This window comes from Altererythrobacter litoralis (assembly GCF_036324225.1).
Lineage (GTDB): Bacteria > Pseudomonadota > Alphaproteobacteria > Sphingomonadales > Sphingomonadaceae > Erythrobacter > Erythrobacter litoralis_A.
In genome coordinates, this window is sequence record NZ_JAZDQV010000005.1 from 1 (window position 1) to 202,706 (window position 202,706).

The window sequence follows — 202,706 nt, forward strand, 5'->3', positions numbered from 1 at the left end:
GCCCACACGTTCATGTCCGCCATCTGCGTCGCCGCAACCGTCATCTTCTGGCTGCCGCAATGAGTCCTGAGCCTAGGCAGGCCCGCTTATCGCAGGGTTAGTTGCGACCGCTTGAGCAAATCTGACAGGTAGGCGCGCGTGTGGTTGGCCTTGGCGATCGACTGGACGGCATCGGCATCGGTAATGTTGCCGCGCATCGAAGCCTCAAGTCCGTCGAGATATTTGTCATAATCGCGAGCCGCGGCGCGCCGGACAATCTCACCTGCATCATTGTCCGCGTGCTCTGAAGGTTCGCGCGAAACGCTATTCCTTGAGTGCTTCCCCTATCGCCGCCAGCGCCTCTTCGCTGTCCCAGTGATAGCCGCCCGCCACGCGAAACACTTCTTCGCCGGAAGCATTGTAGAGCACCGTCAGCGGCATGACCCCGCCGCCTTCATAGCTCGCACCTAGATCGTTCTTCGGGTCAAGCCATGGTTCGAGATGGGCGAACTGACGCGCTTCGAAGAAAGGCACCACCACATCGGCCCCGCGCATGTCCTGGCTCACGGTGATCACGCGCAGTTCACCCTGCTTGGTGCCGGCAAGCTGGTCCAGCATCGGCATCTCGACCACGCAGGGCGCGCACCAGGTCGCCCACAGGTTGAGCAGCACTGGCTGGCCTTGCAGCGCACCCAGATTGAGCTGCTTGCCCGACGGGTCAGTGACCGTCACCGCGGGCATCAATTCGCCTTCAAAGCTGCGATCGATCTCCCCCGCCAATTCCTGCTTGGCATCGGCCAATTGCTCCTGCTGTTGCGCCGCGTCGCCTGCGCCACTATCGCAGGCGGCAAGAAAAAGTGCCGAGGCGAGAATAGTGAACGATAGCCGTAAGGACATGTCGAGCTCCAATCAGATGTGGGGCGGCAGATTTGCCGAAGGCCCTAGCGCGATCATGCGCGAAATCAACGCCTCGATCCCGTTCGACAAGGCGCTGTGGCGACAGGACATCGCCGCATCCAAGGCGCATGTCGCCATGCTCGGCGCGCAGGGTATCGTCAGTGCAGAGGACGCTGCGACGATTGCGGAGGGCCTCGACAAGGTCGCGGCCGAATATGAGCGCGACGGCGTGCCCGAGAACTGGGACCTCGAAGACATCCACATGACCACCGAAGCGAGGCTGGCCGAGATGGTGGGTCCTGTGGCCGGCCGACTCCATACAGCGCGCAGCCGAAATGACCAGGTCGCGACCGATTTCCGCCTCTGGGTGCGCGATGCGATGGACCAGGCCGACGAAGGGCTTGCCGCCCTTCAGCGCTCCTTGGTGACCCGCGCCGGGGAGCATTCCGCCAGCATCATGCCCGGCTTCACGCATCTCCAGACCGCGCAGCCGGTGACGCTCGGCCACCATTTGATGGCCTATTACGAGATGCTGCGGCGCGATCGCAGCCGCTTCGCCGATGCACGCAGTCGCCTCAATGAGTGCCCGCTCGGCAGCGCCGCACTGGCCGGGACCGGTTTTCCGATAGATCGGGCGACAACGGCGCAGGCGCTCGGTTTCGAGCGGCCCACGGCCAACAGCCTTGACGCCGTGTCCGATCGCGACTTCGCGCTCGATTACCTGATGGCGGCGAGCCAATGCGCGCTCCACCTCTCGCGCCTCGCGGAAGAATTCATCGTCTGGGCAAGCCAGCCGTTCGGCTTCGTGCGCCTGCCTGACAGCCTTTCGACCGGCAGTTCGATCATGCCGCAGAAGAAGAACCCCGATGCAGCCGAGCTGGTGCGCGGCCACACCGGGCGAGTGATCGGCTGCGCCACTGCGCTGATGGTGACGATGAAGGGGCTGCCGCTGGCCTATTCGAAGGACATGCAGGACGACAAGCCGCCGGTCTTCGAAGCGGCGGGCCTGCTTGCGCTCAGCATAGCGGCAATGACCGGCATGGTGGCCGAAAGCGAATTCCGCACCGACCGCATGCGACAGGCGGCCGAGCTGGGCTATGCCACCGCGACCGACCTTGCCGACTGGCTGGTGCGCGAAGCGGACATTCCGTTCCGCGAAGCGCATCACATCACCGGCGCGGCCGTCAAACGCGCAGAGGCAGACGGCGTGGCGCTCGACCAGCTGCCGCTCGACGTGCTGCAGGCGATCGACAGCCGCATCGACGATCGCGTCTACAAGGCGCTGTCGGTCGATGCCTCGGTCGCTTCGCGCGCCTCCTATGGCGGGACCGCGCCGAAGGAGGTAGAACGGCGCGTGACCGAAGCGCGACAGGCATTGGGGATGACTGGCAGATGAAGACAAGACTGATCCTTGCCGCCAGCCTGCTGCTTGCCGCCTGCGGGCAAAAAACCGATCTTGAGCCGCTCGCCAACCAGGAATTGCCTCCTGCGCCATACGGTGCAACCGAGCAGCCCAAGGCCGAAGAACTGCTCGAAATCGAGACTCTAGCTGCACCTCAGCGCAGCGTGGAGCTGAGGCGCCGCTCGGAAGAGCGCGCCGACGATCCTTTCGATCTCCCGCCGGAATAGGCCACAACGGGACACACATGGACCATTTCGCTCTGAAGAATGGCGTGCTGCACGCTGAAGACGTGCCCTTGACGCGGATCGCCGAAGAAGTCGGCACGCCGGTCTATGTCTATTCGCGCGCCACGTTGGAACGGCATGCCCGGGTATTCCGCGAAGGCCTTGAAGGTGTGCCTCACAAGCTGATCGCCTTTGCGGTAAAAGCCAACCCCAACCTCGCGGTGTTGAAAGTATTGCAGCAGCAGGGTTTCGGCGCAGACGTCGTATCGGGCGGCGAACTCATCCGCGCCTTGGCTGCGGGCATGGCGCCGGAGATGATCGTGTTCTCGGGCGTCGGCAAGACCCGGGCCGAACTCGAACTCGGGCTCGACAAGGGCATCGGGCAATTCAACATCGAATCGCGCGAAGAGGGGCGAGAGTTGGCCGAGCTGGCCGCCGCGCGCGGCGAGAGGGCACCCGCCTGCCTGCGAATCAACCCAGATGTCGACGCCAAAACGCATGAAAAGATTTCGACCGGCAAGGCAGAAAACAAGTTCGGCATTCCGATGGTTCATGCGCGCGAAGCCTATGACGAACTGGCTGCGCTCGAAGGACTGAACCTGCGCGGTGTGGCGGTCCATATCGGCAGCCAATTGCTCGATCTTGAACCGCTCGAAACTGCTTTCGCGAAGGTCGGCACGCTGGTCGAGGACCTGCGCGCCGCTGGCCACACGATTACCCATGTCGATCTGGGCGGCGGGCTTGGCGTGCCCTACAGGGCTGGCGAGAACCCGCCCTCCCCCGCCGGATATGGCGCGATGGTCGCGCGGGTGACCAAGGATTGGGGTGTTCACCTCACCTTTGAACCGGGTCGCGTGATTGCGGGCAATGCCGGGGTCCTTCTTACGCAGGTCGTGCGCGTGAAGCGCGGCGGCAACGGCCCACCGTTCGTGATCGTCGATGCGGCGATGAACGATCTCGCGCGCCCGGCGCTCTATGGCGCTTGGCACGATTTCATCGCAGTGGAACCCAGCGGCGAGCGGATGACGGCGAATATCGTCGGCCCGATCTGCGAGACCGGCGACACCTTCGCGCGTGACCGCGAATGCGACGCGCTGGTCGCTGGCGATCTGGCGGTGTTCCGTACCGGCGGAGCTTATGGCGCGACTATGGCCAGCTCATACAATTCGCGCGGTTTCGTGCCCGAAGCGCTGGTGGACGGCGATCGCTTTGCCGTGGTGGCTGACCGCATTCCCGCTGCAGCGATCATGGACGCCGAGCGCGTTCCCGACTGGCTCTGATCGGGGTCGGCCGGCATGATCCATTCGCTGCCGCTGTTCCACCGGATCAATGGCCAGAAGGTTCTGGTTCTGGGCGATGGCGCCGCCGCTGAACCGAAGCGGCGGCTGGTCGAGCGTGCGGGCGGGATCGTCGAAGCCGATATGCAGCGCGCGATAGACGAAGGCGTGCGATTGGCCTTTGTCGCCTATGAGGATTCGCGGGCCTGCGAGAATGCCGCGATCAATTTGCGCTGCGCCGGAATGCTAGTGAATGTGGTCGACATGCCCGATCTGTGCGACTTCACCACTCCCAGCATCCTCGATCGCGACCCTGTCCTTGTCGCGGTCGGCACTGGCAGTGCGTCGGCGGGGCTGGCCAAGCACTTGCGGTTACGGCTCGAAGCGATCCTGCCGCAAACATTGGGCCTGTTGGCAACCGCTCTTCATAACCTTCGCGAACGATTGCGCATGCGCTTCCCGGACAGCGCCGAGCGACGGCGCGCACTCGACGCGGCTCTGGCCGAGGACGGCGTGCTCGATCCGTTCGATCCGGCTGCGTACGAACGGGTCGAAAGCTGGCTGGATAGTGCTGATCGCCCGAACGCCTCTCAGGCCGAGACGATCGATCTCTCGAGCGATGATCCTGAAGATTTGACCCTTCGGCAGGCGCGCCTGCTAGGCGAAGCAGACACACTGCTGCTCGACGGCGCCATCCCCGATGCGATCCTCAACCGCTCCCGTGCGGATGCCAGCCGGCTGCCTTTCAACGAAGAGGAGCGCGATAAGGAACGCGAAGGGCTCACGGTGGTCCTGCATTATGCGCCCGGCTAGGATCAGGCTGCGCAAGCCAGCGCCGGCTCGCCGATCTCCGCAAAATAGCACGCCATGGCATCGCGCGCCGTGTCGCTGAGAGAAATGAACGCACGGCGCTTGTCCGCCACATCCTCCACCCGCTCAAACAGCCCGGCCTCGGTCATTTGGCGCACCCAGCGCAGCGCCGTCGTCGGCGGCACGCCTGAAGCGATGCAAAGCGAGGTGACCGACACCCGAAGCTTTTCGGCATAAGCAGCGGTGAGATCGAGCAGCATGTCCCATGCCGGATCGCCAAACAGTGCCGCATCGAAGAACTTCGCGCGCGCGTGGCGATGGCGGATGATCTCGCGAACAAGCCGGGCATCGGGCAGGCCCGGCTTGGCCAGCTTCTCAACCCGCGAGCTATCGGCAAAGCCGCGAAACGCGCTGCGCGGATCGCCCAACCGCTTCGGATCGCTCTCATCGTCGCCGAGCCGCGATCTAAGGCCTTCAAGCTGGCGCGCGATCGCATCGACCTGTTGCGTTAGCTGAAGAAGGGCAGCACGATCTTCGCGAGAGAGCTCTCGTACCCGCCCGCCGGCCAAATGGCCGAGAATGCGCCCCACCGCCACCACCCGCTCCGCACGGCCCGGGTCGACCAATATCTGCGGCCGCGACTGGTCGAAGCAGGCGAACACATCATCCAGCGCCTCAAGTGAAGTGGAAACGATCAGCTGAGCGCCGGATCGCGCCACGCGCATGTCGAGCCGCGCCAGTGCCGCCATCGTGCCCGCATCTACGGCAGGGCAATCGAGCAGCACCACATCACCAAGCGCGGCGAGCTCTCCATCGAGCAGTGCGGCCACTTCGCCTGCCTTGATCAAACGGAATCCGGCATCGGCCAGATCCTCTGCCATCTGGTCGCGCAACGCAGGACGATCCGCAAAGACCGAGACGCTCGCAGCCAATCCCGCTCCATCGCTTGCCGGCCAATGCCGGAATTCGTCCGATCCGTTCATACAAATACGTTCCTGAATTACGATAGATCGCGAACAGGGTAAGAACAAAGATAGATCAGGTCAAGAATTCAGGGAAGTTCTCATAGCCAGCGATCAATCCATGAAGGGATCCCGCACCAGGATCGTGTCATCCCGCTCGGGGCTGGTCGAAACCAGCGCCACGGGCGTTTCGATCAGTTCCTGCACGCGCTGGATATATTTGATCGCATTGGCCGGGAGGTCAGCCCAGCTGCGCGCGCCGGCGGTGGTTTCGTGCCAGCCGTCCATTTCCTCATAGATCGGCTCGACCCCGGCCTGGTCGCCAGCATGGCTGGGAAAATAGTCCATGATCTTGCCGTTGAGGCGATAGCCAGTGCAGATCTTCACCTTGTCGAAGCCGTCGAGCACGTCGAGCTTGGTGAGCGCGATTCCCGTCACACCCGAGATGGCGCAGCTCTGGCGCACCAGCACCGCATCGAACCAGCCGCAGCGGCGCTTGCGCCCAGTGACGGTGCCGAATTCGTGCCCGCGCTCGCCCAGTCGTTGGCCAACCTCATCGTCGAGCTCGGTCGGGAACGGGCCGCTGCCGACGCGCGTGGTGTAAGCCTTTACGATACCCAGCACGAAGCCGGTCGAATTGGGGCCAAGGCCCGAACCCGACGCCGCGGTGCCGCTGACCGTGTTCGAACTGGTGACGAAGGGATAGGTGCCATGGTCGATATCGAGCAGAACGCCTTGCGCACCTTCGAACAGGATGCGCGCACCGGCCTTGCGCACCTTCTTCAGCCGCTTCCACACCGGCTGGGCGAAACGCAAAACGAAGGGCGCAATCTCAGCGAGGTCGGCGAGCAAGCGCTCGCGATCGACCGGCGGCTGGTCGCACCCGGCGCGCAGCGCGTCATGGTGCGCGCAAAGCCGGTCGAGCTGCGGTTCGAGGCTGTCGAGATGCGCCAAATCGCACACGCGGATCGCGCGGCGACCGACCTTGTCTTCATAGGCCGGGCCGATGCCGCGCCCGGTAGTGCCGATCTTGCCACTGCCCGCTGCGGTTTCGCGCAAGGCGTCGAGATCGCGATGGATCGGCAGGATCAGCGGGCAATTGTCGGCAATCGCGAAATTGTCGTCCGTGATGGTGACGCCCTGTCCTTCGAGCTTTTCGATCTCGGCCTTCAGCGCCCACGGGTCGAGCACCACGCCATTGCCGATGATCGATAGCGTACCGGTAACGATGCCCGAGGGGAGCAGGCTCAACTTGTAGGTGGTGTTACCCACCACCAGCGTGTGACCGGCATTGTGGCCGCCCTGGAAGCGAACGACGGCATCGGCGCGGCTGGCGAGCCAGTCGACGATCTTGCCCTTGCCCTCATCGCCCCATTGGGCCCCGATCACGGTTACGTTGGCCATGCTTACACCTTACCCCCTGCCAGGGGGATCCTCATGGTCCTTCGACAGGACTCGACCAAGGGACGGAAATGGAGGGAGCCTTGCGGCTCCGGATGCGCCGCGCGGGTTAGAGCGTGGGGCATAGGCAAGTCAAGCGGCGCGGCGTGTATGGTGCGGGCGGTTGCGACAGCTTGCGACAAATCGCGACTGGCATTCGCGGACGCGCAGCCTAGCCTTGGCGCGATTACAGGGAGATAGAAGATGCGCACAACTCGCATGATCATCGCCGGGCTTGCCGTATGTGGCGCAGTCACCGCCATGGCCCAAGAGCGCACACGCCTCCCTGCGGAATGTCGACAGGAGATCGTGCGACTTTGCGGTACCGACCGCAGCGAGATGCGCAGTTGCATGATCGAAAAACGCGAAAACCTCAGTGCACCGTGCCGTCAGAGCCTGCGGGACCGCGTACAGGCGAGTCGCGGTGATGCTCAGGGGGAAGCGCGCCAGTCGCTCCGCCGAGGCGCCCAAGAGATCGCCTATGGTAGCGACCCGCTGCAGAAGCTCGATTTCCATCCGGTATCGACGGATCGCCCTTCCCCGCTGGTGCTTTTCGTCCATGGTGGCGGCTGGAAGCGCGGCGACAAGCGCAATGCCACGGGTGGGTTCAAGGCCCCGCACTACAACGGGCAAGGCTATCACTTCGCATCGATCAATTATCGGCTGGTGCCCGAAGCCACGGTTGAACAGCAGGCAGCCGACGTTGCCGCCGCGCTCGCCAAGCTGCTGGCTGAGGCGGACCGGCTGAAGATCGACCGCCGCCGAGTGGTGCTCATGGGCCATAGCGCTGGGGCGCATCTGGTCGCACTGGTCGGCACCGATCCGCAATATCTGCGCGGCGCTGGCCTTTCCTATCGCGATGTCAAAGGTGTGATCCCGCTCGACGGCGCGGCCTATGACGTACCCGCACAGATGGACGAGAACGCGCGGCTGATGGGCGATACCTACAAGCAGGCGTTCGGCACCGATCCGGCGCGGCAGAAGGCGCTTTCGCCAACCCATCACGCCGCCGCGCCCAATGCCCCCGCCTTCCTTATCCTGCACGTCCAGCGCAGGGACGGGACCGCACAAAGCAAGGGACTGGGCGAAGCGTTACGCAAGGGCGACACCGACGCGACAGTGCAAGGCTTCGAAGGCCGCGGATTGCAAGGCCATGCGGAGATCAACCGCAGGCTGGGCGATCCCGACTATCCGGCGACGCCCGTGGTCGATGCCTGGCTCAAGAAGGCATTTGACGAATAGCCGCGCAGGATGAAGCAAACGCACCGATTGCAGACGTCGGCTAGTCCACCTTCGCCGGAATGCCCTCTGCCTGCGGCTGCTCATGGATGATTTCGGCGACTGCCTCACCGCGCCTTGGGAAGAGTACCGTAAGCATCAGGAATACGACGCACATCCAGGCGATCGCGCCAGACCAATAGAGCCATTGCGGATACCCGTTTCCGGCCGTCTCTGTGGCAAGCCATGCCCCGATCGGACGACCAAAGTTGCCGACGGCCATGTAGATCGTGAACTGGGTCGCTGCGACCACGGGCGAACACATCCGCATGCAAATCGGGATGATCGCAATAATGTAGAGCAATGCAAAGATGTCGACGATGACCGTGAAGGAAATCAGCAGCCAGCTTTGCGACCACAATGGTTGAGCAAACCCCATTGCCAGCAACATGGTCGCGCCTCCGCCGGCACCTATGATCAAGCCTTTTCGCGAGCCGATCTTGTCGATGAACCAGCCGCCTAGGATCAACCCCAATGCACCACTGATCAAATTCGAGCTCGATATCATGTTGGTGTAATCACTTATCTGCCAGCCTGCGGTTGAGTGAAGAGCTCGGGATGGAACGCTTCGAAGGCACCGTAGGGAACCGAACGAAGCAGCAAAACCGGCACGGCGGCGAGCGTCAGAGGGACATAGAGGGCCTTGAAAGAACCACGTAATAGCGGCCACCATGCATCGACCTTGATTTTCGCATTCAGCGGATGACTCGCACCGGCCGTCCAGGGCAGCAAACGTTCGCCTGATCTTTCGCGAATACAGATTCCGTAAATCATGACCAGCAAGGGGAACATCGACAGGCCAAGCAGGCCAACGGTAATGCCCCATTTCTGGAACATGTATCCGCCTAAGGCTGTGGCCGCCGACATGCCCAGCAATTGCGCTCCGAACATGATGCCGGCTGCCTTTGCCCGTTCGTTGTCGGGCATGATATCGACCGCCAGGCTGTCTATCCCTACATCCTGAAAGGTAACTGCCGTGTTGGCGCAAAAGCTCAGTGCTGAGAGCAGGAAAATGTAAGCGGAAGCAGGGGACACTATTGCCCCGGTCAGGAAAACCGCAACGATCACTGCTTGCGCCCCAATGATCCATGATCGCCGTCGTCCCATCGGCAAGAACGTGTAACGATCGATCAGGAAGCCATTTATGAGTTTGAAAGACCAGGGGAGCGCGGAGGCGGCAACGACAGAGGCGATTTCAGCTGTGCTTGAACCGTTCGCGCTCATCCAGGCAGGCAAGGCGTAGTAGAATAAGCCCAGCGGGAAGCCTTGCGTGAAATAGAAAAGAAGCAGCGTGAACAAACGCAGAGGCTTGCTTCGGCTCAAGATCAAGCCACTTGAGCCAGTCGAGGCGACGGTCGCCATTATTACCCCCAGTCCCAATCAAGGGGCGACCCGGGACCAGAAGAACAAACCAGCCTGAAAAGAGATTGTAAAAAAACGACATTCTGGCTCGTTTTACGAAGCCGATGTGGATCAAACCTCTTGCCGTAAGTGAAGCTGGCTGATGATAGCGGGCCGACCGCTCCATTCCGAAGCGGCCGCCAGCCCGGCCTAAATCGCGAGCGGCTTTGCGCCGTCAAGCACGTGGGTGCAACCCAACGCGCGGGGGTCTTCGCCGTCGCCGATCTGCGCGATCGTCCGCCATCCATCGGCGCGCAGCTGTGCCGCAGCCGCTGCATCGTGGCCCGAAGGCAGGTAGAGCGTGTTGCATAACGCAGCATCTCCTAGTGCCTGGGCAAGCTGGTCGACATAGAGCGAGAAGCCGGTCGCGGCTTCTTCGCTCCCCTTTATCAGATAGGTGCCGCCCCGGCCCAGCGTCCCGCGCAGCCCCTCGGCAAAGAGGGTGAAGCCGAACCAGCTCTGGTATTCGAAGCCGTGCCGCTCGGTCGGGTCAAGCGTGATGCGTGCACGGGCGCCAATTCTTGCCGCAATCGCCTTGAGCCCGGTAATCCTGCTCGCAAGCGCCCCGCCCGCATCGATCGCCTGCAGCTTGGCCACCGCTTCGTCGAATGCACCGGTGGCATAGAGCAGCGGCAAATAGGCTTCTCCGCCCGCTTCCTTGAGCCCACCCGCATCCTTCATGTCCAATTCGCGGCGCACGGCATCGACTTGATCCGGCGCCAGCGGCATTGCCTCGACCGCGAGCGTGTCGACTAGGTCCGGCAAAGTGAAATCGACCGAAATGCCCGTCAGCCCTGCAACCGCCAGCGCCTCGACCGCGATCGCCACGACTTCGCCAGCCGCGGCGACAGTATCCGCCCCGATCAGCTCGGCACCAAGCTGCAACCGCTCACGCGCAGGCTCGAGTTGGTCTGCCTTGATCAGCGTGGTCTCGCCGCAATAGGCGAGGCGCAGCGGACGCGGCGCGGCAGCCAGGCTGGTCGCTGCAATCCGCCCGATTTGCGGCGTGATGTCGCTGCGCAAGGCGAGCGTGCGCAGACTGGACGGATCGACGAAGCGGAACATGCGGCGCGGCTGCACCCCGTCCATCCGCCCTGCGAGCGACTTCTCGAATTCGACCAGCGGCGGGCGGACCCGCGCATAGCCATGGCTCGCCAGCACATCCAGGCAGGCGCGCATGGCACGGGTAATCCGCTCCGCTTCTTGCGGCAGCCGGTCTTCGAGCCCCTCGGGCAGCAGGTCGTCAGCTTCGGTCATGACAAACGCGCGCTTGCCCGATCGGCGATCAAAACTCCAGCGCCTTCACCATTTTGACGCCTTCGATCTTGGCCGCCTGTTGGACCAATTCCTCGTTGATCGGCTGGTCGACACTCAACAGCAGCACCGCTTCGCCGCCAGCCTGGCGTCGACCAAGGTGGAAAGTCCCGATGTTGATGCCGGCCTGGCCGAGCAGGGTCCCGATGCGCCCGATAAAGCCCGGCGCGTCTTCATTGACGATGTAGAGCATGTGGCCGGCAAGGTCCGCTTCGATACCGATGCCAAAGATCTCGACCAGCCGCGGCGCAGCATCGCCGAACAGCGTGCCCGCGACCGAACGCGGCCCTTGGCTGGTCTCGACCGTCACGCGCACCAGCGTGTGGTACACGCCCTCGCGGTCGTGCCGGACCTCGCGCACGTCGAGCCCGCGCTCCCTTGCGAGATAGGGCGCATTGACCATGTTCACGCTGTCCGAATAGCGGCGCATGAACCCGGCCAGTACTGCACCGGTAATCGGCTTGCCGTTGAGGCTGGCAGCGGCGCCTTCGCGCTCGATGCTGATCTTCTCGAGATTGCCATGCGACAGCTGGCCCACCAGGCTGCCGAGCTTTTCGGCGAGCGCCATATAGGGCTTGAGCTTGGGCGCTTCCTCCGCGCTAAGCGAAGGCATGTTGAGGGCATTGGTCACGCCGCCGTTGACGAGGAAATCGCTGATCTGCTCGGCAACCTGCAACGCGACATTGACCTGCGCTTCAGTGGTCGAAGCACCGAGGTGCGGAGTGCAGATGAAGCCGGGCGTGCCAAACAGCGGGTGATCGGGCGCGGGCGGCTCCTTTTCGAACACGTCGAGCGCAGCGCCGGCAACCTGCCCGCTTAGCAACAGGTCCTTCAGCGCGACTTCGTCGATCAACCCGCCGCGCGCGCAATTGACGATGCGAATGCCCGGCTTGGCATTCTCGAGCCGCTCGCGGCTCAGTATGTTGCGCGTCTGGTCGGTCAACGGGGTGTGCAGGCTGACGAAATCGGCGCGGCTCAACAGCGTATCGAGATCGACCTTCTCGATACCCATTTCGATCGCGCGGTCTTCGGTCAGGAAGGGATCGTATGCGATCACCTTCATCTTGAGCCCCTGCGCGCGGCTGGCCACGATCGAACCGATATTGCCCGCACCGATCAGGCCCAGCGTCTTGCCGGTCACTTCGATGCCCATGAAGTCGTTCTTGGGCCATTCGCCTGCCTGCGTGCGGCGGTCAGCCTCGGGAATCTGGCGGGCCAGCGCCATGATCATCGCAATCGCATGTTCAGCGGTCGTGATCGAATTGCCGAACGGCGTGTTCATCACCACGACGCCCTTCGAACTGGCGTAGGGGATGTCGACATTGTCGACGCCGATGCCAGCGCGACCGATCACCTTGAGGTTGGGCGCGGCGTCGAGGATTTCCTTCGTCACCTTGGTAGCCGAACGGATCGCCAGGCCGTCATACTGGCCGATGATCGCCTTGAGCTCTTCCGGCGTCTTGCCGGTGATGACGTCAACGTCGCAGCCGCGCTCGGCAAAGATCTTGGCTGCGTTGGGGTCCATCTTGTCAGAGATGAGGACTTTGGGTTTGGTCATAATCTGTCTCTTTTCGTCATGCTGAACTTGCTTCAGCATCCATCGAGCCTTCTCGTACGCAGCCCGATGTGGAGAAATGGACCCTGAAACAAGTTCAGGGTGACGGAATTCATTGGCTTTGGAGAGTCGCCCAGGCCCAGTCGAACCAGGGGCCCAGCGCTTCGATATCGGCGGTATCGACCGTCGCCCCGCACCAGATGCGCAGGCCCGGCGGGGCGTCGCGATATCCGGCGATGTCATAGGCCGCGTGATGCTCCTCGAGCAGGCCTGCGAACTTCTTGATGAAGTCCGCATCGGCGCCATCGACGGTAAGGCAAACGCTGGTGTTCGAGCGACTGGCAGGGTCTGATGCGAGGTGGCCGAGCCAGTTGCGCTCCCGCACGATCGCATCGAGCGCAGCGGCGTTGGCGTTGGCGCGGGCCTTCATACCTTCGAGCCCGCCAACCGATTTCGCCCATTCGAGCGCGAAGATCGCGTCCTCGACCGCGAGCATGGACGGAGTGTTGATCGTCTCGCCCTTGAAAACGCCTTCGGCGAGCGCACCCTTGCTCATCAGGCGGAACACCTTCGGCAGCGGCCATGCGGGCGTGTAAGTCTCGAGCCGCTCGACGGCGCGGGGACCAAGGATAAGCACACCGTGTGCGCCCTCGCCGCCCAACACCTTCTGCCAGCTGAAGGTCAGCACATCGACCTTGTCCCAGGCAATGTCCTGCGCGAACACGGCGCTGGTTGCGTCGGCAATGCACAGCCCTTCGCGCTCTGCAGCGATCCAGTCACCGTTGGGTACACGCACACCCGATGTGGTGCCGTTCCAGGTGAAGATCACATCATTCGACCAGTCGACCTGCGAAAGGTCGGGCAATTCGCCATAATCGGCGCGGATAACGGTGGGATCGAGCTTGAGCTGCTTCGCGGCATCGGTCACCCAGCCTTCTCCGAAGCTCTCCCACGCCAGAGTGGTGAGCGGGAGCGCACCGAGCATGGTCCACATCGCCATTTCGACCGCGCCGGTGTCAGAACCGGGAACGATCCCGATGCGGTGCGTTGCCGGCACCTCGAGCACTTCGCGGATCAGGTCGATGCAATAGCCAAGCCGCGCCTTGCCGATCTTCGCGCGATGCGAACGGCCGAGCGATTCGGTGGCCAGCTTGTCAGGGGACCAGCCCGGCGGCTTCGCGCAGGGACCGGAAGAAAAAAACGGACGCACAGGCTTGCGCGTCGGAAGCGTATTCTCAGTCATGTAGACTCTCCTTGCAGAGAGCACGCGCGGCGTTGGGACCGCGTGGCCCGGCGGCCGCATTAGTGGCGCGATGCAACTAGTCAAGCCGGATTCCACGCAAGCGTTTCGACCATTTGCGATCGGTTTCAGATCGATTCGTCGCGCCTCAGCCTCGGCCTATCGGTTGACGTTACGTAAACCGAGCCTGTGGAAAAGACTGTGGGTATGCTTATTTACTATTTATTATCAATTGTTTGCTGCGCAGCATGGAAATTTGATAGTGCAGCATTGCAAAGGCTAAGATCGCAGCCCTCCATGATAAGAAACTTGGGGGGAGAGAAAATGCAGAAAATTGGTGGAATCGCATCAACGCTGGCAATCCTGCTCGCGATTGTTGCCGGAGTGGTCAACATTCCGGGCCTGGATGTCGCATTGGTAATCCTGGTACTCGCGATCATTGCGGGTATCTGGGCAGATCAGGACAACGCAGTCAGAATGTTCCTTGCGGTACTGGTGCTGCCTGTAGTCGCAGCGGCGCTGGCAAGTATCCCTGCCGTCGGCGGCTATTTGAGTGCGATATTCGGCAATGTTGCCATCGCCGCAGCAGGCGTCTCGGCCAGCCTCATCGCTCGTCGGATCTACGAGATGGTGATGGGCACGATTACCGGACTTACGTCCGGCAATAGTTAAGCAGGCCTCTGGCCTAGTTTGGGGGGCGGCGCGCCAATGGCGCGCCGCTTTTCTTTTGCGCGAAGCAAATTGCGTTACAGAACGGCAGCATAGCCAGAATTGCGTTCTCGCTCTCGCCAATCGCCGCGGGCTTCTTTATGGCGCTTGGCACCATGCAGACGAGCGATCTTCGCATTGCCCTGTTCAGCGGCAACTACAATTACACGCGCGACGGCGCGAACCAGGCCTTGAACCGGTTGGTGGAGTACCTCCTCCGGCAAGGCGCGGCCGTGCGCGTCTACGCTCCGAAGGTGCCCAATCCCGATTTCGAGCCGACCGGCGACCTGGTAGGGCTACCCAACGTCCGGATGCCCGTGAAGGGGCGCGGCGAGTATCGCCTCCCCACTGGCCTCGGCAAGGCGGTTAAGCGCGAACTCGAGCGGTTCCAGCCCAATATCGTTCATCTCTCTTCGCCCGATCCGGCAGGGCACGCTGCGCTGCGCTGGGCGCAGGACTATGACATTCCTGTGCTCGCTTCGGTCCACACCCGCTTCGAAACCTACCCGCGTTACTATGGAATGGCTTTTCTTGAGCCGGTTATCGAATGGATCCTGCGGCGGTTGTACAATCGCTGCGACGCGCTCGTCGCGCCTTCGCAAAGCCTGGTCGACACCCTTATCGAACAGGACATGCATGACGATATCGCTATCTGGTCACGCGGGGTCGATCGCACGATCTTCGATCCGAGCAAGCGCGACCTGGAATGGCGCCGCGCGCACGGACTTGCGGATGACGATGTCGCGGTCGTGTTCCTGGGCCGACTGGTCATGGAAAAGGGGCTCGACGTCTTCACCGACACGATCGTGCAACTGCGCAAGCGGCAGATCACGCACAAGGTGCTGGTGATCGGCGACGGCCCCGCGCGCGGCTGGTTCGAGGCGAACTTGCCCGGCGGGAGCTTCGCCGGTTTCAAGACTGGCGCGGCGCTGGGCGCGGCACTGGCGAGTGGTGACATATTCTTCAACCCATCCGTCACCGAAGCCTTTGGCAACGTCACGCTTGAGGCAATGGCGAGCGGCCTCCCCGTCGTTGCCGCCGGAGCGACTGGCAGCGCAAGCATCGTGGTGGACGGTGTTACAGGCAAGCTGGTGCCGTTGGCCGGCCAGTCGGCCGATGTAAATCGATGCGCAGACGCGCTAGCTGAATATTGCACCGATCCGGTCCTGCGTGCGGCACACGGCGCGGCGGGCGAACGCAAGGCGCGCGAATACAGCTGGGATGCAATCAACCAGGTCGTCGCCGACACCTACATTAGACTGGTCGAGCGGCGCCGGGCCGAGCAGGATGCCGACGCCGCCAAGCTCAAGGCCGCGCTTGACCTAGCGTAGGACGCCTGCCGCCTTCATCCGGTGCGCATAGTAAAGCAATGCGGCCGCGATCCCGATGATCACAAGCGAGAACACCTTTGCTGCGGAGGACTGCATGATCGCAGGCGGTTCGACGACAAACGGGTAAAGGTTAGACAATACTGCACCCGCCAGCGAAAGTGCGTAAGCGGTCACGGCAAAGTGGTTCCGCAGAAGTAGCAGGATCGATCCAGCCAGAGCACCCCAAACGCCAAATGCCCAGGCGATATCCGCCCAGATCGGGAAGTTATCGATGTAAGCCAAGGCTTCCTCGGTGAAGCCCATCCCTTCAAGGTACTCCATGTTGCGCATGCGGGTTTGCGTGTAATCATAGGCGCCAACCGAGTTCCACAGCAGGCTGACCAAACCTATCGCCCACAGGTGCCAGGGCGTCTTTGCGGCATCGTTCATAGCGATCCTCCCCCTCATTCCCCGCATAGCGCGGAGTCGATGAGGGAGAGACTATGCTGCAAGCTGCGCAAGCGCAAACCGGTTAAGAGTCAGAGCCGCTCGATCCGCTTGGCGACCTCGTCGATGATGTCGACGATCTCGTCCATCGCCGCCTTGTTGAGCTTGCCGGCCCGTGCCCGGTTCTTGATCACGCTGGCGAGGTTGCCCATCGCACGGAACAGGTCGGGCGAACGGACCTTCGAGCGCCTTTCACCCATGCGGGCCAGGCGCCGCATCAGCTCCTCGACTTCGTCGGCACGCGCGTTGAGTTCGGCGATGCCATCAACCGTAGCTTCGAACGGCTTCTTTGCGCCCTTCGCTTCCACTTCGGCGATCATGCCTTCGTCCTCAAGCATCTGCAGCGTGGGATAGACCGCACCGGGGCTCGGCGCATATTCGCCGCCGGTCAGTTCCGCGATCGCCTTGATCAGCTCGTAGCCATGGCGCGGTTCGTCGCGCACAAGCGCCAACAGGGCGAGCCGCAGTACGCCATGGCCGAACATGCGCCGACGGCGGCGGTGCCGCCCGCCAGCCCATTCCTCGCCTTCGTCTTCTTCCCACCTGCTGCCGCCCCAGCTCGCGCTCCAATTGCCGCCATTGCCCGCCATCATGGCGAGAAACGGCAAGGCGTCGGAACGGCTGAAGCGGCGGTGTTTGTTCCAGGTCATGGGGGTTCTCCTGATATGTTTTGACAGCTCTATGATATATCTTAGATGTAACTTTACGAGGAGGCTATGCAACTATCCTGCGAACGGCCTATTGGTTCCGACCAATGGCAGACTTGTTCGCAGATGATCCCCCGCCGCCCGTTTCCGGGCAGGATGAGCCGCGCGCCGATGCGCCGCTGGCCGATCGCCTGCGCCCGCGCGATTTGACCGAGGTCATCGGGCAGGAGCATCTGACCGGGCCCGAAGGCGCGATCGGGCGGATGGTCGCAGCAGGCCGACTGTCCAGCATGATCCTTTGGGGGCCGCCCGGCACGGGCAAGACCAGCATCGCGCGCCTCCTTGCCGATGCCGTGGGCATGCGCTTTGTAGCGGTGAGCGCGGTGTTCTCGGGCGTTGCCGATCTCAAGAAGGCCTTTTCCGAGGCCGATCGCGCCGCGCAGGCGGGGCAGAAGACGCTGTTGTTAGTGGACGAGATCCATCGCTTCAACCGTGCGCAGCAGGACGGTTTTCTGCCCTTCGTCGAACGCGGCACGGTGACTCTCGTCGGCGCGACCACCGAGAATCCCAGCTTCGAGCTCAACGCGGCACTGCTCAGCCGCGCACAGGTACTGGTGCTCAACCGGCTTGGCGAAGATGCACTCGACAAGCTGCTCGACCGAGCCGAACAACTCGAAGGCCCCTTACCGCTCACGCCCGAGGCACGTGCCGCGCTGGTCGCGACTGCAGATGGAGACGGGCGCTTCCTGCTCAACCAGGCCGAAACTCTCTACAATGCCCGGATCGCCGAACCGCTCGATCCCGCCGCGCTCGGCGCCTTCCTACAGCGCAGGGTCGCAGTCTACGACAAGGATCGCGAAGGGCATTACAACCTCATCAGCGCATTGCATAAATCGCTGCGCGGTTCCGATCCGCAAGCCGCGCTTTATTACCTCGCACGGATGCTGGTGGCGGGCGAAGAGCCGCTCTTCGTGTTGCGGCGGCTGGTTCGGTTTGCCAGCGAAGATATCGGCCTCGCCGATCCGCAAGCGCTCGTCCAGTGCCTCGCAGCCAAGGACGCCTATGACTTCCTCGGCAGCCCCGAAGGCGAGCTCGCGGTGGTGCAGGCCTGCCTTTACTGCGCGACCGCGCCCAAATCGAACGCCGCCTATAAGGCGCAGAAGGCGGCTTGGGCCAGCGCCCGTGAAACCGGCAGCATCATGCCTCCGCAGAACATCCTCAATGCGCCCACCAAGCTGATGAAGGACATCGGCTATGGCGCGGGTTACCAATACGACCACGAGGCCGAGAGCGGTTTTTCGGGCGCGAACTATTGGCCCGAAGGAATGGAGCCGCAAACATACTACACCCCGGTCGAGCGCGGTTTCGAACGCAAGGTGCGCGAACGCATCGCCTATTGGGAGCACCTTCGCGCGCAACGCCACAATGCGTGAATTCTCGCATTTCCTCGCGATCGACTGGTCCGGCGCTCGTGGCGAACGGCAAATGGGAATCGCCCTCTCGCTGGCACATGGCGACGGCGGGTCGCCGGTGCTGGTCGATCCGGGCCGCGGGTGGAGCCGCGAAGATGTGCTGGCCCTGTTGCGCGAAGATTTGCCCGAGGGAACGCTGGTGGGCATGGACCTGGGCATTTCGTTGCCCTTTGCCGATGCCGGTGCGTTCTTCCCGGGTTGGAGCGAAAGCCCCGCCGACGCGCAATCTCTATGGGCGCTGATCGACGAGATCTGCGCAGCCGACCCGCATCTCGAGGCCGGGAGCTTCGTGAGCCACGCCGAGGCCTCGCGCTATTTCCGGCATTCGAAAGAGCATGTCGGCGATCGCTTCCACCTGCCCGATGCACCAACCCGCGAAGGCCGTTTCCGCCGCGCGGAGCAGGCTCAGCGCGAGCAGGGTGTGCGCCCGGTTAGCAATTTCAACCTCGTCGGCGCGGCGCAAGTCGGTAAATCGAGCCTCACCGGCATGCGCATGCTCAACCGGCTGCGTGGTCGCGTCTCGGTCTGGCCGATCGATCCCTTGCCCGAAAGCGGCCCGGTGGTTGTCGAAATGTACACCTCCATCGCAGCGCGCAGGGGTGGAGCCGGCATGGGCAAGACCAAGCTGCGGACCTTTGAAGACCTCAACGCCGCACTAGCGAAGTTGAGTAGCCCGCCGGTTCGCGGAAGCGGGGCGATCGACGACCATTCATCCGATGCGCTGGTTACCGCCGCTTGGCTTCGCAAAATCGCGCACGACCCGGCCTATTGGAGCCCGGCGGGTCTTTCGCCCGAGGTCGCACGCACAGAAGGCTGGACTTTCGGCGCGGTTTGAGTGTTTTTCAGGCCTATCGCTTCGATACTTGAGGCTTTCTTGTCGGCCTATCGCTTCGCTACTTGAGGCCAGGGGCGCTTTGCCCTAGTGGACCGCGTCCTCAAGAAGGCACGCCGGCTTAGCTCAGTTGGTAGAGCAGTTGATTTGTAATCATCAGGTCGCGGGTTCGATTCCTGCAGCCGGCACCATTCTAGATTGGCCTCAAGCGCCGGCGTTCGCGTTCGCTCACTTGGCTTTCCTCGCTCCCTTTCGGTCGCTGTGGACGGGCGGTCGCCCTTGCGGCGCTCTGCGCCGTTTCAGCGCCAGCCCGCCCACATCCCGTCAGCCGCGGCCGCGATAGCTGGCGACGCCCTGGTCGGGCACCCACAGCCCTTCGGGTGGAGGGCCGCTTTGCCAGAATACATCGATCGGAATGCCCCCGCGCGGATACCAATAGCCGCCGATGCGGAGCCATTGCGGCTTCATTTCCGCGGTCAGCCGCTGGCCAATCCCAACGGTCACATCCTCATGGAATCCGGCGTGGTTGCGGAAGCTGCCGAGGAACAGCTTGAGGCTTTTCGATTCGACGATGGATTTTCCCGGCGCATAGTCGATCGCGAGATGCGCAAAATCCGGCTGCCCAGTCACCGGGCACAGCGAAGTGAACTCCGGCGCGGCGAAGCGCACAAGGTAAAGCGTGTCGGGCCGCGGATTGGGCACATAATCGAGTTGCGCCTGCTCGGGCGAGGCAGGCAAGGCGGTCTGCTTGCCGAGGAACTGCGGGTTGGGTGTGTCGCTCATGCCGCGCTGTTGCCGCGAAGTGACGCTGAGTGCAAGAGACTGGCTGGATCGCGCCGGGTTAAGTGCCTATTCAGCCCCGCTCCCGCTTGACCCTGAAGCGCAGCCATGATGACCCGTTTTGCCCTGTCCTGTTCCCTTATCGCGCTGGCGATTGCGAGCGCGCCGCTCGCCGCGCAGCAGCGCCCGCAGGACTACACCCTGCCGTCGAACCCATCGCCAACTCCCACGCCCATAGTGGAGGGCCCAGCGGACGATAGCGGCCCGGTGCCCGTCGGTCCGCGCGCGATCCCCACGGCAACCCCAACGCCCTCGCCCACACAGGCTCCGCCGCCGCTCGCAACGCCGAGCCTACAGTCAGGAGGGGTGCCCGCCGCCAACCCCTTGCGACCGGCGGCCAGCCCCTCGCAAAGCCCGAATTCGACGCCCACGCCTCGCCCGTCAGGCACTCCAAGGCCCGCCGTCGATCCACTGACGCCACCACTTTTCGAACTGGGCTCGCCCGGCGCCACGATCGACCAGCCGACCGGCTTCATTCCGGAGCCGATCGTCCCGCCTGCTGCCACTTCCGAAGCGACGCTGGAATCTGCACCGGCATCGCCCTTGCCCGATTGGTGGGGCTGGGCGGCCGGGCTGCTGGGCGCGCTTTTTGCGGGCGGACTGGGCGGCTGGCTGATCGCGCGCCGTCGCACTCCGCGCCAGCCGCCGCAAATCGAGCCGCCTATCGTTCCTGATCGCCCCACTCCGCAGCCGGAAGAGATCGGCGCGCCGGACATTCACATCGCACTCGAAGTCGAACAGCTGATGCGCAGCCTGATGATGCTGACGGTCAACTATCGCATCACGATTTCCAACCGCTCGAACCGTGCCCTGCGCGATATTGCGATTTCGGCCGATTTGATCACTTCGAGCCGCGCCTTGCCGATGGAGCAGCAGCTGGCTTCGGCAACAACCCAGCTCCCGCCAGGTGGCGCGCTCGACCGGATCGGCCCGCACCAGAACGCGAGCGTTGCCGGCAGGCTGCAGCTTCCGGTCTCCGAGATCGAAGTGTTTGCGCAGGGCCAGCTGCCGATCTGCATGCCGCTGATCCGCCTGCGCGTCGAAGGCAGCGACTTCGGGCCAGAGCTGCGCACATTCCTGGTCGGGCCGGGATCGCCCAATGCCGGTGGCAGGGTCCATCCGCTCCCGCTTTCGGGCCCGCCGGGCGGCTATGACAATATCCGTGCCCGCGCGCTGGAAACCATGGGCTGACAAGCGCCCACTCGACGCGAGCGCGCTGCCCCGCTAGTCCCTTGAATATGGACAGCCTTGTTTCGACCGAGTGGCTCGCTAGCAATCTGGGCGCAACCGATTTGGTGGTGCTCGACGCTTCGCGCCACCTGCCCGCCGCCGAACGCGATGCACGAGCCGAATTCTCCACCGCGCACATTCCCGGAGCGCGCTTTTTCGACCTTGCCGCGCTGGTCGACGACACTTCCGATGTGCCGCAGGCGCTGCCGCGGCCCGAACAGCTGGCGATCGAGCTGGCGCGCTGCGGCGCGGGGCCGGCCAGCCGGATCGTATTCTATGACGATTCGGCGGTGAAGACCGCGGCGCGCGCCTGGTTCCTGTGCCGGGCGCACGGCCTGAACAATGTCGCCATCCTTGATGGTGGCCTCGCCAAATGGAAGGCGGAGGGTCGCGCGCTCGAAAGCGGCGAACCGCAGGTGCAACGCGCCCAGCCCTTCTCGCTGCCAGCACCGGATCGGATCCGCTTCAAGCGCGACATGATGGAGAACCTCAACAGCTGTGCAGAACAGGTGCTCGACGCCCGCGACGCGGGTCGCTTCACCGGTACCACCGTCGACACGATCCACGGGCAGCCAACGGGCCACATCCCCGGATCGTGCAACCTCCCGTTCGGGCAGCTGTTTCGCGAAGACGGAACCTACAAATCGCCCGACGAGCTTCGCAACGCGCTCGCCGATGCCGGGATCGATGCCGACCGGCCGATCGTCACCACTTGCGGCAGCGGCGTGACCGCCTGTGTGCTGCTGTTCGCGCTGCACCTGACCGGCCGCGAGGATACCGCGCTCTATGACGGGAGCTGGCTCGACTGGGGCAGCGATCCCGCAACCCCGAAGGCCACGGTTTCGCTGTGAGCGGCGAGCGCCCGCCCCGCAGGCCCGCGACGCGGCTGGTCGAGGCCGGGCGCAGGCCCGAATGGACCGGCCCGGTGGTCAATCCGCCCGTGTGGCGCGCCAGCACGCATCTTTACGCCAGCGAAGGCGAGCGCAAGGCCGCGCTGGGCGGGAATGAAGACGGCACTTTCTATTACGGGCGGCGCGGCGCACCGACGCAATGGGCGCTGGCCGAAGCGCTGACCGAGCTCGAGCCCGGCGCGCATGGCACGGTGCTCTATCCCAGCGGCGTGGCGGCGATCGCGGGCGCGCTGATGGCAGTGCTCCATCCCGGCGACGTACTGCTGGTGAACGACAATTCCTACGAGCCGAGCCGCAATATCGCGCGCGGCCTGCTCAAGCGCTGGGGGGTCGAGCATCGCTTTTTCGACCCGCTCGACCTGGACGCCTATCGCGACGCTTTCTGCGAGCGGACCCGCGCCGTGTGGCTCGAAAGCCCGGGCAGCCTGACGATGGAAGTCTGCGACATACCCGCGCTGGCTGCGATCGCGCGCGAAAAGGGCGCGACGAGCCTGCTCGACAATACCTGGGCCACGTCGCTCGGTTTTGCCGCGCTCGATCATGGCTGCGACATCAGCGTGATGAGCCTGACCAAACATGTCGGCGGGCATTCGGACCTGATTATGGGTTCCGCCAGCGCGGGCGAACGCTGGTACCGCGCTTTGCGGCTGACCGCACAGCAGCTGGGGCAAGTGGTTTCGCCCGACGATGCCTCGCTGGCGCTGCGGGGCCTCAGGACCATGGGCATACGGCTCGAGAAATCGACTGCCAGCGCGCTCGCGATCGCCGATTGGCTCGCCACCCGGCCTGAAGTCGCGCATGTCCTGTGCCCGATGCTGCCCGGCAATCCGGGCCATACGCTGTGGCAGCGCGATTTCACCGGCGGCTGCGGGCTATTCAGCTTCGTGCTCAAGGGCGGCGACGATGCGGCGCGGGCGCGGCTGGTCGATTCGCTCGGACTGTTCGGGATCGGCTATAGCTGGGGCGGCTTCGAAAGCCTGGCCCTGCCATTCGACCCTGCGTCGATCCGCGACGCCAGCCCATGGCCGCGCACGGGATGGAATGAGAACGACCGGTTGGGCATAAGGCTGTCGATCGGCTTGGAAGACCCGGCCGATTTGATTGCCGACCTGGAACGCGGCTTTGCCGCAATGAAAGACCTATGACCGCAACCGCCACGCCCTCACCCGCCGCAACGGAAACGCCGGCCCCGAGCCAGGCCTGGAGCCTGGCCGAACAGGCGCCACCCGAAGCGCAGGAAGCGGTGGTCGCCGCGCAAGGCGCCAAGGAAGCCATCGCTTCCAAGAGCGAGATCGCGGGCAGCGTCGTGGAAACGCTCGATTCCTGGGCGCTAAACCTCGGAGAGACGAGAATCTCCGTCTGGGACAGCATCGTGGTGATTGGCGTGATCATGTTGGTGCTGGCCGCCGCATGGGCGTTGACGCGAATAAACGCGCGTCTGCTCAAGCGCGCAACCCGGCTGGACGAGACCCAGCGGCTGCTGACGCAGAAGATTTCGACGATCCTGATCTGGGCTGTCGCCTTCATGTTCGGGATCGACATGCTGGGGATCGACCTGACGGCGCTGGCCGTCTTCTCGGGCGCTTTCGGCCTCGCCATCGGTTTCGGCCTGCAGAAAACCTTCGGCAACCTCATCGCGGGAATCATCCTGCTGATGGACAAGTCGATCAAGCCGGGGGACGTGATCGCGGTTACCGATGCCGCGGGCCGCGAATCCTTTGGCCAGATCCGCAAGATCGGCATCCGCGCGGTGTCGATCACGACTCGCGACCAGAAGGAATATCTGATCCCGAACGAAAACCTGATGATCAATCAGGTCGAAAACTGGTCCTATTCCAGCCGAAGGGTCCGGATGCAGGTGCCTGTCGGCGTGAGTTACGATGCCGACATGAACAAGGCCGAGGAATTGATGCTGGAGGCGGCCCGGTCTTGCTCGCGCGTACTGAAGAATCCGCCCCCCACCATCTGGATGGCGGAATATGGCGAGAGTTCGGTCAATTTCGTGATTCACTGCTGGATCACGGACCCGGAAGAAGGTGTCGGGAATATCCGATCCGAGGTTCTCAAGAACCTGTGGCGACTGTTCAAAGAGAACAATGTCGAGATCCCTTTCCCGCAGCGAGACATCAACCTGCGCGGCAATGCGCAGTTCGAGCGGCTCATCGAAGCACTCGCGGCGCGCGAGGAAAATCGCTCTAAATCATAGGGTTGGCTGTAGTCGCGGGAGCCTGGCATAGCTTTGCTACGCGATTGGAAATCCATTCTCGCTGGCGGGTGCGCAGCCGATTGGCCATTTCGCCCGCATGGCAAAGACCGGCACCATCTATCTCGTTGGCGCAGGCCCGGGCGATCCGGACCTGCTGACCCTGCGCGCTGCGCGGCTGATCAACCGCGCGCAAATCATTGTCCATGACGGGTTGGTAGAACCTGCGATCCTGGCGCTTGCCGGGCGCGATACGCGCTTCATTTCGGTCGCCAAGCGCCGCTCGCAGCACACCATGCCGCAGGACGACATCAATGCATTGCTGGTGCGCGAAGCGCGCGCCGGGCGCGATGTGGTGCGGCTCAAGGGCGGCGACCCGCTGGTCTTCGGGCGCGGCGGCGAAGAAGCCGAAGCCGCGCGCGCTGCCGGCGTGCCGGTTGAGATCGTTCCCGGCATCAGCGCCGCCAATGGCGCGGCGGCAGCGGCACAGATCGCGCTGACCCACCGCGACGCCTCTTCCATGGTCACTTTCGTAGCCGGCCAGTGCAAGGGCCTGACCGAACAGGATTGGTCGGGCCTTGCCGGAAAGGGCCGAACACTGGTGATCTACATGGGCGTGAAGACCGCGCCGCAGATCGCCGAAAAGCTGATGGCCGAAGGGCTCGCGCCCGACATGCCGGTGGCCGTGATCGAGAATGCCGCCCGCCCCCAGATGCGCGTGCTACGCGGGCTGCTGGCGGGCCTGCCCGAACTGGTCACACGGCAAAGGGTCAAAAGCCCGGCGCTGATCGTGATCGGCGAAGTCACCGCGCGCGAAGATCAATCGGTCGCGCAACTCGCGGCGGAGGCAGTGCTGTGAAGATCCTCACCGGCAACGATTTGAAATCGGGCGCGGTCGTGTGGTGGGACGGCACCAGCTGGTCGGTCTATGTCAACGACGCCGTGGATGTGGGCGAACGCGCCGACGAAATCCTCGCGCGCGAGCAATCCGCCCGGCGCGTCAATGCCGCCTATGCGATCGAAGCGAGCCGCGATGCCAATGGCGTTCGCCCGGCGCATATCAAGGACCGCGTGCGCGCGCTCGGCCCCACTGTACGCCCCGACCTCACGCTCAAGCCGGCCGATCCTGAAATCGGCAACTGGGTGATCTGATGTATCTCTATGACCAATATGACCAGGCGATGGTCGATGCCCGTGTCGAGGAATTCCGCGACCAGACCCGCCGCCGGCTCGAAGGCAAGCTGAGCGAAGACCAGTTCAAGCCAGTGCGGCTGATGAACGGGCTCTACCTGCAATTGCACGCCTATATGCTGCGCGTCGCGATCCCCTATGGCACGCTCAATTCGCGGCAGATGCACATGCTGGCCGACATCGCGGACAAGTATGACCGCGGATACGGCCATTTCACCACGCGCCAGAATATCCAGTACAACTGGATCAAGCTGGAGGAAGCGCCCGACCTGCTGGCCGACCTCGCCAGCGTGGAGATGCATGCGATCCAGACCAGCGGCAATTGCATCCGCAACATCAGTTCCGATCATTTCGCGGGCGCTGCGGCGGATGAGCTGGTCGATCCCCGCCCCTATGCCGAATTGCTGCGGCAGTGGTCGAGCTTCCATCCGGAATTCAATTTCCTGCCGCGCAAGTTCAAGATCGCGGTGATCGCCAGCGACACCGATCGCGCGGCGATGAAGCTGCACGACATCGGCATCCAGATCGTCGAGCGGGACGGCGCACTCGGCGCGGCCTTCTATGTCGGCGGCGGCATGGGCCGCACCCCGATGGTCGCGCCCCGCATCCGCGAATTCGTGCCGCTAGACCAGCTGGTGACCTACGCCGAGGCGTGCCTGCGCGTCTACAATCGCTACGGACGGCGCGACAACAAGTACAAGGCGCGGATCAAGATCCTCGTCCATGAGCTGGGCAAGGAAGAATACGCCCGCCAGGTCGAAGAGGAATTCGCACACCTTCTTTCGCAAGGGATCGAGCCTCCGCTTGCCGAACTTGAGCGGATCAAGGCCTATTTCGCGGACCCGGCGTTCGAAGCGGGCCTGCCGACCGGGATCGACCGTTCGGACCCCGATTTCGCGCTGTGGGTGGATCGCAACACGGTGCCGCACAAGGCGCCGGGCTATGTTTCGGCTGTGATCAGCCTCAAACCAGTCGGCGGCATTCCCGGCGATGCTTCGGCGGCGCAGATGCACGAGATGGCCGAGCTGACGAAGCAATACAGCTTCGACGAATGCCGCGTTACCCACACGCAAAACATCGTGCTGCCGCATGTGAGGATAGCGGACCTCCACGCGCTCTGGACCCGGCTCGACGCAGCCGCACTCGCCAATCCCAATCTCGACACGATTGAGGACATCATCGCTTGCCCGGGGCTCGATTACTGCAGCCTCGCCAATGCGCGTTCGATCCCGGTCGCGCAGAAGATTTCGCAGCGCTTCGCCGCGAATGGCCGCACGGCCGAACTGGGCGAGCTCAAGCTCAAGATTTCGGGCTGCATCAATGCCTGCGGGCACCACCATGCCGGCCATATCGGCATCCTCGGCGTCGACAAGAAGGGCGTCGAGAACTACCAGCTGCTGCTCGGCGGCAGCGAAGCGCAGGACACGTCGCTCGCCCGCATCACCGGCCCGGGCTTCGACGAGGCAGGCATCGTCGATGCCGTCGAAACCGTCACCGATGTCTACCTGCGCGAACGCGACGCGGGCGAACGCTTCCTCGATACCTATCGCCGGATCGGCATGGAGCCGTTCAAGGAGGCGCTTTATGGCTGAGCAACTGGGCGTGAGCCCCGACGAGGTGCAGTTCCGTTTCCGCGACGACGAGCCTGTCGATCACGGCACGGTCACGGTCGACAGTTTCCTCGACCAGTCGAATGCCAGTGCGGTTCGGATCGAACCCGGCGACGATGCGCGCGCGCTGCTGCCGCATCTGGGCCGGCTGCGGCTGGTCGAAGTGAACTTCCCCGTCTTCGGCGACGGGCGCGGCTATTCGGCGGCGCGAGTGCTGCGCGAAGCAGGCTATGCGGGCGAATTGCGAGCGGTGGGCGATGTGCTGATCGACCAGCTCGCTTTCCTGCGGCGCTGCGGCTTCGACGCCTTTGCGCCTGACCAGCGGCTGGACGAAGCGGATGCCGCAGCGGCTTTCGCGCGCTGGGAGAATGTCTACCAGCACGCGGCCGATCGCCGCAGGCCGATCCCAGAGCTGCGCCATGGATAGGCCAGCCACAAGCATGCGCGCAGTCGACCGGATCGACACCGGTCCGCGCTTTTGCGACCACGACGCAGTGCGGCTCAACCGCATGTTCCGCGGCTCCTCGACCGAGGAAATGCTCGAAGCGGTGATCCGCGACGGCCTGGCGGGCGATCTCGCCGTGGTCTCGAGTTTCGGTGCGGAAAGCGCGGTTTTGCTCCACCTGATCGCCAGCATAGATCCCGGCGTGCCCGTGCTGTTCCTCGAAACCGGCAAGCATTTCCCCGAAACGCCGGAATATCGCGACACGCTGATCGAGCGGCTCGGCCTGACCAACCTGGTCAATGTCACGCCCGACGCAGCCGAGCTCGCCGCGCGCGACGAGACGGGGCTGCGCTGGTCCTATGACCCCGATGGCTGCTGCGAAATCCGCAAGGTCAAGCCGCTGGCCAAGGCTTTGGCGCAGTTCGACGCCAGCTTCACCGGGCGCAAGTCCTTCCAGTCTTCGACCCGCGCCAATCTGCCGCGCTTCGAGATCGACAAGTCGGATGCGCAAGGCCGTTTGAAGATCAATCCGCTGATCGATTGGGATGCGAGCCAGATCGAGGGCCATTTCATCGCGCACGATTTGCCGCGCCATCCGCTGGTGGCACGCGGTTTCCCCTCGATCGGCTGCAGCCCCTGCACGCACAAGGTCGAACCCGGCGAAGACCCGCGCTCGGGCCGCTGGAAAGGCTGGGACAAGACCGAATGCGGCATCCATACGACGCTGACCGACGACGGCGAACTGCCCCCGGGCTACGAACCCTTCCTGTAACCGGAAAAGCAAAGGGCACCGGAACGCGCTGCGCCACCGGTGCCCCTCAAATCAGGCTGGAAAATCAGCTTTGGACGCGCTCGACCGTCGAAACATCGCCCGTGTTGGGATTTTTCGAAACGTAGACGCCGTTCTCGTCGATCTTTTCCTCGTAACAGACCTGCGTCGATCCTTCCGCATCAGACGTTTCGCAATACTGTTCGGGGGACTTTTGCTCCCATTTGCCTGAGTCGACCATGTTGCCGTCGGCATCGGTTGCAGCGAAGGTGCCATCTTCCTTCACATCGACCGTTAAGACTGTGCCATCCGGCTGGGTGACCTTATAGACGCCCACCGTCGGGAGTCCGTCCGCCGCAATGTTTGCGGGCGCAGCCGCTTCTTCAGTGGTCGCCTCTTCGGCTGGCGCTTCAGGCTGCGAACAGGCGGCGAGTGCCGCAAATGCGGCTACAACTATGATCTTTTTCATGATTTTCCCCTCATCGTAAATGAATCGAACGGCAATTTGCCGCCACTTCGATGCGAGCCCTGCCCGATCCTATTCCGAAATCCCGATGCTGCCAATTCGAAAGCATGGCCAGCTGTTCCGCCGAACCGAATCGAAAGGGCACCGGAACGCGCTGCGCCGCCGGTGCCCTCAAAATCATGTGCTGGAGTATCAGCCTTCGACGCGTTCGACGGTAACCGTCTGGCCTTCGGGATCGACCGAGACCCACACGCCGTTCTCGTCGATCGACTCGGTGTGGCACCGCTCGACCGCGCCTTCCGCGTCCAGGGTCGTGCAATATTGGTTGCCCTTTTGCACCCAGGTGCCGGTTTCGACGTCGCCCGATGCCGAGGTGGAAGTGAAGGTGCCGTCTTCGCGCACTTCCTCGGTCTGGACCGTACCATCGGCCAGCGTGACCTTGAAATTGCCATATGGCACGCCGCCATCGGCTGCTGCGTCGAAGGTGGGCGCGGCTGCTTCTTCAGTCGTCGCCTCTTCGGCAGGCGCTTCGGGCTGCGAACAGGCGGCAACCGCCGCAAATGCGGCTACAAGTATGATCTTTCTCATGATTTCCCCTTATCGTGACTCGTTGAGGCGGCTGTTACCGCCATTGCGACTCGCGATCCCGGTCGCAGGATAGGCTGGCAACCGACAGCCCGGCAAAGGGAAAATCAGAGCCAGCCCTGCTGGCGATACCAGTCCGCCGTGGCCTTGAACCCGGCCTCGCCCGCGATCTGCGGCTGCCACACCTCCTCGGGGACCTTGCGGTCGGACCGTACGACCCAATTGGGATGGCACATGTAGCCAACCCGGTCCTGCGTCAGCTTTGCTCCGGCTCCGCGCAGCAAGCGGTCGACGCCGGCCGCGCCTTGCAGCACGGCGCGCGGCAGATGCGGCGCGAACACCCGCCTGCCCACCGCCTGCCCAATCGCTGCGGCCAGTTCCTTGTGGCTCCACCCGCCTTCGCGCGCATCGTCGGGCTCGAAGGTGCGGTTGCGCACCAGCGCGGGCTGCGCATCGACCAGGTCGACCAGCAGCCGCGCAAGGTCATGCGCGTGGATGATCGAGGTCGCGCCGCCCGGCGGCAACGGCACAAAGCCGAAGCTGGCGCTGCGGAACAATTCGAACATGTCACGGTCGCGCGGGCCATAGACGGCGGGCGGCCGAACGATGGTCCAGTCGAGCCCGCTGTCCTCGACCAGCTTCTCCGCCTTTGCCTTCGACGCGCCATAGGCCGAGAGTTCGGGCTCGCGCGCGGAGAGCGAGGAGACGAAGACGAAGCGCTTCGCGCCTGCCTGTTTCGCCGCCGCGATCAGTTGGGCAGTCCCTTCGACATTCGCGGCCTCGAATTCCGCGGGATCGGGCGCGTTGGTAAGCCCGGCGACGTGGATCACGCCTCGCGCCCCGGCGACCAGATGGTCGAGTGCGCGCTTGTTGTGGAGGTCGCCAGTCACCCATTCGACCCGGCTGTGATCGTGCTCGGTCACTCGCCGCACCAGCGCCCCGGCTGGTTCGTTGCGATCGCCCAGCACGTCGAGCACCGCCTGCCCGACGAAGCCGGAGCCTCCGGTAAGCGCGAACGGCACTTCGCCGCTCACAACAGCACCATATGGTCGCGGTGGACCACCGCCGCACGCGGCGCATAGCCCAGCCGGTTTGCCTGGTCCTCTGCGCGCTTGCCCGCAATCGCCTGGATTTCATGTGCTTCGTATTCGGCGAGCCCCTGCGCCAATTCCTCGCCGCGCATCGTCACGATCTTGACCAGATCGCCACGCCGGAAAGCGCCCGAAATGCCGACGATCCCGGCTGCGAGCAGGCTCGCCCCGCCCCTGAGGGCGTTGGCGCAGCCTTCATCCACGCGCAGCGTGCCCATCGGCGCCAGTCGCCCGCCAAGCCATGCCTTGCGCGCGCCATCGCTACGCTGGGGCAGGAACAAAGTGCCGCGATTGGCGGACAGCGCGGTGGCGATCGGCGCTTCGTGCGTGCCGTTGATGATCGCCAGCGCGATCCCTGCACGTTCGGCGATCTGCGCCGCCTGCAGCTTGGACGTCATCCCGCCCGAGCCCATGCCGGAGGATGACGCCCCGCTCGCCATCGCCAGCACTTCGGGCGTGATCCCTTCGATCCGTTCGACCAGCTGTGCACCATCTTCGCGCGGGTCGCGATCATACAGCCCGTCGACATCGCTCAGCAGCAGCACCATGTCGGCCCCGGCAGCCTGCGCCACGCGCGCGGCGAGCCGGTCGTTATCGCCGAAGCGGATTTCCTCGGTCGCGACGCTGTCGTTCTCATTCACGACCGGCACCGCGCCCGCCTCGAGCAGGCGCGCAAGCGTGGCCGAGGCATTGAGGTAGCGGCGGCGATCCTCGAGATCCTCGAGCGTCAGCAGCATCTGCGCCGCGGTGAGGCCATGCTGGCCGAGCTTCTCCGCCCAAAGGCCAGCCAGCGCGATCTGACCCACCGAAGCCGCCGCCTGAGCATCGGCTAGGCTGGCCCGCCCGCCCTTGGCAAGCCCGAGCTTGGCGGCACCCAGCGCAATCGCGCCCGAGCTGACCACGATCAATTCGGGGCCCTGCGCCCTCAGCGCTGCAAGTTCCTGCGCAAGCGAGGCAAGCCACGCGCTGCGCGGTGCGCCAGCCTCGACCAGCAGCGAAGAACCGACCTTGACGACGACGCGGCGGCAAGCGCCCAGATCGGCTAGCTCGGCGGGGCGGCTCATCGGGTTACAGCGGCGACCATTCGCCGCCCTCCTCCCCGTCCATGTCCTCTACCTCGACGCCCTTGGTCTCGGTCGCCGTGCGATCGGGCAGGTAACCCAGCACCGCGTCGAGCAGTTCGGACACACCTTCACCGGTTGCGCCCGAAATCGGGAACACGTCATCTGCCCCGGCGGCCTTGAGTTCGGCGGCGAATTCCTCCGCCAGTTCACGATCGGCGAGGTCCACCTTGTTGAGCGCCACCAGCCGCGGCTTGTCTTCGAGCCCTTCGCCATAGGCGGCGAGTTCATCTTCGACGATCCGCATCGCTTCGACCGGGTCCTGGTCGCCAGTGCCCGAAATGTCGATCAGGTGGATCAGCACGCGGCAGCGTTCGATATGGCCCAGGAAGCGGTCGCCGATCCCGGCGCCGTCTGCCGCGCCTTCGATCAGGCCCGGAATGTCCGCCAGCACGAATTCGCGCCCTTTGTGCCGCACCACGCCCAGCTTGGGCACGAGCGTGGTGAAGGCATAATCGCCGACCTTGGCCTTGGCGTTGGAAACCTGGTTGATGAAGGTCGATTTGCCGGCATTGGGCAAGCCCACCAGCCCGACATCGGCGAGCAGTTTCAGCCGCAGCCACACCCACATTTCCTCGCCCGGCAGCCCCGGCTGGTGCTGGCGCGGAGCGCGATTGGTGGCGGTCTTGTAGCTGGCGTTGCCGCGCCCGCCGAGCCCGCCCTCGAGCAGCGTAATCCGCTGCCCGACTTCGGTGAAATCGGCCAGAACGGTCTCGCGGTCCTCATCGGAGATGATCTGTGTGCCCACCGGCACCTTGATTACCAACGGCTTTGCGCTCGCGCCGGTGCGATCCTTGCCCATGCCGTGGCCGCCGCGCGGAGCCTTGAAATGCTGCGTGTAGCGGAAGTCGATCAGCGTATTGAGGCCCTGTACGGCCTCGAACACGATATCCCCGCCGCGCCCGCCGTCACCGCCGTCGGGGCCGCCATACTCGATATACTTCTCGCGCCGGAAACTGACGGCGCCGGGGCCACCGGCACCCGATTTCACATAGATCTTGGCTTGGTCGAGGAAATGCATGGGCTCCCCCTATGCATTTCCCGTCCAGATTGCGAGCGATTTGGCGAGTGTTTCGGCGAGGCTAGAGCGTGACGCGCAGCCCCGCGATGACCGAGCGGCCCGGCGAGACGAAGCTGAACACCTGCTCGTATGTCTCATCCAGCAGGTTCTCGACCCGCCCGAACGCGCGAATGCGGCTCGTCACCCGCGCCTCGGCGGCGAGATTGACCAGCGTATAGGCGTGGAGCCGCACCGTAATGGGCACGTAGCTGGGATCGGTGAAGGCCAGATCGTCAGTCGCACCGTTATGACGCACGATCAGCGTGGCCGAACCCGCATCGCCTGGCGCGCGCCAGGTGAGCACGGCGGAGGCGATATTGCCGGGGCGCCGAACCTCCTCGATCCCGTCCTCCTCGGCATCGAGCCAGCTATAGGCCGCATCCAGCGTCACTTGCGGCCCAATCCGCGCGTGAGCGCTCAGCTCGACGCCTTTCTGCTTGGACATGGCTTCACGATTGGCCGGGCTCGCCAGATAGTCGGGCGCCGGATAGTCGGTGAAAATCTCGTGTTCGAGTTCGCTGTCGAACCAGGTCGCGGACAGGCGCAAGGCTCCACCCAGCGACTGGTCGATCCCCGCTTCCCAGCCGGTCGATTTCTCCGGCTTCAGATCCGCATTGCCGATGAAGCGCCCGTCGACATAGCCGTAAAGCTCGTAAAAGCCGGGGTTCTTGATTCCCGTGCCATAGGCGGCCCGGATGCGCGTGGCGGGCGCGGCCTGGATCGCTCCGGCGACGCGAAATGTCGTCGCATCGGCAAAGCGGTTGTTGAGATCGTGCCGGATCGCCGCCGAGAAATCGAACAGCTCGCTCGCGGCGCGATATTCGCCCACCAGCCCGACATTGCGCGCGCTGCGCCAGCCGGTGAAGGCAAAGCCGAACGGATCGGTGTTGCGGAAGCTCTCGCGCTCGACATCGGCGGCGAATGTCAGGCTGCGCGCGAAGGCGGGCCCGCCAAGCTCGTATGAAGAGACGTAGGAGGCCTTGAGCCGTTGCCCCTCATGTCCGAAGCTGCGCCCGAACGGGCCGAAGCTGTCGCGCCTGATATCGGCCAGCTGGCCCGAGAAATCATGCGTCCAGCGCCCGTCCAGCGCTGCGACATTAAGCCCGGCCAGCGCATAGATCGCGTCCTGTTCGAACCGCGTATCCGGCGAGTCGATCACATAACCGAAGGTCGGGCTGGACGAGTCGAAATCCTGGTCGTTGAACTGGCCTTCGCTGCGGACATAGCGCCCTGCAAAGCGCAGCCGCACCCCGGCGGCAGGATCGACCGAACCCCTGGCGGAGAGCGTCAGTCCGTCGCGCCCGATATCGCGCGTGCCGCCGCGTGCGTTGGGTACGCCATCGGTCGAGACCAGCGTGGCACCCAGCGCGAACTCATGCGCACCGCCTGCGAATCCCGCGCGAGCCGCAGCGTTGACCGTGCCGAAGCTCCCTGCCTCCAATCGCGCCGAAACCCCCGGCGCTTCGCGGCCCGAAGCGCTGCAATAAGCAATCACGCCGCCGATCGCGTCGGAGCCATAAAGCGCGCTTTGCGGGCCGCGCAGCACTTCAATGCTCGACCCGATCTCAGCCTGAAGCGAACCGATCTCGAATTCGCCCGCAAAAGGATCCGACACTTCGATCCCGTCGACCAGCACCAGCACATGATTGGCTTCGCTCCCGCGCAGCCGCAGCTGCGTTTGCCCCGCTACGCCGCTCACGGCCACGCCCGGCACGTCGCGCAGCACATCGGCCACATCGCGCACCTGCCGGAGAGCGATGTCCTCGCTGGAGATGACGGAAACCGAACCGGGATAATCTTCGGTGGCCAGCGGTTCGCTCGAACGGCTGGCATTGACCAGTATTGCGCGCGCCGCATCGTCGGCTTCGGCCGAATGCGCCATCAAGGGCAATGGCACGCCAAGCGCGATTGCGCTCGCGCCAAGAACATAACTTCGCATGGAATTTCATATCCCTTTCGCGCCAGAGCGATTGCCGGGCCGAGATCTCCGCCTTGCGGCGGTCGGATTTGCATCAAGGGGCCAGCGCGTGCCCCCTTTGCCCCTCCGATGCGGCCCCGGCCGCTGCTCGTCGCTCAGACGAAAGGCTTCGCGCCGGGCCAATCCCTGGACCAGGCAAGAGCGACTGCGCAGCCGGTCGGTCTCCTGGCTTGCGGGTCATCGCCCCCGCTTCCCCTTCCCAGGCCCGATATGACCCAGTGGGTGCACCCGAAATTCGGGCGCATGAAACGGATGCTCGCCGCTTACAGTTGCAGGGACAGCCGCGGAATTGGGCGTATCGCCGCCCGCACCGCGTTCCCGTTACCGGCACGCATGTCATGGAAAGCCATGGCGGTCGCCACGTCCCTCCACGGGCGTAGCATTAAGCGCGGCGCAGGGCGCAATCAAGCCAAAGAGGTTGAGGAAATCAGGGGACACCTGGTGGAGCCGAGCGGGATCGAACCGCTGACCTCGTCATTGCGAACGACGCGCTCTCCCAACTGAGCTACGGCCCCGTTCAGGTGTGGCTGGCAGCCTTCCGGCCGCCGGGCGTGCGCATTAGCGAAACGCCGTGGCGCCTGCAAAGAAAAATTGCACCGGAATTGGCTCGCCTTACCGGCGACCCGCAGGCCGCCGGCTTAAAGGCATGGCCTTCCGAAAGCGTCTATTCTGAAGTGAGGTTCGAGCTGGTCGCAACCTGGTTGTAGGTCGCTTCCAGGGTCCGGCCTCCACCGGCGCCATAGCGCGCGTCCCACGCAGCGAGATCGACGCGATACTTCTCATAAGCGCTGAAGAACTGCTCGTAGACCGCTTCGAGGCGCGGCAGCGCCTGTTCGGCAAAGACGTCCAGCTGGCCCGGCTTCACCTGCACCGCTTCATGGCTGACTTGCAGCGCGACATTGCAGAAATCGGGCAGCACGGGCGGCAGCGCGAAGTAATTATAGACGCGCGTCATATACGCGTCCTGGTGATCGCGGAACGACTTGCCGTGCTTGTCGCGATATTGCTTGGTGAGCGCGTTATTGGTGGCTGCCAACTGGCGCGAATGCTGCTTCAGCAGCGTACGGTAATTCTCGACCAGCCCGGCGTGCTCGGCGCGGAGGCAGTTGAGCGCGGCGACATTGAGGCCCGAGCGCAGGTTCCACAGCTTCTGCTCGGACGAGATGCCGGTGTTGACCGTCTGGCGGACACCGTTGGCAGACATTTGCGGGATCGCCATGGTGGCGAACGCGCCTGCGGGCGGCGTGGGCCGCGGCGGAATTACGACCCGGGGCGGCGGCGGGGGCGGCGCATAAGCGACCGGTGCGGGAGGTGGCGGAGGAGCCGCACAAGCGGCCAGTGCCGCGATGCCAGCGGCAGTTATTGCAAGCTTAGTCTTCGCCAGAATTCCTCGACCCATTTCGGTGCCCTCTCGTTGCGACCGGTGGAAGCTATTCGCCCCATCCCTAACTTCGGCTGAACTCCGAAGGTTAATGCGCATTGGGTATACCCGATCCCGAACAAAGAAAATGCCCGAGATGCACTGGGCACCTCGGGCATCGGTGAAACGAGTCGTGCGTGCGACCGAGCGCGTTGCGATTACTCGCGCTGGCCCATGAACTGCAGCAGGAACTGGAACATGTTGATGAAGTCCAGATACAGGCTCAGCGCGCCGAGGATGATCGCCTTTCCAGCGAACTCCGTGCCGCGGTAATAGCTGTATTCGCGCTTCAGCCGCTGCGTGTCGTAAGCCGTGAGGCCTGCGAAGATCAGCACGCCGATGAAGCTCACCGCCCACATCAGCGCGGGCGACTGCAGCCAGATGTTCAGCAGCATGGCGACCAGCAGGCCAACAACGCCCATGATCAGGAAGCTGCCCCAGCCGCTGAGATCCTTCTTGGTGGTGTAGCCGAACAGGCTCAACCCGGCGAAGGCCGCCGCGGTGGCGAAGAAAGTCGCCGCGATCGAACCGCCGGTGAAGACCAGGAAGATCGTCGACATCGACAGGCCCATCAGCGTGGCGAAGGACCAGAACAGCACTTGCAGCGTGCCCTTGCTGAACCGGTTGGCGCCGAAGCTCATCGCGAACACGATCGCCAGCGGCGACAGTGCGACCAGCCACATCAGCGGACCAGAAGCGAACACAAGCGTCAGGCCCGAGCGCGCAGCAAGCAGCGCCACGATACCCGTCAGCAATACGCCCGAGGTCATGTAGTTGTAGATCGAGAGCATGTGCTTGCGCAGGCCCTCATCAAAGGTGACGCCACTGGCGAGTTCACCACCAGTGCGCGGAACCGAGCCGAAGCCCTGCTGCGTGCGCTGGGTTTCGTTCCAATCAGCCATTGTAAACTCCTCTCCGGCGCCGAGCGACGACAAGCCGGTTCGCGCAATATCGCAATCCCGGTACTGATTTTCAAGGAAAAACGGCTTGCATTCGGCGCAACAGCTTAACTCTGTTTGCGCGCCTGCCTGGCCAGTTCGCCGCCCTTCTCTGCAGTCGCGCGCAGCGTCGCAATCAGCAGCGATTTGAGCGCATTACCATCGTCGAGCACATTCAGCCCTTCGCGCGTCATTCCGCCGGGGCTCGCCACCCGGTCGGCCAGTTCGGCGGGCGAAGCATCCGCCGCCGCCGCAAGGCTCGCTGCGCCTTCGACCATCGCCAGCGAAAGCTGGTCTGCCAGCGCACGGTCGAGGCCCAGTTCGGCCCCGGCCGCCGCCAGCGCGTCGATGAAGCGATAGACGAAGCCCGGCCCGGAACCCGCGAGCGCAGTCACGAGGTCGAATTGCGCTTCATCCTCCAGCCACAGGGCGGTACCCAGCTGGCCGAACAGCGCCTGTGCGGCATCGCGCTGCGGTTCAGTGATGCCAGTCTCGGCGAGGATCACCGGCGATTTGCCTATCCGCGCGGCAAGATTGGGCATCACCCGCACATGCGCTGCCGCCGAAGGGAACACGCCCGCCAGCATCGAAAGGTCGATCCCCGCAAGCAAGGAGAATACCGTCACCCCTTCGCTCGCGAGCCCTTGCAGCCCCGGTGCCAGCGCGGGCAGTTGCTGCGGCTTGAAGCCGAGCAACACCGCATCGTGGTCTGGGTTCGCAGGAGCCGCGCGATGGAGCGCAACCCCTGCGGGTGCCGATTCGAGCGCCGGGTCGAGCACTTCGAAGCGTGCCGGATCCTCGCCCGCCGCCAGCCAACCGGCCAGCATCGCGCCGCCCATATTGCCGCAACCGACGATCAGCAGCTTTTCGAATTCGGCCATTCCCGCACCTCAGCCCTGGCTATTTCGACGCAGGACTAGGCTTCCCCCGCCGCATCGACAAGCGCGCTTTCGAGTGCGCTGCGCGGGCTCTTGTCGCCCCAAAGCACGAATTGGAACGCGGGGTAGAAGCGATCGCATTCATCGATCGCGGTCTCGACCAGCGCCTGCGCCTGGTCGATGCTGAGCAGCCCCTCGTCGCCCAGCAAGGCGCCATGGCGATAAAGCAGCACGCTGCCATTAGACCAGATATCGAAATGGCCGAGCCACATCTGCTCATTGACGAGCGCCAGCAGCTCGTAGGCCTGCTGCCGCTTGTCCTGCGTCACGCGGATATCGGGCAGGCACAAGAGCTGGAGGACATTGTCCTCGCTGCGCCAGATCGCCTTGAGCTGGTACTTCGCCCAGCTGCCAAGCACTTCGCCTGCCAGCTCGTCCTCGGCGGTGATCTCGAACGCCCAGCCACGCGCCTCGAACAGCGCGGCCAGCATTTCCACCGGCGCGGCATCGTCCGATTCGCGATATTCGACTTCGCGCGGTCTCATACGAGGGGGTTCTTCGATTGCATCGTTGCGCTGATTGCCTTGGCCGGGTGGGCAAAGGCAATGGCTGGCAAGCGAGCGGCTGGGGAGAACAAAATTCGCCTGTTCAAAGCCTGTGCAAAGAAACCGGCGAATTCAGGATTCGTCATTTCAGTTCAATGATTTTCTCACCGGCCGGGCTGGTATAGGTAAAGCTGTCGAACCCTTGCTGACGCAAGGCCCGAACCATCTCCCTCGCCGCATCCTGCGTCGGGAACGGCCCGGCCAGCAACCGGTTGGCCTGGCCCCAGCGCACGACGTAGGGCGAACGCTCGCCGAGCAGGTCGGGCGCCTTGCGCGCCATGCGGCGCCAGTCGAAGCTCAAGGCATCGCGGTCGCGCCCGGTGGCCAGCTGCACCCAATGGCGGCTGGGATGCGCCCGTGGAGCGGGCTTGGGCGGCTCGCGCGATTCGCGAGGAATTTCGATGGCGGTGATGTCGACCGCGCCTTCACCCGGCCTGCGCGAAGCAGAAACCGGCCCCGCGAGCTCGGTGAAGGCTTCGGACACGCTTGCCGGCTGCGCCGAGGCCTGCTCGCGGCTGACCTGCGCCAGGCGGCTGCTCGCTTCGGGTTGCTGGGTCGCGGGACTGGTGCGGGCTGGCGTCCGTTCGCCCAAAGGCGTGCCCCGCGGAGCGAGGCGATCGTCCGCCTTAGCTGCGGACCGGTCGGCAGAGCTGGCGACCCGCGCTATGTTCGGGTCGTCGCGCCCGATCTCGGCCGCGCGCGGAAAGATGCCGAGATTGGCCGCCGCCGCCTGCTGCGCACGCGTGAGGCGCGGCATATAGTCGAGATAGGGCGTCATGCGGCTGGCAAGATCGGGCGGCATCAACTGGCCGGTCAAAGCAGCCGCTTCCTTGGTGTCGCCCAGTATCGCCAGCCCGAACGCGCGGGCGCGATGGGCCGCGAGATCCTGTCGCTGCAGCAACGGCAACAACGCCGCTTCGAACCCGGCCCGGTCACCTGAAATGGCGAGGCTGATCGCCAGCCGGCGGCGGGTTTCATCGTCGCCAGGCTTGGTCGCCAGCATGGTGCGGTAGCTTTGCTGAGCCTGCGCATTGTTGCCGACGAGGTCCTGCACCAGGCCGAGATCGTCGAGGAAGTCGGCGGTCGACGCGCCTGCGCGCTCTGCCTCCGCGAACATTTGCAGCGCATCGAGCGGCCTGCGCGAGCGGAGATAGACCGATGCGAGTCCGAGTTTGGCCCGCGCGTTCTCGGACGAAAGCTCCAGCGCGCGTCCGAAGAAACCGAGCGAAGCCTCAAGGTCGCCGACCGCCAGGGAAGCATCTCCCGCATCGATCAGCGCGTCGACGCTTTCAGCCTCGGTCGCCAGCCGCTGCAGCGCCGCCCTCAGCCGCTCGACTTCGGGCGTTGGCAAGGACTGCACGACTTCGCGCGAGGTGGCGCCGCCCGCGGTTTGCTGCGCGGAAAGCGGGCCAGCAAGGCTGGCGCTCATTGTCATCGCGGCAATCGCCAGCGGCAGGGCAAAATTGCGTGCAGGCATTATCCAGCTGCCATAGCCATAGGGAACGCGTGTCCGCTAGCCTCAGCCAGCTGAACCGGCGACGAACAGCAAGATTTACTGGTTGTTCTGACGGCCCAGGAAGCGCGGGATGCTCAGCGACGAGCCACCGCCATCCCTATCCTCGTCATCGCCTTCCTCTTCATCCTCGTCATCCGAGCGACCGACACCGCGCGACAAATTGGCCATCCGCTCAAACAGCGTGCTGCCGCCGGCAGCCGCAGGTGCACCACCGCCTTCGCCGGCTCCGCCGCCCGCACCGCCACCTCCACCGAGGATCGAAGCACGGCGGCCTCCACCCTGCTGGGGTTCGCTGGCGCCGAAATCATCCTGCGCGGGCGCTTCGGCAGTGAGGTCGAGCATGTCATCTCCGGCCTCGCCATAGTCGCCACCTTGGCCGCCGCCCATGCGCAGATCCTCGGCATAGGGGTCGTTTTCTTCGTTGCGAAGGCCCGCGAGCGGATCGACGATCTCGTCGACATCGTCGCCATCCTCATCTTCGCCCATTTCGTCGCCGACCTGCATACCGCTCAGGTCGAAGGGCTCGGCCGCCTCCTCTTCTTCGTAATCATATTCAGCCTCGGCGACCGGCTCGGGAGCAGCCTCCATCGCCAGTTCGAACGGCTCTTCCTCAATCGGTTCGGGTTCGGGTGCCGCAACTTCCGGCTCGCTTGGCCAATCGAGCGCCGGACGCTTGGGTGCGCGTGCCGCGCCGAGCGTCACAGGATTGCTTTCCGGCAGGCGCTGGACGGCATGCTGGTCGATCCCGGTGGCGACGACCGAAACGCGGATCTTGCCTGCGAGATCGGGATTGAACGCGGAACCCCAGATAATGTTGGCGTCTTCGTCCACCAGCTCGCGAATATGGTTGGCCGCTTCGTCGACTTCGAGCAGCCGCATGTCTTCGCCGCCGATGATCGAAATGATCACGCCCTTGGCGCCTTGCATGCTGACGCCGTCGAGCAGCGGGTTGGCGATGGCGCGTTCGGCGGCTTCGAGCGCGCGGTTCTCGCCTTCGCCCTCGCCGGTGCCCATCATGGCCTTGCCCATTTCGCTCATGACCGAGCGAACGTCAGCAAAGTCGAGGTTGATCAGGCCCGGCATCACCATCAGGTCGGTGATCGAACGCACGCCCTGCTGCAGCACCTCGTCTGCCAGCATGAAGGCTTCCTTGAAGGTGGTTTCAGCCTTGGCGATCAGGAACAGGTTCTGGTTCGGGATGACGATCAGCGTATCGACGTGCTTCTGCAGCTCCTCGATCCCGGAGTCCGCCGCGCGCATCCGGCGCGTGCCTTCGAACAGGAACGGCTTGGTCACCACACCCACAGTGAGCACGCCCTTGCGCCGTGCCGCTTCTGCAATCACCGGAGCAGCCCCGGTGCCGGTGCCCCCGCCCATGCCGGCCGCGATGAAGCACATGTTGACGCCATCGAGCGCGTCTTCGATCTCAGCCACGGTTTCCTCGGCAGCTGCCTTGCCCACTTCGGGCCGCGCGCCCGCGCCCAGGCCGCCGGTAATATCGGGACCGAGCTGGATCTTGGTGGCCGCCTTAGACATGGCCAGCGCCTGCGCATCGGTGTTGGCTGCGATGAAGTCGACACCCTCGATCTCGGCCTCGATCATGTTGGCGATGGCATTGCCGCCCGCGCCACCGATCCCGATCACGGTGATCCTGGGGCGCAGATCGTCGCTCGACGCAGGTCCGATATTGATACTCATGACGTTAGTCCTCCGGGCGCACCACGGCCCAATTAACCTTTACCCCGTGTTTGACACAAAGGAGCTACACCGTTGATAGCCCAACAACCCTTATCCACAGTGGTTAAGGGCCGGGGTTTTGCCCTCAATCACATCAAAATCCTTCTTTGAGCGCACGCCACAGCCGGCTCAGGCCCAAGGCCCCGCCCAACCGCGTGATCGGCGCGCTCGGTTCGCCGATCGAACGAATGTCGACCGGGTCGTCCGCCGCATAGAGGCACAGCCCCGCCAAAGTGGCGAAACCGGGCGTGGCGTGGGCTTCGGGCAGGCCGGTAAGCGCGGGCGGGCGCCCGATCCGAACCGGCATTCCCAGCGCGCCCTGCGCGAATTCTGCGAGCCCGGCCAGCTCGGCACCGCCGCCGGTCATCACCACCTGCCCGCCGCGCACCCCGCTGAAACCCATCGACTTGAGCGCACGGCCGATCTCATCGGTCAGCCGCGACAAGTGCTGCGTGACGATCGAGACCAGTTCGGCCCGCGCCACGCGGTTCTTGTCATCGGCTCCGCGTGCGACCGGCCCAGCCTGGTCGTCGCCCGGGCCGTTCACCGGGATCATCTCGCGATGGTCGGTCGGGCTGGCGATGGCCGATCCCGAAACGCATTTGAGCCGCTCCGCCTGGAAGCGGCGAATCCCGAAAGCCGAAGCAATCGCATCGGTGATATCGCCAGAACCATAGGGCAGCGCGCGCAGCCCCAGCAGCATGCCCGCCGCATAGACCGCGACATTGGTCACTTCCCCGCCGATCTCGACCAAAGCAACGCCCAGTTCGCGCTCTTCTTCGCTGAGGCAGGCGTAACCTGCGGCGAGCGGGGCCGCCACAACCGCTTCGACATCGAGATGCGCGTTCTGCACCGCTTCGGTGAGATTGCGGACAGGCGCGCCATCGGCCAGCATCACGTGGATATCGACCCCCAGCCGCTCGGCATGGAGGCCCTTGGGATTGGCCACGCCATGCGCGCCATCGAGCGTGTAGTGCGCCGGCTGCGCATGCAGCACCATCCGCCCGTCGGGCTGGATCGTATCGCGCGCGGCGATCAGCAGGTGCTCGATATCCTCTTCCTCGATCCGGCGCCCGCCAATATCGATCTCGACCTTCGCGACCTGGCTGGCGAGCCCGGCTCCGGCGCAACCGACCCACACGCTCTGCACGCTGGTGCCGGCATTCTTTTCGGCACGCTCGACCGCGTCACGAATGGCATAGGTCGCCGCCGCCATGTCGGTGACATAGCCGCGCTTGATCCCGTTCGAGGCGCGGTGGCCCGACCCGAGCACCTGCAACTCGCCGCTTTCGGTCTGGCCCATGATCATGGCCGAGATCCGGAAAGAGCCGGTATTGACCGCCCCGAAATAACGCGTGAATCGCGTTGCAGCCATCAGGGAGTCCCTTCCTTCTTGGCGTTCAGTACCTGGTCCGCACGACCGGGAATGCGCATGTAGATGCGCGGCGGCGCGCGCATGTCGAATGTCGAAACTTCGCCGCCCAGCAGGCGGTTCTGCCCGTCGAGCCGGGCGAAAGACACCAGCGCCGCGGCGGCTTCGTCATCGCCCTGCGGCAGCGCGAGCACCTGCCCGGTCTTGAACGTCAGGTTCCAGCGCCGGTTGCCGACCCATTCGGCCCCGCCAACCTGCGGCCTCAGCGCGGGCGCGGTTTCGAGCAGTCGGTCGAGCGAACCGACCTGGCGTGCCGCTCCGGGACCGGAAATCAGCAGGCGCTCGCCGATCGCATTGCGGCTGACCGGCTCCAGCTCATTGCCTTCTACGTCGACCAGGACCAGGCGGTCGGCCTTCTGCAACACCGCATGCGGCTGCCGTTCGACTATGTCGATTGCCAGCGTATCCGGCAATTGCTGCGAAACGCGCGCGTCCTTGACCCATGGCAATTCGAGCAAGTCCGAACGGATCGTTTCGATGTCGACTTGCGGCATGGGCCGGTCGCGCTCGCTCAACACGCGTTCGTAAACGCGGTCCTGGTTCATGCGTTCGACCCCGCTCACGCGCACATGGCGCACTTCGAAACCGGCATTGGACGCCAGATGCGCTAGCTGCGCCTGCGCCATCGACGGTACGCCCGCCAGCGTGGCGATGAACCAGGCAAGCGCCACGGCCGCGGCGATGATAAGCACCAGGAAAATGCGATGGAGCTGCTCTTCGGTGAAGGGCAGCAGGCCCATCAGCCAGTCGATGATGCCGCTGGTAGTGCTGCGGGCCTTGCGCGCCTTGTTCGCGCGATCGTTTGCGCGCGCGACGCGCCTCACGCCCTTGGCAGATCGCCTAATCGTGGTCACCGGCGCCTCCCGCCAGTTTCCCGGGCGCCATCCGTTGCAGCGCTTCCTCGACGATAGCCTCGACCAGATCGGCGTAGCTCATACCCACATGGCGCGCCTGCTCGGGCACGAGGCTGAGCGGCGTCATCCCCGGCTGGGTATTCGTTTCGAGCACGAAAAGCCCGCTCTCGCCCTGTTCGTCGTCCCAGCGGAAATCGGTGCGGCTGGTGCCATGGCAGCCGAGCAGCTTGTGCGCGCGCACCGCATATTCGCAGCACAGCGCAGCAATCTCCGCCGGGATGTCGGCGGGGCAGACATGCTCGGTCAGCCCGTCGGTATATTTTGCGTCGAAGTCGTAGAAGCCGGACTTGGGCCTCAGTTCGGTAACGCCGAGGGCGCGTGCCCCGCCCGGCTCGTCCAGGACTGCGGTGGTGAGCTCTCGCCCGCGAATATAGGGTTCGGCCAGAAGCTCGTCGAACTTCTGCCATGGCCCCGGCACAGTGCGATCGATCGGGCTGCCGTAATTGCCGTCTGCGGTGACGATCGCCACCCCGACCGAAGAGCCTTCGTTGACCGGCTTGAGCACATAGGGGCGCGCGATCGGATCTCTCTTAAAAAGATCGGCGCTCTTCACGATCCGCCCGCCCGGCATGGGGATGCCATGCGGCACGAGCGCCTGCTTGGTCAGCTGCTTGTCGATCGCGATCACCGAAGTGGCGAGCCCCGAATGGGTATAGGGGATGCCCATCAGGTCGAGCATGCCCTGCACGGTGCCGTCTTCGCCCGGCACACCGTGGAGCGCGTTGAAGACGACATCGGGCGCGGCCTCGGCCAGCCGTGCGGCAATTTGCCGATCCATGTCGATCCTTGTGACGCGGTGCCCGCGCGATTCCAGCGCAGCGGCGACGCCATTGCCGCTCATCAGCGAGACCTCGCGTTCGTTGGCCCAGCCACCCATCAATACAACGACATGGAGTTTGGGGAGCGTCACTTGCGGCCTACTCGTTGGATTTCCCATTCGAGCTCGACGCCCGAGTTTTGCTTGACCCGGCGGCGCACCTCTTCGCCCAGCGCCTCAATGTCGCTGCTGGTGGCGTCGCCCGTGTTGATCAGGAAGTTGGTGTGCTTTTCGGAAACCTGCGCCCCGCCCACCGTCAGGCCGCGGCAACCCGCTTCGTCGACCAATTGCCAGGCCTTCAGCCCCTCGGGGTTCTTGAAGGTCGAGCCGCCGGTCTTGGTGCGCAGCGGCTGCGAAGCTTCGCGCGCAGCGGCAATGCGATCCATTTCGGCCTGGATCGCCTCCGGGCTGTCGATATGGCCGCGGAAGGTCGCGGAGATCACCACCGCACCTTCGGGCAGTTCCGAATGGCGATAGGTATAGGCAAGATCTTCTGGCGACAGGAATTTGCGCTGGCCGCTGCGCAGCACAACTTCGCAAACCCTGAGGACATCCTTGACCTCGCGGCCATAAGCCCCGCCATTCATCCGCACGAAGCCGCCAACCGTGCCCGGGATCGAACGCAGGAATTCGAGCCCGCCGATCCCCGCATCGCGCGCGGTCGAGGAAACCAGTATGCCGCTGGCCCCGCCGCCGCAGCGCAAGGTGGTGGAATCGATCCGTTCGACTCCCGCGAATGCCTTGCCGAGCCGGATCACCACGCCCGGCACGCCGCTATCGCGGACGATCATGTTGGAGCCGAAACCCAGCGCCATCACGGGAATTGCCGGATCGAGCGCACGCAGGAAATCAGAAAGGTCATCTGCATCGGCCGGCTCGAACAGCCAGTCCGCGCAGCCGCCGGTCTTGAACCAGACCAGCTTGGCCAGCGGCGCATCGGGAGTGAGCTTGCCGCGCACTTCGGGCATCGCTTGCGGCAAGGCCTCGGCCGCCATCACGCGCCCCTCCGTGCTGCGATCGCATCGGCCAGCCCCGCCGCCCATTTGGTGATGTCGCCCGCGCCAAGGCACACGACGATGTCGCCTGCCTTGAGATCGCCGGCCAGCACCTGTGCCAGTTCGGACTGGTCGGCGACTGTGGCTGCCGAACGGTGCCCGCGCGACTTGAGCCCCGCCACCAGCGCTTCGGCATTGACGCCTTCGATTGGCTCCTCACCGGCGGTATAGACCGGCGTAACATACACGCGGTCAGCCTCGTTGAAGCAGGTCTGGAACTCGTCCATCAAATCGCGTAGCCGAGTGAAGCGGTGCGGCTGCGCCACCCCGATCACGCGCCCGCCGTTCGCGCCGCCAACCGCTTCGCGCGCGGCGGCGAGCACGGCCTGGATTTCGACCGGGTGATGCGCATAGTCGTCGATCACCGTAGCGGTCCCGCCCTCGAGCGCGACTTCGCCCACCTTGGTAAAGCGCCGCCGCACCCCGCCGAACGCGCCGAAACCTTCGCGGATCACATCGTCGCCGCAGCCCATCTCAATGGCCACTGCGATCGCGGCGAGCGCATTCTGGACGTTGTGCCGCCCTGGCATCGGCAGTCGTACGCCTTCGATGCGGCGGTCTTCCTCGCCGCGCTGGCGCACGATCACGTCGAACAAATTGCCGCCCGCATCGGGCCGGACATTGATCCCGCAAATATCGGCCTGGAGCGAGAAACCGTAGGTCACCACCTTGCGGTCACGCACCTGGCCGATCACCGCCTGGACTTCAGGATGGTCGATGCACAGCACGGCAGCGCCATAGAAGGGCACGTTGTGGATGAACTCCACGAAAGCGCGCTTCACGCCTTCGAAATCGCCGTAATGGTCGAGGTGCTCGGGATCGATATTGGTGACGACCGCGATCGTCCCGTCGAGCCGCAGGAAGCTGCCGTCACTCTCGTCGGCTTCGACCACCATCCAGTCGGAAGCGCCAAGCCGCGCGTTCGAGCCATATTGCTCGATGATCCCGCCGTTGATCACGGTGGGATCGATCCCGCCGCGATCGAGCAGCGCCGCGATCATGCTGGTGGTTGTGGTCTTGCCATGCGTGCCGGCGACCGCGACGGTCGATTTGAGCCGCATCAGTTCCGCCAGCATTTCCGCGCGGCGAACCACCGGGATGCGCGCTTCCAATGCCGCCGCAACTTCAGGGTTGGCACGGCGCACGGCCGTGGAAGTTACCACCACAGCCACGCCTTCGACATTCTCGCGCGCATGGCCGATCTTGACCTCGATCCCGCGCGCGCGCAGCCGCTCGACGCTCGCGCTTTCGGCGATGTCCGATCCCTGCACCTGGTAACCAAGGTTGTGCATCACCTCGGCGATGCCCGACATGCCGATCCCGCCGATGCCGACGAAATGGATCACCCCGATGTCGGTGCCGACGCCCTTCATGCCGCACGATCCCGATTGGCCATGCCGGTGGCGGGTGCGCCCTCGCCATTGCGCTCAAGACTTTCGCTGCCGACGCGGATCACATCCATCAGGTCAACCCCGCCAAAACCTTCGACAAGGTCGGCAAGGTCGCGCGCGGCATGCGGCCGCCCGCAGTTCCACGCTGCATGCGCGGCATTGGCCAGCGTCTGCGGAGCCATCGCCATCGCCTGGATCTGGAGCGAAATATCCTTCGACAGCTTCTGGAATGCGTCGGACTGCGCCACCCGCTCGCGATTGTCCTTGTCGTCCCAGCCGGTGACTTCCTTCACCGTGACCGCGGGCTGGCGGATCATCCGCGCTCCGCCTGCCTTCACCATTTCGCGCGTATTGGCAGCCTGATGGTCGTCTGTCGCGATCGGTAGTGGGATCAGGATCGCCGGGCGGCCCACCGCAGTAAGCTCGGCAATGGTCGAGGCGCCGGCGCGGCCGATGAACAAATGGCATTCGGCCAGCCGCGCGTCCATGTCCTCGAAATAGGTGCCAAGCTCCGCCGGGATGTCATGCGTACGATAGCGTTCGCGCACCCGGTCGAGATCTTCGGCGCGGCATTGCTGGGTCACCTGCAACCGCTGGCGCAGCGCGGGCGGCAGCATTGCCAGCCCGTCGGGCACCACTTCGGACAGCACGCGCGCGCCCTGGCTGCCGCCGGTGACGAGCACCTTGAGCAAGCCGTCTTCAGTGAAAGCCGGGTAATCCTCGTCGCGCAGGGCAAGAACTTCGGGGCGCACCGGGTTGCCCACCACATGCACCCTGTCGATAAATTTGTGCTTGAGCCGCTCGACCTCGTCATAGGAGGTAGCGATCGCATCCACCCGGCCTGCCAGCAGGCGGTTGACGCGACCCAGCACTGCATTCTGCTCGTGGATCACCGTGGGAATGCCCGCGCCCGTCGCCGCCAGCATCGCGGGAAAGGCCGGATAGCCGCCGAAGCCCACCACCGCGCTCGGCGCGAAAGTGTCGAACAGGCGATGCGCCATTGCGCGCCCTTCGAGCACGGCCTTGATCCCGCCCAGCCAACGCAGCGGGTTCTTGCCGAAGCGGCCCGCCGGGATCACATGCGCGGTAAGGAAATCGGGCTTGCCGGGGATCGCCGCGCCGCGCTCATCGGTGATCAGCGCGACATGGTGCCCTCGCCGGTCCAGCTCTTTCGCAAGCGCAAAGGCCGGGATCAGGTGCCCGCCGGTGCCACCAGCGGCGAGGACATAGTGGCGGCTGGCGCCGGTACGAATATCGCCGCTCATGCCGCATCCTCCCGCCGTTCGAGCATCGCCTTGAGCCCCGGCGTTTCGCGCCGCAGGAACGGATTGCGACGGGTGATCGCCAGCAACAGCCCCACCGTGAGGCACATCGCGATGGTCGAGGAACCGCCATAGCTGACCAGCGGCAACGTCATCCCTTTCGACGGGAACAGCTGCAGGTTCACAAGAATGTTGATGAAGGCCTGTCCACCGATCGCCGCGACCAGGCCGGAACCGGCCAACACCGCGAAAAGGTTGTCCTCGTCCACCAGCCGCAACAGCACGCGCCACAGCAAGGCGAGATACAGGATCACCACCAGAGCGCAGGCAAGCAGGCCGAATTCCTCGCCGATCACCGAGAAAATATAGTCCGTATGTGCTTCAGGCAGGTTCATCTTGCGGATGCCCAACCATAGCCCGGTGCCGGTCCAGCCGCCAGCCAGAAGCGTGCGTTCGGCCAGGTCGACCTGATCGAAGGCGGTGCCGCCGCCAAGGAAGGAGTCGATCCGGTGGCGGGCATTGTCATAGAGGAAATAGGCGGCAGTCAGTCCGACGATGCCCACGCCGACCAGTGCGCTCAGGCGCTGCACGCTGACGCCCGAAAGCAGCACCAGCACGAACCAGATCCCTGCGAACAGCATGGTGTCGCCAAGGTTGGGCTGCATCATCAGCAGCATGGCGACAAGCACCAGTATGGCCGATGCGAAGGCGAGCACCGGCAAGTCCGGATCGCGCAGCCGCAGGCTCAAGATCCAGGCGAGCAGGATGGCGAATGCGGGTTTGAGGAATTCCGACGGCTGGAGCGAAAAGCCGAGGTTGATCCAGCGCTGGGCGCCATTCACTTCGAACCCGATCAGCGGGACCAGCGCCAGCAGCACCAGCATGGCCGATGCCAGCAGCACGCCCGCCTGCCGCGCCCGCTCGCGCGAGAGCATGGATGCGCCAAGCATCACCCCAATGCCCAGCGTTTGCCAAACGATATGCTGCTTGAAGAAATAGAAGTCATCGAGCCGCACTTCGGAGGTCGAAAGGCGGCTCGCGCTGGCAGGCGAAGCTGCCGCGACAGCACCCGTTCCGACCAGCATCAGCAGCAATACAAGGGCCAGCGCCACCTGGTCGACTTCGCGCCACCAGATACGCAGCTCGCCGCGCCAGTCGATCTGCAGCGGCGCGTTCGGGCCGGTCCTGCGCGCGCGCTGATGCGGGATATAGGGCTTGACCGAACTCATGCGGTTTCTCCCGTCGCGAGCGCTTCGAGGGCTTCTTCGTCCGAGCCGGTAAGCGCTGCCACAACCTGGCGGAAATGCGCGCCGCGGGCTTCATAGTCGCGGAACTGGTCGAAACTGGCGCAGGCGGGCGACAGCAAAACTACTTCGCCGGGGCGTGCGCGTGCGATCGCGCGCGTCACCGCTTCGCACATCATTTCCGCCCGTTCTACATGCACATGCGGGGCAAGCAGTTCGGCAAAGCGCGGCCCGGCTTCGCCGATGGTATAGGCGGCCTTGACATTGGCGAGATGTGCCTCGGTTGCGCCGAGCCCGTCTTCCTTGGGCAATCCGCCGACGATCCAGTGGATACGCGGCGCGCCATTATTGATCGCCGGATCGGGCGGAAACGCAGCCAGTGCCGGGGCGGCACTGTCGGTGTTCGTCGCCTTGCTGTCGTTGACGAACAGCACGCCGTTGTGAGTGGTGACGCGCTCCATGCGGTGGGGGAGACCGGTGAAGGTGCGGAGGCCTTCTCCGATGACAACGTCGGTCAGCCCAAGCGCACGACAAGCAACCACAGCTGCCTGAGTATTTTGCAGATTGTGCGGGCCTTGTAACGATGGCCAGTCGTTTTGTCCGCTCGGCAGATCAACCTTGTCGATGAATTGGATCGAAAGCTGTTCGGACGCTCCATCCAGAACGTCAAGATCAGCTTCAGCCGCATATTCGACGACCGCTAACCTTTGGGCGGACTGCATCTCGAACAACCGTGCCTTGCTCGCGGCATATTTCTCGAAGCTGCCATCATAGCGATCCAGATGATCGGGCGTGATATTGAGCAGCACCGCGACATCGCAATCGAGGCTGAAGGTCAGGTCGATCTGGTAGCTCGACAGTTCGAGCACATAAACTCCGCCTTCTGGAAGCGGGTCCTGCGCCAGGATCGGCAGGCCGATATTCCCGCCCATCGTCGTCGGTACGCCCGCAGTCTTCAGGATATGGTGCACCAGCGCGGTGGTGGTCGATTTGCCATTGGTGCCGGAAATCCCCACCACCTTGTGCGGCGGCAGTTCGGCTCGCGCCTGCGCGAACAGTTCGATATCGCCGATCACCGGCACGCCGAACCGTTCGGCATGCGGCTTGACCGGATGGGTGTTGAGCGGCACGCCGGGCGATACCACCACCCCGTCGAACCCGGTCAGGTCCATTTCCAGCGGATCGGCCAATTCGCAGCGCCCCTCGAACGGCACGCGCGCATTGTCCTGCCGGTCCCACGCCAGCACCTGCGCCCCGCTCGCCAGCAACGCCTCGACCGTCGCGGCGCCCGAACGCGCAAGTCCCAACACTGCGTATTTCTTTCCGTGGAAGGCGGAAGAGGTGATCACCTGCGCGTCACCTCAGCTTCAGCGTTGCCAGGCCCGCCATCGCCAGCACGATCGCGATGATCCAGAAACGGATCACGACCTTGCTTTCGCTCCAGCCAAGCTGCTCGAAATGGTGGTGGATCGGCGCCATGCGGAACACCCGCTTGCCGGTGCGCTTGAACCAGAACACCTGGATAATCACGCTGGCGGTCTCGACCACGAACAGCCCGCCCACAATCAGCAGCACGATTTCGTGATGGCTCGCGACAGCAATCGCGCCCAGAGCGCCGCCCAAGGCAAGCGAGCCCGTATCGCCCATGAACACGGCGGCAGGCGGCGCGTTGAACCACAGGAAGGCGAGCCCCGCCCCCATGATCGCCGCGCAGAAGATCGCGAGTTCGCCCGCGCCCGGAACATGCGGGATGCCGAGATAAGCCGAGAAGTCGACGCGGCCGACGAGATAGGCGATGATCGCGAAAGTGCCCGCCGCGATGATCACCGGCATGATCGCCAGGCCATCAAGCCCGTCGGTCAGGTTCACCGCATTGCCGAAACCGACGATGATCGTCGCCGCAAACACGAAGTAAAACGGCCCGAGCGGGATCGAAACGCCGCTGAGGAAAGGTACGTAGAGATTGGTGCTGACCTGGCTCACGATGATCCACGAGGCGATGCCGGCAACCACGAATTCCAGCAGCAGTCGCACCCGCCCGGGCACGCCGCGATGGCTCGATTTCGAAACCTTGTCGTAATCGTCGAGGAAGCCGATCGCCCCGAAACCGATGGTGACCGCGAAGCAAGCCCACACCAGCGGATTGGAAAGATCCATCCACAGCAGCAACGAAAGCGTGAGCGAAACCAGTATCATCAGCCCGCCCATCGTCGGCGTGCCGCGCTTGGCCAGATGCGATTGCGGGCCGTCCTCGCGGATCGGCTGCCCCTTGCCCTGGCGCACGCGCAGCAGGTTGATGAAACGCGGGCCGATCAGCAGGCCAATGAAGAGCGCCGTGATCAACGTGGCCCCGACACGAAAGGTCTGGTAGCGTATGAGGTTGAAAACGCCTTCGAAACCCAGCCATTCGGCGATCAGGTATAGCATGCGATAATCCTAGGTCCCGGCTGCAGAAAGACCCGTGAAGTGTGACACCAGCGCGCCGAGTCCGACCGAGTTGGAGCCCTTTACCAAAATCGCATCACCTGCAGTGATGCCGAATTCCTTGAGCGCCGCGATCGCTTCGGCTGGGTTATCGCAATGCGCGAAGCCGGCGGTTATGCCAAGCGATACTGCACCGCCTTTCCCCAATTCCCGCGCGAGGGCGCGCATCTCGTCGCCCACCAGGATCGCATAGTCGACTTTCGCCTCCGCCAGAGGCTCCGTCAGCTGCGCATGGAACTTCGGCCCGAAGTCGCCCAATTCCTTCATGCTTCCGAGCACGGCGATCCGCCTTGTGGCCGGGGTCTGGCCCAATTGGCGCAGGGTCGCACGCATCGAAGCGGGGTTGGCGTTATAGCTTTCGTCGATCAGCAGCGCCTTGCCCCCCGGCACCGCCAGCTGGTGGCGCGCGCCGCGACCCTTGAGCCCGCCCATTTCTGCCAGCGCAAGGCCGGCCGCGCCAAGGTCGCCGCCCGCCGCCTGCACTGCCGCCATGACGCCAAGCGAATTGGCGATCCAGTGTTCGCCCGGCTCGGCTACCGAATAGCACAGCCGCGTATCACCAAGGTCCGCCGTGACCAGCGATCCGCCATTGGCGCTGGGGATGGCATCGAGCAGGCGTACATCGGCGTCAGGTGAACTGCCGAAGGTCACGACCTTCGCCGCATATTTCCTCGCCGCCTCGCGCAATTGCGCAACCCAGGGGCTGTCAGCCGGGATCACCGCAGTACCGCCCGGCATCAGCGATTCAAAGATTTCGGCCTTGGCGGCGGCGATCGCCTCCATGCTGCCGAGGTTCTCGATATGCGCCGGGGCAATGGTGGTGATGAGCGCGACGTGCGGGCGCACATGTGCCGTCAGCGCACGGATCTCGCCCGCGTGGTTCATGCCCATTTCGAACACTCCGAAGCGGCTGCGCGCGGGCATGCGCGCCAGCGTGAGCGGCACGCCGACATGGTTGTTGTAGCTGCGCACGCTACGGTGCGCGGCGCCGCGGCTGGCGCGATCGAGCGCGAGGAAGATCGCTTCCTTGACCCCGGTCTTGCCGACCGATCCGGTCACACCGATGCGCACCGCCTGAGCGCGGTCGCGGGAGGCGGCAGCAAGCGCATGGAGCGCGGCGGTGGTGTCCTTCACCAGCACATGCGGGTAATCGACCGGTCGATCGACGATCGCGGCAACTGCACCATTGGCGAAGGCCTGCGGCAGGAAGCGGTGGCCGTCCATCGCTTCGCCGCTAAGTGCCACGAACAGGTCGCCGCGGCGGACGTCGCGCGAGTCCATCTCGACGCCCGAAGCCTGGAATTCGTGGCTTGCCATGCCTCCGGTCGCCGCGGCAATCTCGTCCGAACTCCACAGCGCCAGCGGCAGCGCATCGCGCTGGTCGGCGGGCCAGCTACGCAATGCTCTCAAAGCATTCATTGCGCCACCTCCGCCCCGGCGCACTCGCGCGCCACCTGCACGTCGTCGAACGGCAAGATCCGCATAGACTCTCCTGACCCGATTATCTGTCCTTGTTCGTGGCCTTTACCCGCCACCAGTACAATGTCCTGCGCGCCCGCAAGGCGGATCGCTTCGGCAATCGCCGCGCGGCGGTCACCGATCTCGATAGCATCTGGCGCGCCTTCAAGCACGGCGGCGCGAATTGTCGCCGCATCTTCGCCGCGCGGATTGTCATCGGTCACAATAACCACATCGCTACCGGCTGCGGCCGCTGCGCCCATCGGCGCGCGCTTGCCCTGGTCGCGGTCGCCGCCTGCGCCGAAAACCGTGATCAGCCGCCCTTCGACATGCGGGCGCAGTGCCGCAATCGCCGCTTCGAGCGCGTCGGGAGTATGTGCGTAATCGACATAGACCGGAGCGCCCATGGCGGTAATCGCCGCTCGCTCCAGCCGGCCGCGCACCGGCTGCAGGCGGTTCGCCGAATCCAATACCTGGCCGACCGGGCTGCCGGTCGCGATCGCCAGCGCACAAGCGGTGAGCGCATTGGCGGCCTGATAGGCTCCGATCAGCGGCAGATTGATGGTGCGGCGCGCGCCTTCGTATTCGATCTCCAGCGTCTGGCCGAGCTGGGTCGGCGTACGGGCGAGGAGGCGGATGAATTCGCCCCGCTCGCCCACCGTGAGCACGCGCAGCGACCTTTCTTGCGCATGCTCGATGGCCTTGCGGGTCCACTCGCTATCGTCCTCGCCATGCCAGATCACTGCCGCCGATCCCGGCTGGAGCACCTCGTCGAACAACCGCATCTTGGCCGCGAAGTAAGCTTCCATCGTGCCGTGGTAATCGAGGTGGTCGCGGCTGAAATTGGTGAAGGCGCCTGCCGCCACGGGCACGCCTTCATTGCGAAACTGGTCGAGCCCATGGCTCGAAGCCTCATAGGCGACATGGGTTACGCCTTCGCGCGCCAACCCGCTCATATTGCTCAGGAAGGTGACGATATCGGGTGTAGTCAAACCCGTCGAAACGCTTTCGTCGGACGTTGTTACGCCCAGCGTGCCGATGCTGGCCGAGCGTTCGCCGCCCATGCGCCAGAGCTGGCGGGTCATTTCGACGATCGAGGTTTTGCCGTTGGTGCCCGTCACCGCTACGATCACTCGCGGAACGGGCGTGAAGAAGGCTGCTGCAAGCCGTGCAAAGGCACGGCGCGGTTCGGCATCGGCAATATGGACCGCGCCTTCAACCGACGCTTCGGGCCTTGCGACCACCGCCACCGCACCCGCTTCGACTGCAGCGGGAGTGAAGTCCTCGCCATTGACCCGCGCGCCACGGAACGCACCGAACACCGTGCCGGGCGCGACCTTGCGATGGTCGATCGCGAAGCCGGTCACTTCGGCCTCACCAGCTACGGCGAGCGCAATCCCGGCAGTTTCCGCCAAACTCGCGAGCTTCATCAATCCTTCTCCGGCACGAGCGCCTGGAGATCGGTCAGATCAACATCGCGACTGGTATCGGGGCGCACACCCAGCAGCGGCCCGATCCGTGGCACCAGCTTGCCCACGATGGGTGCTGCCGTATAGCCTGCGGTACGCTGGAACGAGCTGGCGATCGTCCCGCGCGGTTCGTCGAGCATCGCCACCACGACATAGCGCGGGCGATCCATCGGGAAAGCGGCGGCGAAGGTCGAAACCAGCGATGAACGCTTGTAGCCGCCAGCCCCCGGCTTTTCGGCCGATCCGGTCTTGCCGCCCACGCGGAAGCCCGGCGCATCGGCTTTGCGACCAGTACCGTAGAGCGTGATCATGCGCAGAAGTTGGCGCATTCGCGACGAGGTCGATGCCTTGAACACCCGGCGGCCGCGCGGAACCTCATGCGCCGCCAGCTTGTGTACGGTCGTGGGACGCCAGATCCCGCCATTGACAATGGCGGCATAGGCGCTGGCCAAGTGTAGCGGGGTAACCGCGATGCCATGGCCATAGCTGACGGTCATATTGGTCAGTCGCGCCCAGTCCTTGCCCGGCCACAGCGGGAAGCCGCGCGCAGGCAGCTCGATATAGGGCCGCTCGTTCATGCCCAAATCCATCATCGTGCGGCGCAAGCGCTCCGGCCCAAGTTCGTCGGCTACGCGAGCAGTCACTGTGTTCGACGAGTGGATCAGCGCCTGCGGCACGTTGAGCGAAGCGCCCAGCGGGTGCAGGTCCTTGATCGTGAATCGACCGACCTGGACAGGCATGGCGTTCCATTCCTTGCCGAAGTCGCGCACCACGCCCGCGTCGATCGCCGCTGCGATGGTCAGCGGCTTGAAGGTCGAACCCAGTTCATAAACCTGGTTGGTAACCCGGTTGAATGCCCGCGGCGTTTCGCCGCGCTTGTGGGCTTCATCGCTCAGGATCAGGTCTTCGCTCTGCACCGCATTGGGGTCGAATTCCGGCAGCGACGCGAGCGCAAGCACTTCACCCGTGTCGACATCCAGCACGATCCCCGCTGCACCCATTGCGTTGACGGCCAGCATGCCGCGCCGCAACTCGTCCTCCAGCGCGCCCTGCACGCGAATGTCGATCGAAAGCGGCTTGGGAGTGCTGCGGGTCACGGGATCGGACAATCGCTCGTTGAGCACTTGCTCCATGCCGATCTTGCCCTCGCCATCGGGCGTGACATAGCCAAGGATATGCGCGGCCAGCATGCCTTGCGGGTAGTGCCGGTCGTTCTCGCGCGGCATTTCCAGCGCCAGTTCGCCGATAGCCTGCACCTTGTTCGCGTCCTCAGGCAGTACGCGGCGGCGCAAATAACCCGCCTTGCCCGACGCGAGCCGCTCGGCGACGTCGATCTCGTCGAGCTCGGGGAAGATTGCGGCAAGGCGCGCGGCCACTTCCTGCGGCGACTTGACCAGCGGCGAGCCGCTTTCACCCAGCGCCTTGGGATTGTACCACAGCGCATAGGCCGGGAAGGCGCGCGCAAGCGGCACGCCATTGCGATCGGTGATTTCGCCGCGAGGCGGCAGCAGCGCTTCCTCAAGCGAAGTGCGCGTGGTGCCGTGATCGGCCAGCCCGAGATAGGCGATCCGCAGCAATGCCGCCGCGGCGACCGCTGCAAAGACCAGCGCGATCCACAGCACTCGCCAGCGCGCCAGAGCGAGGGATTCGCGCCGGAATGCTACCAGTTCGACTCTGCCCGTGGATATGGCCGCGCTGGCCGTGAGTGTGTTCATTCAGCCGCCTCGGCACTCAGCAAGGTGCGCGCTTGCGCGCTGCGCACCGGTGAGGCTTCGGCCAGCAGTTCGCCAAAGGCTTCAGCCACCGTCGCAGTAGCACCGGGCATGGCGGCAGAGGCCATTGTCACGGGGCGGCCGGAGACTGGCGAGACCATCGTGCGGGAAGCGGAAGGCGCAGCGCCATCGGTTGCGTTATCGGCACGAGCGACCCGGATCGGGCTGGGCGCGGCCGGGCCCAGCGGCGCGCTAAGGCTGGCCAGCTGGAGTTCGCTTTCGAAGAACTGGTCCGCGCGCGGCGCCTGGTATCCGAAGTCGACTTCGTTCCATTCTGCGAGCTGGCGCTGGTTGGCGCGCGCTTCGAATTCGGTTTCGAGCATCAGCGTCTCGCGCTCAAGCGCGATGATCTGGCGTTCCGCCAACAGCACTTCGCTCTTCACCGCGTGGACGCGGAAACTGAGCGCGAGGAACAGGCTGCCGCATATCGCGAGAACAGCCAGCCAGCCGATCTGGTGCAAACGGGATCCGGACATGATCACGCGGCCTCCTTTCTCGGCGGTGCGTCGCTGCGCACCGCGTGGCGCAAAGTTGAAGAACGGGCTCGGGGATTGCGGGCAATTTCCGCGTCGGAGGGGCGGATGCCCTTCGAAATCTGCGTGAAGATCGCGGGCGTCGCATCGTTCTCGGGCAGATAGCGCGAGCCGCCGCTGCGGCCCGCGGCATCGCGCAGGAAGCGCTTGACGATGCGATCCTCAAGGCTGTGGAAGCTCACCACCGCCAGCCGCCCGCCAGCGCGCAACACGTGCTCGGCCGCAAACAGCCCTTCGCGCAATTCGTCGAGCTCGCCGTTCACATGGATGCGGATCGCCTGGAAACTGCGCGTGGCGGGATCCTTCTTGTCGCCCGGCTTGTGGCCCAGCGCCTTGCGCACCACGCGGGCCAGCTCGCCAGTAGTGTGGAGCGGGCGCGCCGCCACGATCGCCCGGGCGACGCGGCGCGACTGGCGCTCTTCGCCATATTCGTAAAGCACATCGGCGATGGTCGATTCCGCGGCGGTATTGAGAAAATCCGCTGCGCTTTCGCCTTCCTGGCTCATCCGCATGTCGAGCGGGCCATCGACCGAGAAGGCGAAGCCCCGCTCGGGCTGGTCAAGCTGCATCGACGAGACGCCGATATCCATCGCCACGCCATCGACCTGCGCAATGCCGGCCTCGGCCAGTGCCGCCACCATCTCCGAAAAGCGCCGCGGATGGAGCACAAGGCGCGGAGGGGTAGTACGCGCCTCGGCCCATCCGCGGCCTTGCGCGATCGCATCCGGATCGCGGTCGAAGGCATGGACGGTCGCGCCGCAGTCAAGCAGCGCGCGGGTGTATCCGCCCGCACCGAAAGTGGCATCCACGATGACATCGCCGGGCCGCGGGTCGAGCGCAGCGATTACTTCATCGAGGAGAACGGGGATGTGGGGGGCGTCGTTTGCTGGGGCGGCGGGGCTCATTTGCCGCCCCCCTTGCCCTTGGCTTGCGCCTCGGCGACGAGATTGGCGCAAGCGGCCTGCGCCGCTTCCCATTCCTCGCCCATGCGCGAGAGCTCCACCGGGTTCCAGATCGTGAAGAACCGGCCCGCACCCTGGAAATAGAGCCCGTCTTCCACGCGGCCGAGGCTGCGCAGGTGCTCGGGCATGATGAAGCGGCCGCTGTCATCGAACGGCACCTGGGCAAATCCGAACAGCTGGGTGGCGCGAAGGTCGCGGTCGAAGTCGCGGCCAAGCCGCAGCGCGCGGTCTTCCTCGCGGTCGAGCTGCGCTTCGAGTTCGTCATTGCGCGACAGGCCGAAGCCGACGAGGCAATTCCAGCGATCGTGCTTGTCGAGGCAGAGGATGCGGCCGTCGGACGATTCCTTGACCGCCTTGCGGAAGCTGGGAGGCAGGACAAAACGACCCTTGTCGCCCGAAGGCGAATAGGCCTGTCCACTATATCCTCCGAAAGACACTTGTCCCCCTCCGCCCTGTTCCCCGAGGCCCCTTTGCCCCACAGACACAGCTTCGCCGTCACCGCCTGCGCGCGAGTGCAGGCGGTGCGCACTCCGAGAGGGAGGCGCCGAACGAAACTCCATGTCCGATGGGCCTTGGTAATATCGCGGGAGGCATGGGGATGAAAGGGATTTTTACGGGAATTCACGGGATAATGTGTTAAATAATTGATTTATAATTGAATATTTTCGTGCAAATTTTGCCTGACCACTCGCCGATCGCGGCAAGTCCTACGTGCAATCCCCTGTTTTTCCGTCGATTTCGCGACTCGCGAGTCGCAAGCGCACTGCGCTGCCCGTGATTTCCCCGGTAGCTACGAGTCGCGCCCGAAATGCGGTTCAACCTTCTCTAATTGAAGGCGAATTCGGTCAGTGCCAGCAGTTGATCGGGTGCTTCGCCCGGCGGATCCGAAAATTCGAGCAATGCGGCATCGGCGACGAGAGTTACCCGCCCCTTCCCCACATCGCACTGCGCAGCGATCCCGCTGCCCAGGATTCGGCAATCGCCGCGCGCCGCCAGTTCCTCGTCGCTTGCCTCCGGATCGGGATCCGCCAAAAGCATCTCGCCCGCCAGCAGCACGGGAATGGAACCGCTGCCATAGCTTTCGGAGCGAACCTCCAATGGCTGGGCTTCGTTGAACTGCATCCCCAGCCCCCAGCGCACCACGACCGGCGGGATGAGTCCCATCGCCACCGGATGGCTCGGATCGCCAAGCGGCACAGCGTATCGCCCTGTCAGCATCGGATCGAGAAGGAACAGCAGCCGTCCGCCGCCGCGCACCCATTGGTCGAGCGCAGCATTGTCTGCAGGGCTGAGCCCGCGCGGCTGGGCAATCAGGAGCCGGTCAAGCCCGGCAAGCGGGTCGATCTGCCCGCCCTCCCCGTCAGGCGCGGCTGCCAGCGTATCGAGCGGCGACAGTTCGTAACGTTCCTCAAGCGTGCTGCGGACCCAGGGCACCTGTCCTCCGCCCTCGATCACCATCGTCAGGTCCGCCCCTTCGGGCCAATAGATCGGCAGGCTGCTCATCACGCCAAGCGGCTTGCGATCCACGGGCTGCGAAACATGCTGCCAAGCCCACAGCCCGGCAGCGATGCCGAGCGCCAGCAGCATGGCCGCGATGGCGAGCTTAAGGCGTTGGGCGGCCTGGGCCATTGCCTTGTTCTGGGACGATTGCGGAGCTCTGGCTCGGCGAGGGCTCTGCCGGGAGATCGGGCACGACCCCGGCATCGGCCAGCGGGTCGGTCTGCGGCGGAGGCGCAGCCGGCGCAATCGTAGACGCTGCTTCGGGAACGGCCATCTCGTCGGCCACCCGCGCCCGGTCCTGGATGATGTTGGCGAGGCCGACCAGCAGGATCATGGCGGCAAGGCCCGACAGCCCCACCTGCAGGCGCTGCACTGCCTGGGAGCGGTTCCCTCCGGAGGAGGCACCGCCGCCCGCGACGCCTTCATCGGGCATCTGCGGTTCGCTCGGTCCGCGCAGTTCGGGCAGTTTCACAACATCGCCTTTCGCTATCGCAGGTTCAGGCTAGAGCCTGGGCGTCGCCAGTCAATCGCGCTCGAGCCATTCGAACACCGGCAAACCCTTCGAACGGAGCCAATCGGCATTGTACAGCGTCGAAAGATAGCGGAAGCCCGTATCGCACAGGATCGTCGCGACCCGCACGTCCTTGCGCCCGTCCGCCACCAGCTGCTTGCCCAGTTCGATCGCGCCCGCGACGTTGATCCCAGAACTCAGGCCGAGGCAGAGCCCCTCCTCGCGCAGCAACCGCCCGACCCAATGCAGCCCTTCCTCGTCGGAAATGCGATATTGCGTATCGATTGGCGCGCCTTCGAGATTGGCGGTGATCCGGCCCTGCCCGATCCCCTCCGCAACAGAGGAGCCTTCAGCCTTGAGTTCGCCACAGGCGAAATAATTGTAGAGCGCGGCGCCATGCGGGTCGGTCAGCGCGATCCGCACATTTTCGTCAAAGGCCTTGAGACCCATGCCAACGCCCGCAATCGTTCCTCCCGTGCCCGCTGCGCAAGTAAAGCCATCGATCCGGCCTTCAAGCTGCTCCCACAGCTCTGGTGCGGTCCCCTCGATATGCGCCTTGCGGTTAGCGATATTGTCGAACTGGTTAGCCCACACCGCCCCGGCGGTCTCCTCGGCCAGCCGGCGCGAAGTGTGCACGAAATGGTTGGGGTCGGCGAACTTGGTCGGCGGCACGAGCACCAGTTCCGCGCCAAGCGCGCGCAGCGTGTCCATCTTTTCCTGAGACTGGTTGTCGGGCATCACGATCACGGTCTTGTAACCGCGCGCATTTGCGACCAGCGCGATGCCGATACCGGTATTGCCCGCAGTCCCTTCTACCACGGTGCCGCCGGGCTTGAGTTCGCCGCGCGCTTCGGCATCGCGGACGATGTAGAGTGCTGCGCGGTCCTTCACCGAGGAACCGGGGTTAGTGAATTCGCACTTGCCCCAGATCTCGCAACCCGCCGCTTCGCTAGGCCCCTTTAGCAGGACAAGCGGCGTATTGCCGATCAGGTCGAGCGTCGAGCCGAATGGCTTGGTAATGTTCATGCGGGAAGAATTAGGGCCTAGCACGGCCCGCCGCAATCAACTTCAATCTTCAGGGGCGATAGTTACTTTGAGCCCGTCGAGATCGGTCGTGAAGGCGATCTGGCATGCGAGGCGCGAAGTTTCGCCGCGATGGTCGGAGCTTTCGAGCAGATCGTCCTCATCTTCGCTCATCTGCGGCAGCTTGCCCATGAAGCCCGGGTCGACCAGGACATGACAGGTCGCGCAAGAGCAGCACCCGCCGCACAGCGCCAGCAGCTCGTCGAAGCCATTGTCGCGGATCGCTTCCATCACGGTCAGGCCATCTTCGACATCGATGGTCGATTCTTCCCCGGCACGGTTGACGACGGTCAGCTTGGGCATCGGTGCAAGTTCCTTCCTGATCGGCGCGCATGTGCTGCGGCCACTATCGAGTGCTCGGGCGGGCTGCTACGGTCTGCCGAGCTAATTTGCAAGCTAGGGGAATCATTAGTGGGACTGAGCGCCAAGGCAATCCGGTCAGGCCTCGACGCGCTGGCCGAACGCGACTCGCGCATCGCGCGCGAATTGGAACGAGTCGGCTATCCCGAACCGCGCATCCGCGATCGCGGATTCAAGACGCTGTTGCGCACGATCGTGGGGCAGCAGGTCTCGGTCGCAGCAGCGAGCAGCATGTGGAACAAGCTTGAGGCGGAACTGGGTCCGGAATTCACTCCCGCCTGCCTGCTCGAACGCGACTTCGATACGCTGCGCGCCTGCGGATTGTCGCGCCAGAAACAGGGCTATGCGCGCAGCCTGTGCGAACTGTCAGCCGCAGGCGAGCTCGACTTCGACAAGCTGCCCGAAGACGACGAGACCGCCATCGCCGAGCTGACCCGGATCAAGGGCATCGGGCGCTGGTCGGCGGAGATCTACCTGCTGTTTGCCGAAGGCCGCACCGATATCTGGCCGGCGGGGGACCTGGCCGTGCAGGAGGGCGTCAAACGGCTGCTCGAACTGCCCGAACGCCCCACCGAAAAGCCGACCCGCGAGTTCGGCGAGGCCTGGCGTCCCCATCGCGGCGCGATGGCGATTTTCACATGGCACTATTACGCCAATCCCGCGTTATGAGTATCTATTGCCACGAGCAATTCCGCGTGTATTAGTATTACAACACACCGCAAGGTCGCAAAGCACCGTTCCAACTCGAGAGAGGAATACCGATGACCAAAGGACCCCTGGCAACTCGCCTGCTTACTACCGCGCTCGCCGCAACGGCTTTGGCGCTGCCCGGCATGGCGCTTGCCGACCACCACGCCAATGATGGAACCACGATGCACCAGCACCACCAAGCCGCCCCGTTGATCCCGCGCGATGCGCTTTTCGGCAACCCGTCCCGCGCCGGCGGACAGATTAGCCCCGACGGAAAATGGCTGAGCTGGCTCGCACCCAAGGACGGCGTGCTCAACGTGTGGATGGCGCCGGTCGATAATCCCGATGGCGGCAAGCCGATGACCGATGCCAAGGATCGCCCGATCCGCCAGTATTTCTGGTCGCCGGATTCGCAGAGCCTGCTCTACATCCAGGACAAGGGCGGCGACGAGAACTTCCTGCTCTATGGCGTCAACATTGCCAGCGGCAAGGAAACCACGCTTACGCCCTTCGAGAAGACCCGGGTGCTGCTGATCGGCGGTTCGGAATCGATCCGCGACAAAATCCTGGTCGGGCTCAACAACCGCAATCCCCAGTACCACGACGTGCACCTGCTCAACCTCAACACGGGCGAGCTCACCATGGTGCTGCAGAATGACAGCTATGCCGGTTTCATGGCCGACGATACGCTGACCGTGCGGATGGCCATGCGGCAGAATGCGGAAGGCGGCACGGACTATTTCCGCGTTGTCGACGGCAAGGTCGAAGCCGAGCCCTTCTCGGCCACTGCGATGGAGGATTCGCTCACCACGAACCCGGCCGGTTACACCAATGACGGCTCGATCCTCTACTGGCTCGACAGCCGGGGCCGCAACACCGCCGCGCTCTATGCCGAAACCGTCGCGACCGGCGAACGCACTCTCATCGCCGAGAACGACAAGGCCGATATCGGCGGCACGATCCGCGATCCCAAGACCGGTGTGGTGGAAGCCTATTCGGCCACCTATCTCAAGACCGAATGGACCGCGACCGACCCCGATGTGAAGGCCGCGCTCGAATTCCTCGGCAGCAACCTCGATGGCGAATTCGGCATTCAGTCGCGCACCGATGATGACGGCAAGTGGATCGTGTGGAATGATCCGCTGATCGCGCCGAGCTCGACCTACATCTACGATCGCAAGGCCGGCACGCTCAATCATTTCTACACTTCGCGGCCGGAACTCGAAGGCGCGCCGCTGCAGCCGATGCATCCGGTCGAGATCGCCAGCCGCGACGGCTTGACCCTTCCTTCCTACCTCACCCTGCCGCCAGGCAGCGATGCGGATGGCGACGGCAAGCCCGATCACGCCGTGCCGATGGTGCTGTTCGTCCACGGTGGCCCCTGGGCGCGCGATGGCTATGGCTTCAACACCGTCCACCAGATGCTGGCCAACCGCGGCTATGCCGTGCTGTCGGTCAACTTCCGCGGTTCGACCGGCTTCGGCAAGGACTTCCTCAATGCAGGCAATTTGCAGTGGGGCCTGAAGATGCATGACGACCTGATCGATGCGACCAACTGGGCCGTCGAACAGGGCATCACCGGCAAGGACAAGGTCGCGATCATGGGCGGTTCCTATGGCGGCTATGCCACGCTGGCGGGGCTGACCTTCACGCCCGAGGCTTTCGCATGCGGTGTCGACATCGTCGGCCCCTCGAACCTCGAAACCCTGCTTTCCACCATCCCGCCCTATTGGGCGCCGCTGGTGAAGGTCTTCCATGACCGGATGGGTGATCCCAATACCGAGGAAGGCCTGGCGCTGCTGAAGGCCGCGAGCCCGCTTTACAAGGCTGACCAGATCACCAAGCCGCTGCTCATCGCGCAGGGGGCCAACGATCCGCGTGTCAAGCAGGCCGAAAGCGACCAGATCGTGGGCGCCATGAAGAAGGCGGGGATTCCGGTCACCTATGTGCTCTATCCCGATGAAGGCCACGGCTTCGCCAAGCCGACCAACAATATCGCTTTCTTCGCGATCGCCGAAAACTTCCTCGCCGAATGCCTTGGCGGGCGGGCCGAACCGCTCGGCGATGTATTGAAGCCCTCGACCGCGCAAATCCTCGAAGGTGCCGAACACGTTCAGGGCCTGGAGGAAGCGCTCGGCAGCTGACATCAATGTAAATAGCTGACAAGCAAGCCGCGCGGGGTTATCGACTCTGCGCGGTTTGTTTTTTTTGGGAGAGATGAAATGGGCGAACGCAGGGCAATCTTCATCACGGGCGGCGGTTCGGGGATCGGGCGCGAAGTCGCCATCTATTTCGGCAAGCGCGGCTGGTTCGTGGGCATTGGTGACGTCAACGAACAGGGAATGGAGGAAACGCTCGCCCTGATCCCGGGCGGTTTCAAATATGCCCACAAACTCGATGTGCGCGACCGCGCGGCGTGGGACGCGGCGCTCAATGCATTCTCGACCGCGGCCGGCGGGCGGATCGACGCCGTCTTCAACAATGCAGGCATCGGCCACGGCGGTCCGATATCCGAGCAGCCGGTTGGCGAGATCGAGGCCTTGCTCGATGTCAACGTCAAGGGCGTGCTCTTCGGCGCGCAGGCAGCCTATGCGCATCTCAAGAAGACCGCGCCCGGATCAGCACTCGTCAACACCGCCAGCCTTGCCGGGATCATCGGCGCGCCGAACATGAGCGTCTATTGCGCCACCAAATGGGCGGTGCGCGGCATGACGCGCAGTCTCGACGCCGAATGGGCGGCTGACGGGATCAAGGTTTCCGCACTCTGCCCCGGCTTCATCGACACCCCGCTGATCGAGCAGACCCGGCCCGAATCCAACCAGTCGGTGAAGGAAAGCCTGGTCGAGGCCGGCGTTGAAGTCTCACCCGTCAGCGACGTGTCCAAAGTGGTATGGGACGCGGTGCATGGCGACAAGCTCGACTACACCGTCGGCAAGATGGCGAGCCGCCTGCTGTTCCTCTCGCGCTTCCTGCCCGGCCGCGTGCGCAAGGAAATGCGCGCGCAGGGGATCGGGATCGGCGTCGAAGGCTAAACCCGGGGAATCAGAGCAGCGCGTCGATCGCCGCTGCCATCACTGCATCGCGTTCGGACAGGGCGCCGCCCGCTTCGGGGGCGGCGTCATGCGTGGTGAGCGTGATCTCCAACCGGTTATAAACGTTGAACCATTCGGGGTGGTGGTCATGCGCTTCGGCCAGCAGCGCCACCCGGTTCATGAAGCCCCACGCTTCGCTGAAATTGGCGAAGATGAAGGTCCGTTCGATCGCCCTGCCCTCACGCGAAATCGACCAGCCGGGATGCGCGGCCAGCAATGTATCGCATTCGGCATCGGTGAGTTGCGGAACGATCATGTCCATCTCCTTGTGACGAAAGCCGCTTTCGCCTAACCGGAGGCGCTATGCAAGCGCGCCTCGCCGCCCATGATCTCGCCTGCCGACGTGGCGACCGCGTGTTGTTCCGCGGGCTATCGCTGTCGCTTGAGCCGGGCGACGTGCTGCATGTCACCGGCGTCAACGGCATCGGCAAGTCGAGCCTGCTGCGCATCCTGGCCGGGCTGCTCTCGCCCTATGCCGGAACGGTCGAGCGCGATGGCGCGGTCGGCCTGCTCGACGAGAAGCCCGCGCTCGACCCTGACCAGCCGCTGAGCCACGCACTTGCCTTCTGGCGTGCGATCGACGCGACTCCGGGCACGAACTATCCGTGGGACATGGAGCATTTGCTCGATGTGCCGGTGCGCTATCTTTCGACCGGCCAGCGCAAGCGTGCCGCGCTTGCCCGGCTATCCGCGCAAACCGCGCCGATCTGGCTGCTCGACGAGCCGCTGAACGGGCTCGACCATCGCGGCGTGAGCATGGTCGGCGCGATGGTGGAGAGCCACTCCCGCGCGCACGGGATCTGCGTGCTGGCCTCTCACCAGCCCTTCCCGCTCGACGGGATGCGCGTGCTTGAGCTGGCGGAATTCGTGCCATGATCCGCGTGCTCACCGCATTGATGTGGCGTGACCTGCGCAACCTGCTCTTCGGCGGGCGCGGCGGCGGAGCCACGCTGCCGCTGCTGTTCTTCCTGGCCGTCGCGATGCTCTATCCCTTCGCGGTCGGCCCCGATGCACCGCTGCTCGCAAAGACTGGCGGGGGAGTGCTGTGGATCGCGGCGCTGCTGGCGGCGATCCTGCCCTTGGACCGGCTGGTGCAGGAGGATATCGCGCTGGGCATTTTCGACCAGCTCAACCTGCGCGGTGTGACCGAAGAGATCGTTATGGCGGTGCGCCTCGTCGCGCATTGGCTCAGCTTCGGGCCGCTGCTGATGCTGGCGTGTTTGCCTGCCGCCGCGCTGCTCAAGCTCGATGGCGAGACGCTGCACCTGCTGCTGCTGGGCCTGCTGGCGGGCACGCCGGGGCTGGCGGCGGTGGGCCTGATGATCGCGGCGCTGACCGCGGGGCTGCGCGCGGGCGCGGCGCTTTCCGGCCTGCTGCTGATCCCGCTGGCGCTGCCGATCCTGATCTTCGGCGCGGGCGCGCTCGAACGCGGCGATCCGGCGACTTTGGGCTTCTCCGCCGCGATCAGCCTGCTGCTGGTGGCGATCACGCCCTTTGCGGCAGGTGCTGCGATCAGGGCGGGAAGAGAGGGTTAGCAGGCTCTTCTGGCGGCCCAATTGCCTGATTGGTTCAGCAAGCGCGTCGCTTTCCTGATCAATGCGACACATGCGACATAGTCCTGAAGAAGAAAAACCTTCTCACGGGTTTTGGCCGCGAAGGGTGGGGTTGGGGCGATCCGACAATTACAAAGAGCACTGTCTGCTTGCCAGAACGCGGCCATGTAGGAAAATCGGAGTGGCCGCTAGCGACCCGATTGCGGATGTTGAGAGAGGCGGAGCGCCATCTGAACAATTCCAAGGCAGCCGCCAAGGGGGCCCTCGTTGAGCAATGGCTGGACTTGTCGGGGTAATCTTAGCATTCTCACCAGATGTCAGACGTGTTCCTGTCCTATGCGCGCGCCGACCAAGCGAAGATCGAGCAGCTCGCGGCGGCGCTAAAGGAACGCGGCTTCAGCCTGTGGTGGGACCGCCAGATCGAAGGCGGCAGGCATTTCGCCAAGGATATCGAGCGCGAGATAACCGCGGCCAAAGCGGTGATCGTCGCCTGGTCGGAGCACTCGATCGAAAGCCATTGGGTGCTCGATGAAGCCAGCTATGCCCGCGATGAAGGCAAATTGCTCCCGATTTCGCTTGATGGGATAATGCCGCCTTTGGGCTACCGCCAAATTCAGTCGATTGATTTCGTCGCCTGGCCTACGGATAGTAGCAGGCTGGACGGTCTCTTGCGCGCGCTCACCCTGCTGACAGGAGAGGATGCGAGCAGGAATTCCACTTTGAATTCGGCAGCCACACCATCGCCACTGTCAGGCAAGAGGAAATCGCTTGTCTTGGCGAGCGCAGGAGCAATTGCGCTGGCCCTGGCTGGCGGCGGATATTTGGCTTTCACCGGCTTTCCCGGCGGCGGCGCGGCGCAAGCAAGTGAGTCTGTGGGCCTCGCTATCCTGCCGTTCAAAGTGACGGGTGATGCGAGCGAAGCGGAGCGGCAGCTCGGGTCCGGGCTTGCCGAGGTGCTCAACAGCAGCTTGTCGGGCCTGCCACGGTTGGCGCTAACCTCCAACCTTTCAACCGCGCAGCTGATTGACGAAGGGCAGACCATTGCCGAGATCGGCAAACAGCTCAATGTGGGGCATGTGGTCGAGGGGCAGGTAAGGTTCGAAGGCAGCGACGCGATCCTCACGCTGGCGCTGATTGATGCGGCGACTTCGCGCAAGATCTGGAGCGAAACCTTTCGCGAAGATCGCAGATCGATTTCACTCCTCACAATGCGTTTCACCACGGAGTTGGGCTCCGTCCTTCGATCACGGTTCGGGGTCGGGCAAGGCCGGCTGGCCGACAATTCCAATGTCGACCAGAACGCCTACGAGGCATATCTGCGCGGAATGCAGCACCTGTGGGCCAGGGCAGTCTTTGGAAACCGGCAGCAAGGCTTTCTCGAACTGACGCAAGCGACCCGCCTCGCTCCCGACTTCGCAGATGCTCATGCGGCACTCGCATTCCTGGTAATCACGAGCAATGCTTGGGATTTTTCCCTGTCGCTTACTGAATGGCAGGAGGTTGCGGAGGCGGCGACGCGCCGCGCTTTGGCGCTCGACCCCGAAAATCTGCTCGCGCAGGTTGCGGACTACATGGTGCCTGCGACATTCGGCGGCGAAATCGCGGGCGCGATTGAGGGTTTCGAGCAGCTTGTTCGCGACCATCCCGACTACGCCCCGGCACAATACTTGCTGGGCTACACACTCGCGTCGGTGGGCGAACACCAACAGGCGATTGTCCATTATCGCGAGGCACTGCGGATCGATCCCGTCGACCCCATCTTCAATGCGTTCTACGGTGAATCGCTCTTGGCGCTTGGTGATTATCCCGAACTTCGTCGACGGGCGATGGAGTGCACCGATTGCCTTATTGCTATCCAGTATTGGCTTTATGGATTGATATGGGTTGCAGACGATCGACAGTTCGCTCAGGATTACGAGCGCCTGTTTGAACGGTGGGCGGCAGAAGGGGGTGGCGACCCCCGCGAAATCGAGGAGGCACGGCGGGTCGGCATCGCCGTCAGGGAGCGCCGCCCGTTCGCCTGGCGAACGGAACCTGATCCTGATTTTGTCCTTGCAGTCGTGGCTTATGACACTGTCGGGGACTATCAAGCTGCACTGGACCAACTCGACCGCTATCCATACGAAGTTATGCCGGGCTACCAACTGATCCTCTTACTCGACATACCCCGCGATGAATTGCCCGAAGCGGTGCGAGCGGATCCGCGCTATCATGCCCCCTTCGCGAACCCGGGCATACAAAGCATCGTCGCCGAGCGTCGCAGGCGCGGGCATCTGAGGAACCTTCCGGTCTTTCCAGTGAAGGCCTATGAAGGGCCTTGATGAATATCCTAGGCTGAAGGCACTTTGCTCAAAGTCAGCTTGCCCACCCACTTCCCGCCGTCAGGCGTAGGGCGGCTTGTCCAACCCCTTGGGGCTCTTGGTGAAGATCTCCACCCCGTTTTCGGTAATGCCGATCGAGTGTTCGAACTGCGCGCTGAGCGACTTGTCGCGCGTCACCGCCGTCCAGCCGTCATTGAGCACTTTCGCCCAGGGCTTGCCCGCATTGATCATCGGTTCGATGGTGAAGAACATGCCGGGCTTAAGTTCCGGCCCGGTGCCCGCGCGGCCCGCATGGACCACTTCGGGCGCATCGTGGAACAGGCGGCCCAAGCCATGGCCGCAGAATTCGCGCACCACACCATAGCGGAACTGGTGGGCATGCGCCTCGATCGCGGCGCCGATATCGCCCAGCCGCGCGCCGGGCTTCGATGCCGCCTCGATCCCCAGCATCAGGCATTCATAGGTCACATCGACCAGTCGCGTGGCCTTGAGCGGCGGTTCTCCCGCGTAGAACATGCGGCTGGTGTCGCCATGCCAGCCGTCGAGCAGCGGAGTGACGTCGATGTTAACGATGTCGCCATCCTTCAGCGCCTTGTCGCCCGGGATGCCGTGGCAGATCACATGGTTGATCGAGGTGCAGCAGCTATGCGCATAGCCGCGATAGCCCAGCGTGGCGGGCACCGCGCCTGCGTCCAGCATCATGCCGCGCGCGAAATCGTCGATTTCGGCGGTGGTCACGCCCGGCTTCACGAAGGTCGTCAGCTCGTCGAGGATCTCTGCGGCAAGGCGCCCGGCCTTGCGCATACCCTCGAACCCTTCGGGCCCGTGCAGCTTGATCGTGCCGTCGCGATAGACGGTCTCGCTTCCATCGATGACTTGGTACTGGTGCATGGCGCCCACATAGCGATGCACGGGCAAAATTGCGAGTGACAAGCGCTCTATCGTCACTAAGTAACCCAACATGAGCAAGAAAGACGCGCTGATCCAGCCCGACCGCGGGCAAGACGCTATCACAATCCACCTTGTAACGAAGGACAACCTCGAGGCCTGGCTGAAGCCGCTTTCGATCGGGCAACGCGCGGCGCTGAAGGCGCAGAAGTTCGAAGCCAAGCCGTTCCAGGTCGGCATCGTGCCCGATGGGGATGGCTGGTTCGCTGCGGGCGGAGTGGCCGATCCAGCCAAGCTAACCAGCTGGTGCCTCGCCAAGCTGGCCGAGGACCTGCCCGGCGGCACCTATCGCCTGGCCGATGGTGAGCCGGGCGCGGCTCTCCACGGCTGGCAGACCGCGCAATACCGCTTCACCCGCTATCTCAAGCCCGACGATGCGCAGGCCGGCCCGCGCATCCTGCTGAGCAAGCAGGCCAAGGGGCTCGACGAAGCGATCGCAGAGGCAGAGGCAGAGAACCTCGTGCGCGACCTCGTCAACACGCCCGCCGAAGACATGGGCCCGGCCGCGCTCGAAGCCGAATGCGAAAAGCTGGCCAAGGCGCATGATGCAAAACTGCAAGTGGTCAAGGGCGACGTGCTCGAACGCGATTTCCCTATGGTCCATGCCGTGGGCCGGGCGGCGGCGCGCCACCATGCGCCGCGGCTGATGCACCTGACCTGGGGCAAGGAAAAGCATCCGGTGCTGGCAGTGGTCGGCAAGGGCGTGTGCTTCGACTCGGGCGGGCTCGATATCAAGCCCGCGAGCGGCATGAAGCTGATGAAGAAGGACATGGGCGGCGCAGCGCATGCGATCGCGCTGGCGCGGCTGATCATGACCCATCACCTTCCCGTGCGGCTGCATTTGCTGGTCCCGGCGGTCGAGAACGCCATTGCGGGCAATGCTTTCCGCCCGGGCGACATCCTTTCTACCCGCAAGGGCCTGAGCGTCGAGATCGGCAATACCGATGCCGAAGGGCGGCTGATCCTGGGCGATGCGCTGACCCGCGCGAGCGAGGAAAAGCCCGACCTCATTGTCGATTTCGCCACGCTCACCGGCGCTGCGCGCGTGGCGCTGGGGCCGGACTTTCCCGCGCTGATGACGCGGCGCGATGAAACCGCGCAGGCGCTGATCGATGCGGGCCGCGCCTGCGACGATGAGCCATGGCGCTTGCCGCTGCCGCCCGCCTATGCCGAATGGCTCAAGTCCGATGTGGCGGACATCAACAATTCCCATTCCAACGGCTTTGCCGGCGCGAGCGTTGCAGGGCTGTTCCTCGACAAATTCGTGGGTGAAGGCATCGAATGGGCGCATTTCGACACCTTCGCCTGGCGCCCCTCGGCCAAGCCCGGCAGGCCCGCTGGTGGCGCCGCCTATGGCTTGCGCGCCACTTTCCACATGTTGCGCGCGCGCTACGCTGGCAAATAAGTCGACCACGGCTAACTTGCCGGAAAGGCCTTCCATGTATAAGCGCCCGCGCAGCCCGCGTGGAGCGGGGCTGTTTGACCAGGGGAACACGCGCCAGTGAGCGGTGAGGCGACATATCACGTACCCGAAGGTCCGCTGCGGCTGGCTGGCCCGGTTGCGCGACCTGCGCCCGGCACTTTGCCGCTGCGCGGAGACTTGGCGCATATGGCGCTGGCGGGCAAATATCTCGCGGCGCATTACGTGATCCCGCAAATTCGCAGCGTGGCGACCGAAGGTACTCCGATGCATCTCGCTTCGCGGGCCGACAGCGACGTCGTGACCCGGCTCGATAGCGGCAGCAACGTCGAAGTGCTCGACATTGCAGGCGATTGGGCTTGGGCCTGCCTGGGGCCGGACGGGCCGAGCGGCTACGTCCACGTGGCCAGCCTCGCCCCCGCCGCTGGCTAAGGCGCGCGCGATGGCGACCCGTATCTTCATTGACGGCGCCGCCGGAACGACCGGTATCGAAATCCGCGAAAGGCTCGCCGGGCGCGCCGATTTCGAACTGCTGCTGCTCGACGATGCGCAGCGCAAGAGCGAAGCCGCCCGCAAGGAAGCGCTCCATGCCGCCGACGTCGCGATCCTGTGCCTTCCGGACGATGCCGCCAAGGAAGCCGTCGCGCTGGCCGAGGGTTCGGGCACGCGCTTCATCGACGCCTCCAGCGCGCATCGCGTGGCCGATGGCTGGACCTATGGCTTTCCGGAACTGATCGGGCATGCTGCGGTCGCGGGCGCCGAACGGGTCAGCAATCCCGGCTGCTATCCCACAGGCTTCCTCGCTCTGGTCGCGCCCTTGGTGCGCGCCGGGCTGCTACCCGCCAGCTGGCCCTACACGGTCAATGCCGTCTCCGGATACTCGGGCGGCGGCAAGGCGCTGATCGAGCGGTTCGAGGCCGAGACCGACATCGCCTTCCGCGCCTATGGCCTTGCGATGGGGCACAAGCATTTGCCCGAGATGCAGCGCCACGCAGGGCTTGCCCATGCGCCGGTGTTTTCGCCCGGGGTGGTGCCAGGCTTCCGCGGGATGCTGGTTGACGTGCCTTTGCCGCTCGCCGCGATGGGCGCACAGGCCGATATCGCCGTGCTGCATCTTGCCCTCGCGGACTTCTTCGCGGGTTCGCCGGTGGTGAAGGTCCACCCGCTTGAGGATGCTCCGTCCGAACTGCTGCTGCACACTGGCGCAACGCCGTGGGACGGGCTTGAGCTGTTCGCCTTCGCCAGCGCTGACGGTGCGCAGGTGCGCCTCGTTGCCAGGCTCGACAACCTTGGCAAAGGCGCCAGCGGGGCCGCAATCCAGAACCTCAACATCATGTGCGGCCTGCCCGAAACCGAAGGGCTCACGCTCTAGTACAGACGCTCAATGCCTAATTTTTAGGCACCTCCCGTCCTGCTTTTGGGCATGAAGCGCACGCAAGCGCAGCCGAGTTCGCCCATCGGGAAACGGCAGGCCCTGTATTCAACTGCGCCAGCGCCCTTGCCCAGTGATTGGCACGATTCTTGTTTTAGGTTTGGCAGTGAATTGTCTGTCCGGCCGAAACGCTCCTGCATCAACGCAGAAGCGGCCTCGCGCCGGACAATAGCGGCAGGGGCCAAGCTAACCGTGAAGAAGATCGAAGCGATCATCAAACCCTTCAAGCTCGATGAGGTGAAGGAAGCGCTGCATGAGATCGGCGTGTCAGGCATCACCGTGACCGAAGCCAAGGGCTTCGGGCGCCAGAAGGGCCATACCGAGCTCTATCGCGGCGCCGAATATGTCGTCGACTTCCTGCCCAAGGTGAAGCTTGAGGTGGTGGTAAGCGACGCCGTGGCCGAACGCGTGGTGGAGGCAATCGCCGCTGCGGCGCAGACCGGGCGCATCGGCGATGGCAAGATCTTCGTCTCGACCATCGAAAGCGCGCTGCGCATCCGCACCGGGGAGCGCGACGACGACGCAATCTGACGCGGGAACATAGCGGGCATCCGGCCCGCAATGGCACCGCAAGGAACAACCCGCCCGCAAGCAAGGCAACACCGGGCACCAATCAAGACCAGCTGGAGGCATACAGGAAATGAGCAAGGCGAAAGACGTCCTCAAGACGATCAAGGAAAATGAGATCGAATGGGTCGACCTCCGCTTCACCGACCCCAAGGGCAAGTGGCAGCATCTCACGATGGTGGCCGGCGTCATGGGCGAGGACGAGCTTGAAGACGGGCTGATGTTCGACGGTTCGTCGATCGCCGGCTGGAAGGTCATCAACGAATCCGACATGATCCTGAAGCCAGACCTCGATAGCGTCTATATCGATCCGTTCAGCGCCACGCCCATGATGATCATCTTCTGCGACATCGTCGAGCCTTCGACCGGCGATCTCTATACGCGCGATCCGCGTTCGACCGCCAAGCGCGCCGAAGCCTATCTCAAGACCACCGGCGCAGGCGACACCGTGTTCGTCGGCCCCGAAGCCGAATTCTTCATGTTCGACGACGTGCGCTTCGAAGACGGCTATGCCGGTTCGGGCTTCGCGATCGACGACATCGAACTGCCGACCAACACCGGCAAGGAATATGAGGCGGGCAACCTTGCCCACCGTCCGCGCGCCAAGGGCGGGTACTTCCCCGTCGCACCGGTCGATAGCTGCATGGACATCCGCGGCGAGATGGTTTCGACCATGCTCGAAATGGGCCTGCCCTGCGACAAGCACCACCACGAAGTGGCCGCGGCGCAGCACGAGCTGGGCCTGACCTACGGCACGCTGGTGCAAACCGCCGACCGCATGCAGATCTACAAATATGTCGTGCACATGGTCGCCCAGGCCTATGGCAAGACCGCGACCTTCATGCCCAAGCCGATCAAGGAAGATAACGGCAGCGGCATGCACACCCACATGTCGCTGTGGAAGGACGGCAAGCCGACCTTCGCGGGCAATGGCTATGCCGGCCTGTCGGAAAACTGCCTCTATTACATCGGCGGCGTGATCAAGCATGCCAAGGCGCTCAACGCCTTCACCAACCCGACCACCAACAGCTACAAGCGGCTGGTGCCGGGCTTCGAAGCTCCGGTGCTGCTGGCCTATTCGGCGCGCAACCGCTCGGCTTCGTGCCGTATCCCATACGGTGCGGGCGACAAGGCGAAGCGCGTCGAGTTCCGCTTCCCCGATGCGATGGCCAACCCCTACCTCGCCTATGCGGCGCTGCTGATGGCAGGCCTCGACGGGATCCAGAACAAGATCCACCCGGGCGAAGCCATGGACAAGAACCTTTACGACCTGCCGCCGGCAGAACTGGCCGAAGTGCCGACCGTCTGCGGTTCGCTGCGCGAAGCGCTCGAGGCGCTGTCGGCCGACCACGACTTCCTGCTCAAGGGCGATGTGTTCTCGAAGGACCAGATCGAAGCCTATATCGAACTCAAGTGGGACGAAGTGAGCCGTTGGGAAACGACTCCAAGCCCGGTCGAGTTCGACATGTATTACAGCGCCTGATCCATCCTCCAGCGATCAAGCGATGCAGGGGGCGTCCGGAGCGATCCGGGCGCCCCTTTTGCTTGCGTTCGCTGGCTGGCAGAGCGCGCCCTTGCCTCGCCCATGAAACGGGCGCATCCTTTGGGCAGCTGCCGGGAGACGTGAAATGGAGATGCTCAGCCTGAACAATCCGGTCTTTGCGACCTATGCCGTCTCCGTTTCGCTGATGATCCTGCTGGGGATCGCAACCGCGTGGATCACGGTGATCCAGATGCTGCGGGTCAAAGGCGGCTTCCGCGCTCCTGAAGACATGAAGAAGACGCCGATCAACCCCGCTCCCAAGGCGGACCAGACCGCTCCGAACGAGCAGGTCGAGCGCTATCGCCGGATCATGCAGAACCACCTTGAGAACCTGCCATTCTTCGGGATCATCGGGTTGCTGTTCGTGATGACCGGCCCTTCGCTCGCGCTCGCGCAATGGCTGTTCTACGGCTATGTCATCTCGCGCGTGCTGCATTTCCTGGCCTATGCCAGCGCGCAGGTTCACGACATCCGCGCCACCTTCTGGACGATCGGCTCGGTCATCCTGATCGCCATGTGCGTGATGGTGCTGCAGGCCGGCTGGGCCGCCGCGTAGCGGGCAGCGGCTTCCCAAGGCGCGAGCCCGCCGCTTCGCGCGAAACCATTTTCCTACTCCCCCAGATTGTGCCTAATGCCTGCGCCTCCAATCCCCGAACCGAGGCATCAGGCATGACACGCAAACCCGTTTTCGACACCGTCCGCGAGCTGCTCGGCCGCGGTTTCCGCCAGGCCGAAGTCGAACGGATCGACCGCGCGATCAACGCGGCTTGCGGCGCGCTTCGGCCAGCAGCAGAGCTCAAACCGGGGTCGCAGGCATTCGAACTGATCAAGCGTTTCGAAGGCTGCGCCTCGCTGCGCCCGGACGGGCTGGTCGAGGCCTATCCCGATCCCGGCACCGGCGGTGCGCCTTGGACGATCGGCTGGGGCGCGACCGGGCTGGACATCGGCCCCGGCACCGTCTGGACGCAGGAACAATGCGACGCGCGGCTGGTGCGAGACGTCAAACGCCACGCCGCCGAAGTGGCGAAGGCGCTGGGTAAGGCCGCAACTACGCAAGCGCAGTTCGATGCGCTCGTCAGCTTCCACTACAATACCGGCGCGATCGCGCGCGCGACGCTGACCGAGCGGCATTGTGCAGGCGATCATGTTGCCGCGATGGAAGAATTTGCGCGCTGGAACCGCGCGGGGGGTCGCGTGCTCAAGGGGCTGGTGCGCCGCCGCCAGGCCGAAGCGCGGGTCTATGCCCGGGGTTGATGGAACGCCGGATCAGTAGTCGCGGCTGACTTCCACCACCGCGCTGTTACGGCCCAGCGTCGAGACCGAACCGAGCAGCGAGAGCCACGAAGTTACGCGGAACTCGAGCTGGGTCGCGCTGTAACCGCGCCCGTCGGTGATCAGTTCGACATAGAAATCGCGCCCGAGGTTTTCGCCAAGCGCAACCCCGGTTTCGCGTCCCAGCACCGGATCGGCGCCCACGATGCGCAAGCGGTCGAGCCCGATCGCGCTGCGCAGCTTGTTGATCGGGTCCATCCCGCCGCCACCGCGCAGGCTCGCCAGTGCAGCGCCGAGTTGCAGCGCGTCTGTCGGGGAAAGCGTGGTGATCGATCCGCCGAACAGCAGACGCGCGAGGATCTCCTCTTCGGGCAGAGCAGGGTCCGAAGCGAAGGTGATCTCGGGCGTCAGCGCCTTGCCGCGCACGTATACGGTGACATTGAGACCATCGCGTTCGGTTTCGGCGACAATGTCGAGCTGCGGATCGATCGGTGCGTTTACGTCGAAGTCGATCCGCCCGCGCGTAAGCTCGAAATTGGTGCCTGCGAAAGTGTAGGTCCCGCGCACCACCTGCGCCTCGCCCCCGATACGCGGATCGGCGGTGGTCCCGCGCAGGACGATGTCGCCGCGCCATTCGCTGTCGAGACCCATGCCGTCGACCGCGATGCCGTTGCGCGCCCGCGCATCGATCAGATAGCGCCACGGTGACGCGGGCTTGGTGATCGGGGCGATCTCCGGCGACAGATTGACTTCGCGCGTGGCAATCTCGGGCAAGGCGACCGTTTCATCGGCCTTGCCCAGCTGCCAGCTGGCCTGGTCGACTTCGAGCCGCCCGGCGATGGTGCCTCCATTGCCGGAAGAGATGATCCGCAGCGGACCGGTCACTGTGGCGCGCAGGCCCCGCGCATCGACCAGCCGCGCCTTGTCGGCCGCCGCGCGCAGATCGAGCTTCGGCCCGCGCCCGGGCTCCATATCGGCAAGGTCGATCGTACCGCTGCCGGTGATCGTGCCACCACCGGCTGCTTTCCCGGTGAAGCGCCGCAGGAACAGCCGCGAGCCTTCGAAATCGCCGGACACGCTGGCGTTGCGCAAATCGGTTCCGGAAAGCACGCTGCGCACGCGCAGGTCGCTGCTCGTCACGGTGCCACGCACCCTTGGCTCGGCCAGCGTTCCGCTCGCCCGCGCGCTGATCGCGACGGAGCCTGAGATGTCGAGCGCATCGACAGCAGCAAGCCGCCAGATCGTTTCCGCCGGGCCGTCGAAGCGCATGTCTGCAGAGAGCGCACCGCGCTGGAGCCGTTCGTAAAGCTCGCCCGACGGGGCCATGCCCGTGATGCGCGCCTGCATCCAGCCAAGCCGCTCGTCGCGCGCCGCGAACACCGCGTTTGCCTCCATCTCGTTGCTGCCAAGCCTGCCGACCAGCGAGAGGTCGACCGAGCGCGACGCGAGCAGCAGGCCCGACCGCGTCAGCCCCTCGAACTTGACCCGGACATCGGCCGTCGGCGCCCTGCCCGGCTGGTCCTCATAGGCGACGATGCCCGACGCGGTTCCGCCCAGTCCCAGGTCGCGCACAATCAGATCGCCGAGGCTGAGCGGGATCTTGGATAGTTTCAGCTCCAGCGCGGTCCGCGCGCCACCGAATTCGCCTGAAACGCCTGCCTGCCCCTCGCCCACGCGCAATTGCGCCGGGGCAAGCCGCCAGCCGGTATCGCCAATTCGCGTGAAGACCGCCCGTCGCGGCATCGAGATCGAAGTGCCCGCATAATTGCCGCGAGCGATCGCCGCGATCCTGCCGGGCGCGATGTCGCTGTCGAGCTGCAGGCTGAAGCGTTCGACCTGCCGGCCGATGATCGATGCGCTGACCTTGCCCGCTCCATCGGCGAGTTCGGCATGGGCCGCAATCCTGCCGAGGAACAGCTGGCCATAACGCAGACCCCTGCCGCTCAAATCGCCACGGATGCGGCTGGCACCCTTGCCGAAAGTGCCATCGAGCGAAAGCCGGGCCTGTCCCAGGTCGATCGGCGTCCCGCCGCCGAAAGTGGCCCGGTCTGCTGTTATCTCCGCGGAGATGCCTTGCCCTCCTGAATTCGGGGCAAAGGCGACATTGCCCGACAGGCCGCCACCATCCAGCACCAGCCTGCCGCGGGCTCCGCCTTGCCCGAAGGCAAGCCTGCCTTCAACCAGCGTCTGCCAGATGCGCAACCGCTCGAAGTCGAGCGTCGCGGGCCTGCTCTCCGGTATAGCCAGCCGCAGGATACCGACGAATTCTCCGAGCAGCGAATTGCCCGAAGCGTCGATACGGTAATCGTCACCGCCCGGGGCCAGAGTCAGCCGCACATCTTCGAGACCTGCCGCGGGCAGAGGACTTGCCAGTGCCAGCACCGCGCACGGCCCACTCTCCTCGATTGCGGCGTCGAGCGTGAACTCGCCATAGGTCGTGTGTGCGCCGCGCGCATCGACGGTGAAACCCGCCTCGCCCCATTGGGCAGCGCCCGCTATGTCCAGCTGGCCGGAAGCGAGCGTGAAGGCCTCAAAGCGAACGGGTTCGCCGCCTGCAGCCGCGAGGCCAGTCTTGATCGCAATCGGATCGCCCACGATGCCTGCAATCGTCGAGTTGGACAGCGCGGAGAGCGTCCCGTCGATCTGGCCGCTCAGCGTCCATGGCTTGCCGCTGGCCAAAGCGAAGTCGAGCCGCGCGTCGGCCCGGGCTGTGCCGAGACTGTCAATCGTGGTCGGGCTGAGAAGCGCAGGCCCGGCAAGCCGCAGGCTGCCTGCAATTGGATCGGCATCCAGCGTGAGCTGCCCCGAAAGGCGCGGGAACGCGACCTGCAAGGGATTGGCGCGTATCCGCCCGCCACCATAGGTCAGCTCGCCGCCGATGCGCCCCGAAACGAGTTCCTTGTCGGCGATCTCGCTGCCGGACTCGATCTGGCCCAGCGCCAGCTTGAGCGGAATGCGCAGGATGCCGTCCTCTAGCCGCCCGGTGCCTTCCTGCCGCAAGCCGACGGTGCGGATTTCGCCCAGCAGGAGTTCCGACGCTGTGATGTCATGCACGATGGTGAACTCGCGGAACTCGCCATCGAGGGTCGCGCGCAGGCTCGCGCTGCCGAGCGCAACTCCTTCGCCGAACACTTCCGGATCGAGCAGCGCCGCTTCAAGGTTGAATTCGTCGAAACGGTTGTCGGCGAGGTCGACCCCGCCTCCGCCCTTGACCGTCAATGCATCGCTGCCCAGCCAGGCCTTTCCATCGAATTCGCTGTCCTCGAACGTGCCCGAGACGATCACCCCGGTGCGGCTGCCCAGAGCGCGCTGCAGCAGGCCGCTCGTGACATCGGCGGCATAGGCTTCGCCGATCAGCCCGAAATTGCCCGCACGATGCGTCAGCCGGAAGGCGGCAAGGCGCGCGTCGCCGCGCTTGACCAGCGCATGCCCCAGCCAGTTGCGCCAGGTTCCGTCACCCAGGATACGCGCGGTATAGCCCTCTTCTGCGCCGACCAGCCCCGCAACCACGCCGCCCGCAGGCGCGCGATAGTCGAGATCGAGATCGAACCGGTCGCCATCGGGCTCGGCATGCAGCGCCAGCTCAAGCCTGTCAGTCTTGCCGAATGTCCCGTCGACCTCCAGCGCGACCAGCCCGTCACGGATATTCGCATGCGCACTGAGATCCACTCGCTGCGCATCGGGCGTGGCAAGGCCCGGGACAAGCGTGAGATTGTCGATCTCGAAGCGATCGATGCGGATATCGAAATCGGGCAGGATCGGCTTGTCCGGATCGCCTGGCAAGAGTTCGGGCAGGCGATCGAGCCGCCCGCGCCGCGCAACAAGGTGCCTAATGTCGAGCCCGCGGGTGATCCAGCTTAGCGGTCGCCAGTCGAGCTCGACCACGGGGATGGTCAGGAACCGTCCCTTGGGATCGGACAGCACAACATCGTGCAGGATCGCCTCGCGATAGATGTCGCCCTGTATGCGGCCGATCTCGACCTTTAGACCCGAGGCGGGCGCATAGGAAGCGATCTGGTCCGCAATGAAGCGCTTGCCGATCGGCGAGTTGAGCACGAGGAAAGCCAGCACCAGAGGCGCGAAAACTGCCGCGAGCGCCCAGCCAAGCCGTTTCGCCCAGCGCCGACGCCGCGAAATTTCGGGCGTGTCGGGTCCGTCGTTGGGCAAGGTCTCCTCCGCCATCAGAAGGCCTGCCCCAGCGAAACATAGACCGCGAACGAGCTGTCGAACATCGGGTTGCGGTTGAGCGGAATGCCCAGGTCTACACGGATCGGTCCGAATCCGGTCTTGTATCGAACCCCGAGCCCGACGCCGTAATTGACGAAGCGGAAGTCGGGCGTGGGGTCGATCGAGACTGCGCCCAGGTCGAAGAACGGGACCACTTGCACCGCACCGCCCATCAGGCCAGTGTCGATCCGCGCTTCAGCGGAAAACTCGACTTGCGAGCGCCCACCGGTCGGTTCGCCGAAATCGTTCCGCGGGCCGACCGCCTGGTAGGCATAGCCGCGAACCGACGAACCGCCGCCCGAATACAGACGCCGCGAAGGTGCAACCTGATAGGTTTTAGCCCCCTGGATCGTCGCAAAACGCCCGCGCGCAGCGAGCGTCAGCCCCTTGCCCACCGGCTGGTAGACGCTCGCGTCGAGCTGGCCTCGCAAGTAGGTCGTATCGTCGCCCAACGTACGCGAGATCTCGGGGGCGAGGAATGCGGTGACCCTGAAGCCATGGGTCGGATCGAGCAGCGAGTCGCTCTGGTCGATCGTTCCGCGACCGAACAGCGAGCCCACGAGATACTCTTGCCGCTCTCTCGGAATGCCGCCGATCACCCGGTTGCGTTCGTCTGTGAAAATCGTTTCCACACCGACCTGCCAGCTGAACGGCTTCTGGAAGAGCAGGTTGGAATATCGCTCGAATGCACCGCGCAGGCCCAATGTTCGCGCTTCGACCGCTTCTGTCCTGATGTCGCTGGTATAGGCGTCGAGCGTCAACAGCTGGTCGCGGCCGCGGAAATTGTTCCGCCGGAAGCCGACGCCGGCCAGCCGTTCGCGCGTCCCCAATATGCCCCGAACGCGCAACGCGCCCTCGGGCGGGAATAGATTGCGATGCTCCCAGCTCGCTTCGACCTTCACCCCGTCTTCCGAGCCATAGCCGATTGCCCCGGCGATGGTGCGCAGCTTGCCCTTCTCGATCGCGACATCCATCGCGAGCTCGCCCGGCTGGCCATCGACCGGCGGCGAAATCTCGCGCGGGGTGATCGTGACCGAAGAGACCACGCCGGTGGCCTGGATCGCCTGGCGCAGGTCCTGCTCCAGGCTGCGCTGGTAGAGATCACCGGGCTCGAACCGGGCGATCCGCGCGAGATGCTTGCTCGAGAGGAAGTCAGGCTGGCTGCTGGTCACTTCGCCGAAGACATATTTGCCGCCCGGCTCGACTGTGAGAGTGAGGTCGCCCTCGCTGCGTTCATGGTCGATCAGCAATTGGGTTTCGCTCAGGCGCGAGAAGGGATAGCCGGTTTCGCCAAGCGCGGTGGCCAGGGCATTGCGGCGTTCCACGATCCGGTCCGCCAGCAAGGGGTCGCCGGTGACGATGGCGAAGGTGGCGCGCAGTCCGGGGTAATCGGGGGCAGTATCAAGCTGCCCCAGGTCGATCGCCCCAAAGCGATAACGCAGCCCCGGCAATATCGCGAAGCGAACCACCGGGTTCTCGCCCGCTGCCTCTGCCGCAGCGGCCTGCTCGTCGAGATTGCGCGTGACCCGCGCATCGTAATAGCCATAGGCCCGCAGCTGGCGTTCGAGCAGCTCGCGATCCGCCCTGATCCGCGCGGCACGGAGCGCAACATTGTCCGCGCCATTGCCGATCTGTTCGGCGTCGCGCAGCTGGCGGAAGCGCGAAATGAACGCATTGCGATCCGGAAAGGCCTCGCGGTCGACCGGGAAAGTGAGTTCCAGTCCGGCGTCGATGCGGACATTCTCGAGCTCGGGAGCGGGAGGCAGCTGCAATTCCGCGATCCCGGCAAAAGGAGGCGGCCCGCCTGCAGCGTCAACCACTTCAGTCTCGGCCGTAGCGTCAAAATCGAGCTCCGGGGATCCGGGCTCGGGAATGTCGAGTTCAGCGAAGGGAACTTCGGACGCCTCATCCTGCTGGCCCGCTTCAGTCGTGGATGCGTCAGTCGCTTCGGTCGCCCATTGCTCGGGCTGCTCGACCGCTGTCTCCGGGATCAAATCCTCAAGCTGTGGCGATGCAGGCGGCTCCTGCGCGGCCAGCCCCAAGGGCTGCGCCAGCAGGCACACTGCAAATATAGGAACGGCTAGACGCGAAAGGATTGTGTCAGCTCGTGCCGATGCGGGGTTGCCGGCCATCCTTTCCGCTCGCAATAGGCACCGGATTCCGGCGCTTGGTGGCAGAGACGATCAACGCATCCTGCTCTTCGCGCGAAATTCGTTCCCATCCGTCGCGGGTCAGCTTCTCGAGCGGGCGATAGCGCACCTTGTATTGCATCCGCGGCGATCCCTCGACCCAATAGCCGAGATAGACGAACGGCAGGCCTTCGGCCGCCGCGCGGCGGATGTGATCGAGGATGATGTAATTGCCCAGCCCCGTGCGCATCGGATGGTGCGCATCATAGAAGCTGTAGATCATCGACAGGCCGTCGCTCTGCCGGTCGGTCAGGCAGGCGCCGACGAGACGGCCCGGTTCGCCGGAAGGGGTCCGCTCGCGATATTCGATCATAGTGCTGGAGACGGGGGTGTGCTCGACCATGTCGGCAAAATCCATCTCGTCCATTGCCGCCATGCCGCCATCGGGATGGCGCTCACCCAGATATTGCTGCAGCAGCGCGAATTGCTCGTCCGTCGCCCAGGGGCGGCATTCGATCGCGATCAGATCGCCATTGCGGCGCAGGTTGCGGCGCTGGGTGTTCGAAGGTTCAAAGTCGAGCGCGGCGACGCGCACCGAAACGCAGGACTGGCAATCGAGGCAGCTGGGGCGATAGGCAACCGTCTGGCTGCGGCGGAATCCGATCCGACCGAGCGCTTCGTTGAGCTGCTCGGCATGCGGGCCCTTCAGCTCCGTGAATACCTTCCGCTCGCTGCGCCCCGGCAGGTACGGGCACGGCGCCGCACTCGTCACGAAGAATCGGGGAAAGCGAATCGGCGCCGTCACGGGTCTACCAAAGTCCTTGTCCAACCAGCGGAATCGCGCTTCGAGCGCGTTAAGGCCTTGTTATGCCTGTTCAGGGCCGCCGGTAAAAGGGCTTTAACCATGCCGCATGGTTAATATCGCCATTTCAGGCGCCAAATCCGACCGATAGCGAGATTTTTTAGGTCAGTTGAGCTCGACCAGGTCGACCAAATAGCCCTTGGAGCGCAGCGCCTTAACCAGCGCATCGACCTGTTTGCGGTCGCGCGCTTCGCATTCGATGTCCGTGATCAGGCCCTTGGCCGGCAATGAGGTGAAGATCCGCTGGTGGTAGATCTCGATGATATTGACGTTGTGCTCGTTGAACTCGCGCATCACCTTGAACAGCGCGCCGGGCCGATCCTGCAGCGTGATCCGCAGCCGCGCGAGGCGCCCCTGGCGCGCAAGGTCGCGCAGCAAAACATTGGCGAGCAGGCGCGTGTCGATATTGCCGCCGCACAGGACCAGCCCGACCTTCTTGCCCGCAAAACGTTCGGGATTCTCGAGCACCGCCGCAAGCCCGGCCGCACCGGCGCCTTCAACCACGGTTTTTTCGATCTGCAACAGCAGCGAGACGGCCGTTTCCAGCGCCTTCTCATCCACCAGCAGGATATCGTCGACCAGGCTGGCGATGATGCGCGAAGTGAATTCGCCCGGAGCCTTCACCGCAATGCCTTCGGCCAGAGTATCGCCGCCGCAATCCATCTCCTTGCCCTTGATCCGGGCATACATCGACGGGAACAGCTCGGCCTGCACGCCGACCATCTCGATCGCGGGATTGATCGCATCGGCAACGGTGGCGATGCCGGAAATCAGGCCGCCGCCACCGATCGGTACGACGATACAGTCGAGATCGGGCACATCCTCGAGCATTTCGAGCCCGACGGTGCCTTGCCCGGCCGCGACCAGCGGATCGTCGAACGGATGGATGAAAGTGAGGCCGCGCTCCTTCTCGAGCTGCCGCGCATAGGCGTAAGCATCGTCATAGGTTTCGCCTTCGAGCACGACATTGCCGCCCACGCTTTCGGTCTGCATCACCTTTACCGTGGGTGTCGTCCGCGGCATCACGATGGTGACCGGCACGCCCAGCCGCGTTCCGTGATAGCTCAGCCCCTGGCTGTGATTGCCGGCTGAAGCCGCGATGACGCCGCGCCGCTTCTGCTCCTCGCTCAAGTGCAGCAGCGCATTGAGCGCACCGCGTTCCTTATAGGCGGCAGTGAACTGCAAATTCTCGAACTTGAGCCAGATCTCGCAACCGGCGATCTGCGACAGGGTGATCGAACGCATCATCGGAGTGCGCACCACGGCACCCTTGATCCGCGCGGCGGCGGCGCGAACGTCTTCGATCGTCAGCGCATCGCGCGCTGCATCGTCACTGGCAAAGGCCGGCTTGGTCGTCATGGCGCGGGGCATAGGCAGTTGGGGTGGCAAGGGCAACGCCAATGAATCTTGATGCGCCGATAAAAGCGGTTGCAGTCGGCCCAATTGGCATTACCCCGCCATTCTCATGAGCAGCCAAACCAAAATCGCCTTTATCGGCCTCGGCGTGATGGGCGCACCCATGGCGCGCCACCTCGCCGCCGCCCGTCATTCGGTAACTGCATACAACCGCACCCCCGCGCGCGCGAAAGCATGGCAGCAGGCCTGCGCCGATCTGGGGCTAGAAGTGGCGACCGCGCCCAGCCCGGCAGAAGCATCGCGCGATGCGGAGATCGTGTTCACCTGCGTCGGCAATGAGGAGGACCTGGCCGAAGTTGTGCTGGGATCGCAGGGCACGCTCGATGCGATGGCGCCGGGCTCGCTGCTGGTCGATCACACCACCGTATCGGCCGACATGGCACGCCGGATCGATGCGGCAGCCAAAGGGCGCGGGATCGCCGCGATCGACGCCCCTGTCTCGGGCGGGCAGGCCGGTGCCGAGAACGGCGCGCTCGCGATCATGTGCGGCGGCACCGCCGAAGCGATGGCCCGCGCCACCCCGGTGATGGCCTGCTATGCCGCGCGGATCGTGCATGTCGGTGCGGCGGGTGCCGGACAGACCGCGAAAATGGCGAACCAGATGTGCATCGCAGGAGTGCTGGGCGGGCTTTCCGAAGCCATCCGGCTGGCCAGCGCCGCCGGGCTGGATATGGACAAGACTTTCGAAGCGATCTCTGGCGGCGCGGCACGCAGCTGGCAGATGGAGAACCGCTGGCACACCATGGTGCAGGACAAGTTCGATTTCGGCTTTGCGATCGACTGGATGCGCAAGGACCTCGACTATGCGCTTGCAGAATCGCGGCGCCTAGGCCTGTCTTCGCCCATCACTGCGCTGGTCGATCAATTCTATGCAGAAGTGCAGGCGAACGGCGGCGGCAGGCTCGACACGAGCGCGCTGATCTCCCGCCTGCCCAAAGGAGATGACAAATGATCCGTAGCCTGGCTTCCATGGCCGCAGTCGTAACGGCAAGCATGCTGGCCGTGCCCGCATCGGCGGACACGCTGGTCGACAATGTCCAGGGCGTCACGATCGACGAAGCCGGCAAGGTGGCGCGGTTCGATGCGCTGGTCATCGCTGACGATGGCCGCGTCCGTGCGCTGTTCCGCCAAGGCGACGATCGGCCCGAAGGCATCGAATATCGCGTCGACGGCAAGGGCCGCGTGATGCTGCCCGGCATGATCGATTCGCATGTGCATGTGATGGGCATCGGCTTTGGCCAGCTCACGCTCGATCTCTCGAACACCAATTCGCTGGAAGAAGCGCTGGCGGCGATCGCGCGCTTTGCGGAGGAAAATCCGGGCCGCCCCTGGATCCTCGGACGCGGCTGGAACCAGGAGAAATGGGGCCTCCGGCGTTTTCCGACCGCGGCCGAACTCGACGCCATCGTTGCTGACCGGCCGGTGTGGCTGAGCCGGGTCGACGGACATGCCAGCTGGGCGAACAGCCTGGCGATGGAGCGCGCGGGGATCACAGCGGCAACGCAGGACCCGTCGGGCGGCCGCATCATCCGCAAGGCCGGCTCTCGCGAACCGGCCGGCGTGTTCGTCGATGCCGCCGAAACGCTCGTCAACGCGGTAGTGCCTGCTCCGCGCCCGGCTGATCGCGACGTCGCCTTGCGCAAGGCGCAGGACCTGCTGCTCGCAAACGGGATCACCGCAGTCGCCGACATGGGCACTTCGATCGAGGACTGGCAGACTTTCCGCCGCGCGGGCGACAATGGCACGCTCAAAATGCGGATCATGGCCTATGCCGACAGCGCACAGTCGATGGAGATCATCGGCGGACCGGGACCGACCCCGTGGCTTTACGATGACCGCCTGCGGCTCAACGGGATCAAGCTCTATCTCGATGGCGCGCTGGGCTCACGCGGCGCGACCTTGAAGCAACCCTATCATGACGAGCCGACACACAAGGGCCTCCCGCTTCTTTCCCCGGCGCAGCTGCGCAATTTGATGAGCCGGGCGGCGATGGACAACTTCCAGGTCGCGATCCACGCGATTGGCGATGCCGCCAATTCGGAAGTGCTGAACGCGGTCGAGGAACTGAGTTTGTCCTATTCGGGCGACCGGCGCTGGCGGATCGAACATGCCCAGATCGTCGATCCGGCCGATATCGCGCTGTTCGGCCATCATGGCATCATTGCGTCAATGCAGCCGCTCCACCAGACGAGCGACCGGCTTATGGCGGAAGCCCGGCTCGGCCCCGAACGGCTGGACGGCGCCTATGCCTGGCACAGCATTGCCGAAGCCGGTGCCCCGCTGGCATTCGGATCGGACGCGCCGGTCGAGCCAGCGGATGCCTTTGCGGGCTTCGCAGCGGCCATCAGCCGGACCGATGCGAAAGGCGAACCCTTCGGCGGCTGGTTGCCACAGGAAAGCGTCACGCGTGAAGCAGCGCTTGCCGCCTTCACTTCGGGGGGAGCCTATGCCGGATTTGCTGAAGGCCGGTTCGGCCGATTGCTGCCGGGTGAGCGCGCCGACTTCATCCTGGTCGACCGCGACCCATTCTTGTCTTCGCCACAAGACATTCGTTCAACGACGATTTTTGAGACCTGGGTGAATGGTGAGCGAATTCACGTTGCAAAATGACTTGGCCGCTGCATGGATCAAGTCTTCAGTGCCATGAAATTTAATTGGAATTAAGGTCTGATTCGTCATCAGGTACCGTGCGTTCGGTTCGAAAGCAGGTGTAGGACTGAAAGCGCGGCATTATTGCAACAGCTTGAACAAAGACTTTCAATTCAGCGATGTTTTCGAACAGTCTGACGATTTCATGGGGGCTTTTTGTCCTTGTCAAAGTGACGAGGCTTCCGTAGTTCGATCGCAAATGAAGACAAAGCCGATAGCAGACCCTTCATGAAGATCCGTACTATCGCAGCAGCAGCAGCTGCGGTCGTCTCGCTCGCTACTGCCCCGGCAATCGCCGAGGTTTCGTATGCTCGAGCCTCGGCTCCCGTCGAAGGCGAAAGTGAAATCGGTGGCGGCATGCTGGTTGCCGCTCTTGTGCTTGCAGGGATCATCGCCGGCATCGTGATCGCGGCTGGCGACGACAACAAGCCGGTCAGCCCGTAACAGGGTTCACGTCCGAATAAGAAAGCGGGGTCCAATCGGGCCCCGTTTTTTATGCGCGAAAGGCAACGCTCCTTTCATCTCCATCCGAAAGCGGGGCTGGATCTGCTATTGCGGCGTCGAGGTATTTCCCGAGCTTGAGGGCTCTGGCACCGACGGATTCTCGCCTTCATCCTCACTCTTCCTTTCCTGCAAACGCATCAGCAGCAGAGATCCTTCAAAGAGCAGCAGAAGCGGAATTGCCAATATAACCTGCGAGCCGGGATCGGGCGGAGTGACGACAGCGGCCAGAGCCACAATGCCGACGATCACATAGCGGCGCGCGCCGGCCAGCTGCGCGCGGGTCACGATCCCGGCGCGGTTGAGCAGCAGCAGGAGCACGGGCAGCAGGAAGCTGATCCCGAAGGCCAGGATGAACTGCATCACCAAGCCGAGGTAATCGCCGGCAGAAGGCAGCGCCTCAATCTGGAGCCCGCCAGCCTCTCCCCCAAAGCCGAGGAACCATTCGAAGGCGGTCGGCATCACCACGTAATAGGCCAATGCCGCGCCCGCGATGAACAGGATCGGCGTTGCGATCAGGAACGGCAGGAAGGCCTTCTTCTCCTTCGCGTAGAGCCCCGGCGCAACGAAGGCCCAAAGCTGGTTTGCGATCACCGGGAAGCTGACGAAAAAGCCCGCGAACAGCGCCACCTTCAGCTCGACGAAGAATACTTCATAGAGCTTGGTGAAGATCAGCTGCCCTGTCCCTTCCGGGAAGGCATCCTTCAGCGGCTGGATAAGGAAGCCAAGGATCGGATCGGCGTAATAGAGGCAGATCGCGAAGCCGACCGCCAGCGCCAGCACGCAGCGGACAAGGCGCGCGCGTAGCTCGATCAAATGATCGAGCAGCGGCGCTTCGGTCTCGTCAATGTCGCGGATCTTGAGTGCCATTGCGCGATCTCAATCCCGCTTTTCCGGCGAACCGAGCGGCAATTGCGGCTCGGCAGCGGGAGCGGGCAGGTCATCCTCGGTCGGGAATGTCGGTGCAGCCGCTTCGGCCGATACTGCAGGCGGCCCAGTCATCTCATGCGCCGGATCTGCTTCACCTTCGCCCGAACGCGCCATGATCGCTTCGTTCTGGGCCTTCCACTTCTTTTCCATTTCCTCGAGTTCGGCCTCGCGGATCATGGCGTCGATACCGGAGCGGAAATGGGTCGAGACGCGGCGAATCTTGCCGATCCATCGGCCCGCCGTGCGCATCGCAAGCGGCATATCCTTCGGGCCGATCACGAGGATCGCCACGATCAATATGACCAGCAGTTCGCTTGCGCCGATATCGAACATTGGTGTGCGACGCCGCCTCTCGCGTCAGTTAGTTGGAGCCATCGCTCCGCTCGGCAGGCGCGCGATCCTGCTCGCTCTCGGCGGCCGGGCGCGCGTCGCGTGCGGATGCTTCGATCTGTCCGGCAGGCTTTGAAGCGCTGTCGGCTTCGTCATTCATGCCTTGCTTGAAGCTTTTGATCCCCTTGCCGAAATCGCCCATCATTTCCGAGATGCGCCCGCGCCCGAACAGCACAAGGATGACGATCGCAATGATGATAAGTTGCCAGGGGCCAAGACTCATGGGTTGTCTCTCAAGTTAGGAACTGCACCCAATATAGGTTGCACAGTCAGCCAGCGCCAGTCAGGCTGGCTCTTCGGCCGAAAAATCGTCGGTTTCCTCGTCGCCATCGGGCTCCGAAGCTTCGTCGACCTCATCGTTTTCGCCCTGGAACGCCTCGAACGCCTCGTCGACCGGATCGAGCAGTCCCGCAGCACGCAATTCGTCGATGCCCGGCAGGTCGCGCCGACTCGAAAGGCCGAAATGGTCGAGGAACTCGGGCGTGGTTGCATAGATCACCGGCCGACCCGGCACTTCGCGCCGCCCGGCGAGCTTGATCCAGCCCGCCTCCATCAGCACGTCGAGCGTGCCCTTGGCGGTCTGCAACCCGCGTATCGATTCGATTTCCGCCCGGCTGACGGGTTCGTGATAGGCGATGATTGCGAGCACTTCGGTGGCTGCGCGGCTCAACCGGCGGACCTGTTCGCGCTCCCGCCGCAAGAGATGCGCCAGATCGGGCGCGGTTTCGAAATGCCAGCGCTTGCCGCGTTCGACCAGCCGGATGCCGCGCCGCGAGTAGTGCCCCTGCAACTCGTCGAGCGCCTGACGGACCACCGCGTTCTCCAGCCCACCGAGATGCCCAGCCAGCGCTTCCACGCTCATCGGTTCCTCCGCAGCGAACAAGGTCGCTTCCAGCGCGCGCACAGTTTCGTCGGGTACTTCCCCCGTCACTGCACGATCCTCCGGACACGCATCGAGCCGAATATCTCTTCCTGCGCGATCTCGGCCTTGCCGAGCCGCGCAAGTTCAAGCGCAGCCACGAAGCTGGAAGCTAGCGCCGACTTGCGCAGGCGCGGCTCGGCATGCGGCGGCAGGAAGTCTCGCAAATCCATCCAGTCGAGCGTCACGCCCAGCATGGCCGAAACCCGGTCGAGCGCGCTGTCGAGCGTCATCACCGGGCGATCCATCACGTGATAGATGCGCGGCGCCGTGCGCGCCTTGACCTGCCCATAGGCCTGGATCAGCGCGAAGCTGTCGCATTTCCACTGGGTCTTGCGGTCGATCCGCAGGCCTTCGGGCGCACCGCGCAGGAAGATGTCGCGCCCCAGCCGATCGCGCGCCATCAGCCGCGCCGCCGCCTCGCGCATCGCGCCAAGCCGCTGCAGCCGCAATTGCAGGCGCAGCGCCAGTTCCTCGGGGCTTGGATCCTCCTGCTCTTCCTTGGGCAAAAGCAGTGCCGACTTGAGATAGGCCAGCCACGCCGCCATCACGAGGTAATCGGCCGCCAGTTCGAGCCGCAAGGCCTCGGCGCGTTCTATGTAGCCGAGATATTGGTCGACCAGAGCCAGGATCGAGATCTGCCGCAAATCGACCTTCTGCCGCCGCGCAAGATCGAGCAGGAGGTCGAGCGGGCCCTCCCAGCCGTCGAGCTCGAGATAGAGCGCCGAATCGTCCTGTGCGGGTGCCGCCGCCGGGCTGTCCCACGCGTCCGCGCTTCCATCGGCCACCGGGGCATCGAACAGCAAGCCGTCCTCGTTCATGCCGCCGCCCCCACAAGTTCGAGCAGCGCATCGCGCTTGGCGAGCAGTTCCGCCGCCTCGGCATACTCGTCGCGCAGCATGGTGGGCGCCAGCGCACGCTCGAGCCGTTCGGCGGTGACCGCGTCCATCGCGGGCAGGATTTCGGCGATCGCCGCCATATCGGGCAGCTTGGCCCAGCAGTTGAGCACGATATCGCAACCTGCGGCATGCGCCTGTGCCGCGCGCTCGGGCACGCTGCCCTCGAGCGCTTCCATGTCGATATCGTCGGTCAGCAACAGGCCGTCGAAACCGATCCTGCCGCGAATGATCTCGCGAATGACGATGGGCGAAAGTGTAGCCGGGCGGTCGGCATCCCAAGCAGTGAAGCGGATATGTGCGGTCATCCCGATCGGGGCATGGTTGAGCGCGCGGAAAGGCGCGATATCCACCGCGAGTTCTTCTTCGCTCGCTTCGACAACCGGCAGTTCGTGATGGCTGTCACAAGTCGCGCGCCCATGGCCCGGCATGTGCTTGAGGCACCCCGTAACCCCGCCGCGCGCCAGCCCGTCCAGCACCGCACGACCGAGCGCGGCCACCTGCATCGGATCGCTGCCCATCGAACGGTCGCCGATCACACTGTCGGTTTCGGGGCGGCGCACATCGAGCGGAGCGCCGAAATCGACGCTGATGCCCATCGCCGCGAGTTCAAGCGCCATCGCATGGGCATTGGCACGGGCAGCCTCAATCGCGCTTGCCGGGGCGATCCGGTAAAGCCGGTCGAAAGCTTCACCGGCGGGATAGGCGGCCCAATGCGGCGGCTTGAGCCGCGCCACGCGCCCGCCTTCCTGGTCGATCGAGACAAGCAGGCGCTCACGCCCATGGATTGACCGGAGATCGTCTGTAAGGCGACGCAGCTGCACCGGATCGGCGCAATTGCGCGCGAACAGGATATAGCCCGCCGGATCGGCCTCCTTGAAGAAGGCGCGCTCGTCGGCGGTCAGCTCAGCCCCGGCAATCCCGAAAATAGCAGGCGTCATGGCAAAAAGAGTCGCAGCAAAGCCCAAAAACGGCAAGTTCGGACATGGTTAGCGCGGGGGAAAACGGCGCGTTTCCACGCCATTCCGGCGCATTTGCGGACTGTGGCTCAGCGTTTGACCTGGCAGGCCAAGCCATCCGCCTTGAGCGCTTCGCAAAGCGCGCGTGCGGTGGCGGCATCCGAAGCGACCGCCTGAAGGCGATAGACGGTGCCAATATCCGCCTGCCCCTTCACCACGCGGTGGCTCACGCCGGAGAGCACATCGGTCTGCCGAAGTAGCGTGGCCCAGCCCGCTTCAGCCGCAGCGCGCGTGCCATAGGCGCCAACCTGAACGCCCACGCCCGCCTGCTCAACCGGAGTTTCTTCGCTGCTGCGCGTCGCGATCGAAGGGCGCGGCGCCGCTCCCGCGGTGGGCGTCGTGACGGGCACAGGCTGCGGCATGGGCCGCTCGGCCAGCTGGCCCTCGCGCATGATGCCTTCGCCGACCGCAGGTGCGACATTGCCCGTTCCGGCGAATTCCTTGCCGCCGGCATCCTCGGGCCGTTCCTTATAGGGGCCAGCCGGAGCCTTGATCGTGCTGCCATCGGCCAGAATCTGCTCGCCCGAGGCATTGTTGGAATACCACCACACCCCTCCGATCGCGGCCGCGAGGATAATCAGCAATATGGCAGCGAAGCCCACGATCCGGGCGGTATCGACCGCACCTTCGTCAGGATCGTATTCGTCCGATTCCAGCCACGGCAGGCTGTCGTCGCCGCTCAGCGCCAGTTCGGCGTTTCCGCTACTGTCCCGATATCCCTCGCCCGGCGAGACCATGGTCACATCTCCTCGACGGCTTCGACCCCCAGGATCCGTAAGCCGTTGCGGACAACTTGCCCTAACTGTTCGGCGAGGAAAAGCCTTGCACCGGTCAGTGCCGCATTTTCCGCGACGATAAAGCGCTTGTCCGGCCGATCGTTGCCGAGGTTCCAATAGGCGTGGAACGCCCCGGCGAGGTCATAGAGATAAAAGGCGATGCGGTGCGGCTCGCGCGCCTTGGCGGCGGCCTCCACTTCGCGCGGGAACTGCGCGGCCTGCTTGATCAGCTCCAGTTCTTCCGCACCCAGCAGGTCGATCGCATCGCCCGAAGGTGCGAAGCCCTCGGCTGCCGCCTTGCGCATGGTCGAACGGATCCGTGCATGGGCATATTGCACGTAGAACACCGGGTTTTCCTTCGACGCTTCGACGACCTTGTCGAAATCGAAGTCCATCTGGGCTTCGGGCTTGCGGGTGAGCATGGTGAAACGCACCACATCCTTGCCCACCATGTCGACGACGTCCGCCAGCGTCACGAAATTGCCCGCGCGCTTCGACATCTTGAACGGCTGGCCGCCCTTCATCAGCTGGACCATCTGCACCAGCTTCACATCGAAGGGGATCGGCTTGCCTTGGCCTTCGCTCAGCGCGGCGACCGCGGCCTTGATCCGCTTGACCGTGCCGGCATGGTCGGCGCCCCAGATATCGATCAGCTCGTCCGCCGCCTTGGCCTTTTCCATGTGATAGGCAAGGTCGGCGCCGAAATAGGTCCAGCTTCCGTCGGATTTCCTGATCGGGCGATCCTGATCGTCGCCGAATTTGGTCGAGCGGAACAGGGGCAGTTCGACCGGCTCCCAATCCTCGGGCGTCTTGCCCTTGGGAGCTTCGAGGATGCCGTCATAGACAAGGTCATGCTCGCGCAGCCAGGCTTCGGCGGCGTCGGGCTTGCCCGCGCCGTGCAGTGCCGCCTCTGATGAGAACAGGTCGTGATGGATGCCGAGCAGCGCCAGATCGCGCTTGATCAGCTCCATCATCTGCTCGACCGCTTCAGCACGGAAGATCGGCAGCCATTCCTCTTCGGGAACGTCGCGGAACCGGTCGCCCAACTCGCCCGCAAGATATTCGCCGGCCGGAATGAGATAGTCGCCCGGATAAAGCCCTTCGGGGATCTCGCCGATCTCTTCGCCCAGCGCTTCGCGGTAGCGCAAATGGGCCGAGCGCGCGAGCACGTCGACCTGGCCGCCGGCATCGTTGATGTAGTATTCGCGGGTGACTTCATTGCCGACGAATTCGAGCAATGCGGCCAGAGCGTCGCCCACCACCGCGCCGCGGCAATGGCCCATATGCATCGGGCCGGTCGGGTTCGCCGAAACATATTCGACATTAACCCGGCGGCCTGCGCCCATCTGCGAACGGCCGAAATCGCTGCCCAGCGTTGCGATGGCGGAAAGCTCCGCCAGCCACACGGCGGGATCGAGCCGAAGATTGATAAAGCCGGGACCGGCGATCTCGGCGCTTGCAACCGAAGGATCGGCGGCAAGCTTCGCGACGATGGCTTCAGCCAGCACGCGCGGGTTGAGCCCGGCGGGCTTGGCCAGGACCATGGCCGCATTGGTGGCGAGGTCGCCATGGCTGGAATCGCGCGGCGGCTCCACCGCGACGTTCTGGCGCGAAGTACCGGCGGGCAGCACGCCTTCGGCTTCGAGCGAGGACAGCGCCGCGTCGATCTTGGCGGCAAAAAGCTTATAGATGGTTGGGCTATCGGACATGGCTCGTGCGCCTAGCCGAATTGCGCAGAATCGCAAGCATGGCGGGGCCAGAGGCCCCTTACCGTCATCGCGTGGCGTTGTAGGCGAGCTGGTCCTGCGTCAGCTGGAAGCCGATCAGGAGTTCGAAACTCGCGCGCTGCACTGCCGCGCGCACCTGCGGGTCGGCCAGCGGATCAAGCGCCGCATCGGGATCGCCCGGGCGGCGGCGGCGAGTAATCCGCTCGCGAATTTCCGCAGGAAGCGTCGCTTCGGCGCGGTCGACGAAGGCGCCTGCCTGTGCAGAGGCACTTGCACGCTCCTCGCCATCGGCGAAGGTCAGCGTGACCTTGCCGACACGCTTGGTCACCACTGCGCTGCCGCCGCGCAGCACTGAAGAGAAGTAAGGCAGCTGCACCATACGTGCGCCGTGGACGTCGGTACGACGGGCAAGCACATCGAATGTAGCGTTGGTATAAACCCGCTCGCCCGTTTCATCGCAGGTGTAGCGAAGGTTGGTGATTGCAGCGACCACATCGATATTGTCGGCAGTTTGCTCCCCCGCACCGCGGAACAGAGTGATATCGCCAGTATAGTCGGGGATCCCCACGGCGGGGCAGGAAGACAGCACGGCAGTGATGCCGACACCCTGTTCGACAACCAGTTCGCCTTCCTTGGCACAGCCAGCCAGGGCAATGGCAAGAGCGACAGTGGAAACGATACGGCTGCGACGGGTCATCAAATGGCAATCCTCACTGCGGCCCTTCCGGGCCATGGTCCTTTTCGCGGGGCCAAACACCCCTCGCGGCAATTGCGTTGTCACGCCCTAGCGGCGCGCGCTGCAAAGCGCTAGAGGGCCAGACATGAACGCTCCATTTCACGCATCGGAAACCGGGGACAAGCTCCCCGCGCTCAAATTGCTGGTTGCCGCGCCGCGCGGTTTTTGCGCGGGTGTCGATCGCGCAATCGAGATCGTGGAGCGGGCGCTCGAACGCTATGGCGAGCCGGTCTACGTCCGGCATGAGATCGTCCATAACAAATACGTGGTCGATGCACTGAAGGCCAAGGGCGCGATCTTCGTCGAGGAACTCGATGAAGTGCCCGGCGACGCGCCGGTGGTGTTCAGCGCGCATGGCGTGCCCAAATCGGTTCCCGCCGAAGCGGAGCGCCGCAAGATGCTCTATCTCGACGCTACCTGCCCGCTCGTCAGCAAGGTCCATCGCCAGGCCGAACGCCAGATCGAAAAGGGCCGTCACATCATCTTCATCGGCCATGCCGGACACCCCGAAGTGATCGGCACGATGGGCCAGGTCGAGCCCGGCCAGATGACGCTGGTCGAAACGGTCGAAGATGTCGCGAAGCTGGAGGTGCCTGAAGGAAGCGAACTTTCATTCCTGACGCAAACCACGCTCTCGGTCGACGATACAGCCGAGATCATTGCGGCCCTGGAAGCGCGCTTTCCGCATATCGTGGGCCCCAAGGCCAAGGACATTTGCTACGCCACCTCCAACCGGCAGGCAGCAGTCAAGAAGATCGCGCCGGCGAGCGACCTGGTGCTGGTTATCGGCGCGCCCAACAGCTCGAACTCGCTGCGACTGGTCGAAGTGGCCGAGCGGCTCGGCACCACCGCTTACCTGATCCAGCGCGCTGAAGAGATCGACCCGGCGTGGCTGGAGGGAGTCGGCACCATCGGCCTCACCGCCGGTGCGTCCGCCCCGGAAACGCTGGTACGTGAAGTGGTCGCCAAGCTTTCGGAATGGCGCTCCGTTGAGGAAGAGACATTCACTGCGGTCGAAGAGAAAATGGTGTTCAAGCTGCCGCGCCAGCTGGTGGAATAAAGGCGCGGCACCGATGGCGGTCTATACGCACCTTGCCGCCGAGCGGCTGGCCGAACTGATCGACGCCTATGACGTCGGCTCGCTGGTGTCCGCCAAAGGCATCGCCGAAGGCGTGTCGAACAGCAACTGGCTGATCGAAACGACGGGAAGCGACGGGCAAGGCGCGCGCTTCATCCTCACCATGTACGAACGGCGGATCGAAACGTCCGACCTGCCCTTCTTCCTGGGATTGCTCGATCACCTCGCCGCACACGGCTGCCCGGTGCCTCGCACGATCCACGATCGCGATGGCGCGCTTTGGCGGACCATCGACGGCAAGGCGGTAGCTCTGATCGAATACCTCCCCGGGGTCTCGATCGACCATCCCACTCCGGCGCAAGCTCGCTCGGTCGGGCAAGCATTGGCCCGTATCCACCACGCCGTGGCGGACTTTCCGCAGTCGCGCACGCAGACGCTCGGGCTGGCGGGATGGGATCGGACCATCAATGATTGCGGCGCTGAAGCATTGGCCACGATCGATCCCGAGCTGCCCGATCTCGCCTTTGGCGAGTTGTCATGGCTGGCGGGACATTGGCCGGGCGGCCTGCCGCATGGCGTGGTGCATTGCGACCTGTTCCCCGACAACGTGCTGATGCTGGGCGACAAGGTCAGCGGGCTGATCGACTTCTATTTCGCCGCGAGCGATTTCTTCGCTTACGATCTGGCGGTGACCCATGCAGCATGGTGCTTCGAGCGTGGCGGTGCAACCTTCCGTACAGACGTCTCGGAGGCCCTGCTCGCAGGCTATCAGGCGGAGCGCCCGCTGAGCTCAGTCGAACGCGACGCGCTCCCCGTCCTCGCGCGCGGCGCCTGCATGCGCTTCATTTCTAGCCGCGCCGACGACTGGCTCAATACGCCCGCCGACGCACTGGTCACGCGCAAGGACCCGATGGATTTCGCGCGACGCCTGCAATTCTACGCCGCACATGGCGACGAACTGTTTGCGCAGGGCGCTTGAGGCGGCAGGCGCGTTAGATGAAACAGGTCGAAATCTTCACCGACGGCGCTTGCAAGGGCAATCCCGGCCCCGGAGGCTGGGGGGCAATGCTGCGGATGGGGCGCCACGAGAAGGAACTGTCCGGCGGCGAAGCGGTGACCACAAACAACCGCATGGAACTGACCGCTGTTATCAAGGCGCTGGGCACGCTGACCGAGCCGTGCAGGATCGATCTCTACTCCGACAGCAAATATGTCGTCGATGGAATCACGAAATGGGTCGAGGGCTGGCAAAGGCGCGGCTGGAAAACTGCGGCGAAGCAGCCGGTGCTCAACGAAGACCTCTGGCGCGAGCTGATCGACGCCGCGTCACGCCACAAGATTTCCTGGCATTGGGTCAAGGCGCACAACGGCCATATCGAGAACGAGCGCGTCGACCGGCTCGCCAGCGACGAGGCCGACAAGCGCAACGGCAGGGGCGCCTAGCCCACGCGAACAACGCGCCCTATCAAAGCGCCAATTCTGAAAGGTGAGGCTGGCTCAGCCGGTGGTCGTGTCGACGACTTCCGCGTTCGGCCCGTTCTTGAGCACCGATTCGATGGCGTTCTACGCGCTAGCCTTCGAGCTGTAGCCTTCGGTCCACCAGATCGTCTCCGAATTGTAGACGAAATAGGACACGAATTCGCCCTTCTTGTTCTTACGAATTTCGAAGCGGTGAGCCATGCAATATCTCCTTCGACGGGTGTTGCGGATGGGCCCAGCCTAATAGCCCCCAAGCAAAAAGCCATTGCTCGCGGCCAGCTGTCACAATCAGGCGGCGTGATCCGCCTTCGCCTTATCGAAATCTTGCTGGCGAATATGCGTCGGCATCAAGCGCCTGCGTCATTGCGTCGCGCTCTCGCCCCAGCAATAGCTGCGCCCCCAGCCGCGCAGCCGCGGGAGCTGTCTGGATGCCGTAGCCGCCCTGCCCGGCAAACCAGAAGAATTCGGGACACAAGGGATCCCTGCCATATACAGGCAGGCGATCGGGCGCGAAGCTGCGCAGCCCCGCCCATTTGCGCTCAAGCCCTCGCACCTGCCAATTGGTAGTGTGTTCAAGCCGGTCGATCGCGATTGCGACGTCAAGCTCCTCGGGCGCGGCATCGACGGCAGGTGACGGCGTTTCGTCGTGCGGGCTTAACCAAAGCCGCCCGCTCTCGGGCTTGAAATAGAACTCCCCCGCAATGTCGAGGCACAGCGGCAAGTCGTCGGGCGGCGGCGGATCGACCCGCAATTGCACGACGGTGCGGCGATAGGGTGTGATCCCCAGCGGCTGAACGCCGGCCATTCGCGCGATCTCGTCAGCCCAAGCACCCGCCGCATTCACCAGCGTGCCAGCCGAGAACCCTCGACCGTCAGCCAGCGTGACTTCCCACTTGCCCTGCTTGCGCGAGATAGCAGCCACCTGAGCCCGGCATTGCGGAACGATTCCAGCGGCCTTGGCCATCGCAAGGTAATGCGCATGGAGCCCGGCCACATCGATATCGGCGCAGCGCGGTTGCCAGATCGCGCGATCCCATTCTTCCTTTAGCCCTGGTACTATCGCGTCGAGTTCGTCGCGTCCGATCCGCTCGAAAAACGCGCCGCTGCTTGCGAAATCGGCGAAGAATTTTCCGATCAACGCCTCATACTGCTCGCGCGCGAGATAGAGCGCTCCGCGATCGCTGAGGAATCCCTGCTCTTGCAGGTAGGCCCCCGATGCGAGCGTGAGCGGAACGATTGCCGGCCCGCCATAGCATTCCTCCCAGAAGGCCGCCGATCTGCCGGTGGCGTGATAGCCGGGCATGTCCTCGGCCTCGAGCAGGAGCACGCTGGCAGCATCGCCAATTTCGGCGGCAATGCTGGCGCCCGCCATCCCGGCGCCGATGATCGCAATATCGAAGTGTTGGTTCACTTCTGCGGCGCCACCCGGTCGAGGAATTCGGCAATGGCAGCCATCGCCCTGTCACGCACGGGATCGACTTCACGCAGGATCTCGTGATCCGCCTCGTCGCCGAACCGTACGAGCGTGGCATTGGGCAGGCGCTGCGCCGCCGCTTCGATCGCTTTCATCGAGATCAGCTTGTCGTTCGACGTACCCAGCAAGAGTACAGGCGTGGTCACGCTTTCCAGTTTGCCGGGCGCGAAGATGCCGCGCATCGAATCATAGGCCTGTTCGACCCAGCCCCAGCTGCCCGGCCCCATCACCAGCTCTGGCCTGTGTTCACGCCACCACAATTCATCGCCATAGCGCTGGTCGTCATGAGTCAGCAGCGCCTGGCGCGAAGCGGGCACTTCGCCCGGCTTCTCGCTCCATTTCCAGGCCGGACGGCGGCGGTCGCCAATGGCGCACATCAGCCGCGCGGCAAGCTGCCCCACTGCGGGCGGGAGCGGCCCCACGAAACCGAGCATGGGGGCGGAGAGCACCAGCGCATCGGGATCGACCTTGCGCTCTTCCAGCGCACGCAGCGCCAGATGCCCGCCCATCGAATGGCCGGCGAGAATGTGCGGCCCCGGGGTCGAAGCCTTCCATTGCGGCCAGAAGGCGGCCAGGTCCGCCACCCAGTCGCCAAAATCGCCAATGTGTCCGGTAACCGGATCATTGCCCAAGCGCCCTGAGCCAGCCTGCCCGCGCCAGTCCGAAGCGGTGACCCGCCAGCCCGCGCGATGCCATTCTTCCAGCGTCTCGAGATATTTTTCGTAATGGTCGCCGCGCCCCGGAAAGAACAGGATAGAACCGCGTACCGGTCGCCCTTCGCCACCGCCGGACCAGTCGATCCGGCGTATCAGAAAGCCGTCAGGCGCGGCCCATGTGCTCTCGGTTGCATCGGCTGGAATTGCTCGCCGATCGATCGGTTTGGAGGCCGCTGCGTCCATGTGGCTAATTTCATCCCCTCAGGCTTGGTTACTTTTTGGTAAGTGATACCCTTTAGCTCTGGCCTCCTAGGGGAACCACTGGGGGCTTCATGCTGGGCGAATATCTCCACTACGGATTGCTGGTTGGATTGGCAATTGCGCTGCTTTTCGCGGCGTTCACCGACCTGCGCCGCCGCCAGATCGACAATTGGCTCAATGCCGGCATCGCGCTGGCCGCGCCTTTGTTCTGGTGGGCCGGCGGCCTTTCACTGTGGCCTGGCGTGGCGATGCAACTGGGGGTGGCGCTGGCTGCCTTTTCGGTGCTCGCCGGATTGTTCGCGCTCAAGATGATGGGCGGCGGGGATGTGAAACTTCTTACTGGCCTGGCGCTGTGGATCGAGCCGAGCTGGTTCCTGAAACTGTTGATCGTGATGGCGCTCGCAGGCGGCATCCTGACCATCCTCGTCGGTGCCTGGCATGTCATGCGCCGCCAGCGTGATCGCATCGCCGTTCCTTATGGCGTCGCAATCGCTGCGGGCGGCCTGTGGGTGCTCGGCACGCAATATATTCCAAGGGCCGGCGAAGCGGCCGGATTGGGATGAACCTGATTTTAACCAGTCTGCGAATAGACGGATGAACCATTCCCGCCCGCAAGCGATCGGGCCGAACTAGGGGGCTAGAATAGCCATGGATAGGAAGAAGCTGGTTTTGCTGCTTGGAGCGCTGGTCATCGCGATCGGCACCGCATTGGCAGCACGGAGCATGTTTGCCGGCAGCGCGGCACCCGAAGTGGTGGCAGCACCGGTTCCTGAAGGACCCAAGGTTCTGGTGGCGCAGCGCGCGCTGCCGACCGGCACGATCATCACTGCGGATGCGATCAGCTTCCAGCAGTGGCCTGAAGAGCTGGTCAAGGACGCCTACTTCATCGATGGCGAAGCCGCCATCAACAAGCTCCTCGGCACTGTGGTGCGCCACCCGATCACGGCTGGTGAGCCGGTGACTCAGGGTTCGCTGGTGAGCCCGGGCGACCGTGGCTTCCTGGCTGCGGCGCTCGGCCCCGGCATGCGCGCTGTGACCGTTCCGGTTTCGGCCAAGACGGGCGTTGCAGGCTTTGTCTTCCCGGGCGACCGCGTCGACCTCGTCCTGACCCAGACGGTCAAGGGTGACGAGGGCCAGGACCTCAAGGCTGCCGAAACGGTGATGCGCAACCTGCGCGTGCTCGCGACCGACCAGTCGACAGAGCAGACCACCGGCGAAGACGGCAAGACCATCGTCCGCGCATTCCGCACCGTCACGCTCGAAGTGACGCCGAAGATCGCAGAAAAGGTTGCCGTGGCGCAGACCATCGGCACGCTCAGCCTCGCGCTGCGCTCGATCGCGGACAACCAGATCGAACTCGAACGCGCAATCGCTTCGGGTGACGTCGTGATCCCCGACAATGCGACGCCCGAGCAGGAGGAAGAGCTGATCCGCACTGCGATGAGCCGTCCGAATGACCGCAACTCGAGCTACAGCACCGGTGGCGATGTGTCGCGCTTCCAGCGTCGTTCGATGCCGCCGATGAACAGCTTGGCGCCCCGCTCGGCTTCGAGCGATGGCAGCACGACCTCTTATGTCGCGACCAATTCCGGCCCGGTCGTTCGCGTGACCCGCGGCAAGCAGACCACGGCTGTGCCGGTGAGCGGCGGCTCGAACGCCCTGCTCAACCAGCAGGCGCGCGGTGTGAGCGATGCCGGCCGTACCGTGCCGGTCGCCGGCTCGTTGCTGATCAACTGAGGGGACGGACAATGACGAGCACATTCGAAGCCATCAACGCCGTCCCGGCAAATCGCATCCAACCGAGGGGCAAGACCATGAAACGCCGCCTGACCGCCAAAATGCTGCTTGCGAGCCTGGCCATCGCGCCGCTGGCAAGCGTGCCGATGACCACTGCCACCGCGCAGTCGGTGTCCAGCCCTGCCAGCGACATCGTGATCTCGATCGGTCGCGGCGAACTGGTCACCATCCCCGGTGCAATGGCCGATGTGTTCATCGCCAATGACGCTGTGGCAGATGTGCAGGTGAAATCGCAGCGCCAGCTCTATGTGTTCGGCAAGGCCGGTGGCGAAACCACCATCTATGCCAGCAACTCGCGCGGCGACGTGATCTGGTCCGCCAATGTCCGTGTCGGCTCGAACATCGACAGCATCGACCAGATGCTGGCGCTGGCGATGCCCGAAGCGAAGATCGGCGTTGCGACTATGGGAACCAACACCATCCTGCTGACCGGCACTGTGGCGGCCCCGGAAGACGCCGCTGAAGCCGAACGCCTGGTTCAGGCCTTTGTCGGCGACGGCACCAATGTGATCAGCCGCCTCAAGATGGCGACTCCGCTGCAGGTGAACCTTCAGGTGCGCTTTGCGGAAGTCAGCCGCTCGCTGGTTCGCACGATCGGCGCCAATTTGCTCACGGTCGACCAGACCGGCGGCTTCAAGTTCGGTGTCACGAACGGCCGGGCATTTTCGCCGCAGTACACGCCCGGCAGCCCCGGCGGCCTGGGCGTCGGCCTGACCGCTGGCCCCGCCGGCAGCTCGCTTGTGACGGGTGCTTCGGGTTCGACCACGATCGGTGCATTCGGCAAGCTGCTCGGCCTCGATATCGGCGCTGCGCTCGACCTCGCGGAACGCGATGGCCTGGTGACCACGCTATCGCAGCCGAACCTGACGGCTTTGTCGGGCGAAACCGCCGAATTCCTAGCCGGCGGCGAGTTCCCGATCCCGATCAGCCAGGGTCTGGGTTCGACTTCGATCGAATATCGTAAATATGGGGTTAGCCTCGCCTATACACCAACCGTGCTGGCCAACGGCCGGATTTCGATCCGTGTGCGTCCGGAAGTTTCCGAACTTTCGAGCCAGGGCGCGGTCATGATCGACGAATTCCAGATCCCGGCTCTGACGACCCGGCGTGCGGAAACGACGGTCGAGCTCGGCTCGGGCCAAAGCTTCATGATTGCCGGCCTGATGAGCAACAATGCGCAGACGACGATCGACAAGGCGCCTGGCGCGGGTGACATCCCGATCCTGGGCAATCTGTTCCGCTCGCGTTCGTTCCGCCGCGGCGAAACCGAACTGGTGATCGTGGTGACGCCGTATCTGGTGAAGCCGGTCAACGCCAGCGACATCAAGCTGCCGACCGACGGCTTCCGCGCACCCAGCGAGTTTGACCAGCTTATCGGCTATCGCGAGAACGATGGCCAGAGCGGTGCAGTTCGCCCCGGCGCCACGGCGGTCGACAAGGAAGTTCCGCCACCGAGCGTTGGCGGGGTTACCCCCGACGCACTCGCGCCGCGCCAGTCGAAAGACGAAGAACGCAACAAGGATCGCCGCGCTGAAGCCGCGACTCCTGGTTTCAGCCTCTAATCGGGAAAGGTGAGAACGATGCCCTTTGCAAAACACAGCAAGCTGGCCAAGGCGCCCGCAGTCGCCCTCGCGCTCTCGCTCGGCCTCACGCTGAGTGCCTGCGGTGGCATGCCCACGAACAAGAGCCTGTATAGCGTCAAGCAGCCGGTGGTTGAACGCACCAGCTTCACCTTCGACGTGAAGACCAGCGAAAGCGGGCTGACCATTTCGGAACAGCAGCGCCTTGAAGGTTGGTTCGACGCAATGGAGCTTGGCTATGGCGACCGCGTTTCGATCGACGATCCGCTCGCCAGCGAAGCGACCCGCGGAGCGGTAGCCGATCTGGCCGGACGCCGCGGCATCCTGGTCGAATCCGGTGCGCCGGTGACTTCGGGCTCGATGCTGCCGGGCCATGCCCGTGTTGTGCTGACCCGTTCAACCGCTTCGGTCCCGGGTTGCCCGGACTGGTCGGCCAAGTCGGACATGAACTACAATAATGCGACCAGCCCCGGCTATGGCTGTGCAACCAACAGCAATCTCGCTGCAATGGTCGCCAATCCGCAGGATCTGCTCGAAGGCCAGCGTGGCACGGGTGAAACCGTGATCATGAGCTCTTCGAAGGCGATCAATTCCTATCGAGAGCAGGCTCCGACCGGAACCAAAGGCCTCGCCGAAACCGAAATCGGAGGTAAGTAAGCCATGAACGCGCCCTGGAAATCCGGCATGGCCGGAAACCGCGACCCCTTCGCCGCCTATATCTGCGACGATGCCGCGCTGGACGTTCTGCGCCCGGTGGTCATCGAACTGGGTTGGCAGCCGGAAAAGTGCAACAAGGGTGGCCTGCGCAACGCCGTGCAGTCGCTCAGTGTCAGCGCGAGCCCGAACATCCTGCTGGTCGACTTGTCGGAGAGCGGCGATCCGCTCAACGACATCAACGGCCTCGCGGAGGTTTGCGAGCCCGGTACGGTCGTGATCGCGATCGGCCAGGTCAATGACGTGCGCCTCTATCGCGACCTGCTCGCGAGCGGGATCCACGATTACCTGCTGAAGCCGCTTTCGGCCGGCCAGCTGCGCGACGCGCTGAACCAGGCACAGGCCGTGTTCACCGCACCGCGCAACCAGGACGGCGACGGGGTCAAGCATCACATCTCGACCGCGATCATCGGCACGCGTGGTGGCGTTGGCGCTTCAACGCTGGCGACCTCGCTTGCGTGGATTTTCAGCGAAGACCACAAGTCACCGACCGCGCTGCTCGACCTCGACGTGCACTTCGGCACCGGGGCGCTGACGCTCGATCTGGAGCCGGGCCGCGGCCTGACCGATGCGATCGACAACCCGAGCCGCATCGACGGCCTGTTCATCGAACGCGCCATGATCCGCGCCAACGACAATCTGTCGATCCTTTCGGCAGAGGCGCCGATCAATTCGCCGCTGATGACCGACGGCGCCGCCTTCGTCCAGCTGGAGGAGGAATTCCGCCAGGCGTTCGAAATGACCGTGGTCGATCTTCCGCGCAACATGCTGATAAACTTCCCGCATGTGCTGTCGGACGTGAACCTGGTGATCCTGATGGCGGAAATGACGCTCGCTTCGGCGCGCGACACCATCCGCATTCTTTCCTGGCTCAAGACCAACGCTGCGCACGCGCATTCGCTGGTCATCGCCAACAAGGTACAATCGGGCATCGCCGAGATCAGCAAGGCCGATTTCGAGGCTTCGATCGAACGCCAAATCGATTTTTCGATTCCGTACGATGCCAAGGCGGCAGCGAATGCAGCCAAGCTCGGCCAGACCTTCGCTCAGGCCAACCGCTCGAGCAAGGCAAGCGCTGTGATCCGCCAGATCGGCGAACGCGTCATGGGCGCAAGCTCGGACGAGTTCAGCAAGAACGAAACCGGCAAGAAGTCTCTGCTTGGCAGCTTCGACCTGAAATCGCTGATGGCGAAGAAGGACAAGGCGCAGCCGACTCACGAGCCAGCCGAATAAGAGGGATTGGCGTGCTCATCCGTTATGTATGCATACCGGATAGGCACGCCCCCCTTCGCACGATGAAGTAAGAACGAAAGGCGGGACAATCGCATGGGCATGTTTCAGACCCTGTTGCTGAGCCTGGTGATGCTGGGATTGATGGTGAGCGGATATGCGCTCGCGACCGGCAGCGCCGTGTCCAAAGCCAGCAACCGCCGCTTGCAGGCGGTGCGTTACCGTCACTCGGAAAGCACCGACACCAAGGTCGAATCGCAACTCAAGAAGGCGATCGCAGCACGCAAGCCGAAGGTTCACCGTGTGGCAGGCGCCGGTTCGCGCGCCGAAGCGCTGGAAATGCGCCTGAAGCGGACCGGCAAGAAGTGGACCCTTTCGCAATATCTCTATGCGTCGCTCGGCCTGGCGCTAACGATCGCAGTGCTGATCTACCTGCGTTCGGGCGCTCTGCTGCTCTCGCTGGGTATCGGGATGGTCGTAGGCGCAGGCGTACCGCACATGGTGGTCAACTGGACCATCAACAAGCGCACCAATAACTTCGTCGCCAAATTTCCCGACGCGATCGAACTGCTCGTTCGCGGCCTGCGTTCGGGCCTGCCCGTCACTGAAACGCTGGTTGTGGTGGCTCAGGAAGTTCCTGGCCCGGTGGGCGAAGAATTCAAGGCGATCGTCGAGCGCATCAAGATCGGCCGCACCATGGAGGAATCGCTCCAGGAAACCGGCGCCCGGCTCGGCATTCCCGAATTCAACTTCTTCTGCATCACGCTCGCGATCCAGCGCGAAACCGGCGGCAACCTTGCCGAGACACTGTCGAACCTTTCGGACGTGCTCCGCAAGCGCTCGCAGATGAAGCTCAAGATCCGTGCGATGAGCTCGGAATCGAAAGTCTCGGCCTATATCGTCGGCGCACTGCCCTTTGTCGTCTTCGGCATGATCTGGTGGATCAACCCGGGCTATCTGAGCGGCTTCTTCAGCGATGACCGGCTCATCGTGACCGGATTGGGCGGCATGGTCTGGATGTCGATCGGCGGCTTCATCATGGCCAAGATGGTCAGCTTCGAAATCTGAGCGGGGAACAGGACATCATGTTTGGCACAAGCACTGGACCCAAGCTTCTCGGCTTCGACGTCATCATCGTCGGGACGATCCTGGCCGGCATAGCGGCGTTTGCGGTGATGATGGCGATCTACGCCGCGGTCACTGTGAAGGACCCAATGGCCAAGCGCGTCAAGTCGCTCAACGAGCGGCGTGAGGAGCTCAAGGCGGGGATCGTCACCTCGAACGCAAAGAAGCGTACGAGCCTGGTTCGCAAGAGCCAGACGACCGACAAGATGAAGCAGCAGCTGGAAGGCATGAAGGTCCTCCAGCAGAGCCAGATCGAAGCGATCCAGCAGAAGCTGGCTCATGCGGGTTTCCGCAACAAGGAACTTGCGATCCTGATCATTGGCTTGCGAATGGTGCTGCCGATCGTTTTGGGCCTCACCGCCTTCGTCCTGCTCTATGTTGTCGAGATCTATCCCGACTGGCAGATGAAGAAGGTCATGGCGCTCTCCGCCGCTGTCTTCTTCGGCTACAAGGGTCCCGAAATTTATCTCAAGAACATCGCGACCAAGCGCACCAACGAGATCCGCAAGGGCCTGCCTGACGCGCTCGACCTGCTGGTAATCTGCGCCGAGGCCGGTCTCACGGTCGACGCGGCGTTCAACCGCGTTGCCAAGGAACTGGGCCGCGCCTATCCCGAGCTGGGCGACGAGTTCGCGCTGACCGCGATCGAGCTGTCCTTCCTCAACGAACGCAAGAAGGCCTTCGACAATCTGGCCTATCGTGTCGACCTGGAATCGGTGCGCGGTGTGGTCACCACCATGATCCAGACCGAGCGCTACGGTACTCCGCTTGCTTCGGCGCTGCGCGTACTTTCGGCCGAATTCCGCAACGAGCGCATGATGCGCGCGGAAGAAAAGGCCGCTCGCCTGCCCGCGATCATGACTGTGCCGCTGATCCTGTTCATCCTGCCGGTGCTGTTCATCGTGATCCTTGGTCCGGCAGCCTGCTCGATCGCCGACGCTTTCGCCGGTGGCCCTCCAGGCTCCAAGTAACCGGGCGGCATCGAGCCGCCAACGCATACGGCCGCTCGTCCCAAGGGGGTATCAAGGGCGAGCTAGACGGAGCCGGCCCGCCATGCGTCAAGATCGCGTGGTGGGCCGCATCCTTTCCGCCTGGCGGAAAACCCTGCTGAGCAATTCGCGGAATTGCTCGCATTCGGCCTCACCCAATGTCGAGAAGATCTCCGCCTCGATTTCCCTTGCGAGCGGCATCACTTCGCCATGGATCGCCCGCCCCTCTGCCGTGAGTTCGAGCAGATGCGAGCGCCCGTCATCGGTGTTCGGCCGACGCGCGATCAGCCCGCGCTCCTCAAGCACCTTGCAGGCGCGATTGACCGCCACCTTGTCCATCAGCGTGGCGTCGGTGAGTGCGCGCTGGGTCACCGTCCCCGCATCGCCAAGCACCGCCATCACACGCCATTCGGGGATTTTGAGACCGAAGCGTGCGCGATAGCGCTCGGCGATCAGGCTGCTGACCGCGTTCGAAGTGACCGATAGCTGGTATGGCAGGAAATCTGCCAGCCGCCCGCCGGGTGTAACCTTTGCGTCCATCGATGCGGTTTCTAATGCAACCATCGGCGCTGGCAAGTGCGCCGCTCAGCGCTCAGCGATACTCGGCCTCGTCCCACCAGGGATAAAAGTCGGGCATATCCTGGCTGACCTTGCCGGGATAGGCCGGATTGCGCTTCTCGAGGAAGCTCGCGATCCCCTCCTTGGCATCCGCTCCGCGCGAGAGGCGATAGATCGCCCGGCTGTCGATCCGGTGCGCGTCCATCGGATGGTCGCCCGACGGCAACCGCCACATCATCGCGCGCGTCATCGCCACAGAAATAGCCGAAGTATTGTCCGCGATCTCGCGCGCAAGGCCGCGCGCCACGTCCATCAGCTCGGCTTGCGGATGCACCGAGCGCACCAGCCCGCCCGCCTTGGCTTCCGCCGCATCGAACACGCGCCCGGTGTAACACCATTCGAGCGCCTGGCTGATCCCCACAATCCGCGGCAGGAACCAGCTCGAGCATGCCTCGGGCACGATCCCGCGCCGCGCGAAGACGAAGCCATAGCGCGCATTGTCCGAAGCGAGGCGGATATCCATCGCCAGCTGCATCGTGATGCCAACCCCCACGGCAACGCCATTGCAGGCCGAAATCAATGGCTTGGTGCTGTCGAACAGGCGCAGCGTCAAGCGCCCTCCCCCGTCGCGCGCGCGCTCGTCCGAAAGGTCGTCGACCGGCGTCGGATCGGAGAAGACATGGCCGCCGCCTTCGGGCGTCAGGTCGGCGCCGGCGCAGAATGCGCGATCGCCCTGGCCGGTGAAGATGACCGCGCGCACATCGTCATCGGCGTCGATATCGTCCATCGCCGCGATGATCTCGTCCATCATGGTGCGCGTGAACGCGTTCATCTTCTCGGGGCGATTGAGCGTGATGGTGGCAATGCCATCGGCCTTGTCGACGAGGATCTGCGTATAGTTCATCTCAATCTCTCTCCCTGCCATGCCCCGCGATGCGACACATGCGACAATGTCCTGGAAAGGAAAATTCCGCCCGGATGCCTGCGCTTGCAAGCGGAAGCACATTGGCGCGAAATGGCGGGACGTGTCATCGGCAAAACCGATAGGGCATGTGCGGGCGAGTAGGAGAGCGGACTGGCCCGCGAAGACCCAATTGCGGATGTCGCCGGTCCTTCGGATTAGCGCTTGACCCTGACATTGTGTTAAGGTGCATATGCCCCATCGGCAAAGGAGAAAGCCGATGACGAATCACCACCACGACCACAGCGCCTGCCACCATGGGCACGCGCAACAGATGCATGCTTCTCAGGCGATTGACCCGGTTTGCGGTATGACCGTGGATCCCGAAGCAACGCCGCATCACGCGCATTACCACGGGCAAGACTACCACTTCTGCAGTGCCTCGTGCGTGACGAAGTTCAAAGACGATCCCGATCGCTGGCTTGAACCACAATCCGACAGGGCCAAGGAACCGGTTCCGCTGGGCACCATGTGGACCTGCCCGATGCATCCCGAAGTGCGGCAGGACCATCCGGGCACCTGCCCGATCTGCGGAATGGCCCTGGAACCTGAAATCGCGACTGCCGATACAGGACCCAGCGAAGAGCTTCTGGACATGACGCGCCGGTTCTGGATCGGGCTGGTCCTGGCCCTGCCGGTATTCGTGCTGGAGATGGGCAGTCACCTGTTTCCATCGCTCCACAAGATTGTGCCGATGGATATTTCGGCCTGGCTGCAATTCGCACTTGCGACGCCGGTCGTGCTGTGGGCCGGCTGGCCCTTCTTCCAGCGTGGCTGGGCGTCCCTCGCCAGCAGAAACCTCAACATGTTCACCTTGATCGCGATGGGAACGGGCATTGCATGGCTTTACAGCGTGGTCGCGTTGATGGCTCCCGATCTGTTCCCCGCGGCGTTCAAAAGCCCGATGGGACAGGTGCCCGTCTATTTCGAAGCGGCGTCGGTAATCGTAGTGCTTGTCCTGCTCGGTCAGGTGCTTGAGCTTCGCGCCCGGGAACGCACATCTGGCGCTATCAAGGCCTTGCTCGGCCTTGCTCCCAAGACGGCACATCGCATTGCCGATGATGGAACCGAGGCCGAAGTGCCCTTGGAAGAGATCATCGTGGGAGATCGTTTGCGTGTCCGGCCAGGAGACAAGGTTCCTGTCGATGGCGAAGTGACAGACGGTCATTCGACACTGGATGAAGCGCTTGTTACCGGCGAATCCATGCCGCTTTCCAAGCAAGTCGGCGATCATGTGATCGGTGGAGCGATCAACCAGACCGGCTCGCTGGTCATCCGGGCGGAAGCCGTCGGCCGCGACACGATGCTTTCCCGCATCGTCCAGATGGTAGCGGAGGCCCAGCGCTCGCGCGCTCCAATCCAGCGCCTGGCGGACCAGGTGGCAGGCTGGTTCGTGCCGATCGTGCTGGCGGTGGCAGTTGCAGCATTTGCTGCGTGGTCGATCTGGGGGCCGGAGCCCCGTTTCACCTATGGCCTTGTGGCGGCTGTAGCGGTCCTGATCATCGCCTGCCCCTGCGCATTGGGCCTGGCCACACCGATGTCGATCATGGTCGGCGTTGGTCGTGGGGCTTCGCTTGGCGTACTGATCAAGGATGCGGCCGCGCTGGAGCGGCTGGAGAAAGTCGACACGCTGGTGGTCGACAAGACGGGTACTCTGACAGAGGGCAAACCGGCCGTCACGCGAATCGTGCCCGCCACCGATTGGGAGGAAAACGATCTCCTGCGGTTGGCGGCAGCGGTCGAACGGGCTTCGGAGCATCCTCTAGCGAAAGCGATCGTTGATGGCGCGCACGGTCGCGCGATCGACATACCGACCGTCGCCGATTTCGACGCGCCGACCGGAAAGGGAACTTCGGGAACGGTCGAAGGCCGAAATGTCGCCTTGGGCAATGCCCGTTTCATGCGCGAGATAGGCGTTCCAATTGAATCGATGGAAATGACCGCAGAGGACCTGCGTGCCGATGGCGCTACGGCGATCTTCGTGGCCGTCGATGGAGCGGTAGCAGGTGTCCTTGCGATTGCCGATCCGGTCAAGTCGACCACACCGGCGGCGCTTGCCGCCCTGAAGGAGGCTGGCATCCGAATTGTGATGATGACCGGCGACAACCGGACAACCGCCGAAGCAGTTGCGAAGCGGCTTGGCATTGCCGAGATCGAAGCAGACGTACTGCCTGATCGTAAGAGCGAAGTCGTTGGCAGGCTTCGGAGTGAAGGCAAAGTCGTGGCCATGGCGGGCGACGGCATGAATGACGCCCCTGCCCTGGCAACGGCGGATGTCGGGATCGCCATGGGTTCCGGGACCGATGTAGCGATGGAAAGCGCAGGCGTTACTCTGCTGAAGGGCGATCTCAATGGCATCGTTACAGCGATCACTTTGAGCCGCAGGACAATGGCGAATATTCGCCAGAACCTGTTTTTCGCCTTCTTTTACAATGCGCTCGGAGTGCCGGTTGCAGCGGGGGTGCTATATCCGTTTTTCGGGATACTGCTCTCTCCGATCATTGCGGCGGCAGCCATGTCTCTCTCATCGGTCAGCGTCGTGGGCAATGCGCTCCGCCTCAATCAGGTGAAATTATGAATATCGGCAAAGCATCGCGAGCAAGTGGCGTATCGGAAAGGATGATACGCCATTATGAAAGCATCGGACTGATCCCGCCGCCAACGCGGCGGGACTCAGGCTATCGCGACTATTCCGATGCAGACGTTCACCGCCTGCGCTTTGCCGCAAACGCGCGCGATCTCGGATTCCCGATCGAAGAGATCCGCGAGTTGTTGAGCCTCTGGAGCGACAATGCGCGCGCCAGTGCAGATGTCAAAGCCATCGCGCTTGCTCGAGCAGCCGAGTTGGGAAGGAAAGCCGATGCACTCGCGGCCATGAAGACAACCTTGCTCGATCTTGCAAGCAAGTGCCACGGAAGCGAACGCCCGGATTGCCCAATCATTGAATCGATTTCCGGAGACGCAACCAAAACCTGAAACAGCCGCTTTAAAGCACATAGCGGACCATTTCTCGCTTCGCCGCAAGGCGCCCCCAAACGGACCGACGAACAAAAACCCCCGCCGTGATGGCGGGGGTCAATGTGGTCAAATTGAGCGGGCCGGCATTCGGCCCTGTTCCAATCGGCTCCTTTGGAACTTAACGCGGAGCCATCCGGATCGCACCGTCGAGGCGCACGTCCTCGCCGTTGAAATAGCCGGTTTCGATCATGCACAGCGCGAGTTTGGCATATTCGGTCGGGATGCCGAGGCGCTTGGGGAACGGCACCGAAGCCGCCAGCGCGTCGCGCACGTTTTGCGGCGCGGCAGCAAGCAGCGGGGTATCGAAAATGCCCGGCAGGATGGTGTTGACGCGGATGCCTTCGTTCATCAGGTCGCGCGCGATCGGCAGGGTCATGCCGATTACGCCGGCCTTCGAAGCCGAATAGGCGGCCTGGCCGATCTGGCCGTCTTCACCGGCCACGCTGGCGGTGTTGACGATCGCGCCGCGCTCGCCGAATTCGTCCAGCGGGTCGAGCGTGAGCATGCCCGCAGCCGACTTGGCGATGCAGCGGAAAGTGCCGATCAAATTCACCTGGATCACGAAATCGAAGGCCGAAATCGGGAAGTGCTTGATGCTGCCGTCTTCCTTGCTGCGGCTGGCGGTCTTGATCGCATTGCCGATGCCCGCGCAATTGACCAGGATCCGCTCTTGCCCATGCGCTTCGCGCGCCTTGGCGAAACCGGCATCGACGTCTTCGTCGCTGGTCACGTTGACCTTGCAGAACACGCCGCCGAGCTCGGCGGCCATGGCGTTGCCCTTCTCTTCATTCATGTCGAAGATCGCGACTTTGGCGCCCTTGGCGGCGAGCGCGCGGGCGGTTGCCGCACCCAGGCCCGAGGCCCCGCCGGTGACGACTGCAGGGGTATTGCTGCTGATTTCCATCAGTTATTTCCTCTCAGATTGGGAAGAATTAGAGCGCCTCGACGATGGTGACATTGGCGACGCCGCCGCCTTCGCACATCGTCTGCAGGCCATATTTCTTGCCGCGGCTGTGCAGCGCATGGACCAGCGTGGCCATCAGCTTGGTGCCCGATGCACCGAGCGGGTGGCCGAGCGCGATCGCGCCGCCATGGACGTTGAGCCGGTCCGGGTCGGCCCCGGTGTGCTTGAGCCATGCAAGTGGGACCGAAGCGAAGGCTTCGTTCACTTCGAACAGGTCGATATCGTCGATCTTCATGCCGGCTCGCTGCAGTGCTCGGTCTGTCGCGAACAGTGGCTCTTCCAGCATGATCACCGGATCGCCCGCGGTCACGGTGAGGTTGTGGATGCGCGCCAGCGGCGTGAGGTTGTGGCGCTTGAGCGCTTCCTCGCTCACGACGAGCACTGCCGAAGAACCGTCGCAGATCTGGCTCGAGCTGGCAGCGGTGATCGCACCTTCGGGGCTGAGCAGCTTGACGCCCGCAATACCCTCGAGCGAGGCATCGAAACGGATGCCTTCGTCGATTGTGTGCATCTGCGTGCCTTCGGGCGTTTCGACTTCGACCGGAACCACTTCGCGTTCGAACGCCCCACCTTGGGTCGCAGCGATCGCCTTCTGGTGGCTCGAGAATGCGAACTGGTCGAGATCGTCCTTGGTGAAGCCGTGCTTGCGCACGATCATCTCGGCACCCATGAACTGGCTGAAGTTGATGCCGGGGAACTTCTCCTCGATCCCGGCGGCCTTGCTGTAAAGGCCTTCCTTCATGTGAAACGTCACGTTCGAGCCCATCGGTACGCGCGTCATGCTCTCGACGCCGCTGGCGATCACCACGTCCTGCGTGCCGCTCATCACCGCCTGCGCGGCGAACTGGATCGCCTGCTGGCTGGAGCCGCACTGGCGGTCGATCGTCACCGCGGGGGTCGATTGAGGCAGCAACTTCGACGCGAGCACGCCCATGCGCCCGACCTGCATCGCCTGTTCGCCGGCCTGGCTGACGCAGCCCGTCACCACATCGTCGATCGCCGTCGGATCGATCCCGCTACGCTCGACAATGGCGTCAAGCGACTTGGCGAGCAGGTCGACCGGGTGCACCCCGGCCAGACGACCGCCGCGGCGCCCGCCTGCGGTTCTCACGGCTTCGACGATATAGGCGGTCGGCATTGGGCGTCTCCTCGCTCGCGTTTCAAATCACCACTCGGTTAGGCACGGCTTACGTTTGCGTCAACTAATCAAGTTGGTGGCGCTCGCCAGGCCGGTTTGTTCCCTTGCCAAGCTACCGGGCAAGCTTCTATCTCCCGCGCTGGATGATGATGAAGAAGCTGTTCGAACTTAACCCTTCGTTGGACCGAGCGGCGCTGGCGGAAGCCTTTGCGCGCGACACTCGGGTCCAGGTACGCGATTTCCTTACAAAGGAGACCGCCGAGGAAATTCGTTCGATCCTTCAGCAGGCGACGCCCTGGGGCTTGGCAATGCAAGCGGATGGATCGACATTTTCCGGCCCGCAGCAGATCCTGCCTCATGAGATGAGAGCGACGGAAGGCCAGCAACGCGCCCAATTGATAGGTGAAGCAACACAGGCTGCCGCTGCACGGGGAGAATATGCGTTCCGGTTTCTGCAATACCCTATTCTCCAGGCAGTACAGGAAGGTTGGGACCCTGGCGGCCCTCACGAAGTGCTACTGGAGTATGTCAATTCACCAGACTTCATAGGGCTGGCACGGGAAATCACCGGCGAAGAATTGGTGAAGGCCGATGGCCAGGCAACCTGCTTTGCAAAGCAGCAGTTCCTTGGAAGGCATATAGACAGCCACGTTATGGAAGGCTGGAAGGTCGCCTACGTCATGAATTTCACTATCGATGATTGGCATCCCGATTGGGGGGGCTACCTGCAGTTCCTCAATGAAGAGGGGGACATCGTTCAGGGTTTCCGCCCGAGATTCAATTCGCTTAACCTGTTCCGCGTACCGCAATCGCATTCGGTTTCCTTCGTCGCACCCTTTGCCCCGCTTGGGCGCTATTGCATTACCGGCTGGTTGCGCGACCGATGAGCCAAGCTGAGGCAGCCGACTGGATTGCGAGGGCCAAACGCGCCGAGCAAGCAGGGGATATTGCGAACTCCGCGAGAATTTACGACGAGGCATTGCTTGCATTTGCCGACCAGCCTGCACTGGCAAACAGCGCCGGGGATTTTGCAATGCGGCACGGCGACCGGGCCAAGGCCGCGAACCTGTTCGAGCAAGCATGCCGACTTGCTCCAACCAATATCGAATATGCCGTAAACCATGCGATCGCGCTTCAGGCGCTGGGCAAGTTCGCAGACGCCTTGGCTTCTCTCAAATCGGTTGAAGGAGAAGCGTCAGAGGGCGTGCCCAGATATTGCAGTGTGCGCGCCACCTGCGAGCGCGCACGGGGCAATCTCGGAGAAGCGGCTCGTTGGTATGATCGCGCGATCAGGCTGAACCCTCGCCATGCCAAGGCTCACCACGGTCGAGCAAGAGTAGCGATCGAGCGGGCGGAAATAGATGCGATTGCCCGGTTCGATCTGGCTTTGGCACTCAATCCTGGAGAAGCCGACCTGTGGTTGGGGAAGGCGCAGGCTCTCGATGTTTCGGGCGACGTCGCCGGCGCACGATCGATCGCGGAGCAGTTGTGCGAAAGAGCGCCAGCATGGGTCGAGGGGCTCAGGTTTCTTGCCCAATTGCGCCTTGGAGCGGGCGAGAAGGATTTCACCAGCCATTATCGTACAGCAGCGGACCGCGCGCCAGATGCGCGAGCCATCTTCCACGATTGGATCGAGCAACTCGCAGGGCTTGATCTGGCGAAGGAAGCGGCGGAGGTTGCTGCGGAAGCGAAGCGTCGTTTTCCTAACGAACCACTCTTCACTTTGATTGAAGCGATCCATGCCGGATCGGCAGGCGACGATGACCATGCGGAGAAGCTCTTTGCTTCGCTTGCCTTTGCTGCCCCACTCCGCAGCTTGCACGAGGCACGGCACCGGATCCGCCGAGGCGAACATGAAAAAGCTGAAGCGCTAATCCATGCAGTGCTATCCGTAGAACCTGAGAATATTGCCGCCTGGGCGCTGATCGGAATTGTCTGGCGCCTCATGGATGACGCGCGTGCAGAATGGTTACATGGCCAATCGGGCCTATACCGCCAGATGCCTATCGAAGGCCATTCATCGGTCCTGAGCGAGGCATCTCCTTTGCTTCACCGGCTGCACGACAAGAGCCCCCTGCCCTTGGGCCAATCGTTGCGCGGCGGTACCCAGACGCGCGGCCAGTTGTTCGACCGGATTGAACCTGAGTTGAAAGCCTTGCACAACGCCATCCTACGAACCGTCGAGCGCTATCGCAGAGAGCTACCCGCAGAAGATCCAACTCATCCGCTGTTGCGACATCGCGTGCACCCATGGAAGATCACCAATTCGTGGTCTGTAAGGTTAAGCGGCGGTGGCGATTACCACACGTCTCACATCCACCCTCAGGGGGTAATTTCCTCGGCGCTGTATTTCGAGCGGTCCAACAAGCGGGAGGAAGACCCTCATGCCGGATGGCTGGAAATCGGAAGGCCGCCACCTGACTTACGCCTTGACCTGCCGCCACTTGAACTGAGGGAGCCGAAGCCAGGTCACCTTACTTTGTTTCCGAGTACGCTCTATCATGGCACGCGCCCGTTCGGCGCGGATCGTAGGATGACGGTTGCATTCGATGTTGTACCGGTCGATTAAGACTCAATGAGCCCCCCCAACGCCGCTTGGAATGAATTTTGGGCCAACAACCAGGGCCCAAATGACCAATTAGGCTGCCTCCCAGCCGGTAGCCTTCTGACTGACGCCGCGCAGCATGCCTGGGATGGTTTTGCCAAAGGCCTGCCCAAATCCGCGCGCGTCTTAGATCTCGCCACAGGGGATGGTAGGGTCATGCGCTGGTTACAGGCGACAAGACGCGATCTAAAGTTGACTGGCGTTGATATGGCAGATCGGCTGCCAGAGGCGCCGCGAGGGACTAAATTGAAGGCCGGGGTAAGGATGGAAGCCCTACCATTCCCCCATGCGCGGTTTGATGCAGTAACCAGCCAGTTCGGCTTCGAGTATGGGAAAACCGCAGCTGTTGCGAAAGAGGCAGCGCGCGTACTGCGAACCGGCGGCGCGCTTGCAATTCTAACCCACCGAAAGGATGGTCCGATCTTGGCCCACAATCTGAGGCGGCGTAAACATATCCGTTGGGCCATTGGGCAAAAGGATTTGCCCGATATTGCCAAACGTAGCCTCCGTCTGCGTCAAAGTGGTATCTCCGTGGTCCCAAAACAGATTTTACAGGCTCCCGAAGAAGGCGCACGCATTCACGGTCCGCAATCGGCAGCATGGGAAATCGCCGAAGCTATCAAGCGTTCGTTGGTCCTGGGAATGCACGACCATCCCGCAAACGTAGCGCGATTGATCGATACAATAGCCATGCGTGCACAGAACGAGTTGGACCGCATCACATCGCTCGAATTCGCCTGCGAAAACACTGCGGATGAAAAACCTTTGAGGGGCGCATCGCTGCCGCCGGTTTCGAAACTGTGTCGCACGTTCCCTTGCATGTGCAGGGAGAGTTCCAGGCCATTGCCGATTTTCGTCAGTACCGGCTGCGCTAGCTACGCTCGCTCAAGCTTAACTTGTTCAAGCTAGTAAGTGACTTATTTCCGCTTTGCATAAGAAAAGGGCGGCAGACCGAAGTCCGCCGCCCCTTCTTTGCGCTGCTTATCAGCCGCAAGTCTTTAGAACTTGAACTTAACCGAAGCGAAGAAGTCACGACCAAGCACGTCGTAAGTGCTTGGGTACGTGTTTGCCTGCTCCTGGTTGTCGCCAAGTAGTGTTCCGTTGTTCGTGGAGCTTACGTAAATACCATCAAAAGTTGGTGTCTGCGGAAGCTTGTCGAACAAGTTGTTCACCCCAACGGTGAAGGTGACATTTTCAGACGCTTCGAAAGCGAAGGTCATATCGAAAACATCGTAAGCCGGCAGACGCTCCACCCCATTGAACGAAGCGTAATCAACGCTGTCGTCATCGTCATCAACCGCGCTCAGGTGGCGCCAGCGTGACGAAAGGGTGAAGGGTCCGTCCACCCAGCTCATACGGGCAGTCCACTTATACGACGGGCCTGGTTCACCACAATTGGCACCAAACAATCCAGCGCAGTTAAGCGGATCGGATCCCGGGAAGGCCAAGCTTCTGGACTTCTTTGTCCACGTCCCAAGGACGTTGAAATCCAAGTTAGACGAGCCATCACTCGTAAAGGCTGAGAACGGTACCGAAGTTCTGTAATTCACCTGAAGGTCAACGCCGGCAACCGTGAACCCAGCAACGTTCGCTCCACCCAAAATCGGCGGATTTCCAACGTCAATGATACCACCCGTGCGGATCGAACCATTGGGGTTTGCGAAGAACGGAGCGCACGACGCAGAGTTAGGATCCTGGCTCTGGTTGAAGCAGAGATCAAACTGCTGATTCAACGAAACGGTTGCAATAGCGTCCTTAATTTTGATGTCGAAGTAGTCAGCTGTGACCGTCAATCCGGGTAGGAATGATGGCTGAAGCACGACGCCCACAGTGTAGGAGTCTGACGTTTCTTCGGTCAAATTGGGATTGCCGCCGAACAACGCGGGGATCTGAGCATTAATCTGGACAGCAGTTGTGCCCACTACGCCGGCAGGTACTCCATTAGCGATACAGAGATCACGAAGCGTCCCCGACTGGGCAGCCGTAGTCGAACATGGGTCTGTAGCGCCCGGGAACCCAATTGCCGTTCCCTGGAACAGTTCTGCAACGTTCGGCGCACGAACCGCACGCTGATACTGGCCGCGGAACTTTACGTCAGGGATGGGAGAGAATTCAACACCACCTGCGTAGGTCCAGACACCGCCTACGAAGGCGAGGCCGTAGTCAGAATAACGTCCTGCTGCAGTCAAATCCAAACGCATGCCGCTGTCGGTCTCAATGACCGGGATGCTGAGCTCTGCGAATACTTCCTTGACGCTGTATGCACCTTCGGTCGCATCGCCGGCGTTGAAGCCGATAACATCTCCCGATGAAAGTGCCGTATCAGGAATGAACTCAGACGCAACGCGTCGATATTCACCACCGATAGCAAAAGCAATTGGCGAAGCACTGCCGATCGCAAAGTCCCCAAACGTACCTGACAGGTAAGCGTTTGCCACTTCCAGAGTTGAAGTATCGCCGTTTTGAGCCTGGATCGAAATCGCATCTACCATAGCCGGCGTTAAAGTGCCTGGCCCGAAGATGTTGATTGCGGTTCCCGTACCGTCAAGGCCGGCCTGGAAGGCTGCACGCGAAATATTACCTGCCTGAACGTTCGCATTTCGCGTACGCGCATACATGTAATAGGCATCCCAACGGAGGTATTCGTTAATATCCCCACGAAGGCCAGCCAAGACCCTGAACGCATTGCGTTCGTCTAGGCTGTTTCTGGCACCAGTTTCGACCGTGCGGCGCTGCAAGAACAGGGAAAGTTGCCCGTTGTTACCTGCGCGGGCGCCTGTGCCAGTCTCCGTAGCATCGAGCTGAACCAACTGCGCATAATCGCCAGCTGACAAAAAGGGCTGTATCGTTGCGAGATCGACGTTGAAGGTTCCGGTAACCGGGGTAGCCGCGAGCTCCTGCGCCACCCGGTTGTTCACGAAGGCTACTTCCGTGTAAGCCTCGAGAGCATCACTAATTTCGTATTCAGCGTAACCGCCGATCAAATAGCGCTCTTGCGGAAGTTGAAGGTAGTTAACCGGTGCGTAGTTGTAAGTGTCGCCCGTCCGCGCACGGAACTCTCCAGGGGTGTCGAAAACGACAGCCCCATTGGCCGCAAAATCGGTTCCGGTGCGGTCGCCATTGTTAGGCGCCAGATAACGGATCACACCATTTGGAAGTGTCGACGAACCAAACTGCTGCTGATCGTCTCCGAATGACTCTGCGCCAAGTGCGTATTCCGAGAAACCACGGTCACCCTGAAAGATCGATTCGCGGTTGTAATATTCAGCGTATACGGTTGCACGACCACGGCCGTCTGCAAATTCGGTACCGATGGCGCCATAAATTTCGTATCTGGCACCATCACCGCGTTCGGTGATGGAGTATTGACCGCCAACTTCAACACCATCAACATTCCGAAGGTTGAAGTTTACAACGCCAGCCATAGCGTCTGAGCCATAAACTGCTGACGCACCGCCGGTCACGACGTCAACCGTGTCCAAAAGGAAGGACGGGATGGTGTTGAGGTCAACAATTTGGCCGGTATCGTAGAACATCCAGCGACGGCCATTTACGAGCACCATCGTCCTCGTCGAACCAAGTCCACGCAGATTCAGAGTGGCAGTGCCCGTGCCAGGGTTGTTCGAGTTCGAGGTGAAGCCCGGCACAACCTGCGGAAGGGAATTCACAACGTTCTCGACGTTGACTGTACCCGAGAGCTCAAACTCAGCGTTATCAACAACCGCAATCGGCGCGGCGCTTTCTACGCTTTGACGCAAAATGCGCGAACCAGTGACAACGATTGCGGAAGGCGAAGAAGCCTCATCATTAGATGTGCCGACATCCTGTGCAGACGCAGGCGCAGCCATCATGACGGAAGCCATCACAGTGCCAGTCAGCAGAATAGCTTTTGTGGAACGGTAAGACATTGCAAATCCCTTTTATAAAACGCTCGCTCCAAGCAAACGGAATGATCGAACGTTTTCGTTCGAGCTGCGTTGCAATACCGTACGTTCGCAATCCGGCGCAACGCGTTGCCGGAAAATTGGGTTTCAATTTTTTAACATTGTTGCCCAGTTGCTACAGTTAGCGTTAGAACCTGGCGCTTCGTCAACGCAGTGAAACTGCGATTGTGAGAGAGTTGCTATGATCAGATGTGCCATCCTCGGCTTTGCGGCAAGCTGGCTAACCATTACTTCGATTGCACACGCACAGGATTTCAGCGGGACTCCCGCATACGTCGAAGATCTGCGCTCATGTCAGCTGATTGTCGAAGAGCGAGAGCGCCTCGCATGCTTTGATAAATCCGTGAGCGCCATTTTGGACGCAACTAATTCTGGCGAACTGCGGATCGTTCGGCAGGAGCAAATCGAACAAACGCGCCGCGGTATGTTTGGCTTTGTACAACCTAAGAATGGTCTTTTTGGCGCCAAGGAGGAGATCGATACTCTGCAATCAAAGATTACCTCGTCAAGAAGTATTCGCGGAGGTTGGATCATAACGATTGAGGAGGGCAGTGTCTGGCAGTTGAGCAATGTCCCAGCTCGGCTTAGCGCCCCGAAAACCGGAGATAGCGTAGAGTTTAAAAAAGCCGCACTTGGTTCTTATTTCGTAAGAATCAACGGACAGTTGGGGGTCAAAGGTCGCAGGATCGAATAGCCAGTCCCTTAACCCCGCAGCGACAAAGCTATGCCCACCTTCAGAGGGCAATCGTTGGCGCCCCAGCGCGCGCCGGTGTGTTGCATTTAAGTCACCGATCGGGAGCGGATCCGTGCAAGCTTCTTTAATCAACGATCCACTCCTTGCTTCTCTTCGCTCATTTTGCTTTCTCTGTCTGCTTCCTGCGACCGCTGTCGCTCTGGCTCGGGAGTGAGTTGATATGAGAAAAATGGTAACTGTTTCGCGCGGTCGCTTCCCGCTTCTTGCGGGCGTTGCACTTGGGGCGGTCGCGCTTTCCGGCCCTGTATTCGCACAAGATGCCGAAGTCACCGAAGATGCCGATCAGACATCGAGCGGATCGGACGCTATTCTGGTTACTGGCTCGCGCATCCAGACCGTAACGCCGTTCAACAGCCCTGACCCGATTGCGATCGTCAGCCCTGAAATCGCCAAGAAGGAAGGCAAGCTCTCGCTGGCCGAAGCCCTGCAGACTTCGCCGATTGCGGCCGGCTCAACCCAGATCACTTCGGCGCTTTCGTCGAACTTCGTGACCAATGGCGGCCCCGGCTCGCAGACGATCGACCTTCGCGGCCTTGGCGCGAACCGCACGCTGGTGCTGCTCAACGGCCGCCGTGCAGGCCCCGCCGGCACGCGCGGCGGGGTGTCGTCCTTCGACCTCAATGTCCTGCCGCTCTCGATCATCAACGGCATCCAGATCCTCAAGACCGGCGCATCGTCGGTTTACGGCTCTGACGCGATTGCCGGCGTGGTCAACATCACCACTGGCAAGCGCGAAGACGGCTTTACCTTTAACATGAACACTTCGGTTCCGTTCGACACCGGCGGCGAGGAGTATCGCATCAGCGGTTCGTGGACGAAGACCTTCGATCGCGGCCACTTCATGATCGCGGGCGACTATTCGCATACCAACGAACTCGCGCGCGGCGATCGCAGCTACCTCGCCTGCCCTGAAGCCAACATCTATAATGAAAGCGGCAATCGTGCAGACCTAATCGATCCGCGTACCGGCAAGCCGCATTGCGAAGACCTGCGCTGGGGCCACGTGTGGACCTACAACCTGATCGACAACATGTACCTCGACGGCCCCAACGGCGAAGTGGATGGTGGCATCCAGACCTCGCCAGGCGGTCGCACTGTGTTGATCCAGTACCAATATGCTGACGGGATCGCAGCAGGCAACTTGGGCATTCCCGCCTATGGCACACCCGGGTATGCAGGTGACTTCGGCGCACCGGCGGGCTTCTATCCCACTGGTTATGACGCCGCCTCTATGTCGGTGCAAAACGCATATCATCCGTTTGTCGCAGAGCAAACGATCGTGCCAGAGACCGATCTCTACACGATCTATTCCGAAGGCGCTTATGAGATCTCGGATAGTGTCGAGCTTTTCGGCGAGTTCCTCTACAATCGCCGCAAGACCTACCAGAACGGTTGGCGCCAGTTCTGGAACTTTGGCTGGAGTGGAGATCTCTACGGTAGCGGTGCGGGCAACTATTTCAACTATTGGGGTGACGGCTGGCAAGGCATCAACTTCATCAGCCCGACCCCGATTACCAACCATTCCGATAATAGCCAGAAGGTCGATTACTACCGCGGCGTCGGTGGCCTGCGCGGCGACATTGGCGGTGCGGGTGACTGGAAATACGAAGTCTATGGACAGTACAGCCGCAGCATCGGCCGCTATCGCAGCGAGCAGATCCTGCAGGATGCCTATGACTCGGGCTATTTCCAGTACAGCTCCTGCGTCGGCACCACCCTGCCCGTCTCGGGCAGGCAGTGTATCGATATTCCGTGGGCTGACCCTGAATTCCTGCGTGGCAATCTGACGCAGGAACAGGTCGACTTCCTGTTCGACTGGGAAGAAGGCAAGACCGTCTACACGCAGATGACCGGCGAATTCTCGATCTCGGGCAATCTGTTCGAACTTCCCGCAGGTTCGGTCGCGGTCGCCTTCGGCGGCACCGCCCGTCGCGACAAGATCAACGACACGCCCGGCGAGATTACCCTTGCAGCCAACGCCTGGGGCGCTTCGGCCAGCGGCATCACCGCGGGCAAGAGCGACACGCTCGAAGCCTTCGGCGAACTCAGTGTACCGCTGCTGGCAGACAAGCCCTTCTTCGAAGAGCTGACGCTTTCGGCTGCGGGCCGCGTAACCAATGTGAAGGCAACCCGTGCCTCGGATGGCGTGTCGGACTCCGACAATGGCAACTGGACCTACAAGCTCGGCCTCAACTGGGCGGTGAACGATTGGCTCCGCTTCCGCGGCAGCTATGGCACTTCGTTCCGCGCCCCGGCGCTGTTCGAACAGTTCCTGGCTGACGAGACGAGCTTTGCTTCGCAGGGCCGCCTTGACCCGTGCTCGAACTGGGCTGCCGGACTGGCTGCAGGCACGACCTCGCAGCGCGTGGCCGACAACTGCGCCGCTGACGGTATCCCTGGCAACTATGGCGCCGGCGGTGTCAGCGCAACGGTGATTTCCTCGGGCGGCCTTGGCGTTCTCGAAGCCGAAACGTCGAAGGCTTTCGTGATCGGTACGATCCTGACGCCGAAGCTGACCTTCCTGGGCGATACGGACCTGCGCATTGCTGTCGATTATTTCGACATCAAGGTGGAAGGCGAAGTCTCGCAGCTGGGCGCACGCCAGATCCTATTCGGTTGCTACGACTCCGAGGATTTCGCCAATGAACCGCTGTGCGATCTCTTCACCCGCGGCCAGAACGCTACGGCGATCTACCAGATCAATGAAGTGTTCGATAAGTATGTGAACATCGCGAGCCAGCGGAACCGCGGTATCGACGTTGCGGTGAATCTGAAGCACGACTTCGGCAACATGGGCGTGCTCACGCTTACCGCGGACATGACCTGGCAGCTCAAGGACAACTTCCAGCTGCTGCCCGGTTCGCCGATCGAATCGGACAATGGTGAAGCGGGTTCGCCCAAGTGGGTCGGCGATTTCCGTGCAACCTGGGCGCATGAATCGGGCCTGAGCCTGTTCTACGGCGTCAATGTGATCGGTGCGACGTCGAACCAGAAGGAACTTGAAGACGCCTTTGGCGGCCCGTGCATCAACTCGTTCAACCGCCAGGACACTGCCGATCCGTCAGATGACCTTCCGATCTATGGCACCTATTGCCCCGATGTGACGGCAAGCGCGAAGTTCTATCACAACTTCTCGGTCACCAAGGAAATCGGCGACGGTCGTTTCGAGATCACGGCAGGCATCAACAATTTGTTCGATACACGCCCGCCGCGTGTCTCGGTGCTCAACGGCAACCAGATCGGCATGCTGGGCCCGGTGATTGCAGCTTCGCAATATGGCTTTGCCGGACGGCGCGGCTTCGTGAACCTGACCGCGAAGTTCTGATCACTCCGAACAGACCGCCTGGCGGTCACAAAAAACGAACGGGGCGGCATGGCAACATGCCGCCCCTTTTGTTAGAGCCGTGGCTCGACGAAGCTAGTTCCAGAAAGGCGGACGCAATGCCGCGGATATTGGTCCAGCGAGACACGCTGGACGAAGCCAATGCTGAATTCGCGCAGGAGCGGCTGACGCAGCCGGTCTTTCTCAATTCGGTACCCAAGAGCGGGAGTCATTTGCTGCGCAACATCATGCGGATGTTCGTGCCAGTCGAACAGCAGTATGATGCCGACTTCATCCAGTGGGCCAATCTCAAGCAGCACCTCTCGGCCTTCGATCCGTCAGCGCCCAAATTGAGCTGGGGTCACCTATTTTTCGCCGATGCGTCGGCGATCGAGACAGCGTCCACACGGCGCGTTTTGCTTTACCGCGATCCCTATGACTGGGTTATCGCACGCGCGCGTTTCATCCTGTCAGACCAGTTCGAAAGTAATATCAACCATTTGAGCAGCGGCGCGTTATCGGCCGACGAATTGCTGACGATGATGATCTTCGGATTGCCGGGCAAGCTGCCTTCGCTCAACGATATTTATGAGCTCAACGCGGCGGCCTGGCTCGGCGCGCGTTGCCATGTCGTGACTTACGAAGACCTGCTGCGTCATATCGGCGCGCTTGACAGCGCCGAGGCGGAGGGTTTCTTTGCCGCTCTGCTCGACGCATGCGGGATCGCCATGCCCGACGACTGGCGCGAGCGCGTCCGGCGCGGATCCGATCGCAGCCAGAGCGGGACGGCCCGAGAGAATCTTTCGGGAATTGCGATGGATTTGCCCGATGTTCTTGGAGAGCGACATCGTGCGCTCGTGGAATACCAGGCCCCGGGCCTGCGTTCATTGCTGGGGTATCTCTAAGGTTCTGATACATAATGAATAATTACGGCACAATCAGCACCAATCCGGCTCTCGCGCGAGCGCAGGGGCTGATCGATTCCGAACAGTACGAACAGGCTGCCCAGCTGCTTGTCGGATATTTGCGCCAGAACCCCAATGACCATCGGGCGCTGTCTAAAATCGGCTTTTGCGCCATGCGGCTCGGCGCGCTTGGACAGGCCGAGCATTTCCTTCGTAGCGCGATCGCACGCGGGGCAAGGGACTTCGAGGCGCGCCGCAACCTTGCAGCGGTGATGAGCCAGCAGGAACGCCCTCTGGAAGCGCTGCCAATGTTCGAACAATTGGCGGCCGAAAGCGGCGATCACAGCCTCAAGGCAATCGTAGCGGGCTTACTCGAGAAGACCGGGCGCAGCGATGACGCGCGAGCTCTTTACAAGGAATTGCTGGAAGCACGTGCAGACCATCCGCCGCTTTGGCTCGCATACGGGCACAGCTTGCGGTCTGCAGGCGAGGTTGATCAGGCAATAGCAGCCTATCGGCAGGCCATCGCCATCGATGACGAGTTTGGGGAAGCTTGGTGGGGCATAGCCAGCATCAAGCGAAAGGTGTTCGACGAAGCGGATATCGCCGCAATGCGTCAATCTCTGGCCATCGCGATTGATCCCCGCAACCAGGCGCCGCTGAATTTTGCGCTCGCGCGCGCGCTTCATGACCGGGGTGAGTACGAGGCCGCCTTCCGTCACTATGACGAAGGCAACCGCATCCGCGCCGAAAGCCTGAACTACAATGCAGAAGAGCTGACGCAGGAAGTGTCAGAGGTCGAACGTTTGGTGGATGCGGCCTATTTGAGCGGGCTGCCAAAGGAAGCGCTGGGTGAAAGTACGCCGATCTTCATCGTTTCGCTCCCGCGCTCGGGTTCGACGCTGCTCGAACAGATGCTCGGGAGCCATCCATCGATCGAACCGATCGGCGAATTGCCCTACATTCCGGCAATCCTCCGCTCTTTCATGGAGATGGCCACACGCCGGGGGGAGATCACGGTCACTGAGGCGATCATGCAATTGCCGGATCAGCAGGCGCAGGCATTCGGTCGCGAGTATCTCCGCCGCGCACAGTGGCATCGGACGACCGATCGTCCCTTTTTCATCGACAAGCTGCCGCACAATTGGAGCAACATCCTGCTGATCCGGCGGATCCTGCCGCAAGCCCGCTTTATCGACATTCGCCGCCCGGCGATGGACTGTTGTTTTTCGAACTTCACGCAGTCCTTCACCAGCGCGCACGCTTCGTCGTTCGCGCTCAAGGATGTCGGCCACAGCTATGTCGACAATGTCCGGCTGATGGATCACCTGCAGAAGGTGGCGCCTGGCATGGTGCACCATGTCGACTACAGCGCGCTGGTGGCCGATGCGCAGAGCGAACTCGCACCGGTGATGGAATATCTCGGCCTGCCGTGGGACGATGCCTTGCTTCAGTTTCACCAGCTGGATCGCGTCGTACGTACACCCAGCAGCGAGCAGGTCAGGCGCCCGTTGAATCGTGACGGTATGGAAGTCTGGCGGCCCTATTCCGAGTGGCTCGATCCGCTGCGCGAAGTGCTGGGCGATTTGGCATAGAGTTCAAATCCCGGCGTGGCCCTAGGCCTGCCGAACACTTCACCCATGACCCACAAACAAAAACGGCCCCGGACCGAAGTCCGGGGCCGCAATTGTCAGAGCAGTCGATCGACTGGCTTAGAACTTGACTGAGACCGAGCCGAAGAACTCGCGCCCATTGAGATCGTAGCCATTACCGATCGGAATGTTGTTAATGCCGAACACTTCGTTCGTGTCGATCAGCGGCGGATTGCGGTCGAAGATGTTCGCCACACCGACGCGGATGTCGAACCTGTCGAGCTTAACACGGACCGACGCGTTGCTTACGAAGTAGCTGCCGGCATAACCGATGTCGCGGCAGAATACACCGTCACCCGGAACGATGCCATCGGCAACGAAAGCTCCGCCTGGGCCGGAGTTCGAACCCGAACCGTTACCCAGACAGGTGTTGCCTATGAAGCCGGTGGGCATACCGTCTGGGCCGCGGCCGAATGCGTCGGACAGAGGATCAATCCCGTCAGACTGCTGTTCGGTCCTGCCGATCATGCGGGTCTGCCAGGTGACTGTCACGTTGTCGACGCGGGCCGAAAGGATCGCCCGGCCTGTCCAGCGCGGATAGCCGAATTCGCCGGCATCCTTGTCAATCGTACGTTCCCCAGTGTCGGTCAGGAACACAGAGTCACGCTGGATCAGGTGGTTTGCGCGCAGGTTGAGATTAAGATCGACCGTTTTGCCAAATGCCTGAACGTCCGTCCCGAAACTGGCGTTGAAGTCGATGCCCCGCACCGATTCTTCGTTGATGTTGACGAAGCCCGCGAAGACGTCGCTGATCAACTGGCGCGAGAGCGGATCAGTATCCCATTCGATGAAATCGCAGAAGTTCGAGCGTGTGCTGTCGTCGCGCAGGAAGCACTGGTTGACGACGAACTGGCCGGTCGGCTCTGCGATCGCGCCCTTCACATTGATGTCATAGTAGTTGAAGTTGAAGCTGAAATCGATCGGCCCGAAAGTCTCACCAAACGAGAAACCGGTAGTGAGCGAAGTCGAGGTTTCCGGATCGAGTTCGAAGCTGCCGCCAGAGGTAATCTCAACACTGGGCACCTGCACCGTGGTCGCACCATCCGTACCGACGCGGGTCGGGTCGCGCCCTTCACGGACGCAGTTGGCGAGAATGAACGCATCGCGTGTGTCGAGCGCAGCATTATAGCCACCAGCCAGCGGCGCATAGGCGGCGGTCGGGACCGCACAAGGGTCGGTAATCCCGCCGAAGCCCGACTGGCCTGCGAGGAACAGTTCGCGCAGGTTCGGCGAACGGAACGAAGTACCGTAGGACGCCTTGATCAGCAATTGCTCGACCGGACGCCAGCCGAACTTGATCGAGTAGGTTTCGTTCGTGCCGTAGAATTCGTCCTTGGTCAGACGTCCGGAAACGTTGAGCCGCAGATCTTCGACAAGGGTCTGGCCAGACATCAGCGGAAGGTCGAGTTCCCCGAACACTTCGTAGATGTTCTTGCTGCCCTGAGCACCCTGGTCAGAGAAGAAGCCGAAAAACAGCCCCTGCGCTGCGACTTCATCGGGAAGCGAGGTCAGCGTATCGTTGCGATACTCGCCACCCAACACAGCCTTCACAGGACCGCCCGGCAGTTCGAACAGGCTGCCCTGAATGTAAGCCGAGATAACGGTCTGTTCGTAGGTCGTATCGAAGTCGCGCGTATCGAACAGATAATCGCGCTCCGCCTGAGTGGCGAAATCACCCACTGCGGCCTGATAAAGGCTCGGCGCGAACAGGTTTACCGGGACGCAACCTTCAAGCACATCGGGCTGCAGGTTGGTGGGATCGGCAAAGCCACTCGTTGCGCAGGGCCCGCCAGCAAGCACGACCGGGGTAGCGCGACCGGTCGGGTTCGAGACAGTCGGATCCATACCCAGCGCAAGCGCGAGGCGGTCGTTTCGGATACCCGCACGCGAAGAAGTGCCTTCCGAACGCGAGTACATGCCGGAAACTTCGAAGGTCCAGTCGTTGCCCGTCCCGAAATCGATGAACGGCAGATCGCCTTTCAGGCCGAAGACCCCGCGATACTGTTCCTGCACCGTTTCGACCACGTTGCGGTCGCCCGCGACGCCAACGACCGGGCGGACAGTATAGGACCTGTTGGTCGGGCGCCTAAATGCACCGCCGGCGAAGGTGTAGAGGCCGTCAAAGACGTTGTTGTCGTCACCGCAGTCATTGTTGAGGATGTTACACGGGTTAAAGGGGTTGCTGCCCGGTACATAGGGGAAGAGCTGCGGTTGTCGGCTGCGTGCAGAAACTTCAGCACGCGTGTAGTTCGCTTCGAAGAACGGCGTGATGTTCCAGTCGCCCTCGAAGGTGTATTCGCCATAGGCCATGACGTTATATAGGTCCTGGCCGCTGATGAGCGTAGGCGTAAGGTCGGTACCGTTGCGTGTGACGGCAGAATAGTCCACGTCAAGCAGCCCATCACCATTGCGGTCGACCGGACTGCCAAACGCATCAAAGGCATCCGAGAAGAACGGGATGCCAGTGTTGCCCGCCTGCCCCGTGGATGCGAACACGGTTTCGTCATAATAAATCGAGCTGAAGAACAGAGGGCTGTTGGGGATGATGCGACGCACGGCCGCATCGATGGTGCATTCGGTGGGGTTCTCGCCGATTGCGCCGCCGCTTAGCCTGCGGGTATTGGCGTCATCCGAAATACCGAGGGTCAGGATGTTACCATTCTGGTCCACTTCGTAGTGACGGTTACAGCCGGCCATGAAATCACGGTCGCCATAGGTCACTGCGTCGCGGCGCTGGAACTCGGCACCGATACCGAAGTTCCAGTTTGAACCGGTCTTGCCCCAAGCACCGCTAACACGCCAGTCGTGCCCTGCGCCCTGCTCGTTATAATCGCCGCTGGCCTGGAATTCGAACCCGTCGAAGTCTTTGCGCAGGACGATGTTGCCCACGCCGGCGACCGCATCCGAACCATATACCGACGATGCACCATCAAGCAGCAGGTCATAGCGAGCGACAAGCGATGACGGGATCATGTTGATCGACGGATTGGTCGGGGCGCCTTCGACACCGGCAGGAGCCATGCGGCGACCGTTGATCAGCAGCAGGGTACGGTCTGCACCGAGGCCGCGAAGGTCAAGCGTCTGCGAGCCCGGACCGTTATTGAGCACGAAGCCCTGGAACGTCGCGTCGATCTGGGTGCCTGCCGCCGATTCCGTCTGCTGGAGGATTTCCGCAGCATCGAACTGGCCAGTGTCCTGGAGCGTTTCGGTATCGAGCACCTGCAGCGGGGAAATGCTGCTGTAAGTATTAGTGCGCTGAATGCGCGAACCCGTGACAACAATGTCGCCTTGCGGCTGGGCAGCTGCATCCCCGTCTTGCGTTACGTCAGCGGTTTCTTCCTCCTGACCTTCATCCTGCGCGAAAGCCGGGCCTGCCACAACAAGTGCAATAGCCGACGCAGAGAAGGCCAGCGCCTTCACCGAATTGCTTTGGAATTTCTTCATGATTTCTCCAGTCACCACAACTGGAACCGGAATTGGAATAACAGCTTCGTGCGGGCTCGAAACGAACCCACACGAATCCCCTGCTACCCCAAGTCCCAGCCCCCTAGGATTGCCGAGTAGTGCAATAGCCCGGGGGCGGTGTCAAAGCACAGAAATTAAATTTTGCCGCCTGTTGCGAGATTCCCACAAATGGGGCCAGTCGGCGCAACAAACTGAGCGGCAATGTACTTCTTGCAAAAAAAAATTACGCGATGGCCTATTTAACTTCCATCTGCAGCTCGCCGTCGCCTTCGTCGATGGTCACCGTGCTGCCATCAGGCACCTTCCCTTCAAGCAGCATTTCGGCAAGCGGATCCTGTAGATAGCGCTGCACCGCGCGCTTGAGCGGGCGGGCGCCATAGACCGGATCGTAGCCGACGCGGCCAAGCCACTTCTTGGCTCCTTCGCTGAGGTAGAGCGTGATCTTGCGGTCCTTGAGCAGCTTCTGCACCCGGCCCACCTGGATATCGACGATCGGCGCCATGTGCTCCTGGCCAAGCCGGTGGAACAGGATGATCTCGTCCAGCCGGTTGAGGAATTCGGGGCGGAAATGCCCGCGCACCACATCCATCACCTGCGGCTCGACATCCTCGACCTTTTGGTCGTCGCCAAGGTTGGCAAGATACTGGCTGCCGAGGTTCGAAGTGAGGATAATCAGCGTGTTCGAGAAATCGACCACGCGGCCCTGCCCGTCGGTCAGTCGGCCGTCGTCGAGCACCTGCAGCAGCACGTTGAACACATCGTTATGCGCTTTCTCGACCTCGTCGAACAGCACGACCTGATACGGCCGGCGCCGCACCGCTTCGGTCAACACCCCGCCCTCTTCATAGCCGACATAGCCCGGAGGCGCGCCGATCAGGCGAGCGACCGCGTGCTTCTCCATGAATTCGCTCATATCGATGCGGACCATGGCGGTGTCGTCATCGAACAGGAATTCGGCGAGCGCCTTGGTCAGTTCGGTCTTGCCCACGCCCGTGGGGCCGAGGAACAGGAAGCTGCCGAGCGGGCGGTTCGGGTCCTGAAGGCCTGCGCGCGCGCGCCGCACGGCCTTGCTGACCGCTTCGATCGCCTGGCTTTGGCCGATCACGCGCTTGCCCAGGATGCTTTCCATCTGGAGCAGTTTCTCGCGCTCGCCCTCCATCATCCTGTCGACCGGGATGCCGGTCCAGCGGCTGACCACGGCTGCGATGTCATCCTCGGTCACTTCCTCGCGCAGCAGCGCATGTTCGGAAGCGCCGCGCGCTTCGGCGAGCGATTTCTCAAGTTCGGGGATGCGCCCGTAGGAAAGCTCGCCCGCCTTGGCGAGATCGCCTTCGCGCTGGGCCTGTTCCAGTTCCAACCGCGCGACATCGAGCTGCTCCTTGATCCGGCTTTCGGCGTGGATCTTGTCGCGCTCGTTCTGCCAACGCGTGGTGAGCGCAGCGGACTGTTCCTCAAGATCGGCCAGCTCCTCGCGCAGCGCCTTGAGGCGCTCTTTCGAGGCATCGTCGTTTTCCTTGGCAAGCGCGGTTTCCTCGATCTTGAGCTGGATGATCCGGCGATCGAGCTTTTCGATTTCCTCGGGCTTCGATTCCACTTCCATGCGGATGCGGCTCGCCGCCTCGTCCATCAGGTCGATCGCCTTGTCCGGCAGGAAGCGGTTCTGAATGTAGCGATTGCTGAGCTGCGCCGCCGCGACGAGCGCCGCATCGGTGATGTTCACACCGTGGTGCAGCTCGTACTTCTCCTTGAGCCCGCGCAGGATCGAGATCGTGTCCTCAACGGACGGCTCGTCGATGAATACCGGCTGGAAGCGCCGCTGCAGCGCCGGGTCCTTCTCGACATACTTCTGGTATTCGTCGAGCGTGGTCGCGCCGATGCAGTGCAACTCGCCGCGGCTGAGCGCGGGCTTGAGCAAGTTCGAAGCATCCATGCTGCCTTCGCTTGCGCCTGCCCCGATCAGCGTGTGCATCTCGTCGATGAACAGGATGATCTGGCCGTCCGAGCCCTTGACCTCGTCCAGTACGGTCTTGAGCCGTTCCTCGAACTCGCCCCGATACTTCGCGCCAGCGATCAACGCACCCATGTCGAGCGACATCAGCGTGCGGTCCTTCAGGCTGTCGGGCACGTCGCCATTGGCGATACGCAGCGCCAGCCCTTCGGCGATCGCGGTCTTGCCGGTGCCGGGTTCGCCGATCAGCGCGGGATTGTTCTTGGTGCGGCGGGCGAGGATCTGGATCGTGCGGCGGATTTCCTCGTCGCGGCCGATCACCGGGTCGAGCTTGCCGTCGCGCGCCGCCTGCGTCAGGTCGCGGGCGAACTTCTTCATTGCATCATAGGCGCTTTCGGCATTGGCGCTGTCAGCAGTCTTACCCTTGCGCAGTTCCGCAATGGCGGTTTCGAGCGCCTTGGGATCGACATTGGCCTGCTTTAGCGCCTGCCCCGCCTTGGTGGTGCTGGCGAGCGCGAGCGCGACCAACAGCCGCTCGACCGTGACATAGCTGTCGCCCGATTTCTCGGCGATCTGTTCGGCCTGGTCGAGAATGCGTACGGTGTCGTTGTCGAGACCGGGGGTCTGCTGCGCACCGCCGCCCGAGACTGCGGCAATCTTGCCAAGTTCGGTATCGACTTCAGTGATCGCGACGCCAGGGTGGCCGCCGGCGCGCTGGATCAGCCCGGCCGCCATGCCTTCATTGTCTTCGAGCAATGCCTTGAGCAGGTGGGTCGGCGTGATCCGCTGATGGTTCATGCGGATCGCAACAGTCTGCGCGCTTTGCAGGAAACCCTTGGCGCGGTCGGTAAATTTTTCCAGGTTCATGAACGATCCCTCACTCGCTAGCCCCGCCAATATAGTGTTGCATATTAGCAACACAAGGGGTGGCAGGCGCCACAACCCGATGGTGTGTTACCTGACTAGGTGGGCCTTGCGAAGCATTCCGCAAGACCCCTGGCAAGATCGTTCTAAACTAAAGCCCGGATTGGACTATTCGGCCGGGCGCCAGTTGCGTGCCAGCTCGTCGAGCAGCATCACGCCGAAGCCACGCGCACCGCCTGGGCAGGTCGGCATGCCGCTTGAGCAGCGATCGACCGCTGCCATGTCGACATGCACCCAGGGCAGGTCCTTCGGCACGAAATACTCGATGAAATGCGCGCCTACGCTTGCGCCAGGTGCCGGGTCTGCATCGCCGTTCTTGATGTCGGCGATCTCGGACTTGATCGCCTTGGCATAGGCGGGATGGAGCGGCAGGCGCCACAGGACCTCGTCAGTCGCATCGCCCGCAGCGATGGCAGCTTCGGCATGAGCATCCTTGCGCGCAAATACGGCAGCATATTCGACGCCGAGCGCGCGAACTGCCGACCCGGTCAGCGTCGCGATATCGACCAGCGCAAAGGGCGCATATTCGCGAACGGTGTATTCGATCGCGTCCGACAGCACGAGCCGCCCTTCGGCATCGGTGCTGCGGATCTCGATCGTTTTGCCCGAAAGCGTCCGCACCACGTCGCCCGGGCGCTGCGCATTGCCGCCTGGCATGTTCTCGGCCAGTGCCACCGCAGCCACTGCATGGACCGGAGCGCCCGACTTTGCGAGGCTCAGCAAGGCGCCCGTGACGGCTGCCGCGCCCGACATATCACCCTTCATTTCCCACATGCCGGGATTCTGCTTGAGCGAGATGCCGCCAGTGTCGAAAGTGATGCCCTTGCCTGCCAGCGCAATCGGAGCGCCCTCTGCACCCTTGTATGTGATCATCAGCAGGCGGCTGCCACGCGGGGAACCCTGCCCCACGCCGGCGATAGCGCCCATCCCCAGCCGCCGCATGTCGGCCTGGTCGAGCACTTCGATGGTCACATTCGGAACGCCGCGGAATGCCGCGCGCGCGCGTTCCAGAAAGCTTTCCGGATAGATCACATTGGCGGGTTCGTTGACGAGGTCGCGCGCCAGCGCCACGCCTTCAGCCAAAGGCGCATGGCGCGATTGCCAAAGAGCTTGCGCCGCGGTGGCTCCGCTGCCGACCAACGTGATGGCTTGCGCGGGAGGGCTCTGGCGACCGCTCTTGTAGCGATCGAAACGATACTGGCCCAGCGAAGCGCCAAATGCGATTTCGGCCATGGCAAAGGAATCGTCGACGCCCAGGATGGAGACCGACGCCTTCTCTTCGCCCATCGCCTTCGCGATCCGGCCACCGACGTCGCGCCAATCCGGCGCCGCGCCATCGTCAGCAGCCGCGCCCACCAGCATCACGCGCGTCGCGCCGTCGCCCGTCACCAATTCGAGCGACTGGCCGGCCTTTCCTGCGAATTCAAGCGCGGCGATCCGCCGCTCGGCCATGGCGCGATCGGCATCGGATAGAGAAACCGATGCGGGAAGTTGCGCCCCGGTCATCACGATTGCCATGGCTGCCCCTGCGGGCGCTGCGCTGGCGAATCCGATTGCGCGCGGCGCGCTGTTTTCGGCGGTGCCGGGGGCAATTCCGGATCCGGCGATTTCCTGCGCGGAAAGCGCAGGCGCAGCGAGTGCCAGCGGAGCTGAAAGGGCGAGGGCAGTGAGCTTGAAACGAGTCAGGCGCAAGTTTGTGGTTCCTAGCAAATGGTGTGAGTTGACCGGCGCAAGCGACCGGCGCAGTCTAGATGCGCATTCCAATAGGGGTTTCCCGTGATCCGTAAATGGCTTTTCCGTGGCACGTCGGCGCTGCTCGTACTGTTCCTCGCGCTATTCGTCGCGCTGGCGACTTGGGAACCCTTTTTCGCCGAAAGCGGACATGCGCCTGACGAACAGCGTCACTATCGCGCGGAGATATTACGCAGCGAGTTCGGCGTGCCTCACATTTACGGAAAGACCGATGCCGACGTGGCATTCGGCGTCGCCATCGCGCATGCCGAAGACGACTTCTTCACCTTGCAGGACGTGCTGGCGATGGCTCGCGGGCGCTATGGCGCGATCGCGGGCGAGGAAGGCGCACAGATCGATTATGCCTACCACCTGCTCGACGCGCGCGGCACTGCGGAGCGGCACTATCCCACCTTGCCCGAGGATACGCGAGCGCTGTTCGAAGCCTATGCCTCCGGGCTCAACCAATATGCGCGCGAACACCCGCAGGAATTGAAGCTTGCCAACCTGTTCCCCGTCAACGGCGAAGACATCGCCGCCGGCTTCGCGCTGCGCCAGCCCTTCTTCTTCGGGCTGGGCGGCGTGATCGGGCCGCTGGTGGCGGGCGACCCGCTGCGGCGCGAATTCGGCCCCGATATCCCCGGCTTCCCGCGCGACGCCGAAGCCGCTTCCGGCCCTGCCCAAACCGCACGAGGCCAGCGCCTCCCGCTACCTTGGGGAGAGGACGGCACGCTGTCGGGCTCGAACGCCTTCGCTGTCGCACCGCGCAAGTCGGGCGACGGCGTGACCCGGCTCGTTTCGAACAGCCACCAGCCGTGGCGCGGGGGCGTTGCGTGGTACGAAATGGTGGTCGAGAGCGAGGAAGGCTGGCACTATGCAGGGGCGAACTTCCCCGGATCGCCCTACCCCTTCCTGGGCCACAACCGACATTTGGGCTGGACCAACACGGTCAACCGGCCGGACATGGTCGACCTCTACAAGCTTGAAATGGATGACAGCGGCACCCGCTATCGTATCGATGGCGAGTGGCGCGAGCTTGAAAGCAAGACGGTGACGCTGCCGGTCAAGTTTGGCCCGATCACGCTGCCGATCCCCCAGACAGTCTATCGCAGCGCGCATGGCCCGGTGATCTTCAATCACACCGGGGTCTATGCGCTGCGTTATGGAGGGATCGACAGCGTGGAGCAGCTCGATGCCTATTACCGGCTCAACAAGGCGACGAACCTTGCCGAGTGGCAAGCGCAGCTGGCGCGCATGGCGGTGCCGAGCACTAACTTCATCTACGCCGACGAAGCGGGCAACATTGCCTATGTCTACAATGCCGCTCTTCCTGACCGTCCGAAAGGCGCCAACTGGCGCGGCGTTCTGCCAGGCAACCGTTCAGACCTCATCTGGCGCGGTCCGGTGAACTATGACCGGCTGCCCAAACTGATCAACCCCGCCAGCGGCTGGCTTTTCAACGCGAACAACCAACCCTATTCGGCAGCAGGTCCCGGCAGCGACTTGTCACCAGGAGACTTCGCCCCCGAATTGGGGATCGAGCTCAAGACTACGAATCGCGCCGAGCGCGCAGCAAGGCTGATGGCCAATGCGCCGGTGATCGACCGTGCAACGCTGGAGGCGATCAAATATGACACGGGCTACGAGCGCGCGGGCTATGTCGCCGATCTCTGGTCGGCGCTGGAAAAGCTCGACCTGTCCAAAGAGCCCGATCTCGCCAAGGCGCGCGATCTTCTGCTGACATGGGATTTCACGGCCGACAATCGCGGCAAGGCGGATGCGATCGCGCTACTGATGATCAAGGAATTCATGTCGGCCGAATATCAGAACAAGCCGCTCCCCGATGTGAAGGAACACCTGCGGCAGCAGGTCGACCACTTGATGGCGCATTTCGGGCGGATCGACCCGCCGATGAGCGATCTGCTGCGTTTGCGGCAAGGGCCTGGCCCCTATGCTGTCGACCTTCCGCTCGATGGCGGTTCGGACACCTTGCGCGCCTCGACAACTTGGGACGTCGATCCCGACGGGCGCCTGTCGGTGAAGCATGGTGACAGCTTCATCCAGTTCGTCGAATGGCGGCCGGGCGAAAGGGTCCGCTCGCAATCGATCCAGCCCTATGGTGCGGCCACAACCCGCCCCGGCAGCAAGCACTACACCGACCAGGCACAGCTATTTGTGAAGAAGCAGCTCAAGCCGGTACATTTCTGGCGCGAGGATGCGCTGGCCAATGCCCAGCGGCGATATGTGGTTGAGTCCAACTGACACGCGTGTAAACAGGGCGTTGCACAGGGCACGGGCACTCCCGGCCCGGCAAACACAAAGCCTTTGAGGAGATTCGAATGTCTGTAGCCGGCACCTATTCCACCACCGTCAAGAGCCCGATGGGCGACCAGAGCGGCACCCTCACCGTCAAGGACAATGGCGACGGCACCTTCAGCGGTTCGATGGCCGGCGCCATGGGCTCGATGGACATTCCGAGCGGCACTGTCGACGGCAACACCATCAGCTGGAAGATGCAGATGACCGTACCGATGCCGATGACGCTCGACTGCACCGCCACGATCGACGGCGACACGCTGACTGGCAGCGTCAATGCCGGCGCATTCGGCGCGATGCCGCTTTCGGGCACGCGCACCGGCTAAGCCGCGCTCGCAGTCGCGAAATCGAAAAGGGGCCGTCGGAGAGATCCGGCGGCCCTTTTGCGTTGACCACGGTTCTTTATCGAAATTCTGGCCGCTGGCCCTTTCGCCATTTGGCAGGCGAGACACTGAACTGGCGGTTGAACGACCGCACGAAGGCGGACGCCTCGCTATAGCCAAGTCGTTCGGCGACACCGTGCACCGGCAGGTCGCTATGGAGGAGCAGTTCCTTTCCCAGCTCCATCCGTGTCTGGTCGAGCAATTCACGAAACGAGGTGCCCGAATTCGCGAGATTGCGAGCGAGCGTGCGTTCGGAAAGGTCGTGCAGTCGCGCGATATCGACGAGTTGCGGCACCCTGCCAAAATCCGTCATCGATGTCCTGATCGCGTCTGCAATAGTCTTGGCATCGACCGGCCTACGGCGAGTGCGAGGCAGAATGCCGCGCGGGCGCGGGCCGACGGGCATGGTCCACGTGGCGGGATCGAAATCGGGATTCGAATGGGAAAGCAATCTGGCCGGGATCGCCATGCTTGCCTCGCTAGAAGCCTGCAAAACCTTGCAAGGGAGTAGCTCCGCTATGATCGGGCCCGAGTGCACTTGCCTTATCGAGATTTCGGACAGGTCCGATGCGCTGGTGTGGGTCATGCCGATGAACGACCTGACTATCAGGAAATAGAGGACCAGCACCACTTGCTCATAGATCGGCCGGAACGGGCCGAGCTCGGGGTGGAGAGAAACCTCGACAACGTCCGCATCCCTCTCTGACCTGACCGAAACGCTGATGGGGGCATTCTGCAAATCGATCGAATCCGATCGCGACCAGATCGCCGCCTTGAGATCGGGTGCCGCGAGGACGATCGCTTCGCCGGGATATCTCGGCCATTCGAGCATCATTTCCACAAGCCTGGGTTCGCCCACGTGGTGGAGGAGGTTCGCCAGCAGCCGCAAATCATCGATCAGCGCGATCTTGCGGGTGAGCGATTGAGGCCCGGCAAACGATGTCCCTTCGAAGATCCATGATGGCCACCCGAGGCTGCTGCCCCAGAAGCGTGTGATGCCGGCCGGCACTTTGGAAGATGCCATGTGCGGGTGCTCGCGCACCAATGCCTCAATGCATTCCTGGAAGCTCTTGCGCCTGTCAGAAAGCATGGAGAGGCCCCGCATTCCCACCTGAGATCGACATCTAGGTTCTCATATTGGCAGGAAATGTCAATTCGATGGCAGATTCTGTCGATACTTCCGGCGGGAAAGGTTCGCTAGCTTGGAGAGGCACTTAGTCGGCTGGCTAATGTAAAAGGTCGCCGGGAGAGTCGATTTGGATCGCCATCTCTCGCCATAAATACAGCCGGGCTTGGATTGCATGGATCCTTAGGAGAAACCCATGAAAGCTCGCGTTACCAAATTCCTCATTGCCACCGCTGCGACGGGTGCACTGGTCGCAACACCCGTTCTTGCCGAGAAGGCCAGCCAGCTTGTCGACATCAACGGAATGCGCGGGAGCAGCGCGGAATCGGCACTGCAGCAGCGCGGTTTCAGCCATGTTTCCACCAACAAGAAGTCATCGGGCTACGTCTACAGCTATTGGTGGAACGGTGGTGACGACGATTGCGTCCAGGTCGAAGTCTACAACGGGCGCGTGGAATCGATCACCGATGCGACCGATCAGGACTGCGGCCATCACAAGGGTAGTGCAGGGGCAGCGGTTGGCGCTGTGGCGGGCGCGGCGCTTCTCGGCGCATTGTTGAGCCACAAGTCGAGCCATCACGACGACAACCAGCATAGTGCCGATGCGAAAGCCGAGGCCGATTACGAACGTGGCTATACCGACGGCCTGCACAATGCCGCCTACCACAATTACGATCGGTCGAATTCCTATGCGGACGGGTACCAGGCGGGCGTGGACCAGCGCGAAGCCAACCTCAGCCACCACCAGCGGCGCGGCGGCTATGCACAGGTCGCGCAGTTCAAGGACCTTGAGGGCGCACGTGCTGCAGGCGGCATGGAGGAGCTGGAGCGGCGCGGGTTCACTCAGGTCGACAATTTCACCAGCGGCAATGCGCGCTACTCGATCCAGTGGCGGCCCGAATCGCGCCAGTGCCTGCAAGTGATCGTCGCCGACGGGCGGCTCGAGGATTTGCGCGACATCGGGCAGCATCCCAAATGCCGCGGAACCGGCGGGTCAGGCCCGGCTATGGGCGCGGCTGCACCGGCGCAATTCAACGACGTGATCGGTCGGAGCGGCGAGCGTGCACGTGAAATCCTCAACGGGCGCGGCTTCACCCGCGTGGCGCGGCTCGGCGACGACCAAACGCGCTATGCCATCATGTGGCGCGGGCAATCGCGCCAGTGCCTGCAACTGATGATCGTCAATGGCCGCGCGACGGACATCCGCGACATCGGCCAGCACCCCAACTGCCGCTGAGCCCGAAGGAGCGTTCCGATGAAGCTTAAGCTGTTCATTGCGGGCGCCGCAATGCTTTCGCTTGCCGCTTGCGGAGGTTCGAGCGACGAACCTGATGCTGCGGCAGAGGAAATTGCGGTCATCCCGGAAAGCCTCGCGCCCTTCGGTGATGGATACCCCAACCCCGGCGCGCCGTGCCGCCGTCTGGGCGAATCTGCTGCCACTTCCAACTATCTCGACGACAGCGCAATGCTGGTTGGCTGCCCAAGCGAAGCTGCGGCCGAGGCCCTGGGCGGCAAAATCGTCGGCAATGTTGAGGGCGTGCGGCTCGTCAGCGTGCCGATGGGTGATGCCAATGCAGGAATGCCCGCACCGGTAGAAGCGCCAGCTACGCAGCCACCCAAGCAGGCGCTGAAGGACCCCATCCGATCGCCAGGCGGGCTGGAATCGAAATGCCTCGCCCGCGTCAATGACATGACCGGTGGCGGGGTTATCGGAACCAACCGGATCGAGGAATCGGAAGCCGCAATCGCGATCTACGTCAATGTGAGCGGTGCCGAAGCGCCGTGGCGGTGCCTGGGCTATCGCGACGGCACGATCGGCGAAGTCATGTACACCGGCAGCGAAGGCGCCTTGTAACCAGTTTGGGGCCTGGCTTGCAGGGTTCCAGGCCCCAATCACCGCTTCAATACTTCAACCAAGGCGCCGGGCAGGCGCAGACAATGGGAGTGTTCTTGAGCCATGCAGAAAGCAATCTTCACGGGATTTCTAGTTCTCACCCTCTCCGCCTGTAGCGGCAGCGATCAGGACTCCGCCGCGCCGGAAGCTACCGACGCAACCGCCGAAGCAGCCCAGACTGTCGACGGAACGGAAGATGTGCTGGTCCCAGGCACCGACTATAACGCCACCGCAATGGTGCCTTGTGGCTTCGACGGCGCCGCGCCGACCGCAACGTGCGACGCGGGGGTCAAACGCAATTGGGGCGAAGACGGCACTACATTGGTCGAAGTGAAGAAGCCCGACGGCTTCACCCGCGCGATATTCTTCAAGGGCACCGAACCCTATGGCGCCGACAGCGCACAGGCGGACGGCTCGGCAGGTTGGGACTTCAAGACCACGCGCGATGGCGACCGGGTTACCATCAGTTTCGGCCCGGAGACCTATGTGATCGTCGATGCCTTCATCGAGGGCGGCTGACCACTCGTTACTTTGGCAAATGCGCCCGCAAGGCCTGATAGGCTGCCGCTGCGACGGTGTTGGCTAGGTTCAGCGAACGCACCTTGTCCGAACGCATCGGCAGGCTGACCATCTGCTCGCGGTGCGCCGCGACGATCTCTGGCGGTATGCCCTTGGTCTCGCGCCCGAACACAAGATAGGCGTCCGCGGGATAGTCGGGCTCGTAGAAGCTGCGCTCGGCGTATTCCTCGAAAAGGAACAACTGGTCCGCGCGCGGCGCGCGCTCGGCGATAAAGGCATCCCAACTGGCGAACTCGACCAGCCTTATATGCGGCCAATAGTCGAGGCCCGAGCGCTTAACGCGCTTGTCCGAAAGCTCGAACCCCAGCGGATGGATCAGCACAAGTTCCATGTCGAGCGCCACGCAGGTGCGCCCGACCGCCCCGGTATTGCCCGGTATCTCCGGCTGGATGAGAACGATAGAGGTCATTTTCTGATCAGGGCCTTATGGCGTTCAGAAGATGACGTGACGAAAATGGCGAGCTTTGGTGACCCGGCGCGCAGCGACCTTGTCGGTCGTGAGCATCGGAAGCACGCAAGATTGCCATTTGCAGGCCGTCAGGGCTGAAGGCCGAAAGGCCCTAGCCCAGCTTGTCCTTGAGGATCTGGTTGACCACCGCCGGATTGCCCTTGCCCTGCAGCGCCTTCATCGTCTGGCCGACGAAGAAGCCGAACAGCTTGTCCTTGCCGCTGCGATATTCCTCGACCTTGTCGGAATTGGCGGCGAGCACTTCGTCGATCACGCTTTCGATCGCGCCGGTGTCACTGAGCTGCTTGAGCCCTTCGGTTTCCGCGATCTCCTGCGGTTCACGTCCGGTCTTGAGCACCAGCTCGAAGATCTCTTTCGCCTGGCCACCGCTGATCTCGCCCTTGGCCTGCATGTCGAGGATCGCGGCCTGTGCCTCGGCCGTCGCGTGGGCGGGATTTGCTTCGGCACCGAGCGCGTTGATCACACCGGGAGCGATCGAAAGCGCCCAGTTGGCGACCTGCGTGGCGACTTCTCGCTCCGGTTTCCCGATGCCCTTTGCGGTCGCGGCAAGCAGCGTCTCGAAGCGCGCGAAAGTCTCGACCTCGGCGGTCAATTCGCGAGCATTGTATTCGCTGAGGCCCAGCTCCCCGACATAGCGCGCGCGCTTGGCATCGGGCAGTTCGGGCAGCGAGGCGCGGCATTCCTCAAGGAATGCGTCGTCTAGCTCGAGCGGCAACAGGTCCGGATCGGGGAAATAGCGATAGTCATGCGCGTCTTCCTTGCTGCGCATGGTCCGCGTGGTGCCGGTGCCCGGATCGAACAGGCGGGTTTCCTGCTCCACAGCGCCGCCGCTCTCGATCAGGTCGACCTGGCGGTTCGCCTCATACTCGATCACCTGCATCACGAAGCGCACGGAGTTGACGTTCTTCGTCTCGGTACGCGTGCCGAATTCCTCACCCGGACGGCGGACCGACACGTTGACGTCCGCCCGCATCGAACCTTCTTCCATATTGCCGTCACACGATCCGACATAGCGCAGGATGCTGCGCAGCTTGCGGACATAGGCGCCAGCCTCCGCAGGCGAGCGCATATCGGGCTTGGAGACGATTTCCATCAGCGCGACGCCGCAGCGGTTCAAGTCGACATAGGACATGGTCGGGTGCTGGTCATGCATCAGCTTGCCCGCATCCTGCTCGACATGGATGCGTTCGATCCCGATCACCTTGTCTTCGGGAATCCCGGCCTTCTCGTCCGCTTCGATGGTCAGCGAGCCTTCGCCCACCAGCGGGTGGTAGAGCTGGCTGATCTGGTAACCCTGCGGCAAGTCGGCGTAGAAATAGTTCTTGCGGTCGAACCGGCTCCACTTGTTGATCTGCGCCTCGATCGCCATTCCGGTGCGCACCGCCTGGCGGATGCACTCGGCATTGGGCACGGGCAGCATGCCAGGCATCGCGGCATCGACGAGCGAAACCTGCGCATTGGGCTCTGCCCCGAAAGCGGTTGCCGCACCCGAGAACAGCTTGGACTTCGAAACGACCTGCGCGTGAACCTCGAGGCCGATCACGACCTCCCATTCGCCGGTTGCGCCCTGGATGCGGTAATTACTCATCGTCTTTTGCCCGTGTATTTGACGTATCGAAACGCGCTTCGCCGTGTTCGACCGTGCGCGATAGATAGTAGGCGAAGCCGCCCACCGCCGCCATGGCGACGAGGAAGATGATGGCGAAGGTCACCACCACTTCTCCGGTCGGGCGCTGAACCCGGCGCGCTGTTCGATCGCCAGGCCTGCATTGAGCACGCCCTGCTCATCGAAGGCCTTGCCCACCAACTGCAGCCCCAGCGGCAATCCGTCCTTATTGGTCATCGCAGGAACGCTCATCGCCGGTAGCCCCGCCAGCGAGGCGGGCACGGCGAACACGTCATTGAGATACATTGCCAGCGGATCGTCGCTCATTTCGCCCAGCGGGAAGCTGGCGGTGGGCGTGGTCGGTGCAAGGATCACGTCGCACTGCTTGAAGGCTTCGCTGAAGTCGCGCGAGACCAGCGCGCGGACCTTTTGCGCCTGGTTGTAATAGGCGTCGTAGAAGCCGGCCGAGAGCACATAGGTGCCGATAAGGATGCGGCGCTTCACCTCGTCGCCGAAACCGGCGGCGCGGGTGGCGGCATACATGTCTTGAAGCCCAGCTCCGTCGGGCAGTTCGCGCAAGCCGTAACGCACGCCGTCATAGCGCGCGAGGTTGGACGAAGCTTCAGCCGGTGCCACGATGTAATAGGCGGGCAGCGCATACTTGGTGTGTGGCAGGCTGACGTCGACGATCTCCGCCCCCGCATCGCGCAGCCATTCCTTGCCGCGTTCCCAGCTGTCGAGGATTTCGGAATCGGTACCGTCCATGCGGTATTCGCGCGGAATGCCGACCTTCTTGCCTCGGAGATCGGCGTCCAGGCCTGCTTCCCATGCGGGTACCGGCATATCGAGGCTGGTCGCGTCCTTCGGGTCGAAGCCCGCCATCGCCTCCAACATGATCGCGCAATCGGTGACGTCGCGCGCCATCGGCCCTGCCTGGTCGAGGCTGCTGGCAAAGGCGACCACGCCCCAGCGGGAGCAGCGGCCATAGGTCGGCTTGATCCCGCAAATGCCGGTGAAGGCGGCCGGCTGGCGGATCGAACCACCGGTGTCGGTGCCGGTCGCGGCTGGTGCGATCCGCGCCGAGACTGCGGCCGAGGAACCGCCCGATGAGCCGCCCGGGCTCATCGCCGCGTTGGTGCCTTCCTTGCGCCAGGGCGAGGAGACATTGCCGAAATAGGAGGTCTCGTTCGAGGAGCCCATCGCGAACTGGTCGAGGTTGAGCTTGCCCAGCATGCCCGCGCCCGCGTTCCACAGGTTCTGGGACACGGTGCTTTCGTATTCGGGCTCGAACCCTTCGAGGATATGCGATGCGGCGGTGGTCTGGACGCCCTTGGTGGCGAACAAATCCTTCATGCCGATCGGTACGCCCGCCATCTTGCCCAGCGGCTTGCCCGCCGCGCGGTCTGCATCGACCCGCTCGGCTGCCGACAACGCATGATCGGGAGTGGTGACGATGAAAGCGTTGAGTTCGGCTGCACCGGCCACGGCGGCGTTGAATGCTTCCGCCACTTCGCGCGCGGAAAAGTCGCCCCCGGCAACGCCGTCACGGATGGCCTTGACGCCAAGGTTGGTGAATTCACTCATCAGAAAACCGTTCGCCCTGAGCCTGTCGAAGGGCTGCCCTTCTTCGAAAGCTCGGGTCCAAAAGAGAAATGCAGGGCTTCGACAAGCTCAGCCCGAACGGGTTGGGTAAACCGGCACATGGTCATTCGATCACCTTCGGCACGCCAAAGAAGCCGTGTTCTGCGGCGGGCGCATTGGCCAGTACGTCGTCGCGCTTGCCGCCGCCGGTCAGCGGATCGGCATCGACCACGTCGTCGCGCAGGCGCAAATGGTTGGGGATCACCGCGGTCATCGGCTCGACGCCCGAGACGTCGACCTCGCCCAGCTGTTCGACCCAGGCGAGGATATTGTTGAGCTCGGGCACCATGCGCTCGAGCTCTTCATCGCCCATCTTGATGCGGGCCAAGGATGCGATCTTGGCCACGGTTGCTTTATCTACCGACATGGCCTGCGCGTTAGCGGGGCGAGCGACGCCCATCAAGCGCGAGTTGATGGCTCTGCTCCCTATTCGAAAGGCTGGCCCACCGGTTCGCCATCCACATAGAGCTGGCGGCCTTCATATCGGCGCAGCTCGACCGTGCCTTCGCGGTCGTATTCCCTGGCTTCGTAGGTGCTGGTGGGAACGAGCTTCCCGTCCTTCTGCCAATAGGGAACTGCCGCCTTCTTTTCGCGCTCGTAGACGAGGAATTGCACGTCGTTCTTCGCGATCACGGCAATGACCGGTCCCGCTTCAACCTGCCCGACTTCGACCGCCCTGCAACCTTCCAGGCACTGGTAGGATCCGGTAGCGATGAATTCCCTCACTGCGGCAGCGGCAGCCTCATCACTCACGTCGATGCGAGCGTTTTCCGCGATCTCGCGCTGGTCGCGCATGGTCGTGCCGTAAAAGGGCCGCTCTTTCATCGCTTGCGCATCGGAGGCAAATTTCGCGATCTCGGCGTTTTCGCTCCCGGCCAACCTGGCCAGCGCCTTGCGCCCTGCATCGCCGAAGTCCCAGCGCAGCGCAGCATAGTCGAAATCTTCCGCACTCACCTTGCCAGCCTCGAGCCTGGCGAGTTGGTTGTTCGCCGATATCGCGCCAAAATTGAAGATCGGCAGCGCAAGAATGAAGGCGATTGCGCAGGTCATCACAGCGAGGTGCAAATTGGCCTGGCGCACCATGTCGCGCCAGCCGGCGCGGCGGCCGCGAATGACGGCGGCGAGATAGCCAACGCCAAAGGCCACCGCGACAGTGATCGCGAGCAGCGCCCAAAGCCGCTCGGGGCTGAGCCCGTGCTGGTCGATTCGCGTACCCATCGAAATCGCGGCCATTACCGCCAGCGGCAATATTCCCAGCGCGAGCACGAAGCCGGCAGCGCGCAAGATCAGCGATTGGCTGGCCTGCGCGTCTTCATCGCGCACCACGGCGTTGGTCAGCACGAAGCAGCCCACTGCAATCGCCAGCAGGAGTGGCGTTGCGCTCTTGGTTGCTTCCCACAGCACGTCGAGGCCCGACAGCGCGACCGCCAGCAGGAACGCCACCATTGCCAGCGCCAGCGGAACCGCCAGTATCGACAGGACCAGCAGAACGACGTTCTGCAAAGTGCCGATGATCTTCAACTGGTTGCGCAGCACGCCCAGCGCGGCACCAAAGGCGAGGCACGAAAACGTCCAGCTGAACCACGCTTGGACAATCAGTTCCTTCAGGAAATCGATCTTGATGACCGCGAACAATTCGGCGAGCAGCGCAAGCAATGCCCACGACAGGACAAAGAAGGCCAGTGCCCCTGCACCGCTGATCGCATCGGTCCAGACGTGGAAATGGGTCGCCTTATAGGATGTGTTCCAGCGTAGCCGGTGGAAACCTGCCTGGAACAACGGCAGCGCCAGCGTCACCGCCAAAATGCCTGCCGCGATCCAATATTCCTCATCGGCATAACGCTCGCCAGCGCTCGTGGCGCGCCAGGCGATCCCCGCCATCACCAGCGCAGCCACACCGGAAAATACCAGCGGCGTCTTCCAGCGGTCGGCATCTAGCGTGAAACAGGCAGCGAGCGGGCCGAACACCAGCGCGGCAGTGAGCGCCATACGCCACGGCGCGTCCTGGCCTCCATCGCTGGCGAAATGGACCAGCAGGCCCGCCAGGCCGAGCAGCAATGCGCAGAACCACGGCCGCAGCAGCCAGTCGTGCAGGCTTGTTTCGTCTTCGATCGCGGTTTGCGCGGTCATGCTGCACTCTCCCTCAGCGACCATGCAGGCCGATCATGGTTGCGGCGGAGCTGCTCCGTCAGGCGCGCTCGGCGCACCCTGCCCCTGCATCATCTGCTGCATCATCATGAAGCGCCGCTCGGCGTCTTCCTGGCTCATGAAATCGACCATCTCGACTTCGAAGACAAGGTCGGAACCCGGCGGGATGGTGGAAGTGGGCGGCGGCGAATCGCCATAGGCCAGCACGGCGGGGATATGGAGCGTATACTTGCCGCCCTTCTCCATCTGCTTCAGCCCCTGGTAGAAGCCTTCGACCATCCGGCCCGGCTCGATCAGCATGGGAACCCCATCGGGAAACAGTCCCGGCGGGAATGGCGAAGCGCCCGCTTCATCGAAAACAGTCCCGTCAGCCAGCGTGCCCTTGTATTTCACGAAGGCGACGTCGCCATCCGAAGGGCTGGCGCCAGTTCCGGCCACCAGTTCTTCAACCGAGATCGAAGGCGGCATTGTGGTCCAGGCAAGCCCTGCGCCCAGCAGAACAGCGCCGATCACGCCCAGCCACAGCTTGGCAAGCGAGCCTTTTTCGATCGGCTGGATCGGAACGCGGGTAATTTCGGTCATTGATTCGTGTCCTGCTGCAACGGGTTGCGCCCGGTGGTGCAATGCAAAAGGGCGCGGAATCGGTTTCCGCGCCCTGATGGCTTATCGCATGTGGGTGTTCAAGCGCGAAACGCCCGAACGCGTCGGCATTACTTGCTGCCGTCGCGCTCCATCCGCTTGCGCTCGAGCTTGCGTGCGCGGCGAACGGCAGCGGCCTTTTCACGGGCGCGCTTCTCACTCGGCTTTTCAAAGTGCCGGCGCAGCTTCATTTCGCGATACACCCCCTCGCGCTGCAGCTTCTTCTTGAGCGCGCGCAGGGCCTGGTCGACATTGTTATCGCGAACGATGATTTGCATAAATTCCTACACCTCACAGCAATGGTACAGAGCCCGCCTCGAGCGCGGGTTGCGCCACTTGAAAATCAACGAAAAAGGCGCCGAATCCGCGAACGGTCGGCCTCATCCGGGGGCGCCCTAGCGAAATCAGCACCTTTTGGCAAGGCTCTGGCAGCGAAAGCGCTGCTAGGCATAAAGCACTTGGCTCGTTAAGGAGTGCCGCAATGTCTGCCGCACTCTCTCCATTCGCCGCCAGCCTCAACGTCGCCATAGGCGGCGGGGTGGGCGCGCTCCTGCGTTACCAGCTGGGGCGCGGGATGACTCATTGGCTCGGTCCACAAGTGGTCACGGCCTTTCCCTGGGCCACATTGGCCGTCAATGTGGTCGGCAGCATGGCGATGGGCCTGCTCGCCGGTTGGCTGGCACGCCACGGCAGCGCACAGGGCGAACAATTGCGCCTGCTGCTGGGCGTGGGCCTGCTCGGCGGCTTCACCACTTTCAGCGCCTTCAGCCTCGAATTGATGCTGCTGATCGAACGCGGGCAACCGGCAACCGCGCTGGGCTATGCCGCCATTTCGGTGCTGGCCGGGCTGATCGGGCTCTATCTCGGCCTGATCGTGATGCGGATCGTCGGATGAGCGACGCAGCGAAACCCGCCGCGCCCGCAGTGCGCCAGTTCACGGTCGATGCCGATGACGACGGCGTGCGGCTGGACCGCTGGTTCAAGCGCCATTTGCCGCAAGTCGGCTTCGGCACCGTTTCCAAATGGGCGCGCACCGGCCAGCTGCGGGTCGACGGCAAGCGGGTAAAGCCCGAGGATCGGCTGAGCGCGGGACAGGTCTTGCGCGTGCCCCCCGGCGGAGAGGACACCGGCCGCAAACCCAAGCCGCAGCGCCAGCTCTCCGCTGAGGAAATCGCCGAGGCCGAGGCCATGGTGATCAAGCAGACCAAGAGCGCCATCGTGCTGAACAAGCCGCCCGGCCTCGCCACACAGGGTGGCAGCAAGACCACTCGCCATGTCGACGGGCTGCTCGACGCCTTCGTCGAAGGAGACGGGCCGCGCCCGCGCCTCGTCCACCGGCTGGACAAGGACACGTCAGGCGTGCTGCTGATCGCGCGCACACCCGGCAGCGCCGCTTTCTTCTCCAAGCGATTTTCAGGGCGCAGCGCCCGCAAGATCTATTGGGCGCTGATCGCGGGCGTTCCCGATGTGAAGGAAGGCACGATCGACGCTCCGCTCGCCAAGCAGCCGGGCACCGGCGGCGAGAAGATGCATATCGACGAGGAAGCCGGCCAGCCTGCCAAGACGCGCTATCGCGTGGTCGACAAGGCCGGCAACCGCGCGGCCTGGGTCGAGCTTGAGCCGCTGACGGGCCGTACACACCAGCTGCGCGTGCACCTTGCCGCGATCGGGCACCCGATCGTGGGCGACGGCAAATATGGCGGGCAGGATTCCTTCCTCACCGGCAGCATCAGCCGCAAGATGCACCTCCATGCGCGGCGGCTGATCATCGACGAGCCGGGCGGCGGTAAGCTGGATGTCACTGCCGAACTGCCCGAACATTTCGCGGCCAGCATGGAACAGCTCGGCTTCGATCCGGGGCTGAGCGACGCCGCGCCGCTGCGCGACGACGTGCCCGAGAAGACGCGCGCCGACAAGAAACAGGCCGCGCGCGCTCATGCCAAGCAATATCGCAAGGCGCGACGCGGCGAGCGCCGTGGCCGGGGTGCGTCGCCCGCAGGCAAGCCCAAGCCCAAGGGACCGGCCAAGGGGCCGAAGCGCTGATGCATCCCAACCCGCTTTTCCGCAGCGATGACCGCGCGCTGCTCGAAGCGCTGATCGACGAGATCGGCTTCGGCATGGTCTTCCTGACCACGCCCGACGGGCCGCGCGTTGCGCACACGCCCCTGCTTTCGACCGGTGACGGCGCGGTGCAGTTCCACCTTGCGCGCGGCAATGCGATTACCCGCCATCTCGACGGCTCAACCGCGCTGGTGGTGGTCAACGGGCCTGACGCCTATGTCAGCCCCCGCTGGTATGCCGATCGCGCGACCGTGCCGACCTGGGATTATGTTGCGCTCGAACTCGAAGGCCGGGTGCGCCGGATGGACGATGAAGGGCTCGAAGCCTTCCTCTACAGTCTGATCGAACGCTTCGAAGGCAGGCTCGGCGGCGAGCAGTGGAGCGCGGACGAAACGCCCGAAAGCATCTGGAACAGCCTGTTCCGCGGCATCGTGGGCTTCGAGATGGAAATCCTCGCCTGGCGGCCGACACTCAAGATGTCGCAAAAGAAGTCGCCCGAAGAGCGAGAACGGATTGCGGCAGGCCTGGCCGAGAACGGATCGCCCGCGCTGGCGCACCTGATGCGGACTTTAGGCGGATGAAACTCGCCGTGTTCGATTGCGACGGCACGCTCGTGGACGGGCAGGCGCATGTCTGCGACACGATGGAGCAAGCCTTTCTCGATGCGGGCCTGCCGGCGCCGGATCGCAACGAGGTGCGTCGTTCGGTGGGATTGAGCCTGCCGGTTGCGATCCGCCACCTCGCGCCTGAACTCGATCCCGAAATGAATGCGCGGCTGGTGCAGGCCTATAAGGAAGGCTTCTTCGCGCGCAGGCGGAAAGGGCTGATCGACGAGCCGCTTTACGAAGGGATTCACGAAGTGCTGACCGGCTTGGCGGAAGCTGGCTGGCTTCTCGCTGTCGCCACCGGCAAGAGCGATCGCGGGCTCAATGCTTGCCTCGAACGACACGGCCTTACCGGCCTGTTCGTTTCTCTGCAGACCGCCGATCGCCACCCATCAAAGCCGCACACAGCCATGCTGGACACGGCGCTGTTCGAAGCGGGCGTGGCGCCCGGCGCAGCCGTGATGGTGGGCGACACCACTTTCGACATTTTGATGGCGCGCGACGCGGGGGTGCGCGCACTCGGCGTGGCATGGGGTTATCACACGCCCGACGAACTTCGCCGCGCAGGCGCGGAAGCGGTTGCGCAGCACCCGACAGAGCTGGAGAAATTGCTGTGATCGACGACAAGGAAGCGCTGGCGCGCCAACGCTACATGATCCTCAACCTCGTGCGGGTCGCAGGCGTGGCGATGGTACTCGCAGGGATTGCGATTGCGCGCGGGGTGATCGACCTGCCCGTTCCGCTTGGATGGGTGCTGGCCTTCGCCGGCCTGTTCGATTTCTTCTTTGCACCCCGTTTGCTTGCGCGGGGGTGGCGGTCGAACGACCAATGAAACGATTCTACAAGGAAGTCGCCGTCGCCGAGGTTCCGGGCGGCTGGCAGGTCATGCTCGACGGTCGCGGAATCAAGAGCATGAAGGGCGCGCCGCAAGTGCTGCCCAGTCGCGCTCTGGCCGACGCATTGGCGAGCGAGTGGGCCGGGCAAGGGGAGGACATCCATCCCGCGGCATTCCGCTTCCGCGACCAGGCCGATTTCGCGATCGACATCGTCGCGGCCGACCCTGCGGCCGCAATCGATACCCTGCTGGGCTTCGCCGAGACCGATACGTTGTGCTATCGCGCCGATCCCGACGAACCGCTCTATGCTCGCCAGCAAGCCGAATGGGAGCCGCTGCTGTCGACCCTTGAGCTGCGCGTAAGCGTCAGTTTCACGCGCGTCAGCGGGATCATGCATCGCCCGCAGCCGCCTGCCACGCTCGATCGCTTGCGCGAACGGCTGGGCGCCCTCGACCATTTCGCGCTGGCCGGATTGCAGGCCGCGGCTTCGCTCGCCGCCTCGCTGACGGTTGCGCTGCTTGCGCTCGAACAGGCAGCGGATTCGGGCGTCCTTTGGCGGGCTGCCAGCCTCGAGGAAGAATGGCAGGCCGAGCAGTGGGGACGCGACCCGCAAGCGGAAGAGCACCGCGCGCGGAAACATGCGGACTTCCTGGCGGCTTGCGAATGGATGCGGCTGCTGCGCGCCTGAGCCCTATTGGGCAACCCAGTCTGCGACCTGGCGCGCCACGTCATTGGCTGCGCGATTGAGCGCTGCACCCACCGGGCCCGCTTCGGCGATCACGCCTTGCTCGACCGCTTCGAAGCGCTGCTGCTCGACCACTCCGTCGTCTCCGACCAGCATGGCGTCGAAACGCACCACCACTGCAGCGCGCGACGCGTCATAGCCGAATTCGCTGATCTGGCCGCGCAATTGCGGGGCACCACGAGCCAGCGGATCGCCGCCAGCCAGCACCACGCGCTCGGTCCGCACGCGGATCGTTTCGGCGAGCAGGCGGCGGAATAATTGCCCCGGGCGTTCGACCCACACAGCATCCTTCAGATAAGCCACATTGGTCGGGTCGATCCGCACGGGCACACGCAGAACGTCGATTTCGGCCGGAACCGCCAATTCGTTGAGCGCAATCGCCTGCCCTCGCGCAGCGCTGACCGCGCTGCCAGCCGGTGCAGACATTTCGGGAGTAAGGGTGAGGAGGCTTTCGGGCGGTTCCGCCCCGCCCAGGCTCACGCAGCCGCCAAGCGCCAGCAGCGGTGCCAGCAACGCAAGGCGCAAGGCACCCCGGGGTCGTTTCGCGAGTGACGGCATGGTGCCCCCCATAGTCATGGCCTTCCTCATGGCTTGTAGTCCGGCAGCGTTTCACCCTTCAGCACCGCGCCAGCGCCCTGGCTTTCGAGCCGTTCGGTCACCTTGCGCAGCGCGCGGCTGGTGGCTTCGAGATCGCGCAAGGTGGCTTCGGCCGCCGGGATCGTGGTCTGCGACAATTGCTGGGCGGCGGGTTCGGCCGCGTCGAGCGTTCTCGCCAGCGACGCCGAGGCTGCATTGACCGATTCGAGTGTGGCGCGAAGCCCTTTCGCCAGCGACTGGCCCTCGCTGTTGATCACCTTGTCGGTCGAAGCCATCACCTTCTCGAAGGAATCCAGCGCTTCGGCGGCCTCGGTCAGCGTCACCTGCAGGTCTTCAAGCGTGGCATTCACATGCGGTGCGGTCTCGGCGAAGCTGGCGGTCATGGCGTTCGTGTTCCGAAGGATCGCGGCGATCTCGTTCTGGTTGTCATCAGAAAGCACCTGCGTCATCCGCTCGGTCAGCGTGGCCAGCCGTTCAAGCAGCAGCGGCGCGTTCGACAGCAGCTCGCCCAGCCCGCCGGGCTTTGTCGGGATGGCCGGTACGCCTTCGGGGCATGCCGTCGCGCCGTCTCCATCGTCGCAGGTGATAGGCGGTGCGCCGCGCCGCGCACCGTCGAGCAGGATGGTGGAGACCCCGGTGAAAGAGCCCTGGATCGTGGCGGTGGTGCCGACCAGGATCGGCACATCGTCACGCACCCGTACGCGCACGCGCACGAACTCGGGATCTTTGTCCCACAGCTCGATCTCGTTCACCTGCCCCACGGGTACGCCCGCGAAAGATACTTCGGAACCCTTGGCCAGGCCCGAGACCGACTGCTGGAAGAAGATGTCGTAATCGTTCTGCTGCCCTTCGCCCAGCCGCGCGATCCACACGATGAAGGCGGCCAACGCAGCCAACAACAGCAGCGTGACCGCACCGACCCAGAGATGATTGGCCCGTGTTTCCATTCGCCCCTCTATGGCCCGCCGGGCCCGTCATTGTCCATCGACTTGGCCATGCTGTCTGCACGGACCTTGCTGTCGCGAGCGGCGCGCCCGCGCGGCCCGTTGAAATATTCGTCGATCCACGGATGGTCGGTCTTGAGCAGCTCGGGGATCGTGCCGACTGCAATCACCTGCTTGTCCGCGATTACCGCCACGCGGTCGCAAATCTCGTAGAGCGTGTCGAGATCGTGAGTGATCAGGAACACGGTGAGGCCAAGCGTCTCCTGCAATTCCTTGGTCAGACGGTCGAACTTGGCCGCGCCGATTGGGTCGAGCCCGGCGGTCGGCTCGTCAAGGAATAGCAGTTCGGGGTCAAGTGCCAGCGCGCGCGCCAGCCCGGCACGCTTGCGCATCCCGCCCGAAAGTTCTGAGGGATATTTGCTCACCGCATCGTCGCGCAGCCCTGACAGCAGCACTTTGTAGCGCGCGATGTCGCGCCGCAGGCTGTCCTCGATATCGGGATAGAACTGCTTGAGCGGCGTCTCGACATTTTCCCCAACCGTCAGCGTCGAGAACAAAGCGCCACCCTGGAACAGCACGCCCCAGCGGCTTCGCACACCCATATAGGCGTCGGGGTCGGCTCCCGCGATATTGCGGCCCAGCACTTCGATGCTGCCTGCCGCCGCAGCCTGCAGCCCAATGATCGCGCGCATCAGCACCGACTTGCCGGTGCCCGATCCGCCCACGACACCGATGATCTCACCGCGATTGACCGTCAGCGACAGGTTCTCGTGCACGACATGCGTGCCGAACTGGGTCTTGAGCCCTTCGACCACAATCGGGTGGTCGCCCTTGAAGCGTTCGTGCACTTCGGGCGCGCGCTGGCCGAGCAAATTCATCCCCAGCCAACCTCGGTGAAGAACACCGCGAAAAATGCGTCCAGCACGATCACCGCGAAGATAGCGGAGACCACCGCCATGGTGGTCCTGAGGCCCACCTCTTCCGAATTGCCGCGCACCTGCATCCCGTGATAGCAGCCAGCGAGCGCCACGATCAGGCCGAACACCGGCGCCTTGATCAGCCCGACCCACAAGTCGTGCGTCGGCACCACTTCCTGGATCCGCGTGAGGAAGGTCCAGAAGGGGATGCCCAATAATAGGTCGCCCACCACCGCACCGCCCACGATCGCGACCACCGATGCGTAAAAGCCCAGCAGGATCATCATGAAGGTGCATGCCAGGATGCGCGGCACCACCAGCGCTTCGACGGGCGAAATGCCGATCGTGCGCATGGCGTCGATTTCCTCGGTCAGCTTCATTGTGCCGATCTGCGCTGCGAAAGCCGAGCCCGAGCGGCCCGCAACCATGATCGCGGTCATGAGCACGCCCAGTTCGCGCAGCGTAATGCGCCCGACGAGGTTCACCGTGAGCGCTTCAGCGCCAAACTGTTCGAGCTGGACTGAGCCCTGTTGCGCGATCACGATCCCGATCAGGAAGCTCATCAGCCCGATGATCGGCAGCGCCGAAACCCCCACCAGTTCCATCTGGCGCACCAGCGCGGTCCCACGAAAGCGCTTGGGATGAATGAGCAGGCTGCCGCAAGCGATCAGCACCTGGCCGAGGAACCCGACTACGCCGACAAAGCCCTGCCAGCCATTTGTGACCAAGGCACCGGTGGCTTCGGGCACGCGCTCCCACACGGGCAGGCGCGGCGGCTCCAAGGCTGCATTGCTGTGCGCTGTGCCGACTGCAGCAAGCAATCGCTGCGCGCGCTCGTCCGCACCCATGATCTCGGCGCAATGGCGCTCGGCAAGCTGGAGCGCGACCCAGGCACCGACTGTGTCGATCTCGGTCACTCCGGCAATGTCGATCGCTTCGATTCCGTCCCTCACGGTGTAGAGATCCTGGTCGATCGCGCCGATGGTCGAGATCAGATAGGGGCCGGTGAGGATCAGCCTCCCCGCGCCGCTCTCGTCATGCTCGATTGAAAATTCGGCCCCGCCGCTCATGGCGGCAAGGTATGAGGGGAAAATCGAGCCATAACAAGCGCCCAATGGTACTGGTAGCATCTGTCGTTGCTTCGCAGCCGCAACATTGGCAAAGGCGGTGCCCTATGAGTACCGAATTATCCAAGACTTTCGACCCCGCTGCGATCGAAGCGAAGTGGTATGCCCATTGGGAAGCGAATGGCTGTTTCCGGCCCGAACGGCCCGGCGCCGAGCCTTTTACGCTCGTCAACCCGCCGCCGAACGTGACGGGAAGCCTCCATATCGGCCACGCGCTCGACAACACGCTGCAGGACGTGGTGATCCGTTATGAGCGGCTGCGCGGCAAGGATGCGCTGTGGGTGGTCGGCATGGACCACGCCGGCATCGCCACGCAGATGGTGGTCGAACGCCAGCTTGAGGAACGGCAGGACAAGCGCACCAATTACTCGCGTGAGGAATTCGTCGATCTCGTCTGGAAGTGGAAGGCCGAAAGCGGCGGCAAGATCACCGGCCAGTTGCGCCGACTGGGCTGCTCGATGGACTGGAGCCGCGAGCAGTTCACCATGGACGAGCACTTCACGCGTGCCGTTCTCAAGGTATTCGTCGACCTCTACAATGACGGGTTGATCTATCGCGACAAGCGGCTGGTCAATTGGGACCCCAAGCTGAAGACCGCGATTTCGGACCTTGAGGTCGAACAGCAGACCATCGCGGGCAGCTTCTGGCATCTCAAATACCCGCTTGCCGATGGCGTAACGCTCGACGACGGGCGCGACTATCTGGAGGTCGCCACCACAAGGCCTGAAACCATGCTGGCGGACATGGCGGTGGCGGTGCACCCCGACGATGAACGCTACAAGAGCGTGGTCGGCAAATATGTGGTGCTGCCGATTACAGGGCGGCATGTGCCGATCGTGGCTGACGAGCACGCCGATCCCGAACTGGGCTCGGGCTGCGTCAAGATCACGCCGGGGCATGACTTCAACGACTTCGAAGTGGGCAAGCGTGCGGGGATCGCCCCGGCTGACATGCTCAACATGCTCGATGGCGACGCCAATGTCTGCCAGACGGCGGACGGGCTGGTGCCCGCCGAATTTATCGGCCTCCACCGTTTCCGCAAGGACGGTGTAGACGGCGCGCGCGAACTGGTGGTCCAGCGCCTGAAGGAACATGGCTATCTCATCCCGCATGTCGCCGAGAAGGATGGCGAGCGGATCGAACACGATGCCGAACCGCGCCAGATCGCGACGCCATTCGGCGACCGCGGCGGAGTGGTGATCGAGCCCTGGCTGACCGACCAGTGGTACGTCAACGCCGCCGAACTGGCGAAGAAGCCGATCGAAGCGGTGAAGACCGGCGAGATCGAGATCGTCCCCAAGAGCTGGGAGAAAACCTTCTTCAACTGGATGGAGAACATCCAGCCGTGGTGCGTCAGCCGCCAGCTGTGGTGGGGCCACCGCATCCCGGCTTGGTATGACGAGGCCGGCAAGGTCTATGTCGCCATGACCGAAGAAGAGGCGCAAACGCAGGCAGGCGCGGGCGTGAACCTAATTCGCGACAATGACGTGCTCGACACATGGTTCTCATCCGCACTGTGGCCATTCGCCACGCTTGGCTGGCCCGAGAACACCGAATTGCTCGAAAAGCATTATCCCAACAATCTGCTGATCAGCGGTTTCGACATCCTGTTCTTCTGGGACGCCCGCATGATGATGATGGGCTATTACAACATGGGCCAGCGCCCGTGGGAGAAGCTCTATCTCCACGGCCTCGTGCGCGCGGCGGATGGCGCCAAGATGTCCAAATCAAAGGGCAATGTGGTCGATCCGCTCGGCTTGATCGACCAGTATGGCGCTGACGCGCTGCGCTTCTTCATGGCGGCGCTGGAAAGCCAGGGCCGCGACATCAAGATGGATGGGAAGCGGGTCGAGGGTTACCGCAACTTCGCCACCAAGCTGTGGAACGCGACGCGTTTCTGCCAGTCGAACGGGATCGGCGCTTCCACTTCCATCGCAGCGCCCGAAGCGAAGCTCGCCGCCAACCAGTGGATCATTGGCGAAGTGGCGCAAACCGTCGCAGCGCTCGAAGCCGCCATGGCCGATCTCCGCTTCGACGCGGCTGCCAACACGATCTACCATTTCGTGTGGGACCGGTTCTGCGACTGGTATCTCGAACTGATCAAGCCGGTGTTCCAGGGCGAGGCAGGCAGCCCCGCCGCGCAGGAAACCCGCGCTGTGGCCGGATGGGCGCTCGACCAGATCCTGGTGATGCTGCACCCCTTCATGCCCTTCATCACCGAAGAGCTGTGGCACGCGCAAGGAGAGCGTGAGTACGAACTCATCCTCGCCAAATGGCCGGAACCCGATGCCAGTGTGAGCAAGGAAGCGACCGATGCGATCGACTGGGTGATCGAACTGACCACTGCGGTGCGCAGCGCGAAGAACGAACTTGGCATTGCCCCGGGCGCGAAGCTCGCGGCCTTTTGCCCAGCCCCTTCCGATGTCGCGCAACGCGTGATCGAGCGCAGCAGCGCGGCGATCGAACGGCTCGCGCGATTGACGCCGGTTACACTGGGCGAGGCGCCCCCGGGGCCAGCCATGCAGGTGACCGCAGGCGACGACGTGTTCATCGTGCCGCTTGAAGGCGTGATCGATATCGACGCTGAAAAGGCTCGACTCCAGAAGGCGCTTGACGCTTCAGCCAAGGAAGCGAAATCGCTCGAAGGGCGGCTGTCCAACCCGTCCTTCATCGAACGCGCCAAGGCCGAAGCGGTCGAAAAGGCGCGCGCCGACCATGCCCATCACAACGCCGAAGTCGAGCGGCTACAGGCTGCGTTGGCGCGACTTGGTTAGGAAATGATCCGTTCGCCCTGAGCTTGTCGAAGGGCTGTCCTTATCCTTATTGTCGGGCCTGGCGAAACACAGGGCTTCGACAGGCTCAGCCCGAACGGAATGGATATGGCGCTAGCACTGGCAACAACCGTCCCCGGCGAACCGGAGATTTTCGCTTCGCTGCAAGGCGAAGGGCCAAGCGCGGGGATGCCGGTTGCTTTCATGCGCTTGAGCCGCTGCAACCTCGCCTGCGTGTGGTGCGACACGGCCTACACGTGGCATTTCGAGGGCGACAACCGGCCGCATCGCAGCGGCGAGATTTTCGAGCGCAAGGCCAACCAGGTCTCGCTGGAAGTGGCCGATGTCGCTGCGCGGATCGCTGCATTGGGGCAGACGCGCCTTGTCATCACCGGCGGGGAACCTCTGCTGCAGGCGGGCAAGCTGGCCGAGCTGCTCGCTCTGCTGCCCGACATCTCGGTCGAGATTGAGACCAATGGCACTGTGGCTGCACCCGCGCGGCTCGATATCCGTGTCGATCAGTACAACGTCAGCCCCAAGCTGGCGCATTCGGGCAATGACGCGGAGCTGGCGCTGATCCCCGAACGGCTCGACGCCTATGCCACGGACCCGCGCGCTTTCTTCAAATTCGTGATCGCATCCCCTGGAGACGTCGACGAAGTGATGGCGCTGCATCGCCGCTATCGCTTCCGGCCCGGCCATGTCTTCCTGATGCCCGAAGGCACCGACAGCGCTACTCTGCGCGAACGCGAGACATGGCTCTCTGAGCTATGCCTCGAGCATGGCTTCCGGATGAGCGACCGACTGCATATCCATCTCTACGGCGATACGCGCGGAACTTAGCCATTCTGGATTCCCGCGTTCGCGGGACTGACGAAACAAGAGGAAGGCGAGTTCGCAGGACGGAATTTTCGGGAGGGCGAGGCGAAAATGGCGGACTGCGAGAACCGGCGCGCAGCGACCAAGTGGGTCGTGAGCACCGGAAGCGCAGCAGGCTGCCGTTTGCAGCCCGCCATCGCGGAAATTACCCTTGCGAACGCCAGCGCTGGACGACGCGGTGGACGACCTCTTCCTCGCCGCCGGTTTCGTTCCACAGCTGCACGAAGCTCGGGTCTTCCGAAGCCGGGCGCTTGTTCTCTTCGAGATTGTCGAAGGCGACGCGGATCGGAATGGCGACACCTTCGCCGCAGACGATGCATTGGCGGTTGCGCAGCGCCGGGATCGAATCGAGGAAGCCGCGTGCACCTTCGGGCATGGCGGCGCGCACGAAGGCCTGGTCGCGTTCGTTGTTGAGGCGCATCGAGATGATCGTGCCGCACTGCGACAGCACGCCTTCGGCAAGGTCGGACGGGCGCTGCGTAATCAGGCCCAGCGAAATGCCGTATTTACGGCCTTCCTTGGCGATGCGGCTGAGAATGCGGCCAACCGACGAACCGTCGGCGTTCTTCTCGTTGGGCACGTAGCGGTGCGCCTCTTCGCAGACCAGCAGGATCGGGCGGGTCTTGTCGTCGCGGCCCCAGATCGCAAAGTCGAACACCAGTCGGCTGAGCACTGCCACCACGGTGCTGGTAATGTCCGACGGCACACCCGACACGTCGATGATCGAGATTGGCTTGCCGTCGCCCGGCATGCGGAACACCTTGCCGATGAATTCGGCCATGGTGTCGCCCACCAGCATCCCTGAGAACATGAACTGGTAGCGCGGATCGGCCTTGATCTCGTCGAGCTTGTTCTTGATCCGCATATAGGGGGCAGACGAAGTCGCCTTGTCGAGCTTGCCCATCTCGTCGAGAATCTTGTTCGAAAGGTCCGACAGGAGATAGGGGATCGGCGAATCCACCGTGATCTTGCCGAGATGTTCGGCCAGCCGGTTCTTCTGGCGCGCGTGCAGCAGGCACTTTGCAAGGATGTCTGCATCGACCTGCCGCTCGTTGCCCGCGCTGGTGAGCAGCACTTCGCAATGCTCTTCGAAGTTCATCAGCCAATAGGGCATCTGAAGGTTCGACACGTCGAGGATCAGGCCGGTCTGGCGGAACGCCGCCGAATATTCGCCGTGCGGGTCGACCATCACGATATGGCCGTCGGGTGCGGCCTGGCAGATGCGGTGCAGGATCAGCGCGGCGCTCGTCGACTTACCGGTACCGGTCGAGCCGAGCAGCGCAAAGTGCTTGCCCAGCATCGCATCGATGTAGAGCCCGGCGCGGATGTCGCGCGTCGGGAACACAGTGCCGATTTCGATATTGGCGCGGCCATCGCTGGCATAGACTTGTTTGAGGTCGGCCGTGGTCGCCGGATAGATCATCGCACCCGGAATCGGGTAGCGGGTCACACCGCGGCGGAAACCGCGCAACCGCCCGGTCAGCTTCTCCTCGACGCCTTCACCCAGGAAGTCGATATTGGCGAGGATACCGCCATTGGCGCGGCGATCCTTGCGCTGGTTGCGGACGCTGGCGAGCAACCAGCTATCGCCAACGCGGATCTTGATCTGGCTGCCAACCTGCCCGGCCAGAGCAATCGAAGGATCATCATCCTCCATGCATTCGTTGATCCGCTGTATGTCGAGCGCGATCTCAGACCCCGAACCGGCGATTTCGAGCACAACGCCGATCGGCATGCGCGCATTGTCGTCGGGAGCAGAAGAAGGCTTGGGCGCAGCAGCGCCAGCTGCGGCAGCCGCTTGCGCAACATCTCGCGGCGCAGGCGCAGCCTGCGGTTGCTGGCCGTTCGCCGGGTTGAACGAGTCGAAATTCTGATTGCCCATATCGGTCATGCAAAGCCCCAAGACGCGTGGAATTATTCGCCCGTGGGCCTAGCCGCACGAGGTTAAGATCGCGTCAACGATACCGATTTCTGGAAGATCAGATGAAGGCGAACAGGCGCCCGGCGACCCAGCCCATGCCGATCGAAAGACCGACGGCGATCAGCCCATAGAAGAGCGACCAGTTCTGCGAAAACACCTCGACGAACCGCTCGAAACCGACCTTGCGCACTTCGACCTCGGCAATGGCAGATGCAATCACGCGATTGTCTGAAATGGCAAAGGTTTCAGCGGTATATTGGCCCGTCACGACGTTCGAAGGCAGCCCGATTCGGGCCTGGTAGAGCACTTGCTCGCTGATTGTGACCCCACCCATGTCTTCCTTGTAGAGCCCTTGCCGCTCGCGAAGGTCGACCAGGCCGGATGCAAACCGCGCCTGCTTCTCCGGTTCGATCTGCCCGGTCGGGGACAGCTGGATGAATTCGGTTCCCAGTTCGTAGATCGCGGCGGTCCGCTCATCGACGATTTCTTCGACCGGGCGCGAGGCCGCGACCGCGAAAAACGAGGGTGCCGATCGGAAATCGGAGCTTTCGGCATTCATCCAGATGCCGAGAATCCGCTCTTTCTCGCGGAGCCGGATCGGTTCAGTCGGACCCTTGAGCACAACCACGATGTCGTAATTCGAACCGCCGCGCTGGCCACGCGGATCGAGAATGGCGCCGTAGAGCAGTAATTCCGTGCCGGTGAAACCCTGGCGCACCTGCACCTCGCTTTGCGAAACGGCGGGCACGAGGATCGCGTCGCGCTGCCCCATCAGGAACAGCGCCGCGATGATGAGGAACAGCGCCCTCATAGCGGCGCCACCGTGTAGATCTCGTCGGGCTGGACACCGAGGCCGAACAGCATCCTCAGCGCAACGGCGAGCACGATAGCCGCCAACACGAGCCGCAGAATCTCTGGTCGCGCCTTGAGCGCGATCTGCGTACCGAACTGCGCGCCGAGCACAGAGCCGAGCAGCAGCAACCCGGCCAGCACGATATCGACCGCCTTGGTCGTCAAGGCATGAACCATGGTGGTGGCCATGGTCACGAAAAGGATCTGGAACAGCGAAGTACCGACCACGACATTCCCGCTCATGCCCAGGATGTAGAGCATCGCCGGCACCAGGATGAACCCGCCGCCAACACCCATCAGCATTGTCAGGATACCCACCAGCACGCCGAGGATGAACGGGGCGAGCGGCGAGATGTAGAGCCCCGAGCGATAGAAGCGCCAGCGCATCGGCAGCGCTGCGACCAAAGGATGGTGGCGCCGCTTGCGCACTTGCTGCGTCGCGCCTTCGCGCGGGCGAAGCGCGCTGAGCGCTTCGCGCAGCATCAGCGAACCGATCGCGCCGAGCAGCACCACATAGAGCACATTGATGACGACATCGATCTGCCCCACCGCCTGCAGAACGCGGAACAGCAGCGCCCCGATCATCGCCCCGAATATGCCGCCCCCGACCGCGACCGAGCCGAGCCGGTAGTCGACCCCGCCGCGGCGGCTGTGCGCAAGCACACCCGAAACGCTGGCGCCAGTGACCTGAGTCGCAGCCGAAGCCGCCGCAACCGTGGGCGGAATTCCGTAGAAGATCAGCAAAGGCGTGGTGAGGAAGCCGCCGCCCACGCCGAACAGGCCCGAGAGAATTCCGGTCAGCCCACCCAACGCGACGATCAGAAGACCGTTCACTGAAAGATTCGCGATGGGGAGGTAGACGTCCATAGCGTGGGCCTAGCCCAGCGAGGTTGCGGATTAAAGCGGCAGTAGCCCCGCTATCGCCTAAAACCGTGTCGAAAGCGTCACGGCAAGGCCCGAGGGCGGCTCGGCCTCACCGGCGACGCGCTCTCGGTAGTCGACCGAAAGCCGCGCTGGCGCCTCGCCGATCGACAGGTCGAACCTCACGCTCGGCCCGAGGTCGATCCGTTCCGCACCCTTTTGCGCTCCGCCCCAGGCCGCCGCGCCGACACTCACTTCGCCCAGGTCGAAGCTGCTCACGCTGCGCAGCAAGTGCAATTGCTCGTCGGCGAATGGGGTTGCCGCTTCGCCACCAACATAGCCCGCCTGTGCATAGGCTTCGCCGCGCAGGCCAACAGGCAGGCGCACAGCCGGGAGTTCGGTCGTGACGAAGCCCGCCGGCCGCAACCTTGTGCCGTCGGCAAATTCGGTCACGCGCAATTCGGCATGGGCGCGCAATGGTACTCGCGAAAAGGGGCGGGCCGAAAGCCCGGCTGCCAGTTCGCTTTCACTTCCTGAAATCAGCGCGCGATAGGCCCGGACATAGGCCTGCGGATCACGCGCATTGCTCGGCGAAAGGTGATAGCGCAGAACAGCGCCAGCCTGGCTGGCGCCGTATGTCGGGGCGCGGCCTTCTGAAACCGCCCCGCTGCCCGAACCCGCGCGCCACAAAGCCCAGCCGTCAAGCGACCAGCGCTCGACCCCCGGCAGGCTACGCTTCGGCAATGCAGGAACGACGGAACCCGGCGGGACGGCCCGGGCTAAACGCTCGTTCACCGCTTGCGGCACAGGCAGATACGACATGGCTGCCATCCACAGCAGCTGATGCCCAGCTGACGCATGCGGTGCTGCGCTCAGGGGTGGAGCGACCGGGTCATTCCATGCCAGCGGCGCTGCAACGCTGGGGACATAACTCGGAGTATAGGTTTCCGAGAGATTGGTGCTGACCCTCGGTTCCTGATCCGGTGCGGCGGCCACCGAGGGCATTTCGCGAGAGGCAAGGACTGGCGCCACAAGCTCGCGCAGTTCGATCGCGCCTGGCAGCGGGGATTCCCACATGACCACGCGCGACCCCACCCAAACAGACAGCCGCACTGCCAGCATGATCAGCGGCTGGCCGCGCCGCGGACGCTCTGAAATACCTTTATTTCCAATCACGTGGCACTCCCCGCGCGTTGCGTCTTCTGGGGCACACCACGCGCCGGATGATCGAAATGCTGCGTCTTATCCCACGCGATGGCCTGCCCGGCCAGTGTCCCGACATAGGCCACGAACGCGCGGCGCCCTGCCATGATCGCGATGATGTTGGTGATGGGGAAACGCAGCACCGCCCGCAGCCCCTCGGCGGCGGCATATTCGCGCGTCGTGAAGGCAAAGCGCATTGCTCCGCGCCACAGGAAAGCGGCGAAGTTCGCAGCGAGCAGGATCGTGAGTGCCGGGGTCAGCTCTATCGCCTGCCCGAAACCAAGGGCCGCCGCCACCCAAACCAGCGCCGCGATCGCCAGCAGCAAATAGCCGACGAACAGCACCAGCGCCGTCAGCGGGCCGCGCCGGTCTCGCATCCGCATCCATTTTTCCACCAAGCTTGTTGCTTCCCCAGGCGGGCTCCATCCCTACCGGTCCCAGCCCTGGAAGGCGATCCCGTGAATCCAGCGCGTCTTCTGCCGTACAACATGATCGAGCCACGCCGGGAAATAGGCACGCGTCGCGACCAACTCGCCGTTGGTGTGACGCGCGCGGACAAAGCGACAACGCCCGCCCTGGTCGGCGATCCGCAGGCCGAGTTCGTAATCCTCGGTAAGCGATTCCGTTTCGAAGGGATTCGTGCCGCCACGCGCTGCGGCAAGGCGAGCGAGTGCCGTTCGTGAAACGGCGCATCCGACGCCCGCCGCCGGCAATGCCGCACCAAGGGCATCGCGCACGACCAGCCCCTTGCCATGCGCTTCAGCGAATTCCTCGCAATAGTGGCTACCGATCCAGCGGCTGTTCGGCTGAGGGAGCGGCAGCACCGGCAATTGCACGAAGTCGGATGTTGCGACGGCGCGATCCAGCAGGCGTAGCGCGGCCGGATCGACCATGTCTTCCGCATCGTGGAACACGACCATCCGCGTCATCTTGCCGCAGCGCGCTTCGTCGGCACATAACGCCCCGTAGAGGCGATTGAGGCAATCGGCCTTCGTGCTTGCCCCGCCCTGTCGTGGATCACCAGCCTGAGGCGGGGATCGCCGGGGGCCGCCGCCATCACCGCCTGGATCGTTTCGGGATCGTTGCGGTAGCAGCCGACATAGATCGGCACCTCAGCCTGCGGCCATGCGCGCAATGCATGTGCAATGGTATATCCGATCACTTCAGATTCCAGCCAGGCAGGAATGAAGATCGCTGCGGGTCCGTCCAGCGGCTCGGAAGCGAGACTCTCGCTATCGGCTTTCTCAGCCTTGGCCCGGCCGGTTAGCCGCAGCCATATCCAGCACAAATCAACGCCGAAATCATCGAGCGCGCCGAGCCGGAAGAAAATCCCAGCAAAAAGAAGCAGCTCGTGCTGGAACAAAACCAGCAGCTGCTACGTAGACAGTGCCAACACGGGCAAGGCGACCCCCTTCCCTTGTGATGCCAAGACTAGTCGGAACGATCTCCCCTTGCAACGGCGAAGAAATTCCTAAAAAGGCCATGAACATCATGACCAATTCAAATCCCCTCCGTTCGATTTTCGCCCCTGTGCGTGCGCTGTTTGTAAGCGACGCTTCGGCAGGCGTGCTGTTGATTCTCGTCGCCGCTGCGGCAATGCTGGCCGCCAATTCTCCGCTCGCCGCCGAATACCGCAACCTGTTCTACGGCGACCTGGCATGGACCCCGATTGCCAAGCTCGATGATCTGCATCTGTGGATCAACGATGGCCTGATGGCGATCTTCTTCTTCGTCGTCGGGCTGGAAGTTAAGCGCGAGCTTATTTCGGGCCAGTTGGCCGATCCGATGAAGCGGCGCCTGCCTGTGCTGGCGGCCGGGGCCGGCATGTTCGTTCCCGCCGCCGTCTACATGCTGGTGTCGGGCGGCGGGCAATATACCAGTGGCTGGGCGATCCCGGCGGCTACGGATATTGCCTTTGCCATGGGTGTGCTGGGCCTACTGGGCAACCGCGTACCCGCTTCGCTCCGCCTGTTCCTGCTGACCGTGGCGATCGTGGACGACATTGGCGCGGTGCTGGTGATCGCGCTGTTCTACACTCCGTCGATCAAGACCGCATGGCTTCTCGCATCGGTTGTTGTGTTTGGCCTGATGGTGGTGCTCAATCGGGCCCGCGTCAGCAGCCTTTGGCCCTATATCCTGATGGCGTTGGTGCTGTGGTATTGCGTACTCAATACCGGCATCCATGCGACCATTGCAGGCGTCGTCGCCGCTCTGACGATCCCGATGCAGCGCCGCGACGGGAACTCCATGCTCGAAAAGCTGGAGCATGGCCTGGCCCCATGGAGCGCCTATCTGGTGGTTCCGGTGTTCGGCTTCGCCAATGCGGGGGTCTCGCTCGATGGTTTGGGGCTTGAGGCCTTGCTCGACCCCCTGCCCTACGCGATTGCGGCCGGCCTGGTGGTCGGCAAGCAGCTGGGCATTTTCACGGCCGTTTGGCTGGCGGTGAAGACCGGGTTCGCCCAGAAGCCGGACCACGCCAGCTGGACCGAGATCTACGGCGTTTCGGTGCTTTGCGGGATCGGCTTCACGATGTCGCTGTTCATCGGTAGCCTTGCCTTCCCCGGTAATGAGCTGCTGATCGACGAAGCGAAAATCGGCATCCTCAGCGGTTCGGCCATCTCTGCGATTTTGGGATATGTCATCTTGCGCATGACCACCCCGCATCCCGAAGAAGAATGCGACGACCATGCGAACGACCCGTCGAGACACTGACGCGAATGCTGAAGCCGGCGCGGAAGAGCCAAGTGGCTTTTCCGCCCGGCCTCGCCTTACCAGCTTCCGGTGTTCTCCATGCTCGCCCAGGGTTCCTGCGGCGGCAAATGCCCTTCCTGCAGCAATTCGACCGAAATCCCGTCAGGTGATTTGACGAAAGCCATATGCCCGTCGCGCGGCGGGCGATGGATCGTGTGGCCGGCGTCCATCAGGCGCTGGCAGGTCTCGTAAATGTCATCCACCCGATAGGCCAAATGGCCGAAATTGCGCCCACCATTGTACTCCTCGGCCGGACTGCCGTCAGCTGGTGGCCAATTATAGGTCAGCTCTACTTCGGCCAACCCTTCCTGCCCGGGAGCGGCAAGGAAAATCAGGGTGAAGCGCCCGGCCTCCACTTCGAAGCGGCGCACTTCTTCGAGGCCGATAAGTTTGAAAAAGGCGACTGTCGCATCCGGATCGCTCACCCGGATCATGCTGTGGAGGTATTTGACCATCGCTTGGCTCTTCCATTCAAAAACGGTCTCTTCAGATTGATGCAGGTTTCACCGCGTCAATCGTCTCGAGCGATAGATGCGACCTTTGGGCCTGAGGCACAACCCCAACGAGAGTTTGCGGGTGGTCGCGAGAAACAATTTCGTTGGAAGATTCCAGGGCTCAAAATGAAAGGGGCGCCGACCAGCTTGGCCAGCGCCCCTTCATTATCGCGTATTAACGCCGATGAGCGATCAGATGCTCGCGCTGAGCGTGAACACAAGTGCATCGTCGGCAAAGTCGTAGTTGCCTGGCAGGATATCGTCCTCAGCGCCAACATAGGCCACGCCGAAGCTGACCGGGCCATAGAGCGGTGTTTCCACGCCGATCGACCAGTCAAATGCCTTCCCGTCATTAGTGAAAGTCAGGAAGCCGTCGGTGTAGCCGACATGTCCCGTTGCCGTGAACGGCGTGCCGGGGACGCCCAGCGACAGATCATAGTAGATATAGAAGTTGTCGGTCCCGCCGAGCGAATCCTGCTTGGGCGCATAAGCGATGCCAAGTGTCGATTCAGCCGGGCCGATTGAAAATCCGACCGAGCCATAGGCTTCAATATAATCGTAATCGCCTGCCCCGGCATTCGGATAGAGATATGCGAGCGCGCCAATATCGAAGCTTACGCCTTCAGTGAGTTCGCCGCTGAAACCGGCGTAAACGTCAAGTTCGGTGTGACCATAGCCGACGGTATCTTCGTCGAGCGACGAGCCCCAGGTGCCGACATAGAAGCCCGAGCTGTGCGTCAGGTCGATGCCGCCTTGGATAGCAATATCGCCGCCCGAAAGGTCGATACCACGGAAGCGGTATTCGCTGGCAAGCGCGACGTTGCCCGAGATCTCGACAGAACTCTCGTCGCCAGCGCGGTTCACTGAGGCATAGTCGACAACAGGAGTGGCTGCTTCAAGGTCAGCCACATCGACAGTTACGTCGGCGGCAGCTTCCACGGCGGCAAGGTCGAATTCGTTTTCTGGTGCCGAGGTTTCGGCGAATGCCGGCGCTGCGGAGAGCGCGAGGCCGGTTGCAAAGCTTGCGGCAACGATGCCGCGAATGGACGTGAGCATGACAACTTCCTTCGTTGTATTGTTGCTTCGTCCCACCTGCGTATCCGATAGGTCGCCTCTATTTGCGGGCAATCTCTTCCGGAGACGCAACATTCGTGCACGTATTTGCTGCAGTGCACAAGGGAAATTGCGCGGAATGCTGCAAAGCTTCAACAGTGTGGATTTTCGGCACCACTCCCGCTGACCCAACACGCGCTTGAGCCTGTTGGTTGCCGTTAAGGCCTGCGTCGCCTAAGGCGTTCGCCTGATCCGGACTGATCCCAGCACCATGATTCTAGCGCCCCTGAACAAGCTGTTCCGCCGCGAGGCCACGCGAACGACGCGCCCCCGCGTGCCGGCAGGCGAACGCTATTACGTGGTCGGCGACATCCATGGGCGATGCGACCTGTTCGATGCCCTGGTTGAGGCGATCGAAGCAGATTGTGCCGATTCCGACTCAGTGGTGACTCATGTCGTCCTGCTCGGCGATCTGATCGACCGCGGGCCTGAAAGCGCCGGTGTAATCAAGCGCGCGCGCAAGTGGCGCAAGAAGCGCCCCGTCCGCATCATCGCGGGCAACCATGAAGAGATGTTTCTCGAGTCTTTCCAGGATGCCGAGGTGCTGCGCCACTTCCTCAAGCATGGGGGTCGCGAGACGATCCTGAGCTATGGCTTGCCGCGCAAGGAATATCGCAAGCTCTCGCTGGAAGAGCTGTTTGAACGCCTCCCAGAGATCGTGCCGCAGGCCGACCGCGAATTCATCGCCGGGTTCGAAGACATGATCGTCGCGGGCGATTATGTGTTCGTTCATGCCGGGATCGACCCGAATTTGCCGCTCGACCAGCAGCGCCGCAGCGACCTTATGTGGATCCGCGAACGCTTCCTGCGGCACCGCGGGCCGCTGCCCAAGGTTGTGGTTCATGGACACACGATCTTCGATGAGGTGGAGGAGAAGCCCCAGCGCATCGGAGTAGATACCGGAGCTTTCCGGACCGGAATTCTCACCGCGCTCGTGCTTGAAGGGGACCAGCGCCGCACCATCCAGGCGGTCGAGAAGGAAGGCCGCATCAAGATCAAGCACAAGGAACTTGCTCAATGAAAATCGCAATGGTGGGATCGGGTTATGTTGGCCTTGTCTCAGGCGCCTGCTTTGCCGATTTCGGCCATGACGTCGTGTGTATCGACAAGGACCAGTCGAAGATCGACCGGCTGCATCAGGGGATCATGCCGATCTATGAGCCGGGGCTCGACGCACTGGTGGAAAACAACGTCAAGGCCGGTCGCCTGAGCTTCACCACCGACGTTGCCGAAGGGATCAGGGGCGCGCAGGCGGTTTTCATCGCGGTCGGCACTCCCAGCCGCCGGGGCGATGGCCATGCCGACCTGTCCTTCGTCTACGCCGTTGCCGAGGAAGTGGGTGCAAGCCTTGCCAATGACGCCGTCGTCGTGACCAAATCGACCGTGCCCGTGGGGACGGGTGACGAGGTCGAACGGATCATCCAGGCCAGCGGAACGCCGCACAAGGTCTCGGTCGTTTCAAATCCAGAGTTCCTGCGCGAAGGCGCGGCGATCGGCGATTTCAAGCGCCCCGACCGCATCGTGATCGGCGCCGAGGACGACTTCGGACGCGACGTGATGCGCGAAGTCTATCGCCCGCTGTTCCTCAACGAGAGCCCGATCCTTTTCGTCAATCGCCGTTCGAGCGAGCTGATCAAATACGCTGCCAACGCGTTCCTCGCGACCAAGATCACCTTCATCAACGAGATGGCTGACCTGTGCGAAAAGGCGGGCGGCAATGTGCAGGACGTGGCGCGCGGGATCGGCATGGATGGCCGCATCGGCTCGAAGTTCCTCAATGCCGGGCCGGGCTATGGCGGATCGTGCTTCCCCAAGGACACGCTGGCCCTGCTCAAGACGGCTGAGGATTACGACAGCCCGGTCCGCATCGTTGAAGCGGTGGTCAAGGTCAACGACAGCCGCAAGCGCGCGATGGGCCGCAAGGTGATCGATGCGCTGGGCGGCACAAAGGCCTCACGCGGCAAGAAGGTCGCTCTACTTGGCCTGACCTTCAAGCCCAACACCGACGACATGCGCGATTCGCCCTCGATCGACATCGCCGAGACGCTGGGCAACGCCGGTGTGAGCATCGCCGCCTATGACCCTGAAGGCATGGAGCAGGCGCGCCCGCTGATGCCCGAAGTGGCGATGTGCGACAGCCCCTATGCCGCGATCGAAGGCGCCGACGCCGTAGTGATCGTGACTGAATGGGATGCCTTCCGCGCGCTCGACCTGGACCGGGTCAAGGCGCTGGCCAAGGCCCCGCTGCTGGTAGACCTCCGGAACATCTACAATCCCGACGACATGCGCACCGCAGGCTTCACTTACCATAGCGTAGGACGGCCTCGAGCCGAATAGCGGAATGTTTGCCAGGGGGCCTGTAAGCCGGGTTCTGTCTTGCGGGCGATACGCTTGCACATCAGCCTCGCAAGGGCAGCCATTCATCTAGGCCATGGATCGCTCCATGGCTCAAGCAGCCAACCCGGGCCTCTCGGGGCGAAACGCCCCTGCCCCGGATCAAGTCCGGGGCGGGAGGCCCCTATTTGGCCTTGCTCCGGGTGGGGTTTGCCATGCGGACCCTGTTGCCAGCGCCCCGGTGCGCTCTTGCCGCACCCTTTCACCCTTGCCTGTGCCCTTTAGGGGCCATCGGCGGTATACTCTCTGTGGCACTTTCCCTCGGCTTCGGCCCGAAAGCCTCGCCGGGCGGGCGTTACCCGCCACCCTTGTTTCGTGGAGCCCGGACTTTCCTCGGTATCTTGCGACAACGCGGCTGCCCGGCCCCCTGGCAATGGCGCATATAGGGATGGCGCAGCGATTAGGGAAGCCTTGAGCTATTCCGCGGCCTTGTCGACATATTGGTCATAGGCCTCAAGTGCCTGCGCGGCATACATCGCCGCCGGTCCAGCTCCCATATAGACCGCCATGCCCATCGTCTCGGCGATCTCTGCCCGGGACGCCCCATGCTTGCGCGCACCTTCGACATGGTAGGCGATGCAGGGGTCGCAGCGCACCGCCACTGCGATCCCCAGAGCGAGCAGCTCCTTGGTCTTGGGATCGAGCGCGCCCGCTTCATGCGCAGCGGCTCCCATTTCGCGGAAAGCCTTCATCACTCCCGGCGCGCCCTTGTGCAGTTCGCGGATCGCGGGGATCAGGTTTGCGGCCATCGCCGGCCAGTCCTTGAATTCGGTATGCGCCATGAGTGCTGCCTCCTGCTTTCGATCCCTGACTAGTTGATCCGCCCCGCCGCCCTCATTGATCGAGGTCAATCTCCCTCACCGCGTCACCCCGCGGTCGCGATCGAGCAGCAGTTGGAACAGGATCGCGCGGAGCTGCCCGTCGATCTCGCCATCGATCCGCTCTGGTCGCCAGCGCCGCTGGAACGCCTCGACCGCCTTGTGGCCGTCGGTGATGTCGTAGCCGAAGCGCTCGAGCGCGAGGTAAAACGCCCCGTCATTGTCGAACGGATCGCCCAATTCGATTCTGGGCCGGGGCAGGCACAGCCCGTATTCGGCCAGCCGGTCCCAAGGGAAGAGTTCGCCCGGGTCGGTCTTGCGCGCCGGCGCCACATCGGAATGGCCCAGCACATTGGCGCGCGGAATGTCATACTGCCGCTGTATGCGGTGGAGCAGCGGGATCAGCGCATCGATCTGCTCTTCGGCAAAGGGGCGATAGCCAAGCGCATGGCCCGGATGGTCGAGCTCGATCCCGATGCTGGCCGAGTTCACATCCTTGTGCCCGCGCCAGAAGGACGCTCCCGCATGCCAGGCGCGCTTCTCTTCAGGCACCAGCCGCGTGACTTCGCCTTCCTCGCTGATGAGGTAATGCGCGGAAACCTGCGCTTCGGGATCGCACAGCCTGTCGAGCGCGGTCTCGACCGGCTTCATTTCCGTATAGTGCAGCACCACCATGCTGATCGGCAGCGCGCGGTCGTTGAAATTGGGAGACAGCCGCTCGCGATGGACCAGCTCATCGTCCATTTCAGCCGATCATCCCGTCGGGCTGGGGGATCACCGCCCCCATCACCAGCGTGCCGTCATCACGCTTGTATTGCAGCCCGCCACGGCATTCCTCGGCAAGGATGGCGATCATATGCGCGGCAGCGGTGCGGCTCGACAATTCGCCCGGTGCGAGATTGCCTTCGAGCGCGCGGCCGATCGTCTCGTCGAAAGCGATCTTGTCCCCGCTGGCCCGCACCACGATCTCGTAATTCCCGTCATGCAGCTCGGCCCCGATGTCCAGCGTGCCGCCGCGGATCAGCGCGTCGAGCGCGATCTGGGCGAGGTTGAGCATCACCTTGACCGCGGGTTTCGGCAGGCTCGATCCGTCGATAGCCCAATTGAGTTCGACCCGCCGGGCTTCCGCCACCAGCGCTTCAATAACGCCCTTGGCTTCCTCGACCGGAACGGCATCGCCAAAGCCGCCCGCCGCGCCGAAAGCGAGGCGGAAGAATTTGAGCTTGCCGGTGCTGATCCGCGCGCTCTGCTCAAGCAATTCGATGCAGCGCGCGCGCATTTCCGGGTCTTTCTCGTCGGCGAGCAGTTCCAGCCCGTTCGACAGCGCACCCACGGGCGAGAGCATGTCGTGGCACAGGCGCGAACACATGAGCGCGGCGAGTTCAGTTGCAGAGGTATTGTTCATTGCTTCACGGCTTTACCTGAATTGGCGCGACACATGCGACACTGTCTAAGTTGAAAAAACCTGCCCCACCACCTGCATCGGCAAGGTGGCTGGGGAAAGGGGCAAGGGATCGCGCAGGCATGTGCAATCCCTAGCTTTCTTCGACGAGGTAGGAAAGCGCCCGGAAGCCATCCGGCGTATCCTGCCAGAACGAGACCTTGTCGGTGCCGACAATGGCCCAGACCCGGCCATCACCTGACGCCATTGCCCGGTCGGTTGCCGAAGGTTCGGCCGCGCCGGTTGGATGCGAATGGTAATAGCCGACCACTTGCGGCCCGCCCGCACGCGCGGCGCGATGGGCATCGATCAGCGCCTGCGGATCGATCTCGAAATGGGTTTCAGGCTCGGGGTGGACATTGGCGGCAGGCCGCGCCTCGGTGAAGCGATTGCCAGTGCCCAACAGGATCCCGCAACATTCCCGCGGGAGAGCGGCCTGTGCCTCCGAAAGCATCCTAGCGAGCACTTGAATTGTCATGATGACATGCATCCGCTGCAAATAACCGTTCGCCCTGAGCTTGTCGAAGGGCCGTCCTTATCTTAGGCCCATTGAATGCCGTTTTGGGCCTATATGCTGCATTGCCGGGGAGGCTCCTTCTACACTGGGCATACTGACGATCTCGAGCTCAGGATCGCCCAGCACCAGGCCGGGGAAATAGCGGGCTACACGAAAGACAGGCTCCCGGTCGAATTGGTATGGTCACAGGAATTCCCCACCCGTCACGAGGCGATGGCGGCTGAGCAACAGGTCAAGGGATGGTCGCGCGCGAAGAAAATGGCCCTGATCCGGGGCGACTGGGAGGCAGTGTCCTTGCACGCCAAAAGTAAGAACGGTGCTTCGACAAGCTCAGCACGAACGGAGGTTGTTGAGGGCGTGATCCTCTCCCCCGGCCGCCTCGACAAGGCGCTGGCCGAGGCAAGCGGGCTGTCGCGCGAACGCATCAAGGCATTGATCGCGGAAGGCATGGTGGCAATCGGGGGCAAGCCCGCCACCAGCGCCAGCGCCAAGGTTGCGGCCGATGCCGCCTTCACGATCGAAGTGCCGCCCGCAGCCGAAGCCGCAGCGCGCCCGCAGGATATCCCGCTCGAAGTGGTTTACGAAGACGAACATTTGATCGTGATCGACAAGCCTGCGGGCATGGTGGTGCATCCGGCGGCGGGCAATCCCGACGGAACGCTGGTGAATGCGTTGCTGCATCACTGCCGCGGCCAGCTGTCGGGGATCGGCGGAGTGGCGCGCCCCGGCATCGTCCACCGGATCGACAAGGACACTTCGGGCCTGCTGGTGGTCGCCAAGAGCGACGTTGCGCATGAAGGGCTGGCGCGCCAGTTCAAGGACCATTCGATCGAGCGGCGCTACCTGGCAGTCTGCGCCGGGCACCCTTCCCCGCCGGAAGGCACGATTGCCACGCGAATCGGCCGTTCCGATGCGAACCGCAAGAAAATGGCCGTGCTCGACAAGAATTCCTCGCGCGGCAAACGCGCGGTTACGCACTATAAGGTAATAAGAAAGCTCGGCTCTGCCGCCTTGATCGAATGCCGGCTGGAAACGGGGCGAACTCACCAGGTGCGCGTTCACTGTGCGTCAATCGGCCATGCGCTATTGGGAGATCCGTTATATGGACGCACTCCATCCGAATTGCGGTCGATTCTCAAAGACTTGGGCTTCAACCGGCAGGCTTTGCATGCGGCATCGCTCGGTTTCGAACACCCGGTGAGCGGCAAATGGCTGGAATTTACCTCGGAATTGCCCGCCGACATGCGGGAACTGATCGGCCAAACCGCTCGTTAAAATCGATGAATCGCACTGCAAAACTCGACAGATGCGTCTATATGTAACCGTGTGGCCCTCACCAGCGGACGCCCATCAGGGGTCCGGCACCGAAGGGTCGACGCAAGAAAGGTTAGGGAAGAAGTGAGCACTAAGAAGAACCCAACGGTTCCGGCATTGAGCGGTGAGCAGAGCCTCAACCGCTATCTCTCCGAGATCAAGAAATTCCCCGTACTCACGGCCGAGCAGGAATACATGCTCGCCAAGCGCTACCAGGAACATGACGATCCCGAAGCGGCTGCACAGCTGGTGACCAGCCACCTGCGGCTCGTGGCCAAGATCGCGATGGGCTATCGCGGCTATGGCCTGCCCGTCAGCGACCTCATTTCCGAAGGGAATGTGGGCCTGATGCAGGGTGTGAAGAAATTTGAGCCCGATCGCGGCTTCCGCCTGGCAACCTATGCCATGTGGTGGATCAAGGCGAGCATGCAGGAATTCATCCTGCGTAGCTGGAGCCTCGTGAAGATGGGCACCACCGCCGCGCAGAAGAAGCTGTTCTTCAACCTGCGCCGGATGAAGAAGAACCTCGACGCCTACGAGGACACCGACCTGCATCCTGACGATGTCGCGAAGATCGCGGCCGATCTCGGCGTGCCCGAGCAGGAAGTGATCAACATGAACCGGCGGATGATGATGGGCGGCGACGGTTCGCTCAACACGCCGATGCGCCATGGCGAGGAAGGTTCGGGAGAGTGGCAGGACTGGCTGACCGACGACCGCCCGCTGCAGGATGAGCTCGTAGCCGATGCCGAAGAAGCCGACATGCGCCACGAAATGCTGTCCGAAGCGATGGGTGCGCTCAACGAGCGCGAACGGCACATCCTGACCGAGCGCCGGTTGACCGAGAACCCGCAGACGCTCGAAGAGCTCTCGCAGCAATACAACGTCAGCCGCGAACGCATCCGCCAGATCGAAGTGCGCGCTTTCGAAAAGTTGCAGAAGGCAATGCAGCGCATCGCCGGCGAGCGGCTGCTTCCGGGCATCGCCTGACAGTTACCGAAACGACGAAAAAGGGGCGGTTCTCCGCCCCTTTTTTGTGCCGCTATTCGGCAGTCGTCGGGTCGATGATCGTCCGCACTTCGGATACCGAATTGGCCGGAAAGCCCGCAGTCACAGCATGTTGGCGGATCTGGTCCGCATTGTCCGCGCGATAGATGCAATAGATCTTGTCATCGGTGACATAGGAATGGACCCATTGGATCCCGGGGCCCATGTCGCGCAGCACGCTGCAGGATTGCTGCGAGGCACCCTTCAGATCATCCGGCGATAGCGATCCCGCGCCCGGCATGTCACGCTCGATCACGAATTGCGGCATAGAAAATCTCCCGTTTCGCGACCCGGGTGAGCTCTTACTCCCCCCAGCGCGAGTCGGTCGAACGGATTCTTGCAGAAGCCGGAATCGTTATTTGGCGGGCGCGAGGTCCAGCACTGCCGCGATCATCGCGCGTGTGCCAACCGTCACCGATTCGCGCGGCGAGATCTTGAACAGCGGCGAGTGGTGCGAGGGCACCGGCGGGCCGCCATTGGCTGCTGCTTTGAAGGCTTCAGCCGGGGTGCCGCCCACCGCGAAGTAATATCCCGGAACGCCCAAGTCCTCTGTCACGAAGAAGGCGAAGTCTTCCGCGCCCATGCCCGTCTGCTTGAAATCGGGCACCGATTCCTCGCCAAAGGTCCGCTTCATCGCCGCGTTGAGCCGCCGCGCCAGCGCCGGGTCGTTATTGGTCACCGGCGTGCCTTCGCTCACCGTCACCTTGGGCAGCATGTCTTCAGGAAGACCGTGCGCACGCCCGATATTGACCGCGATCCGCTCGATCGAGGCGAGCGTGGCGGCCCGCACCTTCTCGTCATTGGCGCGCACCGTCAGCTGCAGGTCCGCCCGGTCCGAAATGATGTTGTGCTTGGTGCCCGAATGGAATGCGCCCACCGTCACCACCACCGGGTCGAGCGGCATGGTTTCGCGGCTGGCGATTGATTGCAGCGCGGTAACGATCTGCGATGCGATGTAGACCGGATCGCGCCCCGCATGCGGGCTGGCGCCATGCGCGCCGATGCCCGGCACCACGATGTCGACCGAATCCGCGCTCGAATACTGGATCCCTTCGGATGCGGAGACCATTCCGGTCGGCAGTTCCGAAGACACGTGGAAGGCAACCGCATAGTCGGGCTTGCCGAAGCGCTCATAAAGCCCGTCCTCGACCATCGCCCTCGCCCCGCCCACGCGCTCTTCGGCGGGCTGGACCACGAACATCAGCGTTCCGCTCCACTTGTCCTTCATCGCCATCAGGCGGCGCGCGGTGCCGACCATCGAGGTAATGTGCACGTCATGGCCGCAGGCATGCATCACGGGGTATTCGACCCCGTCCTGCCCCACCTGGGTTGCCTTCGAGGCATAGGGCAGCCCGGATTTCTCGGGCACTGGCAAGCCGTCCATATCCGCGCGCAGCAGGATCAGCGGCCCGTCGCCATTCTTCAGCATGCCCACCACGCCGGTGCCGCCCACCCCTTCGGTCACTTCCAGGCCGGCGGCGCGGAGTTCCGCCGCCATTCGGGCTGCGGTCTTCGTCTCGAGGAAGGACAACTCGGGGTTGAGGTGGAAATGAACGAACAGCTCGTCGAGATATCCGTCGTAATCCGCATTCACGGCGGCCGCGATTGCATCGTCATTGGCCATTGCGGGGGTGCCCGCCCAAGCTGCGCCCAATGCAGCAGCCAGCATCGCCTTGCGGATCAGTTTCATCGAGTCTCTCCTGAATTCGACCTCGGCGCATTCCAAGCAGCTTCGCACCTTGCGCGCAAGCGCACATGTATGACGATTGCGCAGCCGCCGCAGCGCGATTAATCGACAAAGCATGCGCACTGCATTTCTTCCCGCCATCCGCGAGGGATTCGCCAATCTCAGGCGCGCGCCCGGGCGCACGCTCCTTCGCTGGCTGGCCAAGGGGATCGTGGGATTCGTCGCGATCAGCCTGGCACTGGTGCTGATCTACAAATGGGTGCCGGTGCCGATCACCGCGACGATGCTGCTGGACGAAAAGGTGTGGGAGGAAGGCGGGCTTACCAAGGACTGGGAATCGCTCGACAATATCGACCGCAACCTGGTCACCGCGGTGATCGCGGCCGAAGACGGCAAGTTCTGCAGCCATAACGGGTTCGACACCGAAGCGATCGCCAAGGCGGCGGCGCGCAACCTGCAGGGCGGGCGCATCCGCGGCGGATCGACCATCACTCAGCAAACCGCCAAGAACGTGTTCCTGTGGCAAGGCGGCGGTTATTTCCGCAAGGGGATGGAAGCCTGGTTCGCTTTCCTGATCGAACAGGCCTGGGGCAAGCGGCGCATCATGGAAGTCTATCTCAATGTCGCAGAGACCGGCATCGCCACCTATGGCGCGGAGGCCGGTTCGCAGCGATATTTCGGCCATTCGGCGGCACGGATGACGCGGAGCGAGGCCGCCCGCATGGCCGCCGCGCTGCCGCTCCCCAAAAAGCGCCCGGTGGTCAATCCCGGCGGCTTCACAAGGCGTTATGGCAACATGATTGCAGCGCGCATGGGCGTTGTGAGGCGTGACGGGCTCGATTCCTGCGTCTACGACTGACTTCAATGGGCGGGACTCACTCACATAGCCATCGTCACGATCATGCGCATGGCCATCACCATGGAGGCCATCACCATGGCCATCACCACCATGGCGGCCATAGCCATGCGCCCGCGGACTTCGGCCGCGCGTTCCTGGTCGGGGTCGTGCTCAACACCGCTTTCGTCATCGTGGAGGCGACATACGGCATCCTTTCGGGCTCGATGGCGCTGGTCGCCGATGCCGGGCACAATCTTTCCGACGTATTGGCGCTGATCCTGGCATGGGCGGCGAGCGTGGCGGCGAAGAGGCCGCCCTCCCCCCGCTTCACCTATGGCTTCAAGAGTTCGACGATCCTCGCGGCTCTGGCAAACGCCATGTTGCTGGCGATCGCGATCGGCGCGATCCTGTTCGAGACGATCCATCGCCTGTTCAACCCGGCCCCGGTGGAGGGGATGACCATGGTGGTCGTGGCGGGCATCGGTATCGCGATCAACACCGCCACTGCGCTGATGTTCATGCGCGGTCGCAAGCATGATCTGAATATTCGCGGCGCCTTCCTGCACATGGCGGCCGATGCGCTGGTCTCGCTTGGCGTAGTGGTGGCCGGGCTGGCGATCCTCCTGACGGACCAATTGTGGATCGATCCGGTTACCAGCCTGCTGATCGTGGCGGTGATCGGCTGGGGCACATGGGGGTTGGCGAAGGACAGCATCAAGCTGGGCCTGCACGCCGTGCCCGAACAGATCGACGAGGAAGCGGTGCGCAGCCATATGGCGGCGCTCCCCGGCGTCAGCGCCGTACACGATCTGCACATCTGGCCGATGTCGACCACCGAGACCGCGCTCACCGCGCATCTGGTCATGCCCGGTGGGCATCCCGGCGACGCCTTCCTGCAATCGCTTGCGGACGCGCTGGAGCAACGTTTCGGCATCGTGCATGTCACCGTCCAGGTCGCGAGCGTGCGGCTGGCGGGCTGTTGCAAGGCAGCGGGAGAACACGAGTAGGAGAGAGGCCATGGCAGTGAGTGAACGCGAGGGTGCCTGCGCATGCGGCGCCGTGCGCTATCGGATCGAAGGCGATCCGATCTTCGTCAACAATTGCCATTGCCGCCAATGCCAGCAGCAGACCGGTTCGACCTCGGTCGTCAACGCTTTCTTCGAAAGCGACCGCATCACGCTGCTTTCAGGCGAGCTGACCGAGCATGTGGTTACAGCCGGCAGCGGCGGGCCGCATATCATCTGCCGTTGCAGCGAGTGCGGCACAGCATTGTGGAGCCATTATCCGCGCCTCGGAAGGATCGGAGCGGGGCTGCGCGTCGGAACGCTCGACGATAGCCGCGACATCAGGCCGGATGCGGCGGTGTGGGTCGCAGAACGCATGCCCTGGGTTGCCCTGCCTGAAGGCATCCCGCACTTCGACGCCTATTACGATTTCCGCGAGCTTCTCGCGCTCGACAAGATCGCGCGGATGGATGCCCTGATCGAGCGGCGCAAGGCGGGCGAAGGCTAGCCATCACCACTCGGGCGAGGGCCGCACGCCCGCCATTGCGCGGCCGACGCTTCGACCCTAGCCTACGCTATCCCGGCGGATCCGCCGGACGGGTTTGGGAGGGGATAGCATGGCAGGCAGTTTCGATGGCAAGGTCGCGATAGTCACCGGCGCAAGCAGCGGGATCGGGCTGGCAACCGCCAGGCTTCTCGCTGAACTCGGAGCAGCCGTCGTGCTGGCAGCTCGCCGGGGCGACGACATTGCCGAACATGCCGAAGCGATCCGCGCGGCCGGGGGACAGGCCAGCCACATCAGGACCGACGTATCGGATTCCGCAGATGTGCAGGCGATGGTCGATCATGCGGTCGAAACTTTCGGGCGGCTCGACATCGCCGTGAACAACGCGGGCATCGAAGGGCATATCTCGATGCTCACGGACATGCCCGACGACAATTGGGATCGCGTCACCGGCATCAATCTGCGCGGCAATTTCCTGTGCCTGAAATATGAGGCCCGCGCGATGCTGAAGGCCGGAAACGGCGGCGCGATCGTGAATGTCGGTTCGGTCAACTCCTTCCTGGGATCGCCGGGAGCTACCGCCTATGCCGCGTCCAAGCATGGCCAGCTTGGCCTCACGACCTCCGCTTCGGCCGAGCTCGCGCCGCAGGGCATTCGCGTCAACATCGTCTGCCCCGGACTGGTCAAGACGCCGATGCACCAGCGCATTCGCGACACGATCGGCGATGCGGCGATCGACCAGGGCATGATCACGCGCGTTCACCAGCACCGCGCGGGCGAGCCCGAGGAAATCGCCCGGGCCATCGCTTTCCTCTGCTCCGACGAAGCGAGCTACATCACCGGGGCCACGCTGACCCCTGACGGCGGGTTGATGTTGACGACCTGAGCCCCGCTCAGGCGCAATCACTCGTTCAATTCAGGCGAGCGCCTGCTCCACCGCCGCGAGCGCGTGCAATTGGGTGGTGTCGAACAGCGGCACGGCGCTGTCTTCCTCGCGCACCAGCAGCATGATCTCGGTGCAGCCGAGGATCACGCCTTGCGCTCCGCGTTCGACGAGGCGAGCGATCACATCCCGATAGGCCGCGCGCGAGCTTTCGGTGACGATGCCCGCCACCAGTTCATCATAGATCACCCGGTGGACCGTTGCGCGGTCCTCCGCCGCGGGAACCAGCACTTCGAGCCCGTGCTCGCGTTCGAGCCGCCCGCGATAGAAGTCCTGCTCCATGGTGAAAGCGGTGCCGAGCAGCCCGACCTTCGCGATCCCCTGCGCCCTGATCGCTTCCCCGGTCGGATCGACGATGTGCAGGAAAGGCAGGCCGCTTGCCGCCGTGATCCGGTCGGCCAGCTTGTGCATGGTGTTGGTGCAGAGCAGGATCAGTTCCGCCCCTCCTGCTTCAAGCCGGCTCGCGCTGTCAGCCATCATGTCGCCCAGCGCATCCCATTCGCCGGCATGCTGGAGCCGTTCGACTTCGCCGAAATCAACCGAATCCATCAGCACCTTGGCGCTGTGCGGGGCGCCCAACCGGTCGCGCACCGCGCGGTTGATGATCGCGTAATATTGCGCCGAGCTTTCCCAGCTCATTCCGCCGATCAGGCCGATGGTTTTCAATCCGGCAGTTCCCTCAAAGCAAACGGGGCCCCCGAAGGAGCCCCGCAATCAGATTATCGTGTCATCGCGAGAGGAGGCAGTGACCGCTCAGGCCGCCTCTTCCTTCTTGCCGCTCTTGCCCTGCATCACGCGGACAGGCTCCTTGCGGCCTTCGACCACATCCTTGTCGATCACGATCTCGGTCACGCCATCCATGTCGGGCAGGTCGAACATCGTGTCGAGCAGGATGCCTTCGACGATCGAGCGCAGCCCGCGCGCGCCGGTCTTACGCTTGATCGCGCGTTCGGCGATCGCCTGCAGCGCTTCCTCAGTGAAGGTCAGCTCGACATCCTCAAGCTCGAACAGCTTGCGGTACTGCTTGACCAGCGCGTTCTTGGGCTCCTTGAGGATCTGGACCAGCGCATCGACATCGAGGTCGTGCAGCGTGGCGATCACCGGCAGGCGGCCGACGAATTCGGGGATCAGGCCGAATTTGAGCAAATCTTCCGGCTCGCTCTTCTCGAGCAGTTCGCCCACGCGGCGCTTTTCCGGATCGGCGACATGCGCGCCGAAGCCGATCGAGCGCTTCTGCAAGCGGTCGGCAATGATCTTGTCAAGGCCCGCGAAGGCGCCACCGCAGATGAACAGGATGTTGGTCGTGTCGACCTGCAGGAATTCCTGCTGCGGATGCTTGCGGCCACCCTGCGGCGGAACCGAGGCGGTCGTGCCTTCCATCAGCTTGAGCAGCGCTTGCTGCACGCCTTCGCCCGACACGTCGCGCGTGATCGACGGATTTTCCGCCTTGCGCGTGATCTTGTCGATCTCGTCGATGTAGACGATGCCGTGCTGCGCCTTCTCGACATTGTAGTCGGAAGCCTGGAGCAGCTTGAGGATGATGTTCTCGACGTCTTCACCCACGTAACCCGCTTCGGTCAGCGTAGTGGCGTCGGCCATGGTGAAGGGCACGTCGAACGTGCGCGCCAACGTCTGCGCCAGCAGCGTCTTGCCCGAACCGGTCGGGCCGACGAGCAGGATGTTCGACTTCGCCAGCTCGACATCGTTGCCCTTGCCGCTGTGCTTGAGCCGCTTGTAGTGGTTGTGCACCGCGACCGAGAGCACGCGCTTCGCGCGGTCCTGCCCGATCACATAATCATTGAGCGTGTCGAAGATATCCTTCGGCGTAGGGACTTCGCCTTCCTTGCGCCCGGCGATCCCCGCCTTGGTCTCTTCGCGGATGATGTCGTTGCACAGTTCCACGCATTCATCGCAGATGAATACGGTGGGCCCTGCGATGAGTTTGCGTACTTCGTGCTGCGACTTGCCGCAGAAGCTGCAGTACAGGCTGCTCTTGCTGTCAGTTCCGCTCAATTTGGTCATTTCCTAGGATTCCTGGATCCCCAATATATGGAGATTCGGACAATCTATACCCGCATAATGATGAATCAACCTATAGCGCACGCTTTTGCGGCCCTGCGTGGCGCCAACCGGGGCACCGGGCGCGGATCGTGGCGCCGGTGTCCCGCAAAGAGGCGAAAAGCCCGGAATTCTTACTCCGGAGCGCCACCCGAGCCTTCGGCTTCGCTCGAACCTTCGCCTTCGGGGCGGCTTTCGAAGACCTTGTCGACGATCCCGAACTTGAGCGCTTCATCGGCCTCAAGGAAGGTATCGCGATCCATCGCCTTTTCGATATCGGTCAGGCTCTTGCCGGTATACTTCACGTAAAGGCCGTTCATCCGCTCGCGAATGCGCAGGATTTCGCGCGCCTGGATCTCGATGTCGGACGCCATGCCGCGGGCGCCGCCCGAAGGCTGGTGCACCATGATCCGCGCATTGGGCAGCGCGATGCGCATGCCCGGCTCGCCCGCCGCCAGCAGGAAGCTGCCCATGCTGGCAGCCTGGCCGATGCACACGGTCGAAACGCGCGGCTTGATGTATTGCATGGTGTCGTGGATCGCCATGCCGGCAGTCACCACGCCGCCCGGCGAGTTGATGTACATGCTGATCGGCTTCGAAGGATTCTCGCTTTCGAGGAACAGCAGCTGGGCCACGATCAGCGAAGCCATGTTGTCTTCCACCTGGCCGGTCACGAACACGATGCGTTCGCGCAGCAGGCGGCTGAAGATGTCGAAGCTGCGCTCGCCGCGGCTGGTCTGCTCGACCACCACCGGCACCAGCGCCCCGGTCAGGGGATCGCGGGTGAACTGGCCCTGGGCGCCATAGGTTTCGCCGGAATTGCCGAGCAGGTCGATCATCGATTCTTCCTCATAGAATTGCGTGATCGCCTATGTCGGGCCGCGCGGCGCGATGTTCAAGGGCATTAACCCTTGCCCTGCCCAAATGCATGTGGATGCTTGCATTGGATGCGCATGGTGGCAGTGTGCGCCAATGCAGACATACGCCGCGCTGATCGCACTCGCCCTCGCTTCTGTCCCTGTCGCCGCGCAGGATGCGGCACCGCCTCCGGGAAGCCCCAACATCGCCGAACGCCATGCGCTCGAACGCTACCAGCGTATCCTCGAACTGGACGATGGAGAAAACGGGCTCAACGCCGTCATCGCGCTCAACCCCGACGCCGGGCGCGAAGCCGGTGAAGCCTTCGATGCCGGAACTTCGCTCGGCGGGCGCACAGTGCTGGTGAAAGACAATGTCGAAACGCGCGAATTGCCGACCACCGCCGGTTCGCTGGCGTTGAAGGACAATCAGACCGGCCGCGATGCCCCCATGATCGCGCGGCTGCGCGCCGCTGGCGGCGTAGTGCTGGGCAAGACCAACCTTTCCGAGTGGGCCAATATCCGCGACAATGATTCAACCAGTGGCTGGAGCGCAGTGGGCGGCCTCACGCGCAACCCGCATGCGATCGACCGCAACGCCTGCGGATCGTCCTCGGGCAGCGGGGCTGCCGTTGCGGCAGGCTTTGCCTGGGCGGCCATCGGCACCGAAACCAACGGTTCGATCACCTGCCCTGCCAGCGTGAACGGCGTTGTGGGCTTCAAGCCCACCGTCGGCATGGTCAGTCGCACCCATGTGGTGCCGATCAGCGCGACACAGGACACGGCCGGGCCTATGGCGCGCAGCGTATTTGCCGCCGCCCAGCTGCTCGGCGCGATCGCCGGAAGCGACCCCGCAGACCCGGCAACCGCAGATGCGGATCGTTACGCGACCGATTTCACCGCGGGCCTTGCCGACTATTCGCTCAAGGGCGTGCGGGTCGGCGTGATGCGCAACCAGATCGGTCGCCGCCCCGGCGTGACCGCTTTGTTCGAACAGGCCTTGCGCGATCTCGAGGCAGCGGGCGCGGAACTGGTCGATGTCGAATACAGCTATCCCGAGGGCTTCTGGGGCCGCTCGCTGACCGTGCTGCTTTTCGAATTGCAGCGCGACATGAATGCCTATCTCGCAACACTCGATGACCCGGCGATGCCCGACACGCTGGCAGACCTTGTCGCATTCAACCGCGCGCATGCGGATCAGGAACTGCGCTGGTTCGGGCAGGACCTGTTCGAGCAGGCGCTGGGAACGACCGACGAGGCGGCCTATCGCGAAGCGCTCGAAGCCAATCTCAAGGCAACCCGCGAAGATGGTATCGACCGCCTGATGGCCGAACACCGGGTAAGCTTCCTGGTCGCGCCGACCACCGGGCCGGCCTGGTCGACCGATCTGGTCAATGGCGACAATTTCGGCGGCGGAATAGGCGCAGGCTCGCTCCCGGCGATCGCGGGCTATCCGCACCTCACAGTGCCGATGGGCGCTGTGGAGCGGCTGCCGGTGGGCTTCAGCATCTTTGCCGGCAAGTGGCAGGACCACGAAGTGCTGAAAGCGGGCGCCGCATACGAAAGGGCGCGGACAGCACAGCTGCCCACGCCCTCGTTCAAGCCCTGGCGCCCGGCGGACTGACCGCCCGACGCTGGCTGATTACTTCTTGGCCGCAGCCTTTTTGGCAGGGGCCTTCTTCGCGGCCGGCTTCTTTTCGGCTGCGGGCTTGGCTTCTGCCTTCTTGGCTGCAGGCTTCTTGGCAGGAGCCTTCTTGGCCGCAGGCTTTTCTTCCTTGGCCGCTTCCTTCTTCGGAGCGTCCTTCTTGGCGGGAGCCTTCTTGGCAGCAGCCTTCTTCTTCGGAGCGGGCTTCGCCTCGGCGGTCTCATCCGCTTCGATCGCGGCTTCGAGCTCTTCCTGCGTCACTTCGCGTTCGGTGACTTCGGCCTGGTCGAACAGGAAGTCGACGACCTTGTCTTCATAGAGCGGGGCGCGCAGCTGGGCCGCAGCCATCGGCTCCTGGCGAACATAGTCGACGAACCGCTGGCGGTCTTCCGGGCGATACTGCTGGGCAGCCTGCTGGATCAGCATGCTCATTTCCTGCGCGGTCACTTCCACGCCATTCGCCTGGCCGATTTCCGACAGCAGCAGGCCCAGGCGCACGCGGCGCTCGGCGATGCTGCGGTATTCGTCACGCTCGTTCTGGATTTCCTTGAGCGCTTCCTGCGGGTTTTCCTCGCGCGAGGCTTCCTGCTGCAGCTGCGCCCAGATCTGGTCGAATTCGGCGTTCACCATGCCTTCGGGCACTTCGAAATCGTGGCCGGCGGCAAGCTGGTCGAGCAGCGCGCGCTTCATCTGCGTACGGGTAAGCCCGGCGGTCTGCTGTTCGAGCTGGCCGCGGATCAGGCCCTTGAGCTGGTCGAGACCTTCGAGGCCGAGCGACTTGGCGAAGTCTTCGTCAACCTTGGTTTCGCCTTCGACCTTCACCTGCTTCACAGTGATGTCGAATTCGGCTTCCTGGCCCGCGAGGTGCTCGGCCGGATAATCGGCGGGGAAAGTGACCTTGATAGTCTTCTTGTCGCCGGTCTTCGCGCCAACCAGCTGCTCTTCGAAGCCGGGGATGAACTGGCCCGAGCCGATCACCAGCGCAGCGTCTTCCGCCTTGCCGCCTTCGAACTCCTCATCGCCCAGTCGGCCGACGAAATCGATGATCAGCTGGTCGCCTTCGGCAGCCTTTTTGGTCTTCGGCGCGTCCTTGTAGCTCTTCTGCTGGCCGGCGATGCCCTGAAGCGCCTCGTCGACGGCTTCGTCGGACACCGGCACCACCAGCTTTTCGAGCTTCAACCCGTCGGTCGACGGTGCTTCGATGGTCGGCAGCACTTCCAGCTCGACCGCGATTTCCGCGTCCTTGCCTTCTTCATAGCCTGCGCCCAGTTCGATGCGGGGCTGCATCGCGGGGCGCAGCTCCTTGTCCTTCATCAGCTTGTCGACCGATTCGCGGATCACGTCGTTCACAGTCTGCGCGTGCAGCTGTTCGCCGTGCATCTTCTTGACGAGATTCGCGGGCACCTTGCCAGGGCGGAAGCCGGGCATGCGGACCTGCGGCGCGATCTTCTTGATCTCTGCCTCGATCTTGGCGGCGATATCGCCAGCCTTGATCGTCAGCTGATAGGCGCGCTTGAGGCCCTTGTTGGTCGTTTCCTTGATCTGCATGGGATTAAAACTGATGCCTTTTCAACAATTTCGCTATGACAGAGCCACGTTCGAGCGAATTGGTGCGGGCGAAGGGACTCGAACCCCCACATCTTGCGATACTGGTACCTAAAACCAGCGCGTCTACCAATTCCGCCACGCCCGCTAGCCCGAACGAAGCTGCGCGCGAAACGGAAGCCGCTTCGCGTGTAGGGGAGCGCCATTAGTCGGGCCGACGCGAAAGGGCAAGCGGAAGCCGCTTGTTTGGTTCACTCCACGCGACTAAGGGCCCGCGCATGACCGAGAATTCCACAAACGACACTCCGCCCGACCGCCTGTCGGTGAATCCGCGCAGCGAATTTTTCGATGCCGACAAGCTGCAGCGCGGCATTGGCATCCGCTTCAAGGACCGCGTCCGCACCGACATCGAGGAATATTGCATTTCCGAAGGCTGGGTGCGCGTGCAGGCGGGCAAGAGCATGGACCGCCACGGCAACCCGCTGACCATCAAGCTTACCGGCCCGGTCGAAGCCTGGTACGAAGACCTGGGCGAGAATCCCCCGGTGGCCAAGGCCTGAGCCGACCGGACGGCGCTTGCCAAGCGGGCGGTAAAAGCCCAACTGGCGTGGCAGCAATGAAACCGCAGGTCATCATCATCGGCCGACCCAATGTCGGCAAGTCCACGCTGTTCAACCGGCTGGTGGGCAAGAAGCTCGCGCTGGTCGACGACCAGCCGGGGGTGACGCGCGACCGCCGCATGGGCGATGCAGACATCGCGGGCATGGCCTTCACCATCGTCGACACTGCCGGATGGGAAGACGACGATCCCGAAACGCTGCCCGGGCGAATGCGCAAGCAGACCGAAGTAAGCCTGGAAGGCGCCGACGCCGCGCTGTTCGTGATCGATGCGCGCGCGGGCCTGACTCCGCTGGACGAGGAAATCGGACGCTGGCTGCGCGGGCAAAGCGTTCCCGTCGTGCTGGTCGCCAACAAGGCGGAAGGCCGCGCGGGCGAAGGCGGCGTGCTCGAAAGCTATTCGCTGGGCCTGGGCGAACCGATCGCCATCTCGGCGGAGCATGGCGAAGGCGTGGCCGACCTGTTCGGCGCGCTGTGGCCGATCATCGGGGCAAAGGCCGAAGCTGCGGAAACCGCAGCCGAGTTCGCGCTGAGCGAAGGCGAGGAGGCTCCGCTCGGCCCGCTCAAGCTCGCCATCGTGGGGCGGCCCAATGCGGGCAAATCGACCCTGATAAACCGCCTGCTGGGCGAAGACCGGCTGCTGACCGGCCCCGAGGCGGGAATCACGCGCGATTCGATCGCGGTCGACTGGCAGTGGACCGATCCGAAATCGGGTGACGTGCGCGATGTGCGGCTGATCGACACCGCCGGGATGCGCAAGAAGCGCAATGTGGTCGAGAAGCTGGAAAAGCTCTCGGTCGCCGATGCCCGCCGCGCAGTCGATTTCGCCGAAGTGGTGGTGCTGCTGCTCGATGCGACGCAGGGCCTCGAACACCAGGATCTCAAGATCGCCGACATGGTGCTGCAGGAAGGCCGCGCGCTGATGGTGGCGATCAACAAGTGGGACGTCGCCGAAGACCCGTCGAAGCTGTTCAACGGCATCCGCCATGCGCTCGACGAAGGGCTGGCGCAGGTGCGCGGGCTGCCGCTGTTTGCGGTGAGCGCGAAGACCGGCAAGGGGCTCGACGACCTGCTGCGCGCCGCCTTCGAACTTCGCGAAAGCTGGTCGAAGCGCGTGCCCACCGCGGCGCTCAACCGCTGGTTCGACGACGCGCTCGAAGCCAACCCGCCGCCGGCGCCCGGCGGCAAGCGCATCAAGCTGCGCTACATCACGCAGGCAGGCAACCGCCCGCCGCGCTTCGTGGTGTTCGGGACGCGGCTCGACATGCTCCCCAAGAGCTACGAGCGTTACCTCGTCAATGGGATCCGCAAGAACCTTGGCTTCGACGCAGTGCCCGTGCGTGTGGTATTGAAGAGCCCGAAGAACCCTTACGCCAAGGATTAGGGCCAAGGATCAGGGACCACGCCGGGCATGCTCGATCTCCTCGCTTCAAGCGGCAATATCGCCACCGATTTGCTGGAACGCACCGCGAGCACGCTGCGCGTTCAGGAGATCGTGCGACTGAGCCTGACGCCGGCGTTTCTCCTCGCGGCAATCGGCGCGATCATGAACGTGATGATGACGCGGCTGATCTGGGTCGCCGAGCGGATCGAGCGGCTCGAAGAGCGGATGGAAGAGGAACAGACGCCGCGCGATTACAGCGAACTGGCCTGGCTTCGCCGCCGCCGGTTGCTGGCGCAACGCGCGGTGATGTTCAGCACCATAGCCGGACTGACGATCTGCGTGGTGGTGGCGCTGCTGTTCGTCAGCGCCTTCATCAAGCCGCAGATCGGCACGGTGACAGCGCTGGCCTGGATCGCAACCATGGGCTTCCTGATCACCGGGCTGCTGCATTTCGTGGTCGAAACGCTGGTGGCAGCGCGCGGATATGTGCGGCAGAGCCAAACGACAGCCGATATCGCCGAACCTCAGGACGACTGACATCCCGCAGCAAAAGGGGCGAAGCGCAATGCGCCCCGCCCCCATTGTTACCGCATAATGCCGAGAGTTACTTGGTGTTCATCCGCAGTTCGCGCAGGATGTAAGTGCCCTTGATCTTGCGGATGTTGTTGTAGACTTCGCGCACGGTCTTGTTGCTGTTTGCCATATTGGCATTGCCCCATGCGGTCATGAACTTGTCGTATTCGGCCTTGTCGGCGTCGAGCGACGCCATGTTGGGATAGTTGATCCGCAGCACGAGGTTCACTTCATTGCTGCCGTAAGGCACGGTGTAGATGCCATAGTCGGTGATCTGGCCCAGGCTCTTCGACACTTCATTGGCCTTTACCCAGGTCTGCCGGAGGCCTTCGAGATAGGTGTCCAGTTGGCCTTCGTCGACCTTCACATAGGTCAGTTCGATCACGGTCTGTTGCGGCGTATAGTCTTCCCAGGCCTTGAGCTGGGCCGCCGCCGGCGACGCAAAGGCCAAGGCAGTGGCAGCCGCACTTGCAAAGCCGATCGACTTAAGGATGGTCTTCATATTCGTACTCCCTCATTCTCAGGTTACTGCGACCCGTGAAAAGGAAGCGCGACCCCAGATAAATCTGGCGTTCCCATGTGAGGCGTCTGCACCCCATTGACAGTAGTGTCAATTAGATAGGCAAGGCCGGTGCGGCAATCCGGACGGCTGGCTGACCCGCCGCCAATCAATCCTCGGCAGGCTTGCTCTGCAGCTGCACGTAGTTCTGCAGGCCCATCCGCCCGATCATCTCGAACTGGGTTTCGAGGAAATCGACATGCTCCTCCTCGCTTTCGAGGATGGCGGCGAACAGGTCGCGGCTGACATAGTCGCGCACCTTCTCGCAATGCTCGATCGCATCGCGCAGCAAGGGGATTGCCTCTTCCTCCATCGCAAGGTCGGCCTTGAGGATTTCTTCGACCGTCTCGCCCACTTTCAGCCGGTGGATCGCCTGGAAATTGGGCAGCCCGCCCAGGAACAGCACCCGCTCGGCCAGCTGGTCGGCGTGCTTCATCTCGTCGATCGATTCGTGCCGCTCATATTCCGCGAGCCGCGACACGCCCCAATCGGCCAGCACGCGGTAATGCAGCCAGTACTGGTTGATCGCGGTCAGCTCGTTGGTGAGCGCCTTGTTGAGGAATTCGATGACTGTTGCGTCGCCCTTCATGGCGCGGCTCCCTTGCTTCCCGGATGAGTGCCGTTTTATGCGCCGGGGCGACCGGAAAGACAAGGGAAGCTGACGAAAAATGGCGGAATTCCGCCACTTGCGAGCGATTTGCGTTAGCGCAGAATCCGCTCAGGCGGCGATCGGCTTGCAGGCCAGTTCGCGCTCTTCGAACACGATCGCGTCAGCATCCATCAGGCAGGTGCCGCAATTGGGGCGCTTGCCCAGCGCGGCATAGGCCGCCTCGGCATCGCCCGACGTGCGCCGAGCAACGCGGCGCAGTTCGGTTTCGCGGATAGCATTGCAGATGCACACATACATCGGCGACAGACTCCTGCGAGTGATTCGCAGGAATAGAAATATGCGAACTATTCTCAATAGCAAGTAGAATTTGTATTTAGCACCTGCCTACGCAGGTGCGTCAGCTATCGCCGCAACGCGAACAGCTTCCCGTAAGTGAGGCTGCGCCACAGCCATTCGAGCGGGCCATAGCGGAAGCGCGCGAGCCATGGCTTCGACCATGCCAGCATCGCCACCCAGGCCAGCAGCACGACAAGGTAAAGCTGCGGGCGGTTGAGTTCGCCATACAGGCCGAGCGCCCAACCGTGAAACACGAACAGCATCACGATCGACGTGCCGAGATAATTGCTGAAGGCCGCGCGCCCCGCCGCCACGATCCGCTGGCCCAGCCACCCGGTCCAGCCGGGCGAATAGGCCACCAGCAATGCGGCCAGTCCCAGCACCATGAACAGCCGCGGCAAGGGGCTGAACCCCATGAAGGCGGCCAGATTGCCGTAATAGGTGAAGCCGACCTGCCGGGCCCAAAGCGCAATGGCGATATGAATCGCCCCGCCGACCGCGAGCCCGACCCAGCCCCAGCGGATCATGTCGCGCCTTTCGAACCCTCCCCCGAAGAAGCCGAGCCGGTAAAGCGCCACGCCGATCAGCATCAGCGGGATGCTTTCCATGCAGAACAGCAGCACGTTGGCGAGCGGTTCGAATGTGTGCTCGGTGATCCGGTGCGCGACGAAACCGGAATAGTCGCCCGAGGATATCAGGCCGATTTCGACTGCGTCTTCCGCAAATGCGTCAGCCTTCGATTCCTCGAGGCTCGAGCGAATTTCGGTCAGCGACGCAGCGTCGCCCATCGGCGTATCGGCGATGAAATGGAGCGGGACGAAGATCGCAGCATAGGCGAGCGCGCCGAGCATATAGCCGCCCAGCCCGACGACCAGCTGCGTCTTGATGCTCCAGCGCAGGCAAAGCAGCACGATGAAGCCGCACAAGGCATAATAGGTCAGGATGTCGCCGAACCAGACCAGGAAGAAATGCGCGAGCCCGAACAGCAGCAGGAAGAAGAGCCGCCGCGCCTGTAGCCAGCGCGTCGAGCCGCGCGCCCATGCACGTTCCATGAAGAGATACAGTCCGGCGCCGAACAAGAGAGTAAATAGTCCGCGCATCTTGCCGTCGATCAGGACGAACTGGGAAATCCACAGCCAGCCGCTTTGATCGCCGCTGGGCACAAGGAAGGCATCGGGGAACATATAGGCGCTGGAGGGCTGGCCGAAGGCGACGATATTCGCCGCAAGGATGCCCATCACCGCCAGCCCGCGGATGAAATCGAGGCTTCCGATCCGGTCCGCCCCCACCACCGGTGCGACCGTACCCGCGCCAGCGTTCGCTGCCGGCATGTCTGCGTGATTCATCGAATTCCCCTTAATCCCCTGCGGTTTGCACTCATAACACGCTGCATCCCTTTGGAAAGCCGCGCGCGATGTATTGCGACACAGGCAAGGCCCTGCAGGCGCTCCGAAACCCTGCCTCAGGCACATCGGCGTTAACCCAAAATTAGGGGTATACTGCCATCCCCCTGTTTGAAGCCGCATTGGTTGCGGCATCTTTTGAAGGGCTAACCAGGGGGAACCAGGCGTTGCGAGTACTTGCATTGGCATCGCAGAAGGGCGGATCGGGTAAGACGACCCTGTCCGGACACCTCGCCGTCCAGGCCCAGCGCGCAGGCGCTGGCCCGGTGGTATTGATCGACATCGACCCGCAAGGGTCGCTCGCCGACTGGTGGAACGAGCGTGAAGCGGAATATCCCGCCTTCGCCCAGACCACTGTGGCGCGCCTGGCGAACGACCTGCAGGTCCTGCGCCAGCAGGGCTTCAAACTGGCCGTGATCGACACGCCGCCGGCCATCACCATGGCAATCCAGTCGGTCATTTCTGTCGCCGAACTGATCGTGGTGCCTACCCGCCCGAGCCCGCACGATCTGCGCGCCGTGGGTGCGACCGTCGACCTGTGCGAACGCGCCGGCAAGCCGCTGGTGTTCGTGGTCAATGCCGCAACGCCCAAGGCCAAGATCACGTCGGAAGCCGCAGTCGCGCTGTCGCAGCACGGCACGGTGGCCCCGATCACGCTGCACCACCGCACCGATTTCGCGGCCTCGATGATCGACGGCCGCACCGTGATGGAAGTCGACCCCGAAGGCCGCAGCGCCGCGGAAGTGACCGCGCTGTGGAAGTATATTTCGGACCGGCTCGAGAAGAATTTCCGACGCACCGTGTTCGCTGCTCCGGGTTCGCAGTCGCAGCTGCCAGGCGTGCACCGTCCTGCAGGCGGTTTCGGCCGCCGCGTCGCTCAGTAAGGAGCGCGGGCCATGACCGAAGGCAGCTTTGCTTCCCTGAGCCCGACGCTGCTGGCCCGCAAAGGTGGTGCCAAGCCCGCGATGCGCCCGCAGCTCGCGCCGATCCCCGATGCTTCGACCGCAAATCTCGAAGACCTCGGCTGGAACGACATGGGTGGTGAAGAACATGCCAATGTCGTGCAGCTGACGCCGCCATCGAATGACGAGGCGCCGGCGATCCGGCTTGCTTCTGCCCGTACCGCCGCACCGGCCAAGCGCAGCGCCGCCTCGAAACGCGGCAAGCGCGCCGCCTTCACTCTGCGCCTCGATGCGCAGCGCCATCTCAAGCTGCGCCTCGCTGCCACGATCAAGGGCGAAAGCGCACAGCAGATTGTGACCGATGCTCTCGACCAGTTGCTGGCCGAGATCGAAGACCTGGATACGCTTGCTGCCAAGATGACGCGCAAGTGACTGGAAATGCGTGAACTGAGGGGATGACCCAATGAGCCACACCGCCATCAACAAGCCGAAGATCGCCCTTGCGGTCAGCACTGCACTCGTCAGCATCGCGCTGTCGGGTTGCGCCACTTCGGCCGCTCCACCGGCTCAGGCATCGGCTGCCAAGGCGCAGGTCGCGCTTGAAAAGGGTCAGTTCAGCAAGGCCGTGAGCCATGCCGAAAGCGCCGTGCTGGCCGATCCGCGCAATGCGCAGAGCCGCGCGCTGCTGGGCGCTGCCTATCTCGAGGCGGGCCGCTTCCAGGCCGCCGCGACCAGCTTCAGCGATGCGATGGAACTGGGTGACAGCGATCCGCGCACCGTGCTGAGCTATGCGCTCGCACAAATCGCGCTAGGCAACAGCCGCGAAGCGGTGAATGCGCTCGACGGAGGCCGTAACGACATCGACCCGGCCGACCTCGGCCTCGGGCTTGCGCTTGCGGGCGATGCCAATGAAGGCGTGGCCGTGCTTTCGGATGCGCTGCGCAGCGGCCAGTCGAGCGCCAAACTGCGCCAGAACCTCGCCTATGCCTATGCGTTGCAGGGCAATTGGCGCGCCGCGCGCGTCATGGTCGCGGAAGACGTCCCGGCCGACATGGTCTCGGACCGCATCGGCGAATGGGCGCAGCTTGCCGCGCCGGAATTCTACCAGCAGCGCGTCGCCAACCTGCTGCAGGTCGCCCCGTCCTATGACGGCGGCCAGCCTGCCCAGCTCGCGCTCGCCAATTTCCCTAGTCACGGCCAGATGGTGGCCCACGCGGCGGATGATATCGACGGGCCCGAACTCGCCGCCAGCGAAGTGCCGCAGGTTGCCGTGGCGCAACCGGTCGAAGCACCGGCTCCTGCCCCTTCGCCCAAGCCCGCACCGGTACAAACGGTTGCGGTCGCTTTCGCGCAGGACGATGCACCTGTGGCGCCCAAGCCCGCTGCCGCTCCGGCTCAACGCGTGGTAAGCGGCCCGGTCGTGCAGCAGCTGCCGAGCGACTACAAGAAGCCCGCCGCCAAGCCGGCCGCACCCGCTTCGCGCCTCGCCGCCAGCTCGTCGCAGCGCCGCATGGCCGCGACTGCCGACAGCAGCTCGAACACGCACTTGGTGCAGTTGGGCAGCTTTGCCAGCCGCGCAAGCGCAGAGCGCGCCTGGGGCATCTACCAGACCCGCTATCCGCAGCTTTCGGGCCGCGACGTCGTGATCACCGAAGCGGTGGTGCGCGGCAAGACCTATTACCGAGTTGCTGCAGCTGGCTATGGCGCGCGCAGCGCCAGCGCCATGTGCCAGACGATCAAGTCCGGCGGCAAAGGCTGCATCGCCTATGCGGCGAGCCGCCCGCTTCCCGGCGCAGTGGATCGCGGGGTTCGCGTCGCTTCGCGCTAACGCTCTGTTCCTGAACTTCAGCGTGAATGCCCCCGGTGCCGCAAGGCTCCGGGGGTTTTTCGTCAGTAGAGGAGGCGCGCACCGACGGACTGCCACCATGCCGAGTTCCACAGCCACTGTACCAGGATTCCGCTCGGCAGCATGACAGCTGCAAATATCCAGTAGGCGCGGTGGATGGTCCGCTGCCGATAGAGATCCCACAGGAACATGGGAACCGCGAACAAGATCGGCCAAAGAAGTGTCGTTTCCGTAGATTCCGGTAATGTGTTTGGCAGGAACGCCATCCGCGACGTCGCCGCTCCCAGCGGAGTGACAGTCGCGAGGATCATCAACCGCTTGTGCAAACCCGAATCGAGCTTGCGCGCGCGCAGGGCCAGAACCACGAACAGCAGGAAGCAGATGCCCACTCGCAGCTGGACGAGAGCGATATTGACGCTGAATACCAGCCCTTCGGCAAGGCCATCCTGCGCTTCAGGTACGTTGGCAGCAAAGGCAATATTCGTCGCTATATTCGTGGGAACCAGGACCACACCGGCCAGCACCAGCGCAGGTGCGAGGACCATCCCCAGCACACCCAGCTGCATGTGCCAATCTCGCCGCCCCGTCGCCATCAACGTCGTCTGCGCGAGCAAGAGCAGCATCCAGCTGCCCATCAGCACTGCATGGACATGCAGAGCCATTGGAAACGGCGGGCGCATCCCGGCCTGAACGGCAGCAATCTTGTTGAGCGAATCCGGAACGAAGCCAATCAGCACCGTGAGGGTGAGCAATACCGCCATGAAAACGTAGATCCAGCGGTCGATGAAAGCCGTCAGCGACGGCGCTCGGGCACCGGACGCAGGCTGGATTTGGCCATGTGTCGCCATGTTCCCCTCCCCTCCATTAGGAACACGACCCTGTGCGGGCTGATACCGCTATCGGAGCGAAAAGAGAAGCCGAGCCTAGGCGATCCTGACGCCGCCCTTCCACAAGGCCGTCGCGCGCCCCTGCGCCGGCTGGCCGTCGAAAGGCGTATTATCGGCGGTGGCGGCCATCTTCGCGCGGTCGACGATCCACGGCTTTTCCGGATCGACCAGCGCGATATCCGCCTCGCACCCCACCTCGATCGCCCCGGCGGCCACGCCCAGCAGCCGCGCCGGTGCGGCAGCGAGAAGATCGAAGGCACGGGGCAGGTCGATCACGCCATCGCGCACCAGCGTGAGCGTCATCGCCAGCAGCGTTTCGGCCCCGGCCATGCCGGGTTCGGCATCGGCAAAGGGCAGGCGCTTGTCTTCCGGCCCGCGCGGATCATGGCCCGAAGCGATCACGTCGATCGTCCCGTCGCCGATCGCGGCAATCACTGCCTGCCGGTCCGCCTCGCTGCGCAGCGGAGGCGAAAGCCGCGCGAAGCTGCGGAATTCCGCCGTCGCAAGGTCGGACAGGATGAAATGGGCCGGGGTTACGCCCGCCGTGACTGTAACCCCGCGACGCTTCGCTGCACGCACCAGCTCGAGCGCAGCGGCGGTGGTCACCTGCCGGATATGGAGCCGGGCCCCACAGATCTCGGCGAGCGCGATGTCGCGCGCCACCGCCAGCGTTTCGGCCTCTGCCGGGGCGCTCGGAAGTCCAAGCCGCGTCGCCATCTCGCCGGCGGTCGCGACTGCGTCACCGGCCAGCCCGGCATCCTCGGCATGGCTCACCACCACCAGATCCAGCATGGCCGCATATTGCAGCAGCCGCAGCATCGCTCCGCTATTGCCGATCCAGCGCCGCCCGGTCGCGACACCGCGCGCGCCCGCTTCCTTCATCAGGCCGATCTCTGCGAGTTCGCTGCCTTCGAGACCACGCGTGGCAGCGGCCAGCGGGTGCACCCACAGGTCGGGCTTGCCGCTCTTGGCGATGTAGCTGACCCGGCTCGGCAGATCGAGCGGGGGCGACTGGTCGGGCATCAGCGCAGCGCGGGTGATCCCGCCGAAATGGCACGCGGGCTTGTCGATCGCGAAGGTGCCGAAATCGACGAGGCCGGGCGCGACCAGCTTGCCGCGCGCGTCGACAACTTCGTCACCGGACTGCGAAGCGACCTGGCCGACCGCTTCGATCCGTCCTTCGACCAACCGCACGCCGCCCTCGACGATGCCGCTGGCGGTGACAACGCGGCCATTGGTGATCCTGACTGGTGCAGTCTGCTTCATGCCCAGCCCTCCACCTGCCGCGCCCGCCGGGTGAGGATGTCCAGGCATGCCATGCGGATCGCCACGCCCATTTCCACCTGGCGCGTGATGATCGAACGGTCGATCAGATCGGCAACATCGCTGTCGATCTCGACTCCGCGGTTCATCGGCCCGGGGTGCATCACCAGCGCATCGGGTGCGGCGCCTTTCAACCGCTCCTTCGTGAGGCCGTAGAGGTGGTGGTATTCGCGCGGCGAGGGAATGAACTGCCCCTGCATCCGTTCGGTCTGGAGCCGGAGCATCATCACCACGTCGCTGCCCGCCAACGCGGCGTCGAAATCGTGGAACGGCTGCGCGCCAAGCGCTTCAACCCCTGCAGGCATCAGCGCGGGCGGCGCGCAGAGCCGCACGGTGGCGCCCAGTGCCTGCAGGCACAGCAGGTTTGAGCGCGCAACGCGGCTGTGCAGGATATCGCCGCAGATCGTGACCGTTAGCCCGGTGAAATCCTCTGCCGCCTCGCCCCGTTCGCGCAGCGCATGCCGCAAGGCCAGCGCGTCGAGAAGCGCCTGCGTCGGGTGCTCGTGTTGCCCGTCGCCCGCATTGAGCACCGGGCAATCGACCTTGCTGGCGATCAGCTGGGTCGCCCCGCTCGACGCATGTCGGATCACGATCGCATCGGCACGCATGGCATTGAGAGTGATCGCGGTGTCGATCAGCGTCTCGCCCTTCTTCACGCTCGACTGGGCTGCGTGCATGTTGACGACATCCGCCCCCAGCCGCTTGCCCGCGATCTCGAAGCTCAGCAACGTGCGCGTGCTGTTCTCGAAGAAGGCGTTGATGATGGTCAGGCCAGACAGGAGATCGGCATGTTTGGAGCTTTGCCGGTTGAGGTCGATCCAGGGTTCCGCCTGGTCGAGCACATAAAGAATCTCATGCCGCTCAAGCTGGGCGATGCCGAGCAGGTCGCGGTGCGGAAAGGCCAGCCGTCCTGCGGGAAATCGGCCATTGGCAGGCAGGTTTGCCGACTGGCCAGCTTCGTATTCGGCCATGAACTGGCGCAATCGCGCAGCAGTGCTGCCGCGCAAATCGCGCCCCGATTTCAGCTGTGAGACGAAGGGCTTGTCGTTAAGCGCCAGTTCCCCGAAGCGCGTCTCCGACATGCCGTTTCGGAGGCAGAATTGTTCGATTTCGTGGAGCAGGTCATGCATGGAACGGCGCTCTAGGTTGGATTTAACCAACCGTCCAGTGGGAATCCGCATTCTCCGCACCCAAAGCCGTTCGGCGAGCGATATCACCCGCTCGACCATTTCCTGCGCCCGAATTAAGTGGAAGTTTGCACTTTCGCCCTTAGTTAAAGCCAATCAACGCAACGGGATCGACGGAATATGAGTTTCGCTGGAAAGGTTTGGCGGCTGCTGGTCGGCATCAAGGACGGGCTTGTCCTTCTGTTCATGCTGCTGTTCTTCGCGCTGCTGTTCGCGATCCTGTCCGCACGGCCCAGCCCTGGCATGGTGCGCGAAGGCGCGCTGCTGATCGAGCTTGACGGCTATGTCGTCGAAGAGAAATCCGTGATTGATCCGTTCGAGGCACTGCTGAGCCAGCAAGCCCCGGTGGCCGAATATGAGGTTGGCGAACTGGTTCGCGCGCTGGATTCAGCCGCAGGCGATGACCGGATCAAGGCGGTCGCGCTCGATCTTTCGCGTTTCCTGGGTGGCGGGCAAGTCCACTTGCAGGAAGTGGGTGAAGCGATGGCGCGAGTGCGCGCTGCGAAAAAGCCGGTGCTGGTCTATTCCTTCGCCTATGGCGATGACGCCCTGCACCTCGCCGCCCACGCCAGCGAAGTGTGGGTCGATCCAATCGGCGGCGCGGTGGTTGGAGGGCCGGGCGGCTCCTACCTGTTCTTCGGAGACCTCCTCAAGCAATTCGACGTGAACGCGCGCGTCTACCGCGTGGGCACATACAAGGCCGCGACCGAACCCTATACCCGCAGCGGATTCTCGGACGAGGCGCGCGAGAGTATCGCCGGCCTTTACGGCGCGATGTGGGAAGAATGGAAAGCCAATGTGAAGAAAGCGCGCCCCGCTGCCGATCTTGACCTTGTCACCAAAGACCCGGTCGGCTGGGTGCAGGCCGCGAAAGGTGATTTGGCGCAGGCCGCGCGCACCGCCGGGCTGGTCGACAAGCTGGGCGATCGCACCGAATGGGGTGCGCGCGTGGCGGAAGTTGCGGGCGAGGACGACTGGAGCAGTGAGCCCGGCGCATTCGCTTCGACCGATCTTGGCCCCTATCTGGTCGACACCAAGCCGGGCAAGCATGGCCGCCCGATCGGGATCATAACCATTGCGGGCGACGTGGTTGACGGCGACGCAGGCCCTGGCACCGCCGGCGCCGACCGTATTGCCGAACTGCTCGACGATGCGCTCGATGACGATCTGGCCGCGCTGGTGGTACGGATCGACACGCCGGGCGGCTCGGTAACCGCTTCCGAACAGATCCGCCGCGCTATCCTGCGCCACAAGGCGCTGGATATCCCGGTGGCGATTTCGATGGCCAATGTCGCTGCGAGCGCCGGCTATTCGATTGCCTCGATCGGCGACCGCATTTTCGCCCAGCCTGAGACGGTCACTGGCTCGATCGGGGTTTACGCGGTCGTCCCGACCTTCGAGAAGACCGCCGCACGCTTCGGCATCTACTCCGATGGGGTGCGCACCACGCCGCTGTCCGGCCAGCCCGATATCATCGCGGGCTTCGCGCCCGAAGTCGATGCGATCCTGCAAGCTTCGGTCGAAGACAGCTACGCCGATTTCATTGGCCACGTTTCCGAAGGCCGCAAGATCACTCCCGAGCGGCTCGATGCCATTGCGCAAGGCCGCGTCTGGGATGGTGGCACCGCGCGCCAGTTGGGGCTGGTCGACCAGTTCGGCGGGCTTGACGACGCGCTCGAATGGGCAGCCCAGCAGGCCGGGCTGAAGGATGGCGGCTGGTATCCCAAGCGGCTCGGCACCACGCCTTCAAGCTATGATTCGCTGATCCGCCAGTTGCTGGTCGACAGTGCCGAGGACACGGAAGGAGCTGCCGACGTCTTCGCCATGCTGGCCCGCCAGCGCAACGCCGCGCTGGCGCAGGTCGCAACCGACCTAGACCGGCTAACGCGTGTGCAGGGAGTACAGGCCTATTGCCTCGAATGCCCGCGCGAAGTGCGGACCGGCAGCACCGCCGGCGTCAGCGGATGGCTGGCGCTGCTGGGAGGGTTTTTCGGAGCCAGCTGAGGCGCGCCGCGCAACTGGCCCCTTGCCAATCGACCTGCTGCGTGGCAATGGCGCGCCCCTGTCCAGCCGGACGGGCGCGTAGCTCAGTGGTAGAGCACACCCTTCACACGGGTGGGGTCACAGGTTCAATCCCTGTCGCGCCCACCATCTTTTCAAGGACTTAGCTTGGAGATGGTGCCTAGTATGAAAAAAGTATGAAACACTTTTAATGCCCTTTCGAAATCTTCTGATGTGATCAGCGATCGGGGCGGAACTGCGACACGCGAAGCTCCAGCCCCATTCCGTGGCTCGCTCTCATCGTTCGGGTCGGTCAGGACGCCCACCGCTTGGGTGGATATGTTCTATTTCTGTTCCTTTATGCTTTCCTACAGGGGGAAGGCACTTGTAGGCTTGCGGCTCGATCCGGGGAGGGTTTGATAAGCTTACTGGAACTCGAAATGACGCACAAACGAGTCCACAAATCCGGCGGGGCCCAAGAAATGCTGAAGCCATGGCTTGGCCACGGGCGACTGATTAGACTGCCTGAACCGCCCCGGGATTGCCGGAGGCCCTAACTCCTGAGAGGAAGGGTCTACGATGAGCAAGACGACGAACAAGTTT

The 202,706-nt window shown here is 63.3% G+C and carries 189 protein-coding genes, 4 tRNA genes, 1 other RNA gene, 2 pseudogenes and 1 riboswitch; of the genes and pseudogenes, 86 read left to right on the forward strand and 110 right to left on the reverse strand.

Features of this window, described 5'->3' with window-relative positions:
* Positions 1-303 precede the first annotated feature (303 nt).
* Entirely contained in the window at positions 304-876 is a 573-nt protein-coding gene (locus VRS74_RS06265) for a TlpA family protein disulfide reductase (protein WP_354144396.1), read from the reverse strand.
* A gap of 16 nt (positions 877-892) precedes the next feature.
* Here VRS74_RS06265 and argH point away from each other — a divergent pair, with 16 nt between their 5' ends.
* The 4 genes from argH to VRS74_RS06285 are packed head-to-tail and all read left to right on the forward strand — an operon-like array spanning position 893 to position 4,592.
* Positions 893-2,272, forward strand: coding sequence for an argininosuccinate lyase (gene argH / locus VRS74_RS06270; RefSeq protein WP_354144569.1), 1,380 nt, complete (start codon positions 893-895; stop codon positions 2,270-2,272).
* Positions 2,269-2,505: an LPS translocon maturation chaperone LptM gene (gene lptM / locus VRS74_RS06275; RefSeq protein ID WP_354144397.1), complete on the forward strand. Its 237-nt coding sequence runs from the start codon at positions 2,269-2,271 to the stop codon at positions 2,503-2,505. The genes argH and lptM overlap by 4 nt, the downstream gene beginning before the upstream one ends.
* Before the next feature lie 17 nt (positions 2,506-2,522).
* Positions 2,523-3,782, forward strand: coding sequence for a diaminopimelate decarboxylase (gene lysA / locus VRS74_RS06280; protein WP_354144398.1), 1,260 nt, complete (start codon positions 2,523-2,525; stop codon positions 3,780-3,782).
* Between the two features lie 15 nt (positions 3,783-3,797).
* The gene (locus VRS74_RS06285; protein ID WP_354144399.1) at positions 3,798-4,592 is read left to right on the forward strand and encodes a siroheme synthase; all 795 of its coding nucleotides are present in this window, start codon (positions 3,798-3,800) and stop codon (positions 4,590-4,592) included.
* Positions 4,593-4,594: 2 nt separating this feature from the next.
* Here the strand turns inward: VRS74_RS06285 and VRS74_RS06290 are convergent, their stop codons facing one another.
* On the reverse strand, positions 4,595-5,572 hold the full coding sequence (locus VRS74_RS06290; protein WP_354144400.1) for a MarR family winged helix-turn-helix transcriptional regulator: 978 nt from the start codon (positions 5,570-5,572) through the stop codon (positions 4,595-4,597).
* Positions 5,573-5,665: 93 nt separating this feature from the next.
* Positions 5,666-6,955, reverse strand: coding sequence for an adenylosuccinate synthase (locus VRS74_RS06295; protein WP_354144401.1), 1,290 nt, complete (start codon positions 6,953-6,955; stop codon positions 5,666-5,668).
* A 240-nt stretch (positions 6,956-7,195) separates the two neighbouring features.
* Between VRS74_RS06295 and VRS74_RS06300 the strand changes: the two genes are divergently transcribed.
* Complete coding sequence (locus VRS74_RS06300) at positions 7,196-8,233, forward strand: alpha/beta hydrolase (RefSeq protein WP_354144402.1); 1,038 nt, start codon at positions 7,196-7,198, stop codon at positions 8,231-8,233.
* 40 nt (positions 8,234-8,273) lie between these two features.
* Here VRS74_RS06300 and VRS74_RS06305 read toward each other — a convergent pair whose 3' ends face one another.
* The 5 genes from VRS74_RS06305 to VRS74_RS06325 form a co-directional block, all read right to left on the reverse strand.
* Positions 8,274-8,759 (reverse strand): MFS transporter, encoded by a 486-nt coding sequence (locus tag VRS74_RS06305; RefSeq protein WP_354144403.1) that lies wholly within the window; start codon positions 8,757-8,759, stop codon positions 8,274-8,276.
* A 32-nt stretch (positions 8,760-8,791) separates the two neighbouring features.
* Positions 8,792-9,631: an MFS transporter gene (locus tag VRS74_RS06310; RefSeq protein ID WP_354144404.1), complete on the reverse strand. Its 840-nt coding sequence runs from the start codon at positions 9,629-9,631 to the stop codon at positions 8,792-8,794.
* Between the two features lie 189 nt (positions 9,632-9,820).
* Positions 9,821-10,927 (reverse strand): ATP phosphoribosyltransferase regulatory subunit, encoded by a 1,107-nt coding sequence (locus VRS74_RS06315; RefSeq protein ID WP_354144405.1) that lies wholly within the window; start codon positions 10,925-10,927, stop codon positions 9,821-9,823.
* Between the two features lie 28 nt (positions 10,928-10,955).
* Positions 10,956-12,542, reverse strand: a complete 1,587-nt coding sequence (gene serA, locus VRS74_RS06320) for a phosphoglycerate dehydrogenase (protein WP_354144406.1) — start codon at positions 12,540-12,542, stop codon at positions 10,956-10,958.
* Positions 12,543-12,651: 109 nt separating this feature from the next.
* Positions 12,652-13,782, reverse strand: a complete 1,131-nt coding sequence (locus VRS74_RS06325) for a phosphoserine transaminase (protein WP_354144407.1) — start codon at positions 13,780-13,782, stop codon at positions 12,652-12,654.
* Positions 13,783-13,980: 198 nt separating this feature from the next.
* Between VRS74_RS06325 and VRS74_RS06330 the strand changes: the two genes are divergently transcribed.
* Both VRS74_RS06330 and VRS74_RS06335 read left to right on the forward strand, forming a co-directional pair.
* Positions 13,981-14,451, forward strand: a complete 471-nt coding sequence (locus tag VRS74_RS06330) for a hypothetical protein (protein ID WP_354144408.1) — start codon at positions 13,981-13,983, stop codon at positions 14,449-14,451.
* Between the two features lie 152 nt (positions 14,452-14,603).
* Positions 14,604-15,818, forward strand: coding sequence for a glycosyltransferase family 4 protein (locus VRS74_RS06335; protein WP_354144570.1), 1,215 nt, complete (start codon positions 14,604-14,606; stop codon positions 15,816-15,818).
* On the opposite strand, the gene VRS74_RS06340 is transcribed toward VRS74_RS06335, so the two are convergent.
* The gene (locus VRS74_RS06340) at positions 15,810-16,247 is read right to left on the reverse strand and encodes a hypothetical protein (RefSeq protein WP_354144409.1); all 438 of its coding nucleotides are present in this window, start codon (positions 16,245-16,247) and stop codon (positions 15,810-15,812) included. The two genes, VRS74_RS06335 and VRS74_RS06340, sit on opposite strands and share 9 nt — an antisense overlap.
* A gap of 89 nt (positions 16,248-16,336) precedes the next feature.
* On the reverse strand, positions 16,337-16,954 hold the full coding sequence (locus VRS74_RS06345; protein ID WP_354144410.1) for a PadR family transcriptional regulator: 618 nt from the start codon (positions 16,952-16,954) through the stop codon (positions 16,337-16,339).
* A 104-nt stretch (positions 16,955-17,058) separates the two neighbouring features.
* Between VRS74_RS06345 and VRS74_RS06350 the strand changes: the two genes are divergently transcribed.
* From VRS74_RS06350 to VRS74_RS06360, 3 genes are all read left to right on the forward strand, one after another.
* Positions 17,059-18,384 carry a replication-associated recombination protein A gene (locus VRS74_RS06350; protein WP_354144411.1) on the forward strand — a complete coding sequence of 442 codons (1,326 nt, stop codon included), beginning with the start codon at positions 17,059-17,061 and terminating at the stop codon, positions 18,382-18,384.
* Positions 18,377-19,258: a hypothetical protein gene (locus tag VRS74_RS06355; protein WP_354144412.1), complete on the forward strand. Its 882-nt coding sequence runs from the start codon at positions 18,377-18,379 to the stop codon at positions 19,256-19,258. Before VRS74_RS06350 ends, VRS74_RS06355 begins: the two co-directional genes overlap by 8 nt.
* Before the next feature lie 112 nt (positions 19,259-19,370).
* Positions 19,371-19,446: transfer RNA gene (locus VRS74_RS06360), tRNA-Thr, on the forward strand.
* A gap of 133 nt (positions 19,447-19,579) precedes the next feature.
* Here the strand turns inward: VRS74_RS06360 and queF are convergent.
* Complete coding sequence (gene queF / locus VRS74_RS06365) at positions 19,580-20,038, reverse strand: preQ(1) synthase (protein WP_354144413.1); 459 nt, start codon at positions 20,036-20,038, stop codon at positions 19,580-19,582.
* A gap of 108 nt (positions 20,039-20,146) precedes the next feature.
* Here queF and VRS74_RS06370 point away from each other — a divergent pair, with 108 nt between their 5' ends.
* The 9 genes from VRS74_RS06370 (at position 20,147) to VRS74_RS06410 (ending at position 28,457) form a co-directional block, all read left to right on the forward strand.
* Positions 20,147-21,286: a hypothetical protein gene (locus tag VRS74_RS06370; RefSeq protein WP_354144414.1), complete on the forward strand. Its 1,140-nt coding sequence runs from the start codon at positions 20,147-20,149 to the stop codon at positions 21,284-21,286.
* A 47-nt stretch (positions 21,287-21,333) separates the two neighbouring features.
* Positions 21,334-22,176, forward strand: a complete 843-nt coding sequence (locus tag VRS74_RS06375) for a sulfurtransferase (RefSeq protein WP_354144415.1) — start codon at positions 21,334-21,336, stop codon at positions 22,174-22,176.
* Positions 22,173-23,381 (forward strand): cystathionine beta-lyase, encoded by a 1,209-nt coding sequence (metC, locus tag VRS74_RS06380; RefSeq protein WP_354144416.1) that lies wholly within the window; start codon positions 22,173-22,175, stop codon positions 23,379-23,381. Before VRS74_RS06375 ends, metC begins: the two co-directional genes overlap by 4 nt.
* Entirely contained in the window at positions 23,378-24,442 is a 1,065-nt protein-coding gene (locus VRS74_RS06385; protein ID WP_354144417.1) for a mechanosensitive ion channel family protein, read from the forward strand. Before metC ends, VRS74_RS06385 begins: the two co-directional genes overlap by 4 nt.
* A gap of 97 nt (positions 24,443-24,539) precedes the next feature.
* Positions 24,540-25,298: a uroporphyrinogen-III C-methyltransferase gene (gene cobA, locus VRS74_RS06390; protein ID WP_354144418.1), complete on the forward strand. Its 759-nt coding sequence runs from the start codon at positions 24,540-24,542 to the stop codon at positions 25,296-25,298.
* Complete coding sequence (locus VRS74_RS06395; RefSeq protein WP_354144419.1) at positions 25,295-25,591, forward strand: DUF2849 domain-containing protein; 297 nt, start codon at positions 25,295-25,297, stop codon at positions 25,589-25,591. Before cobA ends, VRS74_RS06395 begins: the two co-directional genes overlap by 4 nt.
* On the forward strand, positions 25,591-27,222 hold the full coding sequence (locus VRS74_RS06400; RefSeq protein WP_354144420.1) for a nitrite/sulfite reductase: 1,632 nt from the start codon (positions 25,591-25,593) through the stop codon (positions 27,220-27,222). Before VRS74_RS06395 ends, VRS74_RS06400 begins: the two co-directional genes overlap by 1 nt.
* The gene (locus VRS74_RS06405) at positions 27,215-27,667 is read left to right on the forward strand and encodes a DUF934 domain-containing protein (protein ID WP_354144421.1); all 453 of its coding nucleotides are present in this window, start codon (positions 27,215-27,217) and stop codon (positions 27,665-27,667) included. Before VRS74_RS06400 ends, VRS74_RS06405 begins: the two co-directional genes overlap by 8 nt.
* Positions 27,660-28,457 carry a phosphoadenylyl-sulfate reductase gene (locus VRS74_RS06410; protein ID WP_354144422.1) on the forward strand — a complete coding sequence of 266 codons (798 nt, stop codon included), beginning with the start codon at positions 27,660-27,662 and terminating at the stop codon, positions 28,455-28,457. The genes VRS74_RS06405 and VRS74_RS06410 overlap by 8 nt, the downstream gene beginning before the upstream one ends.
* Positions 28,458-28,521: 64 nt before the next feature.
* Here VRS74_RS06410 and VRS74_RS06415 read toward each other — a convergent pair whose 3' ends face one another.
* From VRS74_RS06415 to VRS74_RS06570, 32 genes are all read right to left on the reverse strand, one after another.
* Positions 28,522-28,923 carry a hypothetical protein gene (locus tag VRS74_RS06415; RefSeq protein WP_354144423.1) on the reverse strand — a complete coding sequence of 134 codons (402 nt, stop codon included), beginning with the start codon at positions 28,921-28,923 and terminating at the stop codon, positions 28,522-28,524.
* Positions 28,924-29,112: 189 nt separating this feature from the next.
* Positions 29,113-29,508, reverse strand: coding sequence for a hypothetical protein (locus tag VRS74_RS06420; protein WP_354144424.1), 396 nt, complete (start codon positions 29,506-29,508; stop codon positions 29,113-29,115).
* Positions 29,509-29,612: 104 nt separating this feature from the next.
* Positions 29,613-30,539: an NAD-dependent epimerase/dehydratase family protein gene (locus tag VRS74_RS06425; RefSeq protein ID WP_354144425.1), complete on the reverse strand. Its 927-nt coding sequence runs from the start codon at positions 30,537-30,539 to the stop codon at positions 29,613-29,615.
* Positions 30,536-31,660 carry a glutamate 5-kinase gene (proB, locus tag VRS74_RS06430; RefSeq protein ID WP_354144426.1) on the reverse strand — a complete coding sequence of 375 codons (1,125 nt, stop codon included), beginning with the start codon at positions 31,658-31,660 and terminating at the stop codon, positions 30,536-30,538. The genes VRS74_RS06425 and proB overlap by 4 nt, the downstream gene beginning before the upstream one ends.
* Before the next feature lie 4 nt (positions 31,661-31,664).
* Positions 31,665-32,738 carry an Obg family GTPase CgtA gene (gene cgtA / locus VRS74_RS06435; RefSeq protein WP_354144427.1) on the reverse strand — a complete coding sequence of 358 codons (1,074 nt, stop codon included), beginning with the start codon at positions 32,736-32,738 and terminating at the stop codon, positions 31,665-31,667.
* A gap of 61 nt (positions 32,739-32,799) precedes the next feature.
* Positions 32,800-34,716 (reverse strand): TonB-dependent receptor plug domain-containing protein, encoded by a 1,917-nt coding sequence (locus VRS74_RS06440; RefSeq protein ID WP_354144428.1) that lies wholly within the window; start codon positions 34,714-34,716, stop codon positions 32,800-32,802.
* Between the two features lie 177 nt (positions 34,717-34,893).
* Positions 34,894-35,099, reverse strand: a riboswitch (cobalamin riboswitch).
* A gap of 95 nt (positions 35,100-35,194) precedes the next feature.
* A tRNA-Ala gene (locus VRS74_RS06445) sits at positions 35,195-35,270 on the reverse strand.
* Positions 35,271-35,419: 149 nt separating this feature from the next.
* The gene (locus VRS74_RS06450) at positions 35,420-35,974 is read right to left on the reverse strand and encodes a hypothetical protein (protein ID WP_354144429.1); all 555 of its coding nucleotides are present in this window, start codon (positions 35,972-35,974) and stop codon (positions 35,420-35,422) included.
* A 359-nt stretch (positions 35,975-36,333) separates the two neighbouring features.
* Complete coding sequence (locus VRS74_RS06455; protein ID WP_354144430.1) at positions 36,334-37,077, reverse strand: Bax inhibitor-1/YccA family protein; 744 nt, start codon at positions 37,075-37,077, stop codon at positions 36,334-36,336.
* Positions 37,078-37,181: 104 nt separating this feature from the next.
* Positions 37,182-37,994, reverse strand: coding sequence for a pyrroline-5-carboxylate reductase (gene proC / locus VRS74_RS06460; RefSeq protein WP_354144431.1), 813 nt, complete (start codon positions 37,992-37,994; stop codon positions 37,182-37,184).
* A 35-nt stretch (positions 37,995-38,029) separates the two neighbouring features.
* A complete protein-coding gene (locus VRS74_RS06465) occupies positions 38,030-38,536 on the reverse strand; it encodes a type III secretion system chaperone family protein (protein ID WP_354144432.1) in 507 nt (168 codons plus the stop codon).
* Between the two features lie 142 nt (positions 38,537-38,678).
* Positions 38,679-40,073 (reverse strand): SPOR domain-containing protein, encoded by a 1,395-nt coding sequence (locus tag VRS74_RS06470; RefSeq protein ID WP_354144433.1) that lies wholly within the window; start codon positions 40,071-40,073, stop codon positions 38,679-38,681.
* 75 nt (positions 40,074-40,148) lie between these two features.
* Positions 40,149-41,810, reverse strand: a complete 1,662-nt coding sequence (gene ftsZ, locus VRS74_RS06475; RefSeq protein WP_354144434.1) for a cell division protein FtsZ — start codon at positions 41,808-41,810, stop codon at positions 40,149-40,151.
* 133 nt (positions 41,811-41,943) lie between these two features.
* Complete coding sequence (gene ftsA, locus VRS74_RS06480; protein ID WP_354144435.1) at positions 41,944-43,224, reverse strand: cell division protein FtsA; 1,281 nt, start codon at positions 43,222-43,224, stop codon at positions 41,944-41,946.
* On the reverse strand, positions 43,224-44,135 hold the full coding sequence (locus tag VRS74_RS06485; RefSeq protein WP_435521380.1) for a cell division protein FtsQ/DivIB: 912 nt from the start codon (positions 44,133-44,135) through the stop codon (positions 43,224-43,226). The genes ftsA and VRS74_RS06485 overlap by 1 nt, the downstream gene beginning before the upstream one ends.
* Positions 44,122-45,132 carry a D-alanine--D-alanine ligase gene (locus tag VRS74_RS06490; RefSeq protein WP_435521381.1) on the reverse strand — a complete coding sequence of 337 codons (1,011 nt, stop codon included), beginning with the start codon at positions 45,130-45,132 and terminating at the stop codon, positions 44,122-44,124. The genes VRS74_RS06485 and VRS74_RS06490 overlap by 14 nt, the downstream gene beginning before the upstream one ends.
* On the reverse strand, positions 45,102-46,007 hold the full coding sequence (murB, locus tag VRS74_RS06495) for a UDP-N-acetylmuramate dehydrogenase (RefSeq protein WP_354144437.1): 906 nt from the start codon (positions 46,005-46,007) through the stop codon (positions 45,102-45,104). The genes VRS74_RS06490 and murB overlap by 31 nt, the downstream gene beginning before the upstream one ends.
* The gene (gene murC / locus VRS74_RS06500) at positions 46,007-47,440 is read right to left on the reverse strand and encodes a UDP-N-acetylmuramate--L-alanine ligase (RefSeq protein WP_354144438.1); all 1,434 of its coding nucleotides are present in this window, start codon (positions 47,438-47,440) and stop codon (positions 46,007-46,009) included. The genes murB and murC overlap by 1 nt, the downstream gene beginning before the upstream one ends.
* Positions 47,437-48,723: an undecaprenyldiphospho-muramoylpentapeptide beta-N-acetylglucosaminyltransferase gene (gene murG, locus VRS74_RS06505; RefSeq protein WP_354144439.1), complete on the reverse strand. Its 1,287-nt coding sequence runs from the start codon at positions 48,721-48,723 to the stop codon at positions 47,437-47,439. The genes murC and murG overlap by 4 nt, the downstream gene beginning before the upstream one ends.
* Positions 48,720-49,949, reverse strand: a complete 1,230-nt coding sequence (locus tag VRS74_RS06510) for an FtsW/RodA/SpoVE family cell cycle protein (protein WP_354144440.1) — start codon at positions 49,947-49,949, stop codon at positions 48,720-48,722. Before VRS74_RS06510 ends, murG begins: the two co-directional genes overlap by 4 nt.
* The gene (gene murD / locus VRS74_RS06515) at positions 49,946-51,313 is read right to left on the reverse strand and encodes a UDP-N-acetylmuramoyl-L-alanine--D-glutamate ligase (RefSeq protein ID WP_354144441.1); all 1,368 of its coding nucleotides are present in this window, start codon (positions 51,311-51,313) and stop codon (positions 49,946-49,948) included. The genes VRS74_RS06510 and murD overlap by 4 nt, the downstream gene beginning before the upstream one ends.
* A gap of 7 nt (positions 51,314-51,320) precedes the next feature.
* Complete coding sequence (mraY, locus tag VRS74_RS06520) at positions 51,321-52,391, reverse strand: phospho-N-acetylmuramoyl-pentapeptide-transferase (protein WP_354144442.1); 1,071 nt, start codon at positions 52,389-52,391, stop codon at positions 51,321-51,323.
* Between the two features lie 9 nt (positions 52,392-52,400).
* Positions 52,401-53,867, reverse strand: coding sequence for a UDP-N-acetylmuramoyl-tripeptide--D-alanyl-D-alanine ligase (locus tag VRS74_RS06525; RefSeq protein WP_354144443.1), 1,467 nt, complete (start codon positions 53,865-53,867; stop codon positions 52,401-52,403).
* Positions 53,864-55,336, reverse strand: a complete 1,473-nt coding sequence (locus tag VRS74_RS06530) for a UDP-N-acetylmuramoyl-L-alanyl-D-glutamate--2,6-diaminopimelate ligase (RefSeq protein WP_354144444.1) — start codon at positions 55,334-55,336, stop codon at positions 53,864-53,866. The genes VRS74_RS06525 and VRS74_RS06530 overlap by 4 nt, the downstream gene beginning before the upstream one ends.
* Positions 55,336-57,090, reverse strand: a complete 1,755-nt coding sequence (locus VRS74_RS06535) for a peptidoglycan D,D-transpeptidase FtsI family protein (RefSeq protein WP_354144445.1) — start codon at positions 57,088-57,090, stop codon at positions 55,336-55,338. Before VRS74_RS06535 ends, VRS74_RS06530 begins: the two co-directional genes overlap by 1 nt.
* Positions 57,087-57,623, reverse strand: a complete 537-nt coding sequence (locus VRS74_RS06540) for a hypothetical protein (protein ID WP_354144446.1) — start codon at positions 57,621-57,623, stop codon at positions 57,087-57,089. Before VRS74_RS06540 ends, VRS74_RS06535 begins: the two co-directional genes overlap by 4 nt.
* 2 nt (positions 57,624-57,625) lie before the next feature.
* Positions 57,626-58,585, reverse strand: coding sequence for a 16S rRNA (cytosine(1402)-N(4))-methyltransferase RsmH (gene rsmH, locus VRS74_RS06545; RefSeq protein WP_354144447.1), 960 nt, complete (start codon positions 58,583-58,585; stop codon positions 57,626-57,628).
* A complete protein-coding gene (locus tag VRS74_RS06550; RefSeq protein ID WP_354144448.1) occupies positions 58,582-59,079 on the reverse strand; it encodes a division/cell wall cluster transcriptional repressor MraZ in 498 nt (165 codons plus the stop codon). Before VRS74_RS06550 ends, rsmH begins: the two co-directional genes overlap by 4 nt.
* Positions 59,080-59,467: 388 nt before the next feature.
* Positions 59,468-60,271: a Gldg family protein gene (locus tag VRS74_RS06555; protein WP_354144449.1), complete on the reverse strand. Its 804-nt coding sequence runs from the start codon at positions 60,269-60,271 to the stop codon at positions 59,468-59,470.
* Entirely contained in the window at positions 60,246-60,614 is a 369-nt protein-coding gene (locus VRS74_RS06560; RefSeq protein ID WP_354144450.1) for a hypothetical protein, read from the reverse strand. The genes VRS74_RS06555 and VRS74_RS06560 overlap by 26 nt, the downstream gene beginning before the upstream one ends.
* 51 nt (positions 60,615-60,665) lie before the next feature.
* Positions 60,666-61,679, reverse strand: coding sequence for a cysteine synthase A (locus VRS74_RS06565; RefSeq protein ID WP_354144451.1), 1,014 nt, complete (start codon positions 61,677-61,679; stop codon positions 60,666-60,668).
* A gap of 42 nt (positions 61,680-61,721) precedes the next feature.
* Positions 61,722-62,039 (reverse strand): 2Fe-2S iron-sulfur cluster-binding protein, encoded by a 318-nt coding sequence (locus tag VRS74_RS06570; RefSeq protein ID WP_354144452.1) that lies wholly within the window; start codon positions 62,037-62,039, stop codon positions 61,722-61,724.
* A 108-nt stretch (positions 62,040-62,147) separates the two neighbouring features.
* Between VRS74_RS06570 and VRS74_RS06575 the strand changes: the two genes are divergently transcribed.
* From VRS74_RS06575 to VRS74_RS06585, 3 genes are all read left to right on the forward strand, one after another.
* Complete coding sequence (locus tag VRS74_RS06575; RefSeq protein WP_354144453.1) at positions 62,148-62,765, forward strand: DNA-3-methyladenine glycosylase family protein; 618 nt, start codon at positions 62,148-62,150, stop codon at positions 62,763-62,765.
* A gap of 92 nt (positions 62,766-62,857) precedes the next feature.
* Entirely contained in the window at positions 62,858-64,930 is a 2,073-nt protein-coding gene (locus VRS74_RS06580; RefSeq protein ID WP_354144454.1) for a S9 family peptidase, read from the forward strand.
* A gap of 78 nt (positions 64,931-65,008) precedes the next feature.
* Positions 65,009-65,818: an SDR family oxidoreductase gene (locus VRS74_RS06585; RefSeq protein WP_354144455.1), complete on the forward strand. Its 810-nt coding sequence runs from the start codon at positions 65,009-65,011 to the stop codon at positions 65,816-65,818.
* A 10-nt stretch (positions 65,819-65,828) separates the two neighbouring features.
* On the opposite strand, the gene VRS74_RS06590 is transcribed toward VRS74_RS06585, so the two are convergent.
* A complete protein-coding gene (locus tag VRS74_RS06590) occupies positions 65,829-66,134 on the reverse strand; it encodes a 4a-hydroxytetrahydrobiopterin dehydratase (RefSeq protein ID WP_354144456.1) in 306 nt (101 codons plus the stop codon).
* Between the two features lie 47 nt (positions 66,135-66,181).
* Here VRS74_RS06590 and ccmA point away from each other — a divergent pair, with 47 nt between their 5' ends.
* The 3 genes from ccmA to VRS74_RS06605 all read left to right on the forward strand — a co-directional run bounded on the left by ccmA (position 66,182) and on the right by VRS74_RS06605 (position 69,752).
* Positions 66,182-66,754: a heme ABC exporter ATP-binding protein CcmA gene (gene ccmA, locus VRS74_RS06595; RefSeq protein WP_354144457.1), complete on the forward strand. Its 573-nt coding sequence runs from the start codon at positions 66,182-66,184 to the stop codon at positions 66,752-66,754.
* Positions 66,751-67,413 (forward strand): heme exporter protein CcmB, encoded by a 663-nt coding sequence (locus VRS74_RS06600; RefSeq protein WP_354144458.1) that lies wholly within the window; start codon positions 66,751-66,753, stop codon positions 67,411-67,413. The genes ccmA and VRS74_RS06600 overlap by 4 nt, the downstream gene beginning before the upstream one ends.
* Before the next feature lie 332 nt (positions 67,414-67,745).
* Positions 67,746-69,752, forward strand: a complete 2,007-nt coding sequence (locus VRS74_RS06605) for a TIR domain-containing protein (RefSeq protein ID WP_354144459.1) — start codon at positions 67,746-67,748, stop codon at positions 69,750-69,752.
* Between the two features lie 60 nt (positions 69,753-69,812).
* On the opposite strand, the gene map is transcribed toward VRS74_RS06605, so the two are convergent.
* Positions 69,813-70,643, reverse strand: coding sequence for a type I methionyl aminopeptidase (gene map / locus VRS74_RS06610; RefSeq protein WP_354144572.1), 831 nt, complete (start codon positions 70,641-70,643; stop codon positions 69,813-69,815).
* Between the two features lie 70 nt (positions 70,644-70,713).
* Between map and VRS74_RS06615 the strand changes: the two genes are divergently transcribed.
* The 7 genes from VRS74_RS06615 (at position 70,714) to VRS74_RS06645 (ending at position 76,916) form a co-directional block, all read left to right on the forward strand.
* Complete coding sequence (locus VRS74_RS06615; protein WP_354144460.1) at positions 70,714-72,105, forward strand: leucyl aminopeptidase family protein; 1,392 nt, start codon at positions 70,714-70,716, stop codon at positions 72,103-72,105.
* A gap of 96 nt (positions 72,106-72,201) precedes the next feature.
* A complete protein-coding gene (locus VRS74_RS06620; protein ID WP_354144461.1) occupies positions 72,202-72,552 on the forward strand; it encodes a hypothetical protein in 351 nt (116 codons plus the stop codon).
* A 10-nt stretch (positions 72,553-72,562) separates the two neighbouring features.
* Entirely contained in the window at positions 72,563-73,492 is a 930-nt protein-coding gene (gene argC / locus VRS74_RS06625) for an N-acetyl-gamma-glutamyl-phosphate reductase (RefSeq protein ID WP_354144462.1), read from the forward strand.
* A 252-nt stretch (positions 73,493-73,744) separates the two neighbouring features.
* On the forward strand, positions 73,745-74,083 hold the full coding sequence (locus VRS74_RS06630; RefSeq protein WP_354144463.1) for a P-II family nitrogen regulator: 339 nt from the start codon (positions 73,745-73,747) through the stop codon (positions 74,081-74,083).
* A 109-nt stretch (positions 74,084-74,192) separates the two neighbouring features.
* The gene (glnA, locus tag VRS74_RS06635; RefSeq protein ID WP_354144464.1) at positions 74,193-75,602 is read left to right on the forward strand and encodes a type I glutamate--ammonia ligase; all 1,410 of its coding nucleotides are present in this window, start codon (positions 74,193-74,195) and stop codon (positions 75,600-75,602) included.
* Between the two features lie 145 nt (positions 75,603-75,747).
* Complete coding sequence (locus tag VRS74_RS06640; protein ID WP_354144465.1) at positions 75,748-76,218, forward strand: MAPEG family protein; 471 nt, start codon at positions 75,748-75,750, stop codon at positions 76,216-76,218.
* A 113-nt stretch (positions 76,219-76,331) separates the two neighbouring features.
* On the forward strand, positions 76,332-76,916 hold the full coding sequence (locus VRS74_RS06645; protein ID WP_354144466.1) for a lysozyme: 585 nt from the start codon (positions 76,332-76,334) through the stop codon (positions 76,914-76,916).
* Between the two features lie 12 nt (positions 76,917-76,928).
* Here the strand turns inward: VRS74_RS06645 and VRS74_RS06650 are convergent, their stop codons facing one another.
* From VRS74_RS06650 to VRS74_RS06665, 4 genes are all read right to left on the reverse strand, one after another.
* Complete coding sequence (locus VRS74_RS06650; RefSeq protein ID WP_354144467.1) at positions 76,929-81,116, reverse strand: translocation/assembly module TamB domain-containing protein; 4,188 nt, start codon at positions 81,114-81,116, stop codon at positions 76,929-76,931.
* Positions 81,116-83,224, reverse strand: a complete 2,109-nt coding sequence (locus VRS74_RS06655) for an autotransporter assembly complex protein TamA (protein WP_354144468.1) — start codon at positions 83,222-83,224, stop codon at positions 81,116-81,118. Before VRS74_RS06655 ends, VRS74_RS06650 begins: the two co-directional genes overlap by 1 nt.
* Positions 83,225-83,261: 37 nt before the next feature.
* A complete protein-coding gene (locus VRS74_RS06660; RefSeq protein ID WP_354144469.1) occupies positions 83,262-84,095 on the reverse strand; it encodes an arginyltransferase in 834 nt (277 codons plus the stop codon).
* 162 nt (positions 84,096-84,257) lie between these two features.
* Positions 84,258-85,511 (reverse strand): threonine ammonia-lyase, encoded by a 1,254-nt coding sequence (locus VRS74_RS06665; RefSeq protein ID WP_354144470.1) that lies wholly within the window; start codon positions 85,509-85,511, stop codon positions 84,258-84,260.
* 106 nt (positions 85,512-85,617) lie between these two features.
* Between VRS74_RS06665 and VRS74_RS06670 the strand changes: the two genes are divergently transcribed.
* From VRS74_RS06670 to VRS74_RS06680, 3 genes are all read left to right on the forward strand, one after another.
* Positions 85,618-86,520 (forward strand): NAD(P)-dependent oxidoreductase, encoded by a 903-nt coding sequence (locus tag VRS74_RS06670; RefSeq protein ID WP_354144471.1) that lies wholly within the window; start codon positions 85,618-85,620, stop codon positions 86,518-86,520.
* Positions 86,517-88,178: an amidohydrolase gene (locus VRS74_RS06675; RefSeq protein ID WP_354144472.1), complete on the forward strand. Its 1,662-nt coding sequence runs from the start codon at positions 86,517-86,519 to the stop codon at positions 88,176-88,178. The genes VRS74_RS06670 and VRS74_RS06675 overlap by 4 nt, the downstream gene beginning before the upstream one ends.
* Positions 88,179-88,445: 267 nt before the next feature.
* Positions 88,446-88,661 carry a hypothetical protein gene (locus VRS74_RS06680; RefSeq protein WP_354144473.1) on the forward strand — a complete coding sequence of 72 codons (216 nt, stop codon included), beginning with the start codon at positions 88,446-88,448 and terminating at the stop codon, positions 88,659-88,661.
* A 105-nt stretch (positions 88,662-88,766) separates the two neighbouring features.
* Here the strand turns inward: VRS74_RS06680 and tatC are convergent, their stop codons facing one another.
* The 9 genes from tatC to VRS74_RS06725 all read right to left on the reverse strand — a co-directional run bounded on the left by tatC (position 88,767) and on the right by VRS74_RS06725 (position 96,072).
* A complete protein-coding gene (gene tatC / locus VRS74_RS06685) occupies positions 88,767-89,588 on the reverse strand; it encodes a twin-arginine translocase subunit TatC (RefSeq protein WP_354144474.1) in 822 nt (273 codons plus the stop codon).
* A 9-nt stretch (positions 89,589-89,597) separates the two neighbouring features.
* On the reverse strand, positions 89,598-89,981 hold the full coding sequence (gene tatB / locus VRS74_RS06690) for a Sec-independent protein translocase protein TatB (RefSeq protein ID WP_354144475.1): 384 nt from the start codon (positions 89,979-89,981) through the stop codon (positions 89,598-89,600).
* A 28-nt stretch (positions 89,982-90,009) separates the two neighbouring features.
* Positions 90,010-90,261, reverse strand: a complete 252-nt coding sequence (gene tatA, locus VRS74_RS06695; RefSeq protein ID WP_354144476.1) for a twin-arginine translocase TatA/TatE family subunit — start codon at positions 90,259-90,261, stop codon at positions 90,010-90,012.
* 60 nt (positions 90,262-90,321) lie between these two features.
* Complete coding sequence (gene scpB, locus VRS74_RS06700; protein ID WP_435521384.1) at positions 90,322-90,900, reverse strand: SMC-Scp complex subunit ScpB; 579 nt, start codon at positions 90,898-90,900, stop codon at positions 90,322-90,324.
* 65 nt (positions 90,901-90,965) lie between these two features.
* Positions 90,966-91,778: a segregation and condensation protein A gene (locus VRS74_RS06705; RefSeq protein WP_354144478.1), complete on the reverse strand. Its 813-nt coding sequence runs from the start codon at positions 91,776-91,778 to the stop codon at positions 90,966-90,968.
* Complete coding sequence (nagZ, locus tag VRS74_RS06710) at positions 91,775-92,794, reverse strand: beta-N-acetylhexosaminidase (protein ID WP_354144479.1); 1,020 nt, start codon at positions 92,792-92,794, stop codon at positions 91,775-91,777. Before nagZ ends, VRS74_RS06705 begins: the two co-directional genes overlap by 4 nt.
* 107 nt (positions 92,795-92,901) lie before the next feature.
* Positions 92,902-93,609, reverse strand: coding sequence for an SPOR domain-containing protein (locus tag VRS74_RS06715; RefSeq protein ID WP_354144573.1), 708 nt, complete (start codon positions 93,607-93,609; stop codon positions 92,902-92,904).
* 2 nt (positions 93,610-93,611) lie between these two features.
* Positions 93,612-95,357: an arginine--tRNA ligase gene (gene argS / locus VRS74_RS06720; protein ID WP_354144480.1), complete on the reverse strand. Its 1,746-nt coding sequence runs from the start codon at positions 95,355-95,357 to the stop codon at positions 93,612-93,614.
* Between the two features lie 64 nt (positions 95,358-95,421).
* Complete coding sequence (locus VRS74_RS06725; protein ID WP_354144574.1) at positions 95,422-96,072, reverse strand: hypothetical protein; 651 nt, start codon at positions 96,070-96,072, stop codon at positions 95,422-95,424.
* A gap of 124 nt (positions 96,073-96,196) precedes the next feature.
* On the opposite strand from VRS74_RS06725, the gene ispH reads away from it, so the two are divergent.
* Genes ispH through rnhA form a run of 3 tightly spaced genes read left to right on the forward strand, consistent with a single transcriptional unit; the run spans position 96,197 to position 98,632 of the window.
* Positions 96,197-97,171, forward strand: a complete 975-nt coding sequence (gene ispH / locus VRS74_RS06730; RefSeq protein ID WP_354144481.1) for a 4-hydroxy-3-methylbut-2-enyl diphosphate reductase — start codon at positions 96,197-96,199, stop codon at positions 97,169-97,171.
* Between the two features lie 13 nt (positions 97,172-97,184).
* Positions 97,185-98,168, forward strand: coding sequence for a homoserine kinase (gene thrB, locus VRS74_RS06735; RefSeq protein WP_354144482.1), 984 nt, complete (start codon positions 97,185-97,187; stop codon positions 98,166-98,168).
* A 17-nt stretch (positions 98,169-98,185) separates the two neighbouring features.
* Positions 98,186-98,632: a ribonuclease HI gene (gene rnhA / locus VRS74_RS06740; protein ID WP_354144483.1), complete on the forward strand. Its 447-nt coding sequence runs from the start codon at positions 98,186-98,188 to the stop codon at positions 98,630-98,632.
* Between the two features lie 123 nt (positions 98,633-98,755).
* Here the strand turns inward: rnhA and VRS74_RS06745 are convergent.
* The 3 genes and pseudogenes from VRS74_RS06745 to VRS74_RS06755 all read right to left on the reverse strand — a co-directional run.
* Positions 98,756-98,869 (reverse strand): annotated as a pseudogene (locus VRS74_RS06745) (YegP family protein); the annotation flags it as partial.
* Between the two features lie 112 nt (positions 98,870-98,981).
* Entirely contained in the window at positions 98,982-100,040 is a 1,059-nt protein-coding gene (locus VRS74_RS06750; RefSeq protein ID WP_435521385.1) for an NAD(P)/FAD-dependent oxidoreductase, read from the reverse strand.
* 35 nt (positions 100,041-100,075) lie between these two features.
* The gene (locus VRS74_RS06755; protein WP_354144485.1) at positions 100,076-101,041 is read right to left on the reverse strand and encodes an alpha/beta fold hydrolase; all 966 of its coding nucleotides are present in this window, start codon (positions 101,039-101,041) and stop codon (positions 100,076-100,078) included.
* A gap of 89 nt (positions 101,042-101,130) precedes the next feature.
* Here VRS74_RS06755 and VRS74_RS06760 point away from each other — a divergent pair, with 89 nt between their 5' ends.
* The 7 genes from VRS74_RS06760 to VRS74_RS06790 all read left to right on the forward strand — a co-directional run bounded on the left by VRS74_RS06760 (position 101,131) and on the right by VRS74_RS06790 (position 108,476).
* On the forward strand, positions 101,131-101,622 hold the full coding sequence (locus VRS74_RS06760; protein ID WP_354144486.1) for an A24 family peptidase: 492 nt from the start codon (positions 101,131-101,133) through the stop codon (positions 101,620-101,622).
* Positions 101,623-101,707: 85 nt separating this feature from the next.
* Complete coding sequence (gene cpaB, locus VRS74_RS06765) at positions 101,708-102,796, forward strand: Flp pilus assembly protein CpaB (protein WP_354144487.1); 1,089 nt, start codon at positions 101,708-101,710, stop codon at positions 102,794-102,796.
* A 77-nt stretch (positions 102,797-102,873) separates the two neighbouring features.
* On the forward strand, positions 102,874-104,418 hold the full coding sequence (locus tag VRS74_RS06770) for a type II and III secretion system protein family protein (protein WP_354144488.1): 1,545 nt from the start codon (positions 102,874-102,876) through the stop codon (positions 104,416-104,418).
* 18 nt (positions 104,419-104,436) lie between these two features.
* On the forward strand, positions 104,437-105,093 hold the full coding sequence (locus VRS74_RS06775; protein WP_354144489.1) for a CpaD family pilus assembly protein: 657 nt from the start codon (positions 104,437-104,439) through the stop codon (positions 105,091-105,093).
* Positions 105,094-105,096: 3 nt separating this feature from the next.
* Positions 105,097-106,383 carry a pilus assembly protein CpaE gene (locus VRS74_RS06780; protein WP_354144490.1) on the forward strand — a complete coding sequence of 429 codons (1,287 nt, stop codon included), beginning with the start codon at positions 105,097-105,099 and terminating at the stop codon, positions 106,381-106,383.
* A 93-nt stretch (positions 106,384-106,476) separates the two neighbouring features.
* Positions 106,477-107,448, forward strand: coding sequence for a type II secretion system F family protein (locus VRS74_RS06785; protein WP_354144491.1), 972 nt, complete (start codon positions 106,477-106,479; stop codon positions 107,446-107,448).
* Positions 107,449-107,465: 17 nt separating this feature from the next.
* A complete protein-coding gene (locus VRS74_RS06790) occupies positions 107,466-108,476 on the forward strand; it encodes a type II secretion system F family protein (protein WP_354144492.1) in 1,011 nt (336 codons plus the stop codon).
* Between the two features lie 87 nt (positions 108,477-108,563).
* Here VRS74_RS06790 and VRS74_RS06795 read toward each other — a convergent pair whose 3' ends face one another.
* Together VRS74_RS06795 and VRS74_RS06800 are read right to left on the reverse strand one after the other, a co-directional pair.
* On the reverse strand, positions 108,564-109,034 hold the full coding sequence (locus VRS74_RS06795) for a MarR family winged helix-turn-helix transcriptional regulator (RefSeq protein WP_354144493.1): 471 nt from the start codon (positions 109,032-109,034) through the stop codon (positions 108,564-108,566).
* 52 nt (positions 109,035-109,086) lie between these two features.
* Positions 109,087-109,956 (reverse strand): crotonase/enoyl-CoA hydratase family protein, encoded by an 870-nt coding sequence (locus VRS74_RS06800; protein WP_354144494.1) that lies wholly within the window; start codon positions 109,954-109,956, stop codon positions 109,087-109,089.
* Between the two features lie 277 nt (positions 109,957-110,233).
* Between VRS74_RS06800 and VRS74_RS06805 the strand changes: the two genes are divergently transcribed.
* Positions 110,234-112,591, forward strand: a complete 2,358-nt coding sequence (locus VRS74_RS06805; protein WP_435521382.1) for a heavy metal translocating P-type ATPase — start codon at positions 110,234-110,236, stop codon at positions 112,589-112,591.
* The gene (cueR, locus tag VRS74_RS06810; protein WP_354144495.1) at positions 112,588-112,989 is read left to right on the forward strand and encodes a Cu(I)-responsive transcriptional regulator; all 402 of its coding nucleotides are present in this window, start codon (positions 112,588-112,590) and stop codon (positions 112,987-112,989) included. The genes VRS74_RS06805 and cueR overlap by 4 nt, the downstream gene beginning before the upstream one ends.
* Before the next feature lie 160 nt (positions 112,990-113,149).
* On the opposite strand, the gene VRS74_RS06815 is transcribed toward cueR, so the two are convergent.
* A complete protein-coding gene (locus tag VRS74_RS06815) occupies positions 113,150-113,935 on the reverse strand; it encodes an SDR family NAD(P)-dependent oxidoreductase (RefSeq protein WP_354144496.1) in 786 nt (261 codons plus the stop codon).
* 28 nt (positions 113,936-113,963) lie between these two features.
* A complete protein-coding gene (locus VRS74_RS06820; protein WP_354144497.1) occupies positions 113,964-115,133 on the reverse strand; it encodes an acetyl-CoA C-acetyltransferase in 1,170 nt (389 codons plus the stop codon).
* A 143-nt stretch (positions 115,134-115,276) separates the two neighbouring features.
* On the opposite strand from VRS74_RS06820, the gene VRS74_RS06825 reads away from it, so the two are divergent.
* The 3 genes from VRS74_RS06825 to VRS74_RS06835 are packed head-to-tail and all read left to right on the forward strand — an operon-like array spanning position 115,277 to position 118,647.
* Complete coding sequence (locus VRS74_RS06825; protein WP_354144498.1) at positions 115,277-116,020, forward strand: 2OG-Fe(II) oxygenase; 744 nt, start codon at positions 115,277-115,279, stop codon at positions 116,018-116,020.
* Positions 116,017-117,702 (forward strand): 2OG-Fe(II) oxygenase family protein, encoded by a 1,686-nt coding sequence (locus tag VRS74_RS06830; protein WP_354144499.1) that lies wholly within the window; start codon positions 116,017-116,019, stop codon positions 117,700-117,702. Before VRS74_RS06825 ends, VRS74_RS06830 begins: the two co-directional genes overlap by 4 nt.
* Positions 117,703-117,708: 6 nt before the next feature.
* On the forward strand, positions 117,709-118,647 hold the full coding sequence (locus VRS74_RS06835; RefSeq protein ID WP_354144500.1) for a class I SAM-dependent methyltransferase: 939 nt from the start codon (positions 117,709-117,711) through the stop codon (positions 118,645-118,647).
* 89 nt (positions 118,648-118,736) lie between these two features.
* Here the strand turns inward: VRS74_RS06835 and VRS74_RS06840 are convergent, their stop codons facing one another.
* Positions 118,737-121,646, reverse strand: a complete 2,910-nt coding sequence (locus tag VRS74_RS06840) for a TonB-dependent receptor domain-containing protein (RefSeq protein WP_354144501.1) — start codon at positions 121,644-121,646, stop codon at positions 118,737-118,739.
* Between the two features lie 217 nt (positions 121,647-121,863).
* On the opposite strand from VRS74_RS06840, the gene VRS74_RS06845 reads away from it, so the two are divergent.
* From VRS74_RS06845 to VRS74_RS06860, 4 genes are all read left to right on the forward strand, one after another.
* Positions 121,864-122,376: a hypothetical protein gene (locus tag VRS74_RS06845; RefSeq protein ID WP_354144502.1), complete on the forward strand. Its 513-nt coding sequence runs from the start codon at positions 121,864-121,866 to the stop codon at positions 122,374-122,376.
* A gap of 220 nt (positions 122,377-122,596) precedes the next feature.
* Entirely contained in the window at positions 122,597-125,761 is a 3,165-nt protein-coding gene (locus VRS74_RS06850; protein ID WP_354144503.1) for a TonB-dependent receptor domain-containing protein, read from the forward strand.
* Positions 125,762-125,877: 116 nt separating this feature from the next.
* Positions 125,878-126,663 carry a hypothetical protein gene (locus VRS74_RS06855; RefSeq protein WP_354144504.1) on the forward strand — a complete coding sequence of 262 codons (786 nt, stop codon included), beginning with the start codon at positions 125,878-125,880 and terminating at the stop codon, positions 126,661-126,663.
* Positions 126,664-126,677: 14 nt separating this feature from the next.
* On the forward strand, positions 126,678-128,258 hold the full coding sequence (locus tag VRS74_RS06860) for a tetratricopeptide repeat-containing sulfotransferase family protein (protein ID WP_354144505.1): 1,581 nt from the start codon (positions 126,678-126,680) through the stop codon (positions 128,256-128,258).
* A gap of 117 nt (positions 128,259-128,375) precedes the next feature.
* Here the strand turns inward: VRS74_RS06860 and VRS74_RS06865 are convergent, their stop codons facing one another.
* The 3 genes from VRS74_RS06865 to VRS74_RS06875 all read right to left on the reverse strand — a co-directional run bounded on the left by VRS74_RS06865 (position 128,376) and on the right by VRS74_RS06875 (position 136,344).
* Complete coding sequence (locus VRS74_RS06865; RefSeq protein ID WP_354144506.1) at positions 128,376-131,759, reverse strand: TonB-dependent receptor domain-containing protein; 3,384 nt, start codon at positions 131,757-131,759, stop codon at positions 128,376-128,378.
* Between the two features lie 256 nt (positions 131,760-132,015).
* Positions 132,016-134,595, reverse strand: coding sequence for an ATP-dependent chaperone ClpB (clpB, locus tag VRS74_RS06870; protein WP_354144507.1), 2,580 nt, complete (start codon positions 134,593-134,595; stop codon positions 132,016-132,018).
* Between the two features lie 165 nt (positions 134,596-134,760).
* Positions 134,761-136,344, reverse strand: a complete 1,584-nt coding sequence (locus VRS74_RS06875; protein WP_354144508.1) for a leucyl aminopeptidase family protein — start codon at positions 136,342-136,344, stop codon at positions 134,761-134,763.
* 87 nt (positions 136,345-136,431) lie between these two features.
* Here VRS74_RS06875 and VRS74_RS06880 point away from each other — a divergent pair, with 87 nt between their 5' ends.
* Together VRS74_RS06880 and VRS74_RS06885 are read left to right on the forward strand one after the other, a co-directional pair.
* Positions 136,432-138,645, forward strand: a complete 2,214-nt coding sequence (locus VRS74_RS06880; RefSeq protein ID WP_435521386.1) for a penicillin acylase family protein — start codon at positions 136,432-136,434, stop codon at positions 138,643-138,645.
* A gap of 77 nt (positions 138,646-138,722) precedes the next feature.
* Positions 138,723-139,025 carry a hypothetical protein gene (locus VRS74_RS06885; RefSeq protein ID WP_354144510.1) on the forward strand — a complete coding sequence of 101 codons (303 nt, stop codon included), beginning with the start codon at positions 138,723-138,725 and terminating at the stop codon, positions 139,023-139,025.
* Positions 139,026-139,101: 76 nt separating this feature from the next.
* Here the strand turns inward: VRS74_RS06885 and VRS74_RS06890 are convergent, their stop codons facing one another.
* On the reverse strand, positions 139,102-140,106 hold the full coding sequence (locus tag VRS74_RS06890) for a helix-turn-helix transcriptional regulator (RefSeq protein ID WP_354144511.1): 1,005 nt from the start codon (positions 140,104-140,106) through the stop codon (positions 139,102-139,104).
* A gap of 298 nt (positions 140,107-140,404) precedes the next feature.
* On the opposite strand from VRS74_RS06890, the gene VRS74_RS06895 reads away from it, so the two are divergent.
* The 3 genes from VRS74_RS06895 (at position 140,405) to VRS74_RS06905 (ending at position 142,621) form a co-directional block, all read left to right on the forward strand.
* Positions 140,405-141,445, forward strand: coding sequence for a hypothetical protein (locus VRS74_RS06895; protein WP_354144512.1), 1,041 nt, complete (start codon positions 140,405-140,407; stop codon positions 141,443-141,445).
* Between the two features lie 18 nt (positions 141,446-141,463).
* Positions 141,464-142,063, forward strand: coding sequence for a hypothetical protein (locus tag VRS74_RS06900; RefSeq protein WP_354144513.1), 600 nt, complete (start codon positions 141,464-141,466; stop codon positions 142,061-142,063).
* A 102-nt stretch (positions 142,064-142,165) separates the two neighbouring features.
* Positions 142,166-142,621, forward strand: a complete 456-nt coding sequence (locus VRS74_RS06905) for a hypothetical protein (protein WP_354144514.1) — start codon at positions 142,166-142,168, stop codon at positions 142,619-142,621.
* A gap of 7 nt (positions 142,622-142,628) precedes the next feature.
* On the opposite strand, the gene VRS74_RS06910 is transcribed toward VRS74_RS06905, so the two are convergent.
* The 8 genes from VRS74_RS06910 to rpsU all read right to left on the reverse strand — a co-directional run bounded on the left by VRS74_RS06910 (position 142,629) and on the right by rpsU (position 149,462).
* Entirely contained in the window at positions 142,629-143,090 is a 462-nt protein-coding gene (locus VRS74_RS06910; protein WP_354144515.1) for a tRNA (cytidine(34)-2'-O)-methyltransferase, read from the reverse strand.
* A gap of 151 nt (positions 143,091-143,241) precedes the next feature.
* Complete coding sequence (gene gatB / locus VRS74_RS06915) at positions 143,242-144,738, reverse strand: Asp-tRNA(Asn)/Glu-tRNA(Gln) amidotransferase subunit GatB (RefSeq protein WP_354144516.1); 1,497 nt, start codon at positions 144,736-144,738, stop codon at positions 143,242-143,244.
* Positions 144,731-144,862, reverse strand: coding sequence for a hypothetical protein (locus VRS74_RS06920; RefSeq protein ID WP_354144517.1), 132 nt, complete (start codon positions 144,860-144,862; stop codon positions 144,731-144,733). Before VRS74_RS06920 ends, gatB begins: the two co-directional genes overlap by 8 nt.
* On the reverse strand, positions 144,859-146,340 hold the full coding sequence (gene gatA / locus VRS74_RS06925) for an Asp-tRNA(Asn)/Glu-tRNA(Gln) amidotransferase subunit GatA (RefSeq protein ID WP_354144518.1): 1,482 nt from the start codon (positions 146,338-146,340) through the stop codon (positions 144,859-144,861). The genes VRS74_RS06920 and gatA overlap by 4 nt, the downstream gene beginning before the upstream one ends.
* Before the next feature lie 121 nt (positions 146,341-146,461).
* A complete protein-coding gene (gatC, locus tag VRS74_RS06930) occupies positions 146,462-146,764 on the reverse strand; it encodes an Asp-tRNA(Asn)/Glu-tRNA(Gln) amidotransferase subunit GatC (protein ID WP_354144519.1) in 303 nt (100 codons plus the stop codon).
* A gap of 59 nt (positions 146,765-146,823) precedes the next feature.
* Positions 146,824-148,527, reverse strand: a complete 1,704-nt coding sequence (locus tag VRS74_RS06935) for a DUF4153 domain-containing protein (protein WP_354144520.1) — start codon at positions 148,525-148,527, stop codon at positions 146,824-146,826.
* A 33-nt stretch (positions 148,528-148,560) separates the two neighbouring features.
* Positions 148,561-149,127, reverse strand: coding sequence for an FKBP-type peptidyl-prolyl cis-trans isomerase (locus VRS74_RS06940; protein WP_354144521.1), 567 nt, complete (start codon positions 149,125-149,127; stop codon positions 148,561-148,563).
* Positions 149,128-149,255: 128 nt separating this feature from the next.
* Positions 149,256-149,462 carry a 30S ribosomal protein S21 gene (rpsU, locus tag VRS74_RS06945; RefSeq protein ID WP_054531871.1) on the reverse strand — a complete coding sequence of 69 codons (207 nt, stop codon included), beginning with the start codon at positions 149,460-149,462 and terminating at the stop codon, positions 149,256-149,258.
* A 203-nt stretch (positions 149,463-149,665) separates the two neighbouring features.
* Between rpsU and crcB the strand changes: the two genes are divergently transcribed.
* The 6 genes from crcB to VRS74_RS06975 are packed head-to-tail and all read left to right on the forward strand — an operon-like array spanning position 149,666 to position 153,374.
* Positions 149,666-150,079 (forward strand): fluoride efflux transporter CrcB, encoded by a 414-nt coding sequence (gene crcB, locus VRS74_RS06950; protein WP_354144522.1) that lies wholly within the window; start codon positions 149,666-149,668, stop codon positions 150,077-150,079.
* Positions 150,076-151,227 (forward strand): RluA family pseudouridine synthase, encoded by a 1,152-nt coding sequence (locus VRS74_RS06955; protein WP_354144523.1) that lies wholly within the window; start codon positions 150,076-150,078, stop codon positions 151,225-151,227. The genes crcB and VRS74_RS06955 overlap by 4 nt, the downstream gene beginning before the upstream one ends.
* Entirely contained in the window at positions 151,227-151,826 is a 600-nt protein-coding gene (locus tag VRS74_RS06960; RefSeq protein ID WP_354144524.1) for an FMN-binding negative transcriptional regulator, read from the forward strand. Before VRS74_RS06955 ends, VRS74_RS06960 begins: the two co-directional genes overlap by 1 nt.
* Positions 151,823-152,467, forward strand: a complete 645-nt coding sequence (locus VRS74_RS06965; RefSeq protein ID WP_354144525.1) for an HAD-IA family hydrolase — start codon at positions 151,823-151,825, stop codon at positions 152,465-152,467. Before VRS74_RS06960 ends, VRS74_RS06965 begins: the two co-directional genes overlap by 4 nt.
* On the forward strand, positions 152,464-152,682 hold the full coding sequence (locus tag VRS74_RS06970) for a hypothetical protein (protein WP_354144526.1): 219 nt from the start codon (positions 152,464-152,466) through the stop codon (positions 152,680-152,682). Before VRS74_RS06965 ends, VRS74_RS06970 begins: the two co-directional genes overlap by 4 nt.
* Positions 152,679-153,374, forward strand: coding sequence for an ATP12 family chaperone protein (locus VRS74_RS06975; RefSeq protein ID WP_354144527.1), 696 nt, complete (start codon positions 152,679-152,681; stop codon positions 153,372-153,374). Before VRS74_RS06970 ends, VRS74_RS06975 begins: the two co-directional genes overlap by 4 nt.
* Positions 153,375-153,377: 3 nt before the next feature.
* Here the strand turns inward: VRS74_RS06975 and VRS74_RS06980 are convergent, their stop codons facing one another.
* The 4 genes from VRS74_RS06980 to VRS74_RS06995 form a co-directional block, all read right to left on the reverse strand.
* Positions 153,378-153,944 carry an ABC-type transport auxiliary lipoprotein family protein gene (locus VRS74_RS06980; protein WP_354144528.1) on the reverse strand — a complete coding sequence of 189 codons (567 nt, stop codon included), beginning with the start codon at positions 153,942-153,944 and terminating at the stop codon, positions 153,378-153,380.
* Positions 153,945-154,015: 71 nt separating this feature from the next.
* A complete protein-coding gene (locus VRS74_RS06985; RefSeq protein ID WP_354144529.1) occupies positions 154,016-154,975 on the reverse strand; it encodes an MlaD family protein in 960 nt (319 codons plus the stop codon).
* Positions 154,976-154,983: 8 nt separating this feature from the next.
* On the reverse strand, positions 154,984-155,850 hold the full coding sequence (locus VRS74_RS06990) for an ABC transporter ATP-binding protein (protein ID WP_354144530.1): 867 nt from the start codon (positions 155,848-155,850) through the stop codon (positions 154,984-154,986).
* On the reverse strand, positions 155,847-156,959 hold the full coding sequence (locus tag VRS74_RS06995; RefSeq protein ID WP_354144576.1) for an MlaE family ABC transporter permease: 1,113 nt from the start codon (positions 156,957-156,959) through the stop codon (positions 155,847-155,849). The genes VRS74_RS06990 and VRS74_RS06995 overlap by 4 nt, the downstream gene beginning before the upstream one ends.
* A gap of 104 nt (positions 156,960-157,063) precedes the next feature.
* Here VRS74_RS06995 and VRS74_RS07000 point away from each other — a divergent pair, with 104 nt between their 5' ends.
* Positions 157,064-159,790: a valine--tRNA ligase gene (locus tag VRS74_RS07000; protein ID WP_354144531.1), complete on the forward strand. Its 2,727-nt coding sequence runs from the start codon at positions 157,064-157,066 to the stop codon at positions 159,788-159,790.
* Between the two features lie 105 nt (positions 159,791-159,895).
* Entirely contained in the window at positions 159,896-160,630 is a 735-nt protein-coding gene (locus tag VRS74_RS07005; RefSeq protein ID WP_354144532.1) for a 7-carboxy-7-deazaguanine synthase QueE, read from the forward strand.
* A gap of 181 nt (positions 160,631-160,811) precedes the next feature.
* Here the strand turns inward: VRS74_RS07005 and VRS74_RS07010 are convergent, their stop codons facing one another.
* From VRS74_RS07010 to VRS74_RS12675, 7 genes are all read right to left on the reverse strand, one after another.
* A complete protein-coding gene (locus tag VRS74_RS07010; RefSeq protein WP_354144533.1) occupies positions 160,812-162,557 on the reverse strand; it encodes an ATP-binding protein in 1,746 nt (581 codons plus the stop codon).
* Between the two features lie 88 nt (positions 162,558-162,645).
* Positions 162,646-163,398 (reverse strand): TIGR02186 family protein, encoded by a 753-nt coding sequence (locus VRS74_RS07015; RefSeq protein ID WP_354144534.1) that lies wholly within the window; start codon positions 163,396-163,398, stop codon positions 162,646-162,648.
* Entirely contained in the window at positions 163,395-164,306 is a 912-nt protein-coding gene (locus tag VRS74_RS07020; RefSeq protein ID WP_354144535.1) for a sulfite exporter TauE/SafE family protein, read from the reverse strand. The genes VRS74_RS07015 and VRS74_RS07020 overlap by 4 nt, the downstream gene beginning before the upstream one ends.
* Positions 164,307-164,363: 57 nt before the next feature.
* Positions 164,364-165,476, reverse strand: a complete 1,113-nt coding sequence (locus VRS74_RS07025) for a hypothetical protein (protein ID WP_354144536.1) — start codon at positions 165,474-165,476, stop codon at positions 164,364-164,366.
* Positions 165,473-165,886 (reverse strand): glycosyltransferase family protein, encoded by a 414-nt coding sequence (locus VRS74_RS07030; RefSeq protein ID WP_354144537.1) that lies wholly within the window; start codon positions 165,884-165,886, stop codon positions 165,473-165,475. The genes VRS74_RS07025 and VRS74_RS07030 overlap by 4 nt, the downstream gene beginning before the upstream one ends.
* 45 nt (positions 165,887-165,931) lie before the next feature.
* Positions 165,932-166,432, reverse strand: coding sequence for a glycosyltransferase family 2 protein (locus VRS74_RS07035; RefSeq protein WP_494337521.1), 501 nt, complete (start codon positions 166,430-166,432; stop codon positions 165,932-165,934).
* A complete protein-coding gene (locus tag VRS74_RS12675) occupies positions 166,429-166,866 on the reverse strand; it encodes a glycosyltransferase (protein ID WP_494337522.1) in 438 nt (145 codons plus the stop codon). Before VRS74_RS12675 ends, VRS74_RS07035 begins: the two co-directional genes overlap by 4 nt.
* Before the next feature lie 119 nt (positions 166,867-166,985).
* Between VRS74_RS12675 and nhaA the strand changes: the two genes are divergently transcribed.
* Complete coding sequence (gene nhaA / locus VRS74_RS07040; protein ID WP_435521383.1) at positions 166,986-168,215, forward strand: Na+/H+ antiporter NhaA; 1,230 nt, start codon at positions 166,986-166,988, stop codon at positions 168,213-168,215.
* A 56-nt stretch (positions 168,216-168,271) separates the two neighbouring features.
* Here the strand turns inward: nhaA and VRS74_RS07045 are convergent, their stop codons facing one another.
* Positions 168,272-168,709 (reverse strand): VOC family protein, encoded by a 438-nt coding sequence (locus tag VRS74_RS07045; protein WP_354144538.1) that lies wholly within the window; start codon positions 168,707-168,709, stop codon positions 168,272-168,274.
* A 231-nt stretch (positions 168,710-168,940) separates the two neighbouring features.
* Complete coding sequence (locus tag VRS74_RS07050; protein WP_354144539.1) at positions 168,941-169,804, reverse strand: TorF family putative porin; 864 nt, start codon at positions 169,802-169,804, stop codon at positions 168,941-168,943.
* Positions 169,805-170,072: 268 nt separating this feature from the next.
* On the opposite strand from VRS74_RS07050, the gene VRS74_RS07055 reads away from it, so the two are divergent.
* The gene (locus tag VRS74_RS07055; protein WP_354144540.1) at positions 170,073-170,882 is read left to right on the forward strand and encodes a metallophosphoesterase family protein; all 810 of its coding nucleotides are present in this window, start codon (positions 170,073-170,075) and stop codon (positions 170,880-170,882) included.
* A complete protein-coding gene (locus VRS74_RS07060) occupies positions 170,879-172,198 on the forward strand; it encodes a UDP-glucose dehydrogenase family protein (protein ID WP_354144541.1) in 1,320 nt (439 codons plus the stop codon). Before VRS74_RS07055 ends, VRS74_RS07060 begins: the two co-directional genes overlap by 4 nt.
* Positions 172,199-172,205: 7 nt before the next feature.
* On the opposite strand, the gene rnpB is transcribed toward VRS74_RS07060, so the two are convergent.
* The 5 genes from rnpB to VRS74_RS07085 all read right to left on the reverse strand — a co-directional run bounded on the left by rnpB (position 172,206) and on the right by VRS74_RS07085 (position 175,004).
* An RNA gene (gene rnpB / locus VRS74_RS07065) (RNase P RNA component class A) lies at positions 172,206-172,626 on the reverse strand.
* 45 nt (positions 172,627-172,671) lie between these two features.
* Positions 172,672-173,037 (reverse strand): carboxymuconolactone decarboxylase family protein, encoded by a 366-nt coding sequence (locus tag VRS74_RS07070; protein ID WP_354144542.1) that lies wholly within the window; start codon positions 173,035-173,037, stop codon positions 172,672-172,674.
* Between the two features lie 75 nt (positions 173,038-173,112).
* Positions 173,113-173,817, reverse strand: a complete 705-nt coding sequence (locus VRS74_RS07075) for an N-acetylmuramoyl-L-alanine amidase (protein ID WP_354144543.1) — start codon at positions 173,815-173,817, stop codon at positions 173,113-173,115.
* A 1-nt stretch (position 173,818) separates the two neighbouring features.
* Entirely contained in the window at positions 173,819-174,478 is a 660-nt protein-coding gene (locus VRS74_RS07080; RefSeq protein WP_354144544.1) for a histidine phosphotransferase family protein, read from the reverse strand.
* Between the two features lie 130 nt (positions 174,479-174,608).
* Positions 174,609-175,004 carry a M67 family metallopeptidase gene (locus VRS74_RS07085; RefSeq protein WP_354144545.1) on the reverse strand — a complete coding sequence of 132 codons (396 nt, stop codon included), beginning with the start codon at positions 175,002-175,004 and terminating at the stop codon, positions 174,609-174,611.
* A gap of 81 nt (positions 175,005-175,085) precedes the next feature.
* On the opposite strand from VRS74_RS07085, the pseudogene VRS74_RS07090 reads away from it, so the two are divergent.
* The 3 genes and pseudogenes from VRS74_RS07090 to rpoH form a co-directional block, all read left to right on the forward strand.
* Positions 175,086-175,229 (forward strand): annotated as a pseudogene (locus VRS74_RS07090) (GIY-YIG nuclease family protein); the annotation flags it as partial.
* 159 nt (positions 175,230-175,388) lie between these two features.
* Positions 175,389-176,306, forward strand: a complete 918-nt coding sequence (locus VRS74_RS07095) for an RluA family pseudouridine synthase (RefSeq protein WP_354144579.1) — start codon at positions 175,389-175,391, stop codon at positions 176,304-176,306.
* Positions 176,307-176,429: 123 nt separating this feature from the next.
* Positions 176,430-177,335, forward strand: a complete 906-nt coding sequence (gene rpoH / locus VRS74_RS07100; RefSeq protein WP_354144546.1) for an RNA polymerase sigma factor RpoH — start codon at positions 176,430-176,432, stop codon at positions 177,333-177,335.
* A gap of 52 nt (positions 177,336-177,387) precedes the next feature.
* Here rpoH and VRS74_RS07105 read toward each other — a convergent pair whose 3' ends face one another.
* Both VRS74_RS07105 and VRS74_RS07110 read right to left on the reverse strand, forming a co-directional pair.
* Positions 177,388-177,660, reverse strand: a complete 273-nt coding sequence (locus VRS74_RS07105; RefSeq protein WP_354144547.1) for a DUF4242 domain-containing protein — start codon at positions 177,658-177,660, stop codon at positions 177,388-177,390.
* A gap of 87 nt (positions 177,661-177,747) precedes the next feature.
* Positions 177,748-179,082, reverse strand: coding sequence for an amidohydrolase (locus VRS74_RS07110; protein ID WP_354144548.1), 1,335 nt, complete (start codon positions 179,080-179,082; stop codon positions 177,748-177,750).
* Between the two features lie 112 nt (positions 179,083-179,194).
* Between VRS74_RS07110 and mtgA the strand changes: the two genes are divergently transcribed.
* The 4 genes from mtgA to VRS74_RS07130 all read left to right on the forward strand — a co-directional run bounded on the left by mtgA (position 179,195) and on the right by VRS74_RS07130 (position 182,312).
* Entirely contained in the window at positions 179,195-179,938 is a 744-nt protein-coding gene (gene mtgA, locus VRS74_RS07115; protein ID WP_354144549.1) for a monofunctional biosynthetic peptidoglycan transglycosylase, read from the forward strand.
* 5 nt (positions 179,939-179,943) lie between these two features.
* Positions 179,944-180,924 carry a cation diffusion facilitator family transporter gene (locus VRS74_RS07120; protein WP_354144550.1) on the forward strand — a complete coding sequence of 327 codons (981 nt, stop codon included), beginning with the start codon at positions 179,944-179,946 and terminating at the stop codon, positions 180,922-180,924.
* Between the two features lie 10 nt (positions 180,925-180,934).
* Entirely contained in the window at positions 180,935-181,429 is a 495-nt protein-coding gene (locus tag VRS74_RS07125) for a GFA family protein (protein WP_354144551.1), read from the forward strand.
* A 109-nt stretch (positions 181,430-181,538) separates the two neighbouring features.
* Positions 181,539-182,312: an SDR family NAD(P)-dependent oxidoreductase gene (locus VRS74_RS07130; RefSeq protein WP_354144552.1), complete on the forward strand. Its 774-nt coding sequence runs from the start codon at positions 181,539-181,541 to the stop codon at positions 182,310-182,312.
* A 30-nt stretch (positions 182,313-182,342) separates the two neighbouring features.
* Here VRS74_RS07130 and VRS74_RS07135 read toward each other — a convergent pair whose 3' ends face one another.
* The 3 genes from VRS74_RS07135 to VRS74_RS07145 form a co-directional block, all read right to left on the reverse strand.
* Positions 182,343-183,035, reverse strand: coding sequence for an aspartate/glutamate racemase family protein (locus tag VRS74_RS07135; protein ID WP_354144553.1), 693 nt, complete (start codon positions 183,033-183,035; stop codon positions 182,343-182,345).
* Between the two features lie 87 nt (positions 183,036-183,122).
* On the reverse strand, positions 183,123-184,391 hold the full coding sequence (clpX, locus tag VRS74_RS07140; RefSeq protein WP_354144554.1) for an ATP-dependent Clp protease ATP-binding subunit ClpX: 1,269 nt from the start codon (positions 184,389-184,391) through the stop codon (positions 183,123-183,125).
* A 170-nt stretch (positions 184,392-184,561) separates the two neighbouring features.
* The gene (locus VRS74_RS07145) at positions 184,562-185,266 is read right to left on the reverse strand and encodes an ATP-dependent Clp protease proteolytic subunit (RefSeq protein ID WP_354144555.1); all 705 of its coding nucleotides are present in this window, start codon (positions 185,264-185,266) and stop codon (positions 184,562-184,564) included.
* Between the two features lie 133 nt (positions 185,267-185,399).
* On the opposite strand from VRS74_RS07145, the gene VRS74_RS07150 reads away from it, so the two are divergent.
* Complete coding sequence (locus VRS74_RS07150; RefSeq protein WP_354144556.1) at positions 185,400-186,908, forward strand: amidase; 1,509 nt, start codon at positions 185,400-185,402, stop codon at positions 186,906-186,908.
* Between the two features lie 18 nt (positions 186,909-186,926).
* Here the strand turns inward: VRS74_RS07150 and tig are convergent, their stop codons facing one another.
* A complete protein-coding gene (gene tig, locus VRS74_RS07155; RefSeq protein ID WP_354144557.1) occupies positions 186,927-188,477 on the reverse strand; it encodes a trigger factor in 1,551 nt (516 codons plus the stop codon).
* Between the two features lie 60 nt (positions 188,478-188,537).
* Positions 188,538-188,622 (reverse strand) — tRNA-Leu (locus VRS74_RS07160).
* 130 nt (positions 188,623-188,752) lie between these two features.
* Between VRS74_RS07160 and VRS74_RS07165 the strand changes: the two genes are divergently transcribed.
* From VRS74_RS07165 to VRS74_RS07175, 3 genes are read left to right on the forward strand one after another with little or no spacing between them, the layout of a single operon-like run.
* The gene (locus tag VRS74_RS07165; RefSeq protein WP_354144558.1) at positions 188,753-189,034 is read left to right on the forward strand and encodes a DUF3297 family protein; all 282 of its coding nucleotides are present in this window, start codon (positions 188,753-188,755) and stop codon (positions 189,032-189,034) included.
* A gap of 56 nt (positions 189,035-189,090) precedes the next feature.
* On the forward strand, positions 189,091-190,476 hold the full coding sequence (der, locus tag VRS74_RS07170; protein ID WP_354144580.1) for a ribosome biogenesis GTPase Der: 1,386 nt from the start codon (positions 189,091-189,093) through the stop codon (positions 190,474-190,476).
* Between the two features lie 27 nt (positions 190,477-190,503).
* On the forward strand, positions 190,504-191,013 hold the full coding sequence (locus VRS74_RS07175) for a DUF2721 domain-containing protein (protein WP_354144559.1): 510 nt from the start codon (positions 190,504-190,506) through the stop codon (positions 191,011-191,013).
* A 67-nt stretch (positions 191,014-191,080) separates the two neighbouring features.
* Here VRS74_RS07175 and VRS74_RS07180 read toward each other — a convergent pair whose 3' ends face one another.
* The 4 genes from VRS74_RS07180 to VRS74_RS07195 form a co-directional block, all read right to left on the reverse strand.
* Entirely contained in the window at positions 191,081-191,551 is a 471-nt protein-coding gene (locus VRS74_RS07180) for a hypothetical protein (protein WP_354144560.1), read from the reverse strand.
* A gap of 166 nt (positions 191,552-191,717) precedes the next feature.
* Positions 191,718-192,197 (reverse strand): bacterioferritin, encoded by a 480-nt coding sequence (gene bfr, locus VRS74_RS07185; RefSeq protein ID WP_354144561.1) that lies wholly within the window; start codon positions 192,195-192,197, stop codon positions 191,718-191,720.
* A gap of 129 nt (positions 192,198-192,326) precedes the next feature.
* Positions 192,327-192,515 carry a (2Fe-2S)-binding protein gene (locus VRS74_RS07190; RefSeq protein WP_354144562.1) on the reverse strand — a complete coding sequence of 63 codons (189 nt, stop codon included), beginning with the start codon at positions 192,513-192,515 and terminating at the stop codon, positions 192,327-192,329.
* Positions 192,516-192,619: 104 nt separating this feature from the next.
* On the reverse strand, positions 192,620-193,900 hold the full coding sequence (locus tag VRS74_RS07195) for a DUF418 domain-containing protein (protein ID WP_354144563.1): 1,281 nt from the start codon (positions 193,898-193,900) through the stop codon (positions 192,620-192,622).
* A 224-nt stretch (positions 193,901-194,124) separates the two neighbouring features.
* Between VRS74_RS07195 and VRS74_RS07200 the strand changes: the two genes are divergently transcribed.
* The 3 genes from VRS74_RS07200 to VRS74_RS07210 are packed head-to-tail and all read left to right on the forward strand — an operon-like array spanning position 194,125 to position 196,687.
* On the forward strand, positions 194,125-194,841 hold the full coding sequence (locus VRS74_RS07200; protein WP_165196747.1) for an AAA family ATPase: 717 nt from the start codon (positions 194,125-194,127) through the stop codon (positions 194,839-194,841).
* A gap of 12 nt (positions 194,842-194,853) precedes the next feature.
* Positions 194,854-195,291: a hypothetical protein gene (locus VRS74_RS07205; RefSeq protein WP_354144564.1), complete on the forward strand. Its 438-nt coding sequence runs from the start codon at positions 194,854-194,856 to the stop codon at positions 195,289-195,291.
* Between the two features lie 31 nt (positions 195,292-195,322).
* Positions 195,323-196,687, forward strand: coding sequence for an SPOR domain-containing protein (locus tag VRS74_RS07210; RefSeq protein ID WP_354144565.1), 1,365 nt, complete (start codon positions 195,323-195,325; stop codon positions 196,685-196,687).
* A 62-nt stretch (positions 196,688-196,749) separates the two neighbouring features.
* Here VRS74_RS07210 and VRS74_RS07215 read toward each other — a convergent pair whose 3' ends face one another.
* The 3 genes from VRS74_RS07215 to VRS74_RS07225 all read right to left on the reverse strand — a co-directional run bounded on the left by VRS74_RS07215 (position 196,750) and on the right by VRS74_RS07225 (position 199,886).
* Positions 196,750-197,553: a hypothetical protein gene (locus VRS74_RS07215; protein WP_354144566.1), complete on the reverse strand. Its 804-nt coding sequence runs from the start codon at positions 197,551-197,553 to the stop codon at positions 196,750-196,752.
* 75 nt (positions 197,554-197,628) lie between these two features.
* A complete protein-coding gene (locus VRS74_RS07220; RefSeq protein ID WP_354144567.1) occupies positions 197,629-198,858 on the reverse strand; it encodes a dihydroorotase in 1,230 nt (409 codons plus the stop codon).
* Entirely contained in the window at positions 198,855-199,886 is a 1,032-nt protein-coding gene (locus tag VRS74_RS07225) for an aspartate carbamoyltransferase catalytic subunit (RefSeq protein WP_354144581.1), read from the reverse strand. Before VRS74_RS07225 ends, VRS74_RS07220 begins: the two co-directional genes overlap by 4 nt.
* Positions 199,887-200,222: 336 nt before the next feature.
* On the opposite strand from VRS74_RS07225, the gene sppA reads away from it, so the two are divergent.
* Positions 200,223-202,106, forward strand: a complete 1,884-nt coding sequence (gene sppA / locus VRS74_RS07230; protein WP_354144568.1) for a signal peptide peptidase SppA — start codon at positions 200,223-200,225, stop codon at positions 202,104-202,106.
* Between the two features lie 72 nt (positions 202,107-202,178).
* Positions 202,179-202,253: transfer RNA gene (locus VRS74_RS07235), tRNA-Val, on the forward strand.
* Positions 202,254-202,706: the final 453 nt, after the last annotated feature.

Excerpts from the sequence above, each read along its gene's own strand:
- VRS74_RS06265 (WP_354144396.1), bottom strand. The coding sequence starts at position 876 with ATGTCCTTACGGCTATCGTTCACTATTCTCGCCTCGGCACTTTTTCTT.
- argH (WP_354144569.1), top strand. The coding sequence starts at position 893 with ATGTGGGGCGGCAGATTTGCCGAAGGCCCTAGCGCGATCATGCGCGAA.
- lptM (WP_354144397.1), top strand. The coding sequence starts at position 2,269 with ATGAAGACAAGACTGATCCTTGCCGCCAGCCTGCTGCTTGCCGCCTGC.
- lysA (WP_354144398.1), top strand. The coding sequence starts at position 2,523 with ATGGACCATTTCGCTCTGAAGAATGGCGTGCTGCACGCTGAAGACGTG.
- VRS74_RS06285 (WP_354144399.1), top strand. The coding sequence starts at position 3,798 with ATGATCCATTCGCTGCCGCTGTTCCACCGGATCAATGGCCAGAAGGTT.
- VRS74_RS06290 (WP_354144400.1), bottom strand. The coding sequence starts at position 5,572 with ATGAACGGATCGGACGAATTCCGGCATTGGCCGGCAAGCGATGGAGCG.
- VRS74_RS06295 (WP_354144401.1), bottom strand. The coding sequence starts at position 6,955 with ATGGCCAACGTAACCGTGATCGGGGCCCAATGGGGCGATGAGGGCAAG.
- VRS74_RS06300 (WP_354144402.1), top strand. The coding sequence starts at position 7,196 with ATGCGCACAACTCGCATGATCATCGCCGGGCTTGCCGTATGTGGCGCA.
- VRS74_RS06310 (WP_354144404.1), bottom strand. The coding sequence starts at position 9,631 with ATGGCGACCGTCGCCTCGACTGGCTCAAGTGGCTTGATCTTGAGCCGA.
- VRS74_RS06315 (WP_354144405.1), bottom strand. The coding sequence starts at position 10,927 with ATGACCGAAGCTGACGACCTGCTGCCCGAGGGGCTCGAAGACCGGCTG.
- serA (WP_354144406.1), bottom strand. The coding sequence starts at position 12,542 with ATGACCAAACCCAAAGTCCTCATCTCTGACAAGATGGACCCCAACGCA.
- VRS74_RS06325 (WP_354144407.1), bottom strand. The coding sequence starts at position 13,782 with ATGACTGAGAATACGCTTCCGACGCGCAAGCCTGTGCGTCCGTTTTTT.
- VRS74_RS06335 (WP_354144570.1), top strand. The coding sequence starts at position 14,604 with ATGCAGACGAGCGATCTTCGCATTGCCCTGTTCAGCGGCAACTACAAT.
- VRS74_RS06340 (WP_354144409.1), bottom strand. The coding sequence starts at position 16,247 with ATGAACGATGCCGCAAAGACGCCCTGGCACCTGTGGGCGATAGGTTTG.
- VRS74_RS06345 (WP_354144410.1), bottom strand. The coding sequence starts at position 16,954 with ATGACCTGGAACAAACACCGCCGCTTCAGCCGTTCCGACGCCTTGCCG.
- VRS74_RS06350 (WP_354144411.1), top strand. The coding sequence starts at position 17,059 with ATGGCAGACTTGTTCGCAGATGATCCCCCGCCGCCCGTTTCCGGGCAG.
- VRS74_RS06355 (WP_354144412.1), top strand. The coding sequence starts at position 18,377 with ATGCGTGAATTCTCGCATTTCCTCGCGATCGACTGGTCCGGCGCTCGT.
- queF (WP_354144413.1), bottom strand. The coding sequence starts at position 20,038 with ATGAGCGACACACCCAACCCGCAGTTCCTCGGCAAGCAGACCGCCTTG.
- VRS74_RS06370 (WP_354144414.1), top strand. The coding sequence starts at position 20,147 with ATGACCCGTTTTGCCCTGTCCTGTTCCCTTATCGCGCTGGCGATTGCG.
- VRS74_RS06375 (WP_354144415.1), top strand. The coding sequence starts at position 21,334 with ATGGACAGCCTTGTTTCGACCGAGTGGCTCGCTAGCAATCTGGGCGCA.
- VRS74_RS06385 (WP_354144417.1), top strand. The coding sequence starts at position 23,378 with ATGACCGCAACCGCCACGCCCTCACCCGCCGCAACGGAAACGCCGGCC.
- cobA (WP_354144418.1), top strand. The coding sequence starts at position 24,540 with ATGGCAAAGACCGGCACCATCTATCTCGTTGGCGCAGGCCCGGGCGAT.
- VRS74_RS06400 (WP_354144420.1), top strand. The coding sequence starts at position 25,591 with ATGTATCTCTATGACCAATATGACCAGGCGATGGTCGATGCCCGTGTC.
- VRS74_RS06405 (WP_354144421.1), top strand. The coding sequence starts at position 27,215 with ATGGCTGAGCAACTGGGCGTGAGCCCCGACGAGGTGCAGTTCCGTTTC.
- VRS74_RS06410 (WP_354144422.1), top strand. The coding sequence starts at position 27,660 with ATGGATAGGCCAGCCACAAGCATGCGCGCAGTCGACCGGATCGACACC.
- VRS74_RS06415 (WP_354144423.1), bottom strand. The coding sequence starts at position 28,923 with ATGAAAAAGATCATAGTTGTAGCCGCATTTGCGGCACTCGCCGCCTGT.
- VRS74_RS06420 (WP_354144424.1), bottom strand. The coding sequence starts at position 29,508 with ATGAGAAAGATCATACTTGTAGCCGCATTTGCGGCGGTTGCCGCCTGT.
- proB (WP_354144426.1), bottom strand. The coding sequence starts at position 31,660 with ATGAGCCGCCCCGCCGAGCTAGCCGATCTGGGCGCTTGCCGCCGCGTC.
- cgtA (WP_354144427.1), bottom strand. The coding sequence starts at position 32,738 with ATGCATTTCCTCGACCAAGCCAAGATCTATGTGAAATCGGGTGCCGGT.
- VRS74_RS06440 (WP_354144428.1), bottom strand. The coding sequence starts at position 34,716 with ATGCGAAGTTATGTTCTTGGCGCGAGCGCAATCGCGCTTGGCGTGCCA.
- VRS74_RS06450 (WP_354144429.1), bottom strand. The coding sequence starts at position 35,974 with ATGGCGATCCCGCAAATGTCTGCCAACGGTGTCCGCCAGACGGTCAAC.
- VRS74_RS06455 (WP_354144430.1), bottom strand. The coding sequence starts at position 37,077 with ATGGCTGATTGGAACGAAACCCAGCGCACGCAGCAGGGCTTCGGCTCG.
- proC (WP_354144431.1), bottom strand. The coding sequence starts at position 37,994 with ATGGCCGAATTCGAAAAGCTGCTGATCGTCGGTTGCGGCAATATGGGC.
- VRS74_RS06465 (WP_354144432.1), bottom strand. The coding sequence starts at position 38,536 with ATGAGACCGCGCGAAGTCGAATATCGCGAATCGGACGATGCCGCGCCG.
- VRS74_RS06470 (WP_354144433.1), bottom strand. The coding sequence starts at position 40,073 with ATGCCTGCACGCAATTTTGCCCTGCCGCTGGCGATTGCCGCGATGACA.
- ftsZ (WP_354144434.1), bottom strand. The coding sequence starts at position 41,810 with ATGAGTATCAATATCGGACCTGCGTCGAGCGACGATCTGCGCCCCAGG.
- ftsA (WP_354144435.1), bottom strand. The coding sequence starts at position 43,224 with ATGGCTGCAACGCGATTCACGCGTTATTTCGGGGCGGTCAATACCGGC.
- VRS74_RS06490 (WP_435521381.1), bottom strand. The coding sequence starts at position 45,132 with ATGGGAAATCCAACGAGTAGGCCGCAAGTGACGCTCCCCAAACTCCAT.
- murB (WP_354144437.1), bottom strand. The coding sequence starts at position 46,007 with ATGGCGGCCGAGGCCTTGCCGCAAGCGATGCCCGAAGTGCGCGGCAAG.
- murC (WP_354144438.1), bottom strand. The coding sequence starts at position 47,440 with ATGAAGGGCGTCGGCACCGACATCGGGGTGATCCATTTCGTCGGCATC.
- murG (WP_354144439.1), bottom strand. The coding sequence starts at position 48,723 with ATGAGCGGCGATATTCGTACCGGCGCCAGCCGCCACTATGTCCTCGCC.
- VRS74_RS06510 (WP_354144440.1), bottom strand. The coding sequence starts at position 49,949 with ATGAGTTCGGTCAAGCCCTATATCCCGCATCAGCGCGCGCGCAGGACC.
- mraY (WP_354144442.1), bottom strand. The coding sequence starts at position 52,391 with ATGCTATACCTGATCGCCGAATGGCTGGGTTTCGAAGGCGTTTTCAAC.
- VRS74_RS06525 (WP_354144443.1), bottom strand. The coding sequence starts at position 53,867 with ATGAATGCTTTGAGAGCATTGCGTAGCTGGCCCGCCGACCAGCGCGAT.
- VRS74_RS06530 (WP_354144444.1), bottom strand. The coding sequence starts at position 55,336 with ATGAAGCTCGCGAGTTTGGCGGAAACTGCCGGGATTGCGCTCGCCGTA.
- VRS74_RS06535 (WP_354144445.1), bottom strand. The coding sequence starts at position 57,090 with ATGAACACACTCACGGCCAGCGCGGCCATATCCACGGGCAGAGTCGAA.
- VRS74_RS06540 (WP_354144446.1), bottom strand. The coding sequence starts at position 57,623 with ATGTCCGGATCCCGTTTGCACCAGATCGGCTGGCTGGCTGTTCTCGCG.
- rsmH (WP_354144447.1), bottom strand. The coding sequence starts at position 58,585 with ATGAGCCCCGCCGCCCCAGCAAACGACGCCCCCCACATCCCCGTTCTC.
- VRS74_RS06555 (WP_354144449.1), bottom strand. The coding sequence starts at position 60,271 with ATGGCCCAGGCCGCCCAACGCCTTAAGCTCGCCATCGCGGCCATGCTG.
- VRS74_RS06565 (WP_354144451.1), bottom strand. The coding sequence starts at position 61,679 with ATGAACATTACCAAGCCATTCGGCTCGACGCTCGACCTGATCGGCAAT.
- VRS74_RS06570 (WP_354144452.1), bottom strand. The coding sequence starts at position 62,039 with ATGCCCAAGCTGACCGTCGTCAACCGTGCCGGGGAAGAATCGACCATC.
- VRS74_RS06580 (WP_354144454.1), top strand. The coding sequence starts at position 62,858 with ATGACCAAAGGACCCCTGGCAACTCGCCTGCTTACTACCGCGCTCGCC.
- VRS74_RS06585 (WP_354144455.1), top strand. The coding sequence starts at position 65,009 with ATGGGCGAACGCAGGGCAATCTTCATCACGGGCGGCGGTTCGGGGATC.
- VRS74_RS06590 (WP_354144456.1), bottom strand. The coding sequence starts at position 66,134 with ATGATCGTTCCGCAACTCACCGATGCCGAATGCGATACATTGCTGGCC.
- ccmA (WP_354144457.1), top strand. The coding sequence starts at position 66,182 with ATGCAAGCGCGCCTCGCCGCCCATGATCTCGCCTGCCGACGTGGCGAC.
- VRS74_RS06600 (WP_354144458.1), top strand. The coding sequence starts at position 66,751 with ATGATCCGCGTGCTCACCGCATTGATGTGGCGTGACCTGCGCAACCTG.
- VRS74_RS06605 (WP_354144459.1), top strand. The coding sequence starts at position 67,746 with ATGTCAGACGTGTTCCTGTCCTATGCGCGCGCCGACCAAGCGAAGATC.
- map (WP_354144572.1), bottom strand. The coding sequence starts at position 70,643 with ATGCACCAGTACCAAGTCATCGATGGAAGCGAGACCGTCTATCGCGAC.
- VRS74_RS06615 (WP_354144460.1), top strand. The coding sequence starts at position 70,714 with ATGAGCAAGAAAGACGCGCTGATCCAGCCCGACCGCGGGCAAGACGCT.
- argC (WP_354144462.1), top strand. The coding sequence starts at position 72,563 with ATGGCGACCCGTATCTTCATTGACGGCGCCGCCGGAACGACCGGTATC.
- glnA (WP_354144464.1), top strand. The coding sequence starts at position 74,193 with ATGAGCAAGGCGAAAGACGTCCTCAAGACGATCAAGGAAAATGAGATC.
- VRS74_RS06640 (WP_354144465.1), top strand. The coding sequence starts at position 75,748 with ATGGAGATGCTCAGCCTGAACAATCCGGTCTTTGCGACCTATGCCGTC.
- VRS74_RS06645 (WP_354144466.1), top strand. The coding sequence starts at position 76,332 with ATGACACGCAAACCCGTTTTCGACACCGTCCGCGAGCTGCTCGGCCGC.
- VRS74_RS06650 (WP_354144467.1), bottom strand. The coding sequence starts at position 81,116 with ATGGCGGAGGAGACCTTGCCCAACGACGGACCCGACACGCCCGAAATT.
- VRS74_RS06665 (WP_354144470.1), bottom strand. The coding sequence starts at position 85,511 with ATGACGACCAAGCCGGCCTTTGCCAGTGACGATGCAGCGCGCGATGCG.
- VRS74_RS06670 (WP_354144471.1), top strand. The coding sequence starts at position 85,618 with ATGAGCAGCCAAACCAAAATCGCCTTTATCGGCCTCGGCGTGATGGGC.
- VRS74_RS06675 (WP_354144472.1), top strand. The coding sequence starts at position 86,517 with ATGATCCGTAGCCTGGCTTCCATGGCCGCAGTCGTAACGGCAAGCATG.
- VRS74_RS06680 (WP_354144473.1), top strand. The coding sequence starts at position 88,446 with ATGAAGATCCGTACTATCGCAGCAGCAGCAGCTGCGGTCGTCTCGCTC.
- tatC (WP_354144474.1), bottom strand. The coding sequence starts at position 89,588 with ATGGCACTCAAGATCCGCGACATTGACGAGACCGAAGCGCCGCTGCTC.
- tatB (WP_354144475.1), bottom strand. The coding sequence starts at position 89,981 with ATGTTCGATATCGGCGCAAGCGAACTGCTGGTCATATTGATCGTGGCG.
- tatA (WP_354144476.1), bottom strand. The coding sequence starts at position 90,261 with ATGAGTCTTGGCCCCTGGCAACTTATCATCATTGCGATCGTCATCCTT.
- scpB (WP_435521384.1), bottom strand. The coding sequence starts at position 90,900 with ATGAGCGTGGAAGCGCTGGCTGGGCATCTCGGTGGGCTGGAGAACGCG.
- VRS74_RS06705 (WP_354144478.1), bottom strand. The coding sequence starts at position 91,778 with ATGAACGAGGACGGCTTGCTGTTCGATGCCCCGGTGGCCGATGGAAGC.
- nagZ (WP_354144479.1), bottom strand. The coding sequence starts at position 92,794 with ATGACGCCTGCTATTTTCGGGATTGCCGGGGCTGAGCTGACCGCCGAC.
- VRS74_RS06715 (WP_354144573.1), bottom strand. The coding sequence starts at position 93,609 with ATGGTCTCGCCGGGCGAGGGATATCGGGACAGTAGCGGAAACGCCGAA.
- argS (WP_354144480.1), bottom strand. The coding sequence starts at position 95,357 with ATGTCCGATAGCCCAACCATCTATAAGCTTTTTGCCGCCAAGATCGAC.
- VRS74_RS06725 (WP_354144574.1), bottom strand. The coding sequence starts at position 96,072 with ATGACCCGTCGCAGCCGTATCGTTTCCACTGTCGCTCTTGCCATTGCC.
- ispH (WP_354144481.1), top strand. The coding sequence starts at position 96,197 with ATGAACGCTCCATTTCACGCATCGGAAACCGGGGACAAGCTCCCCGCG.
- thrB (WP_354144482.1), top strand. The coding sequence starts at position 97,185 with ATGGCGGTCTATACGCACCTTGCCGCCGAGCGGCTGGCCGAACTGATC.
- rnhA (WP_354144483.1), top strand. The coding sequence starts at position 98,186 with ATGAAACAGGTCGAAATCTTCACCGACGGCGCTTGCAAGGGCAATCCC.
- VRS74_RS06750 (WP_435521385.1), bottom strand. The coding sequence starts at position 100,040 with ATGGCGGGCGCCAGCATTGCCGCCGAAATTGGCGATGCTGCCAGCGTG.
- VRS74_RS06755 (WP_354144485.1), bottom strand. The coding sequence starts at position 101,041 with ATGGACGCAGCGGCCTCCAAACCGATCGATCGGCGAGCAATTCCAGCC.
- VRS74_RS06760 (WP_354144486.1), top strand. The coding sequence starts at position 101,131 with ATGCTGGGCGAATATCTCCACTACGGATTGCTGGTTGGATTGGCAATT.
- cpaB (WP_354144487.1), top strand. The coding sequence starts at position 101,708 with ATGGATAGGAAGAAGCTGGTTTTGCTGCTTGGAGCGCTGGTCATCGCG.
- VRS74_RS06770 (WP_354144488.1), top strand. The coding sequence starts at position 102,874 with ATGAAACGCCGCCTGACCGCCAAAATGCTGCTTGCGAGCCTGGCCATC.
- VRS74_RS06775 (WP_354144489.1), top strand. The coding sequence starts at position 104,437 with ATGCCCTTTGCAAAACACAGCAAGCTGGCCAAGGCGCCCGCAGTCGCC.
- VRS74_RS06780 (WP_354144490.1), top strand. The coding sequence starts at position 105,097 with ATGAACGCGCCCTGGAAATCCGGCATGGCCGGAAACCGCGACCCCTTC.
- VRS74_RS06785 (WP_354144491.1), top strand. The coding sequence starts at position 106,477 with ATGGGCATGTTTCAGACCCTGTTGCTGAGCCTGGTGATGCTGGGATTG.
- VRS74_RS06790 (WP_354144492.1), top strand. The coding sequence starts at position 107,466 with ATGTTTGGCACAAGCACTGGACCCAAGCTTCTCGGCTTCGACGTCATC.
- VRS74_RS06795 (WP_354144493.1), bottom strand. The coding sequence starts at position 109,034 with ATGGACGCAAAGGTTACACCCGGCGGGCGGCTGGCAGATTTCCTGCCA.
- VRS74_RS06800 (WP_354144494.1), bottom strand. The coding sequence starts at position 109,956 with ATGAACTATACGCAGATCCTCGTCGACAAGGCCGATGGCATTGCCACC.
- VRS74_RS06805 (WP_435521382.1), top strand. The coding sequence starts at position 110,234 with ATGACGAATCACCACCACGACCACAGCGCCTGCCACCATGGGCACGCG.
- cueR (WP_354144495.1), top strand. The coding sequence starts at position 112,588 with ATGAATATCGGCAAAGCATCGCGAGCAAGTGGCGTATCGGAAAGGATG.
- VRS74_RS06815 (WP_354144496.1), bottom strand. The coding sequence starts at position 113,935 with ATGGAAATCAGCAGCAATACCCCTGCAGTCGTCACCGGCGGGGCCTCG.
- VRS74_RS06820 (WP_354144497.1), bottom strand. The coding sequence starts at position 115,133 with ATGCCGACCGCCTATATCGTCGAAGCCGTGAGAACCGCAGGCGGGCGC.
- VRS74_RS06825 (WP_354144498.1), top strand. The coding sequence starts at position 115,277 with ATGATGATGAAGAAGCTGTTCGAACTTAACCCTTCGTTGGACCGAGCG.
- VRS74_RS06830 (WP_354144499.1), top strand. The coding sequence starts at position 116,017 with ATGAGCCAAGCTGAGGCAGCCGACTGGATTGCGAGGGCCAAACGCGCC.
- VRS74_RS06835 (WP_354144500.1), top strand. The coding sequence starts at position 117,709 with ATGAGCCCCCCCAACGCCGCTTGGAATGAATTTTGGGCCAACAACCAG.
- VRS74_RS06840 (WP_354144501.1), bottom strand. The coding sequence starts at position 121,646 with ATGTCTTACCGTTCCACAAAAGCTATTCTGCTGACTGGCACTGTGATG.
- VRS74_RS06845 (WP_354144502.1), top strand. The coding sequence starts at position 121,864 with ATGATCAGATGTGCCATCCTCGGCTTTGCGGCAAGCTGGCTAACCATT.
- VRS74_RS06850 (WP_354144503.1), top strand. The coding sequence starts at position 122,597 with ATGAGAAAAATGGTAACTGTTTCGCGCGGTCGCTTCCCGCTTCTTGCG.
- VRS74_RS06855 (WP_354144504.1), top strand. The coding sequence starts at position 125,878 with ATGCCGCGGATATTGGTCCAGCGAGACACGCTGGACGAAGCCAATGCT.
- VRS74_RS06860 (WP_354144505.1), top strand. The coding sequence starts at position 126,678 with ATGAATAATTACGGCACAATCAGCACCAATCCGGCTCTCGCGCGAGCG.
- VRS74_RS06865 (WP_354144506.1), bottom strand. The coding sequence starts at position 131,759 with ATGAAGAAATTCCAAAGCAATTCGGTGAAGGCGCTGGCCTTCTCTGCG.
- clpB (WP_354144507.1), bottom strand. The coding sequence starts at position 134,595 with ATGAACCTGGAAAAATTTACCGACCGCGCCAAGGGTTTCCTGCAAAGC.
- VRS74_RS06885 (WP_354144510.1), top strand. The coding sequence starts at position 138,723 with ATGTCTGTAGCCGGCACCTATTCCACCACCGTCAAGAGCCCGATGGGC.
- VRS74_RS06890 (WP_354144511.1), bottom strand. The coding sequence starts at position 140,106 with ATGGCATCTTCCAAAGTGCCGGCCGGCATCACACGCTTCTGGGGCAGC.
- VRS74_RS06895 (WP_354144512.1), top strand. The coding sequence starts at position 140,405 with ATGAAAGCTCGCGTTACCAAATTCCTCATTGCCACCGCTGCGACGGGT.
- VRS74_RS06900 (WP_354144513.1), top strand. The coding sequence starts at position 141,464 with ATGAAGCTTAAGCTGTTCATTGCGGGCGCCGCAATGCTTTCGCTTGCC.
- VRS74_RS06905 (WP_354144514.1), top strand. The coding sequence starts at position 142,166 with ATGCAGAAAGCAATCTTCACGGGATTTCTAGTTCTCACCCTCTCCGCC.
- VRS74_RS06910 (WP_354144515.1), bottom strand. The coding sequence starts at position 143,090 with ATGACCTCTATCGTTCTCATCCAGCCGGAGATACCGGGCAATACCGGG.
- gatB (WP_354144516.1), bottom strand. The coding sequence starts at position 144,738 with ATGAGTAATTACCGCATCCAGGGCGCAACCGGCGAATGGGAGGTCGTG.
- gatA (WP_354144518.1), bottom strand. The coding sequence starts at position 146,340 with ATGAGTGAATTCACCAACCTTGGCGTCAAGGCCATCCGTGACGGCGTT.
- gatC (WP_354144519.1), bottom strand. The coding sequence starts at position 146,764 with ATGTCGGTAGATAAAGCAACCGTGGCCAAGATCGCATCCTTGGCCCGC.
- VRS74_RS06935 (WP_354144520.1), bottom strand. The coding sequence starts at position 148,527 with ATGACCGCGCAAACCGCGATCGAAGACGAAACAAGCCTGCACGACTGG.
- VRS74_RS06940 (WP_354144521.1), bottom strand. The coding sequence starts at position 149,127 with ATGACCGAAATTACCCGCGTTCCGATCCAGCCGATCGAAAAAGGCTCG.
- rpsU (WP_054531871.1), bottom strand. The coding sequence starts at position 149,462 with ATGCAAATCATCGTTCGCGATAACAATGTCGACCAGGCCCTGCGCGCG.
- crcB (WP_354144522.1), top strand. The coding sequence starts at position 149,666 with ATGTCTGCCGCACTCTCTCCATTCGCCGCCAGCCTCAACGTCGCCATA.
- VRS74_RS06955 (WP_354144523.1), top strand. The coding sequence starts at position 150,076 with ATGAGCGACGCAGCGAAACCCGCCGCGCCCGCAGTGCGCCAGTTCACG.
- VRS74_RS06960 (WP_354144524.1), top strand. The coding sequence starts at position 151,227 with ATGCATCCCAACCCGCTTTTCCGCAGCGATGACCGCGCGCTGCTCGAA.
- VRS74_RS06965 (WP_354144525.1), top strand. The coding sequence starts at position 151,823 with ATGAAACTCGCCGTGTTCGATTGCGACGGCACGCTCGTGGACGGGCAG.
- VRS74_RS06975 (WP_354144527.1), top strand. The coding sequence starts at position 152,679 with ATGAAACGATTCTACAAGGAAGTCGCCGTCGCCGAGGTTCCGGGCGGC.
- VRS74_RS06985 (WP_354144529.1), bottom strand. The coding sequence starts at position 154,975 with ATGGAAACACGGGCCAATCATCTCTGGGTCGGTGCGGTCACGCTGCTG.
- VRS74_RS06990 (WP_354144530.1), bottom strand. The coding sequence starts at position 155,850 with ATGAATTTGCTCGGCCAGCGCGCGCCCGAAGTGCACGAACGCTTCAAG.
- VRS74_RS06995 (WP_354144576.1), bottom strand. The coding sequence starts at position 156,959 with ATGAGCGGCGGGGCCGAATTTTCAATCGAGCATGACGAGAGCGGCGCG.
- VRS74_RS07000 (WP_354144531.1), top strand. The coding sequence starts at position 157,064 with ATGAGTACCGAATTATCCAAGACTTTCGACCCCGCTGCGATCGAAGCG.
- VRS74_RS07005 (WP_354144532.1), top strand. The coding sequence starts at position 159,896 with ATGGCGCTAGCACTGGCAACAACCGTCCCCGGCGAACCGGAGATTTTC.
- VRS74_RS07010 (WP_354144533.1), bottom strand. The coding sequence starts at position 162,557 with ATGACCGATATGGGCAATCAGAATTTCGACTCGTTCAACCCGGCGAAC.
- VRS74_RS07015 (WP_354144534.1), bottom strand. The coding sequence starts at position 163,398 with ATGAGGGCGCTGTTCCTCATCATCGCGGCGCTGTTCCTGATGGGGCAG.
- VRS74_RS07020 (WP_354144535.1), bottom strand. The coding sequence starts at position 164,306 with ATGGACGTCTACCTCCCCATCGCGAATCTTTCAGTGAACGGTCTTCTG.
- VRS74_RS07030 (WP_354144537.1), bottom strand. The coding sequence starts at position 165,886 with ATGCGGATGCGAGACCGGCGCGGCCCGCTGACGGCGCTGGTGCTGTTC.
- VRS74_RS07035 (WP_494337521.1), bottom strand. The coding sequence starts at position 166,432 with ATGACGCGGATGGTCGTGTTCCACGATGCGGAAGACATGGTCGATCCG.
- nhaA (WP_435521383.1), top strand. The coding sequence starts at position 166,986 with ATGAACATCATGACCAATTCAAATCCCCTCCGTTCGATTTTCGCCCCT.
- VRS74_RS07045 (WP_354144538.1), bottom strand. The coding sequence starts at position 168,709 with ATGGTCAAATACCTCCACAGCATGATCCGGGTGAGCGATCCGGATGCG.
- VRS74_RS07050 (WP_354144539.1), bottom strand. The coding sequence starts at position 169,804 with ATGCTCACGTCCATTCGCGGCATCGTTGCCGCAAGCTTTGCAACCGGC.
- VRS74_RS07055 (WP_354144540.1), top strand. The coding sequence starts at position 170,073 with ATGATTCTAGCGCCCCTGAACAAGCTGTTCCGCCGCGAGGCCACGCGA.
- VRS74_RS07060 (WP_354144541.1), top strand. The coding sequence starts at position 170,879 with ATGAAAATCGCAATGGTGGGATCGGGTTATGTTGGCCTTGTCTCAGGC.
- VRS74_RS07070 (WP_354144542.1), bottom strand. The coding sequence starts at position 173,037 with ATGGCGCATACCGAATTCAAGGACTGGCCGGCGATGGCCGCAAACCTG.
- VRS74_RS07075 (WP_354144543.1), bottom strand. The coding sequence starts at position 173,817 with ATGGACGATGAGCTGGTCCATCGCGAGCGGCTGTCTCCCAATTTCAAC.
- VRS74_RS07080 (WP_354144544.1), bottom strand. The coding sequence starts at position 174,478 with ATGAACAATACCTCTGCAACTGAACTCGCCGCGCTCATGTGTTCGCGC.
- VRS74_RS07085 (WP_354144545.1), bottom strand. The coding sequence starts at position 175,004 with ATGCATGTCATCATGACAATTCAAGTGCTCGCTAGGATGCTTTCGGAG.
- VRS74_RS07105 (WP_354144547.1), bottom strand. The coding sequence starts at position 177,660 with ATGCCGCAATTCGTGATCGAGCGTGACATGCCGGGCGCGGGATCGCTA.
- VRS74_RS07110 (WP_354144548.1), bottom strand. The coding sequence starts at position 179,082 with ATGAAACTGATCCGCAAGGCGATGCTGGCTGCTGCATTGGGCGCAGCT.
- mtgA (WP_354144549.1), top strand. The coding sequence starts at position 179,195 with ATGCGCACTGCATTTCTTCCCGCCATCCGCGAGGGATTCGCCAATCTC.
- VRS74_RS07120 (WP_354144550.1), top strand. The coding sequence starts at position 179,944 with ATGGGCGGGACTCACTCACATAGCCATCGTCACGATCATGCGCATGGC.
- VRS74_RS07125 (WP_354144551.1), top strand. The coding sequence starts at position 180,935 with ATGGCAGTGAGTGAACGCGAGGGTGCCTGCGCATGCGGCGCCGTGCGC.
- VRS74_RS07130 (WP_354144552.1), top strand. The coding sequence starts at position 181,539 with ATGGCAGGCAGTTTCGATGGCAAGGTCGCGATAGTCACCGGCGCAAGC.
- clpX (WP_354144554.1), bottom strand. The coding sequence starts at position 184,391 with ATGACCAAATTGAGCGGAACTGACAGCAAGAGCAGCCTGTACTGCAGC.
- VRS74_RS07145 (WP_354144555.1), bottom strand. The coding sequence starts at position 185,266 with ATGATCGACCTGCTCGGCAATTCCGGCGAAACCTATGGCGCCCAGGGC.
- VRS74_RS07150 (WP_354144556.1), top strand. The coding sequence starts at position 185,400 with ATGCAGACATACGCCGCGCTGATCGCACTCGCCCTCGCTTCTGTCCCT.
- tig (WP_354144557.1), bottom strand. The coding sequence starts at position 188,477 with ATGCAGATCAAGGAAACGACCAACAAGGGCCTCAAGCGCGCCTATCAG.
- VRS74_RS07165 (WP_354144558.1), top strand. The coding sequence starts at position 188,753 with ATGACCGAGAATTCCACAAACGACACTCCGCCCGACCGCCTGTCGGTG.
- der (WP_354144580.1), top strand. The coding sequence starts at position 189,091 with ATGAAACCGCAGGTCATCATCATCGGCCGACCCAATGTCGGCAAGTCC.
- VRS74_RS07175 (WP_354144559.1), top strand. The coding sequence starts at position 190,504 with ATGCTCGATCTCCTCGCTTCAAGCGGCAATATCGCCACCGATTTGCTG.
- VRS74_RS07180 (WP_354144560.1), bottom strand. The coding sequence starts at position 191,551 with ATGAAGACCATCCTTAAGTCGATCGGCTTTGCAAGTGCGGCTGCCACT.
- bfr (WP_354144561.1), bottom strand. The coding sequence starts at position 192,197 with ATGAAGGGCGACGCAACAGTCATCGAATTCCTCAACAAGGCGCTCACC.
- VRS74_RS07190 (WP_354144562.1), bottom strand. The coding sequence starts at position 192,515 with ATGTATGTGTGCATCTGCAATGCTATCCGCGAAACCGAACTGCGCCGC.
- VRS74_RS07195 (WP_354144563.1), bottom strand. The coding sequence starts at position 193,900 with ATGAATCACGCAGACATGCCGGCAGCGAACGCTGGCGCGGGTACGGTC.
- VRS74_RS07205 (WP_354144564.1), top strand. The coding sequence starts at position 194,854 with ATGACCGAAGGCAGCTTTGCTTCCCTGAGCCCGACGCTGCTGGCCCGC.
- VRS74_RS07210 (WP_354144565.1), top strand. The coding sequence starts at position 195,323 with ATGAGCCACACCGCCATCAACAAGCCGAAGATCGCCCTTGCGGTCAGC.
- VRS74_RS07215 (WP_354144566.1), bottom strand. The coding sequence starts at position 197,553 with ATGGCGACACATGGCCAAATCCAGCCTGCGTCCGGTGCCCGAGCGCCG.
- VRS74_RS07220 (WP_354144567.1), bottom strand. The coding sequence starts at position 198,858 with ATGAAGCAGACTGCACCAGTCAGGATCACCAATGGCCGCGTTGTCACC.
- VRS74_RS07225 (WP_354144581.1), bottom strand. The coding sequence starts at position 199,886 with ATGGCCGAATACGAAGCTGGCCAGTCGGCAAACCTGCCTGCCAATGGC.
- sppA (WP_354144568.1), top strand. The coding sequence starts at position 200,223 with ATGAGTTTCGCTGGAAAGGTTTGGCGGCTGCTGGTCGGCATCAAGGAC.